The organism is Pelomonas candidula (assembly GCF_043555985.1).
In the GTDB taxonomy this organism is placed as follows: domain Bacteria; phylum Pseudomonadota; class Gammaproteobacteria; order Burkholderiales; family Burkholderiaceae_C; genus Pelomonas; species Pelomonas candidula.
Window position 1 is genome coordinate 54800 of the sequence record NZ_JBIGIC010000001.1, and the last position, 217572, is coordinate 272371.

Annotated in this window: 222 protein-coding genes and 1 tRNA gene (1 of these 223 running past the window's edge); 107 read left to right on the forward strand and 116 right to left on the reverse strand. The window is 69.6% G+C overall.

Going from position 1 to position 217572, the window contains the following annotated elements; all coding sequences use genetic code 11:
* Positions 1-324 precede the first annotated feature (324 nt).
* The 4 genes from ACG04R_RS00275 (at position 325) to ACG04R_RS00290 (ending at position 2641) form a co-directional block, all read left to right on the forward strand.
* On the forward strand, positions 325-825 hold the full coding sequence (locus tag ACG04R_RS00275; RefSeq protein WP_394405429.1) for a YcxB family protein: 501 nt from the start codon (positions 325-327) through the stop codon (positions 823-825).
* Between the two features lie 57 nt (positions 826-882).
* Positions 883-1854: a hypothetical protein gene (locus ACG04R_RS00280; RefSeq protein WP_394405431.1), complete on the forward strand. Its 972-nt coding sequence runs from the start codon at positions 883-885 to the stop codon at positions 1852-1854.
* 133 nt (positions 1855-1987) lie between these two features.
* Positions 1988-2266, forward strand: a complete 279-nt coding sequence (locus ACG04R_RS00285; RefSeq protein WP_394405433.1) for a hypothetical protein — start codon at positions 1988-1990, stop codon at positions 2264-2266.
* 69 nt (positions 2267-2335) lie between these two features.
* Positions 2336-2641, forward strand: a complete 306-nt coding sequence (locus tag ACG04R_RS00290; protein WP_394405434.1) for a hypothetical protein — start codon at positions 2336-2338, stop codon at positions 2639-2641.
* 14 nt (positions 2642-2655) lie between these two features.
* On the opposite strand, the gene ACG04R_RS00295 is transcribed toward ACG04R_RS00290, so the two are convergent.
* Positions 2656-3942: an ABC transporter permease gene (locus ACG04R_RS00295; protein WP_394405437.1), complete on the reverse strand. Its 1287-nt coding sequence runs from the start codon at positions 3940-3942 to the stop codon at positions 2656-2658.
* A 13-nt stretch (positions 3943-3955) separates the two neighbouring features.
* Complete coding sequence (locus tag ACG04R_RS00300) at positions 3956-4885, reverse strand: ABC transporter ATP-binding protein (protein WP_394405439.1); 930 nt, start codon at positions 4883-4885, stop codon at positions 3956-3958.
* 112 nt (positions 4886-4997) lie between these two features.
* Here ACG04R_RS00300 and ACG04R_RS00305 point away from each other — a divergent pair, with 112 nt between their 5' ends.
* Together ACG04R_RS00305 and ACG04R_RS00310 are read left to right on the forward strand one after the other, a co-directional pair.
* On the forward strand, positions 4998-5900 hold the full coding sequence (locus ACG04R_RS00305) for a lactate/malate family dehydrogenase (RefSeq protein WP_394405441.1): 903 nt from the start codon (positions 4998-5000) through the stop codon (positions 5898-5900).
* A gap of 129 nt (positions 5901-6029) precedes the next feature.
* On the forward strand, positions 6030-6467 hold the full coding sequence (locus ACG04R_RS00310; RefSeq protein ID WP_394405443.1) for a hypothetical protein: 438 nt from the start codon (positions 6030-6032) through the stop codon (positions 6465-6467).
* Between the two features lie 26 nt (positions 6468-6493).
* On the opposite strand, the gene ACG04R_RS00315 is transcribed toward ACG04R_RS00310, so the two are convergent.
* On the reverse strand, positions 6494-7576 hold the full coding sequence (locus ACG04R_RS00315) for a methyl-accepting chemotaxis protein (RefSeq protein WP_394405444.1): 1083 nt from the start codon (positions 7574-7576) through the stop codon (positions 6494-6496).
* A gap of 69 nt (positions 7577-7645) precedes the next feature.
* Entirely contained in the window at positions 7646-8245 is a 600-nt protein-coding gene (locus ACG04R_RS00320) for a TetR/AcrR family transcriptional regulator (RefSeq protein ID WP_394405446.1), read from the reverse strand.
* A 75-nt stretch (positions 8246-8320) separates the two neighbouring features.
* Between ACG04R_RS00320 and ACG04R_RS00325 the strand changes: the two genes are divergently transcribed.
* Positions 8321-8884, forward strand: a complete 564-nt coding sequence (locus tag ACG04R_RS00325) for a hydrolase (protein WP_394405448.1) — start codon at positions 8321-8323, stop codon at positions 8882-8884.
* Positions 8885-8889: 5 nt separating this feature from the next.
* Here the strand turns inward: ACG04R_RS00325 and ACG04R_RS00330 are convergent, their stop codons facing one another.
* The gene (locus ACG04R_RS00330; protein WP_394405450.1) at positions 8890-10020 is read right to left on the reverse strand and encodes an acyl-CoA dehydrogenase family protein; all 1131 of its coding nucleotides are present in this window, start codon (positions 10018-10020) and stop codon (positions 8890-8892) included.
* A 196-nt stretch (positions 10021-10216) separates the two neighbouring features.
* Between ACG04R_RS00330 and ACG04R_RS00335 the strand changes: the two genes are divergently transcribed.
* Positions 10217-13264: a VIT domain-containing protein gene (locus ACG04R_RS00335; RefSeq protein ID WP_394405453.1), complete on the forward strand. Its 3048-nt coding sequence runs from the start codon at positions 10217-10219 to the stop codon at positions 13262-13264.
* Position 13265: 1 nt separating this feature from the next.
* On the opposite strand, the gene ACG04R_RS00340 is transcribed toward ACG04R_RS00335, so the two are convergent.
* Positions 13266-14588, reverse strand: coding sequence for a hypothetical protein (locus ACG04R_RS00340; RefSeq protein WP_394405455.1), 1323 nt, complete (start codon positions 14586-14588; stop codon positions 13266-13268).
* Between the two features lie 104 nt (positions 14589-14692).
* Between ACG04R_RS00340 and ACG04R_RS00345 the strand changes: the two genes are divergently transcribed.
* Together ACG04R_RS00345 and ACG04R_RS00350 are read left to right on the forward strand one after the other, a co-directional pair.
* A complete protein-coding gene (locus ACG04R_RS00345; RefSeq protein ID WP_394405457.1) occupies positions 14693-16504 on the forward strand; it encodes a PAS domain-containing sensor histidine kinase in 1812 nt (603 codons plus the stop codon).
* A complete protein-coding gene (locus ACG04R_RS00350; protein WP_394405459.1) occupies positions 16501-16866 on the forward strand; it encodes a response regulator in 366 nt (121 codons plus the stop codon). Before ACG04R_RS00345 ends, ACG04R_RS00350 begins: the two co-directional genes overlap by 4 nt.
* Before the next feature lie 46 nt (positions 16867-16912).
* On the opposite strand, the gene ACG04R_RS00355 is transcribed toward ACG04R_RS00350, so the two are convergent.
* The 6 genes from ACG04R_RS00355 to ACG04R_RS00380 form a co-directional block, all read right to left on the reverse strand.
* The gene (locus ACG04R_RS00355) at positions 16913-17383 is read right to left on the reverse strand and encodes a MaoC family dehydratase (protein ID WP_394405460.1); all 471 of its coding nucleotides are present in this window, start codon (positions 17381-17383) and stop codon (positions 16913-16915) included.
* A gap of 179 nt (positions 17384-17562) precedes the next feature.
* Positions 17563-18228, reverse strand: a complete 666-nt coding sequence (locus ACG04R_RS00360) for an SDR family oxidoreductase (RefSeq protein ID WP_394405462.1) — start codon at positions 18226-18228, stop codon at positions 17563-17565.
* Complete coding sequence (locus ACG04R_RS00365) at positions 18225-18860, reverse strand: LysE family translocator (protein WP_394405464.1); 636 nt, start codon at positions 18858-18860, stop codon at positions 18225-18227. Before ACG04R_RS00365 ends, ACG04R_RS00360 begins: the two co-directional genes overlap by 4 nt.
* A gap of 30 nt (positions 18861-18890) precedes the next feature.
* A complete protein-coding gene (locus ACG04R_RS00370) occupies positions 18891-20024 on the reverse strand; it encodes a hypothetical protein (RefSeq protein ID WP_394405466.1) in 1134 nt (377 codons plus the stop codon).
* A gap of 3 nt (positions 20025-20027) precedes the next feature.
* Positions 20028-21206, reverse strand: coding sequence for an acetyl-CoA C-acyltransferase (locus tag ACG04R_RS00375; protein ID WP_394405467.1), 1179 nt, complete (start codon positions 21204-21206; stop codon positions 20028-20030).
* A gap of 59 nt (positions 21207-21265) precedes the next feature.
* On the reverse strand, positions 21266-22117 hold the full coding sequence (locus tag ACG04R_RS00380; RefSeq protein WP_394405469.1) for a helix-turn-helix domain-containing protein: 852 nt from the start codon (positions 22115-22117) through the stop codon (positions 21266-21268).
* Between the two features lie 58 nt (positions 22118-22175).
* Here ACG04R_RS00380 and ACG04R_RS00385 point away from each other — a divergent pair, with 58 nt between their 5' ends.
* A complete protein-coding gene (locus ACG04R_RS00385) occupies positions 22176-23537 on the forward strand; it encodes a cytochrome P450 (RefSeq protein ID WP_394405470.1) in 1362 nt (453 codons plus the stop codon).
* Here the strand turns inward: ACG04R_RS00385 and ACG04R_RS00390 are convergent.
* Complete coding sequence (locus ACG04R_RS00390; protein ID WP_394405472.1) at positions 23528-23779, reverse strand: DUF3297 family protein; 252 nt, start codon at positions 23777-23779, stop codon at positions 23528-23530. The two genes, ACG04R_RS00385 and ACG04R_RS00390, sit on opposite strands and share 10 nt — an antisense overlap.
* Before the next feature lie 163 nt (positions 23780-23942).
* On the opposite strand from ACG04R_RS00390, the gene ACG04R_RS00395 reads away from it, so the two are divergent.
* Positions 23943-24311, forward strand: a complete 369-nt coding sequence (locus ACG04R_RS00395; protein WP_394405474.1) for a VOC family protein — start codon at positions 23943-23945, stop codon at positions 24309-24311.
* Between the two features lie 41 nt (positions 24312-24352).
* Here ACG04R_RS00395 and ACG04R_RS00400 read toward each other — a convergent pair whose 3' ends face one another.
* The 5 genes from ACG04R_RS00400 to ACG04R_RS00420 form a co-directional block, all read right to left on the reverse strand.
* Complete coding sequence (locus ACG04R_RS00400) at positions 24353-24667, reverse strand: luciferase domain-containing protein (protein WP_394405475.1); 315 nt, start codon at positions 24665-24667, stop codon at positions 24353-24355.
* 35 nt (positions 24668-24702) lie between these two features.
* Positions 24703-26490, reverse strand: a complete 1788-nt coding sequence (aceK, locus tag ACG04R_RS00405; RefSeq protein ID WP_394405477.1) for a bifunctional isocitrate dehydrogenase kinase/phosphatase — start codon at positions 26488-26490, stop codon at positions 24703-24705.
* A 14-nt stretch (positions 26491-26504) separates the two neighbouring features.
* Complete coding sequence (gene can, locus ACG04R_RS00410; protein WP_394405479.1) at positions 26505-27182, reverse strand: carbonate dehydratase; 678 nt, start codon at positions 27180-27182, stop codon at positions 26505-26507.
* A gap of 23 nt (positions 27183-27205) precedes the next feature.
* Positions 27206-28384 carry an isovaleryl-CoA dehydrogenase gene (locus tag ACG04R_RS00415; RefSeq protein ID WP_394405481.1) on the reverse strand — a complete coding sequence of 393 codons (1179 nt, stop codon included), beginning with the start codon at positions 28382-28384 and terminating at the stop codon, positions 27206-27208.
* A gap of 87 nt (positions 28385-28471) precedes the next feature.
* Positions 28472-29368, reverse strand: a complete 897-nt coding sequence (locus ACG04R_RS00420) for a LysR family transcriptional regulator (protein ID WP_394405483.1) — start codon at positions 29366-29368, stop codon at positions 28472-28474.
* 105 nt (positions 29369-29473) lie between these two features.
* On the opposite strand from ACG04R_RS00420, the gene ACG04R_RS00425 reads away from it, so the two are divergent.
* A complete protein-coding gene (locus ACG04R_RS00425) occupies positions 29474-30151 on the forward strand; it encodes a Bax inhibitor-1/YccA family protein (protein WP_394405485.1) in 678 nt (225 codons plus the stop codon).
* A gap of 25 nt (positions 30152-30176) precedes the next feature.
* Positions 30177-30776 carry an exopolysaccharide biosynthesis protein gene (locus ACG04R_RS00430; RefSeq protein WP_394405487.1) on the forward strand — a complete coding sequence of 200 codons (600 nt, stop codon included), beginning with the start codon at positions 30177-30179 and terminating at the stop codon, positions 30774-30776.
* On the opposite strand, the gene ACG04R_RS00435 is transcribed toward ACG04R_RS00430, so the two are convergent.
* Positions 30766-32745 (reverse strand): OPT family oligopeptide transporter, encoded by a 1980-nt coding sequence (locus ACG04R_RS00435; RefSeq protein WP_394405488.1) that lies wholly within the window; start codon positions 32743-32745, stop codon positions 30766-30768. The genes ACG04R_RS00430 and ACG04R_RS00435 overlap by 11 nt on opposite strands.
* A 125-nt stretch (positions 32746-32870) precedes the next feature.
* Between ACG04R_RS00435 and icmF the strand changes: the two genes are divergently transcribed.
* Complete coding sequence (gene icmF, locus ACG04R_RS00440) at positions 32871-36146, forward strand: fused isobutyryl-CoA mutase/GTPase IcmF (RefSeq protein WP_394405490.1); 3276 nt, start codon at positions 32871-32873, stop codon at positions 36144-36146.
* 7 nt (positions 36147-36153) lie between these two features.
* Here the strand turns inward: icmF and ACG04R_RS00445 are convergent, their stop codons facing one another.
* A complete protein-coding gene (locus ACG04R_RS00445; RefSeq protein WP_394405492.1) occupies positions 36154-37755 on the reverse strand; it encodes a phospholipase effector Tle1 domain-containing protein in 1602 nt (533 codons plus the stop codon).
* Between the two features lie 100 nt (positions 37756-37855).
* Positions 37856-38827 (reverse strand): transglycosylase SLT domain-containing protein, encoded by a 972-nt coding sequence (locus tag ACG04R_RS00450; RefSeq protein WP_394405494.1) that lies wholly within the window; start codon positions 38825-38827, stop codon positions 37856-37858.
* Between the two features lie 72 nt (positions 38828-38899).
* Here ACG04R_RS00450 and ACG04R_RS00455 point away from each other — a divergent pair, with 72 nt between their 5' ends.
* Genes ACG04R_RS00455 through ACG04R_RS00465 form a run of 3 tightly spaced genes read left to right on the forward strand, consistent with a single transcriptional unit; the run spans position 38900 to position 40471 of the window.
* Entirely contained in the window at positions 38900-39484 is a 585-nt protein-coding gene (locus ACG04R_RS00455) for a TMEM175 family protein (RefSeq protein ID WP_394405496.1), read from the forward strand.
* A 2-nt stretch (positions 39485-39486) separates the two neighbouring features.
* Positions 39487-40083 (forward strand): YdeI/OmpD-associated family protein, encoded by a 597-nt coding sequence (locus ACG04R_RS00460; RefSeq protein WP_394405498.1) that lies wholly within the window; start codon positions 39487-39489, stop codon positions 40081-40083.
* Between the two features lie 10 nt (positions 40084-40093).
* A complete protein-coding gene (locus ACG04R_RS00465) occupies positions 40094-40471 on the forward strand; it encodes a DUF1801 domain-containing protein (RefSeq protein ID WP_394405500.1) in 378 nt (125 codons plus the stop codon).
* Between the two features lie 30 nt (positions 40472-40501).
* Here ACG04R_RS00465 and ACG04R_RS00470 read toward each other — a convergent pair whose 3' ends face one another.
* The 4 genes from ACG04R_RS00470 to ACG04R_RS00485 all read right to left on the reverse strand — a co-directional run bounded on the left by ACG04R_RS00470 (position 40502) and on the right by ACG04R_RS00485 (position 42415).
* Complete coding sequence (locus tag ACG04R_RS00470; RefSeq protein ID WP_394405501.1) at positions 40502-40756, reverse strand: hypothetical protein; 255 nt, start codon at positions 40754-40756, stop codon at positions 40502-40504.
* A 256-nt stretch (positions 40757-41012) separates the two neighbouring features.
* Positions 41013-41531, reverse strand: a complete 519-nt coding sequence (locus ACG04R_RS00475; protein ID WP_394405503.1) for an Hsp20/alpha crystallin family protein — start codon at positions 41529-41531, stop codon at positions 41013-41015.
* Positions 41532-41547: 16 nt separating this feature from the next.
* Entirely contained in the window at positions 41548-41940 is a 393-nt protein-coding gene (locus tag ACG04R_RS00480; RefSeq protein WP_394405505.1) for an Hsp20/alpha crystallin family protein, read from the reverse strand.
* A 25-nt stretch (positions 41941-41965) separates the two neighbouring features.
* Positions 41966-42415 carry an Hsp20/alpha crystallin family protein gene (locus tag ACG04R_RS00485; RefSeq protein WP_394405507.1) on the reverse strand — a complete coding sequence of 150 codons (450 nt, stop codon included), beginning with the start codon at positions 42413-42415 and terminating at the stop codon, positions 41966-41968.
* A gap of 241 nt (positions 42416-42656) precedes the next feature.
* On the opposite strand from ACG04R_RS00485, the gene ACG04R_RS00490 reads away from it, so the two are divergent.
* The 6 genes from ACG04R_RS00490 (at position 42657) to ACG04R_RS00515 (ending at position 49437) form a co-directional block, all read left to right on the forward strand.
* Entirely contained in the window at positions 42657-44720 is a 2064-nt protein-coding gene (locus tag ACG04R_RS00490; RefSeq protein WP_394405509.1) for a putative bifunctional diguanylate cyclase/phosphodiesterase, read from the forward strand.
* A 29-nt stretch (positions 44721-44749) separates the two neighbouring features.
* Complete coding sequence (locus tag ACG04R_RS00495; protein WP_394405510.1) at positions 44750-45871, forward strand: lactonase family protein; 1122 nt, start codon at positions 44750-44752, stop codon at positions 45869-45871.
* A 9-nt stretch (positions 45872-45880) separates the two neighbouring features.
* Positions 45881-46348: a CreA family protein gene (locus ACG04R_RS00500; RefSeq protein WP_394405512.1), complete on the forward strand. Its 468-nt coding sequence runs from the start codon at positions 45881-45883 to the stop codon at positions 46346-46348.
* Complete coding sequence (locus tag ACG04R_RS00505) at positions 46345-47508, forward strand: GGDEF domain-containing protein (RefSeq protein WP_394405514.1); 1164 nt, start codon at positions 46345-46347, stop codon at positions 47506-47508. Before ACG04R_RS00500 ends, ACG04R_RS00505 begins: the two co-directional genes overlap by 4 nt.
* A gap of 39 nt (positions 47509-47547) precedes the next feature.
* Positions 47548-49140 carry an acyl-CoA dehydrogenase family protein gene (locus ACG04R_RS00510; protein WP_394405516.1) on the forward strand — a complete coding sequence of 531 codons (1593 nt, stop codon included), beginning with the start codon at positions 47548-47550 and terminating at the stop codon, positions 49138-49140.
* Positions 49141-49245: 105 nt separating this feature from the next.
* On the forward strand, positions 49246-49437 hold the full coding sequence (locus tag ACG04R_RS00515; protein WP_394405518.1) for a hypothetical protein: 192 nt from the start codon (positions 49246-49248) through the stop codon (positions 49435-49437).
* Between the two features lie 60 nt (positions 49438-49497).
* Here the strand turns inward: ACG04R_RS00515 and ACG04R_RS00520 are convergent, their stop codons facing one another.
* The gene (locus ACG04R_RS00520; RefSeq protein ID WP_394405520.1) at positions 49498-50148 is read right to left on the reverse strand and encodes a response regulator; all 651 of its coding nucleotides are present in this window, start codon (positions 50146-50148) and stop codon (positions 49498-49500) included.
* 198 nt (positions 50149-50346) lie between these two features.
* On the opposite strand from ACG04R_RS00520, the gene ACG04R_RS00525 reads away from it, so the two are divergent.
* The 4 genes from ACG04R_RS00525 to ACG04R_RS00540 all read left to right on the forward strand — a co-directional run bounded on the left by ACG04R_RS00525 (position 50347) and on the right by ACG04R_RS00540 (position 53145).
* A complete protein-coding gene (locus ACG04R_RS00525; RefSeq protein WP_394405522.1) occupies positions 50347-50670 on the forward strand; it encodes a BON domain-containing protein in 324 nt (107 codons plus the stop codon).
* Positions 50671-50791: 121 nt separating this feature from the next.
* The gene (locus ACG04R_RS00530) at positions 50792-51196 is read left to right on the forward strand and encodes a response regulator transcription factor (protein ID WP_394405524.1); all 405 of its coding nucleotides are present in this window, start codon (positions 50792-50794) and stop codon (positions 51194-51196) included.
* Entirely contained in the window at positions 51153-52634 is a 1482-nt protein-coding gene (locus ACG04R_RS00535) for a CHASE3 domain-containing protein (RefSeq protein ID WP_394405525.1), read from the forward strand. Before ACG04R_RS00530 ends, ACG04R_RS00535 begins: the two co-directional genes overlap by 44 nt.
* Before the next feature lie 121 nt (positions 52635-52755).
* A complete protein-coding gene (locus ACG04R_RS00540) occupies positions 52756-53145 on the forward strand; it encodes a hypothetical protein (RefSeq protein ID WP_394405527.1) in 390 nt (129 codons plus the stop codon).
* Positions 53146-53156: 11 nt separating this feature from the next.
* Here ACG04R_RS00540 and ACG04R_RS00545 read toward each other — a convergent pair whose 3' ends face one another.
* Positions 53157-55724: an EAL domain-containing protein gene (locus tag ACG04R_RS00545; protein ID WP_394405529.1), complete on the reverse strand. Its 2568-nt coding sequence runs from the start codon at positions 55722-55724 to the stop codon at positions 53157-53159.
* Positions 55725-55816: 92 nt separating this feature from the next.
* Between ACG04R_RS00545 and ACG04R_RS00550 the strand changes: the two genes are divergently transcribed.
* A complete protein-coding gene (locus ACG04R_RS00550) occupies positions 55817-56281 on the forward strand; it encodes a hypothetical protein (protein ID WP_394405531.1) in 465 nt (154 codons plus the stop codon).
* Positions 56282-56437: 156 nt separating this feature from the next.
* Here the strand turns inward: ACG04R_RS00550 and ACG04R_RS00555 are convergent, their stop codons facing one another.
* Complete coding sequence (locus tag ACG04R_RS00555) at positions 56438-56809, reverse strand: hypothetical protein (RefSeq protein WP_394405533.1); 372 nt, start codon at positions 56807-56809, stop codon at positions 56438-56440.
* On the opposite strand from ACG04R_RS00555, the gene ACG04R_RS00560 reads away from it, so the two are divergent.
* Positions 56784-58607: a hypothetical protein gene (locus tag ACG04R_RS00560; RefSeq protein ID WP_394405534.1), complete on the forward strand. Its 1824-nt coding sequence runs from the start codon at positions 56784-56786 to the stop codon at positions 58605-58607. The two genes, ACG04R_RS00555 and ACG04R_RS00560, sit on opposite strands and share 26 nt — an antisense overlap.
* 13 nt (positions 58608-58620) lie before the next feature.
* Here ACG04R_RS00560 and ACG04R_RS00565 read toward each other — a convergent pair whose 3' ends face one another.
* The gene (locus tag ACG04R_RS00565) at positions 58621-59487 is read right to left on the reverse strand and encodes an SDR family oxidoreductase (RefSeq protein WP_394405536.1); all 867 of its coding nucleotides are present in this window, start codon (positions 59485-59487) and stop codon (positions 58621-58623) included.
* Positions 59488-59602: 115 nt separating this feature from the next.
* Here ACG04R_RS00565 and ACG04R_RS00570 point away from each other — a divergent pair, with 115 nt between their 5' ends.
* From ACG04R_RS00570 to ACG04R_RS00595, 6 genes are all read left to right on the forward strand, one after another.
* The gene (locus tag ACG04R_RS00570) at positions 59603-60478 is read left to right on the forward strand and encodes a LysR family transcriptional regulator (RefSeq protein WP_394405538.1); all 876 of its coding nucleotides are present in this window, start codon (positions 59603-59605) and stop codon (positions 60476-60478) included.
* 59 nt (positions 60479-60537) lie between these two features.
* Positions 60538-62592 carry an elongation factor G gene (gene fusA, locus ACG04R_RS00575; RefSeq protein WP_394405539.1) on the forward strand — a complete coding sequence of 685 codons (2055 nt, stop codon included), beginning with the start codon at positions 60538-60540 and terminating at the stop codon, positions 62590-62592.
* A 124-nt stretch (positions 62593-62716) separates the two neighbouring features.
* Positions 62717-63274, forward strand: coding sequence for a hypothetical protein (locus tag ACG04R_RS00580; protein ID WP_394405541.1), 558 nt, complete (start codon positions 62717-62719; stop codon positions 63272-63274).
* A gap of 313 nt (positions 63275-63587) precedes the next feature.
* A complete protein-coding gene (locus ACG04R_RS00585; protein ID WP_394405543.1) occupies positions 63588-63752 on the forward strand; it encodes a hypothetical protein in 165 nt (54 codons plus the stop codon).
* A 65-nt stretch (positions 63753-63817) separates the two neighbouring features.
* Complete coding sequence (locus ACG04R_RS00590) at positions 63818-64057, forward strand: hypothetical protein (protein WP_394405545.1); 240 nt, start codon at positions 63818-63820, stop codon at positions 64055-64057.
* A 65-nt stretch (positions 64058-64122) separates the two neighbouring features.
* Complete coding sequence (locus tag ACG04R_RS00595) at positions 64123-64965, forward strand: HDOD domain-containing protein (protein WP_394405547.1); 843 nt, start codon at positions 64123-64125, stop codon at positions 64963-64965.
* On the opposite strand, the gene ACG04R_RS00600 is transcribed toward ACG04R_RS00595, so the two are convergent.
* Both ACG04R_RS00600 and ACG04R_RS00605 read right to left on the reverse strand, forming a co-directional pair.
* A complete protein-coding gene (locus ACG04R_RS00600) occupies positions 64966-66018 on the reverse strand; it encodes a homocysteine S-methyltransferase family protein (RefSeq protein WP_394405549.1) in 1053 nt (350 codons plus the stop codon). It lies immediately after the preceding gene.
* Between the two features lie 49 nt (positions 66019-66067).
* Complete coding sequence (locus tag ACG04R_RS00605; protein ID WP_394405551.1) at positions 66068-69328, reverse strand: hypothetical protein; 3261 nt, start codon at positions 69326-69328, stop codon at positions 66068-66070.
* A 231-nt stretch (positions 69329-69559) separates the two neighbouring features.
* Here ACG04R_RS00605 and ACG04R_RS00610 point away from each other — a divergent pair, with 231 nt between their 5' ends.
* From ACG04R_RS00610 to ACG04R_RS00620, 3 genes are all read left to right on the forward strand, one after another.
* A complete protein-coding gene (locus tag ACG04R_RS00610) occupies positions 69560-71143 on the forward strand; it encodes an ABC transporter substrate-binding protein (RefSeq protein ID WP_394405553.1) in 1584 nt (527 codons plus the stop codon).
* Between the two features lie 142 nt (positions 71144-71285).
* Positions 71286-72185 carry a LysR family transcriptional regulator gene (locus tag ACG04R_RS00615; RefSeq protein ID WP_394405555.1) on the forward strand — a complete coding sequence of 300 codons (900 nt, stop codon included), beginning with the start codon at positions 71286-71288 and terminating at the stop codon, positions 72183-72185.
* On the forward strand, positions 72182-72787 hold the full coding sequence (locus ACG04R_RS00620; protein WP_394405556.1) for a M15 family metallopeptidase: 606 nt from the start codon (positions 72182-72184) through the stop codon (positions 72785-72787). The genes ACG04R_RS00615 and ACG04R_RS00620 overlap by 4 nt, the downstream gene beginning before the upstream one ends.
* Here the strand turns inward: ACG04R_RS00620 and ACG04R_RS00625 are convergent.
* From ACG04R_RS00625 to ACG04R_RS00655, 7 genes are all read right to left on the reverse strand, one after another.
* Positions 72759-73106: a hypothetical protein gene (locus ACG04R_RS00625; protein ID WP_394405557.1), complete on the reverse strand. Its 348-nt coding sequence runs from the start codon at positions 73104-73106 to the stop codon at positions 72759-72761. The genes ACG04R_RS00620 and ACG04R_RS00625 overlap by 29 nt on opposite strands.
* A gap of 36 nt (positions 73107-73142) precedes the next feature.
* Positions 73143-73817: a tetratricopeptide repeat protein gene (locus tag ACG04R_RS00630; RefSeq protein WP_394405558.1), complete on the reverse strand. Its 675-nt coding sequence runs from the start codon at positions 73815-73817 to the stop codon at positions 73143-73145.
* A gap of 71 nt (positions 73818-73888) precedes the next feature.
* The gene (locus ACG04R_RS00635) at positions 73889-75169 is read right to left on the reverse strand and encodes a winged helix-turn-helix domain-containing protein (RefSeq protein WP_394405560.1); all 1281 of its coding nucleotides are present in this window, start codon (positions 75167-75169) and stop codon (positions 73889-73891) included.
* Between the two features lie 53 nt (positions 75170-75222).
* The gene (locus tag ACG04R_RS00640) at positions 75223-75726 is read right to left on the reverse strand and encodes a chemotaxis protein CheW (protein ID WP_394405562.1); all 504 of its coding nucleotides are present in this window, start codon (positions 75724-75726) and stop codon (positions 75223-75225) included.
* 7 nt (positions 75727-75733) lie between these two features.
* Positions 75734-77299, reverse strand: coding sequence for a methyl-accepting chemotaxis protein (locus ACG04R_RS00645; protein ID WP_394405564.1), 1566 nt, complete (start codon positions 77297-77299; stop codon positions 75734-75736).
* A gap of 183 nt (positions 77300-77482) precedes the next feature.
* Positions 77483-77719: a DUF1653 domain-containing protein gene (locus ACG04R_RS00650; RefSeq protein WP_394405566.1), complete on the reverse strand. Its 237-nt coding sequence runs from the start codon at positions 77717-77719 to the stop codon at positions 77483-77485.
* Positions 77720-77736: 17 nt separating this feature from the next.
* Positions 77737-80589: a peroxidase family protein gene (locus tag ACG04R_RS00655; RefSeq protein WP_394405567.1), complete on the reverse strand. Its 2853-nt coding sequence runs from the start codon at positions 80587-80589 to the stop codon at positions 77737-77739.
* 109 nt (positions 80590-80698) lie between these two features.
* Here ACG04R_RS00655 and ACG04R_RS00660 point away from each other — a divergent pair, with 109 nt between their 5' ends.
* Complete coding sequence (locus ACG04R_RS00660) at positions 80699-81748, forward strand: S66 peptidase family protein (protein WP_394405569.1); 1050 nt, start codon at positions 80699-80701, stop codon at positions 81746-81748.
* A 40-nt stretch (positions 81749-81788) separates the two neighbouring features.
* Here the strand turns inward: ACG04R_RS00660 and ACG04R_RS00665 are convergent, their stop codons facing one another.
* The 3 genes from ACG04R_RS00665 to ACG04R_RS00675 all read right to left on the reverse strand — a co-directional run bounded on the left by ACG04R_RS00665 (position 81789) and on the right by ACG04R_RS00675 (position 84509).
* Positions 81789-82130, reverse strand: coding sequence for a hypothetical protein (locus ACG04R_RS00665; protein WP_394405571.1), 342 nt, complete (start codon positions 82128-82130; stop codon positions 81789-81791).
* Between the two features lie 64 nt (positions 82131-82194).
* Positions 82195-83610 carry a D-alanyl-D-alanine carboxypeptidase/D-alanyl-D-alanine endopeptidase gene (dacB, locus tag ACG04R_RS00670; RefSeq protein ID WP_394405573.1) on the reverse strand — a complete coding sequence of 472 codons (1416 nt, stop codon included), beginning with the start codon at positions 83608-83610 and terminating at the stop codon, positions 82195-82197.
* Entirely contained in the window at positions 83610-84509 is a 900-nt protein-coding gene (locus tag ACG04R_RS00675) for an ornithine cyclodeaminase family protein (RefSeq protein ID WP_394405575.1), read from the reverse strand. Before ACG04R_RS00675 ends, dacB begins: the two co-directional genes overlap by 1 nt.
* Before the next feature lie 243 nt (positions 84510-84752).
* Between ACG04R_RS00675 and ACG04R_RS00680 the strand changes: the two genes are divergently transcribed.
* Positions 84753-87620, forward strand: a complete 2868-nt coding sequence (locus ACG04R_RS00680) for a TonB-dependent receptor domain-containing protein (protein ID WP_394405576.1) — start codon at positions 84753-84755, stop codon at positions 87618-87620.
* Between the two features lie 67 nt (positions 87621-87687).
* Here the strand turns inward: ACG04R_RS00680 and ACG04R_RS00685 are convergent, their stop codons facing one another.
* The 5 genes from ACG04R_RS00685 to ACG04R_RS00705 form a co-directional block, all read right to left on the reverse strand.
* Positions 87688-88773 carry a serine hydrolase gene (locus ACG04R_RS00685; protein ID WP_394405578.1) on the reverse strand — a complete coding sequence of 362 codons (1086 nt, stop codon included), beginning with the start codon at positions 88771-88773 and terminating at the stop codon, positions 87688-87690.
* On the reverse strand, positions 88770-90014 hold the full coding sequence (locus ACG04R_RS00690; protein WP_394405580.1) for a D-amino acid dehydrogenase: 1245 nt from the start codon (positions 90012-90014) through the stop codon (positions 88770-88772). Before ACG04R_RS00690 ends, ACG04R_RS00685 begins: the two co-directional genes overlap by 4 nt.
* Before the next feature lie 115 nt (positions 90015-90129).
* Positions 90130-90993, reverse strand: a complete 864-nt coding sequence (locus ACG04R_RS00695; RefSeq protein WP_394405582.1) for a hypothetical protein — start codon at positions 90991-90993, stop codon at positions 90130-90132.
* Positions 90994-91000: 7 nt separating this feature from the next.
* Positions 91001-92197 (reverse strand): amino acid aminotransferase, encoded by a 1197-nt coding sequence (locus ACG04R_RS00700; protein WP_394405584.1) that lies wholly within the window; start codon positions 92195-92197, stop codon positions 91001-91003.
* A gap of 27 nt (positions 92198-92224) precedes the next feature.
* Positions 92225-93322 carry a DUF2332 family protein gene (locus ACG04R_RS00705; RefSeq protein WP_394405586.1) on the reverse strand — a complete coding sequence of 366 codons (1098 nt, stop codon included), beginning with the start codon at positions 93320-93322 and terminating at the stop codon, positions 92225-92227.
* A 57-nt stretch (positions 93323-93379) separates the two neighbouring features.
* Here ACG04R_RS00705 and ACG04R_RS00710 point away from each other — a divergent pair, with 57 nt between their 5' ends.
* Positions 93380-94048, forward strand: coding sequence for a Crp/Fnr family transcriptional regulator (locus tag ACG04R_RS00710; protein WP_394405588.1), 669 nt, complete (start codon positions 93380-93382; stop codon positions 94046-94048).
* 19 nt (positions 94049-94067) lie between these two features.
* Here the strand turns inward: ACG04R_RS00710 and ACG04R_RS00715 are convergent, their stop codons facing one another.
* Together ACG04R_RS00715 and ACG04R_RS00720 are read right to left on the reverse strand one after the other, a co-directional pair.
* Positions 94068-94802 carry a substrate-binding periplasmic protein gene (locus tag ACG04R_RS00715; protein WP_394405590.1) on the reverse strand — a complete coding sequence of 245 codons (735 nt, stop codon included), beginning with the start codon at positions 94800-94802 and terminating at the stop codon, positions 94068-94070.
* 34 nt (positions 94803-94836) lie between these two features.
* On the reverse strand, positions 94837-95325 hold the full coding sequence (locus ACG04R_RS00720) for a glutathione peroxidase (protein ID WP_394405591.1): 489 nt from the start codon (positions 95323-95325) through the stop codon (positions 94837-94839).
* A 160-nt stretch (positions 95326-95485) separates the two neighbouring features.
* On the opposite strand from ACG04R_RS00720, the gene ACG04R_RS00725 reads away from it, so the two are divergent.
* Positions 95486-96451 carry a hypothetical protein gene (locus ACG04R_RS00725; protein WP_394405593.1) on the forward strand — a complete coding sequence of 322 codons (966 nt, stop codon included), beginning with the start codon at positions 95486-95488 and terminating at the stop codon, positions 96449-96451.
* A gap of 74 nt (positions 96452-96525) precedes the next feature.
* Here the strand turns inward: ACG04R_RS00725 and lplT are convergent, their stop codons facing one another.
* Positions 96526-97815 (reverse strand): lysophospholipid transporter LplT, encoded by a 1290-nt coding sequence (gene lplT, locus ACG04R_RS00730; RefSeq protein ID WP_394405595.1) that lies wholly within the window; start codon positions 97813-97815, stop codon positions 96526-96528.
* Between the two features lie 208 nt (positions 97816-98023).
* On the opposite strand from lplT, the gene alr reads away from it, so the two are divergent.
* Positions 98024-99124 (forward strand): alanine racemase, encoded by a 1101-nt coding sequence (gene alr, locus ACG04R_RS00735; RefSeq protein WP_394405597.1) that lies wholly within the window; start codon positions 98024-98026, stop codon positions 99122-99124.
* Positions 99117-99527, forward strand: coding sequence for an alternative ribosome rescue aminoacyl-tRNA hydrolase ArfB (gene arfB / locus ACG04R_RS00740; protein ID WP_394405599.1), 411 nt, complete (start codon positions 99117-99119; stop codon positions 99525-99527). The genes alr and arfB overlap by 8 nt, the downstream gene beginning before the upstream one ends.
* Here the strand turns inward: arfB and tet are convergent.
* The gene (gene tet, locus ACG04R_RS00745) at positions 99524-100729 is read right to left on the reverse strand and encodes a Tet(A)/Tet(B)/Tet(C) family tetracycline efflux MFS transporter (protein ID WP_394405600.1); all 1206 of its coding nucleotides are present in this window, start codon (positions 100727-100729) and stop codon (positions 99524-99526) included. The genes arfB and tet overlap by 4 nt on opposite strands.
* 32 nt (positions 100730-100761) lie before the next feature.
* Here tet and tetR point away from each other — a divergent pair, with 32 nt between their 5' ends.
* The gene (gene tetR / locus ACG04R_RS00750; RefSeq protein ID WP_394405602.1) at positions 100762-101397 is read left to right on the forward strand and encodes a tetracycline resistance transcriptional repressor TetR; all 636 of its coding nucleotides are present in this window, start codon (positions 100762-100764) and stop codon (positions 101395-101397) included.
* On the opposite strand, the gene ACG04R_RS00755 is transcribed toward tetR, so the two are convergent.
* Both ACG04R_RS00755 and ACG04R_RS00760 read right to left on the reverse strand, forming a co-directional pair.
* Complete coding sequence (locus tag ACG04R_RS00755; RefSeq protein WP_394405604.1) at positions 101373-102266, reverse strand: DMT family transporter; 894 nt, start codon at positions 102264-102266, stop codon at positions 101373-101375. The two genes, tetR and ACG04R_RS00755, sit on opposite strands and share 25 nt — an antisense overlap.
* Positions 102263-102892: a LysE family transporter gene (locus tag ACG04R_RS00760; RefSeq protein ID WP_394405605.1), complete on the reverse strand. Its 630-nt coding sequence runs from the start codon at positions 102890-102892 to the stop codon at positions 102263-102265. Before ACG04R_RS00760 ends, ACG04R_RS00755 begins: the two co-directional genes overlap by 4 nt.
* 94 nt (positions 102893-102986) lie before the next feature.
* Between ACG04R_RS00760 and ACG04R_RS00765 the strand changes: the two genes are divergently transcribed.
* The 13 genes from ACG04R_RS00765 (at position 102987) to ACG04R_RS00825 (ending at position 113010) form a co-directional block, all read left to right on the forward strand.
* Positions 102987-104156 carry an MFS transporter gene (locus tag ACG04R_RS00765; RefSeq protein WP_394405606.1) on the forward strand — a complete coding sequence of 390 codons (1170 nt, stop codon included), beginning with the start codon at positions 102987-102989 and terminating at the stop codon, positions 104154-104156.
* A 186-nt stretch (positions 104157-104342) separates the two neighbouring features.
* The gene (gene radA / locus ACG04R_RS00770; protein WP_394405608.1) at positions 104343-105707 is read left to right on the forward strand and encodes a DNA repair protein RadA; all 1365 of its coding nucleotides are present in this window, start codon (positions 104343-104345) and stop codon (positions 105705-105707) included.
* Between the two features lie 71 nt (positions 105708-105778).
* Complete coding sequence (locus tag ACG04R_RS00775; protein WP_394405609.1) at positions 105779-106342, forward strand: outer membrane beta-barrel protein; 564 nt, start codon at positions 105779-105781, stop codon at positions 106340-106342.
* Positions 106343-106999: a response regulator transcription factor gene (locus ACG04R_RS00780; protein ID WP_394405611.1), complete on the forward strand. Its 657-nt coding sequence runs from the start codon at positions 106343-106345 to the stop codon at positions 106997-106999.
* A gap of 22 nt (positions 107000-107021) precedes the next feature.
* Positions 107022-108395 (forward strand): ATP-binding protein, encoded by a 1374-nt coding sequence (locus ACG04R_RS00785; RefSeq protein ID WP_394405613.1) that lies wholly within the window; start codon positions 107022-107024, stop codon positions 108393-108395.
* Between the two features lie 30 nt (positions 108396-108425).
* Positions 108426-108857, forward strand: coding sequence for a hypothetical protein (locus ACG04R_RS00790; RefSeq protein ID WP_394405615.1), 432 nt, complete (start codon positions 108426-108428; stop codon positions 108855-108857).
* 13 nt (positions 108858-108870) lie between these two features.
* A complete protein-coding gene (locus tag ACG04R_RS00795; protein ID WP_394405616.1) occupies positions 108871-109230 on the forward strand; it encodes an antibiotic biosynthesis monooxygenase family protein in 360 nt (119 codons plus the stop codon).
* An 82-nt stretch (positions 109231-109312) separates the two neighbouring features.
* Positions 109313-109699 (forward strand): hypothetical protein, encoded by a 387-nt coding sequence (locus ACG04R_RS00800; RefSeq protein WP_394405618.1) that lies wholly within the window; start codon positions 109313-109315, stop codon positions 109697-109699.
* A 36-nt stretch (positions 109700-109735) separates the two neighbouring features.
* Positions 109736-110668 (forward strand): branched-chain amino acid transaminase, encoded by a 933-nt coding sequence (locus tag ACG04R_RS00805; RefSeq protein WP_394405620.1) that lies wholly within the window; start codon positions 109736-109738, stop codon positions 110666-110668.
* A 173-nt stretch (positions 110669-110841) separates the two neighbouring features.
* A complete protein-coding gene (locus tag ACG04R_RS00810) occupies positions 110842-111057 on the forward strand; it encodes a zinc-finger domain-containing protein (RefSeq protein WP_394405622.1) in 216 nt (71 codons plus the stop codon).
* 4 nt (positions 111058-111061) lie between these two features.
* Positions 111062-111517: a YybH family protein gene (locus ACG04R_RS00815; protein WP_394405623.1), complete on the forward strand. Its 456-nt coding sequence runs from the start codon at positions 111062-111064 to the stop codon at positions 111515-111517.
* Entirely contained in the window at positions 111517-112482 is a 966-nt protein-coding gene (locus tag ACG04R_RS00820) for a YheT family hydrolase (RefSeq protein ID WP_394405624.1), read from the forward strand. Before ACG04R_RS00815 ends, ACG04R_RS00820 begins: the two co-directional genes overlap by 1 nt.
* A 12-nt stretch (positions 112483-112494) precedes the next feature.
* Entirely contained in the window at positions 112495-113010 is a 516-nt protein-coding gene (locus tag ACG04R_RS00825; RefSeq protein WP_394405626.1) for a DUF2946 family protein, read from the forward strand.
* A gap of 55 nt (positions 113011-113065) precedes the next feature.
* Here ACG04R_RS00825 and ACG04R_RS00830 read toward each other — a convergent pair whose 3' ends face one another.
* The gene (locus ACG04R_RS00830; protein WP_394405628.1) at positions 113066-113605 is read right to left on the reverse strand and encodes a c-type cytochrome; all 540 of its coding nucleotides are present in this window, start codon (positions 113603-113605) and stop codon (positions 113066-113068) included.
* 136 nt (positions 113606-113741) lie between these two features.
* Here ACG04R_RS00830 and ACG04R_RS00835 point away from each other — a divergent pair.
* A tRNA-Arg gene (locus ACG04R_RS00835) sits at positions 113742-113817 on the forward strand.
* 225 nt (positions 113818-114042) lie between these two features.
* Here ACG04R_RS00835 and ACG04R_RS00840 read toward each other — a convergent pair.
* The 3 genes from ACG04R_RS00840 to ACG04R_RS00850 all read right to left on the reverse strand — a co-directional run bounded on the left by ACG04R_RS00840 (position 114043) and on the right by ACG04R_RS00850 (position 117819).
* Complete coding sequence (locus tag ACG04R_RS00840; protein WP_394405630.1) at positions 114043-116454, reverse strand: protease pro-enzyme activation domain-containing protein; 2412 nt, start codon at positions 116452-116454, stop codon at positions 114043-114045.
* 58 nt (positions 116455-116512) lie between these two features.
* A complete protein-coding gene (locus ACG04R_RS00845) occupies positions 116513-116752 on the reverse strand; it encodes a hypothetical protein (protein WP_394405632.1) in 240 nt (79 codons plus the stop codon).
* A 170-nt stretch (positions 116753-116922) separates the two neighbouring features.
* Positions 116923-117819, reverse strand: a complete 897-nt coding sequence (locus ACG04R_RS00850) for a LysR family transcriptional regulator (RefSeq protein WP_394405634.1) — start codon at positions 117817-117819, stop codon at positions 116923-116925.
* Between the two features lie 91 nt (positions 117820-117910).
* Between ACG04R_RS00850 and ACG04R_RS00855 the strand changes: the two genes are divergently transcribed.
* Genes ACG04R_RS00855 through ACG04R_RS00865 form a run of 3 tightly spaced genes read left to right on the forward strand, consistent with a single transcriptional unit; the run spans position 117911 to position 121469 of the window.
* The gene (locus tag ACG04R_RS00855; protein ID WP_394405636.1) at positions 117911-118921 is read left to right on the forward strand and encodes an NAD-dependent epimerase/dehydratase family protein; all 1011 of its coding nucleotides are present in this window, start codon (positions 117911-117913) and stop codon (positions 118919-118921) included.
* A 33-nt stretch (positions 118922-118954) separates the two neighbouring features.
* Positions 118955-120679, forward strand: a complete 1725-nt coding sequence (locus ACG04R_RS00860; protein WP_394406484.1) for an IlvD/Edd family dehydratase — start codon at positions 118955-118957, stop codon at positions 120677-120679.
* 46 nt (positions 120680-120725) lie between these two features.
* Entirely contained in the window at positions 120726-121469 is a 744-nt protein-coding gene (locus tag ACG04R_RS00865) for a proteasome-type protease (RefSeq protein ID WP_394405638.1), read from the forward strand.
* On the opposite strand, the gene ACG04R_RS00870 is transcribed toward ACG04R_RS00865, so the two are convergent.
* On the reverse strand, positions 121466-122470 hold the full coding sequence (locus ACG04R_RS00870; protein ID WP_394405639.1) for a bile acid:sodium symporter family protein: 1005 nt from the start codon (positions 122468-122470) through the stop codon (positions 121466-121468). The two genes, ACG04R_RS00865 and ACG04R_RS00870, sit on opposite strands and share 4 nt — an antisense overlap.
* Positions 122471-122559: 89 nt before the next feature.
* On the opposite strand from ACG04R_RS00870, the gene ACG04R_RS00875 reads away from it, so the two are divergent.
* Positions 122560-123462, forward strand: a complete 903-nt coding sequence (locus ACG04R_RS00875) for a LysR family transcriptional regulator (RefSeq protein WP_394405641.1) — start codon at positions 122560-122562, stop codon at positions 123460-123462.
* On the opposite strand, the gene ACG04R_RS00880 is transcribed toward ACG04R_RS00875, so the two are convergent.
* From ACG04R_RS00880 to ACG04R_RS00915, 8 genes are all read right to left on the reverse strand, one after another.
* Positions 123449-124288, reverse strand: a complete 840-nt coding sequence (locus ACG04R_RS00880; RefSeq protein WP_394405643.1) for a LytR/AlgR family response regulator transcription factor — start codon at positions 124286-124288, stop codon at positions 123449-123451. The two genes, ACG04R_RS00875 and ACG04R_RS00880, sit on opposite strands and share 14 nt — an antisense overlap.
* A gap of 19 nt (positions 124289-124307) precedes the next feature.
* Positions 124308-124721, reverse strand: a complete 414-nt coding sequence (locus tag ACG04R_RS00885; protein WP_394405644.1) for a hypothetical protein — start codon at positions 124719-124721, stop codon at positions 124308-124310.
* Positions 124718-126139 carry a sensor histidine kinase gene (locus ACG04R_RS00890; protein ID WP_394405646.1) on the reverse strand — a complete coding sequence of 474 codons (1422 nt, stop codon included), beginning with the start codon at positions 126137-126139 and terminating at the stop codon, positions 124718-124720. Before ACG04R_RS00890 ends, ACG04R_RS00885 begins: the two co-directional genes overlap by 4 nt.
* A 225-nt stretch (positions 126140-126364) precedes the next feature.
* Positions 126365-126931 carry a YceI family protein gene (locus ACG04R_RS00895; RefSeq protein ID WP_394405647.1) on the reverse strand — a complete coding sequence of 189 codons (567 nt, stop codon included), beginning with the start codon at positions 126929-126931 and terminating at the stop codon, positions 126365-126367.
* 58 nt (positions 126932-126989) lie between these two features.
* Positions 126990-127526, reverse strand: coding sequence for a YceI family protein (locus ACG04R_RS00900; protein WP_394405649.1), 537 nt, complete (start codon positions 127524-127526; stop codon positions 126990-126992).
* 13 nt (positions 127527-127539) lie between these two features.
* A complete protein-coding gene (locus ACG04R_RS00905; RefSeq protein WP_394405651.1) occupies positions 127540-128076 on the reverse strand; it encodes a cytochrome b in 537 nt (178 codons plus the stop codon).
* A gap of 61 nt (positions 128077-128137) precedes the next feature.
* A complete protein-coding gene (locus tag ACG04R_RS00910) occupies positions 128138-128449 on the reverse strand; it encodes a helix-turn-helix domain-containing protein (RefSeq protein ID WP_394405653.1) in 312 nt (103 codons plus the stop codon).
* A 304-nt stretch (positions 128450-128753) separates the two neighbouring features.
* Positions 128754-129014 carry a hypothetical protein gene (locus tag ACG04R_RS00915; RefSeq protein WP_394405655.1) on the reverse strand — a complete coding sequence of 87 codons (261 nt, stop codon included), beginning with the start codon at positions 129012-129014 and terminating at the stop codon, positions 128754-128756.
* Between ACG04R_RS00915 and ACG04R_RS00920 the strand changes: the two genes are divergently transcribed.
* The 6 genes from ACG04R_RS00920 to ACG04R_RS00945 all read left to right on the forward strand — a co-directional run bounded on the left by ACG04R_RS00920 (position 129013) and on the right by ACG04R_RS00945 (position 131600).
* Positions 129013-129387, forward strand: a complete 375-nt coding sequence (locus ACG04R_RS00920) for a hypothetical protein (protein ID WP_394405657.1) — start codon at positions 129013-129015, stop codon at positions 129385-129387. The genes ACG04R_RS00915 and ACG04R_RS00920 overlap by 2 nt on opposite strands.
* Positions 129384-130571: a replication initiation factor domain-containing protein gene (locus tag ACG04R_RS00925; protein ID WP_394405658.1), complete on the forward strand. Its 1188-nt coding sequence runs from the start codon at positions 129384-129386 to the stop codon at positions 130569-130571. Before ACG04R_RS00920 ends, ACG04R_RS00925 begins: the two co-directional genes overlap by 4 nt.
* 29 nt (positions 130572-130600) lie before the next feature.
* A complete protein-coding gene (locus ACG04R_RS00930; protein ID WP_394405660.1) occupies positions 130601-130903 on the forward strand; it encodes a hypothetical protein in 303 nt (100 codons plus the stop codon).
* Positions 130904-130905: 2 nt separating this feature from the next.
* Positions 130906-131106 carry a hypothetical protein gene (locus ACG04R_RS00935; protein ID WP_394405662.1) on the forward strand — a complete coding sequence of 67 codons (201 nt, stop codon included), beginning with the start codon at positions 130906-130908 and terminating at the stop codon, positions 131104-131106.
* 2 nt (positions 131107-131108) lie between these two features.
* Positions 131109-131333, forward strand: a complete 225-nt coding sequence (locus ACG04R_RS00940) for a hypothetical protein (protein WP_394405664.1) — start codon at positions 131109-131111, stop codon at positions 131331-131333.
* A gap of 66 nt (positions 131334-131399) precedes the next feature.
* On the forward strand, positions 131400-131600 hold the full coding sequence (locus ACG04R_RS00945; RefSeq protein WP_394405665.1) for a major capsid protein: 201 nt from the start codon (positions 131400-131402) through the stop codon (positions 131598-131600).
* 658 nt (positions 131601-132258) lie between these two features.
* Here the strand turns inward: ACG04R_RS00945 and ACG04R_RS00950 are convergent.
* Positions 132259-132603: a hypothetical protein gene (locus tag ACG04R_RS00950; protein ID WP_394405667.1), complete on the reverse strand. Its 345-nt coding sequence runs from the start codon at positions 132601-132603 to the stop codon at positions 132259-132261.
* Positions 132604-132850: 247 nt separating this feature from the next.
* Here ACG04R_RS00950 and ACG04R_RS00955 point away from each other — a divergent pair, with 247 nt between their 5' ends.
* Genes ACG04R_RS00955 through ACG04R_RS00965 form a run of 3 tightly spaced genes read left to right on the forward strand, consistent with a single transcriptional unit; the run spans position 132851 to position 133695 of the window.
* On the forward strand, positions 132851-133099 hold the full coding sequence (locus tag ACG04R_RS00955) for a virulence factor TspB C-terminal domain-related protein (RefSeq protein ID WP_394405669.1): 249 nt from the start codon (positions 132851-132853) through the stop codon (positions 133097-133099).
* Positions 133100-133102: 3 nt separating this feature from the next.
* The gene (locus ACG04R_RS00960; protein ID WP_394405671.1) at positions 133103-133402 is read left to right on the forward strand and encodes a DUF2523 domain-containing protein; all 300 of its coding nucleotides are present in this window, start codon (positions 133103-133105) and stop codon (positions 133400-133402) included.
* An 8-nt stretch (positions 133403-133410) separates the two neighbouring features.
* On the forward strand, positions 133411-133695 hold the full coding sequence (locus tag ACG04R_RS00965; RefSeq protein WP_394405673.1) for a hypothetical protein: 285 nt from the start codon (positions 133411-133413) through the stop codon (positions 133693-133695).
* Between the two features lie 39 nt (positions 133696-133734).
* Here ACG04R_RS00965 and ACG04R_RS00970 read toward each other — a convergent pair whose 3' ends face one another.
* The 8 genes from ACG04R_RS00970 to ACG04R_RS01005 all read right to left on the reverse strand — a co-directional run bounded on the left by ACG04R_RS00970 (position 133735) and on the right by ACG04R_RS01005 (position 144389).
* Positions 133735-134868, reverse strand: a complete 1134-nt coding sequence (locus ACG04R_RS00970; protein WP_394405675.1) for a zonular occludens toxin domain-containing protein — start codon at positions 134866-134868, stop codon at positions 133735-133737.
* A gap of 86 nt (positions 134869-134954) precedes the next feature.
* Positions 134955-135785, reverse strand: a complete 831-nt coding sequence (locus ACG04R_RS00975) for a ParB/RepB/Spo0J family partition protein (protein ID WP_394405677.1) — start codon at positions 135783-135785, stop codon at positions 134955-134957.
* Positions 135786-136200: 415 nt separating this feature from the next.
* Complete coding sequence (locus tag ACG04R_RS00980; RefSeq protein WP_394405678.1) at positions 136201-136764, reverse strand: recombinase family protein; 564 nt, start codon at positions 136762-136764, stop codon at positions 136201-136203.
* Between the two features lie 134 nt (positions 136765-136898).
* Positions 136899-137822 carry a DMT family transporter gene (locus ACG04R_RS00985; protein ID WP_394405680.1) on the reverse strand — a complete coding sequence of 308 codons (924 nt, stop codon included), beginning with the start codon at positions 137820-137822 and terminating at the stop codon, positions 136899-136901.
* An 81-nt stretch (positions 137823-137903) separates the two neighbouring features.
* On the reverse strand, positions 137904-138704 hold the full coding sequence (locus ACG04R_RS00990) for a substrate-binding periplasmic protein (protein ID WP_394405682.1): 801 nt from the start codon (positions 138702-138704) through the stop codon (positions 137904-137906).
* 34 nt (positions 138705-138738) lie between these two features.
* Positions 138739-139455, reverse strand: coding sequence for a site-2 protease family protein (locus ACG04R_RS00995; protein WP_394405684.1), 717 nt, complete (start codon positions 139453-139455; stop codon positions 138739-138741).
* 156 nt (positions 139456-139611) lie between these two features.
* Positions 139612-140496, reverse strand: a complete 885-nt coding sequence (locus ACG04R_RS01000; protein WP_394405686.1) for a DUF2167 domain-containing protein — start codon at positions 140494-140496, stop codon at positions 139612-139614.
* Positions 140497-140834: 338 nt separating this feature from the next.
* On the reverse strand, positions 140835-144389 hold the full coding sequence (locus ACG04R_RS01005) for an indolepyruvate ferredoxin oxidoreductase family protein (RefSeq protein WP_394405688.1): 3555 nt from the start codon (positions 144387-144389) through the stop codon (positions 140835-140837).
* 217 nt (positions 144390-144606) lie between these two features.
* Between ACG04R_RS01005 and ACG04R_RS01010 the strand changes: the two genes are divergently transcribed.
* From ACG04R_RS01010 to ACG04R_RS01025, 4 genes are all read left to right on the forward strand, one after another.
* Positions 144607-145089, forward strand: coding sequence for an Lrp/AsnC family transcriptional regulator (locus ACG04R_RS01010; protein WP_394405690.1), 483 nt, complete (start codon positions 144607-144609; stop codon positions 145087-145089).
* Between the two features lie 112 nt (positions 145090-145201).
* Positions 145202-146317, forward strand: coding sequence for a GGDEF domain-containing protein (locus ACG04R_RS01015; RefSeq protein ID WP_394405692.1), 1116 nt, complete (start codon positions 145202-145204; stop codon positions 146315-146317).
* A 50-nt stretch (positions 146318-146367) separates the two neighbouring features.
* Complete coding sequence (locus tag ACG04R_RS01020; RefSeq protein WP_394406485.1) at positions 146368-147255, forward strand: EamA family transporter; 888 nt, start codon at positions 146368-146370, stop codon at positions 147253-147255.
* 10 nt (positions 147256-147265) lie between these two features.
* Positions 147266-147928, forward strand: a complete 663-nt coding sequence (locus tag ACG04R_RS01025) for a hypothetical protein (RefSeq protein WP_394405694.1) — start codon at positions 147266-147268, stop codon at positions 147926-147928.
* On the opposite strand, the gene ACG04R_RS01030 is transcribed toward ACG04R_RS01025, so the two are convergent.
* On the reverse strand, positions 147903-148691 hold the full coding sequence (locus tag ACG04R_RS01030; protein WP_394405696.1) for an isocitrate lyase/PEP mutase family protein: 789 nt from the start codon (positions 148689-148691) through the stop codon (positions 147903-147905). The two genes, ACG04R_RS01025 and ACG04R_RS01030, sit on opposite strands and share 26 nt — an antisense overlap.
* A gap of 198 nt (positions 148692-148889) precedes the next feature.
* Between ACG04R_RS01030 and ACG04R_RS01035 the strand changes: the two genes are divergently transcribed.
* The 4 genes from ACG04R_RS01035 (at position 148890) to ACG04R_RS01050 (ending at position 153547) form a co-directional block, all read left to right on the forward strand.
* The gene (locus tag ACG04R_RS01035; RefSeq protein ID WP_394405698.1) at positions 148890-149258 is read left to right on the forward strand and encodes a methylglyoxal synthase; all 369 of its coding nucleotides are present in this window, start codon (positions 148890-148892) and stop codon (positions 149256-149258) included.
* Between the two features lie 171 nt (positions 149259-149429).
* Positions 149430-151517, forward strand: a complete 2088-nt coding sequence (locus ACG04R_RS01040) for a putative bifunctional diguanylate cyclase/phosphodiesterase (protein WP_394405700.1) — start codon at positions 149430-149432, stop codon at positions 151515-151517.
* A 57-nt stretch (positions 151518-151574) separates the two neighbouring features.
* Positions 151575-151739, forward strand: coding sequence for a hypothetical protein (locus ACG04R_RS01045; RefSeq protein ID WP_394405702.1), 165 nt, complete (start codon positions 151575-151577; stop codon positions 151737-151739).
* An 83-nt stretch (positions 151740-151822) separates the two neighbouring features.
* Positions 151823-153547, forward strand: coding sequence for an NAD(P)/FAD-dependent oxidoreductase (locus tag ACG04R_RS01050; RefSeq protein WP_394405704.1), 1725 nt, complete (start codon positions 151823-151825; stop codon positions 153545-153547).
* 73 nt (positions 153548-153620) lie between these two features.
* Here the strand turns inward: ACG04R_RS01050 and ACG04R_RS01055 are convergent, their stop codons facing one another.
* The 6 genes from ACG04R_RS01055 to ACG04R_RS01080 all read right to left on the reverse strand — a co-directional run bounded on the left by ACG04R_RS01055 (position 153621) and on the right by ACG04R_RS01080 (position 156296).
* Entirely contained in the window at positions 153621-154151 is a 531-nt protein-coding gene (locus ACG04R_RS01055) for a hypothetical protein (protein WP_394405706.1), read from the reverse strand.
* A gap of 66 nt (positions 154152-154217) precedes the next feature.
* Positions 154218-154622, reverse strand: coding sequence for a hypothetical protein (locus ACG04R_RS01060; protein ID WP_394405707.1), 405 nt, complete (start codon positions 154620-154622; stop codon positions 154218-154220).
* 177 nt (positions 154623-154799) lie between these two features.
* Positions 154800-155024, reverse strand: coding sequence for a DUF7661 family protein (locus tag ACG04R_RS01065; RefSeq protein WP_394405709.1), 225 nt, complete (start codon positions 155022-155024; stop codon positions 154800-154802).
* A gap of 3 nt (positions 155025-155027) precedes the next feature.
* Positions 155028-155669, reverse strand: a complete 642-nt coding sequence (locus ACG04R_RS01070; RefSeq protein ID WP_394405710.1) for a glutathione S-transferase family protein — start codon at positions 155667-155669, stop codon at positions 155028-155030.
* A gap of 13 nt (positions 155670-155682) precedes the next feature.
* The gene (locus tag ACG04R_RS01075; RefSeq protein WP_394405711.1) at positions 155683-156048 is read right to left on the reverse strand and encodes a c-type cytochrome; all 366 of its coding nucleotides are present in this window, start codon (positions 156046-156048) and stop codon (positions 155683-155685) included.
* Positions 156045-156296, reverse strand: coding sequence for a hypothetical protein (locus tag ACG04R_RS01080; RefSeq protein WP_394405713.1), 252 nt, complete (start codon positions 156294-156296; stop codon positions 156045-156047). Before ACG04R_RS01080 ends, ACG04R_RS01075 begins: the two co-directional genes overlap by 4 nt.
* Positions 156297-156322: 26 nt before the next feature.
* Between ACG04R_RS01080 and ACG04R_RS01085 the strand changes: the two genes are divergently transcribed.
* Positions 156323-156604: a DUF427 domain-containing protein gene (locus tag ACG04R_RS01085; RefSeq protein ID WP_394405714.1), complete on the forward strand. Its 282-nt coding sequence runs from the start codon at positions 156323-156325 to the stop codon at positions 156602-156604.
* Here ACG04R_RS01085 and mltA read toward each other — a convergent pair.
* The 3 genes from mltA to apaG form a co-directional block, all read right to left on the reverse strand.
* Positions 156594-157700, reverse strand: a complete 1107-nt coding sequence (gene mltA / locus ACG04R_RS01090; RefSeq protein WP_394405716.1) for a murein transglycosylase A — start codon at positions 157698-157700, stop codon at positions 156594-156596. The genes ACG04R_RS01085 and mltA overlap by 11 nt on opposite strands.
* A gap of 102 nt (positions 157701-157802) precedes the next feature.
* Positions 157803-159764, reverse strand: coding sequence for a site-specific recombinase (locus tag ACG04R_RS01095; protein WP_394405718.1), 1962 nt, complete (start codon positions 159762-159764; stop codon positions 157803-157805).
* The gene (apaG, locus tag ACG04R_RS01100; RefSeq protein ID WP_394405720.1) at positions 159761-160135 is read right to left on the reverse strand and encodes a Co2+/Mg2+ efflux protein ApaG; all 375 of its coding nucleotides are present in this window, start codon (positions 160133-160135) and stop codon (positions 159761-159763) included. The genes ACG04R_RS01095 and apaG overlap by 4 nt, the downstream gene beginning before the upstream one ends.
* A 77-nt stretch (positions 160136-160212) precedes the next feature.
* On the opposite strand from apaG, the gene ACG04R_RS01105 reads away from it, so the two are divergent.
* The 4 genes from ACG04R_RS01105 to ACG04R_RS01120 all read left to right on the forward strand — a co-directional run bounded on the left by ACG04R_RS01105 (position 160213) and on the right by ACG04R_RS01120 (position 163050).
* Positions 160213-160929, forward strand: a complete 717-nt coding sequence (locus ACG04R_RS01105) for a substrate-binding periplasmic protein (RefSeq protein ID WP_394405722.1) — start codon at positions 160213-160215, stop codon at positions 160927-160929.
* Positions 160930-161224: 295 nt separating this feature from the next.
* Positions 161225-161848: a DNA-3-methyladenine glycosylase I gene (locus ACG04R_RS01110; RefSeq protein WP_394405724.1), complete on the forward strand. Its 624-nt coding sequence runs from the start codon at positions 161225-161227 to the stop codon at positions 161846-161848.
* Between the two features lie 36 nt (positions 161849-161884).
* Positions 161885-162571 (forward strand): ribulose-phosphate 3-epimerase, encoded by a 687-nt coding sequence (gene rpe / locus ACG04R_RS01115; RefSeq protein ID WP_394405725.1) that lies wholly within the window; start codon positions 161885-161887, stop codon positions 162569-162571.
* 5 nt (positions 162572-162576) lie between these two features.
* Complete coding sequence (locus tag ACG04R_RS01120) at positions 162577-163050, forward strand: low molecular weight protein-tyrosine-phosphatase (protein WP_394405727.1); 474 nt, start codon at positions 162577-162579, stop codon at positions 163048-163050.
* Between the two features lie 148 nt (positions 163051-163198).
* Here the strand turns inward: ACG04R_RS01120 and ACG04R_RS01125 are convergent, their stop codons facing one another.
* The 5 genes from ACG04R_RS01125 to ACG04R_RS01145 all read right to left on the reverse strand — a co-directional run bounded on the left by ACG04R_RS01125 (position 163199) and on the right by ACG04R_RS01145 (position 170146).
* Positions 163199-166300 carry an efflux RND transporter permease subunit gene (locus ACG04R_RS01125; RefSeq protein WP_394405728.1) on the reverse strand — a complete coding sequence of 1034 codons (3102 nt, stop codon included), beginning with the start codon at positions 166298-166300 and terminating at the stop codon, positions 163199-163201.
* A gap of 85 nt (positions 166301-166385) precedes the next feature.
* Entirely contained in the window at positions 166386-167531 is a 1146-nt protein-coding gene (locus ACG04R_RS01130) for an efflux RND transporter periplasmic adaptor subunit (protein WP_394405730.1), read from the reverse strand.
* A 113-nt stretch (positions 167532-167644) separates the two neighbouring features.
* Complete coding sequence (locus ACG04R_RS01135; RefSeq protein WP_394405732.1) at positions 167645-168556, reverse strand: pseudouridine-5'-phosphate glycosidase; 912 nt, start codon at positions 168554-168556, stop codon at positions 167645-167647.
* Positions 168553-169458: a carbohydrate kinase family protein gene (locus ACG04R_RS01140; RefSeq protein WP_394405734.1), complete on the reverse strand. Its 906-nt coding sequence runs from the start codon at positions 169456-169458 to the stop codon at positions 168553-168555. Before ACG04R_RS01140 ends, ACG04R_RS01135 begins: the two co-directional genes overlap by 4 nt.
* A gap of 10 nt (positions 169459-169468) precedes the next feature.
* Positions 169469-170146 carry an alpha/beta hydrolase family protein gene (locus ACG04R_RS01145; RefSeq protein WP_394405736.1) on the reverse strand — a complete coding sequence of 226 codons (678 nt, stop codon included), beginning with the start codon at positions 170144-170146 and terminating at the stop codon, positions 169469-169471.
* A 98-nt stretch (positions 170147-170244) separates the two neighbouring features.
* Here ACG04R_RS01145 and alaC point away from each other — a divergent pair, with 98 nt between their 5' ends.
* Positions 170245-171468: an alanine transaminase gene (alaC, locus tag ACG04R_RS01150; protein ID WP_394405738.1), complete on the forward strand. Its 1224-nt coding sequence runs from the start codon at positions 170245-170247 to the stop codon at positions 171466-171468.
* Positions 171469-171471: 3 nt separating this feature from the next.
* Here the strand turns inward: alaC and ACG04R_RS01155 are convergent, their stop codons facing one another.
* On the reverse strand, positions 171472-171978 hold the full coding sequence (locus tag ACG04R_RS01155) for a heme-degrading domain-containing protein (RefSeq protein ID WP_394405740.1): 507 nt from the start codon (positions 171976-171978) through the stop codon (positions 171472-171474).
* A gap of 168 nt (positions 171979-172146) precedes the next feature.
* On the opposite strand from ACG04R_RS01155, the gene gph reads away from it, so the two are divergent.
* Positions 172147-172827: a phosphoglycolate phosphatase gene (gene gph, locus ACG04R_RS01160; RefSeq protein ID WP_394405743.1), complete on the forward strand. Its 681-nt coding sequence runs from the start codon at positions 172147-172149 to the stop codon at positions 172825-172827.
* Here the strand turns inward: gph and ACG04R_RS01165 are convergent.
* Positions 172805-173404, reverse strand: a complete 600-nt coding sequence (locus ACG04R_RS01165; protein WP_394405745.1) for a chalcone isomerase family protein — start codon at positions 173402-173404, stop codon at positions 172805-172807. The two genes, gph and ACG04R_RS01165, sit on opposite strands and share 23 nt — an antisense overlap.
* 273 nt (positions 173405-173677) lie before the next feature.
* Between ACG04R_RS01165 and trpE the strand changes: the two genes are divergently transcribed.
* The 8 genes from trpE (at position 173678) to ACG04R_RS01205 (ending at position 180118) form a co-directional block, all read left to right on the forward strand.
* A complete protein-coding gene (gene trpE / locus ACG04R_RS01170) occupies positions 173678-175165 on the forward strand; it encodes an anthranilate synthase component I (protein WP_394405747.1) in 1488 nt (495 codons plus the stop codon).
* Entirely contained in the window at positions 175166-175750 is a 585-nt protein-coding gene (locus ACG04R_RS01175; RefSeq protein WP_394405749.1) for an anthranilate synthase component II, read from the forward strand.
* Positions 175747-176796, forward strand: coding sequence for a low-specificity L-threonine aldolase (gene ltaE, locus ACG04R_RS01180; protein ID WP_394405751.1), 1050 nt, complete (start codon positions 175747-175749; stop codon positions 176794-176796). The genes ACG04R_RS01175 and ltaE overlap by 4 nt, the downstream gene beginning before the upstream one ends.
* 2 nt (positions 176797-176798) lie before the next feature.
* Positions 176799-177302 (forward strand): DinB family protein, encoded by a 504-nt coding sequence (locus ACG04R_RS01185; protein WP_394405752.1) that lies wholly within the window; start codon positions 176799-176801, stop codon positions 177300-177302.
* A 1-nt stretch (position 177303) separates the two neighbouring features.
* On the forward strand, positions 177304-178341 hold the full coding sequence (trpD, locus tag ACG04R_RS01190; protein WP_394405754.1) for an anthranilate phosphoribosyltransferase: 1038 nt from the start codon (positions 177304-177306) through the stop codon (positions 178339-178341).
* Positions 178338-179129 (forward strand): indole-3-glycerol phosphate synthase TrpC, encoded by a 792-nt coding sequence (gene trpC / locus ACG04R_RS01195; protein WP_394405755.1) that lies wholly within the window; start codon positions 178338-178340, stop codon positions 179127-179129. The genes trpD and trpC overlap by 4 nt, the downstream gene beginning before the upstream one ends.
* On the forward strand, positions 179126-179812 hold the full coding sequence (locus tag ACG04R_RS01200) for a uracil-DNA glycosylase (protein WP_394405757.1): 687 nt from the start codon (positions 179126-179128) through the stop codon (positions 179810-179812). The genes trpC and ACG04R_RS01200 overlap by 4 nt, the downstream gene beginning before the upstream one ends.
* A gap of 147 nt (positions 179813-179959) precedes the next feature.
* Positions 179960-180118: a hypothetical protein gene (locus ACG04R_RS01205; protein ID WP_394405758.1), complete on the forward strand. Its 159-nt coding sequence runs from the start codon at positions 179960-179962 to the stop codon at positions 180116-180118.
* A gap of 10 nt (positions 180119-180128) precedes the next feature.
* Here ACG04R_RS01205 and ACG04R_RS01210 read toward each other — a convergent pair whose 3' ends face one another.
* Positions 180129-181061: a LysR family transcriptional regulator gene (locus ACG04R_RS01210; RefSeq protein ID WP_394405760.1), complete on the reverse strand. Its 933-nt coding sequence runs from the start codon at positions 181059-181061 to the stop codon at positions 180129-180131.
* Positions 181062-181185: 124 nt separating this feature from the next.
* On the opposite strand from ACG04R_RS01210, the gene ACG04R_RS01215 reads away from it, so the two are divergent.
* From ACG04R_RS01215 to ACG04R_RS01230, 4 genes are all read left to right on the forward strand, one after another.
* Complete coding sequence (locus ACG04R_RS01215; protein ID WP_394405761.1) at positions 181186-181974, forward strand: alpha/beta hydrolase fold domain-containing protein; 789 nt, start codon at positions 181186-181188, stop codon at positions 181972-181974.
* 20 nt (positions 181975-181994) lie between these two features.
* Positions 181995-183215 carry an efflux RND transporter periplasmic adaptor subunit gene (locus ACG04R_RS01220; protein ID WP_394405763.1) on the forward strand — a complete coding sequence of 407 codons (1221 nt, stop codon included), beginning with the start codon at positions 181995-181997 and terminating at the stop codon, positions 183213-183215.
* Between the two features lie 80 nt (positions 183216-183295).
* Positions 183296-186529, forward strand: a complete 3234-nt coding sequence (locus ACG04R_RS01225; RefSeq protein WP_394405765.1) for an efflux RND transporter permease subunit — start codon at positions 183296-183298, stop codon at positions 186527-186529.
* Positions 186530-186537: 8 nt separating this feature from the next.
* Complete coding sequence (locus ACG04R_RS01230; protein ID WP_394405766.1) at positions 186538-187914, forward strand: efflux transporter outer membrane subunit; 1377 nt, start codon at positions 186538-186540, stop codon at positions 187912-187914.
* 36 nt (positions 187915-187950) lie between these two features.
* On the opposite strand, the gene ACG04R_RS01235 is transcribed toward ACG04R_RS01230, so the two are convergent.
* The 3 genes from ACG04R_RS01235 to ACG04R_RS01245 form a co-directional block, all read right to left on the reverse strand.
* Positions 187951-189201, reverse strand: a complete 1251-nt coding sequence (locus ACG04R_RS01235; protein WP_394405768.1) for a glycoside hydrolase family 19 protein — start codon at positions 189199-189201, stop codon at positions 187951-187953.
* Positions 189198-189842, reverse strand: coding sequence for a hypothetical protein (locus ACG04R_RS01240; RefSeq protein ID WP_394405770.1), 645 nt, complete (start codon positions 189840-189842; stop codon positions 189198-189200). The genes ACG04R_RS01235 and ACG04R_RS01240 overlap by 4 nt, the downstream gene beginning before the upstream one ends.
* A gap of 71 nt (positions 189843-189913) precedes the next feature.
* Positions 189914-190117, reverse strand: coding sequence for a hypothetical protein (locus ACG04R_RS01245; protein WP_394405772.1), 204 nt, complete (start codon positions 190115-190117; stop codon positions 189914-189916).
* 155 nt (positions 190118-190272) lie between these two features.
* On the opposite strand from ACG04R_RS01245, the gene ACG04R_RS01250 reads away from it, so the two are divergent.
* Positions 190273-190833, forward strand: a complete 561-nt coding sequence (locus tag ACG04R_RS01250) for a thymidine kinase (protein ID WP_394405774.1) — start codon at positions 190273-190275, stop codon at positions 190831-190833.
* A gap of 142 nt (positions 190834-190975) precedes the next feature.
* Here the strand turns inward: ACG04R_RS01250 and ACG04R_RS01255 are convergent, their stop codons facing one another.
* From ACG04R_RS01255 to ACG04R_RS01320, 14 genes are all read right to left on the reverse strand, one after another.
* A complete protein-coding gene (locus ACG04R_RS01255; protein WP_394405776.1) occupies positions 190976-191479 on the reverse strand; it encodes a hypothetical protein in 504 nt (167 codons plus the stop codon).
* Between the two features lie 63 nt (positions 191480-191542).
* Positions 191543-193216, reverse strand: coding sequence for a long-chain-fatty-acid--CoA ligase (locus ACG04R_RS01260; protein ID WP_394405778.1), 1674 nt, complete (start codon positions 193214-193216; stop codon positions 191543-191545).
* A 101-nt stretch (positions 193217-193317) separates the two neighbouring features.
* Positions 193318-194034: a M48 family metallopeptidase gene (locus ACG04R_RS01265; RefSeq protein WP_394405779.1), complete on the reverse strand. Its 717-nt coding sequence runs from the start codon at positions 194032-194034 to the stop codon at positions 193318-193320.
* Entirely contained in the window at positions 194024-197329 is a 3306-nt protein-coding gene (locus ACG04R_RS01270; protein WP_394405781.1) for a type I restriction endonuclease subunit R, read from the reverse strand. Before ACG04R_RS01270 ends, ACG04R_RS01265 begins: the two co-directional genes overlap by 11 nt.
* A 6-nt stretch (positions 197330-197335) precedes the next feature.
* On the reverse strand, positions 197336-198520 hold the full coding sequence (locus ACG04R_RS01275; RefSeq protein ID WP_394405782.1) for a restriction endonuclease subunit S: 1185 nt from the start codon (positions 198518-198520) through the stop codon (positions 197336-197338).
* Positions 198513-199523: a virulence RhuM family protein gene (locus ACG04R_RS01280; RefSeq protein ID WP_394405784.1), complete on the reverse strand. Its 1011-nt coding sequence runs from the start codon at positions 199521-199523 to the stop codon at positions 198513-198515. The genes ACG04R_RS01275 and ACG04R_RS01280 overlap by 8 nt, the downstream gene beginning before the upstream one ends.
* The gene (locus ACG04R_RS01285; protein WP_394405786.1) at positions 199520-201088 is read right to left on the reverse strand and encodes a type I restriction-modification system subunit M; all 1569 of its coding nucleotides are present in this window, start codon (positions 201086-201088) and stop codon (positions 199520-199522) included. The genes ACG04R_RS01280 and ACG04R_RS01285 overlap by 4 nt, the downstream gene beginning before the upstream one ends.
* Positions 201089-201134: 46 nt before the next feature.
* Positions 201135-201548: a hypothetical protein gene (locus tag ACG04R_RS01290; protein ID WP_394405788.1), complete on the reverse strand. Its 414-nt coding sequence runs from the start codon at positions 201546-201548 to the stop codon at positions 201135-201137.
* A 9-nt stretch (positions 201549-201557) separates the two neighbouring features.
* Positions 201558-201863 carry a hypothetical protein gene (locus tag ACG04R_RS01295; RefSeq protein ID WP_394405790.1) on the reverse strand — a complete coding sequence of 102 codons (306 nt, stop codon included), beginning with the start codon at positions 201861-201863 and terminating at the stop codon, positions 201558-201560.
* A gap of 19 nt (positions 201864-201882) precedes the next feature.
* Positions 201883-202548 carry a restriction endonuclease subunit S gene (locus ACG04R_RS01300; RefSeq protein ID WP_394405792.1) on the reverse strand — a complete coding sequence of 222 codons (666 nt, stop codon included), beginning with the start codon at positions 202546-202548 and terminating at the stop codon, positions 201883-201885.
* 77 nt (positions 202549-202625) lie between these two features.
* Positions 202626-204107 (reverse strand): NAD(P)(+) transhydrogenase (Re/Si-specific) subunit beta, encoded by a 1482-nt coding sequence (locus ACG04R_RS01305; RefSeq protein ID WP_394405794.1) that lies wholly within the window; start codon positions 204105-204107, stop codon positions 202626-202628.
* Entirely contained in the window at positions 204104-204328 is a 225-nt protein-coding gene (locus ACG04R_RS01310) for a hypothetical protein (protein WP_394405796.1), read from the reverse strand. Before ACG04R_RS01310 ends, ACG04R_RS01305 begins: the two co-directional genes overlap by 4 nt.
* Complete coding sequence (locus ACG04R_RS01315; RefSeq protein WP_394405799.1) at positions 204328-204645, reverse strand: NAD(P) transhydrogenase subunit alpha part 2; 318 nt, start codon at positions 204643-204645, stop codon at positions 204328-204330. Before ACG04R_RS01315 ends, ACG04R_RS01310 begins: the two co-directional genes overlap by 1 nt.
* A 2-nt stretch (positions 204646-204647) precedes the next feature.
* A complete protein-coding gene (locus ACG04R_RS01320; protein WP_394405802.1) occupies positions 204648-205763 on the reverse strand; it encodes a Re/Si-specific NAD(P)(+) transhydrogenase subunit alpha in 1116 nt (371 codons plus the stop codon).
* Positions 205764-205848: 85 nt separating this feature from the next.
* Here ACG04R_RS01320 and ACG04R_RS01325 point away from each other — a divergent pair, with 85 nt between their 5' ends.
* Genes ACG04R_RS01325 through ACG04R_RS01345 form a run of 5 tightly spaced genes read left to right on the forward strand, consistent with a single transcriptional unit; the run spans position 205849 to position 210041 of the window.
* Positions 205849-206346, forward strand: a complete 498-nt coding sequence (locus tag ACG04R_RS01325; RefSeq protein WP_394405804.1) for an NUDIX domain-containing protein — start codon at positions 205849-205851, stop codon at positions 206344-206346.
* Between the two features lie 4 nt (positions 206347-206350).
* Complete coding sequence (locus ACG04R_RS01330) at positions 206351-207046, forward strand: 2OG-Fe(II) oxygenase (protein WP_394405806.1); 696 nt, start codon at positions 206351-206353, stop codon at positions 207044-207046.
* Positions 207047-207070: 24 nt separating this feature from the next.
* A complete protein-coding gene (gene mnmA / locus ACG04R_RS01335) occupies positions 207071-208189 on the forward strand; it encodes a tRNA 2-thiouridine(34) synthase MnmA (protein ID WP_394405808.1) in 1119 nt (372 codons plus the stop codon).
* Positions 208186-209397 (forward strand): sensor histidine kinase, encoded by a 1212-nt coding sequence (locus tag ACG04R_RS01340; protein ID WP_394405810.1) that lies wholly within the window; start codon positions 208186-208188, stop codon positions 209395-209397. Before mnmA ends, ACG04R_RS01340 begins: the two co-directional genes overlap by 4 nt.
* Complete coding sequence (locus ACG04R_RS01345) at positions 209379-210041, forward strand: response regulator transcription factor (RefSeq protein ID WP_394405812.1); 663 nt, start codon at positions 209379-209381, stop codon at positions 210039-210041. The genes ACG04R_RS01340 and ACG04R_RS01345 overlap by 19 nt, the downstream gene beginning before the upstream one ends.
* On the opposite strand, the gene ACG04R_RS01350 is transcribed toward ACG04R_RS01345, so the two are convergent.
* Positions 210013-210537, reverse strand: a complete 525-nt coding sequence (locus ACG04R_RS01350; protein ID WP_394405814.1) for a CAP domain-containing protein — start codon at positions 210535-210537, stop codon at positions 210013-210015. The genes ACG04R_RS01345 and ACG04R_RS01350 overlap by 29 nt on opposite strands.
* Positions 210538-210588: 51 nt before the next feature.
* Here ACG04R_RS01350 and ACG04R_RS01355 point away from each other — a divergent pair, with 51 nt between their 5' ends.
* Positions 210589-210990 carry a hypothetical protein gene (locus ACG04R_RS01355; protein ID WP_394405815.1) on the forward strand — a complete coding sequence of 134 codons (402 nt, stop codon included), beginning with the start codon at positions 210589-210591 and terminating at the stop codon, positions 210988-210990.
* A 79-nt stretch (positions 210991-211069) separates the two neighbouring features.
* On the opposite strand, the gene ACG04R_RS01360 is transcribed toward ACG04R_RS01355, so the two are convergent.
* The 6 genes from ACG04R_RS01360 to ACG04R_RS01385 form a co-directional block, all read right to left on the reverse strand.
* Positions 211070-214234 carry a S8 family serine peptidase gene (locus ACG04R_RS01360; RefSeq protein ID WP_394405817.1) on the reverse strand — a complete coding sequence of 1055 codons (3165 nt, stop codon included), beginning with the start codon at positions 214232-214234 and terminating at the stop codon, positions 211070-211072.
* Positions 214235-214262: 28 nt separating this feature from the next.
* A complete protein-coding gene (locus ACG04R_RS01365) occupies positions 214263-215021 on the reverse strand; it encodes an NF038120 family PEP-CTERM protein (protein ID WP_394405819.1) in 759 nt (252 codons plus the stop codon).
* A 244-nt stretch (positions 215022-215265) separates the two neighbouring features.
* Positions 215266-215817, reverse strand: a complete 552-nt coding sequence (locus tag ACG04R_RS01370) for a type II secretion system protein (protein WP_394405821.1) — start codon at positions 215815-215817, stop codon at positions 215266-215268.
* Entirely contained in the window at positions 215804-216265 is a 462-nt protein-coding gene (locus tag ACG04R_RS01375) for a type II secretion system protein (protein ID WP_394405823.1), read from the reverse strand. Before ACG04R_RS01375 ends, ACG04R_RS01370 begins: the two co-directional genes overlap by 14 nt.
* A gap of 1 nt (position 216266) precedes the next feature.
* The gene (locus tag ACG04R_RS01380) at positions 216267-216734 is read right to left on the reverse strand and encodes a type II secretion system protein (RefSeq protein ID WP_394405825.1); all 468 of its coding nucleotides are present in this window, start codon (positions 216732-216734) and stop codon (positions 216267-216269) included.
* A gap of 3 nt (positions 216735-216737) precedes the next feature.
* Positions 216738-217572: the 3' portion of a secretin N-terminal domain-containing protein gene (locus tag ACG04R_RS01385; RefSeq protein ID WP_394405826.1), read on the reverse strand. Its footprint extends 1346 nt past the window's final position; 835 of the gene's 2181 nt are visible here — the last part of the coding sequence; its start codon lies beyond the right edge, outside the window; it ends in the stop codon at positions 216738-216740.

A 217572-nucleotide genomic window follows, 5' to 3' on the forward strand; every position in this document is an offset into this window, starting at 1 on the left:
TCTCCGGGGAAATGCGATCCACAGACTATGCGCAGCTCATGTGACAGGCCGTGCGACGCGGGAACCAGCCGTTCGGCCCAGGGTGTGGCGCCTGAGATCCATGGCCATGCAGCGCCACGACCCGATTCGTTTCGACAGGCTGGCAGGGCGAGCAGTTCGCCGCCCTCCACCACGACCTGTTCGCGCCGTACGTGCCGGACGGCGCCGTGCTATGCCACGCGAGCGGGGCGGGCTGCGGCGGAACGCGGGTGAACCCTGACTTGTTCTGAACCCCTGCACCCTCAACTCAACGGCATGTTCTTCTTCTGCCACCCCCGACCGGTCGTGGATTCGCGTCCCGTCGCGGAGCTCACCGTCCGGACCGAGCAGCGCGACTCGATCGCGTCGACATCGCTGCGGGAAGTTCGGCACCCACGACCACCCGACGCGGCCATCCGGTTCACCGTGAGCTACGGCCTGCGCGAATACCTGTCCATCGTCGCGGACTTCATTCCGATAGCGCTGCGCGAGCGGGGAAAGCCATGCGAGCGCATCGGCTTCGGCACGCGGCTGATGCTGGCCGTGCTGGTTCCGCCGGTATTTCTCTTCAAGAAGCTCGCCATCGGCGACTGCCGCTTCAGCGTCGACGAGCACGGCCTGACCCGCCACAGCCGCCGCCAGCCCCTGGCGCTGCCCTGGGGCGACGTGCTGGCCGTGTATCCCCTGAGCCGCGGCTATCTGGTCCGCAAGGCCAGCGGCGCGATGCCCCTGCCCTACCGCTGCTTCAGCGATGAAGAGCGGCAACGCTTCGAGCGCTGGGCGGCGTCCATCGTGCCGCGCCCGTAGCGGCTTGCTACGCTCGCGCCGCGTCGCGCTCAGGGTCGCGGCAGGCAGGGAGACCCCATGATTGTTCCGGACCACTGGGCCGAGGCGCGCACCACCGTGCGCGTGAAGGGCCGCGACATGACGCTGCGGCGCTTCGGCTGGTCGGACGCGAGCGCCGCCGACGCGCAGGCCCAGGCCGAATTGCGCGTGGCCGAGGCGGCGCAGCGAGCGGCCCGTGGCGAGAACGTGCCGCGCCGCGAACTCAAGCTCACCTACAACGGCGCCCAGGGCCTGCCCATCCGCGAGGAAGTGCTGGCGCGGCATGGCACGGCGGTCATCACGCGCAACACCTACGGCGCACGTTGCCTGAACGTGCCCGACCTGCTGATCGCGGATGTGGACTTCTCCACCCGGCCGCCCGCGGTGCAGCGTGCGGGCCTGCAACTGCTGCTGGTTTGCGTGAGCCTGGGCGTGCTGTTCTCGCTCGGCGTCGGGGTGATCGGCGTCATCGCCGCCATCGGCAGCTATCTGCTCGGCAGCGTCGTGACCCACGGCCTGGCCGGGCGCCGCACGGACGAGAGCGAAGGGCGCGCCCGGGGCCGCATCGACGCCTTCCTGGCCAACCGCACCGACTGGCGCGTGCGCCTCTACCGCACGCCTGCCGGCCTGCGCCTGATCGAAACGCACGCACGCTTTGCGGCCTCCGGGCCGCAGACGCAGGACTTCTTCAAGGCCATCGGCGCCGACCCGCTCTACGCCCGCATGTGCCTGAACCAGCACTGCTTCCGCGCCCGCCTGAGTGCCAAGCCCTGGCGCATCGGCATCGCCGACCACCTCAAGCCCCGCCCCGGCGTGTGGCCCGTCCGCCCGGAGCGCCTGCCGGCCCGCGAGGCCTGGGTCAGGCGCTATGAACGCGAGGCCGAAGCCTACGCGGCGTGCCGCTACGTCCAGACGCTGGGCGGTGGCGCCGACGATCCCGATCTACTGGCGCTCGTGGCGCTGCACGACGCCGAATCGAAGGCGCTGGACGACATCCGGCCAATGGCCTGAGCGGCTTCTACGCGACGCGGCCCAGCACTTCACACAGACCTCATACGGACCTCACAGGCGGTCTCGACACTCAGCCGCAACGCAGCTGAAGCCCGGAGCACCTCGCACCGCGGCGGCCTGCACGGAGACCCGAATGAACGTCGTTCTGACCAACACGCCGCACACCGCCGTCGGCAGCCTTGGCGATGCACCTCACTGGATCGCGGTCGTCGACGCGCGCGGCCAGCATCCTGACAAGCTGCTGGGGCCCTACGCCACCGAACAACTCGCCGGCCGGGCACGGCGCGGCGTCATGCGCTTGCTGAACGCCTCCCGCTACACGGCGGCGGTGCTGTCGCAGCGGGAGCTCGAATGTCGTCTGAACGGAGACGGGGCCGCTGCGACGCGCAGCCATGAGGCATCGCGCGCCTGACAGCCCCCCGAACCGTTCGGCCGCCGCCGGCGGAACGGCGACATCGGCCTTCGCAACGGGAGCATTCCAATGGGTGACTTCGTCAAGAACATGGACGGCACGTCCGGTCGCAAATGCGTGTGCACGACCGGCACCAAGACCTGGCTGGCGCATTGGGAACGCGGGACAGGCATGACGCTGCCCGACAAGTGCTGCGCCAAGGGCTGCGGGAATGTCGTCGAAGTGGGCGCACATGTCCGCGAAGACGACGGCGACAAGCGCACGCCGTGGATCATTCCCTTCTGCCAGTACCACAACAAGCGGCCCAGCAGCGAGTCCATCGAGCTCAAATGGGGCGTCACGCTGTGTGGTGCGGCCAAGGTCGACTGCAGCTAGGAGGCTGTCGGACTTCACTCCTCCCACCGGAACCGCCAGATCGCCACCACCATGAACACCGCGCTGAAGCCCAGCATCACGGCGCTGGGCAGCAGTGCGGCGGAGAACGGCTGGCCACGCCAGGTCATCGCATCCAGCGCGTCCACGGCCCAGCGTGTCGGCACGGCCAGCGACACCGTCTGCAGCCACTCCGGGAAGATGAAGGACGGCACCCAGGCGCCGCCCAGCATGACCATCAGCAGCGTGGCCAGGATGGCGAGGCCGCGCGTGGCTTCCGGCGTGCGGCCCAGGGCAGCAACGAGCAGGCCGAAGCTGGCCGTCAGCAGCGCAAAGCTGGCCAGCACGAGCACAAAGCCGACCGGGCTGCCGAGCACGCGCACGCCGAAAGCGGCGATGGCCACTGCGTAGATGACGGCGAAGACGACCAGCGAGATCACCGTGCTCGCGGCCACGCGGCTGCCCAGCAGCTGGGTGCGCGACAGCGGCGCGGCACGCAGCCGCTTCCACAGGCCCAGCCGGCGCATCAGCAGCAGGCCCACGGCCATGTCGACACCGGCCATCAGGATGAACTGCACGCCCATGCCGGCGAAGGAGTGCGCGTAGCTGTTGTAGGCCACCGGCGCCGCGTTGGCCGTGGACTGCACGGCCTCGATCTCGCGCGTCGTGTAGGGCATGGACAGGCCACCGCCGCCCTGTGGCGCCGACGCGCCGGACGCCTCGCCGTCGATGCGCCGCACCGTGCCGATGGCGTCGAACATCTTCGCGAAGGCGTCGCGCTGCTCGGCGGGCAGCCGGGTCGATTCCCTCACCTGGCGCTGCAGGTCGTCCAGCGCCGCGGGGCTGAAGCTGGTGCGGCTGACCTCCTGCATGACGGTCTGCGCCAGCAGCCCGCGCACGACGGCCAGCGCACTGGCCTGCGAGGGGTCGAAGTGCAGCGCGATCTCGGGCTTGCTGCCAGCGCCGAACAACGCACGGCCGGCCTGCTCGCCCAGCCCCTTCGGCAGCACGGCCACGGCGCGCAGCTTGCCGGCGCGCACCTGGGCCAGCAGTTCCGGCTCGGTGCCGACGCTGCTCTTCAGCGACGGCTCGGCCTGCAGCGCGGCGACGACGCGCTGCGACAGCGGGCTGCCGTCCTGGTCGACGACGCCGACGGCGATGCCGGCCATCTTGCTGCTGCCGCCGAACAGGCTGCCGAAGAACGCAGCGATGAGGATGGGCGCGACGATGCTGAACAGCAGCGCGCGGCGGTTGGAGAAGTGCAGCTTGATCTCTGCACGGACAAGGGCGAGCAAGGCTTGCATGGTCGGTCCCGGTTCAGTCGCGCAGCTGGCGGCCGGTGAGTTGGAGGAACACGTCTTCGAGCGTCGCGCGAGCCGACGCGAGGCCGCGCACCGCCACGCCACGCTCGGCGAGCGCGGCCAGCACGGTGCCTGCATCGCGGGCGATGTCGGCCACGCTGACGTCCAGCCGCTGGCCCACGCGGCTCAAGCCAGGCAGGCCGGCCAGCGCGGCATCGTCCGGCTCGCCGGCGATCTCGACGTGCAGCGTCCGCGCCGCCGGCAACAGCGCGAACAGCTGGGCCTGCGTGCCGCTGGCGACGACGCGGCCGTGGTCGACGATGGTGATGCGGTCGGCCAGGCGCTCGGCCTCTTCCATGTAGTGCGTCGTGTAGACCAGCGCCTTGCCGGCGGCCTTCAGCATCTCCAGGTTGTCGAAGATGGCGTTGCGGCTCTGCGGGTCGATGCCGGCGGTGGGCTCGTCGAGCAGCAGCACCTCGGGATCGTGCACCAGCGCGCAGGCGATGTTCAGGCGCCGCTTCATGCCGCCGGAGAAGGTGGATGGCTTGTCCCCGGCGCGGTCGGTCAGGCCCACCATGGCCAGCACCTCGTCGGCACGGCGCTTCAGCCGCTCGGGCGGCATGCCGTACAGCGCGCCGAACAGCTCGACGTTCGTGCGCGCCGGCAGTTCCTCGTACAGCGCGATGTCCTGCGGCACGAGGCCGATGCGGCGCTTGTAGCCGGCTTCGTCCCGGCCCAGGCTCACGCCGCCGGCCAGCGTCACCGTGCCGGCGTCGGGCACGGTCAGGCCGCAGATCATGCCCACGGTCGTCGACTTGCCGGCGCCGTTGGGGCCCAGCAGCCCCAGCACCTCGCCGCGCCGCAGCGTGAAGCTGACCTCGTGCACGGCCACCCGTTCTCCGTAAGCCTTGCGCAGGCCGCTCGCCACCAGCAGGTCGTCTGTCATGTCGGCTTCTCCCCGGATCGAAATTGCGACGCATGCTAGGTCGGCAGGCCGGGCGGGCCGAGGACGTTGCGACGAATCGACATGGGCCGGCGCGAACGGCAATACTTGGCCCATGAAAGCAAGGATCGGCATCATCGGCACGGGCTGGGTCGGCACCAGCGTCGCGTTCTCCACGCTGCTGGCGGGCCACGCACGCGAGCTGTGGCTGCACGATCAGCGCGGCGCCGTGGCCGAAGGCGAGGCGATGGACCTGTCGGACGGCGCGGCCTTCTACCCGCGCTGCAACGTCCGCGCCGTGCCGCTGGCGCAGATGCGCGAGGCCGACATCGTCGTGCTGGCCGCGGGCCGCAACGGCCGGCCGGACGAGAGCCGGCTGGACCTGCTGCGCGACAACGCCCGCATCGCTGCCGGCTTCGGCCAGGCGCTGGCGGGGTTTGGCGGCGTCATCCTCGTTGTGACCAACCCGGTGGACGTGCTGACCCGCGTCGTGCGGGCCGCGAGCGGGCTGCCGCCCGAGCGCGTCATCGGCACCGGCACGCTGCTGGACACAGCCCGGCTGCGCGAGCGGCTGGCGGTGCGGCTGGGCGTGGCGACGGATTCGGTGCACGCGCAGGTGGTGGGCGAGCATGGCGACTCGTCGGTGCCGCTGTGGTCTGGCGCGCGCGTGGGCGGTGTGGCGCTGCGCGACTGGCCGGGCTGGCGGGTAGACGAGGAAGCCGCGCTGGCCCTGACCGTGCGCCGTGCAGCCTACGAGGTCATCCAGCGCAAGGGTGCAACAAACCACGCCATCGGCCTCGTCACGGCGGAGCTGATCGGCGCCATCGTCAACGACGAGCACCGACTGCTGCCCGTCAGCCGCGTGCAGGACGACGGTGTGGCGTTGTCACTGCCGGCGCTGGTCGGCGCGGGCGGCGCGCTGCCGGTCACGGCGCCGGCCATGGACCGGGCCGAACGCGAGGCGCTGGTGGCGTCGAGCGACCTGCTCGACCGCGCGTTCACGTCGCTCGCCGGCTGAACACCACGCGCCGGCCGGGCGCATCCACAAGCTTGCGGATGAAGCCCCGCAGCGAGGACAGCGTCGCGAAGGGCGTTCCTTCTAAAAACTAGGGGGTCGAATTTCTCGACACGCCAAAGGAGCCCCCTCATGCAAAGACTGTCCACGACTCTCCTCGCGCTGGCGCTGGCCAGCGCCTCGGCCCTCGCCTGGGCCCAGGACGCCAAGCCCTACAAGGACGGCCCCGTCACGGAGGTCTCCTACATCAAGATCAAGCCCGGCCGTTTCGACGACTACATGCAGTTCCTGTCCACCACCTACCGGGCGAACATGGAGGCGCAGAAGAAGGCCGGCCTGATCGTCGGCTACAAGATCTTCGGCAAGCAGGCCCGCACGCCGCAGGACGCCGACCTGATCCTGACCGTCACCTACGCCAACATGGCCGCGCTGGACCGCACGGACGAAGCCGAGGCCGTCATGGCCAAGGTGCTGGGCAACAACGCCGCCCAGAACAAGGCGGCCATCGAGCGCGGCCCGATGCGCGAGGTGCTGGGGAGCGAGCTGATCCGCGAGCTGGTGCTGAAGTAAAGCCCGGCGCGCGCGCCGCGGCCCGGTCAGCGAGTGCGGAAGCTCCCGACCAGCTCGTTGAGCCGGCCGGCCTGGGACTTCAGGCTCTCGGCCGCCGCGGCGCCCTCTTCCACCAGCGCGGCGTTCTGCTGCATGGACTGGTCCAGCCGGTCCACCGAGTCGGCGACTTCGCGCAGGCCGGCGCTCTGCGTGCGGGCCAGCTCGGTGGCGTCCTTGATGAGGTGAGCCACGCGCTCCACGTTGGCGACGACGTCCTGCATCTGCGTGCCGGCGTCGTTCACCAGGCGCGAGCCGGCGTCCACCTGCTCCACGCTGGCGCTGATCAGCGACTTGATCTCCTTGGCCGCGCCCGCCGAGCGCTGCGCCAGACTGCGCACCTCGGCGGCGACGACGGCGAATCCGCGCCCCTGCTCGCCGGCCCGAGCCGCTTCGACGGCGGCGTTCAGCGCGAGGATGTTGGTCTGGAAGGCGATGCCGTCGATGACGCCGATGATGTCGGCGATCTTGCGGCTGCTCTGGCTGACCCCGTTCATCGCCTCCACCGCGTTCAGCACCACGGCGCCGCTCTCGCGTGCCTGGGCCGACGTGTTCTGCGCCAGCGTGCTGGCCTCGTCCATCGCCTCGCTGCTGTGGCGCGCGGCCTCGGTCATCTGGCGCATGGAGCTGGCGGCCTGCTGCAGGTCGGCGCTGCCCTGCTCGGTGCGCTGGGACAGGTCCAGGTTGCCGGCCGCGATCTCGGTGGCCGCCGTGTTGACCTGCTCGGCGCCGTCGCGCAGCGTGCCCATCATGTTGCGCAGCGTCTCCTGCAGCTTCACGAGCGCCGACATGCCGGCCCGCGCGCTGGCGTTGCCGCGCAGCGGAATGTCCTCACGCAGGTCGCCCTCGCTCATGCGATGGGCGCCGCTGAGCAGGTCGGTCAGGAACACGCCCACGCTCTTCGCGCCGTCCAGGTAGACGAAGGCGATGAGACCGCCCAGCACCAGGCTGCCACCGATCAGCCAGCCCGCCGGCATGCCGTACAGCACGCCGGCGATGACGTAGACCTGCAGCGCGACGGACAGGCCCAGGTAGAGGGCCAGGCGCTGGGCAATGGACAGGTTGGCGAACATCGGGGTTGTCTCCTCTCGGGGTTGTCCGAACAATTTAGCGCGACCCGCCCGGAACGCCGCGTGGAGGTTTCACGACAACGCGGTCTGCAGGTAGATCCGTAGCATTTCGCGCAACTCCGCCAGCGCGGCGCGCGCGGCCGTGGGCGAGTCGGCAGCCGGGTCGTCGTTCAGCGCAACGGCGCTTTTCATGACCTGCTGCACCGCCGTCGCAACCGCCATCAGCCGGGCCTTGCCGAGCGACGGCGCATGCGGCGCCAGGATGTCCATGAGCTGCAGCCGCATGCCGCGGCGAACGTCCAGCACGACGGCGGCCGGCGCGCCGGGCGTGTCGATGAGCCGCGCGAACGACGGGTGGCTGGCCCGGAAGTCGATCAGCGCACCCACCAGGCGCCGGGCCAGTTCCTCCACATCCCAGCCGGCGCCGGCCTCGGCCATCGCGGCCAGGCGCTGCGTCAGGTCGGCCGACTGCTGCTGGATCAGCGCCTGCGCGACGGCCTCCTTGGTCGGGAAGAACTGGTACAGCGAGCCGATGGACGACTGCGCGGCGGCAGCGATCTCGGTCGTCGTGGCGGCGTCGTAGCCCTTGTCGGCAAAGACCTGGGCCGCGGCGGCCAGCAGCACCTCCACGCGGGCATGGCCGCGCTGGCGTCTGGGTGCGCGCGCGCTCACACCCTCGCTTGACTTTTGTGAGGATTCATTCATAAACTTTTATTCATGAGTTCATCCTCACGAATTGAGGTTCCCATGCTAAACCCCACCCAGACCGCCCTCGTCCTCGTCGACCTTCAGCAGGGCATCCTCGGCTTCGGCAGGGCGCCGCACGCGGCGGCCGACGTGGTGAGCCGCGCCGCGGCGCTGGTGGCGCGTTGCCGCGAACGTGGCGCGCTGATCGTGCGCGTGAAAGTGGGCTGGTCCGACGGCTTCCCCGAGCTGCTGAAGCAGACCACCGACCAGCCCGCGCCCATGCCGCCAGGCGGCCTGCCGGCGCACTGGTGGGACGACCCCGCCGAGCTGCCGACGCAGCCGGGCGACGTGAGCATCGTCAAGCGCCAGTGGAATGCCTTCCACGGCACCGAGCTGGACCTGCAGCTGCGCCGGCGTGGCATCACGACGCTGGTGCTGGGCGGCATCGTCACGCACATCGGCGTGGAGGGCACGGCCCGGGCGGCCTGGGAGCTGGGCTACCAGCTGTGGATCGCCGAGGACCTGTGCAGCGCGCCGCTGGCCGAGCCGCACCAGGCCTCGTTCAAATTCGTCATGCCGCGGCTCGGTCATGTGCGGCCGTCCACCGAGATCAGATTGAGCTGACCTACTCAGGCCAAGGCGCGCCCGATCAGAATCTTCTGCACCTCGCTCGTGCCCTCGTAGATCTGCGTGACGCGCACGTCGCGGTAGATGCGCTCCACGGGGAAGTCGGCGAGGTAGCCGTAGCCGCCGTGGATCTGGATGGCATCGGAGCAGACGCGCTCGGCCATCTCGCTGGCGAACAGCTTGGCCATCGCCGCCTCCTTCAGGCAGGGCTTGCCGGCGTCCTTCAGGCTGGCGGCATGCCAGATCAGCTGACGCGCCGCCTCGATGCGTGTCGCCATGTCGGCCAGCTTGAACTGCACGGCCTGGTGCTCGAAGATCGGCTGGCCGAAGGTGACGCGATCCTTGCTGTAGCGCAGCGCCGCCTCGAAGGCCGCACGCGCCATGCCGACGCTCTGCGACGCGATGCCGATGCGCCCACCCTCCAGGCCCGACAGCGCGATCTTCAGGCCCTGGCCCTCGTCGCCCAGCCGGTTGGCGGCGGGCACGCGGCAGTTCTCGAACAGGATCTGCGCCGTGTCGCTGCTGTGCTGGCCCATCTTCTCTTCGATGCGCGCGACGGTGTAGCCGGGCGTGGCGGTCGGTACGAGGAAGGCGCTGATGCCTTTTTTGCCCGCTGCCTTGTCGGTCACGGCCATGACGATGGCGACGTCGCCGTGCTTGCCGCTGGTGATGAACTGCTTGACGCCGTTGAGCACGTAGTCGTCGCCGTCCCGCACGGCGGTCGTGCGCAGGCCGCCGGCCTCGGAGCCGACGTGCGGCTCGGTCAGGCAGAACGCGCCGAGCATGTCGCCGCGCGCCAGCGGCTTCAGGAAGCGCTCCTTCTGGTCGACATTGCCGAAGGCCATCAGGATGGAGCAGACCGGGCAGTTGTTGACGCTGACCACCGTGCTGGTGCCGCCGTCGCCCGCGGCAATCTCCTCGAGGATGACGGCCAGGGCCAGATAGTCCAGCCCGGCACCGTCCCACTCGGTGGGCACGGCCACGCCGTAGCACCCCAGGGCGGCGAGGCCCTTCAGTTGCTCGGCGGGGAAGTGGTGGTTCTTGTCCCAGGCGGCGGCATGGGGGGCGATCTCGGCCTGCACGAAGGCGCGGATGGCGTCTTGCACGGCGAGGTGGTCTTCGGGGAGGAGCATGGGTGGCGCTTCCGAATGTTGGGGGTGGCGGCATTGTCGGCGCGGGCGTTTGTCCGAAAGAAGTTCACCCCGTTTTGCCGGCGCCTGCGTAGAAGCAGAAGCCCGGTGCTCAGACACCGGGCACTCGCCGGCCATGCCAGTTTGGGCAAGGTATGGTTGGCGCCCCCGCCAGGCCTGCCCGTCCCGGACACCCTTCATGCCATCTGCCACGATGCTTCGTTCGCTGCTCGCCCTGCTCTCCCTCGCCGCCGCGGCGACTGTGGCGCTTGGCCAGGCCGCGCCGCCGGTCAAGCCGACGCCGGCGCCCGTGATCATCCAGCCCCGCTTCGTCGTGCCCGACGCCAGCCAGCCGCTCAGCCTGCAGCGCGTGGACGTGCAGACCGTGCTGGCCGGCTCGCAGGCGCAGACGCGCATCGAGCTGGTCGTGCACAACCCGAACGCGCGCGTGCTGGAGGCAACGTTGGAGTTCCCGCTCGCCGACGGCCAGGGCGTGGCCGGCTTCGCGCTGGACATCAACGGCGAACTGGTCAGCGCCGTGCCGGTGCCCAAGGACAAGGGCCGCCAGGTCTTCGACGACGTGACCCGCCAGCGCGTGGACCCGGCGCTGCTGGAGCGCACCGCGGGCAACAGCTTCAAGCTGCGCATCTACCCGCTGCCGGCCGGCGGCGAACGCCGCGTGCTGCTGCAGCTGACCGAGACGCTACACGCCGACGCCAAGGGCCTGTGGCACTGGCGGCTGCCGCTGGACTTCGGCCAGCCCATCGTCCGTTTCGACGGCCGCATCGCGCTGCGTGGCGCCACGGGCAAGCCGCAGGCACTGGGCGCGCTGGACGGCGCCGAGCACTTCGCCAACGCCGACGAGGCCGGCCTGCAGATCCAGCGCCAGAACTGGCGCCCGCACGGCGCGCTGGTGGTCGGCTGGAAGGCCGGTGCGGCCGACAGCAGCGTCGTGCAGGCCTTCGCCGGCAGTGCCTATGGCTACGCCGAGCTGACCGTGGACACCGCCCGCGGCGCGCCGAAGCCGCCGCGCGAGCTGAACCTCGTCTGGGACGCCTCCGGCTCCGGCGCGCAGCGCGACCACGCCCGTGAGTTCGCGCTGCTGGACGCCCTCTTCGCCGCCGCCCGCGACGTGCGCGTGCAACTCACCGTCGCGCGCGACGCGGCCGAGCCCGCCGCCACCTTCGACGTGAAGGCCGGCGACTGGAGCGTGCTGCGCAAGCGGCTGGAAACCGTGCCCTACGACGGTGCCACCAGCGCCGCCGCCTGGGGTGCCGGCTTCGGCCCGGCGCGGGACGGCGCGCTGACGCTGCTGTTCAGCGACGGCCTGGCCAACTGGCCCGACATCACGGCCGCACCGACCGGGCCGCTCGCCCCCGTATTCGCCTTGACGGCCGCCGCCCGCATCGACTCGGCCCGCCTGCGCCGCCTGGCCGAAACCCAGGGCGGCCGCCTCGTCGACCTGAACCGCCTCGACACCCCCGCCGCGCTCGACGCGCTGATCCGCCCGGCGCTGCGCCTGGCCGACGTGCGCGCCGACGGCGCCGAGCAGGTCGTCACCGCGTCGCAGCAGCCCGAGGACGGCCGGCTGCTGATCGCCGCGCGGCTGACGGCGCCCACCGCCACACTGCAGCTGACGCTGGTGGACGCGCAAGGCCGCCGCGTGCCGCGCACGCTGACCTTCACCGCTCCACCTGCGGCGAAGAACCCGGCCGACGAAGACGCCGCCGTGCCGCTGGCCGCGCGCCGCTGGGCCGAGCTGCGCAGCGCCGAGCTGGAAGCCGACCGGCCACGCCACCGCGCCGAGATCCGCCGCCTGGGCGAGCAGTTCCGCCTCGTCGGCCCCGAGACCTCGCTGATCGTGCTGGACAACCTGGCCGACTACATCCGCTACGAGATCGTGCCGCCCACCGCCGCGATGCGCGCGGCCTACCAGCAGCGCGTGGGCCAGCGCGACGCCGAGCGCGGCCAGGCCCGCGAGCGCCAGCTCGACAGCCTGGTGCGCCGCTTCGCCGAGCGCCAGGCGTGGTGGGAGCGCGAGTTCCCGAAGGACGCACCGCCCCCGCCCGTGGCCGCCGTGCCGCCGCCACTGGCGATGGTTCGGCCAACGACCGCCGCCATGGCAGCCGGCATCGTGGCTGAAGACGTTGGCCGCTTCCCTGATGCACGCGTGGCCGAGTCGATGCAACGCATTCCCGGGGTGCCCGCACCGGTGGCCGCGCCCGCGCCGCCACCGGCGGGCAACCAGCTGGAGTCCGTCGTCGTCGCCGGCATGCGCAGCGCAGCGCCTGCCAAGCCAGCTCCTGCCGAAGCCTCCTCCGCCACCATCGCCCTGCGCCGCTGGGAACCCGACGCCGCCTACGCCCGCCGCCTGCGCGAGGCCGGCGACGCCGACCGCTACGCCATCTACCTGGACGAGCGCATCGGCTACACCAGCAGCACGGCCTTCTTTATCGACGCGGCCGAGATCTTCTTCACCAAGGGCCAGCAGGCGCTGGCGCTGCGCGTGCTGTCCAACCTCGCCGAGATGGAGCTGGAGAACCGCCACATCCTGCGCATCCTGGCCTACCGCCTCACGCAGGCCGGCGAGCTGAAGCTGGCCATCCCGCTGCTGGAGCGCGTGCGCGAGCTGGCGCCGGACGAGCCGCAGTCGCACCGCGACCTGGCACTGGCCCTCGCGCAGGCCGGCCAGCCCCAGCGCGCCGTGGACCTGCTGTGGGACGTGGCCGCGCGGCCGTGGGACGGCCGCTTCGCCGAGATCGACCTCATCGCACTGACCGAGCTGAACGCCATCGCCGCGCGCACGCCCGGCGTGGACCTGGGCCGCGTCGACGCGCGCCTGCGCCGCAACCTGCCGCTGGACCTGCGCGCCGTGCTGGCCTGGGACGCCGACAACACCGACATCGACCTCTGGGTCACCGACCCCAACGGCGAGAAGGCCTTCTACGGCCACCGCCTGACGCGGCAGGGCGGCGCGATGTCGCGCGACTTCACCGGCGGCTACGGCCCCGAAGAATTCTCGCTGCGCAAGGCCAAGCCCGGCCGCTACGAAGTGCGCGCGCAGTTCTACGGCCACCGCCAGCAGCTGGTGTCGCCGTACACGACGCTGATGCTGTGGCTGGCCACCGGCTACGGCACGCCGGGCCAGAAGGACGAGCGCGTCGTGCTGCGGCTGTCGGGCCGGGGCGACCAGGTGCTGGTCGGCACGTTCGACGTGGCAGCGCCGGCGGGCGGCGACGCGAAGTAGCCTAGGACGGGCGCAGCGGGAAGCGTACCGGCGCGGCGTAGGCGGGGTCCATCTCGCCGCGCCAGGTACGGATCAGCAGCGCATCGCCGTCCAGCGTCAGGCGCTCGCGGATGCCGGCTTCCACCGGCTGGCGCGCCCACCAGGCCGCGCGCCCGGCGGGTGCCTGGGCGTTGAGTTGCTGGCTGAGTTCGAGCGCGGCCTGGTAGAGCGCCAGGTCTGCCTGGCGCAGCGCGTATCGCCCGAAGGCCGGACGGCCGACCTCCACGAGCACCTGCCCCAGGGTATTGCGCCAGCGCAGATACCGCCACCACGAGGCATCCGGCTCGGCCTGGCTGCGCACGGCGCGCGCCAGCGCCGGGCCCTGCAGATGACCGTACAGGCGCAGGTCCGCCAGCCAGTAGGCCGCCGTGGCCTGCGCCGTCAGCTCGGGCAGGTAGCCCAGGTGATGGCGGCCGGCCCAGGCCTGCAGCGGGCCCGGGTCCGTGCTGAACATCTGCTCGCCATGCCCGAGCAGGTCGACCGTTGTCTCGCGCTGCCAATGCGATTCCGCCGCCATCCAGGCACGGGGCGTCAGCAGCCGTGCCGGCATCTGCGCCATCCAGGCTGATGGCAGCGCATAGCCCCGCGGTCGCTGCGCCGACCACTGCGCCAGCAACTGCTGCTGCCGCGTCGCCCAGCTCCAGGCCACGGCCTGGCCGACCAGGGTCTGAGCACCGGAGGCGAACAGCCGCAGCAGCGCATCCGCCTGCGCCCACGCGGCCTGGGCCTGCTGCGCGTCCGGCGCCAGCACGGCCGCGATCTGCAGCCAGCGCATGCAGGCCGACACCGGCGCGAACTGCGGCAGGGGCATGGCGTCGTAGGGTTTTGCATCCGCCGGCCGCTCCCGGCGCACAGGCATCGGCTCCTGCCAGGCCTGCTTGCCCGCCAGCGCCCAGCAACGCTCGCCGAACGTCCGCGCCCCGTTCATCTGCACCATCAACGCCGCGGCGGACGCGCGCCACCGCGCCAGGCAGTCGGCCTTGCCGGCATTGCAGTTCCAGTCGTCCCCGGTCGGCAAGGGCAGCCGCTTCGCGGCGGCATCCACGTCACCTCGCCATACGCGCTGACCCCAGGCGTTCGGGGACTCGCCCTCGGGCGCCTGCAACCCCTGGCCATCGAAGAAGGCGTTATCCGCGGCCGCCAGCGTCACGGCCTGCGGCTGCAGCTCCGCCGGCACCGGCTGCGGCGCTGCATCGGCCCAGCCGACATTGCAGACCACCCACGCTGCCACCAGCAGCAGCGGCGGCATCAGGCACCACAGCAACACCTTGAACGCCAGGCGCATGTCAGGCTCTCCCTTTTGGGCGCGCAGCATACGGCCGCCCAGGCCATGGCATTCCTACCGTTTCAGGTTCCCCCGATGGCGCCCGCTGGGCATACTCGGCTGTGGTGAGTTCCGTCCCCACGTCCACCCCGCCCCCCGAGCTGCCGCACGGCGCGCGGCGCGTGGCGTGGCTGCTGCTCGCGATGGCAACACTGCTGGCGGCACTGGCGCTGTTCGCCGTCACGGCGATGTCGGCGGCGCGGGCCTACGTGGCCGGCGAGAGCCAGTGGTCGCGCGCGCAGAAAAGCGCCACGCTGGCACTGCTGGCCTATCTGCAGTCCGGCAACGAGGCGGAGTTCAAGGTCTACGAACGCGAGATCGCCGTGCCGCTGAACGACCGGCGCGCCCGCGACGCGATGGACCGCGGCAGCGCCCACGACGACGAGGCGCGGGCCAGCTTCGTCGCGGCGCGCAACCACGCCGACGACGCGCCCGGCATGGTCCGGCTCTACCACTGCTGCCGCAGCCTGCCCTTCATGGCCAAGTCCGTCGCCGCCTGGCGCGAGGGCGACGAGCTGATTGCCGAACTCGCCGAGCTGGCCGGCCAGGCGCGCAGCCTGCCGCCCGACGCCCGCGCCGCGCTGCAGGCCCGCGTGCTGGCCGTGGATGCGCACCTGACGCCGCTTGAGCAGCGTTTCTCCGACAGCCTGGGCGAGGCCGCGCGGCTGACGTCGAACGCGCTGATCGGCGTGCTGATCGTCAGCACGCTGCTGTTCGGCCTGGCCGCCGCCGGCCTGGTGCTGCGGCGTGCCCGCGAGGACCAGGCCGCCTCGCAGGCCGTGCTGCGCAGCGAGGCGCTGTTCCGCTCGCTGTGGGAGACCAGCATCGACGGCACGCTCATCATCGATGCCGACAGCCGCATCCGCCTCGCCAATCCGGCCATGCACACGATGCTGGGACATGTGCCGGGCAGCCTGGTGGGCCAGCCGCTGGCGGCGCTGCAGCCCGAGGCGTTGCGCGCACCGCACGTGGCGGGCCTGGCACGTCATCTCGCGACCGGCGAGAAGCGCCTGGACTGGCGCGGCGTCGAGACGCTGGCGCGCCATGCCGACGGGCGTGACCTGCCGGTGGAGATTCGCTTCGCCCGCTTCGAGCTCGACGGCGAGGCGCTGTTCGTCGGTTTCATGCGCGACCTCTCGGAGCGCCGCGCCGCCGAGCGCGTGGCCGCCGAGCACCGGCGGCTGCAGGAGGCGGACCGCGCCAAGTCCGAGTTCCTCGCGCGCATGAGCCACGAGCTGCGCACGCCGCTGAACGCCATCCTCGGCTTCACCGACCTGCTGCGCGGCGGCCGCAGCGGCCCGGTCAACCCGGAGCAGGTCCGTCAGCTGGGCTTCGTGTCCAGCTCGGGCCGCCACTTGCTGGCTCTCATCAACGACCTGCTGGACCTGTCACGTGTCGAGGCCGGCCGCACGGAGCTGAGCGTCGCACCGCTGGACGTGGCCGAGGTCGCCGCCGAGGTGGCCGGCCAGCTGCGGCCGCTGGCCGAGTCGCGCGGCCTGCGGCTGGTGCTGGCGATGACCTCGCCGCTGCCCTGGCACGGCGACCGCCTCAAGCTGGCCCAGGTGCTGCTGAACCTCGTCGGCAACGCGATCAAGTTCGGCCAGCAGGGCGACATCGAGATCGGCGCCCGGCGCGACGGTGAGCGCCTCGTCATCGCCGTGCGCGACCATGGCCCCGGCGTGCCGGAGGAACACCGCGTGCTGCTGTTCCAGCCCTTCCGTCAGCTGGAGGGCGGCGTCGCCCATGCGCAGGAGGGCACGGGCCTGGGCCTGTACCTGAGCGCCCAGCTGCTGCACCTGATGAACGGCCGCATCCGCCACGAGCCGGCCGAAGGCGGCGGCTCGCGCTTCATCGTCGAACTGGACCCACTCCCATGACGACACACGTGCTGCTGGTCGAGGACAACGACGTCAACGCCTACCTCGCGCGCTACGTGCTGGAGGACGCCGGCTTCGAGGTCGAGTGGGTGACCGACGGCGAGCAGGCGCTGGCCGCCGCGGCGGCGCGCCGGCCCGACATCATCCTGATGGACCTGCGCATGCCGGTGATGGACGGCTACGAGGCCACGCGCCGGCTCAAGGCCGACCCGGCGCTGCGCGACGTGCCGGTGCTGGCCATGAGCGCCCAGGCCCTCCCCGAGGAGAAGGCCCGCGCGCTGGCCGCCGGCTGCTCGGCCCACCTGGGCAAACCCATCGACGTGGCCCGGCTGGCGGAGCAGGTGCGGGCATGGCTGAAATGAAGCCCCTCGCCGGCCCGCAATTCAGCGCGAGTGCCTCAGCCTCGATTCAATCTTGTGCGACCTTCACCAGCAGCGTGCCGCGCCCGATGACGCAGGGGTGGGCGTGGCGCACGGTGGCGCGGCCGTCGGCGTGGAACAGCCAGCCGCCCAGCGTGGCATTCCACTCGACGCTGGCGACGCGCCAGTGCAGCACCAGGTCCTGCTCGGCGAACACCGGCGCCTTGAAGGCGAAGTTGAAGTTCAGGCACAGCAGCTCGCGCTCCTGGCCATCGTCGCTGCGGGAGAAATGGCTGGCCAGCAGGCCGATCATCTGTGCCGTCGTCTGCTGGCCGCTGGCGATGATCTCGCCATGGCGGGCGCGCTGCGCCGCCTGCACGTCGTGGTGCAGCGGGTTGGTGTCGCCCGTCACGCGGGCGAAGGTGGCGATGTCTTCGCGCGTGAAGCGAACGAGGCGCTCGCAGGTCTCGCCCACGCGGACCAGTGGGGGTGACTCAATGTCGACAAGAGGGGTGTCCATACTGCTTTCTCCCGGGCGCCCCGTAACGGGGCATTCAGCGGCCAAAGCGCGTGCCTGCGGGGGGCGCAAGCAATCGCGATGCCAATGTCCGGAACGTTAGCGCAAGGTGTGTGACGGGATCGAGACGCGGTGCAGCCGGTTTGGTGGACAGGCATCTACCCGCTGCGCTGGTAGCGGCCTCACCAGGCCAGGCGGCGACCGTCGTAGTTGAAGAAGCTGCCGCTGTCCGCCGGCTTCACGCTGGCCAGCACGGTGCGCATGCCGGCGATGCTGGTGGCGGTGTCGATGTCGGCACCGGCGCCGCCCATGTCGGTGCGCACCCAGCCGGGGTGGAAGCTGATGACGGTGGCCTGGCCCGCCAGCACCAGCGACGCGTCCTTCATGACCGAGTTGGCCGCCGCCTTGGACGCGCGGTACAGCCAGCCTGCCGTGCTGCTGCGCAAGCCGATGCTCCCCATCTGCGACGACAGGATGGCCACGCGTGCGCCCGGCGCCAGCGCCTCGGCGATCTGCGGCAGCAGCCGCATCGGGCCCAGCACATTGGTGTGCATGACGGCGTCGAAGTCGGCCGCCGTGGGCGTCTCCAGCCCGCTCGTGCGCGGGCCGTAGACGCCGGCGTTGATGACGACGACATCGAAGCGCTCGCCGTCGATGAGCCAGGCCAGGCCCGACACGCTGGCCGCATCGGCCACATCGAGCTTCAGCGCTCGGGCGCCCTGCTCGCCCAGGCGCTGCAGCCCCGCATCGTCGCGCGCCGTCGCCGTCACACGGGCGCCTGCAGCGCGGTACTGGTGCACGAACTCGAAGCCGAGGCCGCGCGACGCGCCGATGATGAGGACGTTCATGGTTTGGTCAACGCCAGCTTGGCGGCCAGCAGGGTGAAGAGGCCGGCGCCGCCGAGATTCAGCGCCCGACCGATGCCCGGGCGGGTCGGCAGGCGGCGAGCCATCGCGGTCAGCCCCACGAGGGCCAGCGAGAACAGGCCGCCCTGCACGACGAACCACAGGCCCAGGAACACGAAAGCCCCGGTCTTGTGCGGCGCATCGGTGTCGATGAACTGCGGCAGCAGTGCCAGATAGAACAACGCAACCTTGGGGTTGAGCGCGTTGGTCAGGAAGCCCTGCCAGACGCCGCGCCGGAAGGTCAGCGGCACCACGTCGGCCGTGTTTTCTGCGACCACGGGCGGCCGCAGGCCGGCGCGGGCCATGCCCCAGGCCACGTAGAGCAGGTAGGCCGCGCCCGCCAGCTTCACGACGGCGAACGCCTGGGCCGAGGCCGCCAGCAGCGCTGCCAGCCCGAAGGCCGCCGCGAAGGTATGGAACACGCAACCCAGATTGATGCCCAGCACCACCGCCGCGCCGGCGCGCCACCCCGACCGCAGCGTGGCACCGATGGTCAGCGCCATGTCGACGCCGGGCGTGGCGTTGAGGACGAAGACGGTGGCGGCAAAAAGGGGAAGGTCGTGGGTACCGAGCATGGTCAGAGGCGGGGGTCGATGCCAGGGCATCTAGTGTCGTTGAGCCGTCCAAGACGCTGTCTGTTGTGCCCATTGCCGCCTGAAGTCGTCGAGCTGCTGCGCCAACGCGGCTGGCGTGAGCCCGGTACCGTTCGCCGGCAAGCCCGACTTTCTCTTGTAGAACAGCTTGCGGACCACGACCCCGCCATCCGCCACGGTGACGGTCTGGCAATCCTCCTTCATGTGCGCACGCCAGCAGGTCAGTTCATAGCTTGGCAACACTGGCAGTTCGAGGTGGTGGCTGCCGGGCGGTAGGGAAACCGCACTCAACGCGCCTCGTTGCTGCGAAGCCGTCAGCCAGCGCACGCCGAATCGGCGCTCGTCCGTCCCGCCAGTCAGCCGCACCTCTGCGCCGGCCGATCCCGCCGACGGCTGCAGTTCCGCCTGCACCGTGGAGCCTGGCGCACCCGGCGCCAGCTCGACATCGAGGCTGAGCCACAACCGCCCGCCCGTGCCCGCAGTCGGCACGATGGCCAGCCTCCAGAGCATGGTTTCATTGCCACGATCGAGCGGATGGGGCAGCTCGGTCCTGGCAGCCGCGACATCCCCGCCGTCCCGAGACAGCGAAAAAACGAAGGCCTCGCACGCACCACCCGCGGTGAGTCGGGGCAGGTCCGGGTCGGCCACGCGGACGAGGGTTTCGCTCTGCGCCGACTCCTTGATCAGCGCGCCAAAGCGCTCGCCGTCGATCACCCGGCCTTGGGCATCCTTCGGGAGCTGCTGCGCAGCCATCCAACGCCGCGACGCCCAGCGCCCCCGCGTCTGGTCGAGGCGCTCCTGCGGCGTGCTCGGCCGCGCGAACACCAGCAGGCGCTGCCCGACCGTCACGTCGCCCTGCAGTGGCAGCACCGCCTCAATCTCGGCTTCGCCGCGCCCCTTGAACAACCGCTCCACCGTGAAGCGGACCGGAATTGACCGGTTCCACACGTCACCCGGGGCGTTGAGCTCCTCGCCGACCGCCTGCACGCGACCAATCCAGACCGCGGAAGCCGCCTCGAGCTTGCGCTGTGTCACCTCCTGAACGTCCTGGATTGGCACGGCGCATTGAAAGGCCCAGGCGGCGTCGCCGCCGACGGCGATCAGCGCCAGCCACAGACCCAGGTCTCGGAGCCGGCGCCTGTTCATCGCCTAGAGCATTTCCACGGCCAGCGCCGTCGCCTCGCCACCCCCGATGCACAACGCCGCCAGACCCTTCTTGAGCCCGCGCGCCTTCAGCGCGCCCAGCAGCGTGACGATGATGCGCGCGCCGCTGGCGCCGATCGGGTGGCCCAGCGCCACCGCGCCGCCGTTGACGTTGACGATGTCGTGCGGCAGCTTGAACTCGGCCATCGCGGCCATCGTGACGGCGGCGAAGGCTTCGTTGACTTCCCACAGGTCCACCTGACTGGCCTGCCAGCCGGCCTTGGCCAGCGCCTTCTGGATGGCGCCGACCGGGGCGGTCGTGAACCAGTCCGGCGCCTGCGCGTGCACAGCGTGGCTGACGATGCGGGCGATGGGCTGCAGGCCGCGCGCCTTGGCCGTGCTCTCGCGCATCAGCACCAGCGCGGCAGCGCCGTCGGAGATGCTGGACGACGTGGCGGCGGTGATGGCGCCGTCCTTCTTAAAGGCGGGCTTCAGTGTCGGGATCTTGTCGAGCTTGGCCTTGAAGGGCTGCTCGTCGAACTTGACGACGGTGTCGCCCTTGGGCGAGCTGATCGTCACGGGTGCCATCTCCCAGTCGAAGGCGCCGCTCTCGTTGGCGGCCTTGGCGCGCTGCGTGGACGTGATGGCGTACTGGTCCATCGCCTCGCGGCTGAAGGCGTACTTGGCCACGCACTGCTCGGCGAACACGCCCATGGCCTTGCCGCGCTCGTAGGCGTCTTCGAGGCCGTCGATGGCCATGTGGTCGTACATCTGCGCCACGCCGTACTTCACGCCCTTGCGCGCGAACATCAGGTGGGGCGCGTTGGTCATGCTCTCCATGCCACCGGCCACGATGACCTCGGCGGAGCCCGCGGCCAGCATGTCGTGGCCGAACATGACGGTGCGCATGCCGGAGCCGCACATCTTGCTCAGCGTGACGGCGCCGGCGGAGTCGGGCAGGCCGGCACGGCGCACGGCCTGGCGGGCGGGCGCCTGGCCCTGGCCGGCCATCAGGCAGTTGCCCATCAGCACTTCATCGACGGCGTCGCCCGGCACGCCGGCACGTTCGACGGCGGCCTTGATGGCCGTGGCGCCCAGTTCCCAGCCGGCGAGGCCGGCGAAATCACCCAGCAGGCCGCCGATGGGGGTGCGGGCGGCGGACACGATGACGACGGGATCGGACATGGCAGTCTCCTGAGTTGAAAGCGATGCCGGCATTTTGCTCGCTTTGATTGACGTTCACGTCAATCGCGCCAAAGCCGGTACGCCCAGAAGGCTTCCTCGGTGGCGATGCGACGGCGCAGGTCCTCGGGGCTGAAGCCGGTGAGGCGGCGCGTCTCGCGGCACAGGTGGGACTGGTCGGCGTAGTCGCTGCCGGCGGCGATGTCGGCCCAGTTGACGGCGCCACCGCCCTCGGCCGCGGCCACCGCGTAGAAGGCGCTCTCGGCGCGCGACACCGCACGCAGCTCGCGCATCGGCAGGCCGGCCCAGGCCTTGATGCGGCGCTCCAGCTGGCGCAGGCTGCGGCCGGCAGCGCTGGTGGCGGCGCGCACGGCCAGCGCCTCGGTCCACGCGGCGTAGCGGTGGCCAGGCTGCTGTGCGCCGAGCGCATGCCAGCGCGGCACCATGAAGGCTTCGAGCAGCTGCAGGCGCGCCGCGTCGTCGGCCGCGGCGGACATCGCGTCAAGCCATGGCCGCCAGTCGGGCGGCAGCAGCTCACGCGCATCAACGACGCGGTTGACGTGCCGGTCCAGCGCGATGCCGGTCAGCGCCGCGAACGCGTCCGGCAGCATCAGCAGCTTGAAGGCGCACATCGCGCCCGGGTTGCGCGTGTGCGTGGGCAGCGTGAAAGGCCCGCCGAACTGCACCGGCGCGAACTGCCGGTCGGGCGGCGGCACGGAGAAGCCTGGCGCCTCCAGCCACTCGCTGCAGCCCTCGGCCCACCAGAACAGCTGCACCAGCGGCGTCGCGGGGAAGTAGTTCTCGCGCTCGACGGCGCTCAGCGCGCGGCCACGGGTGTCCCGCATCATCACGGCGCGCACGCAGCCGGCCAGGGCCAGCGGCGGGAGCCAGAGACGGGTGCCTGCGTCGGTCATGCGGTCAGTGTCGCATTCGTTCAAGACCCGATCCTTCGCGAGGGCGCAGCATTCGGTCATGACTGCACTGACCTGGAACGACCTCCCGAGCCGCCCCACCCGCTGGTGGGGCTTCCCGGTGCTGATGGCGATGCGGCGCGACTACCTCGCCGTCATCACCGCGCAGCGCTCGCTGGGCGACCTGGTGGCCCAGCGCATCCTCGGCGAGCGTGGCGTGGACGTGTTCGACCCCGAGCTGCTGCGCGCCATCATGGTGGACCACGCCGACGCACTGGTGCGCTGGCAGCGCGGGCCTGAGGTGTTCGCCGAGCTGATGGGGCAGTCGGTGCTCGTCACCGAGGGCGCGACGTGGCAGCGCCAGCGCCGCATGCTGATGCCCGCATTCACGCCGAAGCGCGTGGCCGGCTACGCGACGCTGATGACCGAGGCCGCCGTGCAGGGGCTGGACGCGGTGAAGGTTGACAAGGCTGGCGGCGAGGTCGCGATGGACGCCCTCTTCAGCCACCTGACGATGGACGTGATCTCGCGCACGCTGTTCAGCACGCCCATCGGCAACGACACGGCCGCCGCGGCCAACGCGGTGCAGGTGCTCAGCGAGACGGCGCTGGCCGAGATGTTCTGGCCCTTCACGCTGCCCGACTGGCTGCCGCTGCCCGGCAAGGCTGCCAAGCGCCGCGCCGGCAAGCTGCTGCATGGGCTGCTGACCGGCCACATCGACGCGCGGCAGTCGTCGGGCGACGAAGGCCGCACCGACCTGCTCGGCATGCTGAAGGCGCTGCGCGACGACACCACCGGCGAGGCGCTGTCGCCGCGCGAGGTGTACGACCAGTGCATGGTCAGCTTCCAGGCCGGCCACGAGACCAGCGCCACAGCGCTGCTGTGGTGGAGCTGGCTGCTGGCGGCCCACCCCGACATCCAGGCCCGGGTGCGCGCCGAGGTCGACACGGTGCTCGCCGGCCGCGTGCCAACAGCAGACGACGCGGGCGCGCTGCCGCTCCTGAGCGCGACGCTGAAGGAAGCGATGAGGCTGTACCCGCCGGTGGCGGCCATGCTGACGCGGCGGCTGACGCGCGACATCACGGTCGGCGGCGTGCGCCTGCCGGCGCGCACGCTGGTGCGCGTGACGCCGTGGCTGCTGCATCGCGACCCGCGCTGGTGGCCGGACGCGCAGGCCTTCAAGCCCGAGCGCTTCCTGCCCGGCTCGGCGCACGAGATCCCGCGCGGCGCCTACATCCCGTTCGGCCTGGGGCCGCGCGTCTGCCTGGGCCAGCATTTCGCCGTGCTGGAGATGACGCTGATCGCGGCGCTGCTGCTGCAACGCTTCGAGCTAAGCCCGGTCGGCACCGAAGCGCCCAGGCCGCGCATGGCGGTCACGCTGCGGCCGGATGCGCCGCTGAAGCTGAAGCTGGTTCAGCGATAGAACGCTTCCACCGTGCCTTTCAGCTTGATGCACAGCGGCCGGCCCTTGCGGTCCAGCGTCTTGCCGGCGGGCACCTTGACCCAGCCTTCGCTGATGCAGTATTCCTCGACGTCCTGACGCTCCTTGCCGTTGAAGCGGATGCCGATGTCGTGCTCGAAGACGGCGGCGACATGGTGGGGGCTGCGCGGGTCGACGCTGAGGTGGTCGGGCAGTTCGGGGCGGTTGGCGGCGGCGTCGGACATGGGAGTTCGGGTGCGTTGAGCAGGGCGCGCATTGTCCTCGAGCCAGGAACACCGGCCCGCGACGCGACCACCGCGCGAGGTGGAAATGCACAGAGCGGCTGCTGACAGCACCTGTCAGCGGTGCGGCCGAGCATGGCGGCCTTCGTCAACGCAGGAGACCGCCATGCAACCCGATTGCCTCATCCTCTACGTGCACAGCCCCGCCGAGAGCGTGCTGTTCTACCGCTCGCTGCTGGGTCGCGAGCCCGTGGAGCAGAGCCCCAACTTCGCGATGTTCATGCTCAACGACAAAACCATGCTGGGCCTCTGGGCGGCGCACGACGTGCAGCCCGCCAGCGGCCAGCGTGGCGGCGGCGCGGAGATCGGCATCACCGTAGGCAGCGACGCCGAGGTGACCGCCGCCGTCGCCGCCTGGAAGGCTTCGGGCTGGCCGGTGCTGCAAGGCCCCACCACGATGGACTTCGGTTTCACGGCCGTGACGGCCGACCCGGACGGTCACCGCGTGCGGGTGTTCCGGCCCACGCAGGGCTGAGCGGCCGGGCACCCCGGGCGACGGCCCCAAGGCTGACGCCGCTATCGCTGCGCGACGGCCAGCCTCACCAGTTCGGCAGCGCGCTGCACATCGTCCGGCGAGTGGAAGCGCACTTCTATCCATGCCGAGTTCGCCGAGCGCGCCGGGTGATGGATCGACCCGGCCGGATGCGACAGCCCCAGGGACGCGATGAGCTTGCGCGTGAGGCGCAGATCGAGCTCGTGATCGTGGTGGAAGTGCGCGAATTCCTTGCCGCGACAGAACAGGGCCGTGCCGCCAGCGACGGGAGATGGCTGCGCCGTCACGCCATCGACACCGGCGAGCAGATCGAGCAGTTGCTGTTTCAGGGCGGCCATGGTCAAGGTGGGAAGAGGGCTCTCGGCGTGACGCCTCATGCGGGAGCGCCGGGGCGCCCGGCACCGCTGCCCCGCTCGGCCGCGGCGAATCGCCGCGACGCATCGTACGGAAACACGTCGTGCACATGCCCCGCCAGGATGCGCTCCTTGTGGACCTGCCAGAAGTCGGCATCCAGCAGGTCAGCATGGTGGCGCATGAAGGCGTCGCGCACCTGGGGGTTGCCGAGCAGGAAGGGAGCGAAGGTCTCGGGGAAGACGTCGCGCGGCGCGACGTGCCACCAGACCTCGCCCGACATCGCTTCCTCCTCGTTGCGCGGCTCGGGCACGCGGCGGAAGTTGCAGTCGGTCAGGTACTCGATCTCGTCGTAGTCGTAGAACACGACCTTGCCGTGGCGGGTCACGCCGAAGTTCTTCCACAGCATGTCGCCGGGGAAGATGTTCGCGGCCACGAGGTCCTTGATCGCATTGCCGTACTCGACGACGACGCGCTCGACCTGCTCCGGCGTCGCGTCCTGCAGGTAGAGGTTGAGCGGCACCATGCGGCGCTCGATGTAGACATGCCTGATGACGAGGTCGTCGCCGCTCTCCTCGATGAGGCTGGGGCAGAAGTGCTTCAGCTCCGCGACGAGCTCGTCGTCGAAGCGCTGGCGCGGGAAGGCGACGCGCGTGTACTCCAGCGTGTCAGCCATGCGGCCCACGCGGTCATGCGCCTTCACGAGCCGGTACTTGGCCTGCACCTGCTCGCGCGTCGTGTCCTTGGGCGCCGGGTAGAAATCCTTGACGACCTTGAAGACGAAGGGATAGCTCGGCAGATCGAACACCAGCATGACCATGCCCTTGATGCCGGGCGCGATGCGAAAGGCGTCGCTGCTGTGCCGCAGGTGGCGCAGGAAGTCCCGGTAGAACAGCGCCTTGCCCTGCTTCTGCAGGCCCAGCGCCGCATAGATCTCCGAGCGCGGCTTGCGCGGCATCAGCGCGCGCAGGAAGGCCACGAAGGCGCTGGGCACTTCCATGTCCACGAGGAAGTAGGCACGCGCGAAGCTGAACAGGCCCAGCAGATCGTCCTCGCCGAACAGCAGCGCATCGACGAAGAAGCGGCCATCGGCCCGCCTCAGGATGGGCAGCGCGAACGCCGTCTCGGTGAAGCCGTTGATGATCCTGCCGACGACGTAGGCGCCCTTGTTGCGGTAGAACAGGCTGGACAGCACCTGCAGCTGGAAGTTGGCCCGCCAGCGGATGTCGCCCAGCCGGTCGAGCACGGCGTCCCGCACGCGCCGCACGTCGGCCTGCAGGTCGACGAACTCGCCGTCCAGCTGGAAGTTGGTGATGCAGCGCTGCAGCGTCGCTTGCAGCGTGTCGGGCGTCGGGTAGTAGGCGCGGTAGGTCGGCGTCGCGGCCGGCTCGTCGTTCTCGATGTACTCGGTCGAGACGGCCGGGCGCACGAAGATGAAATCGTTGTGGAAGTAGGCGTGGTGCAGGATGCGCGTGCACACCGAGTTGAAGAAGGTCTCGGCCAGCTCGGGCTGGTGGTGGTCGGTCAGCAGCCCGATGAAGTGCAGCTTGACCTGCTGCCAGACGTCCATCGACAGCGTGGACGCCGCGAAGCGCTGCTCCAGCAGCTGGCTGGTCTCGGCGACGCGGGTGTCGTAGAACTCGATGCGCTGCGCCTGCGCGCGCTGCTGGCCGGCCCAGTCGCCGCGCTCGAAGCGGGCCTTGGCCTCGGCGGACGTGGCGCGGAACAGCGCGTAGTGATGGTCGAAACCGCCCAGCAGCGCCCGGGCGATCTCGAAGGCGCGGGTGTCCGTGAGCTGCGTCGGGAACACGCGCCCGACCCTGCTCAGGCAGCCGTGGCGTAGCGCTTCTTGACGTTGGCCAGCGCGCGCCGGTAGGCCGGGTCCACGTCCTCGGGGCGGCCCGCCGTCAGCGCGAGGTCTTCCAGCAGGCCGTTGTGCAGGCCGTAGACCCAGCCGTGCACGACGACTTCCTGCCCGCGGTGCCAGGCGTCCTGCACGACCGTCGTGTGGCAGGCGTTGCGGGCCTGCTCCAGCACGTTCAGCTCGCACAGTGCGTCGACACGCCGCGGCTCGGGCACGGTCTCCAGCCATTCGCTGTGCATGTGGCGCACGTCCTGCACGTGGCGTATCCAGTTCTCGACGAGACCCACGCGCAGGTCATACAGCGCCGCGCGCACGCCACCGCAGTTGCTGTGGCCCACGACGATGATGTGGCGCACCTTCAGGTGGTCCACCGCGAACTGCATGACGGACAGGCAGTTCAGGTCCGAGTGCACGACGACGTTGGCGACGTTGCGGTGCACGAAAAGCTCGCCCGGCAGCAGGTCCACCAGCTCGTTGGCCGGCACGCGGCTGTCGGCGCAGCCTATCCACAGGTATTGCGGCGTCTGCTGCTTCAGCAGGCGAGAGAAGAATCCCGGCTCACGGGCCTCGGTGTCGGCGGCCCAGCTCTTGTTCTTGTCGAGCAGGTCTTGCAGTTCGTGGTTGGATGCGTTCGTCATGCCGCCATTTTCTCAGCCAGGAGTTACATCGTCTCCGCAAACAGCTCCCGCCCAATCAGCATCCGGCGGATCTCACTCGTGCCCGCGCCGATTTCGTAGAGCTTCGCGTCACGCCACAGCCGGCCCAGCGGGTACTCGTTGATGTAGCCATTGCCGCCGAATATCTGCACGCCCTCGCCGGCCATCCAGGTCGCCTTCTCGGCCGTCCACAGGATGACCGAGGCGCAGTCCTTGCGCACCTGGCGCACGTGCTCGGCACCCAGCAGGTCGAGGTTCTTGGCCACCGTGTAGGCGAAGCTGCGTGCAGCCTGCAGCACGGTGTACATGTCGGCCACCTTGCCCTGGATGAGCTGGAACTCGCCGATGCTCTGGCCGAACTGCTTGCGGTCGTGGATGTAGGGGATCACGTTGTCCATGACCGCCTGCATGATGCCCAGCGGCCCGCCGGTCAGCACGGCGCGCTCGTAGTCCAGCCCTGACATCAACACCTTGGCGCCGTTGTTGACGCCGCCCAGCACGTTCTCGGCCGGCACCTCGACGTTCTGGAACACCAGCTCGCCCGTGTGCGAACCGCGCATGCCCAGCTTGTCGAGCTTCTGCGCGATGCTGAAGCCCTTCATGCCCTTCTCGATCAGGAAGGCCGTCACGCCGCGCGCGCCCAGTTCGGGCTCGGTCTTGGCGTAGACGACCAGCGTGTCGGCGTCGGGGCCGTTGGTGATCCACATCTTGCTGCCGTTGACGACGTAGTAGCCGCCTTTGTCTTCGGCTCGCAGCTTCATGCTCAGCACGTCGGAGCCCGCGCCCGGCTCGCTCATCGCCAGCGCGCCGACATGCTCGCCGCTGATGAGCTTGGGCAGGTACTTCGCGCGCTGCGCCTCGTTGCCGTTGCGCTTGATCTGGTTCACGCACAGGTTGCTGTGCGCGCCGTAACTCAGGCCCACCGACGCGCTGCCGCGGCTGATCTCCTCCATCGCCACCATGTGCGCGAGGTAGCCCATGTTGGCGCCGCCGTACTGCTCCGGCACAGTGATGCCCAGCACGCCCAGCTCGCCCATCTTGCGCCACAGGTCCATGGGGAACTGGTCGCTGCGGTCGATCTCCGCCGCGCGGGGAGCGATCTCCTCGTCGGCAAACGCGCGCACCGCGTCGCGCAGCGCGTCGATGTCTTCGCCGAGTTGGAAGTTGAGGCCGGGCAGATTCATGCGGGAGTCTCCTGTGCGGCCCGCTAGACGCCCGGTTGTGCCAGGCGCTGCGGGCGCTTGATTGACGTAAACGTCAACTGTAGCAACTCAACCTGAGGCGCCCGCCCGCTGCGGCAGCAGGCGCTGCACCAGCGGGTGGACGATCTTCTTGTCGGTACCCACGGCGAAGAAGGACTCCTCGACGCCCGTGCAGTCGCCCACGCGCACCAGGCCGTCGCGCTCGACGAGCTTGTCGCTCATCAGCGCCGCGGCCGGGAACACGCCCATCCCCGCCGCGCCGAAGGTGGCCAGCAGCGCACTGTCCTCGAACTCGCCGGCCACGCGGCCACGCACGCCGTTGCGCTCCAGCCATTGGTCCAGCCGCACGCGCACGGCGGCGTGCGACGTGGGCAGCAGCAGCGGCACGTCGGCCAGCGACGCCGGGAAGTCGCGCATCGCGGCCGAAGCCCAGCGCGGCGCCGCGAACCAGGCCATCGGCGAACTGCCCAGCTCGTGGCTGTAGACACGCAGATTGGGGTTGGGCGGCGCGGGCCGGTCGGCCAGCACGACGTCCAACCGGTGCAGCGCGAGGTCGCCCAGCAGGTCGTCGAACTCGTCCTCGTGGCACAGCAGGCGCAGGTGCGGCGTGTCGATGATGGGCTGCAGCAGCCGTTGCACGACGAGCTTGGGCAGGCCGTCGGAAATGCCCACCGCCAGGCGCACGGCCGGCGCCGTGGCGGCGTCGCGCACGCGCTCGGGCAGCGTCTCGCCCAACGAGAAGATCTGCTCAGCCACTTCCAGCGCGGCCTGGCCGGCATCGGTCAGCGTCAGGCCGCGGCCGGCAGGCTTCAGCAGCGACGCGCCGAGTGCCTGCTCCAGCTCGCGCACCTGCGTCGATACCGTCTGCACCGACAGGCCCAGCCGCTCGGCCGCACGCGTGAGGCCGCCCTCCTTGGCCACGGCCCAGAAGTAGTAGAGGTGGCGGTAGCTGAAGCTCATGCTCATCGAGTTGACTCCACAAGTTAAGCAGAAGAAAAGCTTCGCCATTCTCTGCTTTTATTTGATGGCTGGCTTGCCTACGCTGAGCCTGTTTTTTACTGGAGGTCTGCCATGCAAACCCGCCCCTACGCCATCGCCATGCCCCATGGCGGTTCCGTCGACCGCAGCACCGCGCACCGCGTGCTGCGCAACACCTACGCGCTGCTGTCGATGACGCTGTTGTTCAGCGCCGCCGTCGCCGGCGCCGCGGTCGCCTTCAACCTGCCCGGCCCCGGGCTGATCCTGACGCTGGTCGCCTACTTCGGCCTGCTGTTCGGCATCCACAAGCTGAAGAACAGCGCAGGCGGCATCGGCCTGGTGTTCGCGCTGACCGGCTTCATGGGCTGGACGCTGGGCCCGCTGCTGACCCGCACGCTGGCGCTGCCATCAGGTGGCCAGGCCGTCATGCTGGCGCTGGGCGCGACCGGAGCAGTCTTCCTGGCGCTTTCGGCCTATGCCCGCACCACCAAGCGCGACCTGTCATGGATGGGCGGCTTCCTGTTCGCCGGCATGGTGGTGGCGATGCTCGCCGGTCTCGCGGCGATCTTCTTCCAGATCCCCGCGCTGGCGCTGACCGTCTCCGCCGTGGTGGCCCTGCTGTCGGCCGGCCTCATCCTGTTCGAGACCAAGCAGATCGTCGACGGCGGCGAGACCAACTACGTGCTCGCCACGGTCAGCCTGTTCGTGTCCATCTTCAACCTGTTCACGAGCCTGCTGCAGTTGTTCGGCTTCGCCGGTTCCGACGACTGATCTGCCCCGCCCGCAGAGGCTTCGCATGAGCATCCGTGACCTGGCCTCCCGTCTGCGCATCGCCGCCGACGGGCTGCCCCCAGGCCCGGTGCCGCTGGCCGCCCTCGCCGAGGCGCACGGCGGGGCCTGGCAGGCCAGCCTGCTGGTGCTGCTGGCGGCGCCCTGCCTGCTGCCCATCCCGGGCATCGGCACCGTGCTGAGCCTGGGCCTGGCGCTGCTGGGCATGGCGCTGTGGCTGGCACCGCACCGCGGCCTGCCGGCCCGGCTCGCCCAACTGCACCTGCCCCGCGAAGGCGCCGTGCGCGGCCTCGCGCTGCTGGCCGGCTTCTACGACCGCATCCACCTCGTCACCCGCCCGCGCCTGGGCGCGATGGCCGGCCCCTCGACCCGCTGGTGGCTGGGCCCGATGACGCTGTTGATGGCGCTGCTGATCTTCCTGCCCATCCCCTTCGGCAACCTGCTGCCGGCTATGTCGCTGATGCTGGCCGGCGTGGCTCTCGCCGCGCGGGACGGCCTGTTGATGCTGGCCGCCCTCACCACCGGCGCGGGGGCCCTCGCGTCGTCCACCGCGCTGCTGCTGCTCGGCTGGCAGGCCGGCGCGGCGCTGCTGGGGCTCAGCGCCTGAGCAGCCAGCGGTACAGCGCCACACCCACGCCGGCAAACGCCACGAAGCCCAACACCTGGCTCGTGCCGAAGAAGCTCTCGCCCACCAGCGCCAGCGGCGCACCGTTGCCCGAGAACACGACGACGGCGGCGAGGATGACGCCCAGCAGGCTCTCGCCGACGATGAGCCCGGAGGCCATCAGCACGCCCAGTTGCTTGGTCGCCTCGGGGTCGGCTTTGTGCTCGGCACGGCGCTCGAACCACCAGCCCGCCACGGCACCGACGACGATGGTCAGCGTGCTGTTCAGCGGCAGGTAGATGCCCAGGCCCACGGCCAGCGGCGCGAGATGCGCGCGGCCGCCGGTGGCACGCTTCAGCACCTCGTCGACGACGATGCAGACACCGCCGATCAGCGCACCGATGCCGATCAGGTTCCAGTCCAGACCACCCTGGATGACGCCCTTGGCCAGTGCCGAGATCAGCGCAGCCTGCGGCGCGGCGAGCGCCTTCTTGGCGTCCACACCGGGTGCGCCGGCGAAGCCGTAGGCCTGGTTCAGCAGGTCCAGCACCGGCGGGATGACGACCGCACCGGCGACGACGCCGATGATGAGCGCCACCTGCTGGCGCCACGGCGTGGCGTCGACCAGTTGGCCGGTCTTCAGGTCCTGCAGGTTGTCGTTGGAGATCGTCGCGACGGCGAACACGACCGCCGTGACAAACAGCGCGTAGGCCACCAGCGCCTGGCCGGTGGACGCCGGCAGCAGCGGCTTGACGACCAGCGCCAGCAGCAGCGCCACGCCGATGACGACTAGGATGCCGACGCCCGACAGCGGGCTGTTGGACGAGCCGATCAGCCCGGCCATGTAGCCGCACACCGCGGCGACGAAGAAGCTCATCAGCACGACGTAGACGACGCCGCCGACCACCAGCAGGCCGAGCTGGTCGCCCAGGCCGGCGCTGCCCGCAAAGCTGGCCAGCATGAAGCCGATGGGCAGCATGCAGGCGGCCGTGATGAGGCCGACCGTGCCGATGGGGATGTCGCGCTCGTTGCGCGGCAGCGTGTCGGCCTTGCCGGCCTTGCGCACGCGGGCGGACTGGGCCGCCGAGCGCAGGCCCGTGACGACCGGCTTGGCCAGCTTGACCAGCGTCCAGATCGCCGCGACGGCGATGCAGCCGGCACCGATGAAGCGCACCTTCTTGCTCCACGCGAACAGCGCGACCGCCTCGGCCGCGCCGTCCACACCCTGCGTCAGGAAGGGCACGCCGCCCAGCCAGCCAATGCAGGCGCCGACGAGGATGGCGATGCCCACCCACAGCCCGATGAGGTGGCCCACGGCCAGCAGCGCGAAGCTGAAGTTCAGGTCGTAGCCGGTTGCGGGACCGGCGCCGTTCTTGTCGCCGCCTGGCAGGCGGAAGTACTGCGCCAGATTGGCCGCGAACAGCTGCGTCGCGACGACGATGCTGAAGCCGGCCGACACGACGCCGCCCATGACGATGGCCGCCAGGCCCTGGCGGTTGCTGTCGCCCGCGTCGCTGGCGTGGCCGACCTTCAGCACCTCCGCACAGGCCACGCCTTCCGGATAAGGCAGCGGCGAGTTCGTCACCAGCGCGCGGCGCAGCGGGATGGAATACATGACCCCCAGCACGCCGCCTAAAGCGCACAGCGTGGCCGAGATCCAGTACGGGAAGCCGGTCCACCAGCCGATCATGACCAGGCCGGGCAGCACGAAGATGATGGACGACAGCGTGCCCGCCGACGAGGCGATGGTCTGCACGATGTTGGTCTCGCCGATGGAGTTGCCCGCCGCGCGGCGCAGCAGTGCCATCGCGATGACCGCCGCCGGGATGGACGTCGCGAACGTGAGGCCGGCCTTGAGGCCGAAGTAGACGTTGGCCGCCGTGAAGACCAGCGTGATGAGGACGCCCAGCACGATGCCGCGCCAGGTCAGTTCGGTGCCCAGGTCGGGCGTGGAAGGCGATGAGGTGCTCATGCGTCGGGTTGGCAGAACGCCGGGTCTGGCGAGGTGCGCATCATCGCGGCAGTCGGCCGGGACGTTCAATTGACGTTAACGTCAATCAACCGCCTAAAATCCGGTTCCGATCAAGGAGACACGCCATGACCGATCTCGCCGCCGACCACAAGGCGCTGGCAGAGTACCGCCCGACCCACAAGGTCCGTTTCGTCACCGCCGCCAGCCTGTTCGACGGGCATGACGCCGCCATCAACATCATGCGGCGCATCCTGCAGGGCATGGGCGCCGAGGTCATCCACCTCGGGCACAACCGCTCGGTGGACGAGGTCGTCACCGCGGCGCTGCAGGAGGATGCGCAAGGCATCGCCATCAGCAGCTACCAGGGCGGGCACGTCGAGTACTTCAAGTACATGGTGCAGCTGCTCAAGGAGCGCGGCGGCGCGCACATCCAGGTGTTCGGCGGCGGCGGCGGCGTCATCGTGCCGGCCGAGATCCGCGAGCTGGCCGAGCACGGCGTGCGCATCTTCAGCCCCGAGGACGGCCAGCGCATGGGCCTGCAGGGGATGATCGGCGAGATGGTCATGAAGGCCGACCAGGACTTCAGCGTCTATGCGCCGCAAGACCTGTCAGCGATCGCGGGCCACTCGGAATCGGCGTGGCGCTCCCTGGCCCAGCTGCTCACCGCGCTGGAAAACGGCAAGGCCGAGTCCACCATCGTCGACGCGCTGCGTTCGCAGGCGAAAGGTATCAAGACGCCCGTGCTCGGCATTACCGGCACCGGTGGCGCCGGCAAGTCCAGCCTGACCGACGAGCTGATCCGCCGACTGCGCCTGGACCAGGGCGACAGCCTGCGCGTGGCGCTGATCTCCATCGACCCGTCGCGTCGCAAGAGCGGCGGCGCGCTGCTGGGCGACCGCATCCGCATGAACGCCATCTCGCCGTGGGCCGGTGGCCCGCGCGTGTTCATGCGCTCGCTGGCGACACGCGATTTCGGCTCCGAGATCTCCCCGGCCCTGCCCGACGTCATCGCCGCCGCCAAGGTCGCCGGCTTCGATCTCGTCATCGTCGAGACCTCCGGCATCGGCCAGGGCGACGCGGCCATCGTGCCGCTGGTCGACGTGCCGATGTACGTGATGACGCCCGAGTTCGGCGCCGCCAGCCAGCTCGAGAAGATCGACATGCTGGACTTCGCCGAGTTCGTCGCCATCAACAAGTTCGACCGCAAGGGCGCGCTGGACGCGCTGCGCGATGTGAGCAAGCAGGTGCAGCGCAACCGCGAGGCCTTCGGCCAGTCGCCGGACACGATGCCGGTGTTCGGCACGATGGCCAGCCGCTTCAACGACGACGGCGTGACGGCACTCTACCAGGCGCTGAAGGTGCGCCTCGGCCTGGGCGCCGGCCGGCTGCCGCAGGTCAGCACCCGCCACAGCACGCACCAGACGCCCATCGTGCCGCCCAACCGCGTGCGCTACCTGGCCGACATCAGCGAGACCGTGCGCGGCTACAAGGCCCGCGCGCGCAGGCAGGCCGCGCTGGCTCGCGAGATCCAGCAGCTGGACGCCAGTCGCGCGATGCTGGAAGCCGCCAATCCTGACAAGCACCGCGCCCGCGATGCGCTCGGCGAACTGGCCGAACAGCGACGCGGCAAGCTCGACGGCGACGCGCGCCAGCTGCTCGCGCAATGGCCCGACATGGTCAAGGCCTACGCGGGCGACGAGTACGTCGTGAAGATCCGCGACAAGGAGATCCGCACGGCGCTGGTCACCCAAAGCCTGTCGGGCACCAAGATCCGCAAGGTCGTGCTGCCGACGTACGAATGCCACGGCGAGCTGCTGAAGTGGCTGATGCTGGAGAACGTGCCCGGCAGCTTCCCGTACGCGGCCGGCGTGTTCGCGTTCAAGCGCGAGGGCGAAGACCCGACGCGCATGTTCGCTGGCGAGGGCGACGCCTTCCGCACCAACCGCCGCTTCAAGCTGGTCAGCGAGGGCATGCCGGCCAAGCGCCTGTCCACGGCGTTCGACTCGGTGACGCTGTACGGCGCCGACCCCGCGCCGCGGCCGGACATCTACGGCAAGGTGGGCAACAGCGGCGTGTCCATCGCGACGCTGGACGACATGAAGGTGCTGTACGACGGGTTCGACCTGTGCAGCCCGACGACGTCGGTGTCGATGACGATCAACGGCCCGGCACCCAGCATCCTGGCGATGTTCATGAACACGGCCGTCGACCAGAACCTCGCGAAGTTCCGCGCCGACAACGCCCGCGAGCCCACTGCCGACGAGGCCGCCAAGATCAAGGACTGGGTGCTGGCCAATGTGCGCGGCACCGTGCAGGCCGACATCTTGAAGGAAGACCAGGGCCAGAACACCTGCATCTTCTCGACCGAGTTCTCGCTGAAGGTCATGGGCGACATCGCCGAGTACTTCGTGCACCACAACGTGCGCAACTTCTACTCGGTGTCCATCTCGGGTTATCACATCGCCGAGGCGGGCGCGAACCCCATCAGCCAACTGGCGCTGACGCTGTCCAACGGCTTCACGTTTGTCGAGGCGTATCTGGCGCGCGGCATGCACATCGACGACTTCGCGCCCAACCTGAGCTTCTTCTTCAGCAACGGCATGGACCCGGAGTACACCGTGCTGGGCCGTGTCGCCCGCCGCATCTGGGCCGTCGCGATGCGCGACCGCTACGGCGCCAACGAGCGCAGCCAGAAGCTGAAGTACCACGTCCAGACCTCGGGTCGCAGCCTGCACGCGCAGGAGATCGCCTTCAACGACATCCGCACGACGCTGCAGGCGCTGATCGCGATCTACGACAACTGCAACTCGCTGCACACCAACGCGTTCGACGAGGCGATCACCACGCCGACCGAGGACAGCGTGCGCCGCGCGATGGCCATCCAGCTCATCATCAACCGCGAGTGGGGCCTGGCGAAGAACGAGAACCCGTCGCAGGGTGCCTTCATCATCGACGAGCTGACCGAGCTGGTCGAGGAAGCGGTGCTGGCCGAGTTCGAGCGCATCAGCGAGCGCGGTGGCGTGCTCGGCGCGATGGAGACCGGCTACCAGCGCGGCCGCATCCAGGAGGAGAGCCTGCACTACGAGATGCTGAAGCACACCGGCGAGTACCCCATCATCGGTGTCAACACCTTCCGCAACCCCAAGGGCGACCCGGTGCCTGAGCACATCGAGCTGGCACGCTCGACCGAGGAAGAGAAGCAGTCGCAGCTGTCGCGGCTGGCGGACTTCCACGCACGCCATGCGGCCGAGGCGCCGGCGATGCTCGCGAAGCTTCAGCAGGCCGTCATCGAGAACCGCAACGTGTTCGACGTGCTGATGGACGCCGTGCGCGTGTGCTCGCTGGGGCAGATCACCGGCGCCCTTTTCGAGGTCGGCGGCCAGTACCGCCGCAGCATGTAGCCGCCGCTCAGGCCAGCCGTTCGACGCTGGCCTGCAGCGTGCCGCGGTTGTTGCCGTAGAAGGCGCTGCTGTCGTTGGCGAACAGGTAGAGGTAGCCGTCGCGCTGCACGTCGAGGCTGCCGTCGGCCCCCACCGCCACGAGCTGGGATTCCCTGTCGCAGGCCAGCAGGTGCGCGCTGACGAGATGCAGTGCTTCTTCGCCGAAGTTGCCGTCGCTGGCGTTGCGCGCTTCGAGATGGGCGTCGCCATGCACCGCCGCGACGAGGCAGAACCAGTTCGCGTCCGCCACGCGGCGTGCGTGCAGCCACTCGGCCACCTGCAGCGGGAAATGCCCGGCGCTCGTGTAGCCGTTGGCGTCGCAGCTGTTCTCCTTGTCCTTCCACTCGCCGGCGGCCTGCACGCGGTAGCGCTGGCCGGCGTGCACACGCAGGCCGGTGGCGTTCCACCACTTGCGTGAGTCGACGAGCAAGGCCACCGAGCCCTGCACGGCCAGCTCTGTCGAGTCGTCCGACTGCGCCGCCGCCGGGCAGAGCTGCTCGGGCGACGTGGCCGGCTGGGTATACCACTCGGCCAGCGCCTTGATGCGGCTCAGCGACGCCGGGCGCCAGTCGGCGCGCCCCTTGAGGCGCGTCATCACGCCTTCGTGCAGCGCCTGCTGGTGCTCGGGCAGTTCGCGCGGCTTGCGCGGGCGCAGCTGCCAGACGAGGCTGGTGGCCTCCTCGTGGCGGTCGGCATCGGCGTCGGGCTTGAGGTCAGCGGCCACGCCCGGCTTGAGCAGCCCGCCGCCGGACAGCGCCTCCACCTCGCCCAGCATCCAACCCAGCGACAGGTCGCCCAGGCCGCGCTGCGGGTAGCCGCCGCCGACGTCGGCATGCACGCCGGGGAACCAGCGCTGCTCGACACCGTCACGGCTGTTCCACAGCGTGGGCGTGAAGTCGAAGCGGGTCTCGTCGATGGACAGCGCGTGGCGCCCGTTCGCAGCGCGCACGCTGAGATCGAGATCGGCGAAGTCGAAGGCCTGCCGCTCGAAACGGTCGACGCTGCGCAGGCCGTTGAAGAACGGCACGCCCAGCGCACCGACCGTGTCCCATACCCCGACGAGCTGGATGGGCTGAGGCTGGCCGGCGTCATCCCAGAAGCGGTGCTGCTCGGCCGGCACGCCATGGTTCTTGAATGCCAGCCAGCGCGCGTTGGCCTGCTCCAGCGCGTCGCCGGCCGCGGCTTGCTGCGCCGTCAGCAGGCCGGTGGCGGCGATGAAACCGGCCAGGCTGCGCGCCGCCCAGGCGCCACGCGAGAAGCCGAACACCCACAGCTGCGTGCCGGGCTGCCACAGCCGCGAGGCCAGCACGTAGAGGTCCAGCACCCGGTCGTGCAGCCCCACGCCCAGCGTGCCGCCCAGCAGGCGCTGGCCGCCGGCGCCCACGCCTTCGATGTAGAGCGCGTCCAGGTTGGCGCCTTGCAGCTGCTGGTGCTGGCGAATGCCGTCCGCGGAGGCCGGCACGTCCTGCACCTCGCCGGCCAGGGCGCAGAACAACCGCCAGACGTTGGTCTTCTGGCTGGGGTCGTTCCAGGTGCCGTCGACGCAGAGAACGAGGTGACGTGTGGCCATGATGGGCTCCGGCGGTGAGGTCGCCCAGCATGCCACCAGCCACACCGTCGCAGCGAGGCGGCTTCCACTGGATTGGGGAGCCGCCCCGCCAGGGCCGCATTCAGCGCACGCCGGCCTGGATCACCTGCATCGCCGCCCTCACCCGCTGCAGCATCGGCGACGCCTCGGCCACGCGGGCATCGAAGGGGTGCAGCCGCTGGCCACCGAGGCTGGCCATGATGCGGCGCACGTACAGCCGCGTCTCGGCGTAGGGCGGCACGCCGAGGTAGCGGTCCACGGCCTTCTCGCCGGCGTTGTAGGCCGCCAGCGCCATCTGCACATCGCCCTCGTAGTAGGCCAGCAGCCAGCGCAGATAGGCCATGCCGCCGCGGATGTTCTGCGACGGGTCGCGCAGCCGCAGCACGCCGAAGCGCGCGCCGGTCTCGGGCATCAGCTGCATCAGGCCCTGCGCCTTCTTGGGCGACTCGGCCAGCGGGTCGAAGTTGGACTCCTGGGCCATCACCGCCAGCACCAGCGCCGGCGAGAGCTGGTACTCCGGTGCCACCAGCTTCACGTAGCTGACGATGGCCGGCGGCGCGCTGGCCGGCAGCGGCAGCGTGGCCCACAGCGAGACCGGCCTGGCGCCGCGCGGTGCCGGCGGCGCGGCCGGTGCCGCAGCGACAGGGTCGGTCTCGGGCGGACGCAGACAGGGCGGCGGGTCGCCAAGCGGCGTGCCGCCCAGGGTGTCCAGCATGTTCTGCGCCTGCTGCAGGCCCTGCTCGGCTGCGGCGGCGAACATGTGGGCGGCTTCGGCGTCGTTGCGCTGGATGCCGCGCGCGTTGGTCAGCATCCAGCCCAGGCTGTATTGCGCCTCGGCATCGCCGTAGCGCGACGCACGGCAGTACAGCTTGGCCGCGGCGACCTCGTCGCGCTTGACGCCGTCGCCGTACTCCAGCGCCTTGGCCTCCTGGCGCCAACGCTCCACCTGAGCGGGCACCACGGGCCCGCGCTCGCCGGGCGGCATCGTCGGGCGCGGCAGCTGCTCCAGCGTCAGCCCGGGCACCTGGGCCACGGCGACTGCGGCAGCAAACATCAATGGCAGCGGGGCGAGGCGCAAGGGCTTGTCGGGAAGTGTCGGCGGGGTCGCAAGTCTAGACTCCGCCCCATGAACAAGACCCGGCTCGAAGCCTTCAGCGACGGCGTCATCGCCATCATCATCACGATCATGGTGCTGGAGATGAAGGTGCCGCACGGCGCCGACTGGGAGGCGCTCAAGCCGCTGTGGCCCGTGCTGCTGTCCTACGTGCTGAGCTTCGTCTACGTCGGCATCTACTGGAACAACCACCATCACCTGCTGCACGCCGTGCACAAGATCAACGGCGGCGTGCTGTGGCCCAACCTGCATCTGCTGTTCTGGCTGTCGCTGCTGCCGTTCGCCACCGGCTGGATGGGCGAGAACCACTTCGCGCCGCTGCCGGTGGCCGTCTACGGTGGCGTGCTGGTCATGGCCGCGCTGGCCTGGGTCGTCCTGCAGCGCGCGCTGACCTGCATTCCCGGCAACAACACGGCGCTGGCGCAGGCGTTGGGCAGGGACTGGAAGGGCAAGCTGTCGCCGGTGGTCTACATCGCGTCCATCGCGCTGGCCTTCGTGCACGTCGGCCTGTCGCTGGCGGGGTATGCCGTCGTCGCGCTGCTGTGGCTGATCCCCGATCGGCGCATCGAACACCATCTCAACAGCCACGGGGAATGACCATGCCCACGCTGGACCCGCGTATCGACGCCTATCTCGCCAGCGCGCCCGAATTCGCGCGGCCCATACTCGCGCGGCTGCGCGAAGACGTGCACGCCGCCTGCCCGGACATCGTCGAGACCATCAAGTGGAGCCGGCCGCACTTCCTGCTGGATGACAAGCTGCTGGGCGGCATGTCGGCCTTCAAGGCGCACTGCGCCTTCAGCTTCTGGGAGCGCGAAGGCGCGCCCGGGGGCAAGGCCGGCGCGATGGGCGACTTCGGCCGCATCGAGACGCTGGCCGATCTGCCCGGCCGCGCTGAACTGCGCCAGCGGATCAAGGCCGCCGCCACGCTGCTACAGGCCGGCGCGCCGCGTGCGCAGAAACCCGGCCGCGAACCGCGCGCGAAGCTGGACATGCCCGATGACTTCGCCGCCGCGCTCGCCCAGGTGAAGGCCGCGCAGCAGCATTACGACGCCTTCCCGCCCGGCAAGCAGCGCGACTACCTCGAGTGGGTGCTGGAAGCCAGGCGCGAGGACACGCGCGCCAAGCGCATCGCGCAGGCCGTCGAGTGGCTGGCCGAGGGCAAGTCGCGCAACTGGAAATACGAGAGCTGCTGAAGGATCTCCGATGACCGAACAAGACAACCCCTCCGCGCTCATCGACGCCAAGATCGCCTCGCTGGGCGACTGGCGCGCCGAGCTGCTGACCCGGCTGCGTGCCCTCATCCTGTCGGCCGACGACGGTGTCATCGAGACGTGGAAATGGGACGTGCCGGTCTGGGAGCGCGACGGCATCCTGTGCACCGGCGAGACCTACAAGGCCAAGGTCAAGCTGACCTTCCCGCACGGCGCTTCGCTGGCCGACCCGAAGGGGCTCTTCAATTCCAGCCTGGAGGGCAAGGTGCGGCGGGCCATCGACTTCGGCCCGGCGGATGCCGTTGATGCCAAGGCCTTCACGGCACTGATCCGCGAAGCGGCGAGGTTCAACCGGGCCAAGGCGAAGTAGCGGGGCCGCCTCGCCCTGGCTCGGGCCGCGTCAGACGTCCTCGACCGGCTGCACCTCGACGCACAGCGCCTTGCTCAGGTCGGCACCGTCGGGCAGCTTGATGTGCACGTCGTTGCCGCGCCCGTCAGCCCCCACGAACCGCAACGCGGTTGCGCCGGCTGCCCTGGGCCGCAGGCGGTGGACGTGGTACTCGCCCGGCAGAAGGGGGACGCGCTGCCCGGCGGCGGTGAAGCCCGTCAGCCGCCTGCCCTCGGGCACCTTGACGCGGTAACACTCGATGCTCATCTGCGCGTCTCCGTCGATGCCGAGAGCGGGGCCGAGGCTGCATGCCGGAGACGACGAAGCGTCTCGCGCGCGAGCAGGTAGGCGCGGAATTGGGAAGGCGTCATGCACGGGCGCGCACGTGGTGCACGCCCGGACGCAGCGATGCAAGCGTTCAACTTGGCCATGATTCAGTTCCTCATCCGAATCGGTAGGGGCGGTTCAAGACGCAGCAGGACCGGCCCCCCGCGGCGCACGCGCGGCCGCAGGGGCCGCGGGGTCACGCCATCTGCACTTCGATGCGGCGGTGCGAAGCCAGCTCGCGCCGGGGCAGTTCGATGCGCAACACCCCGGCCTCATAGCTGGCCTTTGCACGCTCGACGTCCACCGGCGCCGGCAGCTGGATGTCGCGCCGGAAGGTGCCGTACGCGCACTGCACCAGCGCATAGCTGCTGTCCGCGTGTTCGCGGTCGTAGCGCTTGCGGCCGAGCACGCTGAGCATCTCCGGCGAGCTCATCTCGATCTGGAAGTCCTCGCGCGCCATGCCTGGCGCCTCGATGCGGACGACCAGCTTGTCATGGGCGCCGTAGACGTCCACCGCCATGAAGGCCCAGCGGGCCGGCGGGAGCCAGCGATCGGTCTTGCCGCCCTCGGCATTGGCAGGCTGCGCGTCACCGGCATCGCTCCAGAAGCGCGTCAACGCATTGCCCGCTCGTGAGCCCAGCTCGCGCCAGCCCTCCGTCAGCGATTCCCAGGCTTGGCCGGCGCCATGTTTCAACTGCTCTGCAAGATGGGTCATGGTCTCGGCCCTCCGGTCACGCCGCGTTGACGGCGATCCGCCGAGGTTGCGCGTGCGCCTGCTTCGGAATGCGCAGCGTCAGCACGCCGTCCTTGAGGCTGGCATCGATCTTGGACGTGTCCAGCTCGCGACTGAGGGTGAAGCTGCGGCGATAGCAGGGCGCACGCAGTTCGGCATAGAGGGCTTCCAGGCCGTTCGGCGTCTGCGGCTGGACACGCCCCTCGATCAGGAGGGCGTCGCCCTCCACGTGCAACGCCAACTGCTCGCGCGGCACGCCCGGCATGTCGGCCAGCAGCGTGATACCGGTTTCGTCTTCGAAGACGTCCACGGCCGGCGCCGCCGCCCGCTCGGAGGCGGCGGTATCCAGTGCGGTCTGGGGCTCGTGGCTTTGAGTGATCTCCTTGCTCATGATGTCGACTCCTTCAGGACGGCGATTACTGGATGGCAATGCGCTTGGGCTGCGCGGCTTCGCGGCGGGCGATGCTCACCTGCAGCACGCCGTCGCGGTAGCTGGCCCTGACGTGGTCGGGATCGATGTCGTCCGGCAACGCGACCGTCCGGTCGAAGCGGCCGGTGGCCCGCTCACGCGCATAGACGCGGGGGCGCTCGCCGCTGGCCGCGGGCGGTACCCGCTCGCCGACCAGGCGCAGCACGCCGCGGTCGAGCGTGACCTCGATCTTGCCGGCGTCCAGGCCGGGCGCGAAGGCGTAGACCTCCACACTCTGCGGCGTGCGGCCGACGTTGATCGGCGGCAACGTGCCGGAAGCGACCGAACGAATGCTGGTCGGCAGCCCCGAGGCACCGAAGATCTCGTCGAGCTCGCGGTGCAGGCGGTCGAATTGTCCGAACAGGCTGTTCGGATGGGTCAGCAATGAATTGAACATGGCTCGATCTCCGTTCAGTGATGTTCACCGGCCGGGGCATCCAGCCGGTCGCACCCGAATTAGGAGCAGGCGAAGACATTTCAAGGGTCTGCATCGCCCCCAAAAATTAGGGAGCGATGCGGACCCGGCCGGCGCGTCGCGCGACGAGCCACGACGGCGGTGTGGGCGCGGGTGCTGTCCGCCCCCCCTGAGCCGGGCATCCACTCTGCCGCCGGCGCAGCCGGCGGCGTAGGCTGGCGGCATGCAGCTGTCCCTCTACCCCGCCCTGCTGGCCCTGTTCGAGTCGGCCGACAGCTACTGCTTCCTGAAGGACCAGGAGCGCCGCTACCGCTTTGCCAACGCCGCCGTGTGCCGCCTGTTCGGCCTGCCGCGCGAGCAGGTGCTGGGCCAGGGCGACGAGCGCTTCTTCCAGCTGGAGCACAGCACCGATCTCGTCACCCACGACCGCCGCGTGCTGGAGCGGGGCGAGGAAGTCCACGCCGCCGAACAGGTGACGATGCTGGGCGGTGACCGCCGCGTGTTCCGCTCGCTGAAGCTGCCCTGGCGCGACGCCGACGGGCGCATCCGCGGGCTGCTGGGCCTGGCCACCGACATCACCGAGGCGCGGCGCGACACGCAGGCGCTGCTGCGCCACAACCAGATGCTCAGCGCGGTGCTGGACCAGGTCGACGCCTGCGTCTACCTGAAGAGCCACGAAGGCCGCTACCTGTATGTGAACCCCAAGGTCGCCGAGCTGTACGGCCGCGCGACCGACGACATCCTGGGCCGCCAGGACGACGAGCTGCTGCCGCCGGACGTCGCCGCCGCGCTGCGCCGCACGGACGCCACGGTGCTGTCCAACGGGCAGCGCCTGGCGCGGCAGGAGACGGTGTCGGACCGCGCTGGCCGCGAGCGCCAGTTCTGGTCCATCAAGCTGCCCATCCCGCTGCCCGGCATGCCGCCGGGCGTCATCGGTTTCTCCACCGACATCACCGAACTGCTGGCACTGCGCGGCGAGCTGGAAGCAGAGCGCAGCATCGACGCGCTGACGGGCCTTGCCAGCCGCCCGCGCTTCGAGGCCGAGCTGGCGCTGGACCTGACGCTGGCCGAACGCGACGCCGCGCGGGTAGCCGTCGTCGTGCTGGACGCCGACCAGTTCAAGTACGTCAACAACAGCCTGGGCCAGGCGGTGGGCGACGCGCTGCTGCGTGAGCTGGGCGCACGGCTGCGGGCGGGAGCGGGGGGCAGCAGCACGCGGCTGTTCGGCGACGAGTTCGCCTTCAGCCTGCCACGCTACGGCTCGGCAGAGCAGCTGGCCAGCACCGTGGAGGGCCTGCGCCACGCGCTGGCCGCGCCGTATCACCTCGGCGGCCATGAACTGCGACTGACCGTGAGCGCCGGTGTGGCCGTGTTCCCGGAGGACGGCGGCAGCAGCACCGCGCTGATCAGCCGCGCCGAGACGGCCATGCACCACGCCAAGGCCCAGGGCCGCAACCGCCAGCAGTTCTACGCCCAGCAGATCGGCGACGCGGTGTCGCAGCGGCTGGCGCTGGAGCGCGACCTGCGCGCCGCCGTCGCGGCGATGGACTTCGAGCTGCACTACCAGCCCAAGCTGCGCGTGGATGGCGGGCTGGCCGGCTTCGAGGCGCTGCTGCGCTGGCGGCGGCCGGGCCACGGGCCGGTGTCGCCGGCGCTGTTCATTCCGCTGGCCGAACAGACCGGGCTCATCGACGCCATCGGCACCTGGGTCGTGCAGCAGGCCTGCGCGCAGATGGCTGCCTGGCGCGATGCGGGCCTGGGTGAGGTGCCGGTGGCGGTGAACATGTCGACCAGCCAGTTGCGCGACCCCGGCCTCGTCGCCTGGCTGGCGGGTGTGCGCCAGGCCCACGGCATCGCCGACGGGCAGCTGGAGATGGAGGTCACCGAGTCCATGATGATGGACGACCCCGAGCAGGCCATCCTCTCGCTGGAGGCGCTGCGCCAGCAGGGCATCCACCTCGCCATCGACGACTTCGGCACTGGCTATTCGTCCATGGGCTACCTCAAGCGCATCCCCGTGCACACGCTGAAGCTGGACCGCGTGTTCGTTGCCCAGGTGGACAGCGACGCCCGCGACGCCGACATCTGCGCCGGCATGATCGCGCTGGCCCACCAGTTGGGCCTGGACGTCGTCGCCGAGGGCGTGGAGACCGATGCCCAGCGCGCTGCGCTCGCCGCACGCGGCTGCGACGTGTTCCAGGGCTATCTGTTCGCCAGGCCGCTGCCTGTCGCCGAGGCCACGCGCTACCTGCTGGCCTGTGCTCCCACCGCCCGCAGCGGCCCGTGATGGCAGACTCGCGCCGCCCAGCGCCCCTGATGAAGATGCAACGCCGCCACCTGCTCGCCCTGCCCGCCGCCGCTCTCATGCCCGCCACCGCCGCCACGTCCACGCCCCGCTTCCTGCATGTCGGCACCTACGCGCCGGCCGGGCAGGGCCTCTACAGCTTCGCCATCGGCGCCGACGGCGCGTTGAAGCCGCTGGCCGCCACCCCCAACGCCGGCAGCCCCAGCTGGCTGCTGGCGGACGCCTCGCGGCAGCTCGTCTACGCCGCCGAGGAAGGCGCCAACCATGTCGCCGTCTACGCCCACGACCAAGGCGCACTGACGCTGCTGCAGCGCGAGCCCAGCGGCGGCCACAGCCCCTGCCAGCTCTCGCTGGGCGCCGGCCGGCTGTGGGTGGCGAACTATGCCGACGCCCGCTTCGCCGCGCTGGCCGTGCAGCCCGACGGCCGCCTCGCCGCTGCCGCCAGCTGGCCCAGCTGCAGCGCTGACGACTGCCGCCCCGGCCCGCGCCGCGCCGACAAGGCGCCATCCGGCAGCCAGGCCGACAGCGGGCACGACGCACCGCATGCCCACATGATCAAGCCCAGTCCCGACGGCCGCTGGCTGCTGGGCACCGACCTCGGCCGCGACCGCCTGCTCGCCTGGCCGCTGACCGCCGGTGCACCCGGCACCGAAGCGCAGGAGCTGGCGCTGAGCCCCGGCTCCGGCCCGCGCCACTTCGTCTTCCACCCGCAGGACGCCGGCCTCGTCTACGTGCTGCAGGAGGAGTCGTCCACGCTGAGCACCGTCGGACTCACAGCAGAGGGCCCACGCCTGCTGGACGAGATCAGCGTGCTTCCCGATGGCTTTGCCGGCACCAACTACGCGTCCGACCTGCTCGTCGCCCCCGGCGGCCGGCACCTCTACGCGCTGAACCGCCTGCACGACAGCCTGGCGGTCATCTCGCTGGCCCAGCCGCGCCGGCCGCGCCTGCTGGATCACCACTGGGTGCACGGCAACTACCCGCGCAGCGCCTGCATCGCGGGGCACGACCTTTATGTCTGCAACCAGCGCAGCGACCAGCTCAGCCACTTCAACCTCGGCCGCCCCGAGGCGCCGCGGTTCACGGGCCGGCAGACGGGCGTGCCTTCGCCCGCCGGAGCCTGTTCGCTCTAGACTGGGCCGATGAAGCAAGCCGCCCTCCTCGTCCTGCTCGCCGGCGCCGCCCTCGCGCGCGCCGAACCCATCGGTTCCGTCGACACGGCCTTCAAGCTGATCGGGCCGGACCACAAGATCGTCGTCGACGTCTACGACGACCCCAAGGTGCAGGGCGTTGCCTGCTATGTGTCGCGCGCCAAGACGGGCGGCCTCTCCGGCGCCATTGGGCTGGCCGAGGACAAGGCCGAAGCCTCCATCGCCTGCCGCCAGGTCGGCCCCATCGCCATCACGCAACCGCTGGCGAAGCAGGAAGAGGTCTTCAACGAGCGCATCTCGCTGGTGTTCAAGAAGCTGCGCATCGTCCGCATGGTCGACCCGGCGCGCAACACGCTGGTCTACCTGACGTATTCCGACCGCCTCATCGACGGTTCGCCGAAGAACAGCGTCACGGCGGTGCCCGTCGATAGACAGACCCCCATCCCCGTCAAGAAATGACCTTCACCGACGCCCTGTTCGCGCTGATGCCCATGCAGGCGCTGGCCGCGGCGCTGGTGCTCATCACCATCATCGGCTGGCGCAACGCGAACACGGGCGGGCGCTGGGCGCAGGCCGGCATGGTGGCGCTGGGCCTGGGGCTGGCGCTGTCCAGCCCGGCGCTGGGCCAGCACGTCGCGGTGCCGCACGGCGTGCGCAGCGCCGGCGTGGGCCTGACCAGCCTGGGCCTGTCGGCGCTGTGGTGGGCGCTGGGCCTGTGGCTCACGCCGCGCCCGGGTCGCTGGATCATGACCGCGGTGCCCGTCGGCCTGACGACGGGTCACGCGTTGCTGCGGGCCGACCCCGCCGCGGCGCAGACGCTGACCGACCTCGTGCTGGGCGCCCAGCTGCTGTGGCTGGGCGTGGAGCTGACGATGCCCGGCCGCCCCGCCGTGCTGCAGGGCCTGAACAGCCGGCGCTGGCGGCTGCTGGGCCTGTGCGCCGTGCTGCCGCTGCTGGCCGCCATGTTCTACCGCGCCACCCACGAGCTGCTGGGCCCGGGCGACGCGACACCCTGGCCCGACCTGCTGCTGGCGCTGGCCGGCCAGCTCGCGCTGCTGCTGACGCTGCCGATGCTGCTGCTGGCCTGGCGCGGCCAGACCGAGGTCGAACTGGCCCGACTGGCGCAGACCGACGGCCTGACCGGCCTCGCCGACCGCGGCGCGTTCACGGCGCGCTCGGTCGAGTTCATCTCGCTGGCGCGCCGCTTCGACGAGCCGCTGGCGCTGATCGTGCTGGACCTGGACGACTTCACCACGCTGCAGGCCGAGCATGGCGCGGACTTCGCCGACCGCGCGCTCGCCCTGTTCGCCGCCTGCGTGCAGACGCAGATGCGCCTGGGCGACCAGGCCGGCCGGCTGGCGGGTGAACACGTCGGCGTGCTGATGGCACGCTGCCTGCCCCAGGGCCCGCAGGCGCTGGACCAGCGCCTGCGCCACGCGCTGGCCGAGCGCGCGCCGGCCGAGCTGGGCGTGAACCTGTCCTTCAGCGCCGGCTGGGCCCGCCTGCGCCCCGGCGACCGCGGCCTGCCCGACCTGCAGCGCCGCGCCGAGACGGCGTTGTACGAGGCGCAACGGGCCGGCAAGGGCCAGTTGATGGCGGAGCCCGGCGTCGCGGATTGATCCGCCGCGGGCCGCGTGAAGCAAAGCAGAGGTGCCCGCATGAACTCCAGTGACAACCTCGTGGACGAGTGGGTCGGCCACAACCTGCTGACCACCGACCCGGCGCTGCTCGCCGCGCTGCGCACCGCCGCGCCGCAAGCCATCGAGCCACTGACCCGCTACGGCGCGGAGCTGGGCAGCCCCGAGACCGCCCAGCTTGCCCGCGACGCCAACCGCTCGGGGCCGGTGCTGCGCCAGCTCGATGCGCGCGGCCGGCGCGTCGACGCGGTGGACTTCCACCCCGCCTGGCACGCACTGCTGGCGATGTATCGCCGCCAAGGCCTCGTCGCCGACGTGTTCGCCACCGACACGCCAGGCCGCTGGGCGCAGTTCGCGGCCGGCTGCTATCTGCACGGCCAGGTGGAAGCCGGCTCGCTGTGCCCGGCGACGATGACGCAGGCGGCCATCCCGGTCCTGCAGAAGCAGCCTGAACTGTTCGCCCCGCTGCGCGACAGGTTCTTCAGCCGCGAGCACGACCCGCTGGACCGGCCGCTGGCCGACAAGCCCGCCCTCTGGGTCGGCATGGGCATGACCGAGAAGCAGGGCGGCTCCGACCTGCGCCGCGTGACGACCACCGCCACCGAGCAGGCCGACGGCAGCTTTCGGCTAACCGGCCACAAGTGGTTCTTCTCCGCGCCGACCAGCGACGCCCACCTGGTGCTGGCCTGCACCGGCGCCGGCCCGACCTGCTTCTGGCTGCCGCGCTACACGCCCGACGGCGTGCGCAACGCCGTCCACGTGATGCGGCTGAAGGACAAGCTCGGCAACCGCAGCAACGCCAGCAGCGAGGTCGAGTTCCACGGCGCCTGGGCGCAGCGCGTCGGCGACGAAGGCCGTGGCATCCCGACGCTGATCGAGATGGCCGGCTACACGCGGCTGAACTGCGTCATCGGCAGCGCCGCGCTGCTGCGTGCGGGGTTCGTGCAGGCGTTGCACAACGCGCGCGAACGCCACGCCTTCGGCCGGCGCCTGGCAGAGCAGCCGCTGATGCAGACGGTGCTGGCCGACCTGGCGCTGGAGTCCGAAGCCGCGATGCGGTTGATGCTGCGCCTGGCGCGCGGCTTCGAGCAAGGCGAGCCGGCCTGGCAGCGGCTGATGACGCCGGCCGCCAAGCTGTGGGTCTGCAAGCGCGCGCTGGAATGCACCGGCGAGGCCATGGAGCTGCTGGGCGGCAATGGCTACGTCGAGGACGGCGTGCTCGCGCGGCTGTACCGCGAGGCGCCGGTCAATTCGATCTGGGAAGGCTCGGGCAACGTGATGGCGCTGGACGTGCTGCGCGCCATCGCCCGCGAACCGGACGTCGCGCTGGCTTTGCTGGACGAATTCGCTGCCAGCCCGGACGCGCCGGTGCAGGCCGAGGCCCGCGCGCTGCAACGGCTGCTGACCGGTGATCCCGCGGCGCTGGAACCGCAGGCCCGCCGCGTCGCACAGGGTTTCGTGCTCTGCGCACAAGCCGTTCTGATGCGCGAACAATCGTCCACGGCCGCGGCGGACGCCTTCATCGCGACGCGCCTGGGCGGCGATGGCCGGCTGATCGGCACGACGGCCGTGCCACAGGCGGCGCAGATCCTCGCGGCAGCGCTGGCCGGCTGAGCGCCAAGCGTGTCGGCCTCGTCCGACACGACGAGGCGCCGCCGGACTATGCGCAGCCGCCGCCCCTGCGGCGAAGCTCGACTGCGACATCCACCGGAGGCGACCATGGCCGACCACAGCACCCCCAGCCCGATGCCGATGCCGGCCGACACCCACAACCGCCCGCTGCTCTCCGCACTGACCCGCTGGTGGTCGTCCGCCTCGCAGCCCACGACGGACCCGGTTCTGGGCTACGAGTCCGCGCTGCCCTGGGTGCTGGACGACACGCCCGACGACGCCGGCCACCACCTGCGCTGACGAAACGACGACGGGCCCCGCGGGGCCCGTTGCTTCATCCCCCGCCCGGGGATTGCGGCCTCACTGGATGAGGCCGTTCTTCAGCGCGTAGTAGGTCAGGTCGCTGTTGGTCTGCAGCTTGAGCTTCTCCAGCACGCGCGTGCGGTAGGTGCTGACGGTCTTGACGCTGAGGAACAGTGCCTCGGCGATATGGCCCACGGTCTCGCCCTGGGCCAGCCGCAGGAACACCTGGAACTCGCGCTCCGACAGCGCCTCATGCAGCGGCTTGTCCGGCGCCGTGCCGCCGGTGCTGCCACCCACGACGCTGTCGGCCAGCTGCTCGGCCACGGCCGCGCTGATGTAGCGCCGGCCACGCGACACGAGGCGGATCGCGTTGGCGATCTCCTCCGGGTCGCATTCCTTGTTCAGGTAGCCGCTGGCACCCTGGCGCAGCAGCGTCGTTGCGTAGTGCGCCTCGGGGAAGCCGCTGAGGATGAGCACCGGCAGCTCCGGGAAGCGTGCCTTGATGGCGGCCAGCGCGTCCACGCCGCTCTGGTCGGGCATGGAGATGTCGAGCAGCAGCACGTCCACCTCACCCTTGCGCGCCATGTCCAGCGCCTCGTGGCCGCTGCTGCCTTCGCCGGTGACACGCAGGTCGACGTGGTCGGACAGGAACTGGCGCAGGCCGGTGCGCACGATGGCGTGGTCGTCAACGATGCCGATGCGGATCATGGAGGTGCCTGGTTGTTGCAAGTGACGCTTCAGCGTAGCAGCCCGCCGGGCGCACGCACCTAGGCCGGTGTCCTACAAAGATGACAGCCGTGTCCGACAGCCGGCCCCGCCGCGGGACTATCCCGGCGGATAACCGCGGCTCCGATAGTCGCTTCACGGCCCCAGCGCCGCGCCCCAACTCAAGAACAGGAGCCTCACATGCTGAACAAACCCATCCTGACCCTGGCCCTCGCCGCTGCCCTCGTCGCCACGCTGGGTGCCACCAGCGGCTGCGCCGTCACCCGCGATCAGGAGACCGTCGGCGCCTACGTCGACGACACGGCGCTGACCACGCGCGTCAAGGCCAAGTTCGCCGCCGACCCGACCGTCAGCGCCATGTCCATCGGCGTCGAGACGCTCAAGGGCACCGTGCAGCTGTCCGGCTTCGCCAAGAACGCCGACGAGAGGGCAATGGCCGAGAAGCTGGCCCGCGAGACCTCCGGCGTCGTCGCCGTGCGCAACGACATCGCCATCCGCCCCTGAAACCGGGAAAAGCGTCGCGCCTAGGACTAGTCCTACAGCGCGACGCGCTGCTGACGCTGCCGGCCCGGCGCCGAAGCAGTTCATACTTGCTCCCAACAACCCATACCGCTTTCGTCGGGCCATGCCAGCACTCAAAGCCTTCATCGTCGAAGACAGCCCGGTGATCCTGGAGAACCTGGTCGCCACGCTGGAAGAGCTCGCCCAGGTGGAGGTGGTGGGGTCGGTGGCCGACGAGGCCGGCGCGGTGCGCTGGATGAGCCGCGACCCCGACGCCAACGCTGATCTCTTCATCGTTGACGTCTTCCTGCGCTCCGGCACCGGCCTGGGCGTGCTGCAGGCGGCCCAGCGGCTGGGCGTGCGGGCGCGCCGCGTCGTGCTGACCAACTACGCCACCGAGGAGATGCGCCGCCGCTGCGCCAGCCTCGGTGCCGAACGCGTGTTCGACAAGAGCCGCGAGCTCGACGACCTCATCTCCTACTGCGTTGAGCTCTCAGAACCTCCCCGTTCCGCTGCCGCAGCCGGTTGAGCGACGCACGGTGCTGCGTCATCTCGACCCCTGGCTGGAAGGCGCCTCGCGCAACCGAGGCGTCGCCGTGGTGCTGGCTGCGCTGGCCGCCGCCGCCGTCATGGGCGTCAGCGAGGTCGCCTTCTGGGGCGCCGATCAGGCCCTCGCCCAGTCCCAGGCCCGCTATGTCGCCCGTGAAGACGGGCTGCGCCTGCGCGAACTGCTGACCAACGCCGAGACCGCCCAGCGCGGCTTCCTGCTGACCGGCCGGGAGGACTACCTCGCGCCGGTACAGCTCGCCGAGCACGAAGTCCCCACCGTGCTGCAACGCCTGCGCGGCCAGTACGAAAGCTCGGAATGGGCCGCGCTGGTGGCCGACGCCAGCCGCCGCGCCAACGAGAAGTTGTCGGAACTGCAACTGGTCATCAAGCTCTACCGCGACGGCAACACGCCGGCCTGGCAGGGCCTGGTGGAGAGCGACATCGGCCGCGAGAAGATGCAGGCCGTGCGCGAGGCCGTCAGCCAGCTCGACCGCCACGAGCAAAGCCAGATCGCCCTCGAGCGTGAGGCCGTCTACCGCTCGCTGACCTACGGGCGACTGGGCGTGCACGGGCTCACGCTGCTGAGCTTGTTCGGCCTGGCCGTCTTCCTGCGCCGCAACGAGGCCTTGCACAACGCGCGCCGCGAGCACGCCCGTGAGCTGGCCCAGGAGCGCGACCGGCTGGACCGCGAGGTCGTGCGCCGCACAGCCGAGCTGACCGAGCTGGCCCGCCACCTGCAAACCGTGCGCGAGGACGAACGCGCCCACCTGGCCCGCGAGCTGCACGACGAGCTCGGCGCGCTGCTGACGGCGGCCAAGCTGGACGTCGCCCGCATCCGCCGCATGACCAAGACGGCGCCCGACATCGACGAGCGCCTCAAGCACATGAGCGCGCTGCTGGACCAGGGCATCGCGCTCAAGCGCCGCATCATCGAAGACCTGCGCCCGTCGGCACTGTCCAACCTCGGGCTGATCCCGGCGCTGGAGATCCTGACCCAGGAATTCGCACAGCGCTCCGGCCTGCAACTGCAGCTGGAGCTGACCGACTGGCCGATGGACGACGGTGACCGCCTGGCGCTGTACCGCCTGGTGCAGGAGGCGCTGACCAACGTGCTGCGCCACGCCAAGGCCAAGCAGGTGCGCGTATCGCTGGGCGAGGCCGACGACTGGCTGCAGCTCAGCATCCGCGACGACGGCCAGGGCTTCAACCCCGAGGCCGTCGGCGCCGGCCACCATGGCCTGCTGGGCATGCGCTACCGCATTGAGAGCCTGGGCGGCACGCTGCAGCTGCTGTCCGCGCCGGGCCGCGGCACGCTGGTGCTGGCGCGGCTGCCGCGGCGGCCCGACATGCCCAAGGCCGAAGCCCCGCCCGAGACCGTGCCCGGCGCCCTGCCGCCGCCGGCCGAGCCGGCTGCCTGACGTCCTACACGCCGAGCCTGCAGGGGCCGACAACCCGCCCCCGCCCCGCCCACCACACTGGCGCTCCGGCCCTCGCCTTTCGCGAGCGGCCGGCACCCGCAACCGCCGCCAGGAGGGCCCCATGCAGTTTCCGAAATCCCTGCACGCCGAAGGCTGGCACGCGCACCTGCCGCATCTGCGCCTGTTCCACGCCCGCGGCGATGTGCGCTCGCCGCGCAGCCACCGCAGCCTGCACATCGCTGCGCTCGTCATCGCCGTGGCGTCGCTGACCGCCAGCGCCGGCCTGGCCGCCGTCGATGACCCGCGCCCGCTGGACGTGCAGCTCAGCACAGCCATGAGCCGCGCCAGCGAGACCCTGAAGGCCTGGCAGGGCCAGCTCTCCCACGGTCTGCAGGTCTCGCTGCGCGCCGTCGCCGACGGCCGCGACACGCCGCCGCGCCGGGCCCGCACGCTGCTGGCCGACGCGGCACCGGCCGTGAGCGCCGAGGCGGCATCGCCCGCCCGCCGCTAGCAAGGGCAGGCCTAGTAGACCGACGCCGGCGCCTCCGCCGCGGCCAGCAGGCCGTCCAGCGGTTCGGGCCGGTGCAGCAGGAAGCCCTGCACCTCGCCCACGCCCAGCCGCACCAGCTCCAGCAGCACCTCCGGCGTCTCCACGCACTCGGCCACCGTCGTCAGGCCCAGCGTGCGGGCCACGTCGACGAAGCTGCGCACGGCCACCTGGTCCAGCGGGTCGGTCATCAGCGCACGGACGAACTGGCCGTCGATCTTCAGCACGTCCACCGGCAGCGCCTTCAGGTAGCTGTACGACGAGGCGCCGACGCCGAAGTCGTCCAGCGCGATGCGCGCGCCCAGCGCCCGCATCTGCGTGATGAAGCGGGCCGCGTCGGCCAGCCGCGTGATGACGGCCGTCTCGGTGATCTCCAGGCACAGCGCCCTCGCACGCTCCGGGCCCAGCTGCTGCAGGAGCACGCGCGCCTCCTGGTGGAAGGCGGTGTCCTGCAGCGTCAGCCCCGACAGGTTGACCGACAGCGACGCGATCTGCGGCGGCCCCTCGCGCTGCAGCAGCGCCACCGCCTGGCGCAGCACCCAGCGGTCGATGCGGGGGGCGATGTGGAAGCGCTCGGCGGCGGGCATGAAGGCGGTGGGCGGCACGCGGCTGCCGTCGCGCTCTCGCAGGCGCAGCAGCAGCTCGCCGCGCAGCAGGCCGTCGTCCTCCGCGCCCTGGGCCGGCAGCACGCGCTGCAGGTCCAGCTCGAAGCGCCCCTCGTCCAGCGCCTGCTGCAGCCGCGTGGCCCAGCGGTGCTCGCTCTGGTGGGCGCGAAGCGTGGCGTCGTCCGGCGCCCACAGCTGCACGCGGTTGCGGCCCTGCTCCTTCGCGATCATGCAGCAGGCATCGGCCTCGCGCAGCGCGGTCTCGGCGTCCGGCCAGCGGCCATCCAGCGGCGCGACGCCGATGCTCACGCCGATGCGAAAGCGCTGCTCGCCGTCGGTGAAGCGGTACTGGTCCAGCGCGTCGCAGAGCTTCTGCGCCACGCGCTGGGCCTCGTCCAGCGAGCAGTTCTCCAGGATGGCGGCGAATTCGTCACCGCCCAGCCGCGCCACCGTGTCGCGACCGCGCACGCCGGCCTCCAGCCGTCGCGCGACCTCGCGCAGCACCTCGTCCCCAGCCGCATGGCCGCAGTGGTCGTTGATGAGCTTGAAGCGGTCCAGGTCGAAGGCCAGCAGCGCGTGGCGGCTGCCGTCGCGGCTGGCGCGCTCGAAAGTGCGCGACAGCCGCTGGCCGAACTCGGCGCGGTTGACGAGACCGGTCAGCGCATCGTGGCTGGCCCGCCAGCGGATCTCGTCGAACTGACGGCGCTGCTGCGTCACGTCGCGGAACACCAGCACGGCGCCGAACACGTGGCCGGCTTTGCCGCGGATGGGCGCGACCGAGTCGTCCACGGCGCGCCGCTCGCCATCGCGCGCCTGCAGCACCGCGCCGGCCGGCAGCTGCGTGGGCCGGCCGGTCGCCAGGCAGCGCCGGACCGGGTCGTCCAGCGGTTCGTCGCCCTCCTCGCGCCGCGCGACGAAGACGCGATGGGCCGGCTGGCCGCGCGCCTCGTCGGCCGTCCAGCCGGTCAGCCGTTGCGCGACCGGGTTGAGCCAGGTGACCCGGCCTTGCGCGTCGGTCGTCAGCACGGCATCGGCGATGGACTGCAGCGTCACCTGCAGCAGCTCGTGCTGCTCCTCCAGCTGCTGCTGCAGGCGGCGCTCCGCGCTGACGTCCCAGCAGACGCCCGACAGCCTCAGCGGCCGGCCGGCGCCGTCGCGCAGCAGGCGGCCCGAGCCGCGCAGCACGCGAGTGCTGCCGTCGGGCCAGGCGACGTGCCATTCGCCGTCCAGCTGCGGCCGGTTGCGCAGCGCGTCGGCCAGTGCCTGCAGCGCCGCGTGGCGATCCTGCGGGTGCAGGCGGCGGCGCCAGCCGGCCGGCGTGATGCGCTGGCCATGCGGCGCCTCGCCGTGCAGCCGCCACATCGCGTCGTCCCAGGTCAGCCGGCCCTGGCGGCAAGCCTGCAGGTCCAGCTCCCAGACGCCGATGCCACCGCCGTGCGTGGCCAGGTCCAGCCGCTCCAGCGTGCGTTCCAGCTCGGCGCGCAGGCCGGCCGGCTCGGTCACATCCTGCATGACGACGCCCACGCGCCGCTCGGCGCCCTCGCCGTCGGGCCCGCCGACGACGCGCAGCACGCGACCGCCACAGTGCAGCTCCACATCCCAGCTGCGGCCCTCGGCATCGGCCTGGCGCAGCGCCGCGTCCAGCATCGCCGCGCCGTCAGGCCCGAAGCGCTGCAGCAGCGCCGGCAGCGTCGGCACGTGGCCGGCGGGCAGGCCCAGCAGCTCGCAGGCCGAATCGGACAGCACCAGCGCCCCGGTCCCGGCCTGCCACTCCCACGCGCCGACGCCGGCCAGACGGCTGCAGCGCTCCAGGAAGCGCGCGTTCTGCGCCAGGGCCTGCTCGACGGCGGCCACGGGCTGGGGAGGGCTCATCGACATGCTCCAGGCCAGGGGAGCGGCAAGCTTGATGCCCAGCACCGCGGCGGCCTTGTAGGACAAGGCCTTGACTGCCCTTTGTTACAGCGCCACAGGCCAACCGCGGCCGCGTCCTGGCGTTCAATACCCGTCACCCCAAGAACAAGGAGTCCCTCATGAATCCGTCGCGCCACCTCCTTACCCGCTGGCTCGCCCCCGCCGCACTGGGCCTGGCCGGCCTGGCCGCGCTGCCGGCCCGGGCGGCCGACATCGGCGTGTCCATCGGCTTCAGCCAGCCCGGCGTCTACGGCCGTATCGACATCGGCCAGTACCCGCAGCCGGTGCTGATCGCGCCGCAGCCGGTCATCATCGGCCGACCGGTCTATCGCGATCCGGTCTACCTGTGGGTGCCGCCTGACCACCGCCGCGACTGGCGCCACCACTGCCGCGAGTACGGTGCCTGTGGCGCGCCGGTGTACTTCGTCGAGGACGGTTGGTACCGGCAGAACGTCGTCGTGCGCCACGACCGGGACCGCGAGCGCGACTGGCGCCGCGACGAGCGCCGGTACGACGAGGGCCGCGACCGCCGCGACCACGATCGAGACCGGGATCACGACCACGGGCGCGGCCACCGCGACTGATCCGGCGCAAAACGCCACGCAGCAACCGCAGTTCCGGCCACCGCGGTCAGGCGCCGCGGCCTACAGTCAGGTCAGCCCCTGACCCTTGGCCCGGATGCCTGACGCCGCCCCTTCCTCCCCGCTGACCCCACCGCCGGCCCCACGCCGGCCCTCGGCCTATGCCTGGCCCATGGCCCTGATGCTGGCGGCCTGCGGCGGCGGAGGCGGCTCGTCCACGGACGGCTCCGCCGCCACGCCGCCACCGGTGTCGGCAACGCCCAGCCCGCTGCCCATGCCGACGCCGGCTCCGGCCCCCGCGCCGACGCCCGCGCCATCGCCTGCGCCGTCCCCGTCTCCATCGCCCGCGCCGGCTCCCACGCCCACCCCGGCGCCTTCACCCACGCCCGCGCCATCGCCGGCGCCGACACCCACGCCTGCTCCTTCGCCGACACCGGCACCCAGCCCAACGCCGAGCCCCGCGCCAACACCCACCCCGCCGTCACCGCCGCCACCACCGTCCCCGGTGCAGGGCACCGTCGCCGCCGGCATGGCGATGTCCGGCGGCACGGTGCGCGTGCTGGACGAGACCGGCAAGGTCATCGCTTCGGGCAAGGCGGTTTCCGCGACCACGGGCGCCTACGGCCCGATCACACTGACCGGTGCGGGCCCGTTCCGCGTCGAGGCCTGCGGCACGGCGGGTGACCACGCACTATGCGTCTGGGGGGCGACAGCCGGCGGCACGCTGAACCTGACGCCGTTGACCAGCGCCGTCACCGTGCTGGCCAGCGGCCAGTCTCCCGAGGCGCTGCGGACCGGCGCGGTGCAGGGACTCGCCGCCACCGACCTCGCTGCGGCCCAGACCCAGCTGCGCAGCGTGCTCGCCTCGGCGCTGGCCGACGCCGGCCTGGCCGCCAGCTTCGACCTGCTGACCGGCGCGCTGACACCCGGCTCGCACACCGGCTACGACCGCCTGCTGGACACCATCGACGTGGGCCTGGGCCTGGACACCAAGGCCTACGTCACGCTCGGCACGGCGCTGGGCAGCGGCTGGGCCTACCTGGAGCCGGGCACGACGACCGGCAGCCTGAGTACCGATGCGTCGGCTTCACGCGTCGACCCCGCGGGTGTCGACAGCCTGTTCAAGTCGCTGGGCGCAGTCATGCCCTTCGCAGCCAAGTGCCCCAACGCGACGACGGGCCTGACGCCGCTGCTGGACACCAGCGTGCGCGCCAGCGCCGACTTCCTGCAGCCGGCCTTCTCCAACGTGGCCCAGGCCACCCAGGTGCTGTGCGGCCACATGGCCGGCCTGCTGGTGGGCGACACCGAATCGCTGGAAGGCGCCACGCTGCTGCCGACCGTGCCCAGCCGCTGCGATTTCTCGGGCACGGACCCGGTCTGCCGCGTCAAGCTGATCTTCAAGACCACCGTGGCCAACGGCACGACGCCCAAGGACGTGCTGCGCCAGATCGGCATCGACCAGGTCGCGGTGAGGCGCGCCGGCGGCTGGCTGCTGATGGGCAACCGCCTGGAGGTGCAGGCCAGTGCCGTGGCCCGGCTGGTGCTGGCGCGCCGCGTCGACCAGACGGCCCCCGACGTCTACAACCGCTACCTGGACCTGCGCATCCCGGCCTGGTCCGGCCTGCAGTGCGCCCGCGCCAGCCAGAAGGACACCAGCGGCAACGATGTGCCCCTTGCGCTGTTCAAGCCGGCGAGCGGCGCCACCTACCTGAGCCTGTGGAGCGTCAGCAGCGCGGACGCCACGCCCAGCCTCGACCCGGCCAATGGCGCGACGCGCGGCACCGACCTCTTCACGTTGCCCGTGCCCAACGGTGCGGCGGGTGACACGACGGCGCGCAATTTCGTGCGCGCCGGGCGCAACGTGAAGGTCGAGCTGTTCAGCGACGCCGCCTGCAGCACGCCGCTGGCGGGTGCAGACGGTGGCTCGGTCAGCATCGCCGTGGCGGGGCAGTTGCCCCTGGTCGCGTCCAACATGGCCGGACTGCCCTGGCCGGCGCTAGCAACCGCCGCCACCACAGCGCTGACCGGCCTGAACGGCGCCGCCAAGGCCAAGCTCACGTTCGCGCCGACCTGGACCTTTCCGCGTGCCGACGCCGTGCCCAACCGCGCCCAGCTGTGCACGACGGACACGACCTGCGGCAGCAAGCTCGCCGACCTGGAGCTGGCCCCGTCGGCCTTGACCGCCGCGCTGAACCCCACGCTGGGCACGACCGCGCTGCAGGCCGGCGACTACAAGCTGCTGCGCATCACCAGCCGCACGGCGGATGGCCTCGTGCTGCAGCTGGACGCGGCGTCCTGCACGGCGCAGGTGGCCGGCCAGTCCTGCTGACGCGCACGGCGCCTCAAGCCGGCTTCACGCGCTCGGCCACGAAGCTCCGGTAGGAGCGCAGCGGGCGGCCGAGCAACTGCTCCAGCTTCTGCTCCGCACCGTCCTGGGCGAGCTGGCCCAGTTGCTGGATGCGGCTCAGCATCAACCGCAGGTCGTAGGCCATCCAGCCCGGCGCGTGCCGTGCCAGCTGCGCCTCGAAGGCCTGCACGTCGTCGCCGGCGTAATGGACGTCGCGACCCAGCGCCTGGCTCCAGATGGCAGCGGCCTGCATGCCGTTGACGACCTCCGGCCCCACCACTTCCAGCATCAGCCGCGGCAGCGGCGCGGGGGCGCGATCGCGGCGCAGCAGCTCGGCCACGGCGATATCGGCGATGTCGCGTGCATCCACCATCGCACAGCCGACCGCGCCGATGGGCATGGGGAACACGCCGTGGTTCTCGACGACCGGCTGGATCTGCACGTCGTTCTGCATGAAGTAGGCCGGACGCAGGATGGTGGCCGGCAGGTCCAGGCTGTCGATCATGCGTTCCACCGTGTACTTGCCGGTGAAGTGCGGCACGTCGGTGTAGAGGTCGGCATTGATGACCGACAGGTAGACGATGCGCTGGATGCCCGCCTCGCGGGCCACGTTCAGCGCCTGCAGCGACTGCGTCACCTCGTCGGCCGCGAGCGCGTTCAGCAGGAACAGCGTGCGCACGCCCGACATAGCCTGGCGCAGAGAGGCCACGTTGGTGAGGTCGCCCACCGCGCGCTTCACGCCGGCAGGCAGCGCCGCCTCCGGCTTGCGCACGAGGGCGGTGACGTCTGCGCCCTGGCTGGCGAGACCTTGGACGACGAGGGAACCGATGGTGCCGGTGGCGCCGATGACGAGGATGCTCATTTGAAGACTCCGTGATTCGGAAGGGTTGTGGGAAGGAACGGAACGAAAGATAGGCTGTTGCACTTCATAAACACAGTCGCCAAAATCAAGATTCACTGTCTTGAATTCAGAACACATGGACCTGAACGCACTGGCGGACTTCAACCTGGTGGCCACGCACGGCGGCTTCGGGCGGGCCAGCCGCGCCAGCCGGCGCTCCAAGGCCACGCTGTCCCGCCGCGTGGCGGACCTGGAGGAACAGCTGGGCGTGCGCCTCATCGAGCGCAGCACCAAGGGCCTGGAGCTGACCGAGGCCGGCCAGCTGCTGCTGGCCCGCACCGAGGGCCCGATGCACGAGGTGACCGACGCCATCACGGCGGCCCGCGAGGGCACCGGCACGGTCAGCGGGCGGCTGCGCATCGCCGCGCCCGTGCTGTTCGCGCAGCTGGCGATGGGGCGGCTGGCGGCCGAGTTCCGGCGCCTCTACCCCGACGTCACGCTGGACGTCGTGTCCGAGGACCGCCTGGTGGACCTGGTGGACGAGCAGTTCGACGTGGCCATCCGCCCCAACCCGCGGCCGGACACGGCGCTGGTCGGGCGCTGTTTTGCGAAGGACCGGCTCGTCGTGGTGGCCGCGCCCTCCATCCCGATGCCGGCTGCGGGGCCGACACCGGTGCGCGTGGACGCCATCGTCAACGCCCACCGCGACGGCGACACCTGGGCGCTTGACGGCAGCAGCCTGGCGCTCGAGCCGGTGCCCGTGCTGCGCCTGTCGTCCATGCTGATGCTGCGCGACGCCGCCCTGGCCGGCGCGGGCGTGACCCGGGTGCCGCGGTCCATCGTCTGGCAGCAACTGGCCAGCGGCGCGCTGGTGCAGTGGGGTGAGACGGGCCCGGCGGTGGAGCTGTGGGTGCTGCACACGTCGCGGCGGCTGGCCAGCCCGAAAGTGAAAGCATTCGTGGACTTCATGGCGGCCCGCTACCCGGACGGCTCGCTCGCGCTGAGCGGCTGAGCCGCTTGCCGCGCCGCCCGCGTTCTTCTACGCTGGGCCATCCACACGAGGAGACTCCGATGAGCGCCAGCCTGGACCCGCGAGTGAGCACGATCCGCACGGTCGCGCTGGTCGGCCCTGCGGCGGCCGGCAAGACGCTGCTGCTGGACGCACTGCTGGCGCACGCCGGCGCCATCCCGCAGGCCGGCAGCATCGAGCGCGGCAGCACGGTGTCAGACCACGATCCGCTCGAAAAACGCCTGGGCCACTCGCTGCAGTCCAGCCTCGCCCACTTCACGCACGGGGCATGTCGCGTGCATGCCATCGACACGCCCGGCGCGCCGGACTTCGTCGGCCAGGCCCTGCCCGCGCTGGAGGCGGCGGATACGGCGCTGGTCGTCATCAACGCGCAGAACGGCATCGAGCTGATGGCGCAGCGCATGCTGCAGGCGGCGGGTGAGCGCGGCCTGGCACGGCTCGTCGTCGTCAACAAGATCGACGCGCCCGACGTCGATCTGCCCGGGCTGCTCGCGCAGCTGCGCGAGGTGTTCGGCAAGGAATGCCTGCCGCTCAACCTGCCCGCCGACGGCGGCCAGCGGGTCGCCGACTGCTTCTTCGCGGCCTCGGGAGAGGCCGATTTTTCGTCCGTCGCCGAAGCGCACCGTGCGCTGGTTGAGCAGGTCGTGGAAGTGGACGCCGCCTTCGTCGACCGCTACCTGACCGACGGTGACGTCGACCCGAAGGAGCTGCACGCACCGCTGGAGCAGGCGCTGCGCGAGGGGCACCTGATCCCGGTCTGCTTCTGTTCCGCCAGGACCGGCGCCGGCGTCGGCGAGCTGCTGGCAGCCATCGAGGCCCTGATGCCCAACCCGGCCGAGGGCAACCCACCGCCCTTTCTGGAAGGCAAAGGCACCGAGCCGGCGCCCTACCCCGCCACGCCCGACCCGTCGGCCCATGTGCTGGCCCATGTCTTCAAGATCGTCGCCGACCCCTACCTCGGCAAGATGGGCGTCATGCGCGTGCACCAGGGCCGCGTCGCCAAGGGCGGCCTGCTGTTCGTGGGCCACGCGCGCAAACCCATTCGCGTCGGCCATCTGTTCATGCTGCAGGGCCCGAAGCACGTGGACATCGACGAGGCGCTGCCGGGCGACCTGTGCGCCGTCGCCAAGGTCGACGACATCGCCTTCGACGCTGTGCTGCACGACGCGCAGGAGGACGAGCACATCTTCCTCAAACCGCTGGACTTCCCGACGCCCGTGCACGGCCTGGCCATCAGCCCGGCGCGGCGCGGTGACGAACAGAAGCTGTGGGAGGTGCTGGCGCGGCTCGTCGACGAGGACCCCTGCCTGCGCATCGAGCAGGCAGGCGAGACCCACCAGACCCTGGTCTACGGCCTCGGCGAGCTGCACCTGCGCCTGCTGCTGGAGCGCGTGCGCGAGCTCTACAAGGGCGACGTCGTCACCGAGCCGCCACGCATCGCCTATCGCGAGACCATCTCGGCGCCGGCGGAAGGCCACTACCGCCACAAGAAGCAGAGCGGCGGCGCGGGCCAGTTCGGCGAGGTCTACCTGCGCATCGAGCCACTGGAGCGCGGCGCCGGCTTCGAGTTCGTCGATGCGGTCAAGGGCGGCACCATCCCCGGCCAGTTCATGCCCGCCGTCGAGAAAGGCGTGCGCTCGGCGCTGGCCAGCGGCGTCATCGCCGGCTACCCGCTGATGGACCTGCGGGTCGTCGTCTACGACGGCAAGCATCACTCGGTGGACAGCAAGGAGATCGCCTTCGTCACGGCCGGCCGCCGCGCCATGATCGAGGCCGTGCGGGCCGCGAAGCCGCTGGTGCTGGAGCCCATCGTGCAGGTCGAGATCACGGCGCCCGAGCACGGCATCGGCGACATCACCGGCGACCTCGCCTCACGCCGCGGCCAGGTCAACGGCACGCGTGCCGCCGTGCCGGGCAGCCTCATCGTGCAGGGCCTGGCGCCGCTGGCCGAGCTGGCCAGCTACCAGACGCGTCTCAACGCGATGACGGCCGGCGAGGGTCGCTACACGCTGCTGCTGTCGCACTACGAGGCCGTGCCGCCCCACACGCAGACCGCGCTGGTGGGCGCCTACAAGGGCGGCGACGAGGCGGAGTGAGTTCGTTGCCTCGCTGAGCAACGCGCCTTGCCCTGGGCCTGCCGCACGCCGAAGCGGCAACAACTCTCACGCGGGCGCTCCGTGAGCCGAAGGGCTGGTGAACGGAGATTTATCATTCACCCCTATGTCCCCCGCCCCCCGCGATGTTGCCCAGGTCCGCCTGGACAACGCGATGCGGCTGTTCGAAGAGTTCGTCAGCGCCACCGTCAAACACCCTGATGCCGCCACCCTGCGCGGTCTGGAGAGGCGCTTCGCGGAGCGCTTGCAGATCCAGCCCAGCTACTGGAGCCAGATCAAGGGCCGCTCGCGCCAGATCGGCGAGCGGCTGGCACGCCAGTTCGAGCAGCTGTGCCACAAGCCGCCCGGCTGGATGGACCTGGAGCACGGCAGCATGGCCATTGCCGCTGCGCCCTCCAGCACGGCACCTGCGCCGGCCAACGTCTCACCCAGCCTGCCGCAGGACGACGACGAGCGCTTCATCGTCGGCCTCGTGCTGACCTACTACCGCCGCCACCCGCAGCGCGCCCGCACGCGGCTGCTGGACCTGCTCGGCGAGGTGCTGACGCCCGAGCCCGCCGCGCCGCCGCCGCCCAAGCCGTCCGCACCCAGCCCGCAGGCCGAGTTGGACGAATGGCGCCAGCTGCAGTCGCGCATCGCGCCGCTGAAAACCAAGAAACGCTGATCCTTGCGCGCATCCGTCATTGGACGGCGCCACCCCTCCACGTTAGGGATGTTGGATAAAAGCTGCTTGCGCAAGAGCAACGTTTGTTTATCATTTGCGCAAGTTGTGACGCCAGAAGTCCTCGGCATCACAGCGACGCCAGCACCCCAACGCCCCTGACCGCCCGGCCCGCCTGCCTCGAGCGCAGGCCCCGGGCACCCCTCCCTTTTCGCGCAAAAGCCAGGCCCGCCCGGGTCGAGCCGCTGCATTGCCCGCCGCCCGCGCGCGGCGCCCACCGGAGCCTTTCATGCCCCAGTTCACCTCTCCCCGCCCGATGCGTATCCGCACCGCCAAGCCGCGCAATCCGCTCGTGGCCCCGGCGCTCAAACGCCAGGCCGGCCGACATCAGAGCCCCAACGACGCCCATGCCCTGCGCCAGCAGGCCCGGCTGGAGTTGCGACGACTGCTGCGCGACCGCTTCCCCGACGACAGCCCCTGACACGCCCGCGCTGACCGCCCTCTCATCCATGTCATGAGGGCCGGCCAGCGCGCAAGGAGACCCTCATGAGATTGATCGAGTTGAGCGGCCCCGACGCCGCCGAAGCCCACGCCGCCTGGGCCCGCCGCTGGAGCCGCATCAAGCGCGCCGCCCGCGCGATCCGGCTGGTGTTCTCGCCCGCCTACCGCCAGCGCCGCCGCGCCCGCAGCCAGCTGGAGTTCTACGCCGAAGCCGGCGCACCCGAAGGCGCGCTGTATGTCGACGGCCAGCTCGTCGCCCAGCTGGACGGCGTGCGCAGGCTGTGAACTGATGCCCTAACCGGGGCCTCATGCGATGAGCATGGGGCCCCGCATCGGCCTAGCATCAGCGCATGTCCGACCGCCTGCGCCTGACCGCTCCGCTACCCAGCCTGGATGCCTGGGTGGAGGCCTTCGCGCGCGCCGAGATTCCGGTGCTGACCGAGACGGCCGAGTCTCTGGAGCAGATGCGTGCAACCGAGGACGATGTCGACGCCAACGGCCTCGGCGAGATGATTGCCGCCGACCCGCTGATGACGCTGAAGGTGCTGGCGCTGGCCAGCGAACTCAGGCGCGGTCGCAGCATCGGGCTGCAGGCCGACCCCGAGACGCCGACCGCGGCACTGGTGTTGATGGGCATCTCGCCCTTCTTCCGGGCGTTCGGGCCTCAGCCGACGATGGAGGACGTGCTGGCCGACCATGAGCAGGCGATCCTGGGCCTGTCGCGCGTCATGCAGCGCGCCGAGCGGGCGTCGCGCTACGCGCTGGGTTTTGCGGCCCACCGCGCCGACCCCGACGCCGCCGTCATCCACAGCGCCGCGCTCCTGCACGATTTCGCCGAGATGCTGCTGTGGGTACACGCGCCCGACCTGGCCCTGCAGATCGCCGCGCTGCAGGACGCCGACCATGCGCTGCGCAGCGCCGCCGCACAGCGCCAGGTGCTGGGCATCGAGCTGGCGGACCTGGAGCAGGCGTTGATGAGACGCTGGCACCTGCCCGAGCTGCTGACACACATCACCGACGACAAGCACGCCCGTGACCCGCAGGTTCGCTGCGTGCATCTGGCCGTGCGCCTGGCGCGGCACACGGCCCGGGGCTGGGACGACGCGGCCGTGCCGGACGATCTGCACGACATCGCCGAGTTACTCAATCTCAGCGAGTCGCACACCCTCAAGCTGCTCCACGAGTTCGACTAGTCAGGCCGCGTCCAGCATCTGGCTGAAGAACTTCTCGCCGCTGACGCGCGGCTTGTAGGCCGACACGGCCTTCGCGATGGCCGCGATGTGATCGGGCGTCGTGCCGCAGCAGCCGCCGGCGATGTTCAGGAAGCCGGCCTGGGCGAACTCGCCGACCAGGCGTGCCGTCACGTCGGGCGTCTCGTCGAAGCCGGTGTCGCTCATCGGGTTGGGCAGGCCGGCGTTGGGGTAGCAACTCACCGCCACGTCGCCCGCCACCTTGGCCAATTCCTCGATGTAGGGCCGCATCAGTGTCGCGCCCAGCGCGCAATTCAGGCCCACGGCGATGGGACGGGCATGGCGCACCGAGTGCCAGAAGGCGGTGACCGTCTGGCCCGACAGGATGCGGCCGGATGCGTCGGTCACCGTGCCGGAGATGATGACGGGCAGCCGCTCGCCGGTGTCCTCCATCAGCTCGTCCAGCGCGAAGATGGCAGCCTTGGCGTTCAGCGTGTCGAAGATGGTCTCAACAAGGAAGACGTCGGCGCCGCCTTCCAGCAGGCCCCGTGCCTGCTCGTAATAGGCCGCGCGCAGCGTGTCGAAGTCGATGTTGCGGGCGCCGGGGTCGTTGACGTCGGGGCTGATGGACGCAGTGCGCGGCGTCGGGCCCAGGGCGCCGGCCACGTAGCGCGGCTTGGTCGGCGTGCTGAACTTGTCGCAGGCGGCGCGGGCCAGCTTGGCGGCCGCGACATTCATCTCGTAGGCCAGGCCGGCGAGGTCGTAGTCTTCCTGCGCGACGGACGTCGCACCGAAGGTGTTGGTCTCGATGAGGTCCGCCCCGGCAGCGAGGTACTGCTCGTGGATCTCGGTCAGCACATCGGGACGCGTGAACATCAGCATCTCGTTGTTGCCCTTCAAGTCCTTGTGATGGTTCTTGAAGCGCTCGCCGCGGTAGTCGGCCTCGGTGAGCTTGTAGCGCTGGATCATGGTGCCCATCGCGCCGTCGAGGATGGCAATACGGTTCTGCAGCAGGGCCGGCAGGCCCTGGGCTCGGGTGTAGGCGATAGGCTTCATCCGGGCATTTTCGCAGCCCGGTGAAAACCTTTGCTGAAATGGCCGGCCGTCAGGTGGCCGTGCGCAGGAAGTAGAGGTTGGCGCTTGAGCGGGCCAGCAGCACGATGCCGCGCAAGGCCGGCACGTAGCGCATGCGGTTGTTCATGCCGCTGCCATTGTCCGGCGACGCTGCTACCTTGACGCTGCCGGCACTGAGCAGGCTCATGTCCCAGGTGTTGGTGTCGTTGGGCTGGATCACATAGACGCGCCCGGCCGCACTGCCCTGGCCGGCATAGAACAGGAAGCGATCGTTGTCCGGGTCGTACTCGAGTGCGGCGTAGGTCGGCTTGTCGGCGAGCCACTGCGTCAACGCGGCACTCGAGTTGAAGGTGACCGTGGTTTGCCGTCCGGTCGCCAGGGGCACACGGCTGGCAACGATGCGTTGCGGATCAAAGCCCTGCCCATCGCCCCATTGCAGGCAGAACAACTGTCCACGGCGAGAGTCGTAGGAGATGGGCCAGCGCACGGAGTCACCGTTGGCGCTGGTCAGCAGTTCCGTCCACTTGCGGTCCACCGGCGACCACTTTTTCAGCCCGGTGCTGATGACTTCGCCCGTCGAGCGGACCTGCGCCGCACCGTAGTAGCCCACCGGCATGTCGGCGAAGGTGCCGGCCGGGTCCCACTTGTTGGTATCCAGGTTGAAGGCGTCGACCTTGGGGAAGCTGACGGCCGCGCCGTAGGCTTCCCGAGTGCCGAAATGCATCAGCCGGTTCACCTGGGGCACGAAATGCAGCTGGCTGTAGCTGTGCCGCGACGTGGGCGTGCCGTCGGCGTAGTAGGCGACGTCGGTCGCGACGGTCTTGCTGGCCGCCAGGCGCACCGTCCATGCGGGGGTGTCGGCGGCGAGGCTCAGCGACACGACCCGGTTGTCGGCGGAGTCGCTGTGGCCGCCGGCACTGGCGATGAGGACTTCGCTCGTCAGCTCGTTGATGGCCATGCCGCTGTAGGCCTCGATCGCGGCACCGCCCGCACCCGAGGTGTTGGGGATTTCGAACCATTCACCCACGGGCTTGCCCGCCAGCCAGGCCGGCGTGAGGCGGTTCGGGGCCACCGACCAGACCGGTGCGAGGTTGAAGGCGTCGCGAAGTGCGGGGTAGTTGCTGGCCGACGTCAGGCGCTGGTAGGCCGCGATCGCGCCGGTCACGCCATGTCTCAACGCATAGGCCAGTGCTGTCGTCAGGTTGCCCCAGGCCGCACGTTCACCGGGCAGGATCTCACCCGCCAGCTTGCCTTCGACGGTCCCGAACCAGCTCGGCACGGAGGCGTACGTGGCGGCGTAGACCGCGGCGTCGTCGGCATACCAAGGCCCGGTGCCACCCTTGAAATCCGCGACAGCAACCGGCGTGATGCTCATCGTGTAGTTGGCCGCATTGACGTACCAGAAGCCCGTGGACGGCCCCAGGCGCATGATGGCGCTGCGCGCCTTCCAGCGGAAGAAGGCATCGTGCTTCGCGGTGGTGTCGGCCGACACCGGCAGCCCCATCGCCAGGGAATAGCCGAACGCTGCGGTCACGAAGTCCTGCTGCCACGAGGCACCGAACTGCATCTGGTTGGTGTAGCCCTCGCCGGGCAGGATCCAGCCGAACGGGTTGTTCTTCTGCGCCACGTAGGTCGCATGGAAGAAGTCGATGTTGGACTGGACGCAGTTGATGAACTCCTGGCGCAAGGTGCTGTCGTTGTCCGGCGTCACGCTCAGCGCCTGCACCAGCGCGCGCCACTGCCAGGCACAGGAGCGCGTCTGCCAGGCGTTGAAGCAGGTCTGGACCAGCCCCAGCCCGCCGCGGCGCATGTTGGGGTCGTCGGACTTGGAGAGGTAGTTCAGCGTTGCCGCGAACTGCACCTGCTCCATGAAAAACCAGCGGCCCGTCAGCAGGTAGGCCATGTAGCCGACAGACGGGCTGTGGGCGCAGTCCCACTTGCGCGATTGCGTGCCCGACGGCGCGGGCGTGTACTGGCTCAAGGTCGAGCCTCCCACATCGCTGACGCGGCTGGCGGCGTTCAGCACCAGGTTGGGATATTGGGAAAAGCGGATGGGGCGCTGAGTCTTCTCGTCGCGGTAGAACAGCGGGTAGCGGCCCGCGGCGTAGCCATTGCGGATGACGGCCGCGAAGGTGTTGCTGCTGTCGCAGGTCAGGTAGAGGACGTCGTGTTGCGGCAGCAGGCCGATGGGCTCCTGGTAGCCGGTCGCCGGCATGGAATCGCCGTCGTAGTTGAAGTTGGCCGGGTCTAGCGGCGAAAACGTCGTGACCAGCGCCTGCGCGACGCCTGCGGTCGAGGCCACCCGCGCGCTGTAGGTCGGCACCTGCTCGGTGGCCTGCAGGTAGGCCAGGTCGTGGCGCGGTGTCACGCCGGGGTCGTCGCCCAGCCAGTAGGACAACGCCGTGCCGCTGATCAGCGGCGTGCGGCAGTGGTGGGGCAGGTCGATGGCAGCCGAGAACAGCTGGGTACTGCCCAGCTTGAAGGTGTAGGTGGCGGCCTTGTTGGTCGGGCCCGCGACGTTCAGGTAGCCGTTCTCGATCCAGGGCAGCACCTCGACGGCGCCGCCGGCGAACAGCCGCACCTCCAGCCACGCCACGAGGTGGGCGTCGCTGCCGAAGGGCTTGCGGAAGATCCAGGACGACATCTGCGGGCCGCTGGCCCAGGTGGTCTGCGGCGCATCCCAGTCGGCGGCACCGAAACTGGCCGAGCCGAGAGAGCCGGCGTCGAACGCGGCGGTGATTCCGGTCTTCTTCAGATCGGCCAGACCCAGGGCCGTGGCGGTGGACGTGACGGCGTCGATGCGGCGCAGGCGCACGGTCAGCACCGTGTTGGCGGTCACGTCGACCGTGCCAGCCAGTTGGGCAAACTTCAGCGACCCGTTCGGATAGGTGGACCGTGAAATGACCTGCACGCCGTCGATGCTCGCGCCGACGCCGCTGCCCGCCGGGATGTCACCACGGCGGAAGGCGAAGCCCAGGCAGAACGGCGCCTTGGCCACGGTCTTGGTACTGACCAGGCTGAACTGCATGGCGCCGGTGAAGAATCCGAGCGACACACCGGCCGGCACGGGCGAAGGAGCCGGCGCGGGCGTGGGAGCTGGTGTGGGCGCGGGCGTCGGGGCCGGAACGGGAGGCGGGGGCGGAGACGCTGTGGCGTCGGCCCCGGGAGTTGCACCCGAGGCCGTGCTGTCGGCCTGTGCCAGGTTGTTGCCACCACCACAACCGATCAGCGGCAGGCCGCCACCCACGGCAGCGGAATACTGAAGGAACTTGCGGCGTTGGGCGTCGATCATGGCAAAACAATCCTGCGCAGCGGGAGAGCGGCACTGCGGCACTACAGGGGAAAGAGCGGCATTCTGACGGCGGCTTGCCCTGGCCACCGTGGCCAAACGTTACGAGCCCGGGTCGACTCGGCGGTATAAGTTTGTGTTATTCGGGTGGATTCTGGCGTAGCTTGATGACGCGCCACCCTCCTCAACAATGCCTACCCGTTCGCACTCAGGCGCAGCGCCTTTTCTCCAGTGATGAAGTCCCCCTGCCCCGCCCTGCTGGCGGTCCTTGCCCTACTCGGCGCGCCAGCCGTGCAGGCCCAGGGCAAGCCGCTGATCTATTGCGCCGACGCCAGCCCCGAGGGTTTCGACCCCGGCATGTGGGACAGCAGCAGCACCAACACCGTCGGCACGCAGATCTTCAACGGCCTGCTGGGCTTCAGGCGGCCCACGACGGAGCTGGTGCCCAAGCTGGCGACCAGCTGGGAGATTTCTCCGGACGCGAAGAGCTTCACCTTCCACCTGCGCGCCGGCGTGAAGTTCCAGACGACGCCCTGGTTCAAGCCGACGCGGGACTTCAATGCCGACGACGTGCTCTTCACCTTCCAGCGCTTCATCGACCCCAACCTGCCGTTCAACAAGGCATTTGCCGTCAACTTCGTCTATCCGCAGAACCTGGGCCTGGCCAAGCTCATCGAGGGCATCGACCGGATCGACGACCGCACAATTCGTTTCCGTCTGCGCCAGCCCAACGTGACGTTCGTCGCGAACTTTGCGTTCGCGTGGGCGGGCATCCAGTCCGCCGAGTACGCCGCACAGTTGCTCAAGGACGGCAAGGCCAGCCAGATCAATGTGCAGCCGGTCGGCACCGGGCCGTTCCAGTTCAAGAGCTACGCCAAGGACGACGTGCTGCGCATGACGGCCCACCCCGGCTACTGGGGCGGCGCGCAGCCCACCAAGGCGCTGGTGTTCAGCATCAGCCGCGAGCCCAACGTGCGCGTGCAGAAGGTGGCCCTCGGCGAATGCCAGGTGGCGGCGCCGCTGCGCGACGTGGACATCTCGACGCTGACCGGCAACCCCAACGTCAGCATCGAAAAGATCCAGGCGCTGAACATTTCCTACCTGAGCTTCAACCTGAAGAAGCCGCCCACGAACAAGCGCGAGGTGCGCGAGGCGCTGGACATCGCCATCGACCGCAACGCCATCTTCAAGGCCCTGTTTCCGCGTGGCGACGCGATGCAGGCGGTCAGCGCTTTCCCGCCGTCCGTGCCGGGCTACAACAAGAGCCTGAAGAACGAGTTCGACCCGGCCAGGGCCAAGGCGCTGCTGGCCAAGGCCGGTTTCCCGAACGGCTTCGAGATCGACCTGTGGGCGCTGCCCGTGGCGCGCCCCACCAACCCCAACGGCCAGCTGATGGCCCAGCTCATCCAGCAGGACTGGGCCCGAATCGGCGTGAAGGCCAACATCAAGACCTACGAGTGGGGTGAGTACCTCAAGCGCGCCAACAACGGCGAGCACAACGTCTACATGAGCGGCTGGAGCGGCGAGACCGGCGACGCCGATGACTTCCTGACGCCCAACCTCAGCTGCGCGACGAGCAAGGGCGGTATCAAGTTCTGCAACGCCGAGTTCGACAAGCTCATCGACGAAGCCCGCGCCACGACCGACGTGAAGAAGCGCCTCGCGATGTACGAGAAGGCGCAGGAGATCTTCAAGCGCGAGCGGCCGTGGATCACGATGGCGCACTCGACGGTCTACATCCCGGTGCGCAAGGACGTCGTGGGCTTCAAGATGGCCCCGAACGGCAGCGTCGACTTTGAGGGGGTCTACAGAAAATGATCGTCAAGGCCGTCGTGCATTGCCGGGCCGAGCGCCGGGCGCGCCTGAGCCGGCCCTCACGATCGGCGGCCGGGCTCGTGGTCCGGCAGTCGGTCGGCACCCTCGGGGGGTGGACCAGCGTTCACGCTGGGCCGGGGGCACCATGCGCCTGAGGCATATCGAAGTCTTCCACGCCATCATGCAGGCCGGCACCATCAGCGGTGCCGCGCAGCTGCTGCACATCTCGCAGCCCGCCGTGACCAAGGTGCTGCAGCACTGCGAACTGCAACTGGGCATGGCCCTGTTCGACCGCGTGCGCGGCAAGCTCTACCCGACGCCCGAAGCCCAGCGGCTGTTCGTCGAGATCGACAAGCTCAACCGCGACCTCGTGGGCATCCGCCGCCTCGCGGCCAACCTGAAGAGCGGCGAGACCGAGCAGGTGCGCCTCGTCGCCACGCCCGCGCTGGCCACGGCCATCATCCCCGCCGCGATGACGCCGTGGAGCAAGGCCTTCCCGCACGCCAGCTGCACGCTCGCCACGCACCACACGCGTGAGATCGTCTCGGCGCTGCTGCTGGGCGAGGCCGACCTCGCGCTGTCGCTGCAGGACCCGCGCCACCCCGGCATCAAGGCCGAGAGCATTGCCGGCGGCCCGATGGTGGCGCTGTGCCCGTTGACCAGCCCCGAGGCGAAGGGCGACGGCCCGCTGGACCTGGCCGACATCCGCACCGAGATCGTCGGCCTGCAGAGCGACGACCCGCTCGCCGGCCTGCTGCACCATGCCGGCGAGGCGCTGGGCCTGCCGCTCACCAGCCGCATCACCGTGCAGACCTACCAGCTCGCCCGCGCCCTCGTCGAGGCCGGCGTCGGCATGACGCTGGTGGACCCTTTCACCGCCGCCAGCGCCGACCTCGCCAAGGTCCGCGTGCGCCCGCTGACGCCGACCGTGCCCGTGCAGCTCTACCTGCTCAGCGCGGCGAGCGCACCGTTGGCGCAGGCCTCGCGCCGCCTCGTCAAGTTCATCACCGCCGCCGCACACGAACACCTGGCCCGCCTGCCGTGATCCGCATCGAAGACATCGCCACCCATCCCGACTTCCGGCGCCTTGCCGACCTCGACCACGGCATCGCCGTCGACCTGCGCTACGCCACGGCCGACAACTTCGTCGGCCACTCCGTCTACGCCGGCATCGACTGCGCCTGGCTGCGCCGCGAGGCCGCCGCCGCACTGGAGCACGCCGCCGCCTGGCTGCACGAACGCCGCCCCGGCTACCGCCTGCTGGTGCTGGATGCGCTGCGCCCCCAGCGAGTGCAGCAGCGGCTGTGGGACGAGCTGCAGGCCACGCCGCTGACGATGTACCTCGCGCCACCCGAGCGTGGGTCCATCCACAGCTTCGGCATGGCCGTGGACCTGACCGTGCTGGACCCGCAGGGCCACGAGGTCGACATGGGCAGCGGTTTCGACGAGATGACGCTGGCCTCCCACCCCGACCACGAAGCCGAGCACCTCGCGCAGGGCGCGCTGACGGCGCAGCACCTCATCGAGCGCGGCTGGCTGCGCGCTGCGATGCGTGAGGCGGGCTTCCACGGCATCGCCACCGAATGGTGGCACTTCGACTTCGGCGACCGCGTGGCGGTCAGGCGGGATCTGCCGAGGGTGTTGTGACCCGGCCCGTCTCGCGGCCACGCTGGGGACGAACAGGCGTGAGCCTGAGACTGAGCTGGTAGACGAAGCCCCAGACCAGCGCACCCGCCGAACCGAAGACGGCCGCGTAGACGCCCAACGCATCGGCCGCCGATTCCGCCCAGAGCCACAGCGCCGCGAAGACGATCAGCTCCAGGAGGACAGCGACGGCGAATGCCCAGGCAGCCGCCTGACGCAGGTTGGCCGACAGCGCCCAATGGCAGTGATGGCAGCTGAACTCGGCGCGAATCGCCCAGCCCGCGATCGGGCCCGAGCAGACGGGGCAACGCTTGATGGTCATAGGCCTGTAGCGGTGCCCCTCCTCGTGCGATCGGCATCAAGGCCGCGGCATCTTCTTTTGCAGCTCAACGATGAAGCCCTGATCGAGTTCGGCCCGGCGCGGCGTCGCCTCGGCCAGTTTGACCTTGACCCAGGCCTCGGCGTAGTTGCCGGCGGCGAACAACGTGATGGCCCAGTTCTGCAGGTTCAGCGTGTGCTGCGGCGCGCGCTGCTGCACGGCGGCGAAGCGTGCGAAGGCCTGCTGCAACAGCGCGTCGTCATGGGCCTCGGCACCGGCCATGCCCAGCGTGCGGGCGTAGTCGGCCGCGAAGTCGATGTCGCCGGACATGGCCGCGTCCGCCTCCTGGAACAGGCCCAGCGCCTCACTCATCCTGCCGCTGCCGCCTTGGACGGCGCCCATGCCCCACAGCGCCTCGCCGTTGTCGGGCTTCAGCAGCCACGCCTGGTTGAAGCGCCGCATCGCCTCCTCGGGCTTGCCCTCGCGCAAGGCCTTCCAGCCACGCGCGGCGACGGCCTGCGCGGCCTTTTGGCGGTCGCCACCGAATCCCTCCTCCAGCGTCGCGACGAACCTGGCATCGGCCGCCTGCTCGGCCTCGCTCTTGGCACCGGGGCCGTACTTGGGCAGCAGCGAACGGTCCTCGGCGAGCGCCGCCGTGCAGCCCAGGGACCAGATCAGCACGACCAGCGACAGCGAGCGCAGCAGACCCTTCATGGAACGCCTCATCGGGGTGTTGGATGCCGCCGGATTCTGCAGGCAACCCGCGGCATCGCCACCGGCCACGCTCAGCCCGGCTCCGCCACCGCCTCGGTCCGCCACTTGAATTGACGCTGCAGCTGCTGCACGGCCGGGTGGCCGACCAGCAGCTTCAGCGGCGCGTTGAGCACCAGTGGCAGCAGGCCGCAGCGGGCGTTGAAGGCGGCGTCGATGAGTTCCACCGCGCGGTCCACCTGGCCCAGCACCGCCAGGGCGGGCGCGAACATCACGTTGCTGGCCGCGTTTCCCTGTTCGCCACCCAGCGCCGCGTCGATGAGCGCGAGGGCCTTCGTCGTCTCGCCGCAGCGCGCCAGCACGTAAGGCTGGGTGGCGCGCACGTAGGACGGCGTGTCAGCCCGCGCCAGCAGCTGCAGCGCCGGCGCGATGAGCTCGGGGCCGGGCCGCTGGCTGGCGCGCAGCAGCAGGTGCTGGCTGATGGCGATGGCGCTGTCGGGATGGTCCAGCTCGGCGCGCTCGGCCTCGCGCAGCGCGGCCTCGGCCTGGCCGTCGTAGCCCAGCGCACGCGACAGCATCACGCGCGGGTAGACGGCAAAGGGCCGCTGTGCGACGGCACGCCGCAGCACCTCCACGGCCTCGCGGCTGCGGCCGGTGGCCAGCAGGTGCCAGCCGAACAGCGGCAGCAGCTCGGCGTCGTCGGGCTGCTCCCGGTAGGCGGCACGGAACAGCGCCTCCGCGTCGTCGAAATGCCAGTCCATGTCGGCCAGCCACGCGCGGGCCACGCGCACGCCGGCAGCCTGCGGATCGTGCTGCTCGGCCGCGTCGAGCTCGGCCTGACCGTCGGCCACGGTCACGCCCAGCTCGACGGCCATGCCCCAGCCCACCGCGGCGCCGATGGTGACGGCCAGCGACACGCGGGCAGGCGCGTAGTCGGGGTACTCGGCGACGATGGCGCGCAGCACCGTCAGTGCGCGGCCCATCGCGCGCGGCGTGCCTTGCTGGGCCAGCTCCCATGCGTGCAGGTAGGCCTCGACAACGTCGGGTGGCGCCTTCACGACCGCCAGCATGCGGTTGTGCACCGTCGGCTCGGGCGGCACCAGCCGGTAGCCGAAGCCGTAGACGGATTCGATCTTCACGTCGGGCAGCGCGCGGCGCAGCTGGCTGATGCAGCGCGCGACGCTGTCGTCGGACACCGCCGAGCCGCCCCAGGCGTGCTCGATGATGTCGGCCTTGCTGACGGCCAGCGGCTGGGCGCGGATCATCAGCGCCAGCACGGCACTTTCCTTCGGCGGCAGAAACAGCGGCGAGTCCTGCCAGGTCGGCAGGCCGTCAGGCGTCAGGTCCAGGGCCATGATCCGACTCTAGTGACTCGCCCGCGCGCGCAGCGGCGGGACTTTCCCGGTCATCAAGCTGCAGAAGGCATCGCCCCCGCGAGCCCGAGTGCCGGGTTGTCGAGCAGGCGTGCAATGTCCATCAGGATCAGCAGGCGCTGCTGCAGCGTCGCGATGCCGGTCACGAAGCTGGTGTCGAAGCCCGGCGCGCTGAGCCTGGGCGCGGGGCGGATTTGTTCGGCCCCCAGCTCCACCACATCGGACACCGCGTCCACGACGATGCCCACGACGCGTCCGCCCAGGTTCAGCACGATCACACCGGTCAGCCCCGTGCAGGGCGCCGGCTGGTTGAACGCGAGGCGCAGGTCGACGATGGGCGTGATGACACCCCGCAGGTCGATGACGCCGCGCAGCACGGCCGGCGCGTTGGCGATCTTCGTCGGCTCTTCGTAGGAACGGATCTCCTGCACCTGCAGGATGCCAATGCCGTACTCCTCGTCGCCGAGGCGAAAGCTCAGGTACTCGGCCGGCTCGGCCAAGGCGGCGGTCGGCTCGGTTGCCACGGTCAGTTCGTTCATCTCTGCCTCAAGCCGCGGCCAGCGTCTGGTCGATGCGGAAGACGGAGACCGCCTCCGTCAGCAGCTGCGCCTGCTGGTTCAGGCTGTCGGCCGCGGCGGCGCTTTCCTCGACGAGCGCGGCGTTCTGCTGCGTCACCTGGTCCAGTTGCTGGACGGCATCGCCCACCTGCCCGATGCCCTGCGACTGCTCCAGGCTGGCTGCACCGATCTCGCCCATGAGGTCGGAGACGCGGCGCACCTGCGCCTGGATCTCGGTCATCGTGCGGCCGGCGCTGTCGACGAGTCCACTGCCCTGCTCGACGGTCTCGACGCTCTGGCTGATCAATACCTTGATCTCCTTGGCCGCATCGGCCGAGCGGCTGGCGAGCGCGCGCACCTCCGAGGCGACGACCGCGAAACCGCGGCCCTGCTCGCCGGCACGTGCCGCCTCGACGGCCGCGTTCAACGCGAGGATGTTGGTCTGGAACGCGATGCCGTCGATGACACCGATGATGTCGCCGATCTTCTTCGAGCTGGCCGAGATGCGGCCCATCATCTCGACGACCTGGCCCACCACCTCGCCGCCCTGCGTGGCGACGGCCGACGCCGTGGCCGACAGCTGCGTGGCCTGGCGGGCCGTGTCGGCGTTCTGCTGCACGGTGACGGTCAGTTCTTCCATCGAGGCGGCGGTCTGCTGCAGGTTGGAAGCCTGCTCCTCGGTACGCTGCGACAGGTCGGCGTTGCCGGTGGCGATCTGCGAAGAGCCGGTGGCGATGGAGTCGGAGCTGTTGCGCACGCGGTCGATGAGGCGGGTCAGGCTGCCGGTCATGTCCTGCAGCGCCTGCAGCAGCTGGCCGGTTTCGTCGGCGCTGGTGACGACGATGCGGCGCGTCAGGTCGCCGTCCGCCACGCTGCGGGCAATGGCCACGGCTTCCTGCAAGGACCGTGAAATGAGCCGTGCCACACCCAGCGCCAGCACCATGCCAACGGCGATGCAGGCGACGACGACAACGATGACCCAGGCGCGAGCGCTGGCGTACAACTGGTCGCCCAGCCGGTTGGCCTCGGCGGCGCCCTCCTCGTTGACCTTGATGATCTCGTCGATGCGCGCTTCCATGGCCCGGAAGCTGTCCTTGCCGACGCCACGCATCAAGGCCATGGCTTCCTCGTCCTTGTGCTCGCGGGACAGGGCCACGATCTGCTGGTGGGCGTTCAGGTAGCTGGCCAGCAAATCGGAGAACTCGGCATAGGCCTTCCTCTCCTCGGGCTCTGAAATCACGGCCTCGTAGGCCTTGCGATCCTTGCCCAGTTTGTCGATCAGGCCGGCCATCGTGTCCTCGTAGCTCTTCTTGAGCTCGGGGGTATCGGCCAGCACATGCTGTTGGGAGAAGGAGCGCAGGCGCGACAGCCCGTAGCGGATGTCGCCGGCGGACTTGATCGCCGGCATCCAGTTGGTGGCCAGGTCCGTGCCGGTCCGGTTCACGCGCGCCAGCTCTGCGATGGCAAACACGCCCAGCCCGGCGGTCAGCAGCAGCACGGCAATGAAGGCCACCACGAGCTTGGTGGCGATCCTCAGGTCATAGAACCACTTCATGAATCAGGTCTCCGATGTTGCCTTGGACGGCGGCCACACCCCTCATTCGCGGGGGTGTCGACTGGGTCGGCATCGTAGAAACCCTATGTTTTTGAATCCTGATGAAAAGCCGATGAAAGATTCGCGACGGCGGCGGTCCGTGACTTATTGCCGGCTGTCTGGCGCCGACAGCCGCCCCGGGGCTTAGCCCACGAGAGCGAAGCGCGGCTGCTCGACACCGTCGATGACGACGTTCTCCACGAACATCGAGAACGGCCGCACCCACCAGCCGCTGTCGTTGTAGAGCGGCCGGTAGACGACAAGCGGCTCCAGCGTCTCGCTGTGGCGGGCCACGCCCATGACCTCGTAGTCGAGGCCCTTGTAGTGGCGGTAGCGGCCGGGGGCGAGGGTGGGCAGTGCGGGCAGGTCGTCGGAACTCATGCCCGCATTGGATCAGCTCAGGGCTTGAACGCCGTGTCGCTCTCCGCGCCCTTGCGGGGCTGCCAGCCCAGGCCGTAGTAGTTACCGCGGTCGCGAGCCCAGGGGTCGAACGCGTTGACCACGCCCGCCAGCTCGCGGCTTAGCTCCGGCACCGTGCGCAGCAGCACGCGCTTGAACGGCGACACCTCCACGCGGTGGCCGTTGCTCTCCTTCGGCTCGAACTGCTTGCCCGTCGGGCCGTTGTTCATGACCCAGTCCAATCCGAGCCGGCTGTAGAACTCGGGCCGGAAGCTGCTCGTGAAGAAGCGGTCGCTGAACAGCCGGCGCGACGCGTTCAGGATGAAGACCTGGAACTGCGTCTCCGAGATTGCGTAGCCGTGCGGCCGCGTGAACTCGGCCAGCCAGCCGACCACCGTGTCCACGTCCTCGATGTTGTCGACGACGCTGCCGTCGGGCTTGCCCAGGCAGTCGTTGATGGGGCTGCCGTCGAGGTTCTTCTGCGCGGCGGTGATGACCTTGCTGGCGTCGCATTTGTGCTGGCCGTAGATGCTGCGCAGGTCGGCGATGACCTTCATCTGCCGCGCGTGCTCGGGCGAGTTGGCCGGCAGGCGGGCGTCGGCGAAATCGTCGAAGCTCGTCAGCTGGCGCAGCCCGTACTGGCGGCGGAACTCGTTGAAGCGCGGCACGCCATGCTCGCGGTCGCGGATGAGGTCCAGCGCGGCCACGTCGATCTTGCCGGTGGCGGACTGCAGTCGCGGCATCGGCAGGTTCTGCAGAAAGGCCGGCGTGTTGCCCAGCGTCAGCAGGCCCAGCCGCTGGCGGCCCATGGACAGCGCCCAGTCCGCTGCCCCCTGCTGGGCCAGCGCGCCGGTGGCCTTGGCGCGGAAGGTGTCGATGACCGGCACCTTGGCGGCGATGCGGTTGGGATCGGCGTCCCAGTGGCGCAGCTCGATGAGGTCGGGCACCAGCGCGTGCAGCCGGTAGACGCTGACGAACTCCTCCGGGAAGTTGAACGGCGAGCCGAAGTGGTTGACGCCGCCGTTCACGTCCTGCGGGTTGGCGAGGCTCCAGATGTCGTCCTTGGCCGGGTCGTGGCGGGCGAAGAAGCGGTCGCTCGTATAGACCTGCGCGCCCAGGCCGACGATGCCCGGCCCCGAGGCCAGCGCCGAGTACCACTGGCCGGCCTTCTTGGCGTCGGTACTCTTGCCGAAGTTCTGCACGACGACGGCCTCCAGCGCGTTCTCCACCCACGGGTGGCCGTCGAACAGGCCGCCCCAGTTGGCGTTCATGCCGAGGTAGAGCGGCTCGTCGTAGAGCAGCTGCGGCGTCCACTCGATGGTGTGGATCTTGGCGATCTCGGCGGCGACAACGAGGCGGGCCACCTCGAACAGCACGTCGGACGACACGTCGCGATAGCGGATGACGGCCGTGGGCGCAGCCGGGTCACGCAGGCCCGAGTCGTCGTCGGGCGCCGCGGCCGCGCGGCGGCGGAACTCGGTGACGAAGGCGTTGTGCTCACGCGAGAAGATCGTGTGATAGAAGCCGATGCCGATGCTCCAGTTGTCCGGGAAGGCCGCCGTGCCCTGCCCCGCCCACTGCGGGTTGATCGGATCGCCGGGGCCGAAGACCGGCAGCTGGCCCAGCGCCTCGCCGGCGCCGCCACGTGTGCCGGGCAGCAGCAGCAGCTTCGCCGGATCGGCCGGGTCGCGCTTCACGCGCTGGCGCGACACGCCGTCGTAGCCGTAGATCTGCGACGCGTCCCACCAGGCCGTCGTGTTGTTGGCATGCGTGCGGAAGGCGCGTGCCAGCGGCTTCGTGCCGTCGGCCGCCGTGTAGCGCGGCGGCGCATTGCTCTCGGCGATGTAGCCGCGGTCGATGCGGTCGTCGGGCCGGCATCCCAGCTTGGCGGCGTCACCCGCGCAGCCCACCGGCATCCACTGCGTCGGCGCATCGTTGTTGTGGCCCTCCTCCATGTGCGAGAACCAGTCGTGCGTCATGAACTGAATCCAGAACGCCGCCAGCACGTTGAAGAACGGCGCCTTCTGGTAGTCGCAGTTCGCATCGACCGACGCGCCCGGCAGGCCCTGGCCGTCATGGCACTTGGCCGGATCGCTCTGCGCGCGCGTGAACAGCTTGCGGCTGATGAGCTGCGGGTCGGGCTGCAGCAGCGACAGCCGGTTGCCGTGGCGGTTGCGGGCGAGCTGGTCGTCGCTGATGTCCGGGTAGGTCGCCTCGAACTGCACGTTGCGCGCGAACAGCGTGCCGGTCGAGCCCATCCGCGGGTTGACGATGTCGTTGCAGACGCCCGTCAGCTGGCGCCAGCGGATCAGCTCACCGGAGCACAGCTGCGGCCCGTCGCCGCCCACCGCCGCGTAGAAGGGCGAGCTGGCCGGCAGCCGCATCGAGGGCCAGGTCTTGAGGGCCGTGCCCGGCACGCCGTCGCGGCCCTTCACGTAGTCGGTGAAGGTGCCCGAGTTGTCGAACAGGTTGAACTTGATCAGCTCCATGCGCTGGTATTCCAGGTCCAGCAGCGCGCCGTCAACGCCGCGGCCATTGGGGCCCAGATGCCCCGCCACGCCGTCCGTGCCAGGCAGGAGCGAGGCACTGTCGCCGGTGGCCCAGTAATTGGACCAGTCGACATACGGGCTGGGCCGGAAGGCCGCCGCCTTGTCGCCGCCGCGGCAGCGCGCCACGACCTCGCCGACCTTGCCGTTGAAGCGCTCGCTGCGCTCGTCGGCCACCTTGCGGAAGCCGCCGGCGACCATCGCGGTGCAGTTCTTCGTGTCTTCCAGGCTGGCGGTGGGCGTCGTGCTGACGCAGCCGCACAGCAGCACGGTCATCGTCAGCAGCGCGGTCAGGCAGAGCTTCATGTCGGGCTCCTCGAGGGTTCTTCGTAGATCGCGCAACATAGCGACCGCGCCGGCGCAGCGTCAATCCTGCGACGGCCGAAAAAGATTCACCTTGAGGACAGCCCGCCCCATGACGCCCTCCCGCCGACAGCTCCTGCAATTCACCGCCGCCACATCCAGCCTGCTGGCCGCCGCCATACCGGCCCAGGCCCAGGCCCAGGCTCAGAACGCACCGCTGCTCGCGCGCCGACTGCGCCCCGGCGACACGATCGGCCTCGTCAGCCCCGCCAACGCCACCTTCGAGCGCGAGCCGCTGAAGCTGGCCATCGAGGCGCTGCAGGCGCTGGGCTTCAAGGTCAAGCCGGGCCAGAACGTCGCCGCGCGCCGCGGCCCCTTCGCCGGCACCGACGCGCAGCGCGCGGCCGACATCAACGCGATGTTCGCGGACGACTCGGTCAACGGCATCCTCGCGCTGACTGGCGGCTCGGGCTGCAACCGCATCGTCGACAAGCTGGACTACGACCTCATCCGCCGCCGACCGAAGTTCTTCGGCGGCTTCAGCGACCTGACCTGCCTCGTCAACGCCATCCAGCGCCAGACCGGCCTCGTCACCTTCCACTGCCCCGTCGCCGGCTCGGAGTGGAACGACTACTCGGTGCAGAGCTTCAAGGCCGTCGCGATGAACGCCGAAGCCGCCGTGCTGCGCAACCCGGTCGCGTCACCCGGCGACGACCTCGTGCAGCGCGAGGAGCGCATCGCAACGATCCGCCCCGGCAAGGCACGAGGCCGTCTTGTCGGCGGCAACCTGACCGTGCTCGCGTCCATGGCCGGCTCGGCCTACTTCCCGGACTGCCGCGGCGCCGTGCTGTTCCTCGAAGACATCAACGAGTACATCTACCGCATCGACCGCTGCCTCTCCACGCTGCGCCTGGCCGGTGCGTTCAAGGAGCTGGCCGGCGTCGTGCTGGGCCGCTTCACGAAATGCGAGCCCGGCGACGGCTACGGCAGCCTGACGCTGGACGAGGTGTTCGACGACTACTTCCTGCCGCTGAACGTGCCGGTGTTCCGCGGCGCGGCCATCGGGCACATCAGGCGGAAGATGACGGTGCCGGTGGGGGCGGCGGCGGAGATGGATGCGGAGGCCGGGACGATCAGGTTGCTGGGGGCCGCGGTGGCCTAGGCGTGGCGCAAGAAGGGCAAAGCCGGAGCCGACCAAGGGCCTAACCAGCGGATGCCACTTGGTGCAGCCAATCGTCAAACCAAGCCAGCGGAAGCAACACCTGTTCCAAATCCAAGGTGCGCAATTCTTCGAGCGAGTACGAGTTCGCCAGGAAGAGATCCCACTGACAGTCCACATCCGCAAGGATAGGAAGCAACCTTTCGATATCCGAAGGGGCATCCGCGTCGAGATACAAGCACCAAAAAGCATCGCACCATTGAGCAATTTGCCAGTGCGAGTGTGGCGATGCATCTGGATTTAGGCCCCAACCAAGAACAGTCCGCAAAGCGGCGGAGGTGAACGGGAGTTCGATGCCTGTCATTGCTATGGCGGACTGGTCCATTGCCCAAGTATGTCCTGCCTAGACAGGTGAGCCCGCCCGCACTGTGCTCGCGTCTAAGCGATCTTCACCGCTGCCCCGCCACCCACTCCACCAACGCATCCAGCACCGGCCTCCCCTTCGCCGACGCCTCGGGGTGGTTGACGACGGCGACAAAGACCCACAGCCGCCCCGACGCATCCGGCACGAGGCCCGCGAGGCTCACCGCGTCGCGCAGCGTGCCAGTCTTGAGCCGGGCCTGGCCTGCGGCCGGGCTGTTCTTGAGCCGGCGCGACATCGTGCCGTCCACGCCGGCCACCGGCAGCGTCGCCAGCAGTTCGGGCGCCTGGCCGCAGGCCTGGCTGGCGCGCAGCAGGCCTGCCAGCTGCGCCGGGCTGACCCGCTCGCGGCGCGACAGGCCCGAGCCGTTCTCCAGCACCAGTCCATGGTCATCCAGCCCATGCGCAGCGAACCAGGCATGCACCGTGCGGTCGGCCGCCGCGAGCGTCGGCTCGCCGGGCTGCGCGGCCTGGGCGCCGAGCTGCAGGTAGACGAGCCGTGCCAGCGCGTTGTCGCTGCGCTTCATGACGCCGCGAAGCACTTCGGCCAGCGGCCGGCCCATGTGCGTGGCCAGCACGACGGCGCCGGCCGGGGCGGGCCCTTCCACGTCGCCCGGCGCCATAGTGCCACCCAGCTCGCGCCAGAACTGGCGCACCACCGTCGTCACCAGCCACTGACGGTCGACAAGTTGCAGCGGCTCGCGCTGGCGGCAGTTGGCGGGGAAGGCACCTTGCAGCTTGACGGTCCAGCCGTCGGCGGCGGGCGTGGCGACGGCCGGCTTCCAGTCCTCGTCCCAGTCCTTGCAGGCACGGGTGGACAGCGTCATCGCGCTCGCGTCCAGCGCCAGGCCGGGCAGCGCAGGCACGCTGCGCGCCGAGACGCCCGTGGGCGTGGCCTGCAGCTCGATGTCGAGCAGGCTGCCGTTGAGGTGCAGCGCGTCGGGGATGACGTTGTAGGCGAAGTCGGGCGCGTCGTCGAAGGGCGGCAGGCCCACGTCCAGGCGCGTCGGGTTGAACAGCGTGCGGTCGATGACGAGGCCGCCGCGGATGTCGCGCGCGCCGCTCTCGCGCAGTTGCCTCAGCAGCCACCACAGCGCGGGCCAGTCGAGATCGGGATCGGCACCGCCGCGCAGGATCAGCGGGCCGTCGATGGTTCCGCCGACAGGCGCCGAACCGGCCAGCAACTCCGTGCGGCCGCGGTGGTTGATGCCCAGCTTGTCCAACGCCACGATGGCCGTGACGAGCTTCATCGTCGAGCCCGGCGCCATCGCGTCGTCGGCGCGGCGGGTCAGCGCAGGGCGCGAGCCGTCCAGCGGCTGCAGCACGAAGCCCAGGCTGTCGGCCGGCAGGCCGGCCTTGGCGAGCGCGGCCTGGGCGGGGTCGGGTATCGGCGTGGTGGCGCAGCCGGCCAGCAGCAGCGCGGCGGCGAACAAGGCCAAGCGCATCAACACACTCCCAGCCTGTGCGCGACGAAGCGCGCCAGCGCCACGTCTTCGAGACCGATGCCCACGCTCTTGTAGACAACGATGTCCTGCGGCCCGCGCGGGTGCGGCGTGACGAGCAGCTCGCCCAGCTCGGCCCAGCGCTCGGGCGCGCTGTCGACGAGGTCGCCGGCCTCCTGCTCGGCGGCCGTGCGCCACTCGACGGCGATCAGCGCGGCACGGTCCAGCAAGGCGTCGTCCAGCTCACGCGCGGCGCGCGTGCTGGAGCCTACGGCGGCAACGAAGGCGCCGGGCTTGACGAGCGCGCCGTCGAACAGCGGCGTGGGTGAGCGCGTCGCGGTCACGATGACGTCGGCCTCGGCGGCAGCCGTCGCAGCATCCACCGCCCGCCCGCCGAGTTCTGCCGCGAACGCCTCGGCCCCCGAACGCGCGCAGACGAGCACATGCGCGAAGCGCCGCACCTGCATCAATGCCTCGGCATGCGCGCGCGCCTGGATGCCGGCGCCGAAGATGGCCAGCGTCTTCGCCTCAGGCTGCGCCAGCAGGTCCGCCGCGACGGCGCTGGCGGCGGCCGTGCGCAGCCGCGTGAACTCGTTGGCCTCCAGCGTCGCCAGCGGCGCGCCGGTCGCCGCCGAGAACAGGCTGACGAGGAAGTGGTACCTGCCGTTGCGCGCCGAATAGACCTTGGTGCCGAGCACGGCGGGCAGCTCGCCGTCGGCATCCAGGATGGCGCCCATCGCGCTGATGGCCAGCGCCGCGCCGTCCAGCGTGCGCGTGGCGCGGTGCCGCGCCAGCACCTGGGCCTGGCCGCGGCCATGCTGGGCGAAGGCGGCATGCAGTACGCGGGCGGCACTGCCGGGGTCGAGCACGGCTGCGACGTCGGCTTCGGTGATCAGGCGCATCTCAGAGTTCCATTCCAGCGGTCCGCGCGGGCCAGGCCCCCGTCGGGGGAGTTCCATCGGGTCGGCGGCACTGTAGAGGGGCCACGCGCACCGCGGGTGTGCTTTGCAACAGGCATGCATTCCCGCAGGTTATGCGCCGCCGACAAGCATTCATCGGGAAACGCGCAACAAACAGGGACTGCCCCCTGGGCGCACCCGGACGCGAAGGCGAACATGGAATCAATCCAAACAAAGGAGTCGTTGATGAAGCTGAATCGTCTGGTGGGGCGGCTTGCGGCCCTCGGCTTGGCAGCACATGCCTGCGCCGTGCTGGCACAGAGCGATACGGGAGCCAAGCTGGAGCGCGTCGAGGTGACGGGGTCGAGCATCAAGCGGCTGGTCGATGAGGGCGCGCTGCCGCTGGAGGTCATCACGGCCGACCAGATCCGCCAGAAGGGCCTGACCAGCGCCGAAGACGTGCTGCGCTCGCTGTCGGCGAACGCGGCCAACGCCAACAACGCCGTGTCGAGCAACAGCGTCTTCGGGCAGGAGGGCGACCGCCTGGCCGGCGGTGGCGCCTACGCCAACCTGCGCGGCCTCGGCCCCACCGGCACGCTGGTGCTGCTGAACGGCCGGCGACTGTCCAACCAGGGCACGTCCGGCGGCTCGGTCGACCTGAACGCCATCCCGCTGGAGATGATCGACCGCATCGAGGTCCTGAAGGACGGCGCCTCCGCCACCTACGGCACGGACGCCATCGGCGGCGTCATCAACTTCATCCTCAAGCGCGACTACCAGGGTGTGCAGGGCAGCGTGAACTTCAGCACGCCGCTCACCGGCCCGCGCGGCAAGCAGCGCAAGGTCAACCTGACCGCCGGCTGGGGCGACATGGCCACCCAGGGCTTCAACATTTCCGGCAGCCTCACGCACAGCAGCAACGACATCCTGCGCGGCTCGGACCGCCCCTGGGCGCTGGGCTACCAGCCCGACCGCGGCCTCGCGCCGGACACCTCCAGCTCGCCCTTCTTCGCCAACATCATCGGCCAGGCCAACAGCGCGCTGACGACCGCAGGCAGCACCATCGGCACGACCGACACCACCAAGTACACGGTGCTGAACGCGCTGGCACTGACCAACCAGTGCGCGGCCGTGCCCTTCGGCGTCAGCCAGCTCGCCAACCCGACGGTGCTCTCGGGCCTGGGCTACACCAAGGCCAACAGCACCTACCGCTGCGGCACCGACTACGGCCGCCAGTACATGCTGAGTGCGCCGAGCCAGACCACCAGCGGCGTCGTCAAGGCCAGCTTCAATCTCGGCAAGGATGCGACCGGCTTCGTCGAGTTCGTGGGCTCGCGCTACTACTCGCTGGGCGAGTTCACGCCCTACCAGTTCAGCACGACCGCGCTGGGCCTGAACACCACCGTCAACGGCAAGCTCTATGACCACGGCGCTGACTACCCCGTCGACGGCCCCTACTACGTCAACATGAAGGCGCTGTACGGCGCCAACCAGTTCGACCCGACCAAGCCCATCGCCTACCGGCTGCGCATGTGGGACTGGGGCTACCGCGTGCTGGGCAACGAGTCCGTCAATGACCGCCTGACGGCCGGCGTGGAAGGCTCGTTCGGCGACTACGACTACCGCGTCTCCCTCGCCCGCGGCAAGGCGTCCGGCTACCAGGAGATGGTGGACGGCTATGCCGACACCACCAAGCTGGTGAACCTGCTGGCCAGCGGCGTCTACAACCCCTTCCTGCTGCCCGGCCAGACGCAGACAGCCGCGGCCATGCAGGCCGTGGAGGCCACCAAGGTGCACGGTCGCCTGGCCGGCGGCAGCACCCAGGTCGACCAGCTGCTAGCCAACATCTCCGGCCCGCTGATGAAGCTGCCGGCCGGCGACCTGTCCTTCGCCGTGGGCACCGACCTGCGCCGCGAGTTCTACGGCTACAGCGGCACGCAGACCTACAGCTGCGTCTCCTCCTTCAGCCCGGCCAACATGGCGGCGACCAACTCGGTGATGGGCTGCCCCGGCAACGCCTCCGCACCGGACATGACCCGCAACGTCGGGGCGGTCTACGGGGAGCTGCTGATCCCGGCGCTGAAGAGCCTGGAATTCGACGTCGCGCTGCGCTACGACCACTACCAGCAGGTCGGCAGCACCACCAACCCCAAGGTCGGCTTCAAGTTCACGCCCAACGCCGACCTGCTGCTGCGCGGCTCCTACAACACGGGCTTCCGCGCGCCGACGCCGCAGCAGCTCAACCTCGGCACCGTGCAGCTCGCGACGACCGGCTCCTTCGCCGACCCGGTCAAGTGCCCCAACCCGACCGGCAACAACGACCCGTCCTGCCAGCTCAACAGCATCCCCTACCTGTCCGGCGGCAACGCCAAGCTCAAGCCCGAGAAGTCGCGCCAGGGCTCCCTGGGCGTGGTGTTCTCCCCGGCCCGCGACATGACGCTCTCGATGGATTACTGGCAGATCAAGATGATCGACCGCATCCACAACCTGACGCCGACGCAGGAGCTGCAGAACTACTCGGTCTTCGCCGACAACTTCATCCGCGACGCCAGCGGCAACATCACGCTCATCCAGGCCGGCTGGATCAACGCCGGCGGCAGCATGACCAAGGGCCTGGACCTGACCGGCAACTGGACGACGACGCTGGGCGGCAACAAGCTCACGACGACGCTGTCGGCCACCAAGATGATCAGCGCCAAGGAGCAGCTCATCTCCAGCACGCCCATGATCCAGTACGTCGGCCAGTGGACCAACACCACGCTCTACCTGCCGTGGAAGGGCTCGCTGACGACCAGCTACAAGATGCCCACGCTGACGACCACGCTGTCGGCCAACTACTCGTCGGGCTACTGGGACGAAGACCACACGACCTTCACCACCGTGCCCGAGCTGCAGCGCCGCAAGATCTCGAAGTACGTGACCTTCAACCTCGTCGGCACATTCACCGGCGTGAAGGACCTGACGCTGAGCGCCGGCATCCTCAACCTGTTCGACCGCGACCCGCCGTTCACCTGGCACGACGTGGACAACGCCGTCGGCACCGGCTGGGACCCGCGCGTCGCCGACCCGCGCGGCCGCACGGTGCAGCTGACGGCCAGCTACAAGTTCTTCTGAAGCCATCCTCCCTGCCGGCGACAGCCGGCGTTGAACGGCCCCGCGTGCGGGGCCGCTTTTTTTGGCGTCAAGCCGCGCGGGCGCGCAGCCAGGCGTGGATTGCGCCGCCCAGCGCCGGCAGCCGCCACGTCGTCGACGCATCCGGGTGCGGCGCGTAGCGCGAGCCGAGGCTGGTGGTCACCGCGATCAGGTAGTGCAGGTCGCCGTCGTGCACGATGCCGGCGTCGCTGGCGTAGTTCTGCGTGGTGCCGGTCTTGTGGGCGAAGCGCGCCGGGATGCCTTGCACCCAGCCAGGCAGCGTGCGCAGCGACTCGCTGCTGAGGATGTGGTTCAGCGTCTGCGCGTCCAGCGCGCGGCGGATGACGGCACGGCTGGCGGCGCTGACGAGTTCGGGCGCGGTCGTCGGTGCGTCGGCGTCCAGCCGCCACATCAGCCGCAGCGCGTCCCAGGCCGTCATCTGGATGCGGCCCACGCCGGAGCCGGCGCCGTTGCCCCAGCCGCCGTCGGGCTGCGTGTCGGCGAGCATCAGGCCCGGCAGGCCGTGCACGGCGAACAGATCATGCAGTTCGTTGTGCACCTCGCGGCCGTTCTCGCGGCGGATGGCGCCGCGCGCGTGCAGGTGCGCCACCAAAGCCGACGTCGCCTCGTTGCTGCTGACGGTGATCATGTCGAACAGCCAGTCGGCCACGGCGCGGGTCCTGCCGCCAAAGGTGAGTGGCAGCGCCCAGTCGCTGCGGCGCTGGTCGACGAGGCAGGCGATGCCCACCGCGACCATGGTCTTCAGCAGCGACGCCGGGTATGGCGCCACGAAGCGCGGCCCGTTGCCGAACCAGGCGGGGAAGGCGATGCGCGACCAGTCCGCGCCGGGCAGCCACGCGTACGAGTCGCCTGCCGCGTCGCGCACGTCGGCACGGAAGGCGACGTTGTCCACGGCGCCGCGCGCCGCGTCGAAGCGCGCCACGAGACCCTGCGGATGCTCGCGCGAGAACAGCACGTTGGCGGCCACCGGCTTGGCGCCGAGCACGGCCACGGCGAGGTCGATGCTGGGCATCACGCCCAGTGGCGCACCACCCTGCAAGGAATCGGCCGTCTCCTCGAAGCGCTGCGCCAGCACGGCGGCGCGCAAGGCCTCGGCAAGATCGTCAGCCGTCACAGCCGCAGGCCGTCGAGCGGCAGCGGGCTGGCATGGCCCGAGACGAGTTCGGCCACGATGTCGGCCGTCGCGAACGAGAACGTGAAGCCAAGGGCGCCATGCCCCACATTGAGCCACAGGCCCGGCACGCCGCAGGCGCCGAGGAGCGGCGCGCCGCTGGGCGTGGCGGGGCGCAAGCCAGCCCATGGCACCGCGCGGTCGTAGTCGGCCGCGTGCGGGAAGGTGGCGCGCACCGAGCGCTGCAGCGACGCCAGCCGCCCGGCGTCCAGGCTGGCGTCGTCGCCGACGAGGTCCACCATCGCCGCCACGCGCAGCTCGATGCCGATGCGGGCGTAGAGGATCTTCTTCTCGAAGTCGGTCACGCTGACCTCGGGCGGCCGGTCGCCGATGCGTATCGGCGCCGTCAGGCTGTAGCCCTTCAGCGGGTAGAGCGGCAGCGCGACACCCACTGTCGCGGCCAGCGCGCGGCTGTGCAGGCCGGCGGCGAGCACGGTGGCGTCGGCCACGACGTCGCCCTGCGCCGTGCACACGCCCAGCACCGCGCCGTGCGCATCCCGCATGAAGCCGTCGACCCGCGTTCCCAGCCGACCACGGAAGCGCGGGTGCGCCACGAGCCGCGCATGCAGCTCGCGGCAGAAGGCATGGCAGTCGGCCACCGCCTCGGCCGGCGTGAAGATGCCGCCGGCCAGCGTCCCTTCGGTGTCGGCCAGCGCCGGCTCCAGGGCCACGCAGTCGTCGTGCGACAAGGCCTGCTCGACGCCGCCGCCCTTCACCCGGGCGGCCACGCGCGCGAACTCGGCGGGCTGGCGGTAGACGACCAGCTTGCCCGGTGCGCGCAGCGCGATCGCGTCGCCGAGTTGCGCCTCGGTACGCAGCCGCGCGAACGCGGCCTGGCTGTAGGCGCCGAGCGCCAGCAGCCGTTCGGTGGTGAGGCGGTTGACCGGCCCGCGGCAGTTGCGCAGGAAGGCGATCAGCCACGACCACTGCGCGCGGCTCGCCTCGGGCTTGAAGCGCAGCGGGCCGTCCGGGTCCAGCAGCCAGCGCAGCGCCTTCAGCGGCACGCCGGCGTCGGCCAGCGGCGACACGTAGCGGTAGCTCAGCTGTCCGCCATTGGCACGGCTGGCGCCCTCGGCCACGTCGGCCTCGCGCTCGGCCAGCGTCACCGCGTGACCGCGCTGCAGCAGCGCCCAGGCCGTGGTCAGGCCCACCACGCCACCGCCGATCACCACGCAATGCTTCATCCGGCTCCCTGCCGACTTCGTTGTCAGCAGCGTAAGGATGCCCGGCAAGCACTGCCAATGAAAGCGGCGGCTGCAGCCATCACCGCGCGTTATGGCGGCGGCCTGGCGGCGCGGTCTACAGGCCCGGCGTGGGCCGGGCGCGACGCTGGAAATGGGCGTCGAGGGCGTCGCGGTAGACGCGCCGGGTGTCTGCGGGCAGTGAGATGAACAGAGCCTCGCGCAGCATGGCCGCCCCCTCGGGCGTGCCCAGCGCCTGGTCGATCAGGCGGATGGCGGCATGCCCCCAGGGCGTGCGCGGACAGGCCACACCGCTGGGGACGGGGGACGTGGCCCCCTTGATCGGCAGCACTGCCAGCGGCAGTTCGCCCTCGTGCTGGCTGGCCAGCGCGACGATGAGGTTGGGGTACTCGACGGTGTAGTCGGCGCGCCCCTGCAGCAGCATGGGCAGCAGGGTGCTGCCGTAGTCGCCGCCGGTCACGCGCTGCAGCCCCGGGCCGCCCGGCGCCAGCTGCGCGTCCAGCGCCTCGCCGTAACTGCGTGCCTGAGCGGCGACGCCGCGCAGCGACACATCGGCCAGCAGGGCCGGCAGGTTGACGGCACCATGCGCGTCCAGCGGCAGCGCATCGCGGCGCTCGCGGCGCACGATGATCTGGGGCGGCGGCATCAGCCAGAGCGCGCTGAAGTAGGCCAGGCGCTCGCGCTCGGGCAGGCGCACCGCGTTGGCGATGCAGGCCTGCTCGCCCTGCCGCATCAGCGCCCAGCTGCGCTCGGCATTGGCCAGCGTCGGTTCGAGGTCGACGCCCGGCAGATGCGCTTGCAGCCAGCTCGCGATCATCTGGGAGGGGCGCACCAGCTTGTCGCCGTCGCGCACCGTGAGCGTGTCGCTGTTCAGCCAGAGGATGCGGTCGACAGCCGGCCCGGCCGCATGGACCGAACCCGCCAGCAACAGCGCGGCGATGCCGCAGAGCCGCCTTCGCACGCGCCGGTCAGCCCGCCAGCACGGCAGCCATCGCCTCGGCCGTGGCCTCGACGTTGCGCGTGTTCAGCCCCGCCACGCACATGCGGCCCGAGCGCAGGATGTAGACGCCAAACTCGGTCTTCAGCCGCTCGGCCTGGTCGGCCGTCAGACCGGTGTAGCTGAACATGCCGCGCTGGGTCAGGAAGTAGCTGAAGTCCCGGCCCGGCAGCTTGGCGGCGAGCACGTCGTGCAGCTGGCGACGCATGCCCTGGATGCGGCCGCGCATCTCGGCCACCTCGGCCTCCCACATCGCGCGCAGCTTCGGGTCGGTCAGCACCTTGGCGACGATCTGGCCGCCATGCATCGGCGGGTTGGAGTAGTTGCGGCGGATCATGAACTTCAGCTGGCCCAGCACGCGGGCGGCCTGGTCGGCGTCGGGGCAGACGACGCTCAGCGCGCCGCAGCGCTCGCCGTACAGGCTCATGCTCTTGGAGAAGCTGTTGGCGATGAGGAAGCTCAGCCCCTCGTCGGCCAGCAGGCGCGGCGCGAAGGCGTCCTCCTCGATGCCGTCGCCATAGCCCTGGTAGGCCAGGTCCAGGAAGGGCAGCAGCTCACGCTCGCGGATGACGGGCACCAGCGCGCGCCACTGGTCGGGCGTCAGGTCCACGCCGGTGGGGTTGTGGCAGCAGGCGTGCATCAGCACGACGCTGCGCGCCGGCAGGGCCTTGAAGGCGGCGAGCAGCGCGTCGAAGCGGACGCCACCGGTGGCCGGGTCGTAGTAGGGATAGGTCTCGCAGACATGGCCCGAGCCCTCGAAGACGGCGCGGTGGTTGTCCCAGGTCGGGTCGGAGAGGTAGATCTTGCTGTCGGGGAAGTAGCGCTTGAGCAGGTCGGCGCCGACCTTCAGGCCGCCGCTGGAACCCACGCCCTGGATGGTGGCGATGCGGCCTGCCTTGATGGCCGGATGTTCGGGCCCGAACAGCAGGGCCTGCACGGCGCTGCGGAAGTTGGCGGCCCCTTCCATCGGCAGGTAGGGCCGGGCACCGGCGGCCTCGACGACGGCCAGCTCGGCAGCGCGCACCGACGGCAGCATCGGGATGCGGCCGTCGTTGTCGAAATAGATGCCGATGGACAGGTTGATCTTGCCGGCGCGGGGGTCCTTCTGGAACGCCTCGTTGAGGCTCAGGATGGGATCACCGGCGTAGGCGTCGACGTGCTGGAACATGGGGCGGACTCCGTTGGGGAACCGCGATTATCCGAGCCAGTAGATCCAGCGTCCGTGCGGGTGGCTCCAGGCCAGGCTTCGTCCGGCGACACGGCCGGCTTCGGCGTGCCGCAGCGTCCACAGCGTCAGTGACGAGGCCGCCTCGCCGGCCGGCAGCACCGGCTCGGGCGGCCGTGGCGAGGCCGGCGCACTCAGCGCAGGCAGGTCGCCGCAGATCCAGGCCAGGCCATGGCTCAGCGCCAGCCGGTCCACCGTCGCGCGCAGCCGGGCGAGGTCGGCGTCGTTCAGGTAGTACAGCACCCAGCTCGTCAGCAGCACCGGCTGCACGCCGGCCGGCAGGCCCGCGAGCCACGGCTCGATGGCGGCGATGCAGTCGTCGGCCTGCGTCAGCGTGACAGGCAGGTCCTGCAACTGCAACGCGGCGCTGGCCAGGCGCTCGCGGCGGCGCGCGTCGTGAGGCCACAGGCAGGCCTGCAGCCAGCGCAGGCGCGCGGGGTCGGTGACGTCGACGGGCGCCGGGTCCAGCCCATGGCGCAGCGTGACGCGCCAGTCGGCCTCGGCCGGCAGCGGCGCCGGGCCGAGCCAGCGCGACTCGATGGCCAGCTCCCCGCCGCCACGCTCGTGCCAGGCGCCGTCGTCCGCCTGGTAGCGCAGCAGGTAGCGGTCCACGCCCAGGTTGAGGCCGGCACTGCAGCCCAGGTCCAGCAGCGCGAGATGACGCGCGCCGGTCGCCCGGGCCGCAGCGCCGAGCGCCGGCCAGATCACGGCGCAGCGCGCCACCTCGTTGGTCTGTGTGGCGCCATGTCGCAGGTGCGCCACCAGCGCGGGCCATTCGCGCGCCAGGCAGGCATCCAGCGCCGCGGCCAGGCCGGCATCGGGTGCGCGCGCGCCGCCGGCGCTGGGGTAGTAGGCCGCCAGTTCAGGCGCCGCGCCGGCCAGCACGCGCTCGTGCAGCGCCGCCAGCAGCAGGTTGGCCTTGCGTTGCTCGGCAGGCGCCTCGGCCAGCAGCGCGAGCGCGCGGTCGTCGTCGGCGAGGGTTTCGCACAGCGCGATGTAGAGCGGCTCCTGGCTGCATTCCTCGCGGCCGAAGCGGCGCAGCACGGTGGGCAGGTCGTCTTGATGCATGCGTCCAGCATAGGCAGACGGACGACGGGCTTGTGTCGGCCAGCCGACAATGCCGCCATGCCCGACGACACCGCGTGCCAGCTGATCACGGCCAACTTCCCCGGCCTGCAGGTGCCCGGCGACGTGGCGGCCCGGCTGCCGGCCCTGATGCCGCGGCGCCGGCTGGCCGATGGCCGCAGCGTCTTCGTGCAGGGGCAGCGGCCCGCGGCCTTCTACGCCGTGGCGGCCGGGGCCATCGAGTCGCGCTTCACCGGCGAGGACGGCCGCGTGTCGGTGCTGGGGGCCGTGGCGCCGCCGCAGTTCTTCGGCCTGGCGGCCTTCGCGGCCGGGTTGCCGGCGGAGTACGAGGCGGTGGCGCGGGGCGCCAGCGAGGTGTTCGTCATCGGCCGCGAGGCCTACACGCTGCTGATGGACGAGGTGCCCGGCTTCGCGCGCTCGCTGATGGCCGAGTTCGCACGCCGCTTCGACGGCACGCTGCGCCAGCTGCAGGCGGCCCGGCACCTGGCGGCGCCGGAGCGCTTCCGGCTGGCGCTGGCACAGCTGGCTGGCGAGCGCGGCGTGCCGTCGGGCGATGGCTGGGTGGCGGTGCAGGCCACGCAGTCCGAGCTGGCGCGACTGGCCCATGTGTCGCGACAGACGGCCAACGAACTGCTGGCCGAGGCCGAGGCGGCCGGCCGCGTGCAGCGTGGCCGTGGCCGCTGGCTGTGGCGGCCGAACGTGCGCTGACGCGCCCACCCGCGCCCGCCTACCGGTAGCGCGCGACGATGGCCCGCCAGCTGCCGTCCTCGTGCATGGACTGGAAGGCGCGCTCCAGATCGGCCTGGCGCGCCAGCCAGGGCGAGCGGCGCGACAGCACCACGTACGGCACCTCGCCGGGCAGCCGCCAGGGCTGCTTGACCAGGTCCATCGGCGTGGCCTTCAGCAGCAGATCGCCCTGGCGCTCCGGCACGATGGCCACATCCACGCGCCCGCGGGCCACCATCTCCAGCGCGGACCGGTAGTCGTTGACCTCCGTCAGCGCCTGCCGCGGCAGGCTGCTCAGCGCGGCGCCGTACAGCTTGCCGCGCTGGACCACGACGCGGCGGCCGAGCAGATCCCCGAGCTGGCGCACCGGCGTGACCTGGGGCCGTGTGTAGAGGGCCTTGTCCTCGGCTGGCAGCCGGATCTGGCCGTAACTCAGGAAGGCTTCCCGCTCCGGCGTGCGCAGCAGGCCCATCATCAGGTCGGCCTCGCCGGCCTCCATCATGCGCAGCGCGCGCGCCGACGGCACCTCCTGGTAGCGCAGCGTCAGGTCCAGGCGCCGCGCGGCCTCGTTGAGCAGCTCGAAGTACAGCCCGCCCGCGCCCTCGGGCCCGAACACGCGGTAAGGCGGATCGGCGCTGCCCACCACCCGCAGCACCTGGGGCTGCGCCAGCACGGGCAGGCGCCAGGCCAGCAACAGCAGCCCGAGGCAGCGGCGCCGGGTCGACCACAGGGCCATCGGCAACGCCGGCGGCGGTGTCAGTGGCCGCGCGTCAGGCGGACAGCGCCGCCTCGATGTCGGCACGCAGCTTGTCCGGCGCGTCGTTGGGCGCGAAGCGCTTGATGACCTGGCCGTCACGGCCGACGAGGAACTTGGTGAAGTTCCACTTGATGACCTCGGTGCCCAGGAAGCCGGGCTTCTCGCTCTTCAGGAACTTCCACAGCGGATGGGCATCGCTGCCGTTGACCTTGATCTTGGCCATCATCGGGAAGCTGACACCGTAGTTGAGTTCACAGAAGCTCGAGATCTGGTCGTTGCTGCCCGGGTCCTGACCGCCGAACTCGTTGCTGGGAAAGCCGATGACCACCAGGCCCTTGGGGCCGTAGTCCTGCCACAGCTGCTCCAGTCCCTTGAACTGGGGCGTGAAACCGCATTCGCTGGCCGTGTTGACGATCAGCAGCACCTTGCCGCGCTGGGAGGCCAGGTCTGCGGACTCGCCGCGGATGGAGGTGGCCTGGAAGTCGAAGACGCTCTCGCTCATGAACAGCCTCCCTAAAAAAACGAGGCCCATGCTACCCGCGCAGACCGTCGAGGGTTTGTAGCATGGCGCCCGGCGCGCGGCAGGCCTTCCAATCGCGCGAACTTCAGGGCCAGCCCTCCGGGACAGGCCCCGGTCAGCAACTTCGGACACCACCCCCTCCATGGATCACCTGGCTTGCTACACCCCGGCCGATCTCGCCGGCCCCACCCCGCCCGACCTGGGTGGCTTCCGCTGGAAGCTGCTGGCCCAGGGTGACTCGTGGTTCTCCAACTCGCGCGACAAGCTCAACGCGCACGCCAACCTGCTGCAGGAGCTGGTGTTCAAGTCCGGCACTGCGGCCATCAACTGCGCCGGCACCGGCAACGCGCTGTCGCACATGGTGGACCTGGAGTCCAGCGCCGACTTCGTCAGGCTGCTGGCGGGCGCGGACGCGCCGGTCTGGGACGGCGTGCTGCTGTCCGTGGGCGGCAACGACCTCATCGCCGCCGCCCGCACGCCGGCGCACAACGCGGCCGGCGAGCCCATCCCGCTGGAGCTGCGCCTGCTGCGCCGCCAGACGGAATGGGGCCCGCCGTCGGCCGGCGTGGCACGCTACTTCTCCGAACCCGGCTGGGCCACCTACGCCGAGTACATGCGCGCCAACGTCAAGCACCTGCTGTCGCTGCGCGACCAGGGGCCGTCGGCCGGCAAGCCCGTCTTCATGCACTGCTACGCCGTGCCGATGCCGCGCCCCGCGGGCGCCGACCACGGCGGCGACGAACTGGGCGCCAGCGGCCCCTGGCTCTACCCGGCGCTGAAGGCTTATGGCGTGCCCGCGGCCGACTGGGCCGCCGTGAGCCGGCTGATGGTCTTCCATCTGGCACAGCTGCTCAAGGGCATGGCGGCGGACAAGGAAGGCTTTCCCGGCCTGTTCGTGTTCGACTCGACCACCGTGCCGCTGGCGCTGGCCGCGCCCGGCTCCACCGGCATCAGCGGCGACTGGCACAACGAGATCCACCTCAACCACAGCGGCTGCTTCAAGATCGCCCGCGCGTGGAGCGAGGCCATCGAGATGGTGCTGGAAGGCAAGCACCTGATCCCGGTCCCCACGGGCCGCAAGGGCCGCGGCTCAAGCACCCAGAGCTGATGCATTGACGGCCGGCCGGCGAAGCCCGGGGCCGCACCTCGAAGGCGGGCGGCGCAGCCGGTAGTCGGTGGGCTTTATCTGTCCTGGGGGAGATGGTCCGTGCGGGCCAGGTCGAGCAGATGCTCGACCTCTTCCTTGTGGTCGCGCAGGTTGCGGCGGTGCCAGCTGCGAATCCACCACATCGAGGCCGCCACGACGACACCGAAGATGGTGATCGCGCCGAACACCGACAGGCCGAACTTGGTCATGGCCGTGTAGAACGCGCCCATGCCCAGGATGCAGGCCTGCTCGTTGAAGTTCTGCACCGCGATGCTGCGGCCGGCGCCCATCAGGTTGTGGCCGCGGTGCTGCAGCAGTGCGTTCATCGGCACGACCATGTAGCCACCAATGGCGCCCAGCACCATCAGGAACGGCGCGGCGACCCAGACGTTGCTGATGACGTTCATGAAGATCACCAGCACGCCCATGCCGATGCCCAGCGGGATGACGGCCATGGCGCGGTCCAGCCGGCTGGCGACCGACGCGACCACCGCGCCCACCGCCGTGCCCACGGCCACCACGCCCACCAGCGACGACGCCTGCTGCATGCCATAGCCCAGCGCAGCGGCGGCCCAGGCCAGCACGATGTAGCGCAGGTTGCTGGTCGCGCCCCAGAACAGCGTCGTCACGGCCAGCGAGATCTGGCCCAGCTTGTCCTGCCACAGCCGGCCGTTGCAGGCCGAAAAGTCGCGCACCAGGCCCACCAGGCTGTGCGCCACCGGCTGCAGCGGGGCCGACGTGCGCGGGATGCGCAGATTGAACAGCGCCGCCACGACGTACAGACCCAGCAGGCTCGCGATGGCCGCCTCGGGCGGCGTGTCGATGCCGGTGTCGATCATCGGCACGTCCACCATCAACAGGTAGTGCGACAGGCGGTCGCCGATGAGCTGGCCGCCCAGCAGCACGCCCAGGATGATGGACGCGATGGTCAGCCCCTCGATCCAGCCGTTGGCCTTGACGAGCTGCGACGGCGGCAGCATCTCGGTCAGGATGCCGTACTTGGCCGGCGAGTAGGCTGCGGCGCCCAGGCCCACGATGGCGTAGGCCGCCAGCGGGTGGGTGCCGAACAGCATCATCAGGCAGCCGACCACCTTGATGCTGTTCGAATAGAACATCACCTTGCCCTTGGGCACCGCGTCGGCGAAGGCGCCGACGAAGGGAGCCAGCACGACGTAGAACAGCGCGAACATCGGCACGAGGGCGGCACGCTGCCACTCGGCGGCGCCGGAGGTGCGCAGCAGCTCGACCGCGGCGACGAAGAGCGCGTTGTCAGCCAGCGAGCTGAAGAACTGCGCCGACATGATGGTGTAGAAGCCGCGTTTCATTGACCGAAGTCGATCCTGACTGGAGAGAGTCGTGAGCTGTAAAGGCCGACGAAAGACGGGCGGCGCGGGTTTATAGCATGCGGCCCGCGCCGGTTTCCTGCGCTGGCGGCGGCGCAGAATCGCGGGTTCATGATGCCCTCACGCTCCTTCCGGCCGCGGCTCCCCACGAAGGCGCCGGCGCTCGCCGGGCGGCCGAGCGTGCCCTGATATGCCCCGCCCCATCGAAGCCCTCGTCCACACCGACGCCCTCGCCCACAACCTCGCCCGGGCCCATGCCCAGGCGCCCAACGCCCGGGTCTGGGCGGTGGTCAAGGCCAACGCCTACGGTCACGGCATCGAGCGCGCCTTCGAGGGCCTGCGCGCCGCCGACGGCTTCGCGCTGCTGGACCTGGCCGAGGCCGAGCGGCTGCGCGCGCTGGACTGGCGCGGCCCCATCCTGCTGCTGGAAGGCGTGTTCGAGCCCCGCGACCTGGAGCTGTGCTCGCGGCTCAAGCTCTGGCACGCCGTGCACTGCGAGCAGCAGATCGACTGGCTGGCCATGCACAAGACGCACGAGCCGCACCGGGTGTTCCTCAAGCTGAACTCGGGCATGAACCGGCTGGGCTTCACGCCAGCAGCCTTCCGCGCCGCCTACGCGCGGCTGGACGCCCTGCCCCAGGTCGACGAGATCGGCCTGATGACGCACTTCTCCGACGCCGACGGCCTGCGCCGCGGCGCCGACGGCATCGCCCACCAACTCGCCGCCTACGAGGCCGCCACCGACGGCCTGGCCGGCGAACGCACCATCGCCAACAGCGCCGCCACGCTGCGCCACCCGGCCCGCACCGCGAACGACTGGGTGCGCGCCGGCATCATGGTTTACGGCGGCGTGCCGGACTTCCCCGAACACGACGCCGCCCACTGGGACCTGAAACCGGCGATGACGCTACGCTCCAAGGTCATCGGCGTGCAGCAGCTGCAGCCCGGCGACACGGTCGGCTACGGCAGCGCCTGGACGGCCGAGCGGGCCACGCGCGTGGGCATCGTCGCCTGCGGGTATGCCGACGGCTACCCCCGCCACGCGCCCACCGGCACGCCGGTGCTGGTGGACGGCGCGCGCAGCCGCACGCTGGGCCGCGTGTCGATGGACATGCTGGCGGTGGACCTGTCCGACCTGCCGGCCAGCGGCTTCGGCAGCGAGGTGACGCTGTGGGGCGAGGGCCCGCACGGCGCCCGCCTGCCCATCGACGAGGTCGCCCACGCGGCCGGCACCATCGGCTACGAGCTGATGTGCGCCGTCGCGCCGCGGGTGCCCATCCGCAGTGCCTGAATTCCGCTGGTCGCCGCAGCCCGGCGAGCTTGAGTTCGACGCCATCCGCGCCAGCGGCCCCGGCGGGCAGAACGTCAACAAGGTCAGCAACGCCGTCCACCTGCGCTTCGACATCCGCGCGTCCAGCCTGCCGGAGGCCGTCAAGACGCGACTGCTGAGCTGGGCCGACCAGCGCATCACGTCGGACGGCGTCATCGTCATCAAGACCCAGGACTCGCGCAGCCTGGAGCGCAACCGCGCCGACGCCGTCGCCCGCCTCATCGAGCTGGTACAGGCCGCCGCCCACGTGCCCAAGGCGCGGCGGGCGACCAAGCCGACCTACGGCTCGCAACAGCGCCGGCTGGAGGGCAAGTCGAAGCGCAGCGAAGTCAAGGCCGGGCGGCGCAGCAAGCCGGATTTCTAGGCCTCGCGAGCGCGCCGGCTGAACAGCATCGGCAGCGCCAGCAGATAGACCATCGCCGCGATCATCCAGACGCAACCGGGCCAGGACCGCTGCGTCGCCGCGAAGCCGGCCGTGACGACCAGCGGCCCGGCGATGCCGATCAGGCTGGTCAGGCTGGCAAGCGTGCCCTGCAGCTCGCCCTGGTGCTGCTCGTCCACCTGGCGCGCCTGCATGGCCTGCAGCGCCGGCATGGCCAGCCCGCCGGCGGCGAACAGCGGCAGCAGCGCGAACGGCATCCAGCCAGCCGTGGCCACGCCCATGCCGACGAAGCCCAGGCCGTCCGCCGCCATGCCGGCCAGCAGCGCGCGCTTCTCACCCAGCTTCGCCACCATCGGCCCGGTGACGAAGGCCTGCGAGACGGCATGCAGCCCGCCGTAGCAGGCCAGCGACAGGCCGGCCACCCAGGCCGTCCAGCCGTAGCGGTCCTGGCTATAAAGAATCCACAGCGAGCCCGGCACCTGCGACACCAGCGCGACGACGGCGAACACGCCCACCAGCGGCAACAGCGCCGGCTTTCCCTTCAGCCGGTGCAGCGCGGAGAAGGCGTTGAACTTGCTGGCGTCCAGCGTCGTCGTGCGGTTCTGGTTGGACTCGGGCAGCGCGAACCACGCCAGCGCCAGGTTCAGCCCGTTCATGACGGCCGCCGCGACGAAGGGCGCGCGCAGCGACCACTCGCCCAGGGCCCCGCCGATCAGCGGCCCGACGACGAAGCCCAGCCCCATCGCCGCGCCCATCTGGCCGAAGCGCCTGGCGCGGTCGGGCTCGGGCGTCACGTCGGTCAGGTAGGCCGTGCCGACAGCCATGCTGGCGCCGGTGATGCCGGACAGCACGCGGCCCACGTACAGCCAGGCCAGATTGGGCGCCAGCGCCATCAGCACGTAGTCGGCTGCGGCGCCGGCCAGCGACGCCAGCAGCACCGGCCGGCGGCCGAAGCGGTCGCTCAACGCGCCCAGCACCGGCGAGAACAGGAACTGCATCGCCGCGTAGACGGCCAGCAGCGCGCCGTAGTGAGTGGTGGTGGCGTCGGCGCCGGCCAGCTCGCGCAGCAGGCCGGGCAGGATGGGGAACACCAGGCTCATGCCCACGGCGTCCAGCAGCAGCGTCATCAGGATGACGGTCAGGGCTCGGTTCACGGAAGTTTCTCTATCGTTGATAGAGATCATTCTGCCCGAGGTTCTCTATCATTGCTAGAGAAATGAGCGCTCCTGCCCCACGACTGAACCGCGACGATGTGTTGCGCGCCGCCCTCGAACTGCTGAACGAGGTGGGCATCGACGCCCTGAGCACGCGCCGCCTGGCCGACAAGCTGGGCGTGCAGTCGCCCACGCTGTACTGGCATTTCAAGAACAAGGCGGCGCTGCTGGACGCGATGACCGAGGCCATCGTGCTGGCCCATCACACGCATGCCCAGCCGGCCGCCGACGAGGCCTGGCAGGACTGGCTGATGGCCGACGGCCGGGGCTTCCGCCGCGCGCTGCTGTCCTACCGCGACGGCGCCCGCCTGCATGCCGGCACACGGCCCGGCGAGACGGAGCGCGCGTCCATCGAGGCACGCCTGCGCCTGCTGTGCGCGGCCGGATTCGAGCCCGGCGCGGCCACGCTGCTGATGATGTCCATCGGGCGCTTCGTCGTCGGCTGGGTGCTGGAGGAGCAGTCGATGCTGAAGCCCGACGCGCCGGCCTCGTCCAAACTGCCCGGCCCGGACGCCGCGCAATACCCGCTGCTGGCCGCCGGCTGGGCAGCGACGGTGGGCGGCGACGCCGACGCGGTGTTCGAGCAGGCGCTGCGGATGCTGATCGACGGCGCTCAGGCCCGGCGTGTCGCCACGTAGAGGCTGACCAGGCACAGCGCCATGCCGCCCACGGCCAGCGGCGTCGCCTGCCAGCCCTCCAGCGCGGCCGACACGATGAGTGCGATGACCGGCACCAGCACACCCACCAGCGCCGCCTGCGCCGGGCCGCGCCGCTCGGCCAGCCGGTAGTACAGCGTGAACGCGACGACCGAGCCGAACGCGGCCAGGTAGACCAGGCTGGCGACGTAGGTCCAGGCCCCGTCGAACGACAGGCGATGCCCGGTTGCGAGCGACAGGCCCAGCAGGAACACGGCGCCATAGCCCATGCTCCAGGCCAGCACCGGCACCAGCGGCAGGCCGCGACGTGTCAGCACCAGCGTGAAGAACCCGCCGACGACGGCCGCCACGACGGCGAAGAAGCTCAGGCCCAGGCCCAACGCCGCATCGGGCCGCGCGCCGGTGGCGGCGATCTCGGGCCAGAAGATCAACGCCACGCCCAGCACCGCGCCGCTGCTGGCGACGAGAAAGCGCCGGCTGACCGGCTGGCGCCACAGCAGCCACGCGACCAGCGCGTTCATGAACACCATCAGGCAGAACAGCACGGCGACGAGGCCGCTGGGCACGTAGCGCTCGGCCTCGTAGACGGCCCAGTAGTTGCCGGCGTACTGGATGACGCCGGTGCCCAGCATGTAGCCATGCGCGTAGCGCGGCAGCTTCAGCGACACCCCCTGCCAGCGCGCCAGCGCCGCCAGCATCAGCGCCGAGATCGTGAAGCGCCAGCCGACCGACGTCAGCACCGGCACCGACGAGGCCAGCTGGTAGAGGATGACGTGCCAGGTGCTGGCCCAGATCAGCACCGGGCCGAGGAACAGGAACCAGGTGGGCAGGCGGCGGGCCGGGCTCGTCACGCGGACCGCTTGAACGTGGCCAGCAGCGCGCCGGCCGCGATGAACAGCGAGCCGAACACGCGGTTCAGCGTCTTGATGTGGCTCTCGCTCTTCAGTGCGGCCAGCACGCGCGCGGCCAGCACCGTGTAGCCGCCCATGACGACCAGGTCCGTGAACGCCAGCGTGCAGCCGATGACGAGGTACTGCCGCGCCAGCGGCGCGTGCAGGTCCAGGAACTGCGGCACGACGGCAAGCAGGAAGACCGTGCCCTTGGGGTTGACCGCGTTGATGCCCCAGCCGCGCAGCACCAGCTGGCGGCGCGTGACCTGCAGCGCGCCGTCGTCGGCGGCCACCAGCGGCCTGGCCGGTGCGCGCCATTGCTGCACGCCCAGCCAGATCAGGTAGGCCACGCCAGCCCACTTGATGAAGGCGAAGGCCGTCTCGGACGCGGCAATCAGCGCGCCCAGGCCGGCGCTGACGAACAGCACCTGCGTCAGGATGCCCAGGATCAGCCCGAAGGTCATGAAGTAGCCGCGCTTGAAGCCGTGGCTGAGCCCGGCGCTCATCGCCGCGACCGCACCGGCGCCCGGCGACAGGCTGATCGCCCAGCAGGCGGCGAAAAGGGTCAACCAGGTGGCGAATTCCATGAGGGACTCCGGGAGAGGAACAACAAGCCGGCCAGTGTGCCCGACGCGCCCCGCCGGCGCCGGTCGTCATGCCTGAGCCCCTACAGTCCGGACCATGTGGCGCACCCTGTTCCAACTGCCGCGCAGCGTCTGGCTGCTGGGGCTTGTCAGCCTGGCCAACGACAGCGCCAGCGAGCTGGTCTACCCGCTCGTGCCGCTGTACCTCGGCAGCGTGCTGATGGCCGGCCCGCGCGTGCTGGGGCTCATCGAAGGCATCGCCGAGGCGCTGTCCAGCCTGCTGAAGCTGTGGGCCGGCGTCATGGTGGACCGCAGCGGGCGCAGCAAGCCCTGGGTCGTGGCCGGCTACGGGCTCGCCGGCCTGGCGCGGCCGTTGATCGCCCTGGTTGCCGGCTGGCCGACGCTGCTCGCGCTGCGCCTGGCCGACCGCATCGCCAAGGCCGTGCGTGCCGCGCCCCGCGACGCGCTGCTGGCCGCCAACATCGACGCCGGCCAGCGTGGCCTGGCCTTCGGCCTGCACCGCGCGATGGACAACGCCGGCGCCGTCATCGGCCCGCTGCTGGCCTGGGCGCTGCTGAGCACGGGCGTGCCGCTGGGCCGGGTCTTCCTGTGGGCCGTCATCCCCGGCCTGCTGTGCGTCGCGCTGACGCTGGCCGTGAAGGAGGCACCGCCGCCGGCAGCCACACCGCCGCGCTTCAGCTGGACGCTGGCGAGCCTGCCGCCGGCATTGCGCCGCTACCTCCTCGTTGTCGCGCTGTTCACGCTGGGCAACTCCAGCAACATGTTCCTGCTGCTGCGCGCCAGGGAGCTGGGTGTGGCCGAGGCGCAGGTGCCGCTGCTGTGGGCGGCGGTGTCCGCCGTGGCGGCGCTGTTCTCGGTGCCGCTGGGCGGGCTGTCGGACCGCATCGGCCGCGTGCGGCTGCTGGTGGCCGGCTACGTGGCCTACGCGGCGTTCTACGTCGGCATGGCCGCCTGGGCCGAGCCGGGCTGGCGGCTCTATCTGCTGTTCGGCTTCTACGGCATCTTCATGGCTGCGACGGACGGCGTGGAGCGCGCGCTGCTGGCCGACCTGACACCGCCCGAGCAGCGCGGCACGGCCTACGGCTGGCTGAACCTCGTCATGGGCGCGATGCTGCTGCCGGCGTCGCTGCTGTTCGGGTGGCTGTGGGAGGGCGTGTCGGCGACGGTGGCCTTCGGCTTCTCGGCGGCCTGCGCGCTGGCGGCGGCGGCGTTGCTGACAGTCTGGGTGAGACCGCGGGTCTGCTAGTACGGCGGCAATGGGCCGCGTTGTGACCGGACAGGTCGCGAGCAAGGCGCAAACCACAGCCGGGCCGGTAGCCCGGCGAGGATTTGCAACGCCGCGCGCGACTTGTCCGGTCGCAACCCGAAGGGAAGGCCGCAGGCCTTCGCGGTCCGTTGCCGCCGTGCTGGCAGTCCCTATGACAATGCGTTGATGGCCACGAGCAAAAGCATCTACACCTGCACCGAGTGCGGCGGCACCAACGCCAAATGGCTGGGCAAATGCCCGCACTGCGGCGCCTGGAACACGCTGACCGAGAGTGCTGCCGAGCCCACGGGCGGCGCCAAGAACCGCTACCAGTCGCTGGCCAAGAGCCAGCCGGTGGCCACACTCTCCGAGATCGAGGCCAGCGACTTCGACCGCACGCCCACCGGCCAGGAGGAACTGGACCGCGTGCTGGGCGGCGGCATCGTGGCCGGCGGCGTGGTGCTGATCGGTGGCGACCCGGGCATCGGCAAGTCGACACTGCTGCTGCAGGCGGTGGAGTCGCTGAGCCAGACGGTCAAGGTGCTGTACGTGACGGGCGAGGAATCGGGCGCGCAGGTCGCGATGCGCTCGCGCCGCCTGGGCCTGGCCGGCGACAAGGTACGCGTGCTGGCCGAGATTGGCCTGGAGAAGATCCTCGCCACCATCGACGCCGAGGAACCCGACTTCTGCGTCATCGACTCCATCCAGACGCTCTACTCCGAGCAGCTCACGTCGGCGCCCGGCTCCGTCGCCCAGGTGCGCGAGTGCGCGGCCCAACTGACGCGCACGGCCAAGGCCCGCGGCTGCTCCATCGTGCTCGTCGGTCACGTCACCAAAGAGGGTGCGCTCGCAGGCCCGCGAGTTTTGGAGCACATCGTCGACACGGTGCTGTACTTCGAGGGCGACACGCACAGCAGCTTCCGCCTCGTGCGCGCCATCAAGAACCGCTTCGGCGCCGTCAACGAGATCGGCGTGTTCGCGATGACGGAGAAAGGCCTGAAGGGCGTGGCCAACCCGAGCGCGATCTTCCTGTCCACGCACACCGAACCCGTGCCGGGCAGCTGCGTGCTCGTCACGCTGGAGGGCACGCGGCCGATGCTCGTCGAGCTGCAGGCGCTGGTGGACAGCGGCGGCGTCAGCCCGCGGCGGCTGTCCGTTGGTCTGGACCGCGACCGCCTCGCGATGCTGCTGGCCGTGCTGCACCGGCATGCCGGCGTGGCCACGGGCGACCAGGACGTGTTCGTCAACGCCGTGGGCGGCGTGCGCATCAGCGAGCCGGCGGCCGACCTGGCCGTGATGCTGGCGATCCAGAGCAGCCTGCGCGGCAAGGCGCTGCCCAAGGGCTTCATCGCCTTCGGCGAGGTGGGCCTGGCCGGCGAGGTGCGGCCCGCACCGCGCGGTCAGGAGCGGCTGAAGGAAGCTGCCAAGCTGGGCTTCAGCATCGCCGTCGTGCCCAAGGCCAACGCGCCCAAGAAAGCCATCGAGGGGCTGACCATCCATGCCGTGGAGCGCGTGGAACAGGCCATCGAAGTTCTCCGCGGACTCGTCTGAAATTTGGGGAAGCCAAAGGTTCGCCTTCCAAGAATGACCCGGTCATCACTTCGACCGCTACCGGGTTGTTCATGCGTCTCCTCTTCTCCTTGCTGCTGATCGCCTCCACCGCCGCCCATGCCGAGGGCCTCTACATCGAGGGCGGCAGCCTCGCGCGCCGCTATGACCTCGGCGTGCCCGGCGCCACGTCGTCCGACTCGGCCAAGGGGCATTCGCTGTCCGGCACGCTGCGCCTGGGCTACGAGCTGGACGACCACTGGGCCGTCGAGGCCGGCTACGTCGGCCATGGCGCGCCGGGCTACGGCTACCGGCTCGGCACGCAGGACGGCCGGCTCACCAGCCACGGCCACTCCTGGCTGCTGGCCGGCCGCGGCACGCTGCCGTTGAACGAGCGCTTCGCCCTCGTCGGCCGGCTGGGCCTCGCGCGCAACCAGAGCAGCCTGACCGGCACCGGCGAGGCCGCCGGCCGCGCCACCAGCGGCTCGACGACGGCGCTGTACGCCAGCGCCGGCCTGCAGACGACACTCGCGCCCGGCTGGCAGCTCGGCGTGGCCTGGGAACACCTGGGCATGAGCCGCGAACACGGCGGCTCGGTCATCCACGGCATTTCCACCACGCTTCGCTACTCTTTCTGAATGCACCTGCTGCTGATCGAAGACGACCTGGACCTCGGCCGCGCGCTGCTCGCGGCGCTGCAGCTGCATGGCTTCAGCGTCGAGTGGTGGCGGCGCGCGGCGGACGCGCCGCCGCAGCTGGACGCGCTGCAGGCCGACGCGGTGCTGCTGGACCTGGGCCTGCCAGACGGCAGCGGCTTCGATCTGCTCGCGCGCTGGCGACGCCAGGGTTGCCGCGCGCCCATCCTCGTCATCACGGCCCAGGGCGCGCTGCAGGACCGGCTGGCCGGCCTGGATGCCGGCGCCGACGACTACCTCGTCAAGCCCTTCGCGACCGAGGAGCTGGTGTCGCGGCTGCGCGCCGTGCTGCGCCGCTGCGCGGCCCAGGCCAGCGAGGTCTGGACGCTGGGCGAACTGCGCATCCGCCCCGACGCGCGCACGGCCGAGCTGGCGGGCGACGCACTGGACCTGTCCCGACGCGAGTTCCAGCTGCTGCTGGAGCTCGCACGCGCGGCCGGCAAGGTCGTGCCCAAGAGCCAGATCGCGCAGAAGCTGGAGCCACTGGGCGAACCGCTGAACGCCGCGGCCATCGAGATGCATGTGTTCAACCTGCGCAAGAAGATCGGCCCCGAGCGCATCCGCACGACACGTGGCGTGGGCTACGCGCTGGTGGCATGAGTGCCGCGCGACAGGTGCATCCGTGAACGCGGCCTGGATTCGCCAGCCCAGCCTGATGCGCCGCACCGTGGCCGCGATGGCGCTGGCCTTCGTCCTCGTGCTGGCGGTGCTGCTGGTGCATGACTACCTGGAGACCCGCCAGTCCTACGTGCAGGACCTGGCCATCCACAACCGCGCCGAGCTGCTGGCACCCGAGCTGGCGGGGCTGGCCGACGCGACCGAGGCCGGGCGGCTGATGAGCTCGCTGGCCCGCATCAACGAGCGCTGGCGGGCCCGCACCGGGCAATCGCGCGGCCCGGTCATCCACCAGCTGCGCGATGCGTCGGGCACGGTGCTCGCGGCCTACCCGGCCGACGCGGCCGATGCCTTCCCGGCCGGCCCCGAACCCGTTACACAGCGCGCCGTGCACGGGGCGGTGCACTGGGTCGTCACCCAGCCGGCCGGCCCGTGGACGCTGGTCATCGCCGAGCCGGCCGAGCCGCTGGCGCCGCTGCTATGGCGGCTGGCGGACGACATCCTCGACAAGCTCGTGCTCGCGCTGCCGCTGGTGCTGCTGCCGGTGGGCCTGGCGCTGTGGACGGGCCTGGCCCCGCTGCGCCGGCTGACGAAGGCGCTGGCCGCACGCGACCCGCAGGACCTGAGCCCGCTGGGCGTGCAGCCCCCGCACCGCGAGCTGCGCCCGCTGGCCGTCGCCTTCGAGCACCTGCTGGCCCAGCTGCGTCGCCGCGTCGAGCGCGAGCGCCGCTTCGTGCAGGAGGCCGCGCACGAGCTGCGCACGCCGCTGGCTGCCGTGACGACACAGGCCCATGTGCTGGCCCACGCCGACACCGCCGAGGGCCGTGCACGCGCCGAGGCCGCGATGGTGCAGATGCTGCAGCGCGCCTCCCACCTCAGCCAGCAGCTGCTGGACCTGGCCGTGCTGGACGACGAGGCGCCGGCGCGCGCGCAGGCCGTCGACCTCGTGCCGCTGCTGGAGCAGGCGCTGGCCTCGGCCGGCGACACCGCGGCCGCGCGCGGGCTGGAGCTGTCGCTGGATGCGCCCGACGCGCTGCCGGCCATGCTGCCGCTGGCAGCCTGGCAGTCAGTGCTGCACAACCTGCTGGACAACGCGCTGCGCTACGTGCCGTCCGGCGGGCGCATCGAGGTGGCGCTGAGACCGGTGGCCGACGGGCTGGAACTGCGCGTGGCCGACGACGGCCCCGGCCTGCCGCCCGAGTGGCGCGAACGCGCCTTCGACCGCTTCTGGCGCGCGCCCGGCCAGCAGGTCAGCGGCAGCGGCCTCGGCCTGTCCATCGTGCAGCAGGCCGCACGCCGGCTGGGCGGGCGCATCGCCGTCGAGGACGGGTTGGGGGGGCGCGGGATTGCCTTTGTTCTGTACGTCGCAAAGTCTGCTTAGGATCGGGCCATCCACCGGAGGAACCTTTCCATGTCCGACCCCGCCGACCTCAGGCAGTACGCACGCACCGACTTCCTGGCCGCCCAGCACGACGCCGATTCGCTGCCGGGCTGGGTCTTCAAACCGGTGCAGTTCAGCCAGGGCCCGGCCGGCCTGGTGCTGAACATGAGCGACGGCGGCCTGCAGGTGCTGACCAGCGCCGCCGAACCGCTGACCGACGACAAGTACGAGGTCGTGCTGCTGCTGGGTCGCGCCGACGTCGATTCGGACGACGAGCAGGTGTCGTGGTTCAACGGCGTCGTGGAGCGCAAGTGGTCGCGCCCCGTGCCGCGCATGGGCGTGCTGCACGGCATGAGCTTCACGGCTCGCAACTCCACGGCCGAGCAGTTCCTGGCCGGCCACGCCGCGGCGCTGGAAGCCGGCCAGTGGGTGCGCTGCGTACTGCTCAAAGTAACCAAGTGACGGCCGTGGCAGGATGCGCGCCATGAGCGCCGCCCTGCCCCCACCTCCCTACTACGCCGTCATCTTCACGAGCCAGCGCACGGCTGCTGACCAAGGTTATGGCGACATGGCCGACCGCATGGTGGCGCTGGCGGCCGAACAGCCGGGCTACCTGGGCGTCGAGAGCGCCCGCGGCGAGGACGGCCTCGGCATCACCGTCTCCTACTGGCGCAGCACCGACGACATCGCCGCCTGGCGCCGCAACGCGGAGCACAAGATCGCCCGCGACACCGGCCGCAGCGACTGGTACCAGCACTACACGCTGCGCATTGCGCGCGTCGAGCGCGCCTACGCCTGGGAACGGGCCGACGGCGCCAAGGACCCGCAGGCATGAGCCGCGCAGCGCCGGGCCGCCCCAGGCAAGCGTCGGTCCCCTCGGGGGACCGCTCGACCTACTCGTCGAGCAAGGGGCTGACATGAACGGCTGGGTCGGCGCGGGGCTGGCGCTGGTCGCCCTGGTCCTCGGCGGCGTGCTGCTGGGCTGGCAGGGCGTTATCTTTGCGACGACGGGTGTCGTCTTCTGGCTGCTGCTGCAGATCACGCGGCTGATGCGAGTCATGAAGCAGGCCGGCGCCGCGCCGATGGGATCGGTGGCCAACGCCGTCATGCTCGCCAGCAAGCTGCACGCCGGCATGAAGCTGATCGACCTGATCACGCTGACCGGCAGCCTCGGCGTGAAGCAGGCCGCCGAGACTTATCGCTGGTGCGACGCTGGCGGCGACGCGGTGGAAGTGGTGTTGCGCAAAGGCAGGCTCGCCGAGTGGCGGCTGGTCCGGGCGGACGAAGCGCCGGGCTCTTCGTAAAATCGCCGTTTTTCTGACCCGCACCTGGAGTACCCGATGGTTCCCGCCCCCCTGCACGACCGCGACGGCAAGATCTGGATGGACGGCGAGCTCGTCGACTGGCGCGACGCCAAGATCCACGTGCTGACCCACACCCTGCACTACGGCTGCGGCGCCTTCGAGGGCGTGCGCGCCTACGACACCGTCAACGGCACCGCCATCTTCCGCCTGCAGGAGCACACGCTGCGCCTGCTCAACAGCGGCAAGATCCTGCGCATGAAGGTGCCTTTCTCGGCTGAACAGATCAACGAGGCGCAGCGCGCCGTCGTCAAGGCCAACAACCTGAAGAGCGCCTACATCCGCCCGCTGATCTGGATCGGCTCCGAGAAGCTGGGCGTCAGCCCCAAGGGCAACCAGGTGCACCTGATGGTGGCCGCGTGGAGCTGGGGCGCCTACCTCGGCGAGGACGGCATGAAGCGCGGCATCCGCGTGAAGACCAGCTCCTACACGCGCCACCACGTCAACATCACGATGACGCAGGCCAAGACGGTGTCCAACTACACCAACTCCATCCTGGCCAACATGGAAGCCACGGAAGACGGCTACGACGAGGCGCTGCTGCTGGACGCGTCCGGCTTCGTCTCCGAAGGCGCGGGCGAGAACCTGTTCGTCATCAAGGGCGGCGTCGTCTACACGCCCGACCTGTCGGCCGGCGCGCTCAACGGCATCACCCGCAACACCATCTTCGCGATCTGCCAGGACCTGGGCCTGAAGCTGGTCGAGAAGCGCATCACCCGCGACGAGGTCTACATCTCGGACGAGGCCTTCTTCACCGGCACCGCCGCCGAAGTGACGCCCATCCGCGAACTGGACCGCATCGAGATCGGCAGCGGCTCGCGCGGCCCCATCACCGAGAAGATCCAGTCGGCCTTCTTCGACATCGTCAACGGCCGCAACCCCAAGTACGCCGAGTGGCTGACGTCAGTTTGACCCCTCGCCCAGTCTCGCGTCGCTGCATGCGCGCGAGTCTGGTCGGTCCCCCGAGGGGACGGCGACGCGTTCGGCATTGAGCCGAACGCGTCGCCAGCACGGGCCGGCTTGGGAGCGGCCCGGCGCTCGGCCCGAAAAATTCGCGTCGCGAAACGGACAATTGAGAGAACGCCATGAGCATCACCATCCAAGCCCCCGCCACCGTCGAAGTGACCGCCAAGGACTGCAACGACAACGGCACCGTCTTCTGCCCCAACCCCAAGATGGCGCTGTGGAGCAACCATCCCAAGGTCTTCATCGACCTGAGCCACGACGGCCAGGGCCAATGCCCGTACTGTGGCACGGCCTACAAGCTGAAGGCCGGCGAGGTGCTCCCGAGCGGGCACTGATTCCATGTCCCGCTCCCGCGCGCAACAGGCCGCGCTGCTGGCGTCGCCCGACGACACCGAGGCCCAGTTCTACGAAGCCTTGCAGCACGCCGACCTCGACCACCTGATGGCCCTGTGGGCCGACGACGACGAGGTTGCCTGCGTGCACCCGGGCGGCCCGCGCATCGTGGGGCTGCCGGCCATCCGCGCGGCGTTCATGGCCGTCTTCGAGCGCGGCCCCGTGCACACGCACCCCGAGCGGGTGCGGCGGCTCGTCAGTGGAGACTGCGCCATCCACCACGTGCTGGAGCGCGTGCAGCTGCACGCCGAGGCCGGCCAGGCCGCGCCGACGTCCTGGGTCATCGCGACCAACGTCTACCTGAAGACCGCACTGGGCTGGCGCCTCGTGCTGCACCACGCCAGCCCGGGCAACGCAGGCGACGTCCAGGAGCTCGTCGCGGACGCCGGCACGCTGCACTGATGCAGTACCGCGCGCCTCGATGGCTGCCCGGCGGTCATCTGCAGACCATCTGGCCCGCGCTGTTCAGCCGCCAGCACGACGGCGAGCCGCCGAGCTGGACGCGCGAGCGCTGGGACACGCCGGACGGCGACTTCATCGACGTCGACTTCCTCGCCGATGCACCAGCCGGCGCGCCGCTGTTCGTCCTCTTCCACGGCCTCGAAGGCGATCGCACCAGCCACTCCAGCGTCGCCTTCGCCAGCGCCGCCCGCGCGTGCGGCTGGGCGATGGCGCTGCCCAACTTCCGCGGCTGCTCGGGCGAACTGAACCGCGCGCCGCGGGCCTACCACTCGGGCGACTACGAGGAGGTCGGCTGGATCTTGCAGCGCCTGCGCGAGCGCCACGGCGCGCCGCTCGTCGTGGCGGGCGTGTCCCTGGGCGGCAACGCGCTGCTGCGCTGGGCCGAGGAAGCCGGCGCCGCGGCCGCGCACACGGCCCACGCTGTCTGCTCCATCTGCTCGCCCATCGACCTCGCCGCCGCCGGCGCGGCCATCGACCGCGGCTTCAACAAGCAGGTCTACGCGCGCCGCTTCCTGCGCACGATGATCCCCAAGGCGCTGCGCAAGCTGCAGCAGCACCCCGGCCTGTTCGATGGCGAGCGGCTCAAGCGCGCCTCGACCATCTACGAGTTCGACAACCTCTTCACCGCACCGCTGCACGGCTTCCGCAACACCGAGGACTACTGGACCCGAGCGGCGGCCAAGCCGCACCTGCACCGCATCCGCATCCCGGCGCTGGTGCTGAACGCGCGCAACGACCCCTTCGTTCCAGGCCACAGCCTGCCGCATGCCGCCGAAGTGGGGGCTTATGTGACACTCTGGCAGCCGGGTCACGGAGGCCATGTCGGCTTCCCCGCGGGCCCGCTCCCAGGCCATCTGCTGACCATGCCCGAGCAGGTCTGCGACTGGTTGTCGAAGCAACGCTGAAGGACGCGCTCGATGGATGACATCGTTCAGGCCGCTTTGAAGAAGTGGCCCAACGTGCCCCACTGCTACGGCTGGCTGGCGCTGGACGCGCGCGGCGACTGGTACATGCGCGACGACCGCATCCAGCGCGCCGGCCCCTTCCCGCGCGTGAAGGGTAGCCGCATCGACCACGACAAGCTGCTCGCCTTCATCGGCCGCAACTACGACGTCGACGAGCGCGGCGCGTGGTTCTTCCAGAACGGCCCGCAGCGCGTCTACGTCGAGCTGGAGGTTACGCCCTGGGTCTGGCGCCTGCAGCCCGACGGCAGCGTGCTGAGCCACACCGGCCGCGAGGCCCGTGTCGAGTCTGCCTGGCTGGACGAGGCCGGCCACCTCTACCTGCAGACCGACCTGGGCCTGGGCCTCGTGCACACGCAGGACATGGGCCTGGCTGCCGACGCCATCGAGGCCGGCCGCTGGACGCCGCAGGACTGCATCGCCGCCAAGCTGCCGGCCACCCACCGCTTCCAGCGTCGACCGCACGCCTGATCCGGGCATGAAAAAGCCCGCACGCGGCGGGCTTCATCGAGCGGGGCGCTGACGCTCAGTTCGCAGCCGAGGCCGCCGGTGCCGGTGCCTTGGGCTCGTCGAACTTGGCGCCCCCCTGATTGGCCATGTAGACGACCGCGCGATGGATCTCGAATTCGCTGAACTCGCCGCCGCCCTGGGCCGGCATGCTGTTCTTGCCCTTCAGCGCGGAGTTCAGCAGCGCCTCGACGCCGGTCTTGATGCGCGGGCCCCAGGCGGCGGCATCGCCCAGCTTGGGCGCGCCCAGCGCGCCGGTGGCGTGGCAGGTGGAGCACTGCGCCTGGAAGACCTGCTCGCCGGTCTTCAGCGACGCGGCGTCGTTGGCATCCTTGACCTCGACATGGCCCACCGGCGCGATGCGCCCGGCGACGGCCTCACCCTCCAGCGCGCCCGTGCCGGCGGCAGGCTTGGTCGCCGTGCTCACGTAGTTGGCCAGCATGATGATGATGACCACCGGCACCACGAAGGCGAACAGCACGGCCCAGGCGAGTTGCTTGGGAGTCTTGATCGGGCCGGTGTGGGCGTCGTCGTGGTCGTGATCGTGGCTGGCGCTCATGGATTCCTCTTGGTGATCCTCGTCGGTCTTTTTCTCGCGCCACTACGGCGCGGGGGCACGTAAAACCGGCGAATTATAGGCAGCCCCCTCGAGCACTCCGGGGCGGTAGAACCCCGCTGTTAGAATGCGCGGCTTCGCGCCCGTAGCTCAATGGATAGAGTACTGCCCTCCGAAGGCAGGGGTTGTTGGTTCGATCCCAACCGGGCGCGCCAGACATGAAAAGCACCTGGCTTCGCGGCCAGGTGCTTTTTCTTTGCCGGCATCACAACTCGCCCCGCTCGCACTCTCGACAGGTGCAGGCACCTGTCAGTCGCCGGGCCGAGAAGCCCGGTTCCCCGAGCAGCCACCGCGACTAACGCCACACGAGCCCAGCGAAAAAAAAGGGCGGCACGATGGCCGCCCTTGGGTTGTGGTCGGGCGAACCCGATGCGCGCTGGTTACTGCACGGTCAGCGTGATGTCGTCCAGCACGAACGACGTCGCGAGCGAGCTGTCCTCGACGCCGAGGAACTTGATCGTCACGGTCTGGCCGATGTAGGCGCCCAGGTTCAATGTCTTCAGCACGTAGCCGGAGGCCGCATTGACGTTGGAGTACGTCGCCAGCGTCGACAGCACGGTGCCCGAGCTGTTGAGCACCTGCACCTTGAGGGTGTCGTACGCCGTCGTGCCGGTCTCCTTCGTGTCGATGTGCAGGTAGAAGGACAGCGTGGCGCTGGACTTGCCGCTGGGGATGCTGACTGCCTGAGCGACGGAGTCGGTGTGGGCGCTGCCATAGCCGTCCAGCCAGGCGAAGCCGGTACCGCCATGGGCCGTCTCACCCGAGCAGCTGGTGTTGGTGCAACCCACGCCCGACGTCACCGTCCAGGAGGTCGTGCCGCTCTCGAAGCCCGTGTTCAGCAGCAACTGCGACGACGTGCTGCCCGAGCTCACGGTCACGGTCGACGACTTGCTGGCGGTCTTGCCCGTGCCGGACTCGGTCACCGTCTCCGTGATCGTGTAGGTGCCGGCCGCAGCATAGGTGTGGCTGGGGCTGGTGGCCGTGGACGTGCCGCCGTCACCGAAGGTCCAGGCATAGCCGCTGATGGTGCCGCCGCTGTCCGTCGAGCTGTCGGTACAGGTCACGACCAGGCCGGAAGCGCTGCAGCTGAAGTTGGCTGTCAGCGTCGAGCTGCCGCTGCCGAAAGCGCTGGAGAAGTTCTGCACCTGCAGGCTGCCGTAGCCGGTGACGTAGTCCCAGCCCGTGCCGGCGCTGTAGCCGCCGTTGCTGCCGGAGGTCACGTCATGGAACCAGGACGGGTTGGCCGCGGCGCCGGCGTACAGCGTCGAGGCCGGGAAGCCCAGCGTGTTGCCGTGCGCCGCCTGGATGCGGCTGTAGAAGCCCGTGAACAGCGGCGCGGCGAGGCTGGTGCCGCCGATCTGCGAGTTCGAGCCGTTGACGAGGATGAGTGCCCCGCTGCTGGGTGCCGCGTCGAAGGAGATGTCCGGCACGCCTCGCTTGCCGGCCGTCTTCAGCACGCCGGCGGACGTCTGCCAGCTCGGCGCGGCCTCCGTGCTGCTGACGCCGCCGCCGGTGCCGCCGGAAGCGCTTTGCGGGCACGTCGACGCGCTGGTGCAGCTCCAGGCTGTTTCGCCGACCCAGGTGCCGCCGCTGGTCGACAGCGTCGTGCCACCGATGGCCATCACGTAGGGCGAGACGGCCGGATAGCTTTGCTGGCTGGTGCTGCCGCCGCATTCGTAGGAGCCCGAGTCACCCGAGGAGACCGAGAAGGTCTGGCCCTGGGCCACGGCGGTCTGGAAGATCTGGTCGTTGGAGGCGGTGATGCCGGAGCTCTTCGCCGCGGTCTCGCACTCACCCAGGGACACGTTGATGACCTTGGCGAGGTTGTCGCTCACCGCCTTGTTGTAGGTGGACGTGAGGTCGGCATCGCTCAGCGTGTTGGCCGTGTAGAGCAGCATCGACTTGATGGTGCCGCCGGCGGCGGCCAGGGAGCTCTGCGAGTCCATGTTCCATTCGTCGACGCCCGACGTGTCGGTGCTTGCCGACCCGACCGTCACGACGCTGACCGGCGGCGTCGGGTAGCCGGCGTTGGCCGCGAAGGTCTTCAGGTCGGCGATCGTCTGCGTCATGCTGCCCTGCGTGATGATGCCGATGGTGGCCGTCGTGGCCGAGGGCATGCCGCTGGCACCGTAGATGCTGGGGAACAGCGTCGGGTTGATGCCGACGATGGCCTGCGGCGTGACGGCCAGGCGGTCGGCGTGGCGCAACGTGGTGTGGGCCATGTGCACCGTCTGCAGGCCGGTCACGGCGAGCACCGTGTCCGACAGCGTGTCGGGCACATTGACGTCGGTGACGTTGGCATGCGCCAGCCGCCCCTTGACGTAGAAGTGCCGCATCTGCGCCTGGAAGGCCGCCTGGATCTGGCTCGGCGTGCCGTCAGCGGTGACCAGCAGGCGGTTGGGCGCCATCTCGACATGCGTGAAGCCATGCGCGCGCAGGTAGTTCACGACCTTGACGGCCTGATCGCGCGTCGGCGCGTGGTTCTCGAGGAACTGCGCCGACGTCAGGTGTTGATGGGTCCGGCCCGTGACCAGGCCTTGCGTCAGCGCGTCCAGCGCCTCCTTGTTGCGCAGCTTCAGCGAGACCGCGATGTGTACCGTCGCGGTGTCGGGCATGGCGCCCGCGTCGGTCGCGTCGACATAGGCGAGCGCGTGGGCCTTGGTCTGCGTCGCGACCCAAGCGCGTGGCGTGGGGATGGAGGCCGTCGCGTAGCTGCCTGCGGTGGCGCCGATCGTCACGCTGCCCAACACGGCAGCGACAACCAGGTTCAAGGTATGCCTGAACAGTTTCATGGAATGAAGTCCTCGAGTTGAACGATCCGTGCCGGTGGGACACGAGATCGCCTTGACATCACGGCAGCACTTCGATCTTGTCGAGGCCCTGCCAACCCAGCGTGCCGCCGTCGGTCGCGCTTGAAATCCTTTTGGGACGCAACCGACGGCGCGGGGCGGATTCTTTGGACGCGGCAGGAGGGGTCACCATGCGGGTGATCCCGTCGGTGTTTTGGGTGTCAGCCGCGTCGAACCGACTGGCGTCGGCGGCGCCACTGCGCGCACGATTCGCCCGAATTTCACTATGGGCGCGGCGCAAGCGCGGGCCATGGCCGGCCCACCCGTGCGGCAGTGCCAGAGCACGCTGCGCAGCCGCTTATCCGCAGCTTCGACAGCCTGCGGACAGTCCTGCGAAAGCTTGTGATGCGCCGGAGTGACAGCGCCCTAACGACTCGTTACCTGCAAGGGGCAAGCCCGATGGACAGTGGCTCAGCCGCCTGTCACGTAGCGCGCGAGCCCGTCCACCAACGCATCGAACACGGCGCGGCAGGCGGCGTTCTGGCGCAAGTCCTCGTGCATCGCGACCCAGGTCTCCAGCGGCCAGGTGAACTGGTCCGCCAGCACGCGCTCCAGCGCCGGTTCGCGGCGGGCCAGCGGCAGCTGGCAGACGCCGATGCCGGCGCCCGCGCGGATCAGTGCGAGTTGGGCGATATCGGAGTCGCACCGCAGGGCGAAGCTGTCGCGCGTGATGCCGCCCAGCCGCCTGGCGCCGGCGCGGATGAACGGCGTCACCGCGTCGAAGCCGATCAGCGTGTGGCCGGCCAGGTCGGCAAACGACGCCGGTCGGCCGTGGCGGTCCAGGTAGGCAGGCAGCGCATGCAGGCCGATGTCGATGGCGCCGATGCGGCGCGCGATGAGCTGCCCCTGCTCGGGCGGCGTCATGCGCACGGCGATGTCGGCTTCGCGGCGCAGCAGGTCCTGCACGCGGTTGCTGAGGGCCAGTTCCAGCACCAGCCCCGGGTGGCGCTCGCGCAGCGCCGCGAAGACCGGCGCCAGCACCTCGATGCCGATGACCTCGCTGGCCGTCACGCGCACCGTGCCGGCGGGCTCGTTGCCGCCACGTGAGGACGCCGCACGCTGCAGCGCCGCGGCGGCCGTCTCCATCTGCTCGGCGTGGCCGCGCAGCGCCAACGCCGCCTCGGTGGGCAGCAGCCCGGTGGGCGAACGCGTGAACAGCACCTGGCCCAGCGCCGCCTCCAACGCGGCGATGTGGCGGCCGACGGTCGGCTGCGTCAACCCCAGCACGCGCGCCGCGCCAGACAGCGAGCCCTCGCGCAGCACGCCCAACAGTGTGTGCAGCAGCTCCCAGGGCAAGGTCGTATCCATTCATAAATGTATAGCCGCACACCTATCTTCGTCAATTTTCAAAGAAGTCGCCGGTTTCCAGAATCCGCTCCATCAACTTCAGGAGCAGGTGATGGACAGCAAGACGGTTCTGGTTCTCGGCGCGAGCGGCGGCATCGGCGGCGAGGTGGCTCGCCAGCTGCACAACGCGGGCTGGCGGGTGAAGGCGCTCAAGCGGGGCCTGGGCGCGGCGCAGGAGACGCGCGACGGCCTCCTGTGGCTGCGTGGCGATGCGCTCGACGCGGTCGACGTGGCCCGCGCGGCCCAGGGCTGCAGCGTCATCGTGCACGCCGTCAACCCGCCCGGCTACCGCGACTGGGACCGCCTCGTGCTGCCGATGCTGGACAACAGCATCGCCGCCGCGCAGGCGCAGGGCGCGACGCTGGTGCTGCCCGGCACGGTCTACAACTTCGGGCCCGACGCGTTCGGCTCGCCGCTGCGCGAGGACGCGCCGCAGCGCCCCGTCACGCGCAAGGGCGCCATCCGCGTCGAGATGGAAGCGCGGCTGCGCCAGGCCAGCGGCAACGGCGCGCGTGTCATCGTCGTCCGTGCCGGCGATTTCTTCGGCCCCGTTGCGGGCAACAACTGGTTCTCGCAAGGCCTGATCAAGCCGGGCAAGCCGGTGACGACGATCAGCAACCCCGCCGCGACCGGCGTGGGCCATCAGTGGGCCTATCTGCCGGACGTTGCGCGCACGATGGTCGAGCTGCTGGCCCGGCGCGACACGCTGCCGGCCTTCGCCAGCTTCCACATGGCCGGCCACTGGGACGCCACCGGCCGCCAGATGGCCGAGGCCATCCAGCGCGTTGCCGCCCGCTACGGCCGTGACGGCAGCGAGCCGCGCATCGCCGCGCTGCCGTGGTGGCTGCTCAACATCGCGGGGCTGTTCGTCACCACCTTCCGGGAGATGCGCGAGATGCGCTACCTGTGGCAGCAGCCGGCGCGCATGGACAACGCCCGCCTCGTCGCCACGCTGGGCCGCGAGCCGCACACGCCGCTGGACGAGGCCATCGAGACCGCACTGCGCGGCTTGGGCTGCCTGCCGCCCGCCAGCACCGGTGCGATGCCCAGCGCCGCAGGATAGCGCTACCATTTGCCTCCTTTCGAGGAGACGACGGTGGCCAATGTGAAGAAGAGACTGCGCAGCCAGGACTGGTTCGGCGGGCGCGACAAGATGGGCTTCGTGCACCGCTCGTGGCTGCGCAACCAGGGCTACCCGGACGACTGGTTCGGCGGCAAGCCGGTCATCGGCATCTGCAACACCTGGAGCGAGCTGACACCGTGCAACGGCCACCTGCGCGACCTCGCCGAGAACGTCAAGCGCGGCATCCTGGAGGCCGGCGGCGTGCCGTTCGAGTTCCCGGTCATGTCGCTGGGCGAGACGATCATGAAGCCGACGACCATGCTGTTCCGCAACCTCGCGAGCATGGACGTCGAGGAGTCCATCCGCGCGAATCCGCTGGACGGCGTCGTGCTGATGACGGGCTGCGACAAGACGACGCCGTCGCTGCTGATGGGCGCCTGCAGCGTGGGCCTGCCGACGCTGGTCGTCTCGGGCGGGCCGATGCTGAACGGCAAGTTCCGCGGCGGCGAGATCGGCTCGGGCACCTTCAACTGGAAGGTCAAGGCCAAGCTGGACAGCGGCGAGTTCAGCGACGCCGACCTGACCGAGGCCGAGGTCTGTGGCAGCCGCAGCGCCGGCCACTGCAACACGATGGGCACGGCCTCGACGATGGCCGTCATGGCCGAGGCGCTGGGCATGACGCTGCCCGGCATGGCCTCCATCCCCGCCGCCGACTCGCGCAAGAAGCTGATGGCGCAGCTGAGCGGGCGGCGCATCGTCGAGATGGTCAGCGAAGACCTGACCCCGATGCAGGTGCTGACGCGCCCCGCGTTCGAGAACGCCATCGTCGTGAATGCGGCGGTCGGTGGCTCCACCAACCTCATCCTGCACCTGCTGGCCATCGCCGGGCGCATCGGCGTGCCGCTCGCGTTGGAAGACTTCGACCGCCACGGCAGCCAGGTGCCGCTGCTGGTCAACCTCAAGCCCTCGGGCCAGCGGCTGATGGAGGACTTCTTCTACGCCGGCGGCCTGGGCGTCGTCATGAAGGAGCTGGGCGCGCTGCTGCACCGCGACGTGTTGACGGTGAACGGCAGGACGCTGGACGAGAACTACCAGGCCGCGCGCTGCTACGACACGACGGTGATCCGCCCGCGGGCCGAGCCGCTGCAGCCGGCCGCCGGCATCGCCGTGCTGCACGGCAACCTGTGCGAGCAGGGCGCCGTCATCAAGCCCTCGGCCGCCACGCCGGCGCTGCTGAAGCATCGCGGCCCGGCCGTCGTGTTCACGAGCATGGAGGACTACCACGCCCGCATCGACACGCCCGATCTCGCCATCTCCGCCGACAGCGTCATCGTGCTGCAGGGCGTGGGCCCGCGCGGCTACCCCGGCATGCCCGAGGTCGGCAACGTGGACCTGCCGCGCAAGCTTGTCGAGCAGGGCGTGACGGACATGGTGCGCATCTCCGACGGCCGCATGAGCGGCACGGCCTACGGCACCGTCGTGCTGCACGTGGCGCCCGAGTCGGCGGCCGGCGGCACGCTGGCGCTGGTGCAGGACGGCGACCTCGTCGAGCTGGACGTGCCCGCGCGACGGCTGCAGCTGCTGGTCGACGACGCCGAGCTGGCCCGTCGGCGCGCGGCCTGGGTGCCGCCCGCACCGCTCGCCACGCGCGGCTACGTGAAGCTCTACATCGACCACGTGCAGCAGGCCCATCTCGGCGCCGACCTGGACCTGCTGGTCGGCAGTTCTGGCCCGGTCGTCGAACGCGACTCGCATTGACGGGCGCCTGTCCATAATCTGCGCGTCGTCCCAACGCCCGAAAGACATGACCTACTGCGTCGCGATGCGCCTGCGCGCCGGCCTGCTGTTTGCCTCGGACACCCGCACCAACGCGGGCGTCGACCACATCGCGAGCTTCCGCAAGATGTACCAGTTCCAGATCCCGCACCAGCGCGAGATCGTCGTGCTGGCCGCGGGCAACCTGGCAACGACGCAGTCCGTCATGTCGCTGCTGAACCAGCGCCTGAACAGCGAGGGCGAGCACCTGCTCAACGTGCCCAGCCTGTACGACGCGGCCGTGCTGCTGGGCCACACGCTGAAGGAGGTGGTCGCGCGCGATTCGGGCGGCGGCATGCAGAGCCAGGGCGTGGACTTCGGCGCCAACTTCCTGCTGGGCGGCCAGATCCGGGGCGAAGGCCCGCGACTCTTCCACGTCTACCCGCAGGGCAACTTCATCGAGGCGACGGAAGACACGCCCTACTTCCAGATCGGCGAGAGCAAGTACGGCAAGCCCATCATCGACCGCGTCGTGCGCTACGACACGACCGCGCTGGACGAGGCCGCCAAGTGCACCCTCGTCAGCTTCGACTCGACCATCCAGTCCAACCTGTCGGTGGGCCTGCCCATCGACATGGTGATGCTGCGCGCCAACCAGTTCGAGCAGGCCATGCAGCCGCCGCACCGCATCGAGCGCGACGACCCCTACTTCCTCGCGTTGCGCAGCGGCTGGAGCGCCGGCCTGCGCAAGGTCTTCGACGAGTTGCCGAACGAACCCTGGTTCGACGCCTAGGCGGCGGCGGCCTGCCGCCCCTGCGGCCCGCGCGCATAGCGCCTCGCGATGGACGCGCAGACCATCAGCTGCAGCTGGTGGAACACCATCAGCGGCAGCACCAGCAGGCCCACGGCCTGGCCGGCGAACAGGATCTGCGCCATCGGCACGCCGCTGGCCAGCGTCTTCTTGGAGCCGCAGAAGACGATGGCGATCTCGTCCTCGCGCGAGAAGCCCAGCACGCGGCTCAGCACCGTCAGCAGCGGCATGACGATGGCCAGCAGCAGCGCGCAGATGCCCAGCAGTGCCCCCAGCGTGGCCGGCGGCAGGTGCCGGTACAGGCCCTGCACCGTCGCCGCGCTGAACGCGCCGTAGACGACCAGCAGGATGGTGCTCTGGTCGCTGACGCGCACCCAGGACTTGTGCGCAGCGACCCACGGCCCGGTCCAGCCTTGCAGCACCTGGCCCGCGACGAAGGGCAGCAGCAGCGTGTAGACGATGCCCTCGAACGTGTGCCAGGACAGCTGCGCCGCGCCGGAGCCGGCCTGCGCGCCGACCCAGTGGCCCATGCCGGCCATCAGCAGCGGCGTCAGCGCCATGCCGAGGATGTTGGACGTGGACGCACTGCACATCGCCGCGGCGACGTTGCCGCGCGCCAGCGATGTGAAGGCGATGGACGACTGCACGGTGGACGGCAGCGCGCAGATGAACAGCACGCCCAGATACAGCGTCGGCCCCACCAGCGACTCCAGCCACGGCCGCAACGCCAGCCCCAGCAGCGGGAACAACACGAAGGTGGCAGCGAACACGAGGGCGTGCAGGCGCCAGTGCAGCAGCCCCTCCCACACCGCGCGGCGCGACAGCTTGCTGCCCTGCAGGAAGAACAGCAGCGCGACGGCCGCCTCGGTCAGCACGTCCAGCACCGCCACGCCCCGACCGTGAACGGGCAGCAGCGTGGCCAGCGCCACGGTCGCGATGAGCAGCAGGACGAGGTTGTCGGGAAGCCAGCCGGGACGTTTCATGGACCGGCATTGGACCCAACGCGTCGCCTTCTGTGAAATGGATAGATCAGATGATTTAATCCACCAAACCAATCAATCAAGAACGCCCGATGTCCGCCCCTCACGTCACGCTGCGCCAGCTGCGCGTGCTGCTCGCCGTCGCCGAGCACGCCGGCTTCGCGCGGGCGGGCGACGACATCGGCCTGTCGCAGCCGGCCGTCAGCCAGGCCATCCGCAGCCTGGAGGCCGAGCTGGGCGTGAAGCTGCTGGACCGCACGACGCGCGAGGTGGTGCTGACGGCGGCCGGCCAGTCGCTCGTCGCGCCGCTGCGCCGCGTGCTGGGCGAGCTGGACGGCGTGCTCGACGAGGCCCGCGGCCTGGGCGCGGCGGCGCGCGGCATCGTCCACGTCGCCAGCGCGCCGACGATCTCGGGCGGGCTGATGCCGCAGGTGCTGGCCGCCGCGCGCCAGCGCTACCCGGAGCTGCAGGTCCGCTTGAGCGACCAGGCCCAGCAGCTCGCCATCGAGGGCGTGCGCAGCGGCGCGGTGGACTTCGCCGTGCTCGTCGGCATGGACGAGGCCGACCCGCTGATCGAGCAGCGGCCGCTGGTCAACGAACGCTTCGTGCTGGTCTGCCCGGCCGGCCACGCGCTGGCGGCCAGGAAGGAACTGAAGCTGGCCGACCTGGCCGGCCAGCCGCTGGTGCTGCTGGACCACAGCTCCGGCAGCCGCCCGCTGATCGACCGTGCCTTCGCACGCGCCGGCGTGGCGCCGCAGGTGGCCATCGACGTGGGCCACCCGGCGACCGCCTTCAGGATGGTGCAGGCGGGGCTGGGCGTGTCGGTGTTGCCGGCGCTGTCACTGCCGTTGCCGGACGCGAAGGCCTTGCGGGCGGTGCCGCTGGAGGCCGCGCTGAGCCGGCAGGTGGTGCTGGCACGCCGCCGGCAGCGCTCGCTGTCCCCGGCCGCTCAGCGGCTCTGGGACCTGATCGCCACGCTGGCTACATCCCCTTGAACAGGTGCGTGTAGCTGCGGCTGACTTCGAGCTTCTCGGTCAGGCCCTTCACGCCCACCAGCTGGCGGCCGCGGAAGTCGCGCGTGACGCCGTCGATGGCGCGCGCGTTGACCAGCGTGGAGCGGTGGATCTGCCAGAACAGTTGCGGGTCCAGCTCGTCCACCAGCTCCTTGATGGGCTTGCGGATCAGCGCCTCCAGCTTGGCCGTCTGCACACGGGTGTACTTCTCGTCGCTGATGAAGAACAGCACGTCCTCGACCGGAATCATCTGGATGGCCTGGCCCACGGTGGCCTGGATCCACTGCAGGTACTGCGGCTTGGCGGCAGCCGGGTTCAGGCCGGCCGACAGCTGGTGCAGCAGCTGCTGCAGCGGCACCGGCGCGCTGTCGGCGAAGTCGCCACCGGCGGGCGCGTCGCGCTGCGCCAGGCGCTTCTTGATGCGCGCCACCGTCAGCTGCAGGCGCTCGCGCTCGGCGGGCTTGAGCACGTAGTCGGCCACGCCCTGCTCGAAGGCCTCGACGGCGTACTGGTCGTAGGCGGTGATGAAGACGATCTCGGGCACCTCCCAGTCGTCGTCGTCCTGCAAGTCACCCGGCAGCTGGGCGATCTGGCGGGCCGCCTCCACACCGGTCAGGCCGGGCATGCGGATGTCGAGGAAGACGAGGTCGGGCTTGTGCTCCTTCGTCAGCTCGACGGCCTCCAGGCCGTTCTTCGCCTCGGCCACGATGTCCAGCTCGGGCCAGACCTCGGTGAGGCGGGCGCGCAGCTGCTCGCGCATCAGTCGTTCGTCGTCGGCCAGAACGGCGCGGATGGGTGTGTTGCTCATGGCCGGCGATGCTACTGGCTCAGACGGGTTCCGTGCGGGCCGCTGACGCCTTCATCGCACGGTTGCGATTGCGCAGCACGACGAACAGCAGCAGGCCCAGCAGGATCAGCGGCGAGCCCAGCACGGCGCCGGCACCCAGCAGCGCGGCGAGCATGACGGCAAACACGCCACAGACGATGAGCAGCGGCAGCGCCACGCCCAGCAGCAGCACCAACGGCACGACCAGCAGGCAGACGACGCCGGCGATGAACAGGCCGATGCTGGCGCCCAGCCAGCCGCCAAAGTCGTCGCCAGCGCCGAAGAAGAGGTCTTCGTCGTTCAGCACGATGTGCATGTCGGAGCCGTGGTGATGCAGCAGCGCAAAGCCGCCGAACATCGCCACCAGGACCATCAGCGCGGTGCCGATGAACAGGATCTTGAACAAGGTCTTCATGCTGCGACTCCTTCGTCGTTGCGGCTGCGATAGGGCACGGTGATCGTGACGACCGTGCCGCTGGGTTGGTTCTCGGTGACGGTGACGCTGGCCCTGCTGCCGTGCAGCAGCTGCAGGCGCTCGCGGATGTTGGCCAGCCCCACACCGGTGCCGCTGGTGGCGGCGCGGCCGAAGCCCAGGCCCGTGTCGGCCACGGTGACGGCCAGCTTGCCGTGCACGATCTCGGCCTTGACCTTGAGCGAGCCGCCCTCGGCCTTGGGCTCCAGGCCGTGCTTGATGGCGTTCTCGACCAAGCCCTGGATCATCATGGGCGGGAACTCCGCGGACATCAGCCCTTCGGGCACGTCGATCTCGGTCTGCAGGCGCTCTTCCATGCGCATCTTCAGGATCTCGAGGTAGGGTCGGATGACGGCCAGCTCGCGGCCCAGGTCGCGCACGGCGCCGCTGGCATTGGCCTCGCGCATCGTCGGCATGGAGGCCCGCAGCAGCGCGATGAGGTTCTTCTGCATCTTGCTGGCGGTGGGCGGATCGACCTCGATGAGGTGGTCGATGCTGGCCAGCGTGTTGAACAGGAAGTGCGGCTCCACCTGCGCCTGCATGGCGGCCATGCGGGCCTCGACGACCTGACGCTTGAGCGCCTCGGCCTCGGCGTTCTCGGTGGCCTGCGCGGCCTTGACCTCGGCCTGGATGCGGCCCTTGTAGATGCCCTTGATCACGGCCGAGGCCAGTATCCACAGCATGGCCAGGTCGACGAGGGAGTCGCCCAGTTGCACCACCGTCACGCGGCGATGGGTCTGGGAGCCGGCCACCTCGTCGGCGGCTTCCTGCAACGCCTGCTGCGCCTGGGCGGCGGCTTCCTGCGCCTCCTTGACCTCCTCGGCCTCCTGCTTGAGCTGGGAGAGCTTGTCCTTGGCGGCCTCGATGGCGCTGCGGACGTCCTCGGGCTTGGCACTCTTGGGGAAGTCGATCGAGACGGCGGCGTTGTCGTCGCCGCCGTCCTGGCCGGCAGCCTCGCTGGCGGCCGGGCGCACCGGCTGGATGCGCACGCCACGTTCGTCGACCTTGATCTCGTAGTGGACGCCCTTGTCGGCCTCCTTCTTCTTCTCGCTGTTCTCGACCGCCTTGCGGGCCTTGTCGGCTGCCTTCTTGGCCTCGGCCTCGAGCTTGGCCTGGCGGCGCTCGGCGCCGCGGTCGCGCTCCTCGACGGTCTCGCTGATGTGCCAGGTGAAGGGCGGCAGGTTCTTCAGCACGTTGACGCCGATCAGCAGCGCCAGCGACAGCAGCACGAAGCGCTTCCAGCTGATGCCCACCAGCCAGCCCGCGTAGAGGTGGAAGTACCGCACCACGGTGGCGGAGAAACGCTGCCAGCGCTCGATCCAGAGCTTCTGCTGGGGGCTGGGAGTGAAGGAGGGCGTCATGGGGAACTTCTTGTCGTTGAAGCCACTGTACGCAAGCGCCCGGCGCACCGTGGGGCCGGCGCGACACGCCGGCCGGCGCGCATGACGAACTGCATGGGCAGGCGACAGGCCGTGCGGCACGGCGCGCCCCGGTGGAGAAGCGCCCGTGAATCCGTCACGGACGGCCAGTGATCGCCCAGCAAAAAGCCCGCCGATGGCGGGCTTTGAAGAGAGAGCCGGCAGTGCTTACTGCTTGACGGCTTCGACCTGGATGACGATGCGGACGCTGTCGGGAATGCCCGGCAGGCCGTAGTTGACGCCCCACTGGCTGCGCTGGATGGTCGTCTCGAAGTCGCCGCCGCAGACTTCGCGCTTGAGCATCGGGTTCTCGTAGCAGTTGAAGTTGTTGGCGGTCAGCGTGACCGGGTTGGTCTTGCCGCGCAGCGTCAGCTCGCCGGCCACGCTGACCAGCTTGTCGCCGTTGAAGGTGAACTTGTCGCCGACGAACTTGGCCGTCGGGAACTCGGCGACAGCGAAGAAGTCCTTGCTCTTCAGGTGGCCGTCGAACGGGGCCACGCCGCTGGAGATGGAGTTCATGTCGAGCGTGACCTCGACCTTGCCGGTCTTGGCGGTCTTGTCCAGCGTGATCGTGCCTTCCTTCTTGTCCCAGCGGCCGCGGTTGGTGCTGGTGCCGAAGTGCTTGGCCTCGAAGAACACGGTGGTGTGGGTCGGGTCGAGCGCGTAGGTGGCGCTCTGGGCCTGGGCGGCGCCGACGGCGGCGAGCAGGGCGGTGATCAGCAGGGCTTTCTTCATCGGGTGGGCTCCGGGGTATGAGGAGGGGGGCGGGGAAAAACGGGGGGTTACAGGCCGGTCAGATGCCAGAGAAGGCCAGCTTGAACTTGACGGTGACGTCGTTGGCGACGACGGAGGTGTCGGCCCATTCGCCGTCACCGATCTTGAAGTCCAGGCGCTTGATGGGCACGCTGCCCGCGGCCACGCCGTTGGCGAGCGTGATCGGCACGACGACGTCGCGCACGGCGCCCTTGATGGTCAGCTTGCCGGCCACGTCGTACTTGCCCGGGCCGGTGGCCTTGATGCCGGTGGACACGAACGTTGCCTTGCCGTTGCGCTTGGTGTCGAACCAGGGCGAACCGGCCAGTTCCTTGTCGAAGCTGGGGTCGCCCAGCGACACGCTGCCCAGGTCCACCGTGAAGGCGATCTTGCCGGCCTCGGGCTTCTTGGTGTCGAAGTCCAGCTGGGCTTCGAACTTCTTGAACTTGCCGTCCACCGGCACGCCCATCTGCTTGAAGGTGAAGCTGAGGTCGCTCTTGTCGGCCTGCAGCGTGGCGGCGTGGGCGGGCAGCAAGGCGGCGGCGGACAGCAGCAGCGCGGAGAGAAGCTTGGTCATGGTGAAGTCCTGTTCAGGAGCGGCGCAGCGACATGCGGGCGAGCAGGCCGTCGCGGTCGATGAAGTGATGCTTGAGCGCGCCGGCCACGTGGGCCAGCACCAGGGCCGCGAGGCCCCAGGCCAGCGCGCCGTGGACGCTTTCCAGCAGCTCGCCGAGGTCATGGTCCTTGGGCACGAAGTCGGGCAGCGGCAGCACGCCGAACCAGACGATGGGGAAGCCCTTGGCCGAGCTCATGGCCCAGCCGGTCAGCGGCACGGCGAAGAAGGCGATGTAGAGCAGCAGGTGCACGCCGTGCGCCGCACGCGCCTGCCATACGGGCATGGGCGCATCGGCCGGCGGGCGGTGCGTCAGGCGCCACAGCAGGCGCAGCGCCGACAGCGCGAGGATGCTCACGCCGGCCCATTTGTGCCAGTTGTAGAGCTTGACCCGCGTCATCGAGAACGGCAGATCGGCCATGTAGACGCCGACGCAGAAGGCGCCGACGATGGCCAGCGCGAGCAGCCAGTGCAGCACGACGGCGACAGGGGTGTAGCGGGTGGCAGTGCTCATCATGGCTCGCAGTTTGTTCCTCGCAGACCGGCGGGCGGTTCATCCGCCTTGTCGCCATTGTTCAAGCTAATTGAACGGTAAGCGCGTTACTTCTTTCGGGCTCTGGTGGGATGGCCACACGTAGCGCACGGGCTAGCGCGATTTTGCGCGTGTAGTCTTTCTCATGCGAAACAAGCGCCTCCGCTGCGGCTAGCCGCGTGTCCATGCCGGCTAGCTCTGCGAGCTGAACGGCAAGCGCAGGGGAGATCGGGTCTTTGCCGTTGTAGACCCTGCTTAGATACCCCTCGCTTGCATGCAATTCTTTTGCAATGCGGTAGCGCGTCCATCCTTGCTTTGCGCACACCGCATCCATAAGGGTTTTCCCGAGGTCCATACTTTCTCCTGAGAAGGTATCGTCCGCCCCCATGCTTTCCAGCCGGAAAGCCTTTCACAGGGGAAAGCTTGTGGCCGGGAATGTACAGCAGCGCTCAAGGCGCGATCAAGCGGACTTCGCTGTGCCTTTGCTCGTGCTGCTGCGCTCGGGCGGCGGCGTCCCCCATCACGGCCAGTCCGGCCCGGCGATGTTGGCCGTTTACACAGAGCGCGAGCTGCTTTGGACTGCCGGCGCTGACGTTGCCCTGCTGCATGCGAAACACGTCCTGCGCGATCAGCCCGGGATGCTTGCCGGCTGGGTTGGATCAGTCGATGTACTGCCCCCAGAAGTTGGCTTCGTGCTGCGTCATATCCGGGCGCGTTCCCTCGGACAGGGCTATGACCTTGACCAGCTCGATGCTGAGTTCTTCGCTGATCTTGACCAGCGCGATGTTTGGCAGGACGCGACGGCGACTGGTGAAGTTGTCGAGGTCCTGTGTGCTGACGGCCAGCGCGTTAGCAAGTGCTCGTCCTGTGGCGCCGTTTTTGGCCTGTGCGAAGGCGTTGAGAAGGTCGGAGAAGTTCATGGCGGCTGATCGTACTAACGGTGGCTTGCCGCTGACCTTCGCCGCCTACGTGGCGCCGATGGCCGCTGCCCTGGTCCGTCGCGAGTTCGCCCCTGCCATGCGTGTGCAGGTCCGCAAGCACGGCGCCGTCTTCTGCGGTCGCGTCCTTGAGGGCGCCCCGGCCAATGCCCAGCGTGACGTGGACCTGTTCAAGGTCGATTGCTGCCTGGGGCAGCTCTGGTTCTCTGCCAAGAACGTTCGTCAGTGCAGCGGCCTGGATGGTCGGTGCGGCTGCGATGAGGGGCCGGGGGAAGCCCGCGCCTGCGCGGGCGCCCCCGGCGCCTCAGCTGTCCCCCCTGGTAACACGGGGACAACAGTGGTGGAGGGGGCATGAGGACAGTTGAGGCCCGCCCCGTTCTCGATGGTCAGCGCGTCCGGTGGACGCTTGAACAAATCGAGCGCGACAACCAATCGAAGGTCCGCATTGACTGGCTTCGGTTCACGGTCCCCCTCGATGCCGTCGTTCAGCGCGAACGAAGCCTGGAGGCGGTCACGGCTGGCGACGTCACGGTCCAGTCGGGTTTCGACGTGAAGACCAAGCGAGCCACGCTGGCTGACCCGGCCTACAGCGCGGCTCACATGGTGGCCATCGCTGCGGGTCGCGACCTCGTTGCCATGCTGGCCTGCGGCCTGACCCTGGGCGCGGTCGAGGACAAGGGCATGGATTTCTACGCCGTGCGCGTGGCACTCCTGCACAACTCGGCAGTCGTCGGCTATGTCATGGCCGGCAGCAAAGATGCACGGCAAGCCAGCACGGTGCATTTCAACCTGTTCGGGCAGGCCATGCTCGCGATTCCGCGCGACCGGCTTGAAATCGTGCGGTCCTACGTTGCGCATGCGAAAGGCTGGATCACGCGTGTGGACCTCGCTGTCGATGTGTGGTCGGGCCATCGCATCGAAGACGTGCAAACCGCATGGGAGTCGGGCGAATTCGACGTGCGCGGCAAACGCCCTGGTCAGCAGAACGCGGGCAGCTGGGCGGCGCACCATTCGCGGACGTTCAGCGTCGGCAATCGCGGCACGGGAAAGATGCTGCGCGCTTACGAAAAGGGTGACGAACAGTTCGGAAGCCGCGAGGCATCAGCGCAACACGGTTGCGCCGAATGGATTCGTTATGAAGTCGAAGTCCGTAACAACCATCGAGTGATTGACCTCGATGTGTTGACCCGGCCGGCTGACTTCTTCGCGGGCGCCTATGCGTTCTGCGACCGGCTGCTGACAGAGCTTGAGGTTCAAGCCGCTGCGCAAACGATCAAGACCAATCCTGAAGTTAAGGACGTGACGGCGCTTGCTGCTGTCGAGCGCTGCGCTTCGTGGACCGATGGCACCTGCGGCGCAATCGTCGCGGCGCTGTTCATGCATGGCGGCGACCTGCTCGCGCACATCGTCGAGCGCAACGCCCATCGCGTTGCCCGTCGCCTGAAGGGATTCGCTGCCGCTGATATCGCGGCGGCATTCGAGAAAGTCGCAGGGCGAATGGCCCCCGTCTCTGCGCCGTTGCTGAATGGGGCTGTTTGAGTTTCGCAAGCGAAACGGGAAGGTATGAAATGAAGTTCACCGCAAACGTTACGGTCATCGGCATGAAGCGCTCGAAGGGCGTGCTTGAAAACGGCACGGCGTATGACTCGACGAAGGTCTACGCGCTTACTGAGCTGGACGACTCGAAGGGCGACGCGAAGGGCCAGTTCGGCGCAGAGTTCAACCTGGGCACGTCTGAGGAGTACGCGAAGTACGCGCAACTCGCCTTCCCGTTTCAGGCCGTCGCCGACATGGAAATCGTGGGCAACGGCAAGACCAGTAAGACGGTGATGGTCGCCCTGAAGCCGGTCGGCGACAAGAAGGCGGCCTAACCATGTCGCGCTTCCTGATCCAGTCGGGGCTTACGTTTCAGTTCATCACGGTCCTGCCGTCAGGCGACGTGGGCTGGACGCCCTCACTGTTGACGGCGCTGCGGCATGGCGTCATCGATGAAGCGGATCAGGTGGCGCAGCTCGTTGAGGACTATTGCGACCGGGGCACGGCCCTGGTTGTCGATCTGGACGCGGAGGCCTGACCGTGTATTGCATCGCCACCAGTGACGGCGCAATCACGTCGGTGACTCAGATCACTGACCCGAGTCAGTGCCCGGTCCTCGCGGGCACGTTCGTCGCCCTGGAGCCGTCCGACGTTCCCGCAAACCCGTTCGTGATGAGCAACGAAGCCGGCCTCATGGTCTCCGGCGCGATTGCAACGCTCTGGTGTATCGCCTGGGGTGTCCGCGCCGTTCGTCTCGCTCTCTGATTTCCTGGCGCCGGCCGACTCCGATAAGCCGCGCGTCCTCTTCCACCCTCGGAGTCTGGAGTTTTCATGAAGCTGAATCGCAACGCGCTCCGCGCCATCGCCACCGCCGGCATCGCCATGCTGGCCGGCTCCGCTCACGCCGCTGCCGGTGACCCCGATCTGTCGTCCGTCACCGCTGCCGGCGCGACCGTCGCGACCGTGGGCGCTGCCGTCTTCACCGTGATGGTCGGCATCAAGGTGATCAAGTGGGTGCGCCGCGCCCTCTGATCGGGCGCTAGTCGTTTCGCATGCGAAACGGCTTGGAGGGGACGCCCTCCTTTCAATGCATCTAGTCGGGTGCATCGCAAGGGGTCGGTTATGGGCTTTTGGGTTGTGGTTGCAGTGCTGGGGGCGATATGGATCGTATTGCGCGACTGATCGCGGCGTTCGTGTTGCTGGCTAGCTCGGCGTCTTGCTGGGCCATCAAGTCCGTGCCTGCCGTCAACGCCGTTGTTTATGACTGCTCGGGGTCGAAGGGGAGTAGCGCGCTAGCCGCGTGCAAACTCAACTACGAAAAGGATGTTGCGACGACTGACGGCTCAAAGCGTACATATCACTACGTTGTAGACAGCTGTACCGCGCTGGGCAGTGATCAGCTCTCGCAGTGGAGGTGCACGACGTATTACTTTTGGACAGACAGCACGACGACAAGCACGAAGTCATACAACTCGCTGGTGGCAAACGCCAGTATGAACACGTCTTGTCCTGACAACTCTACGTCTGTCGGCGGCGGTCAGTGTGGGTGCAACCCCAACTTCATGCCTAACACGGCTGGGAACGCCTGTTATCAGTACACGTGTCCGGTGTCCGGCGAGTACAGCGCCGTAACTCAGCCTGACCAGAAGGTCAGCAATGCCGGGGACAAGCTCTGCACTGGCGGCTGCGGCTACACGCCGTCCAGCTGGAAGGTTGGCACGGACGGCCAGATTTGGGCTACGTGGCCGTTCAAGTCGACCGGTTCGTTTTGCAACGGGTCGGCGTCAAGCTCCAATTCGGCGATCTCGACTGGCGAACAGAACAGCCAAAGCCCTGCCCCGGTGGCCTGCGGTGCGAACCAGTGCCCCGGCACGGTGAATGGCGCGACCATCTGTGTTCCGTGTGCGAAGACCAGCGCAGCCGCTGAAACGTCGTCCTCTAGCGCGTCGTCTGCGACCGGCTCGACGACGACTGGAACGACTTCGCAAACTAGTTGCGATGGCACGACGTGCACAACAACGAAGACGACAACCACGACGGATGGCAACGGCGCCACAACCGGCACGACAACTACGTCGAGTTCTCAGAGTCAGGACAGTTTCTGCACTCAGAATCCTTCCTCTCCGCTGTGCACAAAGTCTTCGTTTGGTGGCACCTGCGCGGCGACGACGTGTAGCGGCGATGCCGTTCAGTGCGCCATCGCGGCGGACCAGTACAGGCGCAATTGCCAGTGGTTCGATGACCCGCAGACTGCACCCCTGCAGGCCATAGGCGCGGCGGGCATGACTGGTGAGCTGCAGCCGGCCGGACACCCTGCCAACAATGCGGCCAATCAGTCAGTTAGCTTTGCATCGAACATTGACCAGACCGACAGGCTTGCGTCCGGTTGCCCAGTTGACGTTGCATTCACCGTCAGCGGCGTGCAGTGGAACATCCCGTTTTCTGGCATGTGCGACAAGCTGCGCTTGGTCGGTAATGCCATGGTCGGCGTGTTCATGTTGATTGCCCTGTTGATTGTCTTTAGGAGTTGACCCATGCCCATTTTCATCGGCGCCTTGATTGGCGCTTTGATTCAAGTCCTCGGCACGCTCGTGGGCAAGATTCTGGTTAGCCTCGGCATCGGCTATGCCGTGTATTCCGGGGTTGACGCGTCCATCACGTTTGCTCGGGACTACTTCATTTCGAGCATGAATGGCCTCGGCGGCAATGCCGTCGCTGTGGCCGGCACGATGAAGGTCGGGACATGCGTGTCCATCCTCACCAGCGCCATCACGACACGCCTGACGATCAACGGATTGACGAGCGGCACCATGAAGAAATTTGTTATGAAGTGAGCTAGACCATGGATCCGCAGATTTCCGAATTTCTTACTGCCTTCGTTGAAGGCGCGATGTGGCGGCTGTTGTTGGCCGGCGCCTTGATGGGCGCTTGGTTGTGGGCGTTCGCTGGGCCTACGCTGCTGCGCGGTGCGTACTGGCTTCTGTCCTACGTTTTCCGGCCGGTTTTTCGATATGCCCGCGCTCGCGATCAGAGCCAGTGTTCGCATTGCGACGGAACTGGAATTGATTGGGCGGTCCTTCGTGCTCGGCATCGTGCAAAGCGCGAGGGGCGCGAACGCAAGCAATAGAAACACCCGCCAGTCACGGCGGGTTTTTCGCATGCGAAATCAGCGGGCGATTCTGGCGACTCGTCGCGGCAGGCTTCCGGCGTCTTGGTCGATTGCTTGTGCGACGAACTGGGGCGGCGGTGCGTTCGTGGGTGTATACGCGGGCTGTTCCTGTCCGCTCTGTAGTTCCCTCTGTCGGGTTTGATCTTGCGCTCGCTGCACCCTCTCTCCTGCTGGTGTCCACGCGACGAAGAATCCGCCATCTGCGAGTTGCCGGCAAAGCTGTTCGTTCATGTCCAGCCGCGTGCCCTGCTGGCTGTAGCACTGGCAACGCTTTGCGTTCGCTATGCATGCGGCTGGATACGGCGCCTGCTGAGGCTGCGTTACCCCGTCGTAGATGGGCGCAGTGTGCGGCAACCCCTCGATTCGCGGCGTATAGGCGGCTGCGTACTCTGCCGGCGTCATCTGCCCCCCTCGGTCACCGGCCCCTGAGCGCGCCCGCCCCACGGGGCCTTCAGCAACCTGCGCGGGCGGCGCGGTGGCTTCTGGCGTCGATTTGCGAGCCTGCTCGGCGGCAAACTCTGGGCTCATGCGGTGGTAACCGATCCAGCACAGAATGCCAAAGATCACCGGCAGGACCAGCAATAGGTATACGCGAGCTGGGATTCGGCGCTTCACCGTGTGGAGTTCGGCCGACTTGTACCAGGTGAACACGTCTTTGGGATATCGGAACTCATGCCGTATCCCGTCGCCGCGATTCTTGGACACGTCTTCTTTGACGCCGTTGACGTACTCGTAAATGGTGGCGAAGTGCGTTCCGAATTTGCGCACAACGTGGAAGTGCCGGTCCACCAGCTTGCGGACAAAGCTGTCCAGCAGCATTGGGTTTTGGGTGATGACGATGAAGTCCAGACCCTTGTGCCGGTGCGTGGCGAGCTGTTGAACCCATGGCGGCGTTTGCCCGCGTCCGGTGACAGGAAATGCGAACTGCGCTTCGTCAACGATCAGCAGCGCGCCGGCCGGCAGTTGTTCCCAGTCCTTGACCTCGAACGGCTGCCATCCGGGAATCTGAAGCCCGGGGATTGAGTTGTGAAACACGGGGCGACCTGCCTTTTCGGCTTCGGCCTTCCACCGTGCGAGTGTGTAAAGCGTCTTGCCGTGACCCGGCAGACCCGTGACCAGTGTGATGGGCATTGGTTAACCTCGTTTCGCATGCGAAACGCCCTCCCGTTCAGGGTGGGCGTTCAAACGCCTAGCCGTTCAGGCTAGGCGTTACGCGTTTAGACCGGCAGCTCGCGCTGGGCTTCGGCGAGCTTCTTCAGTTGCTTGCGCAGCCACGTCGCGCCGCCTGCGGCTTCGAACACGGCGGCCAGTTCGGCGGACAGCTCGACGCTGATCGTCTGCTTGCCCTTCGGCGCTTGCTCGCCGCCTTCGCCATCGCCGTCGTCTTCGCCGCCCTCTTCGCCTTCTTCGGCGGGTGCCTTGAGCTGTTCCAGCGTTGCGCGGACCTTGGCGCGACCGATCAAGCCGGCTTTGACCTGGGCAATCAGGTGCGCGACGACAGTCGAGCCCTTGGGGTGCTTGGCGATCTGGTTCAGCGTCAGGGCCATTTCAACGTCGTTGCATTGGCCGCTGTTCACCATGTCGCGAACGTCCGCGCTGAACGTCGGGCCGGTCACGGACAGGTGCTTGGACACCCATGCCGATGACTTGCTGAGGCGCTTTGCGACCTCGGCAGGCTTGCCCACCATCGCGAGCATTTCGCGCACGCCTTCGCACGTCTCGGACAGCCCGAGGTTCTCGCGCTTCAGGTTCTCGACGATCTGAACGGCCTTCAGTTCTTCGCCGCCGGTTTCCGCGCCGCGAACGATGCAAAGGACTTCGGTCAAGCCTGCCATTTGGCAGGCCAGCGTGCGGCGTTGGCCTGCGATGACAGCGAAACCGCCTTCGTGCTCAGCGACGATGATCGGCTGAAGCAGGCCCAGCTCCTTGATGGAATCGGCCAACTCCTTGATGCTGGCCTTGTCGAGTCCGGTGGACGTGCGCACGTTCTGCGCAATCGTGATGCGGGACAGGGGGATCATTTGAGTGATGATGGAACGCTCAGACATAGCTTTCTCCGGTTGAGGTTGACGAAGGCTGTTCGTGGATGCCTTCGCAGAGACCTCTTCGCTCCCTTCCCACCGGGAAGGGCGGGGGGATGGGGTCTTGGCGGAAATACAAAAAGCGGCCGCTGCCGCTACTTGCCGAAAAAAAGACGCCCCCTTGATCCCCTTCGCGATGCCGCAGGGGTCAAGGGGGCGGCTTCGGCGAGTGGTGGCGGCGGTCGCTTTTTGAGGTGGGTAGGTCGGCGCAATGTCGGCGGGCGTGCCACCAAGCGCAGCGACTGGCGCGACCGACGCGCGCTGACCGGGTTAGACGACGAATACATCGAGGTATGACGCGATAGGGATCGTTACCGATAGGCGGAGACCCTTTAGGGGCTCCGGTCCGCAGGACTAGAGCCCGGGCCCGAAGGGCATCGCCCTAAACTTCTCCGTTCATTTCGCGAGTTATTCGACGAACGGCCGAATGCGCATGCGACCTCTCGCAACCTAGCTCGTTGGCGATCTCGGTGTACGTCCACCCATCGTTTCGCATGCGAAACGCTTCCTGGTAGTCGAACTTTCGACGCTTGCGACCGAACTTGACGCCTCTTTTCATTGCCTCGGCCATCCCTGCGGCGCATCGTTCGCGAATCACATTTCGCTCAAACTCGGCGAAGGCGCCCAGCAGTTGAAAGATCATTCGACCGACTGGCGTAGCTGTCTCGATTGGTTCGGTCACGCTTCGCAGAGTTGCGCCGCTCTTGGCGAGTCGGTCGGCGATTCTTAGAAGGTCGGAAAGGCTGCGGGCTAGCCGGTCCACCTTGTAGACGACAAGCGTGTCGCCTTGCTGTAGGAAGTTCAGAAGCTCTTCTAGCGCTGGACGCTTCTTGACGCCGGAAATTTGGTCTTCCCAATAGGCGGTTACACCGTATTGGCGTAGCGCCGCAATCTGTAGGCTCGTGTCTTGTTCCGTTGTCGATACGCGTGCATATCCCAAATCCATCGCTTACAGCGCTCCCTTATGTGGCGAGCCTAGCGATTGAACGTGAAGTTAGCGCGCAGAAAAGCTCGGCGGAACGCCGTGCTTTTCGCGTTAAAGAACGGCAGCGATTTTGAACAAGGCAGGTGAAGCCAGGGTTAACCGGGGCGCGCCGCCGGCTTCAGCCCGACGAGGAAGACGCCGCCCAGCACCAGCACCGTGCCCAGCGCGATCCAGCCGTTCATCGGCTCGCCGAGGATGAGCACGCCCATGATCAACGTGCTCATCGGCCCCACCATGCCCACCTGCGACGACAACGGCGCACCGATGCGCGCGATGGCCAGCATGACCATCAGCACGGGGGCGACCGTGCAGGCCGTGGAGTTCAGCAGCGACAGCCACATGACCGGCGTCGGCACCCACGCCGCCGCCAGCGGCTTGACCAGCAGGAACTGGCCGATGCACAGCGCGCAGGCCACGCTGCTGGCCAGGCCCGCCAACCGCAGCGAGCCCAGGCGCTGCACGACCTTGCCGCTCAGCGCCAGGTAGACGGCGTAGGAGATCGCACTGGCAAACACCAGCGCCGCGCCGATGACGGTGCTGCGGCCATCGAAGCTCAGTTCGTGCGCGAACACCGCCACGACGCCGGCATAGCTGATGGCCAGCGCCAGCACCTGCCGCGCCTGCAGCCGGTGGTGGAAGAACACGACCGACAGCAGCAGCACCAGCGTCGGGTTGAGGTAGAGGATGAGCCGCTCGAGGCTGGCCGAGATGTAGGCCAGGCCGGCGAAGTCCAGGTAGCTGGCCAGGTAGTAGCCGGTGAAGCCCAGCACGGCGATGTCGCGCCAGTCGCGCCGCGTGAGTGCCGGCTTGCCCCGGCCGGACCACCAGGCCATGGCGAGGAAGAACGGCAGCGCCAGCAGCATGCGCCACATCAGCAGCGTGACCGCGTCCACGCCGTGGCGGTAGGCCAGCTTGACGATGATGGCCTTGCCGGAGAAACCGATGGCGCCCAGCATGGCCAGCGCCAGGCCGGTCCAGTTCAGACGGGGCGCCGCGACGGCGGAAGATTCAACTGCCATGCGGCCATATTGCCTGCGCCCGCGCCGCAGGGGCTTTCCGCGTCGTGCACGGCCGCTTCGCGCAGGCCCCGCTGCCAGAGCTCAGCGCGTGCACGGCTGCGCCTGCGGCGGGTTCTGGCGGCGGTAGAGCTCGGCCTGCTGCCGGTGCAGCTGCTGCAGCTCGGCCGCGTAGTCGGGCCGCTGCAGGTAGTCGCTGACGCGTGGCAGCGCCGCTATCGCGGGCGACAGCTTCGAAACCTGCAGATACAGCGGCGCGGCACCCAGCGAGCGCGGCAGCACGCGCACCTCCTGCTCGCAGCCCAGCGCATGCAGCAGTTGCTCGCCGGCCTCGCGCGCCGTCGCCATCGCATCGAGCCGGCCCAGCAGCAGCTTGCGCAGGTTCAGCTCCTCGCTGAGCGCGTTGTCCACCTGGGCGTAGCGGGCGAGCTGCTGGTCGACGCCCGCACCCAGGCTGACGCCGTTGCCAACGCCGATGCGCAGGCCAGCGAGGTCGGCCCAGCCGTCGAAGCGCAGCGGGCTGTCGCGGCGCACGAACAGCGCCCCCTCGTTGCTGGCCAGCGCGGGCTCCACGACGACGGCGTACTCCCGCCGCGCGGGCGTATCGAAGGCGCAGACCATGGCATCGACCTGGCCGCGCTCGACCAGCGCCTGGCAGCGCGACCAGGGCCCCACGGCGCTGACGTTCAAGGTCCAGCCCGCCGCCGCAAACGCACGCCGCGCCACTTCGACGCAGACGCCGTGCAGCTGGCCCTGCTGCTCCCAGCTCATCGGCTGGGCGGCCGGGTGGGCGCAGGCGCGCAGCGAGGGCTGCTGGGCCGCCGCCACGCCCGCCGCCAGCACGGCGGGCAGGCCCAGGGTCAGCAGCAGGCGGACGCAAGACATGACACGGATCGTAGGCCCGCGCCGCCCGCCCGTGTCAGCCCCGCGTGCCGGCCAGCATCTCGTGCACGTCGTGGCACATGACGGCCAGGTAGGCCGCGAGCACGAGGTAGTAGGTCGCGTACTCCCACTTCACCGCGGCGGGCACGGCGTAGTAGGTCTGCGCCTCGACGCTGTCGGCGCGATGCTTCCAGGCCTTGATCAGCTGCGGCCAGGCCATCAAGGCGATCAGGATCAGCAGCGGGCTGGGCCGCCAGAAGAACAGCGCCACGAGCATGGGAGCACCCAGCAGCCAGATGCGCGGCGACAACACGGCCGTGACACGGCCGCCATCGAACGGCAGCATCGGGATCAGGTTGACCAGGTTCAGGAAGAAGCCGCTGTAGGCCACCGCCAGCAGCCAGTCGGCACCCCAGCTTCGCGCCATCAGGTAGGCCACCATCGCCCCCGCCGTGCCCAGAACCGGCCCGGCCAGGCCGACGAAGGCCTCGGTCTGCGCGTCGTGGGGCTGGTCCTTCAGCTCCACCCAGGCGCCGACGAAGGGGATGAAGGTCGGCATGCCGACGTCGAGGCCCTTGTAGCGCGCCGCGATGAAGTGGCCCATCTCGTGCACGAACAGCAGCGCGACGAAGCCGGCCGCGTAGCGCCAGCCGTAGATCCAGGCGTAAACGACCAGCGAGACCAGCATGGTCCCGCCGGTGGTCAGCAGCTTGCCGAACTTCAGGCCGGAGAAGAGCAGGAACAGCAGTTTCATCGGACGCCGTCGTTCAGTTCGGGCCGAGCGCCGGGCCGCTCCCAAGCCGGCCCGTCAGGGCGATGTGCTTGCGGCTCCATGCCGCGAGCATCGCCGTCCCCGCGGGGGACCGGCCAGACGCACCGCGTTCAGCGGTGTGCGGCTGGACGAGGGGCTTCATTTCGTACGTTTGAAGAACTTGGTGATGGCCGCGCCGCCGCCGATGACGGCGACGAAGATGATCTTCGCGAACTTGGCGAGGAAGGCGAAGACGACCGCCAGCAAACCCAGCTTCTTGGCGCCCACGCCCAGCACCAGCGCGGCGAGGCCGTACTCGGCGACGTGGTCGGTGCTTTCGTTGAAGTCCTCGTAGCGCTTGCCCTTGTCGAACTCCAGCGCGCCCAGCAAGGCCTTGGCATCGGGCTTCTGCGCCGGCAGATCCTTCAGGTCGGTGACGAAGTTCAGGCTCATGTAGCCCTCGCGGCCCAGCGCGTAGGTGTTGTAGTTGACGCCCTGGCCGGCCTCGGCCGGCGCCCCCTTCTCGCGGGACGCCATGGCCCAGACCAGCCGATGCGTCGTCGCCTCATAGGCCGGCACTTCGGCCCAGCCGGTGATCTCCAGCGGCGCCACGCCCATCTTCTGACGCTCCGCGTTGCCGGACTCGGTGCCCTCCTTGTAGCTGGCCAGCAGCTCGTCGGCCTTCCACTCCTTGGCGTCACCGTCCTTCACGTAGCCGGAGGAGATGTAGCGCAGCACGGCGAACCATTCACCGTCGCCCTTGGGGAACACCAGGCCGGCAATGTCGTCGTGGGCACCGGGGTTGCCCATCGCGGTCAGCAGCTTCCCAGCCTGGGGCTGGGGAATGAAGATGCGGTCCGCCGGCAGGTGCAGCGTGGCCTGGCCCGCAACGGCAACGTCCGCCGGGCCTTCCTTGGCGGCCGCCTTGGCCTCGACCCAGGCCGGGTCCGCCGCGGGCTTGGGCGGTTCGTCGGCCGCACGGGCAGCCAGGCCCAGGCACAGGCCGACGGCGGCCAGCAGGCCGCGCGCGAAAGTCTTGTTCATTTTTTCTCCCTGACGAAAAGGGCCGCAGTCTAGGGCCCGTTGGCCCGACGGCAGCAGGCCGCGAAGGCCAACCGCCAGGGGTCAATCAAGGCGCAGCGCGCTGCTCGCATGCGTATGCGAGCAAGCGGTGCAACGCGGAGTGGCCACTGGTGGATGGCCTTCCCTTCGGGTTGTGACCAGGAAGCCCGCGTGCGGCGTTGCAAATCCTCGCCGGGTGTCCAACCCGGCTGCGGTTTGCGCCTTGCTCGAAGGCTTCCTGGCCACAACGCGGCCAGCTGCCGTCGGGCCAACGAGCCCTTGTCACCCGACGCGGCCCTCCAGGGGGAATCCCCAGCGGATCAGATCCTGGCGAGCAGTGCCGCCCACTTGGCCCGGGCCGCGACCTCGTGGCGTGCCTTCACATGGCCGTAGCCGCGGATCTCCTCCGGCACGCGGGCCAGGTCGACGGCGACCGGCAATGACTCCGCCGTCAGCCCGGCCAGCGCCTTGTCGATGCCGGCCCGGTAGTCGGTGATCCAGCGGCGCTCCATCCGGCGCTCCTCGGTGTGGCCGAAGACGTCGAAGGCCGTGCCGCGCAGGCCCTTGAGCTTGGCGAGCAGGCCGAAGGCCGGGCGCACCCAGCCGCCGAACGGCTGCTTGACCAGCTCGCCCTTGCTGTTCTTCTTCGCCAGCAGCGGCGGCGCGAGGTGGTGGACGAGCTTGTAGTCGCCCTCGAACATGCCGGCGATCTTGGCCGTGAACGCGGCGTCGGTGTGCAGGCGGGCGACCTCGTACTCGTCCTTGTAGGCCATCAGCTTGAACAGGTAGCGGGCCACGGCCTCGGTCAGCGTCGTCTTGCCGCCCAGCTTCGCTTCGGCCGCGCGCACCTTGTCGACGAAGGCCTTGTACTCAGCCGCGTAGGCGGCGTTCTGGTAACCCGTCAGGAAGTCCACGCGCTTGGCGACGATCTCGTCGAGGCTCTGGCGCTTGACGAGCTGGATGACGGCCTGCGCCGCGTACAGCGCCTGCACGGCCTTGAGGTCGTGCGCGCAGCGCCGGCCCCACTCGAAGGCGGCCTTGTTGTTGTCGACCTGCACACCGTTCAGCTCGATGGCGCGCATCAGCGCGTCGTAGCTCAGCGGCACGCGGCCCTGCTGCCATGCGTAGCCCAGCATCAGCGGGTTGGTGTAGAGCGAATCGCCCAGCAGCTTGACCGCCACCTCCTCGGCGTCGAAGGAGCCGAAGTGCTCGGTGCCGACCGCCGAGGCCACGGCCTGCTCGCAGGCCGCGCCGGGGAAGCTCCAGTTGGCGTCGTTGACCAGCGTGGCCGTCGGCGAGCCGTGGGTGTTCAGAGCCACGAAAGTGCGGCCCTCGCGCATCACGGCCAGCGTGGCCTTGTTGGCAGCCACGATGGCGTCGCAGGCGATGACGAGGTCGGCCTCGGCGGCGCCGACCTTGGTGCAGTAGATGGACTCAGGGCGGTTGGCGATCTGGATATGGCTCCAGGTCGCGCCGCCCTTCTGGGCCAGGCCCGCGGCGTCCTGGGTGATGACGCCCTTGCCTTCGAGGTGGGCGGCCATGCCCAGCAGCTGGCCGATGGTGATGACGCCCGTGCCGCCCACGCCGGCGACGACGATGCCCCAGGCTTCTTCGGCGTTCGGGATGACGGGCAGCGGCAGCTGCGGCAGACCGGCGTCGAAGGGGCTCTTGCGGGCTGCCTTCCTGGGCTTCTTCAGCTCGCCGCCCTCGACGGTGACGAAGCTCGGGCAGAAACCCTTCACGCAGGAGTAGTCCTTGTTGCAGGTGTTCTGGTTGATCTGGCGCTTGCGGCCGAAGTCGGTCTCCAGCGGCTCGACCGACAGACAGTTGGACTGGATGGAGCAGTCGCCGCAACCCTCGCAGACCAGCTCGTTGATGACGACGCGCTTGGCGGGGTCCACCATCTTGCCGCGCTTGCGGCGGCGGCGCTTCTCGGTGGCGCAGGTCTGGTCGTAGATGATGACCGTCGTGCCTTCGATCTCGCGGAACTGGCGCTGGATGTCGTCCAGCTCGTCACGGTGGTGCACAGTGACGCCCGGCGCCAGCGCGACACCTTCGTACTTGGCGGGGTCGTCGGTGACGATGACCAGCTTCTTCACACCTTCCGAGATCACGCTGTTCATGATCTGGATGACGGTGTGCCCCTCGGGGCGCTCGCCGACTGTCTGGCCACCGGTCATCGCGACGGCGTCGTTGTAGAGGATCTTGTAGGTGATGTTGACGCCCGAGGCGATGCTCTGGCGGATGGCCAGGCTGCCGCTGTGGAAGTAGGTGCCGTCACCCAGATTGCTGAAGATGTGCTTCTCGTTCGTGAACGGCGCCTGGCCCGTCCACGGCACGCCCTCGCCGCCCATCTGCGTGAAGGTCGCCGTGTTGCGGCCGGGCATCCAGGTCACCATGTAGTGACAGCCGATGCCGCCGACGGCGCGCGAGCCTTCGGGCACGCGGGTGCTGGTGTTGTGCGGGCAGCCGGAGCAGAACCACGGCGTGCGGTCGGCGCCGCCGGCGGTCTTTTCTTCCGCTTTCAGCGAGGCTTCCTTGGCATCGATGACCGCAAGTCGCGCATCCAGGCGGGCGCGGATGTCGGCGTCCACGCCCAGCTTCTTCAACCGCTTGGCGATGGCGCGGGCGATGATGGCCGGCGTCAGGTCGGCCTGCGGGCGCAGCAGCCAGTGGTCGCTGGGGTTGGGCACGCTCCACTCGCCACCGTCTGCATCGCCCGCGTCGAACTTGCCCAGCACGTTGGGCCGCACGTCGGCACGCCAGTTGTAGAGCTCTTCCTTGACCTGGTATTCGATGATCTGGCGCTTCTCCTCGACGACGAGGATCTCCTGCAATCCTGAAGCGAACTCGCGCGCCACCTGCGCCTCCAGCGGCCACACCACGTTGACCTTGTGCAGCCGGATGCCGATGCGCCGGCAGGTGTCGTCGTCCAGGCCCAGGTCGTGCAGCGCCTGGCGGGTGTCGTTGAAGGCCTTGCCGCTGGTGATGATGCCGAAGCGGTCCCCCTTTCCACCATTTGGGCCTTCGATGACGTTGTAGTTCAGGCGGTTGGCGCGGATGTAGGCCAGGGCCGCGTACCACTTGAAGTTCATCATCCGCGACTCCTGCTCCAGCGGCGGGTCGGGCCAGCGGATGTGCAGGCCGCCCGGCGGCACGACGAAGTCCTCGGGCAGGATGATGTTGACGCGGTCGGGGTCCACGCTGACCGAGGCCGACGACTCGACGATCTCCTGGATGGTCTTCATGCCGGCCCACAGGCCCGAGAAGCGGCTCATCGCGAACGCGTGCAGCCCCATGTCCAGGATGTCCTGCACGCTGCTCGGGAAGAAGGTCGGGAAGCCGACCGCCTTGAAGACGTGGTCGCTCTGGTGGGCCGCCGTCGAGCTCTTGGCGATGTGGTCGTCACCCGCGATGGCGATGACGCCGCCGTGCTTGGACGTGCCGGCCATGTTGGCGTGCTTGAACACGTCGATGCAGCGGTCAACGCCCGGGCCCTTGCCGTACCAGAGGCCGAAGACGCCGTCGTACTTGGCCTTCTCGGGGAACAGGTCCAGCTGCTGCGTGCCCCACACGGCGGTCGCGCCGAGTTCCTCGTTCACACCCGGCTGGAACACGATGTTCTGCTTGGCCAGGTGCTTCTTGGCCTGCCACAGTGCCTGGTCGTAGGTGCCCAGCGGCGAGCCCCGGTAGCCGCTGATGAAGCCGGCCGTGTTGAGCCCGGCCATCGCGTCACGCGTGCGCTGCAGCATCGGCAGCCGCACCAGCGCCTGCACGCCGCTCATGAAGGCGCGGCCATGGTCCAGCGCGTATTTGTCATCCAGCGTGACCGTCTGTAGGGCCTTGAGGATGTGCTCGGGCAGCGGGGCGTTCATTGGCGGTGCTCCTGATTGGGCGGCCCGGCGTAGCGACCCTTGTGGGGCCGGGCGCGCAGGCGTGTGGCCAGTATGGCCGGACGGGTCAGTGTAGGGAAACCGGCCCGACGGGTGCTTGCCAACTTGCGCTTCAAAACGGCACCGCGCGCAAGATCCTTTCCTGATAAAGCAAAATCGACATCGATTTGCATCACCCATCCGCCGATTAGGGCAAACCATGAGCTCCGACGCCCTCGACCGTTACCACATCGCCATCCTGGCCGAGCTGCAGCGCGACGCGCGCCAGTCCAACGCCGAGCTGGCCCAGCGCGTGGGCCTGTCGGCCGCGCCGACATGGCGACGCGTGAAGTGGCTGGAGGAGCAGGGCTACATCACCGGCTACCGCGCCGAGCTGGACCGCCGCAAGATCGGCCTGGGCGTGCTGGCCTTCGTGCGCGTGGACGCCGAGCGCAGCGCGGCCTCGGCCACGCAGGCGCTGGAAGAAGCCATCCGCCAGCTACCCGAGGTCGTCGCCTGCCACTACATCTCCGGCACCGGCACCTTCGAGCTGCAGGTCATGGCCACCGACCTCGACGCCTTCTCGCGCTTCTCCATCAACACGCTGCTGAAGCTGCCCAACGTGAAGGACATCCACACCAGCTTCTCGCTGGGCGAGGTGAAGGCGGGCGGTGCACTGCCGCTGGGGCATCTGAAGGGCTGACGCGACGCCACGCAGTCCGGCCGCAGCGCGGCCCGGCCTCCGCGTGAACAAGCACCGCCGTGGCTCGACAGCGGGCAAGGCCTGGCCCCCTCGCCCGCGTTAGGCTTGCGCCATGGCGACGTCCCACCTGCGGCGGCTGATCGACCTGTGGCTGGGCACCGACTCCGCCCAGCGCCTGCGCCTGCGCCAGACCTCGCTGGCCATGCTGCTGATGGTCCTGTCCGTTGCGATGCTGCACTACGGCGTGCGCATCGGCGGCGGCGAGAGTGGCCTGCTGCTGTGGGGCTGGACGGTCTGCTCGCTGGGCGGCATGGCCGTCTTCTACGCCGCCATCCGCAGCGGCTGGTCGCTGCGCGCCGGCGATCCATCGCTCACTGGCGCCCAGATCGCCTTCGCCATCTGCGCCGCCGCGCTGGGCTACGCGCAGGCCGGCCCCATGCGCGGCGCCTGCTTCCCGGTGCTGACGCTGATCCTGATGTTCGGCATGTTCCAGCTCCGCGCGCGCAGCGCCTTCGGGCTGAGCGTGTTCGCACTGGGCCTGTTCGCACTGGTCATGGGCGTGATGGCCGTGGTGCAGCCGGTCGCCTACCCGCCGGCCGTCGAGATCGGCCACTTCCTGATGCTGGCCTGCATGCTGCCCGCGGTGGCCGTGCTCACCGCGCGGCTCAGCCGCATCCGGCGCCGCCTGTCGGACCAGCGTGAAGAGCTGGCCCGGGCCCTCGCGCAGCTGCAGGCCATCGCCACGCGCGACGAGCTCACCGGCCTGCCCAACCGCCGACAGATGCAGGCGCTGATGGACCAGGAACTGCTGCGCTCGCAGCGCCACGGCTACGAGTTCTGCATCGCCATCGCCGACCTGGATCACTTCAAGCACGTCAACGACCAGCACGGCCACGCGGCCGGCGACCTCGTTCTGCGCGCCTTCGCCCAGGCCAGCCAGGGCGCACTGCGCGCCACCGACGTCATCGCGCGCTGGGGCGGCGAGGAGTTCCTCGTGCTGCTGCCCGACACCGCCATGCCGCTGGCGCTGGCCGGCATGGAGCGGCTGCGCGAGCGCGTGGCCGAGCTGCGCACGGACGTCGGCGGCGGCGCGCAGGTTGCCATCACCGTCTCCATCGGCCTGACCGGCCACCACCGCGGCGACACGCTGGCGCAGACGCTGGAGCGCGCCGACCGGTTGCTCTACCAGGCCAAGGACGGCGGCCGCAACAAAACGGCGATCGGCTAGCCCTGGCATAGTCGGTCGCCCCGTCCGTCAACGCATCCCGCATGGCCACCCTGCCGCTGCGCCACCTGCTGCTCGCCATCGCCGTCGTCGCGATCTGGGGCAGCAACTTCGTCGTCATCAAGGTCGCGCTCGCGGTGCTGCCACCGATGCTGCTGGCCGTGCTGCGCTTCGCCATCGCCTTCGTGCCGGCCTGCTTCTTCCTGCAACGGCCGGCCGTGGGCTGGAAGAACCTGGCCGGCTACGGCCTGTTCGTCGGCGTAGGCCAGTTCGGACTGCTGTATCTGGCGATGCAGGGCCACATCTCGCCAGGGCTGGCTTCGCTCGTCATCCAGACGCAGGTGTTCTTCACGCTGCTGCTGGCCGTGCGGCTGGCGGGCGAGCGCGTGCTGCCCAGCCAATGGGCGGGCCTGGCGCTGGCCGTCGCCGGCATCGCCGTCATCGTCATGCACACCGACGGCGCAACTACGCCGCTGGGCCTGGCGATGGTGCTGGCCGCGGCGTTCTCGTGGGCCTGCGGCAACCTCGTCGGCAAGCGCGCCGGCGCGGTGAACATGCTGGCCTACGTCGTCTGGAGCAGCGCGTTCGCGGTGCCGCCGTTGCTGGTGCTGGCACTGGTCATCGACGGTCCCGACCGCATCGCCACGGCGCTGGCCGCGGCCGACGCCGGCACCTGGGGCGCCGTGCTCTGGCAGAGCTTCGCGAACACGCTGTTCGGCTATGGCTGCTGGGCCTGGCTGCTGACGCGCCACCCCGCCGCGCGCATCGTGCCGATGGCACTGCTGGTGCCGGTGTTCGGCATGGGGGCCAGCAGCTGGCTGCTGGGCGAGGCGCTGCCCGGCTGGAAGCTCGGCGCCGCGGCGCTGGTGTTGGCCGGTCTGGCGATCAACCTGTTCGGACCGCGGTTTTTGCCGTCACGGCCCAAGCCGGCGCAGGACTAAGCTTGGCCGCATGAAGCGCCTTGCCCTGCTCCTGCTGCTGTCGCCGCTGCTCGCGATGGCCGCGCCGCCCGCCGTGCAATTGCTCGTCGAACTGCGCTGGGTGGACAGCAACCTGCCGCCCGCCGCCCAGGCCGGCGTGCGCGACGGCGCCGTCGTCATCGGCACGGCCGGCAGCGTGTCGCCGCGTGGGCCGGGTGTCGTGACCTCCACCGCCAGCGCCGCGCCGCAGCCGGTACAGCGCCTGCTGGTGCAGAACGGCCAGCGCGCGTCGCAGCGGCTGACGACGCGCGAACCGCTGCAATGGGTGGACACCACGCTGGAGCTGGACCCGCGCGGCGCCACGGCCGGCGCCCTGCCCGCCAGCGCCGTGAAGCGCCTCTACGCGCAGCCCCGCCAGGGCGAACGCCGTGTCACGCAGGGCTTCAGCGTCACGCCGACCTGGGCCGGTGGCCGTGCGCCCGTGCGCGTGGCCTTCGATGTGGACGACGGCGACAACAGCTTCCAGTCCACACTGGATGTGCCGATGGAGCGCTGGCAGACCGTCGCCCGCACCGGCGGCGGCGCGACCGCACCGGCGCCGCGCGGCACGATCAGCAGCCGCGACGCCGCCGGGCAGCCCGAGCGCGCGCTGCAGCTGCGCGTGTCGGTCAACCCTGGTTCAGCAGACCGTTGATCTGCGGGTACGGCGCCGCGCCGTCGTACAGGTCGGCGCCACTGCCGGCGGCGAGGAAGCCCGCCGCGGCCCGCTGCGCCCGGCCCCAGGCGGCTTCCGCAATGGCGCTGCCGGCGCTGAGGCGGCGCACGCCCAGGCGCTGCAGCTCATCCAGGCCCGGTAGCGCGGGCCGCGCCATCACGTTCAGCGGCAGCGGCTGGCCCGCCACGAGCGCAGCGATGTCGGCCGCGGCCGTCACGCCGGCCGCAAACAGACCGTCGGCGCCCGCCGCCGCGTAGTCACGCGCTCGCTGCAGGGCCTCGTCCACGGCGCGCCCCGGCGCCAGGTTCTTCAGCCAGACGTCGCAGCGCGCGTTGATGAACACGTCCACGCCAGCCCGAACTGCCGCGGCCTTGATGGCTTCGATCTTGCGGCACAGCAGCGCGGGCGTGCCGGTGCCGTCCTCCAGGTTGATGCCGACCGCACCGGCCTCGACGAGCTGCATGACGTTGCCGGCCACGGCGGCCGGGTCGTCGCTGTAGCCGGCCTCGCTGTCGACGCTGAGCGGCACGCGCGCGACGCGGGCGATGCGGCGCACGGCGGCAGCGTGCTCGGCGATGGGCAGGTGGTTGCCGTCGGCATAGCCCAGCGCCCAGGCCAGGCCGGCGCTGGTCGTCGCGAGCGCGGGCACGCCCAGGCTCTGCACGAGCGCGGCGCTGCCGGCATCCCAGACGTTGGCGATCTTCAGGAGTTCGGGGCCCTGGTGGATCTGGCGGAAGTTCATGGCGGTCGCTGTCCGAAGCGTGGAAGAGGTCGCCATGCTGCCTGCACCTGCTGCCAGCGCATGACAGGGGAGAACGGCTGACGGCTGCCTGAAGACGAAGAGAGCGTTACCAGTCATGCGAAGGAACTGCCAAGTTCTGCGCACTGCCGTCCACAGAGTGCGTGTAACGTGCCCGTTTTTGAACAGCTGGCCCGCCCGATGAGACTCGCCTTGATCGCCCACGACGGCAAGAAGGACGCCATGATCGCCCTCGCCGCCGACTTCCTGCCGCTGCTGCGCCGCTGCGCGCTGATGGCCACCGGCACCACCGGCGCCCGGCTCGCCGAGGCCCATGGCCTGACCGTCGAGCGCATGCTCAGCGGCCCCTGGGGCGGCGACCTGCAGATCGGCGCGCGGCTGGCCGTGGGCGAGCTGGACGGCGTCATCTTCCTGCGCGACCCGATGACGCCGCAGCCGCACGAACCCGACATCAACGCCCTCGTGCGCGCCTGCGACGTGCACGACGTGCCCTGCGCCACCAACGTCGCCACGGCGCGGCTGCTGCTGACTCGCTGGAGCGAGGAATGACGTCCCTCGCCCAGCTCCGCATCGCTGAGCGCGAGCGAGCCTGGGCGGTCCACCTGGGGGACGCCGATGCTTGCGGCATTGAGCCGCAAGCACATCGCCTGACGGGCCGGCTTGAGGTGGCCCGGCGCTCGGCTCACCAGTCCTACGCTCGCGGCGAGATGGCCAGCTGACATGGCCCTGTCGCGGCGGCTGCGTATTCGCACCCGGCTGGGCCTCGCGTTCGGCCTGCTGCTGCTGTTGCTGCTGGGGTTGGCGGCGCTGTCGGTGTACCGGCTCACGGGCCTGTCCGACGCGCTCAATCAGATCGTCGACGACCAGGCCGCCATCCGGGACTCGGTCAGCGAGATCAACCGCAACGCCGAGGCCGTCGCGCGCAAGCTGCTGGTGCTGATGAGCCCGGACGACGACCTGCGCCTGGCCGCCTACCCCGAGATCAACGCGGCCAACGCGCGGCTGGACGATGCCATGCAGCGCCTGACGCTGCTGCTGCCGCCCGGGCCGCGCAGCGAACGCCTGGCCGACGTGAGCCAGCGCCTGGCCGACTACCGCGCCAGCTACATCCGCGCACGCGACCTCATCGAGAACGACGACTTCCTGCTTGCCCGCGAGCAGGTGGGCGGCGGCACCGAATCGGCGCTGTCGCTGTTCGTCGACGCCGTCTACCAGCTGGCCGCCAGCGAGGAGCGCGCCGGCACGGCCCGGGCGCGCGAGCTGCGCAAGCAGATCGAGGTGGACCGCACCGGCGTGCTGGCGCTGTGCATCGGCGCGCTGGTGGCCGGCGCGCTGCTGGCCGTGGGCGTGACACGCTCCATCATCGCCCCGCTCAAGCGCGCCGAGGACGGCGCCGAGCTGATCGCGCGCGGCCGGTACGGCCACCGCATCGAGGTGGACTCGGCCGACGAGCTGGGCCACATGGCCGCTGCCATGAACACGATGGCCATCGCCGTCGGCGAGCGCGAGGCCGAGCTGCGCCGCCTGGCCGACCTGGACCTGCTGACCGGCCTGCCGCAGCGCACCCGCTTCGTTGCCGACGGCGACCGGCTGCTGGCCGGCCTGCCGGAGCGCGGGCAGGTGGCTGTGCTGATCTGCATCGACGTGGACCGCCTCAAGGCCGTCAACGGCGTGCTGGGCTTCGACGCCGGCGACGCGCTGCTGCGCGGCGCGGCGGACAAGCTGGCCTCGCTGTTCGACGAGGGCACGGCCGCCTACGGGCGCCTGGCCGGTGGCACCTTCGCCGCGCTGGCGCCCGTGGCCCGGCTGGAGCACGGCGCGGGGCTGGCGGCCCAGCTGCGCGAGGAGGTGGAGCACAAGCTCTCCTGGCAGGGCCAGTCGCTGGACCTGTCCGTGTCGCTCGGCGTGGCCCACTGGCCCGAGCATGCCGACACCACCGAGACGCTGCTGCGCCGCGCCGAGCAGGCCATGTTCGAGGCCAAGCGGCTGCGCCAGCCGGTGTCCGTCTACAACCCTGGCGCGGAGGCCGCGCGGGCGCTGCACCTGAGCCTGCTGTCCGACCTGCACACCGCCATCCAGCAGGACCAGCTGCGCCAGTTCCTGCAGCCCAAGCGCGACCTGCGCACCGGCCGCATCACCGGCGCCGAGGCGCTGGTGCGCTGGCAGCACCCGCAGCGCGGCTGGCTGCCGCCAGGCGACTTCATCCCCTTCGCCGAGCGCAGCGGCCGCATCCGCCAGATCACCGACTGGATGCTGACCCGCGCCGTGCGCACGCTGGCCGACTGGGAGGCGCAGGGCCGCGAGCCGCTCTACGTCGCCGTCAACATCTCCACGCTGGACATCCAGGACCAGACGCTGCCCGCCCGCCTGGCCGCGCTGCTGGCCGAGTACCGCGTCGACCCCGGCCAGCTGCAGCTGGAGGTGACCGAGACCGGCCTGATGAGCAGCGGCACCGACCCCATCGCCGTGCTGCACGCCCTCAAGAGCTGGGGCGTGCGCCTGGCCATCGACGACTTCGGCACCGGGCAGTCGTCGCTGGCCTATCTGCAGCACCTGCCGGTGGACGAGCTGAAGATCGACCGCAGCTTCGTGCGGGACGTGCACACCGATCCGCGCCGCGTGGCGCTGCTGAAATCCATCGTCGGCGTGGGCCAGGGCCTGGGGCTGACGGTGACGGCTGAGGGCGTCGAGAACGAGGCCGAGCTGGCCGTCGTCCAGAGCGCCGGCTGCGACCTCGTGCAAGGCTATTTGCTGGCCCGGCCGATGGCGTTGGGCGACTTCGAGCACTGGCTCGCCGCAAAAGGCTAAAATCGCCGACTTTCGTCGTTTTGCCCCTGCTGTGGGCTAAGTTTCACTGGAGCCAACATGGGCAACAAGATCGTCACCGAAGCGGACCGCAAGGCCACTCCCCGTCCCACCGCCCCCAAGGGCGTCACCTTCACGGCCGGCAAGGGCCAGCTGCGCAGCCTGGAGCGCGGCTCGCACACCCGCTCCAAGAAGAACCCGGGCAAGCGCCCGCATTCGGGTTGATCATCCGGGCCTAGCGCCTGAAGGTTCACCACACACAGGCCCTGCGGGGCCTGTTTGCTTTTGTTGTCGGCTAAATCCTGACCATGATCCGCATCAACGAACTCCGCCTGCCGCTCAACCACGCCGAGGGCGCGCTGCGCCCGGCCGCGCTGGCCCGCCTCAAGCTGGCCGACGCCGAGCTGGCCGGCCTGCACGTCTTCCGCCGCGGCTACGACGCGCGCAAGCGCAGTGACATCCAGCTCGTCTACACGCTGGACTGCACGCTGGCTGAAGGCGTCGACGAAGCCGCCGTGCTGGCCCGCTTCGCCGGCGACCACCACATCCGCCCGACGCCAGACACGGGCTACCACTTCCTGGCCCAATTTGGACAAGGCCGGGGTGAGTTCACCGGCCCCCGCCCCATCATCATCGGCTTCGGCCCCTGCGGCCTGTTCGCCGCACTGATCCTCGCGCAGATGGGCCTGCGCCCCATCGTGCTGGAGCGCGGCAAGTCGGTGCGCGAGCGCACGCAGGACACCTGGGGCCTGTGGCGCGAGCAAAAGCTCGACCCCGAAAGCAACGTGCAGTTCGGCGAAGGCGGTGCCGGCACCTTCTCCGACGGCAAGCTCTGGAGCCAGATCAGCGACCCGCGCCACCTCACACGCAAGGTGCTGACCGAATTCGTCAAGGCCGGCGCGCCGGAGGAAATCCTCTACGTCAGCAAGCCCCACATCGGCACCTTCCGGCTGGTCAGCATGATCATCAAGATGCGGGCCGAGATCGAGGCGCTGGGCGGCGAGATCCGCTTCCAGCAGAAGGTGACGGACCTGCACATCGAGGACGGCGCTGATGGGAAACATGTGCGCGGCGTGACGCTCGAATCGGGTGAGCAGATCGCCGCCACCCACGTCGTCATCGCGCTGGGCCACAGCGCGCGCGACACCTTCCAGATGCTGCACGCGCGCGGCGTGCACATGGAGGCCAAGCCCTTCTCCATCGGCTACCGCATCGAGCACCCGCAGAGCCTCATCGACGCGGCCCGCTTCGGCCCGAGCGCCGGCAACCCCATCCTCGGCGCGGCCGACTACAAGCTCGTCCACCACGCGAAGAACGGCCGCGCCGTCTACAGCTTCTGCATGTGCCCCGGCGGCACGGTGGTGGCCGCCACCAGCGAGCCCGACCGCGTCGTCACCAACGGCATGAGCCAGTACTCGCGCAACGAGCGCAACGCCAACGCCGGCATCGTCGTGGGCCTCACGCCCGAGGACTACCGCCAGGACGGAAAGCGCGACGGCAGCCCCGTGAACCCGCTGGACGGCATGGCCTTCCAGCGCCAGTGGGAGAGCCGCGCCTACGAACTGGGCGGCGGCGGCTACCTCGCGCCGGGCAGCCTGGTAGGCGACTTCATCAAGCGCCAGGTCAGCAAGGAGTTCGGCGACGTGCTGCCCAGCTACAAGCCCGGCGTGACGCTGACGAATCTGCAGGATAAGGGTCGTGGCTCATTGCCGACCTACGCACTGGAAGCCATCCGCGAAGCACTGCCCGCCTTCGCACGCCAGATCCGCGGCTTCGACCGCCCGGACGCGGTGCTGACCGGCGTGGAGACCCGCACCTCATCCCCACTGCGCATCAACCGCGGCCGCGACTACCAGAGCCTCAACGTGCGCGGCCTGTTCCCGGCCGGTGAAGGCGCCGGCTACGCGGGCGGGATCATGTCGGCCGGCGTGGACGGCATCGAGGTGGCGGAGGCGCTGGCGGCGGATCTGCTGGGCATGCCCGACGCGCCGGTGCTGCAGGGCAAGGGGGCGAAGGCGGGTGGGCAGGTGTGAGGTAACGCTTGGCTGCGTCAACGTTCGCGCTCAGCGGACAGCGAAGCCGTCCGCTGCAGCAAAAGGTTAAACATCAGTCGTCGAACTCGTTCCTGTTATCGGGAATCTTCGCGTCAGACGGTAGCCCGGGAAGCAGTCTGCCCAGCAATTCGGGTCGAGACCTGAACATCGCAGAGTCTAAGAACTTCCACTCCGTATCCGGACGATCACGCAAGGCAATCAGATAGCCGATGCTCCGACCACGGCGCGTCGCGGTGTGAATTTCGTGGCGATACGGTATGAAACAGGCCTCGACTCCATTTGCCGCATATACAGAGCCCGGGGTGCCGAATTCGGACCTGTCGATCAACAGGCCCATGGCTGCGAACTGCTTCATTGCAGCTTGAGTCATGGACTGAATGGCTTCAACTGGAACTCCGAGCCGCGCGATCAAAGGCGACGTGAGGTCGGCGACGGTTCTGGCGTCGCTACGCAGCGTTGCTTCCTGAAGCTTATGGGCACCCTGAAGAACCGTGGCTTGCTCTGAGAACGACAGCTCCGCAGCGGACGCGCTGAACAAGCTGCCCAATAGAGCCGCTGTGACAAGAAAAGCAACGATGCGCATGCTGATGTTTAACGTTTGAGCTGAGGGGCCAAGTGCCCTGCCGGTGGTGGCCACTCGAAAGAAGGATTAGGCCGCACCGCTACGCAGGCAGGTACTTCTCGTTGACCGCTGCACGGTGAGACTTGAGACAGGCCAGTCGGCTAGCTCTCGGACAACGAGTTCTCGCAGGGATTCGAGTTCGGCACCATCCTCGACTATGTCTCGAAGGATGAGCCTTGGCTTACGAGAAGTAAGCAGCAGTTGGAACTGCAGATTCTTGTGGTCGTCGGTGAAGATGTCTACAGCTAGCTTCACTGGCCCTTCGTCGAACCACGCGAACCAGCCCCAGTCTTCTTGGTTGGACTGCAGGTCATTGCCGTACCTTGCTCTAAGCACGGGCAGCAATCGATCCAGCACAACGTCACCACCTATGCAGCAATCATTGATGTACTGGTCTGGATCGGTGATTTCAACCTGCTTCGAGAAGGTCAAGGCGTAGGGCATGTGCGGCCTAACGTGTTTTAGAGACATAACCCCTGCTGCATAAAACCGGAGCTGCTGCCGCAAGTGCTTGATGGACAACGACTATGCCAATAAACATCGGCAAAAGCGGCGCAGCGCTACAAACACGCCAAATCGCCTCGGAGGCCGACGGTGCTTCGTGAGCACCTATCTCTGTACCCGAAAGATCCCGCCCTTCTTGTACGCCGCCTGCTCGTGGAACAGGTCGAACAGGAACTGCTCAAGTTCGTCGTCGGCGACGAACTCGGGGATGACGAAGTGGGCCGGCAGCCGCTTGCCGTCGTTGCCGACGGACAGCACCGACCAGCCACCACCGCCGGTGCGTTCGATGTCGAACAGGCCACCGAAGATGTTGAAGCGTTCGGACAACATGGCTCAATCCTCCGGAAAACGGTCGCGCCACAACGACGCCAGCCGCGGATCGTTGTCGACGCGGTGCACAGCCGCCAGCATGCGCGGCGCCACCTCGGCGAAGCGTTCCCGCCACGGCCCGAAGCGGGACACGACGGTAACGTACAAGTCCAGCACCGTCAGATCGTCGCCCAGCAGATAGCGGCCCGGCGAGAGCTGGGCGTCCATCGCGGCCCAGCAGAACGCGATGCGGTCGTGCACGGCCTCGACGACCGCGTCGCGCGCAGATTCAGGCGCGCCGATGCGCCGCACGTCGGGCTTGATCCAGTGCAGCGCGTAGATGGCCGACGACACGTAGAGCATCCAGCGCAGGAACTGCCGGCGCCGCGGGTCGTGCAGCCCCGGCGCGAGGCCGGCGGCGGGGTCGAGGTCGGCCAGGTAGAGCAGGATGGCCGCGCTCTCGGTCATGACCTCGCCGTCGGGCAGCACCAGCGTCGGGATCTGCCGCATCGGATTGCTGGTGGCCACGCGGTCGCGCGCGGCGGCCTCGGCCCAGGTGGCACCCTCGATCAACGTGTAGGGCAGGCCCAGCAGCGTCAGCGCCGCTTCCACCGCCACCGAGCCGGAAGCGGCGGCGCCATAGAGGGTAAGCGGGGGATGGGTCATGGCCGGGTCTCCTTCAGCGCTCCTGCGTGGCCAGCCAGGCCAGCAGGTCGGCCACCTTCTGCTCGTTGATGCCCACGCCCCAGTAGCGCATCTTCGTGCCGGGCACGACGCCGCCGGGGTCGCGCAGGAAGGCCGTCAGCGTGGCCTCGTTCCACACCAGGCCGGAGGCCTTCATGCCGGGCGAGTAGGCATAGCCGGGCAGGCTGCCGGCCTTGCGGCCCAGCAGCCCGTTGAGCTGCGGCCCGAAGCCATGGCGGGCGGATGGCCCCACCGCATGGCAGTTGGCGCAGGACGCGAACAGCTTGCGGCCGGCCACGGGGTCGCCGCCGGCCTGGGCCAGCAGCGGCACCCACAGCAGCACGGCCAGCAGGCGCTTCACGGCTGGGGCTCCCCGGGCGGCATCAGGTCGATCAGCTCCTTCAGGAAGGCCAGCGCCTGCTCCGGCAGCTCGAAGTGCATCTCGTTGTTCAGCTCGACGACGTCGCCCTCCGGCCCCTTGTGCACGACGGACCAGCCGCCCGCGCCGCCGTCGATGGCGAGGATGCCGAACTGGCCCGCAGCGAGGTCGCGGGCGCTGCCGCCGGTGACGACGATGTCGCGGCCGAGGTGGGAGTGGTAGCGTTTCATCCAGACCATTCTCCCAAGGAGCACCCATGAAAGCAGTCTGGAACGGCATCACGCTGGCCGAGAGCGACGACACGGTCGTCGTCGAAGGCAACCATTACTTCCCCGCCGAGTCGCTGAACACCCAGTACACGACCTTCAGCAACCACGTCAGCCGCTGCGCGTGGAAGGGCGAGGCCAAGTACCTGAGCCTGCTGGTGAACGGCGAGATGAACCCGGATGCCGTCTGGTACTACCCCGACCCGCTGCCGGCCGCCGCGGAGATCAAGGGCCGCTACGCGTTCTGGAAGGGCGTGAAGGTCACGGAGTGACGCCCAGCGGCAGCAGCGCCCACAGCCGCAGCGGCTGCCGGGTGCGGCTGGCGCGCTGCGCAGCGTCGTCGCCCCAGCCCCAGAACAGGTCGGCACGCACGGCGCCGGTGATGGCGCTGCCGGTGTCCTGCGCGAGCACGAGGCGGCGCAGCGGCGCAGCAGTGGCACCGGGCGCCCAGGGCTCGGTGCTGTCCAGCCACAGCGGCGTGCCCATGCCGATGCAGGCCTTGTCCACGGCGACGGAGCGGCCCGGCGTCAGCGGCACGCCCAGAGCGCCGCGCGGGCCTTGCGCCGCGTCGGGCAGCGGCTCCTCGCGGAAGTAGACGACACGCGGGTTCACGGCCAGTGCGTCGCGCGCCTTGGCCGGGTTGCGGCGCGCCCAGTCGCTCAGGGTGCGCGGCGTCGCATCAGGTACCTCGCCACGGTCCAGCAGCGCGCGGGCGACGGACTGGAAGGGCTGGTCGTTGTGGCCCGCCCAGGTGACGCGGCTGATGCGCTCGGCACCCGACGCGTCGCGCATGACGAGGCGGCCAGAGCCCTGGACCTGCAGCTGCAGCAGCGCGAACGGATCGTCCACGTAGGCCAGCTCCAGCGCCGTGAAGCGCGGGTTGGTGTCGATGTCGCGGCGCGGCGTGCGGCGCAAGGCCGGGTCGGCCGGCAGCGCGTGCAGCGGCCACTGGAAGGTGCCCTGGCGCGTGCGGCTGGCGGTGAGCTGGGGCTCGAAGTAGCCGGTCAGCAGGCCCGTCGTCTCGCCGTTGTCGGCGGCGAGCCGCCACGGGCGCAGGTGCTTCATCAGCAGCGCGGCGGCTTCCAGCGGGTCGGTGGGCGACTGCAGCGCGGCGCGGGCGCAGAACTCCGCCCAGCCGGGCGCCGGGCGCTGGCAGCCGGCCAGCAGCGCGGGCCAGGCGGCAAGCAGGTCGTCGCCGCCCCAGCCAGGCAGGTCGGGCCAGTCGGCGGCCACCCAGCGCCTGCCAGCCGCGGGTGCCTGCGTCGGGGGCGGCGCCCCGGGGGCCGACGGCGGCTGCAGGGTCGTCGTCGAGCAGGCGGCCAGCGTTCCTAGAATCGCGGCCAGCCCTCCACGCGCCCACCACGCCATGCTGCTCCTCGCCCTCGAAGCCCTCGGCGCGCTGCTGATCTTCGTCTTCATCATCTGGTGGACCATGTTCGCCGGCCGCAGGAAAGGCGAGCGCAAGGAGGACTAGCGCGGGGGCAGGAGGAAGCTCAGCGGCTCGCGCCGCAGCCGTGTGCGGATGGCGGCGTAGACGCGCCGGCGGTCGGCCAGCCGGATGCCGCGCGAGCGCAGCGCCACGCGGAAGGCGCAGAAGAAGCTGACGCCGACGTTCAGCACGCCGATGCCGGCGATGCACAGCACGCAGGACCAGAAGGCCCAGGTACCCATCACGCCGAAGCCCAGCGCGCCCACGGCCGCGGCGAGCTGGCCGGTGGCCAGCGTCACGTGCCGCACCTCCAGGCCCAGGCCGAAGAAACCGCCCAGCGCCGGCACGAGGCCCAGCATCAGGCCCAGGCTGATGTTGGCCGCCAGCCCGGAGATGTTGGCCCGCCACCAGCGCGACCAGCGCTGCGCCCGCGCGTGGCCCAGCGTGTCGACGATGCGCGGGTTCCAGGCGATGGCGCTGTCCAGCCGGTGGAAGACGAACCAGTTCTCCACCCAGCCGGCGATGAGGCTGGCCGCGAACAGCAGCACGCCGGTGAAGGCGGCGAACAGCAGCGACGGCCCCCCGAGGCTGAGCGAGTGCAGCACGTACAGCGCGTCCTTCTCGCCCACCAGCGGCGCGCCGAAGGCCAGCCAGCACAGGCCCTGCACGGCCAGCACCACCGGCGCGACGAGCGCGAGGTTGCCGAGGATGCCGGCGGCCTGCGAGCGCGTGAGGTGGGCCACCTCGTCGACGAAGCCCTCCAGGCCGTCGTCACGCCCCACGTTCGCCAGCTTGTGGGCCATGGCCGGCGCCGTCATGGCGGGCTGCTTGGTGGCCACCGTCCAGTGCAGCAGGTGGATGACGACGAAGCTCAGCGCGTAGTTCACGCCGGCCCAGAAGCCGCCCCAGAAGGCCGTGAAGCCCAGCAGCGCGATGAGGAACTTGAGGAAGGTGGTGCCGGCGATGACGGCGCCGCCGCCGGCCGCGCGCCACAGCATGTCGCGGTACTCGGCGCGGTTGCGGGTGATGTAGTGCTCGCCGGTCTCGGCACTGCGCTCGGCCACCTTGCGCGCCAGCAGCGAGTAGTGGCGTGCGAACAGCGTACGCAGGCTGCGCCGCTCGTGCACCACGCGCACCAGGCCGGCCACCAGGCGCAGCAGCTCGCGCTGCGGCTCGGGCGAGAGCAGGCAGGCCAGCAGCGCCTCGATGCGGTCCAGCCGCGCGGTGAGCTGCTCCACGGAGAACATCAGGTCCACCGAGACGCCGTGCGCCTCGAGGTGCTCGGGCACCGTCAGCGCGGCGGCGCGGCAGCGATCGAGCAGCGCGCGCAGGTAGTGCGTGGCCGGCACCAGGGCCGCGGCGTCGCCGCCCGCGAGCGCGCGCTCGACGGCCTCCCAGGCCGTGGGCAGCTGGTGGAAGGGCTTGTCCTGCACCAGCTGCTCGTCCATGCGCACGCGCAGCGGCCCGGCCAGGCCGGCGGCATGCACGCTGCTGATGAGCACGGTGATGGCCGCGCGCGCCTCCACGCGCCAGCCGTCGTCGGGCGTGGCCGCGAACAGCAGGCCCAGCCGCGCCAGCAGCTCATCGTCGATGGCGGCGATCCAGTCCTCGTCGGTCTCGCTGCCGAACAGCAGCTCGAACAGGTCGGCGAGGTCGCGCGTGTCGGTCGTGCCGGGCAGCAGGCGGCGGCGCAGGCGGCCCAGGAACTCGTGCCACAGCGCCATGCGCGGCGCAAAGCCCACCTCGGCGAACAGGCTCACGGCGTCGACGTCGTTCCACACGCCGCCGATGACGTTGGCGAACGCCCAGGCGTGGTCGGGGTGGCGCTCCAGCATGTTGAGCAGGTGCTTGAGGCGCACGAGGGGGCGCGGCGTGCCCGGCGCGGCCTCCCCGCGCGGCGCGTGCCGCAGCCATTCGAGCAGGCGCACCAGCCACAGGTTGCGCTCGGCGAGCGGGGCTTGCGGGTCTGCTGCGTTTTGCAGCGCGGTGAGGTCCCAGGTCAATGCAGGGAGGCGCTGTCGGCCAGCAGGAATTCGTCGACGTCGGCGTGGAAGACCTCGCAGGCCTCGGTCACGCACAGGAAGCGGCCGCGCATCGTGCCCTGCGGCGTGCCGATCTGGGCCCACGAGCTGTACTGGAAGCTCTGGCCCGGCGCCAGCACCGGCTGGTGGCCCACGACGGCCAGGCCGTCGACGACCTGCACCTGGCCGCGGGCGTCGGTGATCTCCCAGTGCCGGCCGATGAGCTGGGACAGCACGTCGCCGGTGTTCTCGATGGTGATCGTGTAGCTGAAGGCGTAGAGGCCTTGCTCGAGATGCGTCTGCTCGGGCAGGGCTTGCACGGAGACGCTGCAGCTGAATCGGGGCGTGGGCATGGGGTGATTGTCGCTATGCTCGGCTCATGTTGGTGCGCAGACTCCAGGCACGGTGCGGACTCGGATTGCTGGCGGCCTTGCTGAGTCTGGCCGCCGCGGCGCAGGAGGTCAGCCTGCGAACCGTGCAGCAGGCCAGCTCCACCGTCAAGTACGACCCCGACGGCCCGCCGCAGAAACCGGGCCTGTGCATGGAGGTGCTGCACGCCGTCGAGAAGGCCGACCCGGGCCTGCACTTCACGGGGCTGGAACAGCATGTGCCGCTCAAGCGCGTCGAGCGGCTGCTGGGCGAGGGCCAAGTCGATGCCTTCTTCTGCCTGCTCAAGTCCCCCGAGCGCGAGCGGCAGTGGCGCTACTCGCCGGTGCCGCTGTACGTGATCCGCCATGTCATCGTGCAGCGCGCCGACGACGCCCGCCACTTCGACACGCTGGCCGAGCTGGCCGCCGCCAGCCGCAAGAAGCGCGTGCTGGTCATGCGCGGCACGGCCATCGCGCGCCATCTCGTCAACGCTGACGTGGCCATCGCCGAAGTCGGCTCCGAGCGCGAGGCGCTGCAGATGCTGACCATGGGCCGCGCCGACCTCATCTACGGCCAGGACATCAACCTGCAGCGCCACATCGTCGACACGCGGCAGAACGACAAGTTCAAGTTCGGCCGCACCGTGTTCCAGGAAGAACCGCAATACCTGGCCCTGCGCGCCGACCTGCCGCCCGCCGTCGAGGAACGGCTGACGCAGGCGCTGCGCAAGCTGGAGAAGGACGGCACGCTGCGCCAGTTGGCCGACAGGTATCGTTGACCCCTCGCCCAAGGTGCACCTTGGTCGGGACCGCTCTGCGGCCAGCGGCCGCAGAGCTTCGGCAGGCACAGGCCGTCCACTGGACGCCCTGTGTCCGGCCTCAGCCCCCGAGGGGACCGCGATGCTTGCCGGATCGACCGGCAAGCACATCGCCTGAGTGGGCCGGCTTGGGAGCGGCCCGGCGCTCGGCCTGCACAAGGCACTACGGCCGCTGGAATCACCAGGCAAAAAGATCGCTGACACGGCAGGGTCAGCCTGCGTAGACACTTGGGCCCTCGCACATAGCCGATTCAAGATGTCGACAGTCCGCCCTCTTTACCTACCGCCCGACGGCCGGCCCCGCTGTGCCTGGTGCGCGGCCGCGCCCGGCGACGAGACCTATCTGCGCTACCACGACGAGGAATGGGGCCGGCCCGTGGCCGACGACTTCCGGCTGTTCGAGAAGCTGTGCCTGGAGGGCTTCCAGAGCGGGCTGTCGTGGCGGACCATCCTGAACAAGCGCGACGCCTTCCGCGCCGCGTTCGCGGGCTTCGACTTCAACAAGGTGGCCAACTTCGGCGAGAAGGACGTCGCCCGGATGCTGGCCGACCCCGGCATCGTGCGCCACCGCGGCAAGATCGAGGCGGCCATCCACAACGCCGGGCGCTGCGTGGAGCTGGTCGCCGAGCAGGGCTCGCTGGCCTCCTACCTGTGGCGCTTCGAGCCGCCGAAGAACTCGGTCGCGCACAACCTCGCCACGTCGGCGCCGTCCGAGGCGCTGTCCAAGGACCTGAAGAAGCGCGGCTGGAAATTCGTCGGCCCGACGACCATGCACGCGCTGATGCAGGCCATGGGCCTCATCAACGACCACCAGCCCGGCTGCCATCACTGGGCCGAGGCGCAGAAGGCACGCGACGCGTTCAAGCGCCCCGGCCGCTGAACCCGGCGCAACCCGCGCTGCCTAGAATCCGCGGCTATGGCCGCCCCTCAATACCGCATCGCCCCCAGCCTCCTGTCCGCCGATTTCGCCCGCCTGGGCGAGGAGGTGAAGCATGTGCTGGCCGCCGGCGCCGACTGGATTCACTTCGACGTGATGGACAACCATTACGTGCCCAACCTGACCTTCGGGCCGATGATCTGCGAGGCGCTGCGCAAGCACTCGGTCAAGCCCGACGGCACGCCCGCCGTGCTGGACGTGCACCTGATGGTGCAGCCGGTCGACAGCCTGGCCCAGGCCTTCTGCCGCGCCGGCGCCGACATCGTCACCTTCCACCCCGACGCCAGCACCCATGTGGACCGCACGCTGCAGCTCATCCGTAGCGAGGGCAAGCAGGCCGGCCTGGTGTTCAACCCGGCCACGCCGCTGGACGTGCTGGAGTGGGTCATCGACAAGGTGGACGTCATCATGCTGATGAGCGTGAACCCGGGCTTCGGCGGCCAGAGCTTCATCCCGTCGTCGCTGGCCAAGCTTCGGCGCGTGCGCGAGATCATTGCCGCCAGCGGCCGTGACATCCGCCTGGAGATCGACGGCGGCGTGAAGGTGGACAACATCCGCGAGATCGCCGCGGCCGGCGCCGACACCTTCGTTGCCGGCTCGGCCATCTTCGGCAAGCCGGACTACAAGTCGGTCATCGACGCGATGCGTCAACAACTCTCCGCTTGAACGCCATGGCCGCCCTCCTGCTCGTCTGCACCGCCAACATCTGCCGCTCGCCGATGGCAGAGGCCATCTTCAAGGCCAAGCTGGGCGATGTGTTCAAGACCATCGACTCCGCCGGCGTGCACGCCGACCCCCGCGGCGGCCCGGTGGATGCGCGCGCCGCGGCGGCGCTGGCCCGGCACAACTACAGCCTGGACCGCAAGTGGCGCTCGCACCGCATGGAGCCCGAGCAGATCGGCAAGTACGACCTCGTGCTGGCCATGGAGGCCGAGCATGTCGAGGCCCTGCGCAAGCAGGCTGCGCCGGAGCAACAGGCCCGCATCCTGATGCTGACCGACTTCGTACCGGAGATGGCTGGCCAGGACATCCCCGACCCCTACTTCGGCCCCGTCGCCGGCTTCGATGCCGTCATCGGCATGATCGAGCGCGCCGCCGGCAGCCTGCTGATGGCGGCGCGCGAGGGCCGCCTCAAGTTCGCCTGAACCGCAGCCCCTCGTCCAAGAAATACTTGGCCGGTCCCCCGAGGGGACGGCGATGCTTGCCGGATCGACCGGCAAGCACATCGCCAAAGCGGGCCGGCTAGGGAGCGGCCCGGCGCCCGGCCCGCCAAAGGCACGACGGCCGGCCCGATCAGGCCGACTTGCTGGCGAACTCGGCCACCTCGCGCTCGTCCGGCCCCGTGCCGCTGAACCGGTCCAGCGCCAGGTAGATGACCGGCGTGATGTAGAGCGTCACGGCCTGCGACAGGATCAGGCCGCCGACCACCGCCAGGCCCAGCGGCTGGCGAAGCTCGGCACCGGCACCCAGGCCCAGCGCGATGGGCAGCGCGCCCATCAGCGCGGCCAGCGTCGTCATCATGATGGGTCGGAACCGCAGGATGCAGGCCTGCCGGATGGCCTCGGCGGGCGCGAGGCCCTGGCTGCGCTGCACGTCCAGCGCGAAGTCGATCATCATGATCGCGTTCTTCTTGACGATGCCGATCAGCATGACGATGCCGATGGTGGCGATGATGGTCAGCTCCATGCCGAACAGCTGCAGCGTGATCAGCGCGCCCACCGCCGCGGACGGCAGGCCGGCCAGGATGGTCAGCGGGTGGATGTAGCTCTCGTACAGCACGCCCAGCAGCACGTAGATGACGGCCACGGCCAGGCCGATGAGCAGCAGTTGGCCACCCTGCGAGTCCTGGAACACGGCCGCATCGCCGCCGTAGCTGGTGATGACGCTGGCCGGCAGCTGGATGTCGCGCGTGAAGGCCGCGATCTGCTTGGTCGCGTCGCCCAGCGGCACGTTGGGCGCGAGGTTGAAGCTGATCGTGATGGCCTGCAGCTGCCCCTGGTGGTTGACGGCCGTCGGGCCCAGCGCGCGCTGCACGGTGGCGAAGGCTGTCAGCGGCACCTGCGTGCCGTTCTTGCCGCGCAGGTAGATCTTGTCGAAAGCAGCCTCGCTGCTGCGGTCGCTGTCGCCCGCCTCCATGATGACCTGGTAGGTGTTGCTCTCGGCGTAGATGCTGGACACCTGACGCTCGCCGAAGGCACCGTACAGCGCGTTGCGCAGGTCCTGCATCTGCACGCCCAGCAGCGCCGCGCGCTCGCGGTCGATGACGAGGCTGGCCTGCAGGCCGCGCATCTGCGAGTCGCTGGTGATGTCGCGGAAGCGCTCGTCGGTGCGCAGCTTGTCCTGCAGCTTGACGGCCCAGGTGTTGAGCTCGCCGGCGGACACGGACTGCAGCGTGTACTGGTAGCGGCTCTTGCTCTGCCGGCCGCCCAGCTGCAGGTTCTGCACGGGGCGCAGGTAGACGGCGATGCCCGGCACCTCGCGCAGCTTCTTGCGCAGGCCCTCCAGCACCCGGGTCATGGGCTCGCGCACGCCGCGGGGCTTGAGGTTGATGAACATGCGGCCCGTGTTGGTGGCGCTGCCCGAGGGCCCGCCGCCGACGGCCGAGCTGAGCGCGGCGACGTTGGGGTCGTTGCGCACGATGGCCGCGACGCGCTCCTGCAGCAAGGTCATCGCGGCGAAGGAGGTGTCCTCGGCCGACTCGGTGCTGGCCTGGATCTGGCCGATGTCCTCCTCGGGGAAGAAACCCTTGGGGATGGTCGTGTAGAACCACACCGTCGCCACGAAGCTCAGCACTGCCACACCCAGCACCCACCAGCGGTGGCGCAGCGCCACGTCCAGCGTGCGCGTGTAGGCGTTCAACGTGGCCGTGAAGCCGCGCTCGAACAACCGCCCCAGCGGGCCGTCTTCATGGTGCTCGTCGGCCTTCAGCAGCCGGCTGCACAGCATGGGCACCAGCGTCAGCGACACGACCGCCGACACCAGGATGGACAGGCCGACGACGACGGCGAACTCGTGGAACAGCAGGCCGATGACGCCCGGCATGAAGAAGATGGGGATGAGCACCGCCACCAGCGACACCGAGATCGACAGGATGGTGAACGCCATCTCGCGCGCCCCGCGCACGGCCGCGTCGAAGGGCTTCATGCCGTCCTCGACGTGGCGGACGATGTTCTCCAGCATGACGATGGCATCGTCCACGACGAGGCCCACGGCCAGCGTGATGCCCAGCAGCGAGATGTTGTCCAGCGAATAGCCGAGCGCAAACAAGAGAGTGAGCGCGCCGATCAGCGAGATCGGCAGCGAGGCCGTCGGGATCAGCGTGGCCACCGCACGGCGCAGGAAGATGAAGATGACCAGCACCACCAGGCCCACGGTCAGCGCCAGCGTCACGTAGACGTCGTGCAGCGACTCGCGGATGGACACCGAGCGGTCGTTGAGCGTGCGCATCTGGATGGACGCCGGCATCTGCTCCGCGTAGCGCGGCAGCAGCGCCTTGACCTTGTCGACGACCTGCACGGTGTTCGCGTCCGGCTGGCGCTGGATGGCCAGCACGATGGAGCGCTCGCCCTGGTAGGTGGAGTAGGTCTTGCTGGTCTCGACGCTGTCCTGCACCTCGGCCACGTCGCGCAGGTAAACCGGTGCGCCATCGCGCGAGGCGACGACGATGTTGCCGAACTCGGCGGCGTTGCGCAGCTGGCGGTTGGCCTGGATGGTCAGCGTCTGGCGCGAGCCGTCCAGCACGCCGACGGGCGTGTTGGCGTTGGCGGCGTTCACGGCCGTCTGCAGGTCGGCCAGCGTGATGTTGCGCTGGTTCAGCAGCTCGGTGCGCACCTTGATGCGCACGGCGTAGCGCTTCTGGCCGTAGATGGACACCTGGGCCACGCCGTCGATGGTGGACAGGCCCGGCGACAGCAGGTTCTCGGCGTAGTCGTTCAGCTCGGTGAGGTCGATGGACGGCGAGGTCAGCGCCACCAGCAGCACCGGCGCGTCGGCTGGGTTGACCTTGCGGTAGTTGGGTGGCGAGGTCATCTCCGCCGGCAGCGAGCGCAGCGAGCGGAACAGCGCGGCCTGCACGTCCACGGCGGCCGCGTCGATGTTGCGCGACGGATCGAACTCCAGCGTGATGGACGTGTTGCCCAGCGTGTTGGTCGACGAGATCGTCTGCAGGCCGGCAATCGTGGAGAACTGCTTCTCCAGCGGCAGCGCGACGGACGAGGCCATCGTCTCGGGCGCCGCACCGGGCAGCGACGCGCCGACGTTGATGATCGGCGTGTTGTACGACGGCAGCGCGGCGACCGGGATGCGGCTCCACGCCGCCAGACCCGCGATGACGAGTGACAAATTCAGCAGCACGGTCATGACCGGCCGCCGGATGAAAACCTCGGTGAGTCTCATGCCAGCCCCTCGCTCGATGAGCACATCGCGCGATCCCCCGCGGGGATCGCGGGCTGGCTTGGGGCGGCCCTGCGCTCAGCCCGCGTCATTTGCCGGCACCCGAAGCCGCCTTGGCCGCGCCATCGCCGCCACTGGGCGTGATGCGCAGCGGCGTACCCGGCCTCAGGTTCTGCTTGCCGTCCATGACGACATGCGCCGTCGCGTCCAGGCCCTCGACGACGGCCTGCTCGCCCACGGCGGAGCGCAGCTGCACGCTGACCAGCCTGGCCGTGTTGTCGGGGCCGACGACGTAGACCGAGCGCTCGTTGCCGCGCAGGATCAGCGCCGCCTGCGGCACCACCGTCGCACCCTTCAGCGTGCGCAGCGTGACGCGCACGCGCAGGTACTGGCCCGGCCACAGCGTCCGCGCCTTGTTGTCGAACTCGGCCTTGACCTTGATGGTGCCGGTGGTCGTGTCGACGAGGTTGTCCACGGCGATGACCCGGCCCTTCACGGTCTCGGCACCGGGCGGCATGGCCTCGACGTCCAGCGGGCCGGCGCGCGTGGCCTCCAGCAGCGAGGCGAGCTGGGTCTCGGGTACCGCGAAGCTCACGGCGATGGGGTCCAGCTGCGCGATGTTGACCAGCGGCACCGCCGTCGCGCTGGCCTGCACCAGGCTGCCGGGGTAGACGTTGACGATGCCGGCACGGCCCGTGATGGGCGCGCGCAGCTCGTTGTAGCCCAGCGTGACCTGCGCGGCCTGCACGGCGGCCTCGTCGCTGCGTACCAGCGCCTGGCCAGCGTCAAAGGCAGCCTGGGCCGTGTCGACAGCGCTCTGCGCGACGAAGTTCTGCGCCTTCAGTTCCTTGGCGCGGTTGAGCTGGCGCTCCAGGTCGGTCTGGCCGGCACGGTCACGTGCAAGCTGGGCACGCGCCTTCTCCAGCGGGGCGCGGTCGGCACGGTCATCGAAGCGGAACAGCAGCTCGCCCTTCTTCACGTTCTGGCCGTCCCTGACCAGCACCTGGGCGACCGTGCTGGTCGTCTGCGCGCGCAGGTCCACGCTCTGCAGCGCCGTGACGGTACCGCTGGCCTCGACCGTGAGGGGCACGTCGGCCTGCTTCACCTGCATGACGCTGACGTTCTGCGCCGCCGGCGTGCTCGCCGTGCCGGCAGCGGCGCCGGCATCGTCCTTGCGCCCACAACCGGCCAACAGGGTCAGACTCAGGCTGCAAAGAAACAGGGGGGAGGACACGCGCATGCAAGCCTGCTGAAAGTAATAGGGGTTGACTGAAAAAACAGATCAGCTTAACCGCCCATCTTTGCTGGTAGTTTTCCGGCCCAGCCTGCCAAGCGCGCTTTTCGTGTTTACTTCTGCAGCAGCGCGCGAGCCAGCCGCGCGCCCACCACGGCGTTGTTCTTGACCAGCGCGATGTTGGTCGCCAGGCTCTGGCCGCCGGTCAGCGCCTTGATGCGCGCCAGCAGGAAGGGCGTGATGGCCTTGCCATGAATGCCCTGCTGGTCGGCCTCGGCCAGCGCCTGCGCCGTGATGGCATCGATCTCCGCGCGCGGCATGGCCTGCGCAGCGGGCACCGGGTTGCTGACGACGACGCCGCCGCCCAGGCCCAGCGCCCACTTGGCGCGGATGAAGCGGGCCTGGGTGTCGGCATCGTCCATGCGGAAGTCGGCCTTGAGGCCGCTGTCCGGCGTGAAGAAGGCGGCGAAGTTGTCTTGCCCGACGGACAGCACCGGCACGCCATGCGTCTCCAGGTATTCCAGCGTCAGGCCCAGGTCGAGGATGGACTTGGCGCCGGCGCAGACGACCGCCACCGGCGTGCGCGCCAGTTCCTGCAGGTCGGCCGAGATGTCGAAGCTCTCGGCGCCGCCGCGGTGCACGCCGCCGATGCCGCCGGTCACGAACACCTCGATGCCGGCCAGGTGGGCGCAGATCATCGTCGCGGCCACCGTCGTCGCGCCGAGGCGGCCGGTCGCGATGGCGAACGGCAGGTCGCGGCGGCTGAGCTTCATCGCGTCGGGCGCCTGCGCGAGCTGCGTCAGCTCGGCGTCGGCCAGGCCCACGCGGATGCGCCCGCCGATGACGGCGATGGTGGCCGGCACGGCGCCTTCGGCACGGATGACGTCCTCCACCTCACGGGCCGTCTCCAGGTTCTGCGGCCAGGGCATGCCGTGGGCAATGATGGTGGATTCGAGCGCCACGACGGGCTTGCCGGCGGCACGGGCAGCGGCGACTTCGGGGGAGAGCTGGATCAGGTCGTTCATCGGTTCAGGAAATCAGGGGTGAGTTCGGGGTGGACGCTGTCCTCGGTCTGCAGCGTCAGCGCGGCGAGGTCCAGACCCAGGCGGGCGGCGGCGTCGAAGTCATTGGCATCGTTGAGCAGCGCGGCGCAGACGCCGGCCGACAGTGCATCGCCAGCGCCGGTCACGTCGACAACGTCGACCTCGGGCGCAGCCCAGTGGCGCGGCTCCCGGCCGGGCTGGCTCAGCAGCAGGCCGTCCTCACCGTGCGACACCAGCACGCAGCCGACGCCACGCCGGTGCAGCCGCGCGAGCGCCTCGTCGGGCTCGTCGGCCACGGTGGACAGCTCGCCCGCGTTCAGGATCAGCAGGTGCAGGCCTTGCAGATCTTCCGGCAGCCGCTCCATCTTGGCCTCGGACACCGCCACGCCGACCAGCGGGATGCCGCTGGCGCGCGCCTCGCCGAGCAGCAGCGGCCAGGCGTCGTGCGGCAGGTTGCCGTCGGCGACGATCAGCGCCGCGCGGGCACGCAGATCCTTGCTGGACTCCAGCGCCCAAGGGTTGAGGCGCTCGACCAGCGGCATGGCCGCCAGGCCCAGGTGCAGATCGCCGTCCGGCGACAGCACGGCCGTGTAGCTGTCGGTCACGTGCCGGCGCAGCCGCAGCACGGCGTCGGTGGCAATGCCGACGCGCGTGGCCTGCTCCATCAGCATGCGGCCGCCGGCGTCATCGCCCACGGCGGCGATCAGGGCGACGGGCAGGCCCAGGCGCGCCAGGTTCTCGGCGACGTTGCGCACGACGCCGCCGGGTGTCTCATGCGCTTCACACGGGTTGGACGATCCGGCCAGCGCCTGCGCCAACAGGCGCAGCTTGCGGTCGACATTGAGGCCGCCGATGCAGACGATGGGGGCGGCAGAAAGAGTCATTCGCGCGATTCTAAAAAGCCCGCTCCGCCACCCATGCCGCCAGCGCGACGGCCAGCGCCTGCACCACCTGCTCGTCCGTGCGCCCGCTGCGCGCCCTCACGTGGAAGGCATGGTCCGCGTCGTCCTCGAGATGCAGCGTGCTGCTGTCGCCCAGCCCCTGGACGACACCGCGCAGCAGGCCCGGCTCGGCCAGCTCGTCGCGCGTGCCCTGCAGGAACAGCATGGGCACGTCGATCTGCGCCAGATGCGCGGCCCGCTCGATGCCCGGCTTGCCGGCTGGATGCAGCGGGAAGCCGACGAACACGAGGCCGCGCACACCCGGCATGGCCGCGGCGGCCTGGGCCTGGGAGGTCATGCGGCCGCCGAAGGACTTGCCGCCCGCCAGCAGCGGCGCGCCGGGCAGACGGCTGTGCGCAGCAGCCACCGCGGCACGCACGGCGGCGTGGGCGACGGCCGGTGAATCGGGCCGCCTGGAGCCGCGCTCCATGTAGGGGAACTGGTAGCGCAGCGTCGCGATCGACTGCCCGGACAAGGCCTGCGACAGCGCCTCCATGAAGCCGTGCCGCATGCCGGCACCGGCGCCATGCGCAAAGACGTAGGCAGCGCGCGGCTGCGGCGGTTGCAGCCACAGCGCGGATACGGCGGTCTGGTCGTCGACGGTCAGCGAGAAGAGCTCGGGCGTGTTCATGCCCGCGAGCTTACGCAGCTGCGCTAGAGTCGGCCCCGGTGCGGCGCCACGCCGCCCACGTCGCTCGGACGGTTCCGGGCGCTCACGTGACACTGCCAATGACTTCTTCCTCTTCCGCCTCCGGCGGCAAGCGCCGTTTCGCGCGCATCGACCGCCTCCCGCCCTACGTCTTCAACATCACGGCCGAGCTCAAGCTCGCGGCCCGCCGGCGTGGCGAGGACATCATCGACATGAGCATGGGCAACCCCGACGGGGCCACGCCGCCGCACATCGTCGCCAAGCTCAACGAGGTCTCGCAACGGCCCGACACCCACGGCTACTCGGCCAGCAAGGGCATCCCGCGCCTGCGCCGCGCGATCTCGCACTGGTACCAGCGCCGCTACGGCGTCGACATCAACCCCGACACCGAGGCCATCGTCACCATCGGCTCCAAGGAAGGCCTGGCCCACCTCATGCTGGCCACGCTGGACCGCGGCGACACGGTGCTGGTGCCCGACCCCAGCTACCCCATCCACATCTACGGCGCGGTCATCGCCGGCGCCGACATCCGCGCCATTCCCGTCAGCAGCGAGGTGGACTTCTTCGCCGAGCTGGAGAAGACCATCCGCGGCAGCTACCCCAAGCCCAAGATGATGGTGTTCGGCTTCCCGTCCAACCCGACGGCGCAGTGCGTGGACATCGGCTTCTTCGAGCGCGTCGTGGCGCTGGCCAAGAAGCACGACATCCTCGTCGTGCACGATCTGGCCTATGCCGACATCGTCTACGACGGCTATGTGGCACCCAGCATCATGCAGGTGCCCGGCGCCAAGGACGTGGCGGTCGAGTTCTTCACGCTCAGCAAGAGCTACAACATGGCCGGCTGGCGCGTGGGCTTCATGGTGGGCAACGCCGACCTCGTCGCGGCCCTGGCCCGCATCAAGAGCTATCACGACTACGGCACCTTCACGCCGCTGCAGGTCGCGGCCATCGCCGCGCTGGAGGGCGACCAGCAGTGCGTGAAGGACATCGCAGCCAGCTACCAGCGCCGCCGCGACGTGCTCTACAAGGGGCTCATCGAAGCCGGCTGGCAGGTCGACTGCCCCAAGGCCAGCATGTACATCTGGGCGCGCATCCCCGAGCCCTACCGCGAGCTGGGCTCGCTGGAGTTCGCGCGCCAGCTGCTGGAAAAGGCCAAGGTCTGCGTGTCGCCCGGCATCGGCTTCGGCGACCACGGCGATGGCCATGTGCGCTTCGCGCTGATCGAGAACGAGTCGCGCATCCGCCAGGCGGTGCGCGGCATCAAGGCGATGTTCAAGGCGGATGGGGTGTTGAAGCCGTCCTGAGCTTCAACGCGACGGCGACGCGATGCTGTGGCTCTGCCACAGCTCCAGCCCGCCCACCGCGAGGATGTGGTCTTCCCAGCCCTCCAGGCCCGACACGATGACCGTGCCGATGCGCCCCTGACCGCGCACGACCAGCGGAAAGGCACCACCCTCGGCGCGGAACAGCTCGGGGTCCAGACCCGTGTCCTGGTTGAAGTCGACACCGCGCTCGAGGAACTGCTGTCGCACCATCCACGAGCTGTGACCGAAGCGACGCACGACGTTCTTCTTCTTGTTGACCCAGTCCGCATTGCCGGCGCCCGTGCCGTCCATGAAGTAGACGAACAGCGGGTGCTCGTCCTTCTCGATGTGGATGGCGATGGGCCGGCCCGGGAACCACTCCAGCGCCAGTGCGAGGATGGACTGGCCGATGGCCATCGCGTCCGCCGCACTCAGGCGGTCCAGCACCAGTGCGTTTTCCTGGGCGGCGCATTCGGCGACGGTCTTTTGGGCTTTCAGGCTTTTGTCCATGGCTCGACCAACAAGTTTTCAGCAGGCGATCACGCCATCTTAGGGCGGCAAGGACAGCGCTACCCTTTCTGTCAAAAAACGCAATCGCGCCCACAAGCAATCACATGCGGTGCCCCGCGATAGCATGCGGCGCCCCTGTTGAGGCCGCGTCTGCCGCGGACGTCTTTTGTGAACCCGAATCCTGGCCAACCCCTGCGCCCGCAGGCCTGCATCCTCGACCTCGACGGCACGCTCGTCGACACGTTGGGCGACTTCATCGCCGTGCTGGGCCTGACGCTCACCGACCTGGGCCTGCCCGCCGTGAATCGCGAGTTCGTCGAGCACACCATCGGCCGTGGCGGCGAGAACCTCGTGCGACAGACGCTGGCGCACGTGGGCGCCGAGCCCGCGCTGTTCGACCGCGCCTGGGCGCTCTACCAGCAGCACTACGCCACCGTGAACGGCGAGCATGCGTCCGTCTACCCGGGCGTCGTCGAGGGGCTGGAGGCCTTGTGCGCGCTGGGCCTGCCGCTGGCCGTGCTGACCAACAAGCCCGCCGCGCCGACGCGCGAGCTGCTCAAGCGCAAGGGGCTGGACGGGTTCTTCACCCACGTGTTCGGCGGCGACGACTTCGCGCGCAAGAAGCCCGACCCGCTGCCGCTGCTCAAGACCTGCGAGGCGCTGGGCACACCGCCGTCAGCGACGTGGATGGTGGGCGACTCGCGCAACGACGCCGAGGCCGCGCACGCGGCAGGCTGCCCGCTGGTGCTGGTGACCTACGGCTACAACCACGGCGAGGACATCCGCGCCGTGAAGGCGGCGCGGCACGTGGACCGGCTGGACCAGTTCAGCGCTTGCGATCTTTCTTGAGGCCCAGCAGGGCTTCCTTCAGGTTGTCGTCAGCCGGCTTGTCGCCCAGCCAGATGCGCAGCAGCGACGAGAAGAACTCGGGCTCCTTGATGGTCTCGCCGATGGGCTTGCCGTTCAGCAGCACGGTGGAGCCGATGCCGGGGACGTAGTCGACGTAGAAGCTGTCGCCGCTGTTGAGCTGCTTGCGGCTGGCGAAGATCTCGCTGAGCTTGAGCACGCCGTTGATGGACTTCGCGAACTCCTCGCGCGTCACGTTGGCCTCGATGCCCTTCGTGAACAGCTTGCCCAGCTCGTTGCCATCGATGTCGCGCAGCATGCTGATGTGGATGCGCTTGGGGCCGGGCGCGGCCAGCACCTCGGCGGTCGTGCTGGCCTTGTGCGTCAGGTACAGGCCCGCCGTGTAGACCTTGATGACGAACTTGTAGCGGATGCCCGCGCCGTTGAGCAGCAGCTTCTGGCCGGCCAGGTCCACTGCGGTCTCGTACTTGACGTTGGCCACCTCGACCGTGTCGGCCCAGGCAGCGGCTCCTCCCAGACTGCCGGCGGCCACCAGGGCCGCGACGATGAATGCGCGCATGACTCGCTCCATTGTTCTGCCGCGATGGCGGCGTCTCCGTGTGCCGAAGTATGGCCTGACGCGGCCAAAACGCCGCTGATACACTGGCCCGACCATGTTCATCACGCGCAAGCACATCACGGGGTCGAGCGACCGGGGAGCCTGGCCCTGGCGTCCCTGGGCCACCGCTGTCTGATGCCGCTTGGCGCGCCCTGACGCGCTCCTTCTCGCGTTGCCCGTTCTCCACCGGGCTGCACGCCAAGCCCTGAATCTGTCTTTTCAAGGTTTGACGCCGTGATCACCGAACTCGAATTCCAGAGCCTGGCCGCCGAAGGCTACAACCGCATCCCGCTGATCAGCGAGGCCTTTGCGGATCTCGAAACCCCGCTGTCCCTCTACCTGAAGCTGTGCTCGGGCGCCGGCCACGCGCGCAACAGCTTCCTGCTGGAAAGCGTCGTCGGCGGCGAGCGCTTCGGGCGCTACTCCTTCATCGGCCTGCCGGCGCGCACGCTGATCCGCGCCACCGGCAACCACTGCGAGGTGCTGACCGACGGCGCCGTCGTCGAGACGCACGAAGGCAATCCGCTGGACTTCATCGCCGCCTACCAGGAGCGCATCAAGCCCAAGATCCCGGCGGGCCTGCCGCGCTTCTGCGGCGGCCTGGCGGGCTACTTCGGCTACGAGGCCGTGCGCGCCATCGAGAAGAAGCTCGACCGCGCGCACAAGGGCGAAGGCCTGGGCACGCCGGACATCGTGCTGCTGCTGTCCGAGGAGATCGCCGTCATCGACAACCTGTCGGGGCGCCTGTATCTCATCGTCTGGGCCGACCCGCGCCAGCCCGAGGCCTACTTCCGCGCCAAGAAGCGCCTGACCGCGCTGCGCGACAAGCTGACCTACTCGGTCAGCGTGCCCCGTGTGCAGCGCACCGAGGCCCATGCTCCGACGCGAGGCTTCGCCAAGGCCGACTACCTGGCCGCCGTCGCCAAGGCCAAGGAATACATCGCCGCCGGCGACCTGATGCAGGTGCAGGTGGGCCAGCGCATCGCCAAGCCGTACAAGGCCGAACCCATCGCGCTGTACCGGGCCCTCAGGGCGCTGAACCCCAGCCCCTACATGTACTTTTACGACCTGGGCGACTTCCAGATCGTCGGCGCCAGCCCCGAGATCCTCGTGCGCGAGGAGCACTCGGGCGACGGCAGCCGCAAGGTCACGATCCGCCCGCTGGCCGGCACCCGCCCGCGAGGCGCGACGCCTGAACGCGACCTGGAGCTGGAGGCCGAACTGCAGGCCGACCCCAAGGAGCGCGCCGAGCACCTGATGCTGATCGACCTGGCGCGCAACGACATCGGCCGCATCGCGCGCACCGGCAGCGTCAAGGTCACGCAGGCCTTCGTCGTCGAGCGCTACTCGCACGTCATGCACATCGTCTCCAACGTCGAGGGGACGTTGCGAGACGAGGTCGGCCAGCTCGACGTGCTGAAGGCCACCTTCCCCGCCGGCACGCTGACCGGCGCGCCCAAGGTGCGGGCGATGGAGCTGATCGACGAGCTGGAGCCCGTGCAGCGCGGCATCTACGGTGGTGCGTGCGGCTATCTCAGCTTTGCCGGCGACATGGACCTGGCGATAGCAATTCGGACCGGCATCATCAAGAACGGCACGTTGTACGTGCAGGCCGCGGCCGGCGTGGTGGCCGACTCCGTTCCAGAACTTGAGTGGCAGGAAACAGAGGCCAAAGCACGAGCGCTCTTGCGCGCCGCCGAACTCGTCGAGGAGGGCTTCTAAATGCTGCTGATGATCGACAACTACGACAGCTTCACGTTCAACATCGTCCAGTACTTCGGTGAACTGGGCGCCGACGTGAAGGTGGTGCGCAACGACGAGATCACCGTGGCCGAGATGGCCGCGCTGAACCCCGACCACATCGTCTTCTCGCCCGGCCCCTGCACGCCGACCGAAGCCGGCGTGTGCGTGGAGGCCATCCAGCACTTCATCGGCAAGAAGCCGCTGCTGGGCGTCTGCCTGGGCCATCAGGCCATGGGCCAGGCGCTGGGCGGCCGGATCATCCGCGCGCAACGCCAGATGCACGGCAAGGCCAGCACGATCACGACGGACCAGCGCGGCGTCTACACCGGCCTGCCCAAGGACTTCAGCGTCATCCGCTACCACTCCCTCGTCATCGAGGAAGCGACCTGCCCGGCCGTGCTGGAGATCACGTCGCGCAGCGACGACGGCGAGATCATGGGCGTGCGCCACCGCGAGCTGGCCGGCACGGCCACGCCGGTGGAAGGCGTGCAGTTCCACCCCGAGTCCATCCTCAGCGAGCATGGGCACGCGATGCTGCGCAACTTCCTGGAGCTCCGGCCGTGACTGACTACGCCCCGTCGTCTGGCGGTGGCGGCCCGGCCACTGTCGACCTGCGCAGCGACACCGTCACGAAACCGACGGCTGCCATGCTGGCGGCCATCGCTGCGGCCAAGGTCGGCGATGACGTCTTTGGCGACGACCCCACCGTCAACGCGCTGCAGGAGCGCGTCGCTGCGCTGCTGGGCAAGGAAGCCGCTCTCTTCATGAGCAGCGGTACGCAGAGCAATCTCTGCGGCCTGCTGGCCCACTGCGGCCGTGGCGACGAGTACATCGTCGGCCAGTTGGCCCACACCTACCGCTACGAAGGCGGCGGCGCTGCCGTGCTGGGCAGCATCCAGCCGCAGCCGCTGCCCAACCAGCCCGACGGCACGCTGAAGCTGGAGGACATCGCCGCGGCCATCAAGCCCGACGATCCGCACTTCGCGCGCACGCGACTGCTGGCGCTGGAGAACACCTGGAACGGCAATGTGCTGCCGGCCACCTACGTGGCCGACGCCTGCGAGCTGGCCCACGCACGCGGCTTGGCCACGCACCTGGACGGCGCCCGCCTGTTCAACGCCGCCGTCGCCTCCGGCCGCACGGTGGCCGAACTGGCACGGCACTTCGACTCCGTCTCGATCTGCTTCAGCAAGGGGCTGGGCGCGCCCGTCGGCTCCATGCTCGTCGGCTCGAAAGCGCTGATCGCCCGCGCCCACCGCGTGCGCAAGATGGTCGGCGGCGGCCTGCGCCAGGTCGGCCTGCTGGCCGCCGCGGCCGACCACGCGCTGACCCATCACATCGAACGCCTCGCCGACGACCACGCGCTGGCCCGGCGGCTTGCCGACGGCCTGGCCGCGCTGCCGGGTGTCACCGTCACGCCACCGCAGACGAATATCGTCTTCGCCCAGGTCAGCGAGGGCCGCGGCCCGGCGCTGCTGGAGCACCTGAAGTCGCGCGGCGTGCTGGCCACCGGCCTGATCGGCCTACGCTTCGTGACGCACCTGGACGTCGATGCCGCCGGCATCGACCACGCCCTCGGGGCGGCCCGCGAGTTCCTGACGAAGGGTTGAGCATGTCGACATCCACGCTGCTGATCTCGCTGTACGAGCAGAAGGCCGCCATCGACCGCGAGTTCCTCGCGGCGCTGGCCGGCGCCCCGCTGTCGCCCGAGAACCGCCACATCGCCATCCGCACGCTGAACCACATCCACACGGTGGACCGCATCTTCGCCGCCCACCTGCGCGGCGAGCCGCACGGCTTTGCGGCCAGCAACACCGAGGCCACGCCGACGCTGGACGAACTGCGCGCGTCCGTCGAGCAGGTCGACGGCTGGTACGTCGACTACGTGCGCGCGCTGCGGCCTGCGCAGTTCGAGGAGGTGCTGAGCTTCCGCTTCACCGACGGCGACACGGGCCGCATGAGCCGCGAGGAAATCCTCGCCCACGTCATCCACCACAGCAGCCACCACCGCGGCAATGTCGGCATGCTGATGAAGCAGGTCGACACACCGCCGCCGCGCGACCTGTTCACGCGCTATCTCCATCAGAACGAACCTCAACGACGCGAGGAGGCCTGACATGCCCATCACCGACACCGAAGCCCTGACCCGCGTCATCGAGCACCGCGAGATCTTCCACGACGAGATGCTGACGCTGATGCGCCGCATCATGGCTGGCGAGATGTCGCCCGTCATGGCCGCCGCGCTGCTGACCGGCCTGCGCGTGAAGAAGGAAACCATCGGCGAGATCACCGCCGCCGCGCAGGTCATGCGCGAGCTGAGCAACAAGGTGCCGCTGGCACCGCAGCCACACCTCGTCGACGTCGTCGGCACCGGCGGCGACGGCGCGCACAGCTTCAACATCTCGACCTGCTCGATGTTCGTCGCCGCGGCCGCGGGCGCGCAGGTGGCCAAGCACGGCAACCGGAGTGTGAGCAGCAAGACCGGCAGCGCCGACGTGCTGGAGGCGCTGGGCGCCAACATCCAGCTGACGCCGCGCCAGGTGGCGGCCTCCGTCGCCGAGTGCGACATCGGCTTCATGTTCGCGCCCAACCACCACCCGGCGATGAAGAACATCGCGCCGGTGCGCCGCGAGCTGGGCGTGCGGACCATCTTCAACATCCTGGGCCCGCTGACCAACCCGGCCGGCGCGCCCAACATCCTGATGGGCGTGTTCCACCCCGACCTCGTCGGCATCCAGGTGCGCGTGCTGCAGCGCCTGGGCGCCGAGCACGCCCTCGTCGTCTACGGCAAGGACGGCATGGACGAGATCTCGCTCGGCGCGACGACGCTGGTCGGCGAGCTCAAGGACGGCGCCGTGCGCGAGTACGAGGTGCACCCCGAGGACTTCGGCTTCCAGATGGCCAGCAACCGCAGCCTCAAGGTCGAAGGCCCGGAGCAGTCGCGCCAGATGCTGCTGGGCGTGCTGGACGGCCACATCGGCCCGGCACGCGACATCGTGCTGCTGAACGCCGGCGCGACGCTGTACGCTGCCAACGTCGCGACCACCATCGCGGACGGCATTGCCCGCGCCCGCGAGGCCCTGGACAGCGGCGCGGCTCGCGCCAAGCTGGACAGCTTCGTCAAGGTGACGCAGAACCTCGGAGGCAAGGCATGAGCGACATCCTCAATCGCATCGTCGAGGTCAAGTGGGAAGAAGTCGCCGCCGCGAAGCTCAAGCGCTCGCTGGCGTCGCAGCGTGAGGAGGCCGAAGCCCGCCGCGGCGAGCAGCTGGGCTTCGAGCGCTCGCTGCGCGCCACCATCGCCGCGGGCCACGCCGGCGTCATCGCCGAGATCAAGAAGGCCAGCCCCAGCAAGGGCGTGATCCGCGAGGACTTCCAGCCCGCGCTGATCGCCGAAAGCTACGCGCGCAACGGCGCGGCCTGCCTGTCCGTGCTGACCGACGAGAAGTTCTTCCAGGGCTCCATCGCCTACCTGCGCCAGGCCCGCGCGGCCTGCGAGCTGCCGGTGCTGCGCAAGGACTTCATGGTCGACGAGTACCAGATCATGGAAGCCGGCGCGATCGGTGCCGACTGCGTCCTGCTGATCGCCGCCTGCCTGGCCGATTCGCAGATGGCCGACCTCGAAGCCGCCGCCCACGCCATCGGCCTGGACGTGCTGGTGGAAGTGCACGACGGCGACGAGCTGGACCGTGCGCTGAAGCTGAAGACGCCGCTGCTGGGCATCAACAACCGCAACCTGCGCACCTTCGACGTGACGCTGGACACGACGCTCTCCCTGCTGCCGCGCGTGCCGGCCGACCGGCTGCTGGTGACCGAGAGCGGCATCCTCGGCGCGGCCGACGTGAAGCGCATGCGCGACGCCAACGTGAATGCCTTCCTCGTCGGCGAGACCTTCATGCGCGCGCCGGACCCGGGCGCCGCGCTGGCGACGCTGTTCGCATGAACTTCCCGCTGAGCCTGCCGGACACCGACTGGCGCCCCGTCGTCGACGCCTGGGCGACATCGCCCGTCGGGCAGAAGCTGCTGGCCTACCTGGCCGAGCGCCACGCCGCCGGCGCGATGATCTACCCGCCCGAGCCGCTGCGCGCGCTGACGCTCACGCCGCTGTCGCAGACGCGCGTGGTCATCCTCGGCCAGGACCCGTACCACGGCCCCGGCCAGGCCGAGGGCCTGTCCTTCAGCGTGCCTGAGGGCGTGCCCTTCCCGCCCAGCCTGCGCAACATCTTCAAGGAGATCCAGCGCGACCTCGGCAAGCCTTTCCCGCCCACCGGCAGCCTGGTGCGCTGGGCCGAGGGCGGCACGCTGCTGCTGAACGCCGTGCTGACCGTGGAAGACGGCCAGGCCGCCAGCCACGCCAACCGCGGCTGGGAGGCGCTGACCGATGCGCTCATCAAGGCCGCGGCCGAGGACGCCGCGCCCAAGGTCTTCATGCTGTGGGGCAGCTATGCCCAGGCCAAGGCGCCGCTGATCGAGGCTGCCCGCCAGGGCCACCTCGTGCTGAAGGCCAACCACCCGTCGCCGCTGTCGGCGCTGAAGCCGCCGCGGCCCTTCATCGGCTGCGGGCATTTCTCGACGGCCAAGGCCTGGCTGGAAGAGCGCGGGCGCGGGGCTCCGAAGAAGGCCTGAGCGCCTTTCAAGCCGCGGATTGTTCCGCGGCGAGCAACTCGCCGTTCGGCCGCGCCGGCTTTTTCTCAAGCCGCGCAATTCCTACAGTGACAACCTGCCGATCTAGCTCACCACTTGGTGAGCGCGGGTCGGCCAAGGAGAGTCACCATGAACAACAACATCCGCTCGCTTTTCTCGCTGATCACCGCCGTGACGGCCGTTGCCGCGCTGGCGGCAGGCATGTTGCTGGCCGTCAGCGCGCCGGCCCCGTCCGAAGCCGACTTCGGCCAAGCGCAGGTCGCCATCGCCTCGGGCGACGAGGCCTGAGCCCCGGACCTCAGCTCGTACAGCGCATCTTCACGCCGCCCAGCGCCTCGCGGCCGATCAGTTCGACGACCCAGTCGACGAACACGCGCAGCTTGCTGCTGAGGTGGCGGTTGGGCGGGTAGACCACGTAGACGGGCACCGGTTCGGCGTCCCAGTCTTCCAGCACGCGCACCAGCTCGCCGCTCTTGAGCAGCGGCCCGGCCATGAAGCAGGTCACCTGCACGATGCCCAGGTGGGCCAGGCCGGCATTCAGGTAGGCGTTGGCGTCGTTGACGGCCAGCACGTGGTTGCCCACCACCTCCACCTGCTCGTCACCACGCTTGAACGTGTCCGACATGACCTTGCCGCTGCGGGCCGAGAAGTAGCCCACCATGCGGTGCGGCGCCTGGCCCAGCTCCAGCGGATGCGCGGGCGTGCCGTAGCGCTTCAGGTATTCGGGCGTCGCGCAGGTGATGAAGCGGAACTCGCCGATGCGGCGCGCCACGAGGCTCTGGTCGGTCAGCTCGCCGCCGCGGATCACGCAGTCGATGTTGTCGCTGATCAGGTCCACCGTGCGGTCGCTGACGCCCAGCTCGATCTGGATGTCGGGGTACTTCGCGTAGAAGTCCGGCAGGTGCGGAATGATCATCTCGCGTCCCACGACGCCCGGCACATCGATGCGGATGCGGCCACGCGGCGTCACGCGCGCCTGATTCATGCTGCCTTCCAGTTCCTCCAGGTCGCCCAGCAGGCGCATGGCGCGCTCGTAATAGGCGGCGCCGTCGGGCGTGACCGTGACGCGGCGCGTCGTGCGGTTCAGCAGCTTGGTGCGCAGATGGGTTTCCAGCGTCTGGATCAGGCGCGTGACGGTGGCCTTGGGCAGGTCCAGCGAGTCGGCGGCCTTGGTGAAGGTGCCGGCCTCGACGACCCGGACATAGGCTTGCATCGCGGTGAGACGGTCCATGGACTTTCGCTGTTGAGCGCCGGGGCTCGCGGTTGCTGAGTCGGCAGATTGTTCCATGTGAAGGAAAAGTGAGTCGCCGCGAGGGGCGTTTATTTATGGGACACCAATCTCTATCTTTCGGCCCATGGACAAACTCGCCACACCCACCTCGCTGTGCCTGGGCCCTGCCCCCGGCCTGGCGGCGGAGGTTTACGCCGCCCGCCAGCCGCTGGACGCGGGCGGCCGGGCGCTGTTGCTGTGGCTGCATGACGGCGGCTTCACCGGCGGCTCGCTGGCCTCGGCCCGGGCGCGTGCCGAGCTGCTGGCCGCGGCCGGCGCCGACGTCGTCGCCATCGATTACCCACTGGCGCCCGCCCACCCCTTCCCCGCCGCGCTCGCTGCGGCCTTCGAGGCGCTGCGGGCGCTGGCTGCCAAGCCTGCCAGGCTGACAGGCAACGCGCGCACGGCGCTGTTCGTCGCCGGTGAAGAGGCCGGCGGCAACCTGGCAGCTGCCCTCGCGCTGATGGCCCGCGACCAGCAGGCACCCGCGCTGGCCGGCCAGCTGCTGATCTCGCCGATGCTGGACCCGGCACTGGGCAGCCCGTCGATGCGCGACGGCGAATGCGGCGGCTGCGAGTGCGCCTACGCCCGCGGCTGGCAGGCCTACCTGGGCGGCAGCACGCGCGCCGACCACCCCTACGCCGCGCCGCTGAACGCCACCCGCCTGGCTGGCCTGCCGCCCGCACTGGTGCTGGGCGTGGCGGGCCATCCGCTCAACGACGAGGCGCGCCGCTACGCGGCCGCGCTGCGCGCCAACGGCGGCTGTGCCAAGGACCTGGCCCTGCCCTCGCTCGCCCCCGGCCACGCGCTGGCGCCCCTCCACGACTTCCTGAGCCAGGCCACGCGCCGGGCTCTGGCCGCCCATCCTGCTTGAACCCTCGGAGAGAACTCGAAATGCAGTCCACCACCCCACGTCTGAATCGTCGCGTCGGCTTGATTGCCAGCGCTGCCGCCGTCGTCGCCCTCGGCGCCATCGGTATTGCCCAGTTCGGCAGCGGCGCCGCGCACGCCGACGCCGCCCCCACGGCGCCGCCGGCCACGCCGGTGTCGGTGGCCCAGGTCGTCAGCCAGGACGTCTCGGCCTGGAACGAGTTCTCCGGCCGCCTGGAGGCCGTGGACCGCGTGGACGTGCGGGCCCGCGTGTCGGGTGCCGTGCAGGCCGTGCACTTCCGCGAAGGCAGCCTCGTGAAGGCCGGCGACCTGCTCGTCACCATCGACCCCGCGCCCTACCAGGCCGAGGTGCAGCGCCTGGAAGCCCAGGTGGCCGCGGCGCAGGCCCGGGTGACCTACACGCAAAGCGAGATGGCCCGCAGCAAAGCGCTGCTGGAGGACCGCGCCGTGGCCCGCCGCGAATTCGACGAGAAGGACAACGCCGCCCGCGAGGGTGCTGCCAACCTGCGCGCCGCGCAGGCCGCGCTGCAGTCGGCCCAGCTGAACCTCGGCTACACGCAGGTGCGCGCACCGGTGGCCGGCCGGGTCGGCAAGATCGAGGTGACGACCGGCAACCTCGTCGCTGCCGGCGCCGGTGCGCCGGTGCTGACGACGCTGGTGTCGGTCAGCCCGATCTACGCCAGCTTCGACGCCGACGAGAAGATCGTCCGCGACGCGCTGGCCTCACTGCCGGGCGGCGGCGCCGATCGCCGCGGGCTGGAGCGCATCCCGGTCGAGATGCTGGCGGGCTCGGACCAGAGCCAGACCGGCCGCCTGCAGCTGGTGGACAACCAGGTCGACGCGAAGAGCGGCACGCTGCGCGTGCGCGCCGTGTTCGACAACAAGGACGGCAGCCTCATCCCCGGCCAGTTCGCCAAGCTGCGCATGGGCCAGGCAAAGAACGAAGCAGCCTTGCTCGTCAACGAGCGCGCCGTCGGCACCGACCAGGACAAGCGTTTCGTCATCGTCGTCGGCGCCGGCAACCAGGCCGAATGGCGGCCGGTGACGCTGGGCGCCAACGTGAACGGCCTGCGCGTCGTGACCAGCGGCCTCAAGGGCGGCGAGCGCATCGTCGTCGGCGGCGTGCAGCGCGTGAGGCCGGGCTCGGTCCTCGCGCCCAAGGACGTCGCGATGGACGCCAAGCCCGAGCTGGCAGCACAACAGGCCAGCGCCAAGAACTCCTGATCTAGCCCACCAATTCAGCGCAAGCCCCGTCAGCGGGCCGGTCCAGCCGGCCTGCGGGGGATGTGCTGCCTGGAGCACCCATGAATCTCTCCAAATTCTTCATCGACCGCCCGATCTTTGCGGGCGTGCTGTCGCTGCTGATCTTCATCGGCGGCCTGTTGTCGATCCGCGCGCTGCCGATCTCGGAATACCCCGACGTCGTGCCGCCCTCGGTCGTCGTGCGCGCCCAGTACCCGGGCGCCAACCCCAAGGTCATCGCCGAGACCGTGGCCACGCCGCTCGAGGAAGCCATCAACGGCGTCGAGGACATGCTCTACATGAGCAGCCAGGCGACCACCGACGGCCTGATGACGCTGACCGTCAGCTTCAAGCTCGGCACCGATCCCGACAAGGCCCAGCAGATGGTGCAGAACCGCGTCGCGCAGGCCGAGGCCCGGCTGCCCGAGGAGGTCAAGCGCCTGGGCGTGACGACGGTCAAGAGCAGCCCCGACCTGACCATGGTCGTGCACCTGACCTCGCCCAACGGCCGCTACGACATGACCTACCTGCGCAACTACGCGCTGCTCAACGTCAAGGACCGCCTGGCGCGCATCCCCGGCGTCGGGCAGGTGCAGCTGTTCGGCTCGGGCGACTACTCCATGCGCATCTGGCTGGACCCGCAGAAGGTGGCCGAGCACGGCCTGTCGGCCAGCGACGTGGTGACGGCCATCCGCGGCCAGAACGTGCAGGCTGCCGCCGGCGTGGTCGGCGCGTCGCCGGGACTGCAGGGCATCGATCTGCAGCTCTCCGTCAACGCACAGGGCCGGCTGCAGTCGGTCGAGGAGTTCGGCGACATCATCGTCAAGACAGGCGCAAACGGTGCGGTGACACGGCTGCGAGACCTGGGCCGCATCGAGATGGGCGCGTCGGAGTACGCGCTGCGCTCGCTGCTGGACAACAAGTCCGCCGTCGCCGTGCCCATCTTCCAGGCCCCGGGCGGCAACGCGCTGGACATCTCGGCCAACGTGCGCGCCGCGATGGAAGACCTGAAGACGGCCATGCCCGAAGGCGTGGACTACACCATCGTCTACGACCCGACGCAGTTCGTCCGCGCGTCCATCGAGTCGGTCATCCACACGCTGCTGGAAGCCGTGGCCCTCGTCGTGCTGGTCGTCATCCTGTTCCTGCAGACCTGGCGCGCGTCCATCATCCCGCTGCTGGCCGTGCCGGTGTCCATCATCGGCACCTTCGCGGTGATGCACGGCTTCGGCTTCTCGATCAACGCGCTGAGCCTCTTTGGCCTGGTGCTGGCCATCGGCATCGTCGTGGACGACGCCATCGTGGTGGTGGAGAACGTGGAGCGCAACATCGCGTCGGGCCTCTCGCCGCGCGAGGCGACCTACCGCGCGATGCGTGAAGTCTCCGGCCCCATCATCGCCATCGCGTTGACGCTGATCTCGGTGTTCGTGCCGCTGGCCTTCATCACCGGCCTGACGGGCCAGTTCTACAAGCAGTTCGCGCTGACCATCGCCATCTCGACGGTGATCTCGGCGATCAACTCGCTCACCCTCTCGCCCGCGCTCGCCGCGCTGCTGCTGAAGGACCACCACGCACCCAAGGACGCGCTGACCCGCGGCATGGACCGCGTGCTGGGCGGCTTCTTCGGCCGCTTCAACCGGCTGTTCGCGAGCAGCTCCGAGAAGTACGGCAGCGGCGTGAAGACGCTGATGTCGCGCAAGGCCGTGATGATGGTCATCTACCTGGGCCTCGTGGCGGCCACGGCGGGCCTGTTCAAGGCCGTGCCCGGCGGCTTCGTGCCGGGGCAGGACAAGCAGTACCTGATCGGCTTCGCCCAGCTGCCCGACGGCGCGACGCTGGACCGCACCGAGGACGTCATCCGCCGCATGACCGACATCACGCTGAAGACGCCGGGTGTGGAGCACGCCGTCGCCTTCCCCGGCCTGTCGATCAACGGCTTCACGAACAGCTCCAGCTCGGGCATCGTGTTCGCGACGCTCAAGCCCTTCGACGAGCGCAAGACCGCGGACCTGTCGGCGGGCGCCATCGCGGGCAAGCTGAACGCGCAGTACGGCGCCATCGAGGACGCCTTCATCGTCATGTTCCCGCCGCCGCCCGTGCAGGGCCTGGGCACGACGGGCGGCTTCAAGCTGCAGCTGCAGGACCGCGGCGGCCTCGGCTACGAGGCGCTGGACCAGGCGCTCAAGGCCTTCATGGCCAAGGCCTACAAGACGCCCGAGCTGGCCGGCCTGTTCTCGAGCTACCAGGTCAACGTGCCGCAGCTGTTCGCCGACCTCGACCGCACCCGCGCCCGCCAGCTCGGCGTGGCCGTGACGGACGTGTTCGACACGATGCAGATCTACCTCGGCAGCCTGTACGTCAACGACTTCAACAAGTTCGGCCGCACTTACTCCGTGCGCGTGCAGGCGGATGCCGCCTACCGCGCCCGGGCCGAGGACATCGGCGCGCTGAAGGTGCGCTCGTCCACCGGCGACATGGTGCCGCTGTCGGCGCTGATGACGGTCAAGCCCAGCTTCGGCCCCGAGCGCGCGCTGCGCTACAACGGCTTCCTGTCCGCCGACATCAACGGCGGCGCGGCGCCCGGCTTCTCGTCGGGCCAGGCCCAGGCCGCCGTCGAGCGCATCGCCGCCGAGACGCTGCCCCCGGGCATCGGCTACGAGTGGACCGACCTGACCTACCAGGAAAAGATCGCCGGCAACTCGGGCGTGTGGGTCTTCCCGCTGGCCATCCTGCTGGTGTTCCTGGTGCTGGCCGCGCAGTACGAAAGCCTGTCGCTGCCGCTGGCCATCCTGCTGATCGTGCCCATGGGCCTGCTGGCCGCGATGACGGGCGTGTACCTGAGCCACGGCGACAACAACGTCTTCACGCAGATCGGCCTCATCGTGCTGGTGGGCCTCTCCGCGAAGAACGCGATCCTGATCGTCGAGTTCGCACGTGAGCTTGAGTTTGCCGGCCGCACGCCGGTGCAGGCGGCGCTGGAAGCGGCACGGCTGCGGCTGCGGCCCATCCTGATGACGTCGATGGCCTTCGTCATGGGTGTGCTGCCGCTGGTGCTGAGCACCGGCGCCGGCGCCGAGATGCGCAAGGCGATGGGCGTGGCGGTGTTCGCCGGAATGATCGGCGTGACGCTGTTCGGCCTGTTCCTGACGCCGCTGTTCTACGTCATCGTGCGCCGCCTCACCGGCAACTCGCCGCTGCGCCACCACGGTGGCCAGTTGGCAGCGCCGGCCGCCCCCGCCACCCCCACGCCGCACGTCGCCCCCGTCGTCGACGCCCTGCCGCAACGAGGAAAGTGAGCCTCATCATGAAATTGAACCTGACCCCACTTTTTGCAGCACTGCTGCTGGCGGGCTGCGCTTCGGTCGGCAGCGTTGACCCCGCGCAGCTGCCGCAGGCACCCGCCGCCTACAAGGCCGCCTCCACGAACGGCGCGGCCGCGCTGACTGCCAGCTGGTGGCAGCCCTTTGCCGACCCCGTGCTGGACGACCTCGTCGCCCGCGCGATGGCGGCCAACACCAGCGTGCAGGCTGCGGCCAACCGCCTGGCGCAGGCCCATGCCGCGCTGGGCTCGGCGCAGGCCGCCCGCCTGCCGCAGATCGGCGTGTCGGCCGGCGCCGGCCGCTCGTCCACGCCGGGCCAGCTGGTGCCGCAGCCCGCCACGCAGTACAGCGCCGGCCTGAACCTGGCCTATGAGCTGGACCTCGGCGGCCGCCTGCTGCACGAGCGCAATGCCGCCGCACTGGACGTGCAGGCCCGCGAGCAGCTGCTGGCCGACGCGCGCCTGCTGGTGCAGGCCAACGTCGCCCGCGGCTACCTGGCGCTGCGCGCGCTGGATGCCGAGCGCGACATCGTCAAGAACACCGTCGCGGCCTACGCCGAGACGCTGGCCCTGACCGAGAAGCGCGCACGCGCCGGCGACGTGGCCGACCTGGACCTGGCACGCGTGCGCGCCGAGATGGCCGCCAACGAGGCTGACGCGCTGGCGCTGGACCGCCGGCGCATCGAGCTGGAAACAGCGCTGGCCGTGCTGATCGGCGAGGCGCCCTCGGGCTTCACGCTGGCGCCCACGCCGTGGACAACCGCGCTGCCCACCGTTCCGGCCGGCCTGCCGAGCGAGCTGCTGCAGCGCCGCCCCGACCTCGCCGCCGCGCGCAGCCAGCTCGAGGCCGCGCAGGCCCGCGTCGGCGAGGCGCGTGCCGCGTGGTGGCCCAGCCTGTCGCTGACCGCGCAGGGTGGCGGCGTGTCCAACGAGCTGTCCAACCTGCTGAAGAGCGGCGCCAGCACCTGGGGCGTCGGGCTGCTGGGCGCGCTGCCGATCTTCGACGGCGGCCGCCGCGAGGCCGGCGTGAACGCGGCCAGGGCACAGCTGGACGGCTCGGCGATCGCCTTCCGCGAACAGTTCCTGCTGGCGCTGAAGGATGTGGAAGACCAGCTCGGCGCGCTGACGCTGCTGCAGGCCCAGGGCGAGGCCAGCGCCCGCGCCGTCAGCGCTGCCGGCCAGGCACTGAAGCTGTCGGACACGCGCTACCGCAACGGCCTCGTCAGCCAGCTGGAGCTGCTGGACGCCCGCCGCAGCGAACTCGCCAACCGGCGCGCGGCGCTGCAGGTGCGCTCGGCGCAGTACCAGGCCACCGTGGGCTTGATCCGCGCGCTGGGCGGCGGCTGGTCGGGCCCCGTCTGACGTCGCCGCGGCACCTGACCGGCGCCCAGGCGCCGGTCAGGTGCCCAGCAGCGCCTTGGCCCGCACCAGCAGGCGCCGCCGGTCGTCGATGCCGTTGAGACCGCCGTTGACGCGCTTCGTCAGCGTCGTCAGGTCGTCGGCATCGGCAAGGGCGTTGAGGTTCTTCTTGGCCCAGAACCAGCCGGCCACATCGACGCACAGATCGGAATCGGTCTCGACGAGTTCGGGGTGGTCCAGCAGATCCTGCTCGCGGCCGATGGCGCGGCCGTACTCCCCGTAGTTGGCGCGGCCGGTCAGCTGGATGAGGCCGCGACCCTTGAACTTGCGGCCATCGCCCGGCTGCAGGTTGCCGAGGTCGACACGCCCCTGGTAGGCCTCGCCGTTGGCGATCTCGGCGCGGAAGCGGAACTCGCCCGACTCGTGCCCCACCTGGGCCAGGAAATGCGCCTGGCGCAGCGGCGTGTCGATGTTGCGGTTGGCCATGACCTGCTTGAGGCGCGGCGAGAAGTCGGCCACGTCCTCGTCCTTGGCGCGCAGGTAGAGCAGGCTCAGCCAACCGGGTGCGATGGCCTCGGGCAGCGATTCGCACAGGCTCAGCAGCGTCGCGCCGTTGGCGTCGACGCGGCCATCGGGCTCGCCCTGCCCCAGCGCACTGCGCTGGAAGGCCATGATGGCGTCCAGCGTCTTCTGTCCGAAGGCGCCATCGGGCTTCAACGGCTCGGCCAGCACCACACGGCCGGCCGTGCAGCAGAGGTTGAGCAGCTGCTGCACGCTCTCGACGTCGTCGCGCGCGTTGCTGCACTGCGCGCCGACGGCGCCGGTCGTCAGCCCCCGGCCCAGCGCGCCTGCCGCAGGCGCGGCCGCTGCGGTCACTCCGGCCGCAGCCATGGCCCCGACCAGTGCCTGTGCCGGTGCTGGCGCGGCGTCCGATGCCTCGCGGCGCTCGAAGTGCGGCGTGTCCTTGAAGTTCGTCCAGTTGCCGCCCCAGCGGTTGGCGGCGTCCAGGCTCTCCCAGTACTGGCCGATGGGGCGCAATGTCTCCACGTCGGAGATCAGGAGGGGCCGGCCGTCGGGCGCATCGCGGAAGAAGTTGAGATCGATGGCCAGGCGCTTGAGGTGCTGGCTGGCCATCGTCGTGCTGCGGCCGTTGCGGACATGCATGGCCTGCTGTTCGGGCGTGCGGTAGAGCTCGCCGGCCGAGGCCGAGAAGCCCAGCTCGCTGGCCTTCTTCACCAGCTCGCAGACCTGCAGCAGGAAGACCGATTGCTCACGCACCAGGTCGCTCATGGCTTGCCTCCGCCGTCCTGGTCGCCCTGCATGGCCATGCTCTGCGCGTGGATGGCGTCGCCGAGCTGGCCGATCTTCTCGTCCTTGGCCTTGCTGCCGGCACTGGAACCGAAGAAGTACTGGATGATGGCCGACAGCGTCACGCCGAGCAGGAAGCCCAGCACCGTGTCGATGACGCGGGCGCGCGGATCGGTAGCCTCGTATCTCGGCCCGAAGGCGGCAAAGAAGATGAAGATGAACGTCAGCAGCGTCAGCGCGCTGGCGTAGATGTAGATGAAGCGCCGCACCCAGGGGTCGGAGCTGCCGATGGCCGTCTCCTGCATGTGCCGAGCGCTGGCGCGGTCCGCGGAGGCGATGCGCTCGTACTCCAGCTGGTTGGCGTCGCTCTGCTGGCGGCAGGCCAGCAGCTTGCCCTGGTACTCGAACTCGAACTGCTTGAGCTGAGACCACTGGGCCTCGGTCAGCTTGTTGTCGGCGGCATCGTTGATGTCGATGCCGGTCTTCTCGTGGATGAGATCGGCAATCTCCGTCGTGCCCTTGTCGACCGCGCCGCGGAACACGCCGCTGAGCAGGTCCAGGCCCTTTTGGGCGAGCTGCGGCGCAATCGCCGACAGCGCCGCCGCGATCAATGGAATCGGCATCTGCTGCTCCCGGTCAGGTGAGACCGGCGCAGCTTAGGCGGCACCCCTGCGGCGCCGCATCCTTTAAAAGACTAGGGAAGCGTCTTGCAGCTGGGCTTGCAGACCACCTCGTTGCGGCCCAGCAGCCGGATGGACTGGAGGCTGGCCGGCGCGCGGTGCTTGCCGCACTTGAAGCAGGAGCGGGTATGGCCGCTGCCGAGGAAGGGCGAACCGCCCACTTTCGACTGGTAGCGCAGGCCGTCTTGGCGGACCGCGGTCACGGTGTCTTTGCTCATGCTTCGCACAGTTCGGGACGAAGCTCGCATTGATCCACATGAAGTATGACAACGCTAGCTCGCAAGCCCGCGGTTTTCCCCAAACTTCGGGCTTCCCCTACCCGCAAGCGCGGGGTCGGCCGGCGCGGACAATGCGGTCCTGCATTCGACACGCCATGGCCAAGCTATTTTTCAGATATGCCGCGATGAACGCGGGCAAGTCCACCGCCCTGCTGCAGGTGGCACACAACTACGAGGAGCGCGGCCACCGGGTGCGCATCTTCACGGCCCGGCTGGACGACCGCTACGGCCGCGGCTTCGTCACGTCGCGACTGGGGCCGCAGCGCGAGGTGGAGCAGTTTGACGCCGACACGGACTTCATCGCGCTGATGAATGACGCGCCGGGTATCGCCTGCATCCTCATCGACGAGGCGCAGTTCCTGTCCAAGCGGCAGGTGCAGCAGCTGCACGAGATGGCGCACCTGCGCAACCTGCCCGCCATCTGCTACGGCCTGCGCACGGACTTCCAGGGCGAGCTCTTCCCCGGCTCGGCCACGCTGCTGGCGCTGGCCGACGAGATGGACGAGATGAAGACCATCTGCGACTGCGGCCGCAAGGCGACGATGAACATGCGCGTGGACGCCAGCAACCGCAAGGTCACCGAGGGCGCCCAGGTGGAGATCGGCGGGAACGCGCGCTACCGCTCGGTCTGCGGGCGCTGCTTCCGGCAGGGCTAGAAACGCAGCCCCTCGTCCAACGAGTACGTTGGCCGGTCCCCCGAGGGGACGGCGATGCGTGCGGCATTGAGCCACACGCACATCGCCAAGCCGGGCCGGCTCGGGAGCGGCCCAGCGCTCGGCCCGCAGGTTCCAACGGGCGCTAACGGAGTCCCAACGCCTCTCGCACTGCCGCGGCGGCCTCGTCGCCCTTGGCCTTCTGCACGCGCTCGACGAGTTGCAGCGCCAGCGCCTGCAGTTCGGCGAGGCTGCCGCAGCGCTCGACCTCCAGCGCGAATGCATAGCCCTTGAACGGCCCCAGCAGCTTGGTCGCCTGGCCGCTCATGTAGGTGTAGAGGGCCGCACGGTCCAGCAGCGGCGAGCCACCGGCCGGCGCAGGCGCGGCGCTCGGGGCCGGTGCGGCAACAGGAGCGGGCGGCTGGGCGGCTGGCGGCGCGTAGCCCCCTTGCGGCACGATCAGCCCCTGCTGGCGCAGCGCCTCGAGATCGGCCTCGGTCGCACCCGCGACGAGGCGCAGCCATTCGCCAGCCGGCTTGGTGGCGTCCAGCACCAGCAGCAGGTTGCGCGCGGCGCGGGACAACGGCAGGGCGCGCGCGCGAATCTCGGCGCGCCCGGCCTCGGTTTTGGAATGCAGCAGATCGAGCACGGTGTGGACCCTCGCCCGCGGGCGGGATCACCGCCAGCAGGACTCGTCACGAAAAATAGGCGATCAGCTCTTGTCCCGCAGCTCGCGGCGCAGGATCTTGCCCACGGGAGATTTGGGCAGGTCGGTGCGGAACTCGACGATCTTGGGCCGTTTGTAGCCGGTCAGGTTCAGTTCGCAATACGACCGCACGTCGGCCTCGGTGATATTCGGGTCTTTCTTCACGATGACCACCTTCACGGCCTCGCCGGCCTTGGCGTCGGGCACGCCGACGGCCGCGCACTCCAGCACGCCGGGCATCTGCGTGAGGACGTCTTCCACCTCGTTCGGATACACATTGAAACCGCTGACGAGGATCATGTCCTTCTTGCGGTCGACGATCTTGAAATAACCGCGTTCGTCGACGGTGCCGATGTCGCCGGTGCGGAAAAAGCCGTCGGCCGTCATGACCTTGGCCGTCTCGTCGGGGCGCTGCCAGTAGCCCGCCATGACCTGCGGCCCGCGGATGGCGATCTCGCCGGGCTGGCCCGACGGCACCTCGGCGCCGTCGTCGTCCAGCAGCTTGAGCTCGGTCAGCGGCATCGGCAGGCCGATGGTGCCGCTGTACGCCGTGCTGTCGGTCGGGTTGCAGGTCGCCGACGGCGAGGTCTCGGACAGGCCGTAGCCCTCGACGATGGGGCAGCCCGTCTTCTCCAGCCACAGCTTGGCCGTGGCCTGCTGCACGGCCATGCCGCCGCCCACCGAGATGACGAGATTGCTCCAGTCCACCGTGTTGAAGTCGGCGTGGTTGGCCATCGCCATGAACAGCGTGTTGACGGCCGGGAAGCTGTGGAAGCGGTGTGCGCTGAGCTCCTTGAACATGGCCGGCAGGTCACGCGGGTTGGGCACCAGCACGTTGGCGCCGCCCATGTGCATGGACAGCATCATGTTCGTGTTGAAACCGAAGATGTGATACAGCGGCAGCGCGCAGATGGTGACGACCTGCTCGCCCTTCGGGATCTTCTTGAGCGCCGGCTGGTACCAGGCCTCGCTCTGCAGGATGTTGGCGACGAGGTTGCGGTGCTTGAGCACGGCCCCCTTTGAAACGCCGGTGGTGCCGCCGGTGTACTGCAGCACGGCGATGTCGTCCGGGCCCAGCTGCGGCGCCTTGTAGGTGAGGCTGCGGCCCTTGGCCAACGCGTCGTTGAAGCGCACGGCGCCCGGCAGCTCGAAGGCCGGCACCATCTTCTTCACCTTGCGCACGACGTAGTTGACGATGGCGCCCTTGAGCAGGCCCAGCATGTCGCCCATCGCGGCCAGCACGATGTGCTTGGTCGGCACGTTCTTGATGACCTGCTGAAGCACCGAGGCGAAGTTCTCGATGATGACGATGGCCTTGGCGCCGGAGTCCTTGAGCTGGTGCTCCAGCTCGCGCGGCGTGTACAGCGGGTTCACGTTGACGACCACATAACCGGCCCTCAGCACGGCAGCCACGGCCACCGGGTACTGGAACAGGTTGGGCATCATGAGGGCGACGCGATCGCCCTTCTCCAGGCCCAGGCTCTGCAGATAGGCGGCGAAGGCGCGCGAAGCTTCGTCCACCTGCGCGAAGCTGACGCTCTTGCCCATCATCAGGTAGGCGGGCTTGTCGGCGTTCTTCTTGAACGAGGTGTCGAGCAGGTCGACGAGGCTGGGATAGAGCGACGTGTTCACGTCGCGCGGCACCTCGGCCGGGTATTGCTTCAGCCAGATCGGCTCCATGGCCTTGTCTCCGTATTGCTTTGCTTGGCGGCGATTCTGACCGATGGCTGACAGCGGCCGGGTCAGGGGATTCGATAGCGCGATTCGTGGGAGGCCTCTCATCAGCTGAGCAGCTGTTCCAACCGTTCGCGGACCTTCCGCCAACCTGGATGGACACTGTCCATCAGTGCGAAAAAGGCCGGTGAATGGTCGCGGATTCGCAGGTGGCAGAGCTCGTGCTGGATGACGCTGTCGATGGCGTCCAGCGGCGCCTGCGTCAAGCCGGGGTGGAGCGTCAGCACGCCGTGGGCGGACAGGCTGCCCCAGCGGCGCTGCATGGTTCGCAGGCGCAAGATCGGCGCGGCGAGGCCGAAGAAGGCGTGGTGCTGCAGGCAGCGCTGCAGGCGCTCGCCAAAGATGCCTCGCGCCTGGGCCAGCCGCCAGCCATGAACCAGATCCGCGATCTGGGCAGCGGACCGTGAAGCGAGGGCGCGAACGACCAACTTGTGCCCTTCCACACTGACGCCCTCGGTGCCGGCTTCAGCTCGGCAGACTTGCAGCATCAGTTGCGAGCCCAGGTGGCGATGGGTTTCTCCCGACAGATAGGCCCGGGGCGCCGTGCGCGGCTCGAAGCGCGCCAGCCCGGCATGCTGCGAGTCGAGCCAGCGCCTGTGCCGCGCCAGCAGCTCGGCGACCTGCTCGGCGCCCCAGCCGGCCGGGATGCGCGCCACGATACGCCTTTCCCCCGTCACCTCCAGCGTCGCTGTGCGCTGCCGGCGGGCGCTGGGCTGCACGTCCAACGCCGTCGCCCAGGACGGCAATTCGAAGTCAGCGTCCATTCAGCCCCCGGCGGCGCGCCAGCTGCATGGATTGCTCGATGACGGCGTCCATCTGCTGGCTGGTCAGCGGCGTCGGCAACTGCGGGCCGAGCACGTCGTAGAGGAAATGATCCAGCGCCGTCTTGGTGGCGTTGACAGCTTCCAGGTTGCGCCAATAGTCCACCACGGCATGCTCACCCAGGGCCTCCATCACCGCCTGGGCCGTCATCTCTGCCAGCGCGTTGGCGCGATCCGGCGCAATGCCCTCAAAGATCCGGCGCACCAGGCCATAGACGGCCAGCGCGTCGTCCTGGCCACGCAGCGCCGCCGGTACCTCGTCCTGGGGCCGCTGCGCCATCCCATCACGCACCGCCTTCACCTGCGCCAGGTAGGCCAACTCGTTGATGCGCTTGGCCTTGTAGTCGTCGATGGCGTCCTGCACCAGCTTGGAGAAGCGCTCGTACTGCGCCGGGTCCAGCTTGATGCGCTCATCGATCACGCGCTTGAGGTTGTGCGCCATCACGTCCGCCTGAGCCGCCGGGCCGCGCTCGCTCTCGGGGCGGGTCTGCAGCGCGGCATCCACCGAGGCCGGGTCGAAGATGTCCACCGGCGCATGCAATTGCAACACCTCGTCTGCCGCCAGATGCACGTTCAGCAGCTTGCGGATGCGCGGCTCGTAGTGCCGGCGGAAGTCCACCGCCTCGGCAAAGCGCAGTTGGGCCGACTGCTTCAGCGCCATCAGCCGTTTCAGGTCGGCCTTGTAGCGCTCCACCTGCACGGCCGGCGTCTCGGCCAGGAAGCGCTCTAGCCCGAAGGCCAGCGCCAGCAACCGGCCGAAGGCCGACAGCCGGGTATAGAACTCCTCACGCATCGCCTCATCGCGCAACAACTCCTCGTGCGCCGCCATGCCCGCACTCGCCGGCAGCTCGCGGAACAGCTCCAGCAGATGGGCATGCACGTCGGGCAGCTTCAGCACCTCGTCGTAGGCCGATTCCACCGTGCCCAGCAAGTCTTCGTCGGCAAAGCCTGCCAGCGCCTCGTAGCTGCTCATCGCACCCTTGAGCTCCTTGAGCACGCCGGCGTAGTCGACGATCTGGCCATACTCCTTCTCGATGCGCCCGCCGTCCTCGGTGCGTTGCTCGTAGAGCCGGTTCACGCGGGCGATGGCCTGCAGCAGCGTGTGCGCCTTCAACTCCCGCGTCAGGTAGAGCACGCGGTTGCGCGGGGCATCAAAGCCGGTCAGCAGCTTGTCCTTCACGATCAGCAGCTCCGGCCGGTCGCTCTGCTTGAACGCACCGATCAGCCCCTCGTTGTAGGCCTCCTCGTTGCCGTAGCGCGCCATCATCTTGGCCCAGAAACGATGCACGTCGTCGTTGGGCTCATCGTCAACATCCTCGTGGCCGCGGCGGTGCTGCGGGCCGGAGATCAGCACCTCGGCGCTGACATGGCCGATCTCGTCCAGGTACTCCTTCAGCTTCACCGCCGCCGCGCGGCTCTGAGCCACCACCTGGCCCTTGAACGGCGTGCCCTGCCAGTTGGCGCGGAAATGCTCGCTGATGTCGAAGGCCATCATCTGCAGCACGCGGTCGCTGGCATTGATGAGGTTGGCGCGTGAGAACTTGCGCTTCAGGTCGGCCTGCTCGGCTTCGCTCAGGCCCACGACGATGCGGCGCCACCAGGTGTCCATGGCCGGCTGGTCCTGCTTCACGTCCACCAGGCGCGACTCGTAGAACAGCCGCACCACCGCACCGTCCTTCACCGCCTCGTTCATCGTGTAGCTGTCGATGAGGCCGCCGAAGCGCTGCAGCGTGTCGCGCTCCTTGCGCGTCACCGGCGTGCCGGTGAAGCCGATGTAGCAGGCATTGGGCATCAGCAGCCGCATGCGCGCCGCCAGCGAGCCGAAGTTGGTGCGGTGGCTCTCGTCCACCAGCACGAAGATGTCGGGAGACTCGGCCCGGAAGCTCTTGGCCAGCGCACCCACGCGGTCGAATTTCTGGATCAGCGTCGTGATGAGCTGGGCCTTGGGGCTCTGCACCAGCGCCAGCAGCTCGCGGGCGGAGCGGGCGCGCTCCGGTTTGAGCTCGCACGACATGAAGGTCTTGCCGATCTGCGCGTCCAGGTCTTCCCGGTCGGTCACCAGCACGATGCGAGGGTTGACCACGCCGCGCAGTTGCGCGATGCGCCGCGCCAGCATCACCATCGTCAGCGACTTGCCCGAGCCCTGCGTGTGCCACACCACGCCACCGCGGCGCCGGCGCGCGTTCGGGTCCTGCTGCACGCGGTTCACGGGGCTGGGCTCCCACTGCTGGATGCGCGCCACCATCTTCTCGATGGCGCGCACCTGCTGGTGCCGGGCCAGCTTGCGCTCGCCGCCGTCGAACACCGTGTAGTGCTGCACCAGGCTCAGCAGCCGCGACGGCCGCAACAGCGCGAACATCGCCCGGTCTTGCGCGCTGGGCTCGCGGGCGGCATGGTAAGCGGCCTCGGGCTCCGCCACGCCGCCCGGCTCGTCAGGGCCTTGCCGTTGCAGCAGCGCCTCCATCGCATCGGCATTCAGCTCACGCGCCAGGGCCGGCGGCAGCGGCTGGGCCAGCGCCTGGCGCAGCGCCTCCTCGTCCACCACCTCGGGCCAGTTGCCGTAGAACTTCAGCGCCGTGCCCACCGCGCCCACCTTGGCCGAATGCCGGTTCAGCGCCAGCAGCAGCTGTGCGTAGACGAAGAGCTGCGGCGCCTGGCCGCTGCCCTGGTAGCTGATCAGGCCCGACACGCCCTCGTCCACCGGCACGCCGGGCGCCTTGCACTCGATGACGGCCCAGGGCATGCCGTTGACGAAGCACACCAGGTCCAGCCGCACCGTCTGCGTGCTGCGCTGGCGCTCCACGACGAACTCCGGCGACACCTGCCAGCTGTTGGCCTCGGGCTGCTCCCAGTCCACGTAGCGCAGCGAGCGGGCCCGCATGTCGCCGTCGATGGTCTGCTCCAGCGCCGTGCCCAGCGTCAGCAGCTCGTGCACCTCGGCATTGCCGGTCAGCAGGCCATCGAAGCGCAGGTTCTTCAGCTTCTGGATGGCGGCGCTGAGGTTCTCCTCGCTGAACAGATGCAACTCGCCACCGGCCTGGATGCGGTTGATGCGCTTGAGCGCGTCGCGCAGCACCGGCTCCAGCACCACCTCGCCCAACCGCCCACCCCGCAGCTCGCGCGCGCGGCGCGGGCTCAGGTACTCGTAGCCGAGGGCCAGCAGCAACTGCAGCGCGGGGCGCTGGGATTCGAGGAGCTCGCTGGTGGAGAAGTCGGGGGAGTGTGATGACGCGGCCATGAGTTCTCAGCTCCCGGAAAGGATGGGCGTCGGCGCACCAGAAAACAGGCGTTGCATCAGGCTGCGCTTTTGCTGCTTCAGCCGGCCGAGCAAGGCTTCGGCTGCCTGAGTCTCGCGGCGCGCGGTGTCCAGGATGCCCACCACTTCGCGTTGACGCTCCAGGCTGGGCACGGGCATCTGCAGGCGCATGAAATCGTCGGCGGTGACGTTGAGCAGGCCATGCGCTCGGGCGCCCGCCTGCGTGACCCGGCGCAGTTGCGGGTTCAGCGCACCGGACTCGAAGAAATCGCGGCAGTAATCTGCATCCAGCGGCGCGTCGGGGCGCAGCGCAAAGCAGAGGTAGAGCGTCGACACGATGCCTTCGTCGTAGCGCTCCAGCTGCTTGATCGCCCCGAAGGGGTAGCCCTGCGAGAAGCTGCGGTTGTAGGCGAACTCGCCTCGGCGCAGCAGCAGGTAGTGGTCGTTTTGCTTGGACGCGATGCTCTTGTCGAAATACTCGGCTTGATCAATGAGGCCGGCACGGCCAGAGATGGTCAGCGTGCGGTGGCAACTGGCAGTGTTCTTGCGCACAACACGTTCAAATAATTGGCTGAGGGGCGATTTGGTTTTCTTGTCGGCTCTACCAAACAGCACTTCGGCCAATGCCGACATACGAACCTCAAGCAGACCAAGCTGCTGTTCAGCAAGCTCAATCGACGTGTCAACGCAATCCAGTACCACCGCAAACTCTCGCTGCTTCTCGAGTGACGGCAAGCAAAGCAACTGGCTATCAATATCAGCCTTGCGGACATGCATAAGGCTCGACTTGAAGCCGTGCGCTTTCTGTTCGATGCGAAGCGTGACCCACTGCAAGGCATGGCACAGCCAGGACTTGTTCACATCGCCCTTGGGTCGCAGTCGATAAATGTGTTGATTCAGAACGCCCCGGGGGCCCGGCCAAACCGTTGCGCCAAAAGAAACTCCCTTCACACCCGCCCATGCGAACAGAAGGTCGCCGGGTTCGACGATCCACCGTGGGTCCGGCAGGCCAGCAAAGTGGTTGAAGCGATCCGAACCATTCAGGTTCTGGATGCGAATGATGGGTAAGCCGGCATCGCTCCAATCTGATGGACTGAAGCCATGACCGTTCTCGAAATCACAGAGATCCTTGACCGCCACCGTCTTGCCAGCGGCACTCGAACGCTTAGCCACGACTGGAACCTCTCGGACGCTTCGCTATCTCTTCAAGCGTCTGAATGTCGGCAACGCCCGACACCGCGTCCTCTCCACGTCTCGCCGCATCAAACACCTCATACCGCTCATGCGCCAGCCGCTCGGCCACCGCATGGCTGACCTGGCCGGCGTTGTCCAGCACCTCGCGCTCGTTGAACTGCAGGAAGGCGTCCAGCCGCGAGGCCCAGTCGGCCATGGTCATGGCCTTGCGGCGCTGGGCCTGGTCCTCGGCGAAGTCGAGGTACATGGTGACGATGCGGTTGAGCTCGGCCAGCTCGTCCTTGCCGAGGTAGTTCTTGGCGATGGTCACGTCCTGCTTGCGCACGCGCTCGCCCTTCCAGGCGGTGAGTCCCATGTTGGGCGCGGCGGCGTCGGCGCGCTGGCTGACGAGCTCGGCCGCAGTCTGGCCGGTCACGGCGTAGAGCATCTTGTTCTGCACCTTCTTGAAGAAGGCCTGGGCGGCGTCGGTGCCGGCGTCGTAGTCGATGGCTGTGGCGTAGATATCGCGCACCTTGTCGTAGAAGCGCTTCTCGCTGGCGCGGATGTCGCGGATGCGCGCCAGCAGCTCGTCGAAGTAGTCCCAGCCGCCGGGGTCCTTCAGGCGCTCGTCGTCCATGACGAAGCCCTTGACGAGGTACTCGCGCAGGTGGGTGGTGGCCCACTGGCGGAACTGGGTGCCGCGGTGGCTGCGCACGCGGTAGCCGATGGCCAGCACCATGTCGAGCTTGCAGAGCTTGACCTGGCGGCGCACCTCGCGGCCCCCCTCCTGGGCAACTATTAAGTGTTCTTTAATGGTTGCCTCGGCGATGAGTTCGCCCTCGGCCAGGATGTTGCGGATGTGGATGTTGATGTTGGGAACGCTGGTCTGGAACAGCTCGGCGAGCTCGGCCTGCGAGAGCCACACGGTGCCGTCCAGCGCGCGGAGCTGGATGGTGGCCTGGCCATCGGGCGTGGTGTAGAGCAGCAGCTCGCCCGCGCTCATTCGAGCACTCCCAATGCCGCCAGGTGCTGGCGCATCTCGGCGCGCACGGCGGCCAGCTCGGTTTCGAGGCGGTCGATGTCGCGTTGCACGGCGCGCAGGTCGATCTCGGGCTCGGGTTCGCTGCTGTCGAGGTAGCGGGCGATGTTGAGGTTGTAGTCGTTGGCGGCAATGTCGGCGCGGCTGACGAGGGCGGCGTAGCGCTCCACCGGCTGGCGGGCACGGTGGGTGGCGAGGACGCGCTCGATGTGCTCTGGCGCCAGGCGGTTGCGTGTCTTGACGGGCTGGAAGTCGCGGCTGGCGTCGATGAAGAGCACGTCGTCCACCGCCTCGCGCGCGCCGCCGGGCTCGCGGGCGCGGTCGAACACGAGGATGGCGACCGGGATGCCGGTGGTGGGGAAGAGGTTGGCGGGCAGGCCGATGACGGCGTCGAGCAGGTTGTCTTCGATGAGGCGCTGGCGGATGCGGCCCTCGGAGGCGCCGCGGAACAGCACGCCGTGCGGCACGACGACGGCCACGCGGCCGCGCTGAGGCAGGGCGACCTCGATCATGTGGCTGACGAAGGCGTAGTCGCCCCGGCTTTTTGGCGGCAGGCCGCGCCAGAAGCGCTTGAAGCGGTCGCTGCCGGCTTCGTCCACGCCCCATTGGTCGAGGCTGAAGGGCGGGTTGGCAACGACGATGTCGAAGCGCAGCAGGCGGTCGCCGTCGAGCAGTAGCGGGTTGCGCAACGTGTCGCCGCGTTCGATGCGGGCGGCGTCGTAGCCATGGATGAACATGTTCATCAGGGCCAGGGCGTAGGTGCCCTGGTTCATCTCCTGGCCGTAGAGGGCGACGTTGCGCGCGTCGCCATGCTCGGCCACGGCACGCGCGGCCTCGATGAGCAGGCCGGCGGAGCCGCAGGTGGGGTCGCAGATGCGCATGCCGGGGCGCGGGTCCACGAGGCGGGCGAGCAGCGTGGAGACGCCGGTGGGTGTGTAGAACTCGCCGGCCTTCTTGCCTGCGTCGCTGGCGAAGCGCTCGATCAGGTACATGTAGGTGTTGCCGATCACGTCTTCGCTGGAGTGGCTGGGGCGCAGGTCCAGGTCGTAGAAGTTGTTCAGCAGGCTCTTCAGCCGGGCGTTGCGCTCGGCGGTGTCGCCCAGCGCGTTCTCGCTGTTGAAGCTGATGCCGCGGAACACGTCGTCGAAATGCAGGCGGTCCTTGTTGGCCTCGGCGATCTGGCGCAAGGCGATGTCGATGAGCTCGCCGATGTTGTTGCGCTCGCGGCGGTCGAAGAGATTCTGGAAGTCGGCCCGAAAGCTGTCTGGCGACTCGCCCTTGTGCGCCGGCAACGTGACCACAGGCAGCACGAAACGATCGCGCAGCATCAAGCGCTCGATGCGCTCGGGGTTGTCGCCGTACTGCTTCGCGTAGGCCTCGTAGTGGTCGTGCCAGACGTCGCTGATGTACTTGAAGAACATCATCGTGAGGATGTAGTCCTTGTACTGAGCGGGGTCGATGGACCCGCGGAAGGTGTCACAGGCCTTCCAGGCGATGCGGTTGATGTCTTCTTGGGTCTGAACGGGCATGGGGTCTCCTGAGACCCGCGACGCGGCGGTCGCGGGCCGGCTGGGGCTAGTGCGAGGGTTTCTCGCGCAGCAGGAAGTGGATCTCGCGCAGCGTGGCGCGCTGGCGCTGGGCGAAGGCGGATTCACCGCGCTGGCTGATGCCGTAGAGCAGGGCCAGCGGCAGGCCCACGCCCAGCGCTGCCAGCGCGAGCGTGAGGCCGTGGGGCCAGCCCAGCCACTGGCTGCTGAGGTGTGTGGCACCACCGCCCGTCAGCGCCCAGAACTGCAAGCGGATGAGCAGCCAGCGCATGCGCGACAGTTCCTCGTCGAGCAGGCGCTGGCGGTGGCGGCACTCCTGCTGCAACTCGGCAACCGAACACTGCGCCAACGGCTTGCCCTCGCCCGACTCGACACCGACGAACTGGATGAAGTTGCCCGCACCGCCCTGCACGATGGGGCTGTGGTTGAAATGCTGGGACATGGCAGCTCCTCAGCGGTCGCCACAGGGCGGGTTGAACTGCGCACGCAGCTGCTGCTCGATGCGCATGCGGTCGGGCTCGGCGCAATACCAGGCGGCGCAGGCCAACTCGGGCATGCCTTGGCGCCGCCATTGCGGGCGGCGGTCATGGCTGTCGATGCGGCCGCGGACGTCCTGCGACTCGCCGATGTCCAGCACCAGCCAAGTGGCGCCGGGCGCGTGCCGCCCCAGGATGGCGTAGACGCCGGAGCGCGCCGCCAGTTGCCCGGCATTCGGGTGCGGGCCATCAAACGCATAAGATCCGATCTGGATCGTCATATTTGCTTCCTTGCAGAGGTCAGTTGCGATCAAGAAGGCCTTGGGAGCTGGAACCTCCCAGGGCCTTCGCCTTTTCGCCGGGCGGCGGGATGCCGCCGGCGTTCTGGGCGGAATGCCACAGAACCTGTTCGAGGAACTGGTGCCGCTGCGCTTGCAGCTGGCGAGTCAGCTCCTCCTCCTGCATCGCCAACATGGCGAGCCGGGCGATTTGCACCTGGCGCGCCAGCGGCGGCACCGGAACGGACAACTGCCTCACCGAGGCAGCACTGATCATGCGGATGGTGGTGCCCCTGGCCTCACGGTCCAGCTGCTCCTGCATGGCCGGCGAATTGAGAAGCCAGTGCAAGTATTGCGGGGCCAGCTCAACCCCGTCTCTCACGCGCAGGACAAGCAAAGGGCTGACGGCCACGGTCGGCGTCAGCGCTTCGGTGATGAGAACGGCTTGATTGCTGCCGCCGCGGGTACGCAGCAGGATGTCCCCCCCGCGCAGCAGATTGGACGAGGACCGCCCCTGGATCAGCGCCGGCGGCAGCGCCAGCGTGCACGCGAGCGACCTGCGCTCATCCAGGTCGACAGCCTGCACCGTCCGCACATTGGCACCCTGAGCCCAGAGCTGACCCGGGCGAAGGGTGTGGCCGGAAGAGACCTCGACCAGATCGAAAAGGGCGGCGCATGGAACATCCATGCGTCGAACGGTACCACACCTACGGTAATTTCAGGAGATATTTTTCACTTCAACCAGTCTGTACATGAAATACAGACTTACTCGACTGCCTTCAACATGTCCTCGACCACCTTCTTCGCGTCGCCGAAGACCATCATCGTCTTGTCCAGGTAGAAGAGCTCGTTGTCCAGGCCCGCGTAGCCCGCGGCCATGGAGCGCTTGTTGACGATGATGGTCTTGGCCTTGTAGGCCTCCAGGATGGGCATGCCGTAGATGGGGCTGCCCTTCACGTGCGCGGCCGGGTTCACGACGTCGTTGGCGCCGAGGATGATGGCCACGTCGGCCTGGCCGAACTCGCCGTTGATGTCCTCCATCTCGAACACCTGGTCGTACGGCACCTCGGCCTCGGCCAGCAGCACGTTCATGTGGCCCGGCATGCGGCCGGCCACCGGGTGGATGGCGTACTTGACGGTAATGCCCTTCTCGGTGAGCTTGGCGGCCAGCTCCTTCACGGCGTGCTGTGCGCGGGCCACGGCCAGGCCGTAGCCCGGCACGATGACGACGCTTTCGGCATTGCCGAGCACGAAGGCCGCGTCATCGGCGCTGCCGCTCTTCACGTTGCGCTGCTGCGCCGCGCCGGCCCCCGGGCCGCCGGCGTCTCCACCGAACCCGCCCAGGATCACATTGAAGAACGAGCGGTTCATTGCCTTGCACATGATGTAGCTGAGGATCGCGCCCGAGCTGCCCACCAGTGAGCCGGCGATGATCAGCATCGCGTTGTTCAGCGAGAAGCCGATGCCCGCCGCGGCCCAGCCCGAGTAGCTGTTGAGCATCGACACGACCACCGGCATGTCGGCGCCGCCGATCGGGATGATCAGCGTCACGCCCAGCACGAAGCCCAGCGCGACGACCAGCGCGAAGTCGATGGGGGACTGCGAATGCCAGAAGCCGAACACGAAGAAGACGGCCGCGAGGCCCAGCACTGCGTTCAGCGCATGCTGGCCCTTGAAGACCACCGGTGCGCCCTGGAACAGGCGGAACTTGCTGCCGCCCGACAGCTTGCCCCACGCGATGACCGACCCGGTGAACGTGACCGCGCCGATGAACGCACCCAGCGCCAGCTCGATGCGGTTGCCGCCGGGGATGGGCGATTGCCCCACCTGGTCGACGGGCACGAAGCCGTTGGCGGCGCTCAGCACCTGGGCCAGCACGACCTTCTGCGAGATGCCGAAGGCCACCGGCTCGGCCACGGCCGCCACCGCGATGGCCACGGCCGCCAGGCCGATCATGCTGTGGAAGAAGGCCACCAGCTCAGGCATCTTGGTCATCTCGACCGTCTTGGCCTTCCAGGCACCGAAGCCCCCGCCGACGACCAGGCCCAGCAGCACCCAGACCAGGCCCGCGCCCGAGCCGGCGATCTTGGCGATGAGCGCCGCCGTCGTGAACACGGCGATGGTCATGCCCACCATGCCGAAGAGGTTGCCGCGGATGGACGTCGTCGGGTGCGACAGGCCCTTCAGCGACTGGATGAAGCAGACGCTGGCGATCAGGTACAGCAGCGTGACGAGATTCATGCTCATGCCCGACCTCCCAGGGCATCGCTCTTCAGCAGCTTGACGAAGCTGCTGCGCTTGATGGCCAGGCACCAGACCATCATCACGGCTGCCGCGGCCGCCACGCCGGCAGCGGGGCCGGCGGCGATGCCCGCCGTCGCCGCCGCGAAGGCGCCGATCAGCGAGGTCTCACCCACCAGCCACACCCACGCGAGGGCCCTCAGGCCCGATTTGGCTGCTTGCTTCATCACTTGCCCTCCTTCCTGGCCGCCGGTTTGTCCTTCTTCTTGAACATCTCCAGCATCCGCCGCGTGACGAGGAAGCCGCCGAAGATGTTGACCGCGGCGAGTGCCACGGCCAGCACGCCCATGCCCTTGGCGAACGGTGTCTCCGTCAGCGCCGCGGCCAGCATGGCGCCGACGATGACGATGGCCGAGATCGCGTTCGTGACGGCCATCAGCGGCGTGTGCAGCGCCGGCGTCACCGTCCAGACGACGTGGTAGCCCACGTAGATGGCCAGCACGAAGATGATGAGATTGATGATGGTGTGATCAACCAGTTCCATGGTCATGCCCTCGTGACTTGGCCGTCTTGTGTGACGCGGCAGGCCGCGACGATGTCGTCATCCAGCGGCACGGTGAACGTGCCCTCCTTCGTGATGACGAGCTTGAGGAAGTCCAGCACGTTGCGCGCGTACAGCGCCGACGCATCGGCCGCGACGAGCGCCGGCAGGTTGGTCTCGCCGACGATGACGACGCCGTGCTTGGTGACCGTCTTGCCCGCCTCGGTCAGCGGGCAGTTGCCGCCAGCCGGTGCGGCGATATCGACGATGACCGAGCCGGGCTTCATGCTCTTCACCATCTCCTCGGTGACCAGCACCGGCGCCGCGCGGCCGGGGATCAGCGCCGTCGTGATGACGATGTCCGCCGCCGCCACGCGCTTGGCCACCTCGGCCTTCTGCCGGTCCAGCCAGCTCTGCGGCATGGGCCTCGCGTAGCCGCCCACGCCCTCGGCCGCTTCCTTCTCCTCGGCGGTCTCGTAGGGCACGTCGATGAACTTGGCGCCCAGCGACTCGACCTGCTCCTTCACCGAGGGCCGCACGTCGCTGGCCTCGATGACCGCACCCAGCCGCTTGGCCGTTGCGATGGCCTGCAGGCCCGCGACGCCGACGCCCAGGATGACGACTCGCGCCGCCTTCACGGTGCCAGCCGCCGTCATCAGCATCGGGAAGAAGCGCTGGTAGCGGTCTGCCGCGATCATCACGGCCTTGTAGCCGGCAATGTTGGCCTGGCTGCTCAGCACGTCCATGCTCTGCGCGCGCGTCGTGCGCGGCGCGGCTTCGAGCGCGAAGCTGATCAACCCGGCCGCGGCCAGCGCGTTCAGGCCATCGCGGTCGAAGGGATTCAGCATGCCGACAAGCGCCGTGCCGGGCTTCATCAGCGCCAGTTCGTCGGCACCGGGGGCGCGCACCTTCAACACGAGTTCGCTGCCCAGCGCCGCGGCCTGGTCGACGATCTCGCAGCCCACGGCCTCGTAGGCCGCGTCGGTGACGCTGGCCGCGATGCCGGCACCGCTCTCGATGCGCAGCACGTGGCCGGCGGCCTTGAGTTTCTTGGCCGTCTCGGGCGTGACGGCCACCCGTGTCTCTCCGGCCGCGCGTTCGCGCGGGACGCCGATCTGCATGGAAGCTCCTCTCGGGGGCGGGGGGTGCGCGGCAGCTTACACAATGCCCGGGTCGCCCCGGAGCGGGAATTCGCGAGAAAGAAACATGGTTGCCACAGACCGGTTCCGTCCCAGTGTCACTGTCGCCGCGGTGATTGCCCGGGAAGACCACTACCTCCTGGTCGAAGAAGAGACACCCGAGGGCCTGAGGCTGAACAACCCGGCGGGCCACCTGGAACAGGGCGAGGGCCCGATCGAGGCCGTCGTGCGCGAGGCACTGGAAGAGACGGCGCGCGCCTTCGTGCCGGAGCATTTCCTCGGCGTCTACCTCGCCAGGTTCGTGCGCCCGGCGCGATTAGAGGATGTCACCTACGTGCGGCTCGCATTCAGCGGTTACGTGGGCGAGGAGATCGCCGGCCGCGTGCTGGACCGGGGCATCCGCCGCACGCTGTGGATGACCGAGACCGAGCTGGCCGCCTGCGAGGACCGCCACCGCAGCCCGCTGGTGCTGCAATGCGTGCGCGACCACGCGACGGGACGGCGGCTGCCGCTGGACGCGGTGTTCGCGCATGCGTCACTGCAGTCGCCGCCGCGAAAGGGCTGACGCGATGAACGACTTCATCGAGGTCTACGACGGCGTCCTGAGCGCCGACGCCTGCCGCGCACTGATCGAGCGCTTCAACGCCAGCCAGCGCGTGCAGCGCGGCGAGACCGGAAGCGGCGTGGACGTCAGCATGAAGGACAGCTGGGACATCGCCATCAGCCGCCATCCCGAGTGGGCGGACGCCTGCGCGCTGCTCAACGACGCCGTCATCCAGGGCTTCAAGCAGTACCTGCGCCGCTACGCCCACCTGGCGCTGGCGCCGCTGAAGCTGCAGATGAACCGCCCCGACGGCACGACGGCGCTGCTCGACGCCGACACCGTCGCCACGCTGCCGGACGACGCGCTGATGGGCCTGGTCGCCAAGGTCTTCCGCCCCGGCGCCATCAACCTGCAGCGCTACCTGGCCGACCAGGGCGGCTACCCCTACTGGCACTGCGAGCAATACCCCAAGCTGGACCAGGGCGAGGCGCTGCACCGCGCCGTGCTGTGGACGATCTACCTGAACGATGACTTTGCCGAGGGCGAGACCGAGTTCCTCTACCAGGGCCGCAAGATCGTGCCGCGCACCGGCAGCCTGCTGATCGCGCCGGGCGGCTTCACGCACACGCACCGCGGCAACCGGCCCCAGGGCAGCGACAAGTACATCGCGACGAGCTGGGTGAAGTACCAGCGCGCCGAAAGCCTGTTCGCCGCAGGCTGAAGAGGCGTTTGGGACAATCGGGCCATGTGTCCCAATAAGAAACACCGCGTCGTCGTCGGCCTGTCCGGCGGCGTGGACTCGGCCGTGACGGCTCACTTGCTGAAGCAAGAAGGCCACGAGGTTATCGGCATCTTCATGAAGAACTGGGAAGACGACGACGACGACGAGTACTGCTCGACGCGCCAGGACTTCCTGGATGCCGCATCCGTCGCCGACGTGCTGGGCATCGAGATCGAGCACGTCAACTTCGCGGCCGAGTACAAGGACCGCGTCTTCGAGAGCTTCCTGCGCGAGTACCAGGCCGGCCGCACGCCCAACCCCGACGTGCTGTGCAATGCCGAGATCAAGTTCAAGGCCTTCCTGGACCACGCGATGCGCCTCGGCGCCGAGAAGATCGCGACGGGACATTACGCCCGCGTCCGCGAAGTCGGCGGCGAGTTCCAGCTGCTGAAGGGGCTGGACCCGCTGAAGGACCAGAGCTACTTTTTGCACCGCCTCTCGCAGGCGCAGATGAGCAAGGCGATGTTCCCGGTGGGCCACCTGCCCAAGACCGAGGTGCGCCGCATCGCCGCCGAGATCGGTCTGCCGAATGCGAAGAAGAAGGACTCGACCGGCATCTGCTTCATCGGCGAGCGGCCGTTCCGCGAGTTCCTGAACAAGTACCTCTCCCACAAGCCCGGCCCCATCAAGGACGAGCGCGGCCGCAAGCTCGGCGAGCACGTGGGCCTGTCCTTCTACACGCTGGGCCAACGCCAGGGCCTGGGCATCGGCGGCGTGAAGGAGAAGGGCACACCGCGCGGGGGTGGCGAGCACGAGCCCTGGTTCGTCGCGGCGAAAGACATCCCGAACAACACGTTGATCGCCGTGCAGGGCCATGACCATCCGCTGCTGCTGAGCCCGGCCCTCGTCGCCGACGACCTCAGCTGGATCGCCGGCCGGCCGCCGGCCGTCGGCACCGCGGCGGCCAAGACGCGCTACCGCCAGGCCGATGCGCCGTGCAGCGTGGCCTTCGACGCGGCGGGCCGGCTGACGCTGCGCTTCCCCGACCCGCAGTGGGCCGTCACGCCGGGCCAGAGCGCCGTGGTCTACGACGGTGACATCTGCCTCGGCGGCGGTGTCATCGCTCAGGCCATCGCCGAATGACCCGATTCGACCGGCTTCTGGCAAGGTTGGCCGAGCCCGGCGTCGTGCTGCGGCTGGCGGCGCTGGTGGTCTGCGCGATGGAGCTGGTCAGCGCCGGCTCGGCGCTGCTGGGCGCCCGCACCGAGCCCTATGACGGCCTCGTCGCCTGGGTCTGGCTGCAGTTCGGCGGCGACGCCAACGACCGCGCGCTGCTGCTGATCTGCGTCGCGCTGCTGCTCGCATTCGTTGCGCTGATGTGGCGGTTGGCGCGCCAGGGGCTGTCGGTCGCCACCGTCAACCGCCGCATGGCCTGGCTGCTGCTAGTAGACCTGCTGGCCTTCGGCGTGACACCGGGCCTGCCCTTCCTCGTCACCGCAATGGCCGCCGTCGTGCTGCCGGCGCGGCTGGCGCTGGGCTTCGCGGCGGCCCAGGTGCTGCTGAACACCGGCATCTACGTCTACGCGTCCACCACCGCATGGCTGGACCAGTTCGGCATGCTGTCGTCGATGCTGGCGCTGCACGGTCTGGCCTTCGGCCTGGGCCGCATGGCGGCGGCCGAGGCCGAGAAGCGCCGCTGGCTGCAGGCGCTGCTGGCCGAGCAGTTGTCCGGCGAGCACCTGCTGGCCGAGCAGATGCGCTACAACGAACGCATGCAGATCGCCCGCGAGCTGCACGACCTGATGGGCCACCACCTGACGGCGCTGAACCTGCAGCTGCAGCTGGGCGGCGCGCTGCTGGCGCGGGCCGACGCCGGCGGCGCGACGCAGGCGCTGGACCGTGCCCAGGGCGTCGCCTCGCAACTGCTGGCCGACGTGCGCGAGTCCGTCTCGCAGCAGCGCAGCTCACAGCGCATCGACCTGTCTGCCGCGCTGCAGGCGCTGGCCGAGGGCATCGCCAGCACGCGCATCGAGCTGGCCGTGGACGAGGCCGCGCGCGACCTGGGGCCGCGCACGGCGCACGCGCTGCTACGCTGCGTGCAGGAGGGCGTGACCAACAGCGTGCGCCACGCCGGCGCGCGCCGCGTGCAGGTCGAGCTGCGCGGCGACGGGAATGAAGTCGCCGTTAGCATCGACGATGATGGGCGGGGCGCGCCGGGCTGGCACGAGGGCCGATCCGGCAATGGCCTCTCCGGCATGACCGAGCGCATGACCGAACTGGGCGGGCAGATGCGCGTGACGCGCACCGGCCCTGGGTTCCGAATCGAACTGAGATGTCCGCGATGGGTGTGATCAAGATCCTGCTGGTCGAGGACCAGCAACTGGTGCGCGAAGGCCTCAAGGGGCTGCTCGCGCTGCACGACGACCTGCAGGTCGTCGGCGAAGCCAACGACGGCGCCGAGGCGCTGGAATGGCTGGGCGCGGCTTCGTCCGAGGCCATGCCCGACGTGATCCTGTCCGACATGCGCATGCCACGCCTGGACGGCCTGGGTCTGATCCGCGCGCTGGCCGCGCGGGCGCTGCGCCTGCCGGTCATCCTGCTGACGACCTTCGACGACACCTCGGCCTTCGACGAAGCCGCACGCGCCGGCGCCAAGGGCTTTCTGCTGAAGGCCATCAGCCCCGACACGCTTGTGCAGGCGCTGCGTGACGTGCACGCCGGCGGCACCGCGCTGCGGCCGTCGCTCACCACCCGCATGGAGGCCAAGGGCGGCGAACGCGCCTTCACGGCGGCCGACCATCCGGACCCGTTATCGCCGAAGGAGCTGCAGGTGCTGCGCCTCGTCGCCAGCGGCCGCAGCAACACCGAGATCGCCAGCCTGCTGGGCAACAGCGAGGGCGTCATCAAGAACCACTGCTCGGCCATCTTCTCCAAGATGGGCGTGCGCGACCGCACGCAGGCGGTGCTCAGGGCGATTGATCTGGGCTGGATCTAGGACGCCGCCCGGCCGACGCGGCCATCTGCAGCACCCAGTAACGCTGCAACTTGCCGGGGCCGGTGACACAGGCCAGGCCGAAGTCCTCGAACTCGGCCGTCATCAGGTTCTCGCAGTGCGTCGGGCTGGCCAGCCACTGGGCCAGCGCCTCGTCCAGCGTCTCGGGGCCGCCAGCGAGGTTCTCGCCCGATACGCGCATCACGTAGCCGGCCTCGTGCAGCCGCGTGCGCAGCGTGGCGCCGTCGGCGCCGATGTGGTTGAGCCGATCCAGCGTGGCCAGTTCAACGGCGTAGCGCCGCGACGCCTCGCCCAGCGCCGCATGCCAGCGCAGCGGCGGCGCGGCGGGCCAGCGGCGGTCACCGCAGACGTGGCTGCTGGCGCGCAGCGTGTTCAGCGCATGCTGTGCCGCCTCGGCATCGACAGCGCAGTCGTCGAGCGCTGGCGCCGCCGGCGCGGCGGCAGCCAGGCTCAGCAGCAGGAGGGGCCAGACACGCATCGACGCATCGTAGTGGTTGCCAACCGGGCCACGCAGGCCCACGATGACGCCATGAACCTGCCTCGCCTCCTCGCCTTCGCCCTTGCCGGCATCGCCCTCGCCAGTTGCGCGCAGACACCACCACCGCCTGCCGCGGCCACGGAGCCCGAGTCCGCGCGGCTGGGCCGCGAGCTGCGCTCGCTGATCGGCCCGGCCGCCTGCAGCAGCGACGCGCAATGCCGCACCGTGCCGGTCGGCGCCAAGGCCTGCGGCGGGCCGGCCGGGTACTGGGCCTGGTCGACGAAGGACACCGACGGCGAGGCACTGAAGGCGCTGGCCGCCGCCCAGGCCGCCGCGCACCGCCGCGAGGTCGAGGCCAGCGGCCTGCGCTCCAACTGCGCGATGACGGCCGACCCCGGCGCGGTCTGCGTGGCCGGGCACTGCCAGCTCGCGACGACACCCGCCGCCCGCTGAGCGCAAAGAAAAAAGGCCGCATGCCTCGCGGCGTGCGGCCTGGATGCACCAGCCCGCAACGGGCCGGCGGCGAAGCGGCTTACTCGGACGTCGCGACCTTGCGCGGCGCGGTGTCCAGCGCCTCGCTGAGGACGGGCGCACCGGGTTCGACGCGCAGCACGGTGGCCGCCTGCACGGCGCCGTTCGGGTCCAGCCACTGCACGCCACCGACATAGCGATGGCCGCTGAGCAGGCCCGACCAGCTCATGCCCACCGTCGCGCTGCTGCCGGCATAGACCTGGCTCGGCACCAACACGTTGAAGCTGCCGCCGGTGTCGCTGGGGGTAACGATCCAGCTCGACAGCGCATGCGTCATCTGGCTGGATGCACCGCCGCCATAGGCGGTCACGCAGACGCGGTAGGTGCCGGCGGCCGGGTTGTTGTACTGCACGGCCTCGTTGGTGCCCTCGGCGCCGGAGTAGCTGGCCACATCGCTGGGCGACAGCACCAGCAGGTCGTTGTCGTCCTGCGGGCCGCTGGTGTCCTGCTGGCGCAGCGCGAAGCGGGCGACGATGGCGCCGGCCGGCACGTCGAAGTTGTAGACCTTGACGCTGGCCGTGTCGACGCCGGCGCGGCAGATCGCCGCGAGTGCCGTCGAACCCAGCCCGCCGGCCGTCAGCGTGGCTGCCGGCGACATCGTCACGTCCTTCATGCCGCCCTTGCGCGCCGTGATGCGGCCGGCGATGCCGGTCTTCAGCGAGAAGGTGCGCGAACCGGATGGCGTCAGCGCACTCTGCGCGGCCGGCGCGCTGATCGGCACGCCGACACGGGCCTGCACCGGGCTGTGCACGACGTGGCCGCCGTTGTCGCTCCAGGTCAGGTCGCCGAAGTACCAGGTGTTGGTGACGGCGGCGGCCGTGGGCGTCAGCTTGACGGTGAACGACTTCGTCTCGCCGACCGCCAGCGTCAGCGACGCGGGCGACACGACGGTCGTGAAGTTCGGAACGCTGGCCACGGCCGTGTAGGTGGCGCTCGTGCTGCCCACATTGGTCACGCGGCGGGTGATGGTCGTGCCGTTGGAGTAGATCGACCCGGCGGTGATGGACGGGAGGTTGAGGTTGTAGGTCTCGTCCAGCGTGCCGTAGGTGTTGCAGTCGGTGGTGGTGACAGCGGAGCGGTTGACCTTGCACTGGTACTTGACCCAGTCGGCCTTGCCCGCGTCATAGACCAGGCCGGGGTCGGTCGCCTTCTGGGGCGCGATGTGGCCGGCACCCTGGCCCCAGGGCAGGCGGCCATTCTGGGCCCCGGTGAGGCCGTCGTTCAGCGTCGGGAACGCGGTGGTCATCAGCGCCGACTTGATCGCGGCGGGCGACCAGGTCGGGTGGGCCTGGCGCAGCAGCAGCGCGACGCCGGCCACGTGCGGGCTGGACATGGACGTGCCGGACAGCGTCGTCCAGGCGGGCGGCGGCACCAGCGTGTTGGCAGCGACCTGATCGCGCTGGGCGTTCGTGATGTCGGGCGTGCCCTGCGCAATGATGTCCACGCCGGGGGCGGTGATGTCGGGCTTGAGCTGGTTGGCGTCGCCGGCGTTCGGGCCGCGCGACGAGAAGCCCGCCATGATGGGCGCGTTGGGCGTGGAGCCGATGTAGAACGGGCTGATGACCGAGCTGCCGGCCCCGCCCGCGGCGTAGGCCTTGATCGCGGCGCCGTCGACGGCCGTCACGTGAACGGTGGGCACCGCATGCGGCTCGGCAACCAGGCCGGCGTTGTTGTCCACCAGCACCATGCCGACGCCGCCGGCGGCCGCCACGGCCGCGCTCTTGTTGACGCGCGCATTGGTACCGCGGTCGCAGACGACGATCTTGCCGGCCACCTTGGCCGGGTCCAGCACCGCCAGGCCGCCGTTGTCGCCGGCGGTGAAGCACAGGCGCAGGCTGGTGGCGTTGGCGCCCGCCAGACCGGCTTCGCTGGCGTTGATCATGGGCGTCGAGGTCGGCACGCCGGTGGGCGTCATGGACGCGCCGGTGTACTTGGCGGCGTTGCCCAGCGTCACGTCGCCGTTGAAGGTGCGGTCGTGCGAGGACGCGGCGATGGTGCTGAGCCAGGGGCTCAGGTGGGCCACGGCCTGGCCGGGGCCGCTGTTGCCGGCGGACGCGGCGACGAAGACGTTGGCCAGCGCCGCGCGGTAGAAGGCCTGCTCGACCGGATCGTTGACGCCGGTCTGCGAGCCGCTGATGGAGTAGTTGATGACGTTGACGCCGTCCTTGACGGCCGCGTCGATAGCGGCGACGGAGTCGGTCGGCCAGCAGTTGTTCTGGCTGCCGGTGCCGTCGGTGGCGTCGGGGTTCACCCAGGTCCAGCAGACCTTGTAGGCGGCGATGCGGGCGCGCGGCGCCATGCCGGTGGCCTGGCCCAGCGCGAGGCCGGAGACGATGGCCGTCGGGCCGCTGTTGCCGGCGGCCGTGGAGGCGGTGTGGTCGCCGTGGCTGCCGTGGCCCACCGGGCCGGCGACGGAGTCGCGGCCGGAGACGAAGTCGGTCCAGTGCAGCGTGTTGCCGGTGGCGTCGAAGCCGGCCTTGAAGTACTTGATGCCGACCAGCTTGTTGTTGCAGCTTGCGGCCGTGATGCCTTCGCCAGGCGTGCAGCCGCCCGTGAAGCTGGCTGGCGCCGGACCGTAGGCCAGCGTGCCGCTGCTGCTGGGTACACCGCTGCCGTCGACCTTGTCGAAGAAGGCCGGGTTCTCGGGCCAGATGCCACCGTCGACGACGCCGATGACGAGGTTCTCGCCCTTGATCGCGCTGCCGCCGATGCTCTGCGACCACAGGCCGCCCGGCAGGCTCAGGCCCAGGAACTTGCTGGTGGAGATGGTGTCGAGCTGGCGCGGCGTGTCCTCGAACAGGTCGACCACGTTGGCGTTGTTGCGCAGCGCCACCGCCTCGGCCTCGGTCAGGCGGGCGGAGAAGCCGTTGAAGACCGTGTCATAGGTGGCCAGCACCTGGCTGCGGTCGACCAGCGACAGCACCTCGCCCTGCTTCTGGTTCAGGTAGCCGAGGTAGGCCTGCACGCGGGCCGAACTGGTCTGGAAGGATTCGCCGGGCGCGGGCTGCGTGGCGGCGTAGCCGGAGACCGTGCCCTGGTAGGAGGCAGCGGGTTCGTCCTTGAGTTGGACGATGTAGGTCTTGCGGCTCTGGGCCAGCGAGCTCGTGGCCACGCCGGACAGCAGAACCAGCGCCGCCAGTGCGGCGGGCTTGAGGGTCATCTTCATCGAAGGTCCTTTCGAGTGAGGAAGGGGGTCAGACCGAACGGCGGCGGCGGGCACCCACGGCGGCCAGGCCGGCCGCAGCGAGCAGGGCCAGGCTGGCCGGCTCGGGCACGTGTTCGATGACGATGTCGTCGAGGGCGAACTGCGCGCGGTCGGAGCCGAACGCCGTGCAGCCAGTGCCGCTGCCCGTCGTGCAGGCGAAGCCGTAGGCCAGCACGTAGTCGAACTCCTTGGCAGCAAAGGTGCTGTCGGTCACGTAGGTCGAGAAGTTCAGGTTGCCGCTGGCGTCGGGGCCGTTGAGCCAGGCCAGGAAGTCGGTGGTCACGCCGTTGGACACGCCACGCAGGCGCAGCGCGGCCGGCACGGCGAAGGTCGGGTCGCCGTTGCCGACGAAGGAGGCCTTGAAGCTCTTCACCGAGAAGCGGAAGCCGTCCAGGCTGCCGAAGGCCAGCACGCCGTCGTTGTAGATGTTCAGGAAGTTGGTGCTGTCATTGACCGGGCATGCAATGCCGGCGCAGGAGCCGGAGCCCGCGCCGGCGATGATTTCGCCCACCAGGTCGCCGGCCTGGGCCAGCGGCGAGTTGGAGAACGGGTTGATGAAGACGTCATGCCCATCGAGGCCCGGCTGCAGAAAGATGTCGTTGTGCGTCAGGTAGGGCAGGAACGGCGCACCGGCCGTGTCCATCGGCGACTCGAAATCGATGACGGCGCGCAGCACGCCCGCCTGGGCTCCCACCGACAGGGTCAGCGCTGAAACAGCCAGCGCCAGCGAGGTCAGGACCTTCTTCATTCAAATACCCTCTTTCTTTGCCAGGTTGATCTTGCAGTGCAGGACGTGGCGCCTGGTGGGCGACCACGCGGCCCGCCAAGGGGTTGAAAAAAGGCGGGCTCCCTGCGCAGGCGAGGCCTGCGGGGAAGCCGATTCTGTTGGACGGATTTCCGTGACCGAATCCACAGTTGCCCGGTCCTCGATATGGGGGACAGGGTCTACGCCAAGTTGCTGCAATCCAGCACCTTGAGTAAAGAAATATGTGTTACGGACCCGTAGGAATCGACGCAGCAAGTGCGGGCGAGGAGGCGGCGGACGCCGCATCTGCCGGTGCGGAGGCGGCCGCGGTGGCGCCCACGGCGCGGGCCGAGAAGATCAGGTCCCTGGCCTTGTGCACGGCCGAGCCGTCGGCGGCGACCTGGCGCAGCAGCGCCTGCTCGGAGCGGCTGCGTACCGCGCCGAACGCGTCCGGCTGGCCGGGGTCCGGCATCAGCACCCAGTCGGCCGCGCCGGTGAAGGGGTCGACGTAGAGCCGGCGCAGATGGTGGCGGGGCTTGAAGCTGCGCCGGTCCTCCAGCAGGTCTTCCAGCCGCTTGGGGTATTGCTGCGGCGGGTTGGGCGTGGCCTTGGCATAGGACGCGATGGCGCGGGCGATCTCGCCGCCGCGGAACTCCAGCTCGCGTTCCTTCTCGCGCTGCGCCGCCGTGCTCCAGGCCTGGCCCAGCGCCGCCAGGCCCGCGGCGGTCAGCGCAACGAGGAAGAGGACGGCGAGGTAGCTGAAGCCCCGCTGGCGCCGTGGGACGTCACCAGTCGGCATACAGCCTGCCATCGGCCGAGCGGCCGGCCGCGCCGCTGCGCACGTCCCAGACGCGGCCGTTGGCCTGCATGTCGGACGGCGGCGGTACCTCCACCCAGGTTTCGCGGCTGGCGGTGAGCGGGTCCTCGGGCACCTCGCGGATGTAGCGCGCCGTGGCCAGCTCCTGCAGCGAGTCGGGGTAGCGGCCCTTGTCGGCGGCGTACTGGTCGATGGCGTCGCGCATCGTCGTCAGCGACTGCAGCATCGCGGTCTCGCGGCTCTTCTGCAGCGAGTTGAAGTAGCGCGGCGCGGCGATGGACGCCAGCAGCGCCACGATGGCCATGACGACGATGAGCTCGATCAGGGTGAAGCCGCGGGACTGGCGAGCCGGGCGCCGGGCCGCCCCAAGGCCGGCTCGCGCCCCCTCGGGGGGCCGGCTGCGTACTCGCAGACGAGGGGCCGACATCATTTCACCAGTCCTTCAACTTCGAACCGTCCAGCGCCTTGCGCTCGGACTGCGAGAACACGTCGAACACGTCCTTGCCCGGCCGCGGCTCGTCCGGCGCGCTGTCGTAGGCGCGCAGGCCCCAGGTCTCGGCGGCCGGCTGGTCGGCCGGCGCGAACGGATCGCGCGGCAGGCGGCGCAGGAAGTAAAGCTTGCGGCCATTGGGCGCCTTGGCGTCGGGCACGCCGTCCACCAGCGCCTGCAGCTTGGGCGGGTAGCCGCTGTCGTCAGCTCCCTGCGTGATGCTGCCGGCCTCGACGGCCTTCTTGTAGGCATCGATGGCCTCGCGCAGCGTGCGCAGGGCCTGGCGCAGCTCGTGTTCACGGCTGCGCTGCACCGAGAGCTCCAGCAGCGGCCGCGCGGCGGCCGCGAGCACGCCCAGCATGGCCAGCACGACCAGCATCTCGATCAGCGTGAAGCCCCGGGAGCGCATGGATTACTTTGCGGCATCCACGGTGAGCAGCCCCGTGCCGTCGATGCGCACCGGCGCCGACTCGCCGTTCACGCCGCTCGCCACCAGCCCGCTGAGGCCGATGTTGAGCACCTGGCCGGCCGCCGGCGGCAGTGCGCGCAGCACGACGACGCGGTCGCCGCGCGGCGGGATCTCGATGGGGTAGCGGCCCGGCGTCGCGCCGGGTGGCGTCTGGGCCGGCACGAGGCGCGTGGCGTCGTATTCCAGATCGCCCTTCACCGACAGGCCGCTGTCGTTCTTCAGCGCGACGGAGACCGTGCCGCCGGCGGGAATCTGCGGCGTGACGTCGAGCTTGAGCGTGGCCTCCGCGGGCACGGCCGGCGCCGGCGAGGGCGCCACCGTCGACACGGCACCGACGCCACCGCTGCTCGGCCCCACGCCGACCTTGGCCTCGCGGCGCAGCAGGCTGGAGAAGGCACCGGGGCTGGCGTCGGTGCCGCTGGCCAGGCGCGTCAGCGACGCGTCGGGCACGGCCAGGTTGCGCACGACGCGCGGCGTGATGAGCAGCACCACCTCGGTCTTGTTGCGCGTGTCGGTCTGCGTGCCGAACAGCCGGCCCAGCACCGGCAGGCGCGACAGGCCCGGGATGCCGGACGCGGCCTTGCGGTCCTCGTCGTTGATGAGGCCGGCCAGCACCTGCGTCTCGCCGTCGGCCAGGCGCAGCACGGTGGAGGTGTTGCGCGTGCCGATCACGTAGGCCGTCGTGCCGCCGGGGCCGGTGGCCTGGCTGACGACGTTGCTGACCTCCAGGCCGATCTTGATGACGACGTCGTTGTCGAGCTGGATGGAGGGCTCGACG

Excerpts from the sequence above, each read along its gene's own strand:
- ACG04R_RS00540 (WP_394405527.1), top strand. The coding sequence starts at position 52,756 with ATGCAGTTTCCGAAATCCCTGCACGCCGAAGGCTGGCACGCGCACCTG.
- ACG04R_RS01080 (WP_394405713.1), bottom strand. The coding sequence starts at position 156,296 with ATGAAACGCTACCACTCCCACCTCGGCCGCGACATCGTCGTCACCGGC.
- ACG04R_RS00580 (WP_394405541.1), top strand. The coding sequence starts at position 62,717 with ATGTCCCCCGCCCCCCGCGATGTTGCCCAGGTCCGCCTGGACAACGCG.
- ACG04R_RS00480 (WP_394405505.1), bottom strand. The coding sequence starts at position 41,940 with ATGAGCAAGGAGATCACTCAAAGCCACGAGCCCCAGACCGCACTGGAT.
- ACG04R_RS00360 (WP_394405462.1), bottom strand. The coding sequence starts at position 18,228 with ATGAACGTCCTCATCATCGGCGCGTCGCGCGGCCTCGGCTTCGAGTTC.
- ACG04R_RS01240 (WP_394405770.1), bottom strand. The coding sequence starts at position 189,842 with ATGCCGATTCCATTGATCGCGGCGGCGCTGTCGGCGATTGCGCCGCAG.
- ACG04R_RS00565 (WP_394405536.1), bottom strand. The coding sequence starts at position 59,487 with ATGAGCATCCTCGTCATCGGCGCCACCGGCACCATCGGTTCCCTCGTC.
- ACG04R_RS01355 (WP_394405815.1), top strand. The coding sequence starts at position 210,589 with ATGAACCTGCCTCGCCTCCTCGCCTTCGCCCTTGCCGGCATCGCCCTC.
- ACG04R_RS00660 (WP_394405569.1), top strand. The coding sequence starts at position 80,699 with ATGACGCCCTCCCGCCGACAGCTCCTGCAATTCACCGCCGCCACATCC.
- ACG04R_RS00515 (WP_394405518.1), top strand. The coding sequence starts at position 49,246 with ATGGCCGACCACAGCACCCCCAGCCCGATGCCGATGCCGGCCGACACC.
- alr (WP_394405597.1), top strand. The coding sequence starts at position 98,024 with ATGCCCCGCCCCATCGAAGCCCTCGTCCACACCGACGCCCTCGCCCAC.
- ACG04R_RS01285 (WP_394405786.1), bottom strand. The coding sequence starts at position 201,088 with ATGCCCGTTCAGACCCAAGAAGACATCAACCGCATCGCCTGGAAGGCC.
- ACG04R_RS00665 (WP_394405571.1), bottom strand. The coding sequence starts at position 82,130 with ATGGACCAGTCCGCCATAGCAATGACAGGCATCGAACTCCCGTTCACC.
- ACG04R_RS00720 (WP_394405591.1), bottom strand. The coding sequence starts at position 95,325 with ATGAGCGAGAGCGTCTTCGACTTCCAGGCCACCTCCATCCGCGGCGAG.
- ACG04R_RS01280 (WP_394405784.1), bottom strand. The coding sequence starts at position 199,523 with ATGAGCGCGGGCGAGCTGCTGCTCTACACCACGCCCGATGGCCAGGCC.
- ACG04R_RS00600 (WP_394405549.1), bottom strand. The coding sequence starts at position 66,018 with ATGAAGCCTATCGCCTACACCCGAGCCCAGGGCCTGCCGGCCCTGCTG.
- ACG04R_RS00895 (WP_394405647.1), bottom strand. The coding sequence starts at position 126,931 with ATGAAGAAAGCCCTGCTGATCACCGCCCTGCTCGCCGCCGTCGGCGCC.
- ACG04R_RS00915 (WP_394405655.1), bottom strand. The coding sequence starts at position 129,014 with ATGAACTTCTCCGACCTTCTCAACGCCTTCGCACAGGCCAAAAACGGC.
- ACG04R_RS00840 (WP_394405630.1), bottom strand. The coding sequence starts at position 116,454 with ATGAAACTGTTCAGGCATACCTTGAACCTGGTTGTCGCTGCCGTGTTG.
- ACG04R_RS01225 (WP_394405765.1), top strand. The coding sequence starts at position 183,296 with ATGAATCTCTCCAAATTCTTCATCGACCGCCCGATCTTTGCGGGCGTG.
- ACG04R_RS00500 (WP_394405512.1), top strand. The coding sequence starts at position 45,881 with ATGAAGCAAGCCGCCCTCCTCGTCCTGCTCGCCGGCGCCGCCCTCGCG.
- ACG04R_RS01070 (WP_394405710.1), bottom strand. The coding sequence starts at position 155,669 with ATGACCCATCCCCCGCTTACCCTCTATGGCGCCGCCGCTTCCGGCTCG.
- ACG04R_RS01300 (WP_394405792.1), bottom strand. The coding sequence starts at position 202,548 with ATGGATGTTCCATGCGCCGCCCTTTTCGATCTGGTCGAGGTCTCTTCC.
- ACG04R_RS01350 (WP_394405814.1), bottom strand. The coding sequence starts at position 210,537 with ATGCGTGTCTGGCCCCTCCTGCTGCTGAGCCTGGCTGCCGCCGCGCCG.
- ACG04R_RS01380 (WP_394405825.1), bottom strand. The coding sequence starts at position 216,734 with ATGCGCTCCCGGGGCTTCACGCTGATCGAGATGCTGGTCGTGCTGGCC.
- mnmA (WP_394405808.1), top strand. The coding sequence starts at position 207,071 with ATGTGTCCCAATAAGAAACACCGCGTCGTCGTCGGCCTGTCCGGCGGC.
- ACG04R_RS00610 (WP_394405553.1), top strand. The coding sequence starts at position 69,560 with ATGAAGTCCCCCTGCCCCGCCCTGCTGGCGGTCCTTGCCCTACTCGGC.
- ACG04R_RS00365 (WP_394405464.1), bottom strand. The coding sequence starts at position 18,860 with ATGCTCGGTACCCACGACCTTCCCCTTTTTGCCGCCACCGTCTTCGTC.
- ACG04R_RS00775 (WP_394405609.1), top strand. The coding sequence starts at position 105,779 with ATGCGTCTCCTCTTCTCCTTGCTGCTGATCGCCTCCACCGCCGCCCAT.
- ACG04R_RS01155 (WP_394405740.1), bottom strand. The coding sequence starts at position 171,978 with ATGGACAAAAGCCTGAAAGCCCAAAAGACCGTCGCCGAATGCGCCGCC.
- ACG04R_RS00975 (WP_394405677.1), bottom strand. The coding sequence starts at position 135,785 with ATGTCTGAGCGTTCCATCATCACTCAAATGATCCCCCTGTCCCGCATC.
- ACG04R_RS01110 (WP_394405724.1), top strand. The coding sequence starts at position 161,225 with ATGTCGACAGTCCGCCCTCTTTACCTACCGCCCGACGGCCGGCCCCGC.
- ACG04R_RS00715 (WP_394405590.1), bottom strand. The coding sequence starts at position 94,802 with ATGGCCCTGTGGTCGACCCGGCGCCGCTGCCTCGGGCTGCTGTTGCTG.
- tet (WP_394405600.1), bottom strand. The coding sequence starts at position 100,729 with ATGATCTCTATCAACGATAGAGAAACTTCCGTGAACCGAGCCCTGACC.
- ACG04R_RS00910 (WP_394405653.1), bottom strand. The coding sequence starts at position 128,449 with ATGGACCTCGGGAAAACCCTTATGGATGCGGTGTGCGCAAAGCAAGGA.
- ACG04R_RS01215 (WP_394405761.1), top strand. The coding sequence starts at position 181,186 with ATGGACAAACTCGCCACACCCACCTCGCTGTGCCTGGGCCCTGCCCCC.
- ACG04R_RS01305 (WP_394405794.1), bottom strand. The coding sequence starts at position 204,107 with ATGAGCATGAATCTCGTCACGCTGCTGTACCTGATCGCCAGCGTCTGC.
- ACG04R_RS00335 (WP_394405453.1), top strand. The coding sequence starts at position 10,217 with ATGCCATCTGCCACGATGCTTCGTTCGCTGCTCGCCCTGCTCTCCCTC.
- ACG04R_RS01025 (WP_394405694.1), top strand. The coding sequence starts at position 147,266 with ATGAAGCGCCTTGCCCTGCTCCTGCTGCTGTCGCCGCTGCTCGCGATG.
- ACG04R_RS01315 (WP_394405799.1), bottom strand. The coding sequence starts at position 204,645 with ATGGAACTGGTTGATCACACCATCATCAATCTCATCATCTTCGTGCTG.
- ACG04R_RS00855 (WP_394405636.1), top strand. The coding sequence starts at position 117,911 with ATGGACAGCAAGACGGTTCTGGTTCTCGGCGCGAGCGGCGGCATCGGC.
- ACG04R_RS01000 (WP_394405686.1), bottom strand. The coding sequence starts at position 140,496 with ATGAACAAGACTTTCGCGCGCGGCCTGCTGGCCGCCGTCGGCCTGTGC.
- lplT (WP_394405595.1), bottom strand. The coding sequence starts at position 97,815 with ATGAAACGCGGCTTCTACACCATCATGTCGGCGCAGTTCTTCAGCTCG.
- ACG04R_RS00470 (WP_394405501.1), bottom strand. The coding sequence starts at position 40,756 with ATGAGCATCGAGTGTTACCGCGTCAAGGTGCCCGAGGGCAGGCGGCTG.
- ACG04R_RS00530 (WP_394405524.1), top strand. The coding sequence starts at position 50,792 with ATGCCAGCACTCAAAGCCTTCATCGTCGAAGACAGCCCGGTGATCCTG.
- ACG04R_RS00690 (WP_394405580.1), bottom strand. The coding sequence starts at position 90,014 with ATGAAGCATTGCGTGGTGATCGGCGGTGGCGTGGTGGGCCTGACCACG.
- ACG04R_RS00810 (WP_394405622.1), top strand. The coding sequence starts at position 110,842 with ATGAGCATCACCATCCAAGCCCCCGCCACCGTCGAAGTGACCGCCAAG.
- ACG04R_RS00815 (WP_394405623.1), top strand. The coding sequence starts at position 111,062 with ATGTCCCGCTCCCGCGCGCAACAGGCCGCGCTGCTGGCGTCGCCCGAC.
- ACG04R_RS00865 (WP_394405638.1), top strand. The coding sequence starts at position 120,726 with ATGACCTACTGCGTCGCGATGCGCCTGCGCGCCGGCCTGCTGTTTGCC.
- ACG04R_RS00315 (WP_394405444.1), bottom strand. The coding sequence starts at position 7,576 with ATGTTCGCCAACCTGTCCATTGCCCAGCGCCTGGCCCTCTACCTGGGC.
- ACG04R_RS00290 (WP_394405434.1), top strand. The coding sequence starts at position 2,336 with ATGGGTGACTTCGTCAAGAACATGGACGGCACGTCCGGTCGCAAATGC.
- ACG04R_RS00490 (WP_394405509.1), top strand. The coding sequence starts at position 42,657 with ATGCAGCTGTCCCTCTACCCCGCCCTGCTGGCCCTGTTCGAGTCGGCC.
- ACG04R_RS01310 (WP_394405796.1), bottom strand. The coding sequence starts at position 204,328 with ATGAAGCAAGCAGCCAAATCGGGCCTGAGGGCCCTCGCGTGGGTGTGG.
- ACG04R_RS01250 (WP_394405774.1), top strand. The coding sequence starts at position 190,273 with ATGGCCAAGCTATTTTTCAGATATGCCGCGATGAACGCGGGCAAGTCC.
- trpD (WP_394405754.1), top strand. The coding sequence starts at position 177,304 with ATGCCCATCACCGACACCGAAGCCCTGACCCGCGTCATCGAGCACCGC.
- ACG04R_RS01035 (WP_394405698.1), top strand. The coding sequence starts at position 148,890 with ATGAGACTCGCCTTGATCGCCCACGACGGCAAGAAGGACGCCATGATC.
- ACG04R_RS00615 (WP_394405555.1), top strand. The coding sequence starts at position 71,286 with ATGCGCCTGAGGCATATCGAAGTCTTCCACGCCATCATGCAGGCCGGC.
- ACG04R_RS00930 (WP_394405660.1), top strand. The coding sequence starts at position 130,601 with ATGAAGTTCACCGCAAACGTTACGGTCATCGGCATGAAGCGCTCGAAG.
- ACG04R_RS01270 (WP_394405781.1), bottom strand. The coding sequence starts at position 197,329 with ATGGCCGCGTCATCACACTCCCCCGACTTCTCCACCAGCGAGCTCCTC.
- ACG04R_RS00605 (WP_394405551.1), bottom strand. The coding sequence starts at position 69,328 with ATGATCGACGCCCAACGCCGCAAGTTCCTTCAGTATTCCGCTGCCGTG.
- ACG04R_RS00985 (WP_394405680.1), bottom strand. The coding sequence starts at position 137,822 with ATGGCAGTTGAATCTTCCGCCGTCGCGGCGCCCCGTCTGAACTGGACC.
- ACG04R_RS00420 (WP_394405483.1), bottom strand. The coding sequence starts at position 29,368 with ATGAGCATGAGCTTCAGCTACCGCCACCTCTACTACTTCTGGGCCGTG.
- ACG04R_RS00935 (WP_394405662.1), top strand. The coding sequence starts at position 130,906 with ATGTCGCGCTTCCTGATCCAGTCGGGGCTTACGTTTCAGTTCATCACG.
- ACG04R_RS01245 (WP_394405772.1), bottom strand. The coding sequence starts at position 190,117 with ATGAGCAAAGACACCGTGACCGCGGTCCGCCAAGACGGCCTGCGCTAC.
- ACG04R_RS00710 (WP_394405588.1), top strand. The coding sequence starts at position 93,380 with ATGCCCGACGACACCGCGTGCCAGCTGATCACGGCCAACTTCCCCGGC.
- trpC (WP_394405755.1), top strand. The coding sequence starts at position 178,338 with ATGAGCGACATCCTCAATCGCATCGTCGAGGTCAAGTGGGAAGAAGTC.
- ACG04R_RS00870 (WP_394405639.1), bottom strand. The coding sequence starts at position 122,470 with ATGAAACGTCCCGGCTGGCTTCCCGACAACCTCGTCCTGCTGCTCATC.
- ACG04R_RS00505 (WP_394405514.1), top strand. The coding sequence starts at position 46,345 with ATGACCTTCACCGACGCCCTGTTCGCGCTGATGCCCATGCAGGCGCTG.
- ACG04R_RS00960 (WP_394405671.1), top strand. The coding sequence starts at position 133,103 with ATGCCCATTTTCATCGGCGCCTTGATTGGCGCTTTGATTCAAGTCCTC.
- ACG04R_RS01135 (WP_394405732.1), bottom strand. The coding sequence starts at position 168,556 with ATGAACGACCTGATCCAGCTCTCCCCCGAAGTCGCCGCTGCCCGTGCC.
- ACG04R_RS00675 (WP_394405575.1), bottom strand. The coding sequence starts at position 84,509 with ATGCGCCTGATCACCGAAGCCGACGTCGCAGCCGTGCTCGACCCCGGC.
- ACG04R_RS00995 (WP_394405684.1), bottom strand. The coding sequence starts at position 139,455 with ATGAAACTGCTGTTCCTGCTCTTCTCCGGCCTGAAGTTCGGCAAGCTG.
- ACG04R_RS00760 (WP_394405605.1), bottom strand. The coding sequence starts at position 102,892 with ATGGAATTCGCCACCTGGTTGACCCTTTTCGCCGCCTGCTGGGCGATC.
- ACG04R_RS00645 (WP_394405564.1), bottom strand. The coding sequence starts at position 77,299 with ATGAAGTGGTTCTATGACCTGAGGATCGCCACCAAGCTCGTGGTGGCC.
- ACG04R_RS01230 (WP_394405766.1), top strand. The coding sequence starts at position 186,538 with ATGAAATTGAACCTGACCCCACTTTTTGCAGCACTGCTGCTGGCGGGC.
- ACG04R_RS01345 (WP_394405812.1), top strand. The coding sequence starts at position 209,379 with ATGTCCGCGATGGGTGTGATCAAGATCCTGCTGGTCGAGGACCAGCAA.
- ACG04R_RS00765 (WP_394405606.1), top strand. The coding sequence starts at position 102,987 with ATGTGGCGCACCCTGTTCCAACTGCCGCGCAGCGTCTGGCTGCTGGGG.
- ACG04R_RS00390 (WP_394405472.1), bottom strand. The coding sequence starts at position 23,779 with ATGTCCGACGCCGCCGCCAACCGCCCCGAACTGCCCGACCACCTCAGC.
- ACG04R_RS01015 (WP_394405692.1), top strand. The coding sequence starts at position 145,202 with ATGGCGACGTCCCACCTGCGGCGGCTGATCGACCTGTGGCTGGGCACC.
- ACG04R_RS00340 (WP_394405455.1), bottom strand. The coding sequence starts at position 14,588 with ATGCGCCTGGCGTTCAAGGTGTTGCTGTGGTGCCTGATGCCGCCGCTG.
- icmF (WP_394405490.1), top strand. The coding sequence starts at position 32,871 with ATGACCGATCTCGCCGCCGACCACAAGGCGCTGGCAGAGTACCGCCCG.
- ACG04R_RS00590 (WP_394405545.1), top strand. The coding sequence starts at position 63,818 with ATGAGATTGATCGAGTTGAGCGGCCCCGACGCCGCCGAAGCCCACGCC.
- ACG04R_RS00595 (WP_394405547.1), top strand. The coding sequence starts at position 64,123 with ATGTCCGACCGCCTGCGCCTGACCGCTCCGCTACCCAGCCTGGATGCC.
- ACG04R_RS00525 (WP_394405522.1), top strand. The coding sequence starts at position 50,347 with ATGCTGAACAAACCCATCCTGACCCTGGCCCTCGCCGCTGCCCTCGTC.
- ACG04R_RS00945 (WP_394405665.1), top strand. The coding sequence starts at position 131,400 with ATGAAGCTGAATCGCAACGCGCTCCGCGCCATCGCCACCGCCGGCATC.
- ACG04R_RS00555 (WP_394405533.1), bottom strand. The coding sequence starts at position 56,809 with ATGCCGGCGGCGACGGTGCCCTGCACCGGGGACGGTGGTGGCGGCGGT.
- ACG04R_RS01375 (WP_394405823.1), bottom strand. The coding sequence starts at position 216,265 with ATGATGTCGGCCCCTCGTCTGCGAGTACGCAGCCGGCCCCCCGAGGGG.
- ACG04R_RS01340 (WP_394405810.1), top strand. The coding sequence starts at position 208,186 with ATGACCCGATTCGACCGGCTTCTGGCAAGGTTGGCCGAGCCCGGCGTC.
- ACG04R_RS01005 (WP_394405688.1), bottom strand. The coding sequence starts at position 144,389 with ATGAACGCCCCGCTGCCCGAGCACATCCTCAAGGCCCTACAGACGGTC.
- ACG04R_RS01330 (WP_394405806.1), top strand. The coding sequence starts at position 206,351 with ATGAACGACTTCATCGAGGTCTACGACGGCGTCCTGAGCGCCGACGCC.
- ACG04R_RS00875 (WP_394405641.1), top strand. The coding sequence starts at position 122,560 with ATGTCCGCCCCTCACGTCACGCTGCGCCAGCTGCGCGTGCTGCTCGCC.
- ACG04R_RS00790 (WP_394405615.1), top strand. The coding sequence starts at position 108,426 with ATGTCCGACCCCGCCGACCTCAGGCAGTACGCACGCACCGACTTCCTG.
- ACG04R_RS00395 (WP_394405474.1), top strand. The coding sequence starts at position 23,943 with ATGCAACCCGATTGCCTCATCCTCTACGTGCACAGCCCCGCCGAGAGC.
- ACG04R_RS00980 (WP_394405678.1), bottom strand. The coding sequence starts at position 136,764 with ATGGATTTGGGATATGCACGCGTATCGACAACGGAACAAGACACGAGC.
- ACG04R_RS00435 (WP_394405488.1), bottom strand. The coding sequence starts at position 32,745 with ATGAGCACCTCATCGCCTTCCACGCCCGACCTGGGCACCGAACTGACC.
- ACG04R_RS00625 (WP_394405557.1), bottom strand. The coding sequence starts at position 73,106 with ATGACCATCAAGCGTTGCCCCGTCTGCTCGGGCCCGATCGCGGGCTGG.
- ACG04R_RS00415 (WP_394405481.1), bottom strand. The coding sequence starts at position 28,384 with ATGAATCTGCCCGGCCTCAACTTCCAACTCGGCGAAGACATCGACGCG.
- alaC (WP_394405738.1), top strand. The coding sequence starts at position 170,245 with ATGACTTCTTCCTCTTCCGCCTCCGGCGGCAAGCGCCGTTTCGCGCGC.
- rpe (WP_394405725.1), top strand. The coding sequence starts at position 161,885 with ATGGCCGCCCCTCAATACCGCATCGCCCCCAGCCTCCTGTCCGCCGAT.
- ACG04R_RS01210 (WP_394405760.1), bottom strand. The coding sequence starts at position 181,061 with ATGGACCGTCTCACCGCGATGCAAGCCTATGTCCGGGTCGTCGAGGCC.
- ACG04R_RS01260 (WP_394405778.1), bottom strand. The coding sequence starts at position 193,216 with ATGGAGCCGATCTGGCTGAAGCAATACCCGGCCGAGGTGCCGCGCGAC.
- ACG04R_RS00700 (WP_394405584.1), bottom strand. The coding sequence starts at position 92,197 with ATGTTCCAGCACGTCGACGCCTACGCCGGTGATCCCATCCTGAGCCTC.
- ACG04R_RS01325 (WP_394405804.1), top strand. The coding sequence starts at position 205,849 with ATGGTTGCCACAGACCGGTTCCGTCCCAGTGTCACTGTCGCCGCGGTG.
- ACG04R_RS01030 (WP_394405696.1), bottom strand. The coding sequence starts at position 148,691 with ATGAACTTCCGCCAGATCCACCAGGGCCCCGAACTCCTGAAGATCGCC.
- ACG04R_RS00300 (WP_394405439.1), bottom strand. The coding sequence starts at position 4,885 with ATGACAGACGACCTGCTGGTGGCGAGCGGCCTGCGCAAGGCTTACGGA.
- ACG04R_RS01295 (WP_394405790.1), bottom strand. The coding sequence starts at position 201,863 with ATGACGATCCAGATCGGATCTTATGCGTTTGATGGCCCGCACCCGAAT.
- ACG04R_RS00330 (WP_394405450.1), bottom strand. The coding sequence starts at position 10,020 with ATGCTCCTCCCCGAAGACCACCTCGCCGTGCAAGACGCCATCCGCGCC.
- ACG04R_RS00800 (WP_394405618.1), top strand. The coding sequence starts at position 109,313 with ATGAACGGCTGGGTCGGCGCGGGGCTGGCGCTGGTCGCCCTGGTCCTC.
- ACG04R_RS01145 (WP_394405736.1), bottom strand. The coding sequence starts at position 170,146 with ATGAACACGCCCGAGCTCTTCTCGCTGACCGTCGACGACCAGACCGCC.
- ACG04R_RS00990 (WP_394405682.1), bottom strand. The coding sequence starts at position 138,704 with ATGTCTTGCGTCCGCCTGCTGCTGACCCTGGGCCTGCCCGCCGTGCTG.
- ACG04R_RS00885 (WP_394405644.1), bottom strand. The coding sequence starts at position 124,721 with ATGAAGACCTTGTTCAAGATCCTGTTCATCGGCACCGCGCTGATGGTC.
- ACG04R_RS01360 (WP_394405817.1), bottom strand. The coding sequence starts at position 214,234 with ATGAAGATGACCCTCAAGCCCGCCGCACTGGCGGCGCTGGTTCTGCTG.
- ACG04R_RS01205 (WP_394405758.1), top strand. The coding sequence starts at position 179,960 with ATGAACAACAACATCCGCTCGCTTTTCTCGCTGATCACCGCCGTGACG.
- ACG04R_RS00550 (WP_394405531.1), top strand. The coding sequence starts at position 55,817 with ATGAATCCGTCGCGCCACCTCCTTACCCGCTGGCTCGCCCCCGCCGCA.
- apaG (WP_394405720.1), bottom strand. The coding sequence starts at position 160,135 with ATGCCCACGCCCCGATTCAGCTGCAGCGTCTCCGTGCAAGCCCTGCCC.
- ACG04R_RS00650 (WP_394405566.1), bottom strand. The coding sequence starts at position 77,719 with ATGAGTTCCGACGACCTGCCCGCACTGCCCACCCTCGCCCCCGGCCGC.
- ACG04R_RS00430 (WP_394405487.1), top strand. The coding sequence starts at position 30,177 with ATGAGCATCCGTGACCTGGCCTCCCGTCTGCGCATCGCCGCCGACGGG.
- ACG04R_RS00455 (WP_394405496.1), top strand. The coding sequence starts at position 38,900 with ATGAACAAGACCCGGCTCGAAGCCTTCAGCGACGGCGTCATCGCCATC.
- ACG04R_RS00970 (WP_394405675.1), bottom strand. The coding sequence starts at position 134,868 with ATGCCCATCACACTGGTCACGGGTCTGCCGGGTCACGGCAAGACGCTT.
- ACG04R_RS00375 (WP_394405467.1), bottom strand. The coding sequence starts at position 21,206 with ATGTCCGATCCCGTCGTCATCGTGTCCGCCGCCCGCACCCCCATCGGC.
- ACG04R_RS01045 (WP_394405702.1), top strand. The coding sequence starts at position 151,575 with ATGGGCAACAAGATCGTCACCGAAGCGGACCGCAAGGCCACTCCCCGT.
- ACG04R_RS00955 (WP_394405669.1), top strand. The coding sequence starts at position 132,851 with ATGACTGGTGAGCTGCAGCCGGCCGGACACCCTGCCAACAATGCGGCC.
- ACG04R_RS00830 (WP_394405628.1), bottom strand. The coding sequence starts at position 113,605 with ATGAGCGCCAGCCACGATCACGACCACGACGACGCCCACACCGGCCCG.
- tetR (WP_394405602.1), top strand. The coding sequence starts at position 100,762 with ATGAGCGCTCCTGCCCCACGACTGAACCGCGACGATGTGTTGCGCGCC.
- ACG04R_RS01370 (WP_394405821.1), bottom strand. The coding sequence starts at position 215,817 with ATGCCGACTGGTGACGTCCCACGGCGCCAGCGGGGCTTCAGCTACCTC.
- ACG04R_RS00905 (WP_394405651.1), bottom strand. The coding sequence starts at position 128,076 with ATGAGCACTGCCACCCGCTACACCCCTGTCGCCGTCGTGCTGCACTGG.
- ACG04R_RS00655 (WP_394405567.1), bottom strand. The coding sequence starts at position 80,589 with ATGAAGCTCTGCCTGACCGCGCTGCTGACGATGACCGTGCTGCTGTGC.
- ACG04R_RS01125 (WP_394405728.1), bottom strand. The coding sequence starts at position 166,300 with ATGAGACTCACCGAGGTTTTCATCCGGCGGCCGGTCATGACCGTGCTG.
- ACG04R_RS01050 (WP_394405704.1), top strand. The coding sequence starts at position 151,823 with ATGATCCGCATCAACGAACTCCGCCTGCCGCTCAACCACGCCGAGGGC.
- ACG04R_RS00385 (WP_394405470.1), top strand. The coding sequence starts at position 22,176 with ATGACTGCACTGACCTGGAACGACCTCCCGAGCCGCCCCACCCGCTGG.
- ACG04R_RS00280 (WP_394405431.1), top strand. The coding sequence starts at position 883 with ATGATTGTTCCGGACCACTGGGCCGAGGCGCGCACCACCGTGCGCGTG.
- ACG04R_RS00640 (WP_394405562.1), bottom strand. The coding sequence starts at position 75,726 with ATGAACGAACTGACCGTGGCAACCGAGCCGACCGCCGCCTTGGCCGAG.
- ACG04R_RS00305 (WP_394405441.1), top strand. The coding sequence starts at position 4,998 with ATGAAAGCAAGGATCGGCATCATCGGCACGGGCTGGGTCGGCACCAGC.
- ACG04R_RS00495 (WP_394405510.1), top strand. The coding sequence starts at position 44,750 with ATGAAGATGCAACGCCGCCACCTGCTCGCCCTGCCCGCCGCCGCTCTC.
- ACG04R_RS01140 (WP_394405734.1), bottom strand. The coding sequence starts at position 169,458 with ATGACTCTTTCTGCCGCCCCCATCGTCTGCATCGGCGGCCTCAATGTC.
- ACG04R_RS00350 (WP_394405459.1), top strand. The coding sequence starts at position 16,501 with ATGACGACACACGTGCTGCTGGTCGAGGACAACGACGTCAACGCCTAC.
- ACG04R_RS00795 (WP_394405616.1), top strand. The coding sequence starts at position 108,871 with ATGCGCGCCATGAGCGCCGCCCTGCCCCCACCTCCCTACTACGCCGTC.
- fusA (WP_394405539.1), top strand. The coding sequence starts at position 60,538 with ATGAGCGCCAGCCTGGACCCGCGAGTGAGCACGATCCGCACGGTCGCG.
- ACG04R_RS00805 (WP_394405620.1), top strand. The coding sequence starts at position 109,736 with ATGGTTCCCGCCCCCCTGCACGACCGCGACGGCAAGATCTGGATGGAC.
- ACG04R_RS01010 (WP_394405690.1), top strand. The coding sequence starts at position 144,607 with ATGAGCTCCGACGCCCTCGACCGTTACCACATCGCCATCCTGGCCGAG.
- ACG04R_RS01085 (WP_394405714.1), top strand. The coding sequence starts at position 156,323 with ATGAAAGCAGTCTGGAACGGCATCACGCTGGCCGAGAGCGACGACACG.
- ACG04R_RS00880 (WP_394405643.1), bottom strand. The coding sequence starts at position 124,288 with ATGAGCAACACACCCATCCGCGCCGTTCTGGCCGACGACGAACGACTG.
- ACG04R_RS00635 (WP_394405560.1), bottom strand. The coding sequence starts at position 75,169 with ATGGCCCTGGACCTGACGCCTGACGGCCTGCCGACCTGGCAGGACTCG.
- ACG04R_RS00325 (WP_394405448.1), top strand. The coding sequence starts at position 8,321 with ATGCTAAACCCCACCCAGACCGCCCTCGTCCTCGTCGACCTTCAGCAG.
- ACG04R_RS01120 (WP_394405727.1), top strand. The coding sequence starts at position 162,577 with ATGGCCGCCCTCCTGCTCGTCTGCACCGCCAACATCTGCCGCTCGCCG.
- ACG04R_RS00355 (WP_394405460.1), bottom strand. The coding sequence starts at position 17,383 with ATGGACACCCCTCTTGTCGACATTGAGTCACCCCCACTGGTCCGCGTG.
- ACG04R_RS01055 (WP_394405706.1), bottom strand. The coding sequence starts at position 154,151 with ATGCGCATCGTTGCTTTTCTTGTCACAGCGGCTCTATTGGGCAGCTTG.
- ACG04R_RS00400 (WP_394405475.1), bottom strand. The coding sequence starts at position 24,667 with ATGGCCGCCCTGAAACAGCAACTGCTCGATCTGCTCGCCGGTGTCGAT.
- ACG04R_RS00780 (WP_394405611.1), top strand. The coding sequence starts at position 106,343 with ATGCACCTGCTGCTGATCGAAGACGACCTGGACCTCGGCCGCGCGCTG.
- ACG04R_RS01185 (WP_394405752.1), top strand. The coding sequence starts at position 176,799 with ATGTCGACATCCACGCTGCTGATCTCGCTGTACGAGCAGAAGGCCGCC.
- ACG04R_RS00475 (WP_394405503.1), bottom strand. The coding sequence starts at position 41,531 with ATGACCCATCTTGCAGAGCAGTTGAAACATGGCGCCGGCCAAGCCTGG.
- ACG04R_RS00965 (WP_394405673.1), top strand. The coding sequence starts at position 133,411 with ATGGATCCGCAGATTTCCGAATTTCTTACTGCCTTCGTTGAAGGCGCG.
- ACG04R_RS00920 (WP_394405657.1), top strand. The coding sequence starts at position 129,013 with ATGGCGGCTGATCGTACTAACGGTGGCTTGCCGCTGACCTTCGCCGCC.
- ACG04R_RS01165 (WP_394405745.1), bottom strand. The coding sequence starts at position 173,404 with ATGCGCGCATTCATCGTCGCGGCCCTGGTGGCCGCCGGCAGTCTGGGA.
- dacB (WP_394405573.1), bottom strand. The coding sequence starts at position 83,610 with ATGCGCTTGGCCTTGTTCGCCGCCGCGCTGCTGCTGGCCGGCTGCGCC.
- ACG04R_RS01175 (WP_394405749.1), top strand. The coding sequence starts at position 175,166 with ATGCTGCTGATGATCGACAACTACGACAGCTTCACGTTCAACATCGTC.
- can (WP_394405479.1), bottom strand. The coding sequence starts at position 27,182 with ATGACGAACGCATCCAACCACGAACTGCAAGACCTGCTCGACAAGAAC.
- ACG04R_RS00425 (WP_394405485.1), top strand. The coding sequence starts at position 29,474 with ATGCAAACCCGCCCCTACGCCATCGCCATGCCCCATGGCGGTTCCGTC.
- ACG04R_RS01040 (WP_394405700.1), top strand. The coding sequence starts at position 149,430 with ATGGCCCTGTCGCGGCGGCTGCGTATTCGCACCCGGCTGGGCCTCGCG.
- ACG04R_RS00680 (WP_394405576.1), top strand. The coding sequence starts at position 84,753 with ATGAAGCTGAATCGTCTGGTGGGGCGGCTTGCGGCCCTCGGCTTGGCA.
- ACG04R_RS01365 (WP_394405819.1), bottom strand. The coding sequence starts at position 215,021 with ATGAAGAAGGTCCTGACCTCGCTGGCGCTGGCTGTTTCAGCGCTGACC.
- ACG04R_RS00825 (WP_394405626.1), top strand. The coding sequence starts at position 112,495 with ATGGATGACATCGTTCAGGCCGCTTTGAAGAAGTGGCCCAACGTGCCC.
- ACG04R_RS00585 (WP_394405543.1), top strand. The coding sequence starts at position 63,588 with ATGCGTATCCGCACCGCCAAGCCGCGCAATCCGCTCGTGGCCCCGGCG.
- mltA (WP_394405716.1), bottom strand. The coding sequence starts at position 157,700 with ATGGCGTGGTGGGCGCGTGGAGGGCTGGCCGCGATTCTAGGAACGCTG.
- ACG04R_RS00820 (WP_394405624.1), top strand. The coding sequence starts at position 111,517 with ATGCAGTACCGCGCGCCTCGATGGCTGCCCGGCGGTCATCTGCAGACC.
- ACG04R_RS01065 (WP_394405709.1), bottom strand. The coding sequence starts at position 155,024 with ATGTTGTCCGAACGCTTCAACATCTTCGGTGGCCTGTTCGACATCGAA.
- ACG04R_RS00285 (WP_394405433.1), top strand. The coding sequence starts at position 1,988 with ATGAACGTCGTTCTGACCAACACGCCGCACACCGCCGTCGGCAGCCTT.
- ACG04R_RS00380 (WP_394405469.1), bottom strand. The coding sequence starts at position 22,117 with ATGACCGACGCAGGCACCCGTCTCTGGCTCCCGCCGCTGGCCCTGGCC.
- ACG04R_RS00450 (WP_394405494.1), bottom strand. The coding sequence starts at position 38,827 with ATGTTTGCTGCCGCAGTCGCCGTGGCCCAGGTGCCCGGGCTGACGCTG.
- ACG04R_RS00570 (WP_394405538.1), top strand. The coding sequence starts at position 59,603 with ATGGACCTGAACGCACTGGCGGACTTCAACCTGGTGGCCACGCACGGC.
- ACG04R_RS00520 (WP_394405520.1), bottom strand. The coding sequence starts at position 50,148 with ATGATCCGCATCGGCATCGTTGACGACCACGCCATCGTGCGCACCGGC.
- ACG04R_RS00295 (WP_394405437.1), bottom strand. The coding sequence starts at position 3,942 with ATGCAAGCCTTGCTCGCCCTTGTCCGTGCAGAGATCAAGCTGCACTTC.
- ACG04R_RS00725 (WP_394405593.1), top strand. The coding sequence starts at position 95,486 with ATGGATCACCTGGCTTGCTACACCCCGGCCGATCTCGCCGGCCCCACC.
- ACG04R_RS00465 (WP_394405500.1), top strand. The coding sequence starts at position 40,094 with ATGACCGAACAAGACAACCCCTCCGCGCTCATCGACGCCAAGATCGCC.
- ACG04R_RS00485 (WP_394405507.1), bottom strand. The coding sequence starts at position 42,415 with ATGTTCAATTCATTGCTGACCCATCCGAACAGCCTGTTCGGACAATTC.
- radA (WP_394405608.1), top strand. The coding sequence starts at position 104,343 with ATGGCCACGAGCAAAAGCATCTACACCTGCACCGAGTGCGGCGGCACC.
- ACG04R_RS01235 (WP_394405768.1), bottom strand. The coding sequence starts at position 189,201 with ATGAGCGACCTGGTGCGTGAGCAATCGGTCTTCCTGCTGCAGGTCTGC.
- ACG04R_RS00705 (WP_394405586.1), bottom strand. The coding sequence starts at position 93,322 with ATGCATCAAGACGACCTGCCCACCGTGCTGCGCCGCTTCGGCCGCGAG.
- ACG04R_RS00370 (WP_394405466.1), bottom strand. The coding sequence starts at position 20,024 with ATGAACAGGCGCCGGCTCCGAGACCTGGGTCTGTGGCTGGCGCTGATC.
- ACG04R_RS00900 (WP_394405649.1), bottom strand. The coding sequence starts at position 127,526 with ATGACCAAGCTTCTCTCCGCGCTGCTGCTGTCCGCCGCCGCCTTGCTG.
- ACG04R_RS00510 (WP_394405516.1), top strand. The coding sequence starts at position 47,548 with ATGAACTCCAGTGACAACCTCGTGGACGAGTGGGTCGGCCACAACCTG.
- ACG04R_RS00445 (WP_394405492.1), bottom strand. The coding sequence starts at position 37,755 with ATGGCCACACGTCACCTCGTTCTCTGCGTCGACGGCACCTGGAACGAC.
- ACG04R_RS00630 (WP_394405558.1), bottom strand. The coding sequence starts at position 73,817 with ATGAAGGGTCTGCTGCGCTCGCTGTCGCTGGTCGTGCTGATCTGGTCC.
- ACG04R_RS00925 (WP_394405658.1), top strand. The coding sequence starts at position 129,384 with ATGAGGACAGTTGAGGCCCGCCCCGTTCTCGATGGTCAGCGCGTCCGG.
- ACG04R_RS00310 (WP_394405443.1), top strand. The coding sequence starts at position 6,030 with ATGCAAAGACTGTCCACGACTCTCCTCGCGCTGGCGCTGGCCAGCGCC.
- ACG04R_RS01220 (WP_394405763.1), top strand. The coding sequence starts at position 181,995 with ATGCAGTCCACCACCCCACGTCTGAATCGTCGCGTCGGCTTGATTGCC.
- ACG04R_RS00850 (WP_394405634.1), bottom strand. The coding sequence starts at position 117,819 with ATGGATACGACCTTGCCCTGGGAGCTGCTGCACACACTGTTGGGCGTG.
- ACG04R_RS01265 (WP_394405779.1), bottom strand. The coding sequence starts at position 194,034 with ATGGACGCTGACTTCGAATTGCCGTCCTGGGCGACGGCGTTGGACGTG.
- ACG04R_RS01290 (WP_394405788.1), bottom strand. The coding sequence starts at position 201,548 with ATGTCCCAGCATTTCAACCACAGCCCCATCGTGCAGGGCGGTGCGGGC.
- ACG04R_RS00460 (WP_394405498.1), top strand. The coding sequence starts at position 39,487 with ATGCCCACGCTGGACCCGCGTATCGACGCCTATCTCGCCAGCGCGCCC.
- ACG04R_RS00890 (WP_394405646.1), bottom strand. The coding sequence starts at position 126,139 with ATGACGCCCTCCTTCACTCCCAGCCCCCAGCAGAAGCTCTGGATCGAG.
- ACG04R_RS01320 (WP_394405802.1), bottom strand. The coding sequence starts at position 205,763 with ATGCAGATCGGCGTCCCGCGCGAACGCGCGGCCGGAGAGACACGGGTG.
- ACG04R_RS01200 (WP_394405757.1), top strand. The coding sequence starts at position 179,126 with ATGAACTTCCCGCTGAGCCTGCCGGACACCGACTGGCGCCCCGTCGTC.